Here is a 224,526-nt window from a genome sequence, read left to right on the forward strand (position 1 = left end):
GCTCCCGAGGTTGCCGACCTCTGTTGCGGGCCTGTGACACTCGGCGGACAGCCCCATGAAACTGGCCCGGCAGTCTTGAGCCACATCGGAAGAGCGCACGCCGCACAGGCTGCGACGCCGGAAACCACGCATCAGGTTCCATCGACGGGGGCGCGACATGAACGCACTGCTCAGCACCACCACCGCCGTCCACTCGACGCGTGCGCACTCCGTTGCCAGGTCCACCGAGATGTCCGGCGCCGCGAACGGACGGGGGTACGCCCGCGGCGCCGGACGCACGTCGGGGAACTCGGTGGTCAGGCAGCGGCCCGCGTACATCACTCCGCTGGAGCCCGCCGCGCCCTCGGCGCCGCAGGCCCCCTCCTCGGACGCGGAGGCGGAGTTCACCGCGTACGTCCAGGAGCGCCGCGCCTCCCTCTACGCGACCGCGTACCACCTCACCGGTGACCGCTTCGCGGCCGAGGACCTGCTGCAGAGCGCGCTGTTCTCCACGTACCGCGCATGGGACCGGATCAGCGACAAGGCGGCCGTCGGCGGCTACCTGCGGCGCACCATGACCAACCTGCACATCAGCGCCTGGCGGCGCCGCAAGCTCAACGAGTACCCGACCGAGGAGCTGCCCGAGACGGTCGGCGACACCGACGAGATGGGCGGCACCGAACTGCGCGCCGTCCTCTGGCAGGCGCTCGCCCGGCTGCCCGAGCAGCAGCGCACCATGCTGGTGCTCCGCTACTACGAGGGCCGCACCGACCCGGAGATCGCCGACATCCTCGGCATCAGCGTCGGCACGGTCAAGAGCAGCATCTGGCGCTCCCTGCGCCGCATGCGCGACGACGAGGCCCTGAGCTTCGGCCGCGACGAGGAGTCCGCCTTCGGCGAACTCGTCGCCTGACCGGCGAACGGACCGACCACAGACCAGGGGGGCCACGGGGGAAGCCGGGGGCCGGCGGCAGGGGGGATGCCGCCGGCCCCCGGCGCATGCCCGCAGCCTGGCGGGGGCGCGGCCTTGCGCAGGCCCGCGCCCCCGCCAGGCTCAGGCGATGCGGTCCAGGACGATCGGGCCGGGCTCGAAGGGGGCCGTGGTCGGGGAGATCGTGACGGCGGACTCCAGGGCTTCCTGGGCGTAGGGGAACTTCTCCGGGGTGTCGGTGTGGAGGGTCAGCAGGGGGGCGCCCTGCTGGACGGACTGGCCCGGGCGGGCGTGCCATTCGATGCCCGCGCCGGCCTGGACGGCGTCCTCCTTGCGGGCGCGGCCCGCGCCGAGGCGCCAGGCGGCGACGCCGACCGCGTAGGCGTCCAGGGCGGTCAGGACGCCGGTGGCGGGGGCGGTGACGACGTGCTGCTCGCGGGCGGTGGGGAGGGGGGCGTCGGGGTCGCCGCCCTGGGCGCGGATCATGCGGCGCCAGACGTCCATCGCCGAGCCGTCGGCGAGGGCCTTGGCCGGGTCGGCGTCGGGCAGGCCGGCGGCGGTGAGCATCTCGCGGGCCAGCGCCAGGGTGAGGTCGACGACGTCGGCGGGGCCGCCGCCGGCCAGGACCTCGACGGACTCGCGGACTTCGAGGGCGTTGCCCGCGGTCAGGCCGAGGGGGACGGACATGTCGGTGAGCAGCGCGACAGTGCGCACCCCGTGGTCGGTGCCCAGGCCGACCATGGTGGCGGCCAGCTCGCGGGCGTCCTCCAGGGACTTCATGAAGGCGCCGGAGCCGACCTTCACGTCGAGCACGAGCGACCCGGTGCCCTCGGCGATCTTCTTGGACATGATCGAGGAGGCGATCAGCGGGATCGCCTCGACCGTGCCGGTCACGTCGCGCAGCGCGTAGAGCTTCTTGTCGGCGGGCGCGAGGCCGTCGCCTGCCGCGCAGACGACCGCCCCGGTGCCGTCGAGGACGGCGAGCATCTCCTCGGTGGACAGTGACGCGCGCCAGCCGGGGATGGACTCCAGCTTGTCGAGGGTGCCGCCGGTGTGGCCGAGGCCGCGCCCGGACAGCTGCGGCACCGCGGCGCCGCACGCCGCGACCAGCGGGGCGAGCGGGAGGGTGATCTTGTCGCCGACGCCGCCGGTGGAGTGCTTGTCGGCGGTGGGGCGGCTGAGCGAGGAGAAGTCCATCCGCTCGCCCGAGGCGATCATCGCGGCGGTCCAGCGGGCGATCTCGGCCCGGTCCATGCCGTTGAGCAGGATCGCCATGGCGAGCGCCGACATCTGCTCGTCTGCGACCGCGCCGCGGGTGTAGGCGTCGACCACCCAGTCGATCTGCTCGTCGCTGAGCCGGCCACGGTCGCGCTTGGTGCGGATGACGGAAATGACGTCCATGGGAGTCCTTGCGGAGTACGTGGGTCGCAGCCGGCCGGTGGGCCGGCTGTCCTGGTGGCGGCCGCCGGTGGTCGCGGCGGCCGACAGGCCCTAGCGGTCGAGGTCCTCGGCCCCGAAGGCGTCGGGCAGGATCTCGCGCATCGGGCGCACCCCGGCCGCGGTGTCGACCAGCAGCGCGGGGCCGCCGTTCTCCCACAGCAGCTGGCGGCAGCGCCCGCACGGCATCAGCAGGTCGCCGTTGCGGTCGACGCAGCTGAACGCGGTGAGCCGGCCGCCGCCCGAGGCGTGCAGGGCGGAGACCAGGCCGCACTCGGCGCACAGCGCGACCCCGTAGGCGGCGTTCTCGACGTTGCAGCCGACGACCGTGCGCCCGTCGTCGACCAGGGCGGCGGCGCCGACCGGGAAGCCGGAGTAGGGCGCGTAGGCCCGCTCCATGACCTCCCGGGCGGCTTCCCGCAGCGCCTTCCAGTCGACGTCGTCCGGCGTCTCGGACGTCGGCGTCATCCGCCCTGCCCCTTCCGGTACGGCAGCCCGTCCGCCTTGGGCATCCGCAGCCGTTGTGCGGACAGGCCCATCACCAGCAGCGTGGCCACGTAAGGCGACGCCTGCACGATCTCGTCGGCGACGGTGTCGGTGGTCGCGTACCAGACTGCCAGCAGCACCGCGAAGCCGAGCGCGAAGCCCGCCGAGACGTACGCCTTGCGGACGTACTTCCAGATCGCCATGGCCAGCAGCAGCACCGCGAGCAGCAGGAGCAGCGCGTGCACCGAGTCGCTGCCGCTGCGCAGCTGGAGGCTGTCGGCGTAGCCGAACAGGCCGGCGCCCATGGCCAGGCCGCCGGGCCGCCAGTTGCCGAAGATCATCGCGGCGAGGCCGATGTAGCCGCGGCCGCTGGTCTGGCCTTCGAGGTAGAAGTGCGTGCCGATGGCCAGGAAGACGCCGCCCAGGCCCGCGAGGCCGCCGGAGACGGTCACGGCCACGTACTTGTACAGGTAGACGTTGACGCCGAGGGACTCGGCGGCCACCGGGTTCTCACCGCAGGAGCGCAGCCGCAGGCCGAAGGAGGTGCGCCACAGCACGAAGAAGGTGGCGACGAAGAGCACCACGGCCAGCAGCGTCAGCGACGAGATGTTGGTGACCAGGCCCCCGACGATCCCGGCGAGGTCGGAGATCAGGAACCAGTGGTGCTTCTCCAGGGTGGACAGCCAGTGCGACAGCCCGGGGACCGTGAAGGACTTGATGTCCTCGATGGGCGGCGACTGCTTGGGGGTGCCGCCCTCCGTGGCCGCCTTGCCGACGTTGAAGATCCGCTTGGCCAGGTACGCGGTGACGCCCGCGGCCAGGATGTTGATCGCGACACCGGCGATGATCTGGTCGACGCCGAAGGTGACGGTGACGATCGCGTGCAGCAGGCCGCCCGCCATGCCGCCGAGGACGCCGGCCAGGACGCCCATCCACGGGTTGAGGCTCCAGCCGGCCCAGGCTCCGAAGAAGGTGCCGAGGATCATCATGCCTTCGAGGCCGATGTTGACCACGCCGGCCCGCTCGGACCACAGGCCGCCGAGGCCGGCGAGCGCGATGGGCACGGCGCCGGTCAGCGCGCCGGCGATCTGCCCGGAGGAGGTGACGTCGTCGGCGCCCGCGATGGCGCGGACGGCGGAGACCACGATGATCGCGGCGGCCACGATCAGCAGGATCACCGGGACGGAGAGCCGGGTCCTGCCGCCCTTGCCGCCGGCGGCCCTGGGTGCGGCGGGCGGCGGGGTCTGGGTTGCGGTGGCAGTCACGCCGTCACCTCCTGCTTGTCGTCGGAGCCGGCCGCGGCGAGTTCCGCTCCGACCTGGCGCTGCTGCCGTGCGAGCCCGTAGCGGCGTACGAGTTCGTAGGCGATGACGACGGCGAGCACGATGGCGCCCTGGATCACGCCGACGATCTCCTTGTCGTAGCCCTCGAACTCCAGGCCGTTGGAGGCGCGCTCGAGGAAGGCCCACAGCAGCGCGCCGATCGCGATGCCGATCGGGTTGTTGCGGCCGAGCAGGGCGACCGCGATGCCGGTGAAGCCGATGCCGGCCGGGAAGTCGGTGCTGAACTGGTAGGACTGGTTGAGCAGTGTGGACATGCCGACAAGACCGGCCATGGCGCCGGAGATCAGCATGCTGACCACGACCATCTTCTTCACGCTGACGCCGCTGGCCTGGGCCGCGGAGTCCGAGCGGCCCACCGAGCGCAGGTCGAAGCCGAAGCGGGTGCGGGACAGCACGAACCAGTACACGACGCCGGCCAGGCCCGCGAAGACGATGAAGCCGACGACCGGGTCGGTCTGGGTGGTGAAGTTGAACAGGTGGCTGCCCGGCGGGATCGGCTTGGTGGTGATGGTGTTGGCCAGCTTGTCGGTGACCCCGAGTCTGCCGTCCTGGAGGAAGAAGCCGATGACGATGCCGGCGATCGAGTTGAGCATGATCGTCGAGATGACCTCGCTGACCCCGCGGGTCACCTTCAGCACACCGGCGATGGCCGCCCATGCGGCGCCCACCACCATCGCGGTGAGGATGATGATCGGGATCTGGATGACGCCGGGGATCGACATCGACCCGCCGACGGCCGCGGCGAAGAAGGCCGCCAGCCGGTACTGCCCGTCCACCCCGATGTTGAACAGGTTCATCCGGAAGCCGATGGCCACCGCGAGACCCGACAGGTAGTAGGGGGTCGCCTTGTTGAGGATGTAGACCTGGCTGTCGGACTTGCTGCCGTAGGTCAGCATCACGTGGAAGGCGTGGAAGGGCTCCTTGCCGCTGGCCAGCAGGACGAGCCCGGTGACGATCAGCGCCCCGAGCACGGACAGCACGGGGGCGGCCAGGCCGAGCAGCACCCGGTCCTTGTCGAACTTCTTCATCGGTCCTCTCCCCCTGCGAGGTGGCCCGCGGAGGCTCCGGTCATGGCAGAACCCAGCTCCTCAGGAGTGATGGTGGCGGGGTCGGCGTCGGCGACGAGCCGGCCGCGGTACATCACCCGCAGCGTGTCGGACAGGCCGATCAGCTCGTCGAGGTCGGCGGAGATCAGCAGCACCGCCAGGCCGTCGCGGCGGGCGGCCCTGATCTGGTCCCAGATCTGCGCCTGCGCGCCGACGTCCACGCCCCGGGTGGGGTGCGCGGCGATCAGCAGCTTGGGCAGGTGGCTCATCTCCCGGCCGACGATCAGCTTCTGCTGGTTGCCGCCGGACAGCGACGCGGCCGGCACCTCGATACCGGGGGTGCGGACGTCGTACTCGCGCACGATCCGCTCGGTGTCGCGGCGGGCGGCGCCCGGGTCGATCAGGAAGCCGCGGCTGTTGGGGCGCTCGGTGACGTGGCCGAGGATGCGGTTCTCCCACAGCGGCGCTTCGAGCAGCAGCCCGTGCCGGTGGCGGTCCTCGGGGATGTAGCCGATGCCGTCCTCGCGGCGGCGCCTGGTGGGGGTGCGGGTGATGTCCCGGCCGTCGAGGGTCAGCACCCCGGCGTTCAGGGAGCGCATGCCCATCACGGCCTCGACCAGTTCCGCCTGGCCGTTGCCCTCGACGCCGGCGATGCCGAGGATCTCGCCCTTGTGGATGGTGAAGCCGATGCCGTCGAGCACTATGCGCTCGACGCCCTCGGAGTCGGTCTCGAACAGCCGCAGGCCCTCGACGGTGAGCATCGGCTCTGTCGTCACGGTGGACTCGCGGGTCTCGGGCGAGGGCAGTTCGCTGCCGACCATCAGCTCGGCGAGCTGCTTGGCCGTGGTCTTCTTCGGGTCGGCCTCACCGACGGTGGTGCCGCGCCTGATGACGGTGATCTCGTCGGCGACCGACAGCACCTCGCCGAGCTTGTGCGAGATGAAGATCACCGTGAGGCCCTCGGACTTCAGCCCGCGCAGGTTCTCGAACAGCGCGTCGACCTCCTGCGGGACCAGCACCGCGGTGGGCTCGTCGAGGATCAGGATGCGGGCGCCGCGGTAGAGGACCTTGAGGATCTCCACCCGCTGGCGGTCGGCCACGCCCAGGTCCTCGACCAGCACATCGGGGCGCACCCCGAGGCCGTAGGCGTCGGAGATCTCCTTGATACGCGCGCGGGCGCGTCCGCCGATGCCGTAGGCCTTCTCGCTGCCGAGAACGACGTTCTCCAGCACGGTGAGGTTGTCGGCGAGCATGAAGTGCTGGTGCACCATGCCGATGCCGCGGGCGATGGCGTCGCCCGGGTCGCCGAAGGCGACCTGCTCGCCGTTGACGGCGATCGTGCCCTCGTCCGGCTTCTGCATGCCGTAGAGGATCTTCATCAGGGTGGACTTGCCTGCGCCGTTCTCGCCCACGAGGGCGTGCACGGTGCCGCTGCGCACGGTGATGTCGATGTCGTGGTTGGCGACGACACCGGGGAACCGTTTGGTGATGCCGCGCAGCTCGACGGCGGGTGGACTCGTGGACGCGTTGATGGCGCACTCTCCTCGGGGGAAAGGCTCGGGGCTGGGCTTGGCGGGGCTGGACCCGGCGGGTCCGGGTCGGACCGGGCCGGTCCTGGCGGGATGGTGGAGGCGAAGGTATCGCGACAACATGACGCTACGCGCGTAGCGTCGGCATTTCACAGCACGGAATCGCAACGACCCGGACGCGCGGCGGACGCAAACGGCCCGAACCGTGACCAAGGCCCGGCGGGGGGATGCATCCCCCCGCCGGGCCTCGCGGGACGCTACCGGATCACGGGGTCGAGCTGACCTTGATCTGGCCGGAGACGATCTTCTGCTTGGCCGCGTCGATCTGCGCCTGCACGTCGGAGAGGAAGTTGCCGGAGGTGGCCAGCGACACACCGTTGTTGGCGAGGTCGTAGGAGTTGGTGCCGACCTTCGGCTTGTTGTCCTTCTTGACCGAGTTGATCAGGTCGTAGACCGCCACGTCGACGTTCTTGATCGCCGAGGTGAGGATGCTGTTCTTGTACTTCGCCAGCGCCGGGTCCTGGAACTGGTCGGAGTCCACGCCGATCGCCCAGGCGCCGGACTTGCCCGCGACCTTCTGGATCGAGCCGTCACCGGACAGGCCGGCGGCGGTGTAGATGACGTCGACGCCCTTGTCCAGCATGCCCTGGGCCTTGGCGGCGGCCGACGTGGCGTCGTTGAAGCCGCGCGGGTCGGTCTTGTACAGGTACTCGCGGGTCAGCTGCACGCTGGGCTTGGTGTCCTTGACGCCCTGCGCGAAGCCGGCGTCGAAGGTGCCGATCAGGGTGTTCTGCACACCGCCGATGAAGCCGACCTTGCCGGTCTTGGTCTTCAGGGCCGCGGCCACACCGGCCAGGTACGAGCTCTGCTCGGTGGCGAAGACCATGCTGTCCACGTTCGGGGCGTCGACGACGGAGTCGACCAGGCCGAAGGTGGTGTTCGGGTACTTCTTCGCCACGGTCGTGACGGCCGTACCGTAGGTGTAGCCGACCGCGACGACGGGGTTGTAGCCGGCTGCGGCGAGCGAGTCGAGCCGCTGCACGCGGTCGGACTCGGTCTCGCCGTTGGCGGCGGTCAGCTCCTTGGAGTCGAGCTTCAGCTCACCGTCGGCCTTGTCCAGGCCGCGGGCTGCGGAGTCGTTGAACGAGTGGTCGCCGCGGCCGCCGACGTCGTAGGCCATGCCGACGCCCTTGGTCTTGCCGCCGCCACCGGACGAGCTGCTGCTCGCGCTGCCGCTGCCGCCCGTCGAGCCGCTGTCCGACGTGGTGCTGCTGCCGCACGCGGTCGCGGTCAGCGCGAGTGCCGCGGACACCACGCCCGCGGCAGCTATCTTGGATACCCGGCGCAAGAGGGTCCCCTTCGGTTGAAAGCGCCCCGTCCGGCGCTGGCTAAGCGGGAGCTTAACGCGCGTAGATGTCAGGTAAAGACCGAATGAAGGCCCGTTATCGGATCGACGCATTTCCGCTGGGTGAAGCCTCGGTAGCCGAGGCCTCACCCCCTGTCAGACCAGCAGCGCAAGCCCGGTGAAAAGCTCCACGCCGACGGGAATCGCGCCCTCGTCGGCGTCGAAGTCGCCCTGGTGCAGGTCCCGCTTCGCGGTGTCACCGACCGGTCGCACACCGAGTCGGGCGAGCGCTCCGGGCACCCGCTCCAGGTACCACGAGAAGTCCTCGCCGCCCAGGCTCTGCTCGGTGTCCTCCACCGCGTGCAGCCCGTGCCTGGCCGTCATCGAGTCGCGCAGCATCTCGGTGCAGACCGCCTCGTTCACCACCGGCGGCACCCCGCGCTGGTAGGTGATCTCGCACTTGGCCCGGTACATCGCGGCGACCTGGTCGATCACCTCGTGCACCAGGTCCGGCGCCTCGTGCCAGGCCGCCAGGTCCAGGCAGCGGACGGTGCCCTCCAGCTCGGCGTGCTGCGGGATGACGTTCGCCGCGTGCCCGGCCTGGATACGGCCCCACACCACGCTCAGGCCCGAGCGCGGGTCGGCCCGGCGGGTCAGCACCACCGGCAGCTCGGTGGCCAGCTTGGCCGCGGCCATCACCAGGTCGGTGGTCAGGTGCGGGCGGGCGCTGTGCCCGCCCGGGCCGTCCAGGGTGAGCAGCAGCTTGTCGGCTGCCGAGGTGATCGGACCCTGCCGCAGGCCGATCCTGCCGACCTCGACCTTGGGGTCGCAGTGGACGGCGAAGATACGTTCCACCCCGTCGAGGACGCCGGCCTTCACCGCGTCGAGCGCGCCGCCGGGCATGACCTCCTCGGCCGCCTGGAAGACCAGCCGCACCGGCCGCGGCAGCCGGCCCTGCGCCGACAGCTCCGCCAGCACCAGGCCCGCACCCAGCACGACCGAGGTGTGCACATCGTGCCCGCACGCGTGCGCGCGGCCCTCGACGGTCGAGCGGTACTCCACGTTCTTGGTGTCCGGTACGGGGAGGGCGTCGATGTCGGCGCGCAGCGCAAGGCGGCCGCGCTCGGGGTCGTCGGGGCCGATGTCGCACACCAGCCCGGTCCCGCCGGGGAGCACGACCGGGCTCAGCCCGGCAAGCTCCAGCCTGGCCCTGATCTTCTCCGTGGTCCTGAACTCCTGCCGGCTCAGCTCCGGGTGCCGGTGCAGGTCGCGGCGGAACGCGATGAGTTCATGGCGCAGTTCTTCGGACAGCGCACCGGACGGCGCTGTGGGTGAGTCGTTCACCCCAGTCAGGGTAGGCCCCATGACCGGCTCCTCTGGGCTGATCGGACAAGATTAGGTGCGGCTGGAGGAGAAGAAGTCGCCCGATCGGCGCATACCCGAACATCCTCAGGGGTATGTCCTCCCTTTTGGGGTTCGGACATGAACACACCCATACTCGCTCAACGAGCCGCCGCCCGCGAGGCAACGACCGCCGTGCGGCGCGCATTGCCCGCGACGATACGCCCGTGGTGTTGCGGTCGTGTGGCACGCGTGGCCCACCGCATCGCTAGGCTGGCGTCATGACCGCACTGCCGCAGTGGATGGTGCCGCCGCGCGCGGAGGGCTGGTTCGCGGAGGACCTGGACCACCTGCCCGAGGCGCCGCGCCACACCGAGCTGATCGACGGAGCACTCGTCTTCATGATGTCCCCGCAGCGGTGGTGGCACGGCCACCTCGTCACCATGCTTACTGTTGCACTCATGCAGCAGGTTCCGGACGGCGTCTCCGTCGGCCGCGAGATGACCGTCCGCCTCGACGCGCGCAACCGCCCGGAGCCGGACCTCCTGCTGACGACCCTGCCTTACGAAGAAGACCGCACCTGGTTCGCGCCGGAGGACGTCCAGCTGGTCGTCGAGGTGGTCTCGCCGGAGTCCGCGCACCGTGACCGGACGGTCAAGCTGCACAAGTACGCCGCCGCCGGCATCCCGCACTACTGGTGCATCGAGGACGAGAACGGGGCACCCGTGGTCCACGTCTACGAGTTGGACCGGCCGACCGGCGCGTATGCGCCCGCCGGGATCTTCCGGCACAGCCTCAAGCGTCCCGTCCCCTTCGACATCACGCTCGACCTCGACGCTCTCACTCCCTGAGTTCACGGCCCCAACAGGCGGGCGTAGAGGTCGAGGAGCCGGGTGGACTCGGTCTGCCAGGACCATTCGCGCAGCACGTCCACCCGGTCGTAGGCCTTGCGGTAGCGGCGCGGGTTGGTCAGGACCGCGCCCACAGCGCGCACGAAGTCCGCGGTGTCCCCGGCCCGGAAGACCTCGCCGTTGCCCAGCTCCAGGGTGGCCGCGGCCATCGCCCGCACGTCGCTGACCACCACCGGCAGCCGGGCGTGCGCGTACTCGAAGTAGCGGGTGGCCAGCACCGACTGGTGGTGCGGGAGCTTGTGGACCGGCAGCACACCGATGTCCGCCGACGCCAGGAAGGCCGGGATCTCCGCGACGGGCACGTACGGCAGCACGTGCAGCCGGGCGTGGACGCCCAATTGGGCCGCCCGGTCGCGCAGGGCCGCCAGGTCCGGGTGCGACGGGTCCGGGACCACGAAGGCCGCGTGCAGGTCGTACAGCTTCGGCAGCGCCTCGATGACGGTGGCGGGGCCCCGGTCCGGCGACACGGGGCCTGCGTGCACCAGCAGCGGTACGTCCGGGGCCAGCCGGCAGCGGTCGCGGACGCCGTGCGGGTGCGGCGGGGTCGCCGCGGCCAGCGGCGGGGCGTTGCGCACCACCGCCGGCGTCGCCGACAGCCGGTGCCTGGCCCGCAGTTCACGGGCCAGGCCCTCGCCGACGGTCACCACGCCGTCCGCCTCGCGGGCGAACGACCGCTCGTGCGCGTCACCCGCCACCGCCGCCCTGCGGTTCGCCGCCGGGGTGCGCGGCGGGGCGTCCCACACCACCTCGACACGGTGCCCCGCGCCCTCCGCGCGCAACGCGGCCCTGATCGCCACGCCCAGCGCCCGGTGGCCCAGCGCATGGATCAGATGCGGGCGCACCGCGTCCAGCACCGGGCCGTACGCGACCTCCTCGTCCAGCAGGCCGGGGTCGAGCCGGCGCCACGCCCTGCGGCCCATCAGCAGCCGCGTCAGGTCCGTCATCAGGTTGTCCAGACGGGCGTCAGGGCTGCGGCGGCGGCGCACCGCCGCCAGGTACTGCGCCGCCCGCACCCGGGTCCAGCCGGCCCGCACCCCGTAGCGCAGCCACGCCAGCGCGTGCCCGCACCTGGCCAGTGCCAGCAGCGGCAACGGGCGGTGCACCAGGTTCAGTTCCGCGCCCCGGGTCACCAGCAGCGCCCGGGCCGCCGCCAGCCGCACCGTGCGGTGGTCGTGCGCGCCCGCACTGCGGTACGCCAGCGGCCACCGCAGGCCCGGGCGCGGGCGGCGCACCCGGTGGTTGCCCAGCACGCCCTGCACCACGACCTGCCGCACGTCCGTGCCGCGCGGCGCCACCGTCGCGGGCGCCTGGCCCACCAGTGTCACGCGGTAACCCGCGGCCCGGGCCGCCGCCGCCACTCGCAGGGCGCGGGAGTCGCCGTCGACTCCGCCGAGGGTGACCACTGCGACATCGCGTGCGGCGTGGGCCGCAGGCACGTGATTCCCCGGGTCAGCGCCCGGGTCCGCGTCAGGGTCCGGGCTCCCGCCCGAGGGGTGCGCGGGCATGGTGCCGCGTAAAGATCCCGCCATTCCCGCACTTAATCCTACGGAGATGATCATTGGGTTACGCCCGGTTGGCCGCCGGGCGAACTGGCGCCGGGCGAGCGCCGGTCCGCCGTCCCCCGCCGAGGCGGGTGCCCCTTGCGGTGGTCGGTCGCCTTTCCCCCGGCGGCGGGTTGCGCGCGCAGTTCCCCGCGCCCCTGGGTGGGTGCCCCTTGCGGTGGCGTTGCCTTCTCTCCCCCGGTGGGGGCTGGTCGCGCAGTTCCCCGCGCCCCTGAAAGACGCTCCCCCTCGCAGCCAGACGGCACCCGCCCTGCGAGGGGCGCGGGGAACTGCGCGCCCCATCACGACGCACCGAAAGGTGCGAGCCCACAGCAAGTGGCACCCACCCAGGGGCGCGGGGAACTGCGCGACCAGCCCGAACGGGCCGAAGGAAAGCAACGCACCGCAAGGGGCAGTCACGAGGCCCCCGGGGCAGGGGGGTTAGGTCGGGTGCTCGCCGGGGGGAGGTTGTGGAGGTCTCGGGCCGAGTGGGTGATGCCCGCGAGGAATGTGCGGGCGCGGGGGGTGGCTCCCGCCGTGAGCCAGGCGGGGTCGATGTCGACGACGGTCACAGCGACCCCCGTACCGTCGAGCACGAGCGGCAGCGTGTGGACGACCGTCGAGGGGAAGGAGAGGACGCGGCGGCCGGTGGGGCCGCGGCGGGCGACGAGTTCGAGCGGCAGGTCGGGGCGGACGATCTCCAGGCCGGTCTCGGCGGCGAGCCGGTGCAGCTTGTCCGGCGCCTCCTTGCGGTGCGCGAAATACCGCTTCGCCCCGTACGTGGCGGCGAGTTCCGCGACGACGGCCGCGTAGTGCCCGGGGTCGACGACCCCGGTCTCGACCAGCGACGTGCCGATCAGGTCGGTGCCGTCGAGCACGCCGGGCGGCCCGAAGCGGCTGCGGGTCCACGCGAAGCGGTTGGTGCGCAGGGCCATTCCGGCGGGCGGCGTGGCGGGCATGGCGCTGAAGAGTTCGACGTGCCGCCGCCCGCCGGGGGTCAGCCGGCGCCTGGCGGCGGTGGCGAAGACCCCGAAGGCGGCGTCCGCGGGTGAGCGCCGCCGCCCGCTGCGGTGCCACCGTACGAGGCGTCCGCCGCGGGCGAGGATCTCGGTGAACTCCATGGTGGCGGTGCCGTCGTCCACGACGGTGAGCCGCTTGGCGCGGCACAGCGGCAGCAGGACCTGGACGAGCCGGGAGAAGGGGTCGCCGATGACGAGCAGCCTGACCCGCATGAGCAGCGGGGCCAGTGCGACGGCGGTGCGCAACAGGCCGCCGCGGCCGCCGCGGGCCTCGTACCAGCGGACGACGGCGCCCTCGTCGCGGGCCAGTTCCGCCATGCGGCGCAGCTGGCCGCGGCTGGTGGGGTCGGCGGGCGAGAGCACGACGACGGTCAGCGGCAGCGCGGCGGGTTCTCGTACGGGTGCGGCGCCGTCGTGGGCGCGGCCGTCACGGGCGGCGGGGATCGCGGGTGGATGTATGTGCGCCCACTCCAGGACGTTGAGCAGCTGAACGGGTGACTCGACCAGCGCTACGGCCCCGGTGCCCGGGTGGGCGGTCGGGAGGGTGCCGGAGGCGGGGGTGTCGGTCATCGACTCGTTCCTTGTCCTCACTCGTGGTGGTCCTGGCGGTCTCCGCCGCCCGTGCGGTGCCGGGCGGTCCGGTCAGACCCCGGCGGTCTGCGAGCCGGCCTCGGCCTCCGACTCGGCGACGACACCGGCGACGCGGCGCAGCTTCTTCATCGGGCCGAGCTCGCCCTCGTAGACCTTCTTGACGCCGTCGCCGAGGGAGGTCTCGATGATGCGGATGTCGCGGACGAGCCGCTCCAGGCCCTGCGACTCGACGGACGCGGCCTGGTCGGAGCCCCACATGGCGCGGTCGAGGGTGATGTGCCGCTCGACGAAGACCGCGCCGAGCGCGACGGCGGCCAGCGTGGTCTGCAGGCCGACCTCGTGGCCGGAGTAGCCGACGGGCACGTTCGGGTACTCGTTCTGCAGGGTGTTGATCATCCGCAGGTTGAGTTCCTCGTGCTTGGCCGGGTAGGTCGAGGTGGCGTGGCAGAGCACGATGTTGTCGCTGCCGAGGACCTCGACGGCGTGCCGGATCTGCTTCGGCGTCGACATGCCGGTGGAGAGGATGACGGTGCGGCCGGTGGCGCGCAGGGCGCGCAGCAGGTCGTCGTCGGTCAGGCAGGCGGAGGCCACCTTGTGCGCGGGCACGTCGAACTTCTCCAGGAAGGCGACGGACTCCACGTCCCACGGCGAGGCGAACCAGTCGATGCCGCGCTTGCGGCAGTACTCGTCGATCGACCGGTAGCCGGCCTCGTCGAACTCGACGCGGTGCCGGTAGTCGATGTAGGTCATGCGGCCCCACGGGGTGTCCCGCTCGATCTCCCACTGGTCGCGCGGGGTGCAGATCTCGGGGGTGCGCTTCTGGAACTTGACCGCGTCGCAGCCCGCGGCGACGGCCGCGTCGATCAGGGCGAACGCGTTCTCCAGGTCGCCGTTGTGGTTGATGCCGATCTCACCGGTGACGTACACGGGCTGGCCGTTGCCGATGTGGCGGGAGCCGACCGGGCGGAGATTGGAGGGGAGGGAAGCGAGGGGAGAGGTCACGGGGGAGTTCCTTACGGTTTTCGGGACTGACGGGGGTGAGGTGGCCGGGTCAGCGGGCCAGAGTGGGGCCGAGCAGCCATGCGGCGATCTCGCGGATCGCCCCGCGGCCGCCTTCGGCGGTGGTGATCGCGCGGGCCGCGGCCCGTACGACGTCGTGGGCCTGCGCGACGGCGACGGGCCAGCCGACCAGGCCGAAGCACGGCAGGTCGTTGACGTCGTTGCCGGCGTAGAGCACCCGCTCGGGCGCGATGCCGTTCTCCTCGCACCACTGCTTGAGCGCGAGGTCCTTGCGGTCGATGCCGTGCAGGACGGGCACGTCGAGCTTGCGCGCCCTGGCGGCGACGACCGGGTTGGTCTCGGTGGACAGGATGAGGACGGGAAGTCCCGCACGGCGCAGTGCCGCGATCCCGAGCCCGTCACCGCGGTGCACGGTGACGGCCTCATGTCCGTCCGAATCGATCAGCACCCGGTCGTCGGTCTGGGTGCCGTCGAAGTCCAGTACGACCGCGTCGACGTCGTCGCGGGTCGGGGTGGCCGCCGTGGGGTCGAGCAGCGGGGCCAGGGCGCGGGCGCGCTGGAGGTCGGCGGGCTCGTCGATCTCCAGCACCTTCGCCGGGTCGGTGCGCACCAGTGCGGTGCGGCCGAAGAAGCGGTGGCCGGCGGCGCGGAAGCCGGGGGCGCGCATCGCGTACGCGGTGCCGGTCTCCAGCAGGTCCTGCGGGCGGTCCTGGCGGCGCGGGCGGGTGGCCTTGTCGTGGTTCACCCCGTACGCCGAGTCCTCCGCCGACCCGTCGGCGCCCTCGCGCCAGACGAAGCCGTGGAAGGGCGCGACGGTGTGGGCGGTGTCGGCGCCGCCGTCGAGGACCGCGGCGACGACGCCGTCGATCTCCTCCGAGGTGACGAAGGGGCTCGTGCACTGCACGAGCAGCACCACGTCGGTGCCGGCGCCGGTCATGGCCTCGTGCGCGTCCATCGCGTGCAGCACCGCGGCCTCGCTGGTGGCGGTGTCGCCCGCGATGGCGGCGGGCCGCAGTACGACCTCGGCGCCCGCGGTGCGGGCGGCCTCGGCGATCGAGGGGTCGTCGGTGGACACGACGACCGCGGTGACCCTGCGGGCCCGCACGCTCGCCCGCACGGCCCGCGCCACCAGCGGCACCCCGCCGACCGGCGCCAGGTTCTTCCCCGGCACCCCCTTGGACCCGCCACGCGCGGGAATCACCACCAGCACGCTGCCGCTGGCCTGGTCGTTTTCCGCCGGTTCCGCCGGCGGGCGGTGCGTCTCGTTCACGGGGTGACTCCTGTCGTACGTGCGGCTCTGCGGCTCCCCTTGCGTAGGGGGCGAGCGTTATTCAGGGGCGCGGGGAACTGCGCGCTCAGCCGTCCACCGGCCGGTGGTCGGAGCGAAGCGAGATGGAGGCACCCCCAGGCAGAGCTCTGGGGGAGGACCGAACCGCCCCCTTGGGACGGTGGCGACGTGCAGCCCGTCAGGGGCTGGTCGCGCAGTTCCCCGCGCCCCCGGGGGGCGCCCTGCCGGGCGCCGGCATCGGCGCGGAATCGGGTCACAGCTGGCCCCAGCGGCGGATGGTGGGGGCGACGCGCTGGACACCCTGGCGGTAGGCGGTCCTGGCCGAGTTGCGGACGAAGTCGCGGACGGCCTGGCGTACGGGTCCCGCCTCGCGGGGGGCGAAGCCGGCGACGGGCTCGCCCTTGGGGGTGAGGCCGTGGCGGGCGAGGATGCCGGGGAGGTAACCGGGGGCGGTGCGCAGCGTGTAGTAAGGGGACAGCGCCGGGAGTTCGGGCATGTCGAGCAGTGCGCTGACCCGGCCGCGCAGGGCCGCGTAAGGGGAGCTGCCGGCGACGCCGTGTGCGGCGGTCCACTCCTGCGAGGCCTGCGGCAGCCGCCCGTCGTCGAGTTCGTCCCACGAGGCGTAGCAGCCGGAGCCGAGGAAGTGGTGGTTGCCGAGGGTCTCGCGGATGCCGAGGTCGGTGAGCACCGCCGTCGGGATGCCGCGGTGCAGCGATTCCAGGGCCGCGGTGGAGCTGACGGTCACCAGCAGGTCGGTGCGGTCCAGGACCTCGGCCATGTTGCCGTAGACCAGGCGCAGGTTGGCCGGCGGGTCGAGGGCGGCGACCAGCTTCTGGTAGGGCTGCTCCTCGATGTGGGTGGTGTGCTCGCCGGGCTTGCTGCGGAGTTTGACCAGCACCTCGCGGGTGGGGTGCAGCCGGGCGTGGCCGACGGCCCGGCGCAGCAGGTGCAGCCGGTCGGCGCGGCCGTCGGGCACCGAGGGCTGGACGGCGAAGGTCACGGTGAAGGGCCGGCTGTCGTCGGCCCGGTAGGACTCGCCGCCGAGGAAGGGCAGCGCGGTCTCCACGATGCTGCCGGTGCGGTAGCCGACACCGTCGTAGACGTCCCTGAACCGCCGTGCGTCGTCCGCGCTGTTGGCCAGGACGACGTCCGCGCCGGCGCGCAGCAGCAGCCCGTCGGCGAGCTTCTCGTAGACCACGCCGACGTATCCGGTGACGACCACAGGGCGGCGTTCGCGGCCCTGCCAGGCGCGGGAGAGCCCGTGCAGCAGCGCCTGGACGGTGCCGCCGACGCAGGAGACCACCAGGACGTCGCAGGTGCCGTCGTGGGTCTCCGCGAGGATCTCGGCCATGGTCGACTCGGCCATCGAGTCGGCGGGGATGCCGAGTTCGGCGAGCTGGCGCGGCGTGGGGGTGGCCCGGCCGCGGAGCAGCCGCGCGTCGAGACGGGCATCGGGGTCGATTCGGCGCGCGGTCAGCGCACCCCATTTCCACCTGGTGTCCGAGTCGGCGATCACGGTGACCCGCAAGGGTCCTGACTTACGTTCTGGCACACGCCGACAGTAGGAAGCAGGCGGGTGGAATGTACTAATCGCAGGACAACAGGAGGTAAACAGAATGCCGCTACTTCGGGAGTGCGTCGGCGTATTGGCCGAATCACCTCCCGGACATTTTCCGTTTACCCAAACGTTCCCCGCCCGCCCCCATTGCCGCGAGGGGACACCTTAGGATTCTGCGGGTGGTCAAGCTCTCCGTCATCGTGCCCTTTTTCAATGTGCAGCCTTTCGTGCCCGACGCACTGCACAGCCTCCGGGCCAACGCCCGCCCGGACTACGAGTTCCTGCTGATGGACGACGGGTCGACAGACCGGACGCCGCAGCTGCTGGAAGAAGGGGTACGTACGCTCCCCGGAGCGCGCATCATCCGCCGTGAGCACACCGGCGTCTCGGCGCTCCGCAACGCCGGCATCGAGGAGTCACGCGGTCGCTATGTGACGTTCATGGACGGCGACGACTGGCTCGCGCCCGGCTACCTGCCCCAACTGGTCGCCGCCATGGACGACCTGGACGTGGACTTCGTCCGCACCGACCATCTCAAGTGCACCGGCAGCACCCGCAACATCATGCGTGCCCCGCACGGCCGCCGCAACGCGGTGCTCGACCCGCGCGAGACCGTGCTGCCCGCCGACCGGCCCGCGCTGGTCGACTACGCCTACTGCTGGGCCGGCGCCTTCCACCGCCGCATCGTCGACAAGGGCATCGTGCACTTCCCGACCGACCTGCGCACCGCCGAGGACCGGCCCTGGACCTGGCAGCTGCACCTGGGTGCGGAAAGCTGCGCGGTGGTCAACCTCATCGGGGTCCACTACCGGCGCGGGGTCACCACCTCGCTCACCCAGATCAGCGACGAGCGCCAACTGGACTTCGTGCGCGCCTCGGAGCGGATCTTCTCGATGCTGGCCGCAGACAAGGACGGTGAGCGCTTCCTGCCCAAGGCCGTACGCCAGTTCTGCGCGCTGATCGCCTTCCACCTCGACCAGATCGACCGCTTCGAGCCGGCGATGGCCCGCAGGCTCAAGGCGAGCTGCGCGGCCGCGCTGAGCCGGCTGCCGTCCGACGTGCTGACCGGGGTGCTCGACTCGATGGACCTGGAGCGCAGTTCGAAGATCCGCCGGCTGCGCTGGCGCTTCGGCGGCAGATCGGACACCCCGCAACCGGAGAGCGACGTCATGGACAACGCCGGCACTCCCGGTGCGGTGGTCGCGTGATGGCCGCCACCCGTACGCGTACCCAACTGCTGCTCGCCTCCACGCTCTACGGCGCCGCCACGCTGGCCGCCGCGGTGGACGCCGGGGCGCTGCCCGCCGCCGACCGCCGCGTCCTGGTGGTCAGCAACAACTCCGCGGTGCCGGAGACCGCGGAACGCCTGGACCAGGCACCGGGTTTCCGTGCGCTGCGCGGGCGCTTCGACCAGGTGGTGTCCTGGAACGAGGCCATCTCCCCGCTGCACCCGAGCGGTTGGGCGCCCGGCGTGGACGAGGTGCCGATGTGGGAGCGCTACTTCCGGATGCTGTGGGCGCTCGGCGACGACGAAGTCGACCTGGTCGTGGAGTCGTTGCAGGTCGCACCCGCGCTGTCGTTCGCGCAGATCTTCCTCGGCGCGCCCATCACCGTCTACGCCGACGGCCTGATGTCGTACGGCCCGACCCGCAACAAGCTCGGGCTGCTGGTCGACTCCAGGATCGACCGGCTGCTCCACCTGGACCTCGTGCCCGGCCTGGAGCCGCTGCTGCTCACCGAGTTCGGGGTGTCCTCGCAGGTGGTGCCGGGCGCGGAGTTCACCAAGGTGCTGGCCGAGGTCGCCGAGGCGGCGGGCGACGCGGGCGGCGACGCCCTGGACGAGCTGCCGCAGAACGCGGCGCTGCTGCTGGGGCAGTACCTGTCGGCGCTGGGCATACTCAGCGCCGAGGAGGAGGAGCAGCTGCACCTGTCGATGGTGCGCGGCGCCGTCGCACTCGGCCACACGAAGATCGTCTTCAAGCCGCACCCGACCGCGCCCGCGCACTGGACCGAGCCGCTGACGGCGGAAGCGGCCAGGCTGGGCGCCGAGTTGACGGTGCTGAACACCCCGGTGCTGGCCGAGGTGGTCTACCAGCGGGCGCGTCCCGCGCTGGTGGCCGGCTGCTTCTCCACCGCGCTGCTCACCGCGTCCGTGCTGTACGGCATCCCGGTCGCCCGCACCGGTACCCGGCTGCTGCTTGACCGCCTGGTGCCGTACCAGAACAGCAACCGGGTGCCGGTCACGATCGTGCACGCGACGCTGCCCGACCTGGCCGACGCGGCCGCCGTCCGCGCCTGGACGCCGCCGTCGCCCGAGCAGGTGGCGGCCGAACTCACCCCGCTGCTGCACACCGTGGGCTACTGCATGCAGTCCCAGGCGCACCCGGAGCTGCGGGACGCGGCCGTCGCATGGCTGGGCAGGAACCTCACCGCGGACACCTGGCCGTACTTCAAGCGGCGCCGGCTGACGTCGCTGGGGCTGCCGGGGGCGCTTCCCGCGCGGCTGGCCTTCGTGCCGCGCAACCGCACCGTCCGCCGGGTCGCCCGGCGTGCCCGGGCGCTGAAGAAGGCCGCGCTCGGGTGAGCCGGGTGGGGGGCGGCCGGGTGGACCGCGGCCGCCGGAAGGCTCAGAAGGCGTCGGTCGGCACGTAGGTGCCCCACACCTCGCGCAGCGCGTTGCACACCTCGCCGACGGTGGCGCGGGCGCGCAGCGCGTCCTTCATCGGGTAGAGCACGTTGTCGCTGCCCGAGGCCGCCTTCTGCAGCGCGGCCAGGGCGGCGTCGACGGCGCCCTGGTCGCGGGCGGCCCGCAACGCGCCGAGCCTGGCCGCCTGCTGGGCCTCGATCGCCGGGTCGACCCGCAGCGGCTCGTAGGGCTCCTCCTCGTCGAGCTTGAAGCGGTTGACGCCGACGACGACCCGCTCCCCCGCGTCGGTCTCCAGGGCGATGCGGTACGCGTTCCGCTCGATCTCGCCCTTCTGGAAGCCGTGCTCGATCGCCGGGACCGCACCGCCCAGCTCCTCGACCTTCGCCATCAGCTCGACCGCGGCCGCCTCGACGTCGTCGGTCAGCTTCTCCACCACGTAGCTGCCCGCGAAGGGGTCCACGGTGGCGGTGACGTCGGTCTCGTAGGCCAGCACCTGCTGGGTGCGCAGGGCGAGCCTTGCCGACTTGTCGGTGGGCAGCGCGATGGCCTCGTCGAAGGAGTTGGTGTGCAGCGACTGGGTGCCGCCGAGGACCGCGGCCAGGCCCTGCACGGCGACCCGCACCAGGTTGACCTCGGGCTGCTGGGCGGTCAGCTGCACGCCCGCGGTCTGCGTGTGGAATCGCAGCATCAGCGACTTGGGATCGGTCGCGCCGAACTCCTCGCGCATCACCCGCGCCCAGATCCGCCGGGCCGCACGGAATTTCGCGACCTCCTCCAGGATCGTGGTGCGCGACACGAAGAAGAACGACAGCCGCGGTGCGAAATCGTCCACGTCCATCCCTGCGGCGACCGCGGTGCGCACGTATTCGATTCCGTCGGCGAGCGTGAAGGCGATCTCCTGTGCGGGTGAGGCACCGGCCTCCGCCATGTGATAACCGGAAATCGAAATGGTGTTCCACTTCGGGATCTCGGCCTTGCAGTAGGCGAAGATGTCGGCGATCAGCCGCAGCGACGGCTTGGGCGGGAAGATGTACGTCCCGCGCGCGATGTACTCCTTCAGCACGTCGTTCTGGATCGTGCCGGTCAGCCGGCCGGCCGGCACACCCTGCTCCTCGCCGACGAGCTGGTAGAGCAGCAGGAGCAGCGCTGCGGGCGCGTTGATCGTCATCGACGTGGACACCTTGTCCAGCGGGATGCCGTCGAAGAGCACCCGCATGTCGTCGATCGAGTCGATGGCGACCCCGACCTTGCCGACCTCGCCGTGCGCGATGGGCGCGTCCGAGTCGTGGCCCATCTGGGTGGGCAGGTCGAAGGCGACCGACAGGCCCATGGTGCCGTTGGCGATGAGCTGCTTGTAGCGCGCGTTGGACTCCGAGGCGGTGCCGAAACCGGCGTACTGGCGCATCGTCCAGGGCCGCCCGGTGTACATCGACGGATAGACCCCGCGGGTGAAGGGGTAGCGGCCGGGCTCGCCCAGCTTGTCCGCCGGGTCCCAGCCCTCCAGCGCATCCGGCCCGTAGACCGGTTCGATCGGCAGGCCGCTTTCCGACTCGCGCGTCATGCTTCACGCCTCCGCAGTGCTGGTGGGGTGGGGTTGAGGGGAACTCCCGCCACGGACTGTAGCGGCGGGCCCGCACGCGGTGCAGCGCTCCGGGCTGGGACCTTCCTCACAGTCCGCCGTTTGCCCCCGAGTCTCCACCAAAGCCACCGCAACCGCGCGGGCATGAAATGTGTCTAGGGCTGCACAAGGTCCGGCACACGGGGAAGTGGGAGCGATGTCGAAGGTGCGCAACAGAGGAAGACGCCGGGTCTCGGTGACGGTGGCGGCGGCCGGTGCGGCCCTCGCCATGGCGGTGCTCGCCGCGTGCGGCCCGCAGGACACCGGGGCCGATCAGAAGCCGGCAGCGGCCACGACCACCGCGGCCACCACGGCACCGGCCACCGGCGACGCGGCCCCGACCACCGCGCCGCCCACGACCGATCCGGCCACCACACCGCCGGCCACCACCACCCCCTCAGCGGCCCCGACGACCACGAAGCCGGCCAGGCCGCCGGTGGAGCAGGCCGTGATGAAGGTCGGCTCGAACAGCTCCCAGGTGCGCGAACTGCAGGCCAGGCTGGGCCAGCTGCACCTGTTCTCGCAGAACCCGACCGGCTACTACGGCACGGTGACGCAGCACGCGGTGAGCGACTTCCAGGAGCGCCACGGGCTGACCTCCACCGGCAGCGTCAGCCAGGCCACCTGGTCCAGGCTGCGGTCGCTGACCCACCAGCCCACCCACAAGGAGCTGTACCCGCCGATCCCGGCCAAGCCGGCCGGCAAGCTGGACGCGCGCTGCATGACCGGCCGCGCGCTGTGCATCAGCAAGACCACCCGCACGCTGTCGTGGGTGGTGGACGGCAAGGTCCAGGCCACCATGGACGTCCGCTTCGGCTCGCAGTACACGCCGACCCGCGAGGGCCTCTTCCACGTGAACTCCAAGAGCCGCGACCACGTCTCGACGATCTACCACACGGCTATGCCGTTCGCGATGTTCTTCAGCGGCGGCCAGGCGGTGCACTACTCCTCGGACTTCGCCGCCCGCGGTTACGCCGGGGCGTCGCACGGCTGCGTCAACGTACGGGACAAGGCCGCGATCTCGAAGCTGTTCGACGAGGTCCGGGTCGGCGACAAGGTCGTCGTCTACTGGTGAACCGGCCGCCGGCCGGTCGGCCGGCGGACCCGACGCAGGAGGAGCGCGGCCGGGCAGGGGGAAATGCGCCCGGCCGCGCTCCGTAGTACCCGAACCCGATACGGGGAGAACCGGGGTCAGGGGGGCCGATGACCAGTCGGCCTTACTCCCTACAGCGCACAGGCCGTCAGAAGTGTCACCTGCCTGACGGCCGTGACGCGGGACACCGCCCGGGGCGGAAGTGGCGCGGGCCGGAAGCGGCCCGCGCCTTCTCCGTTTTCTCGCCCTTCCTGCCCTGCTGGCCCTGCTGGCCTTGCTGGCCCTGCCGGCCCTGCTGGCCCTGCCGGCCCTGCCGGCCCCGTCCGCCGGACGGCCCGCAGCCGCGGCCCTGGCCGAATCCCTGCCCCTGGCCCTGGCCGAAGCCCTGGGCCGGACCGTGCCCCTGGCCGAACCCCTGGCCCTGGCCGAAGCCGTACGCCCCGCCGCGGCCGAACCCGCCGAAGGTGCCGGTCGTGCCGCGGCCCGGCCGGGTGCCGGCGCCGCGGTGCTCGTCCGCGCCGCTGTGTGCCGGCGACGAGCCGGGCTCGGAACCGCGGACGCCGGGGGCCGCGGTCCACGGCGCCGTGGTGCTGCCGTCGGTGGCCACCGCGGCCGGCGGCCTGCTGCCGTCCTGGCCGTTGCCCGCGCCCTCGCCCGGGCCGAGTGCGCGGGTGGCCGCGGCCATGCCCACCGCGACCCCGCCGAGCGCCAGCGCGGAGACCACCGCGGCGGCCATCATGCGCGGGCGCCGCAGCGTGAAGGCGGTACGCACCCGGCCCCTGGCCGACCCGCGCCCGGCGGCGGCGGTGCGGAAGGCGGCGAGCGCGGCGGCCTCACGGGCCGGGTCGAGCGGTGCGCGGCCGTCGCGGGCCGCGGCGAGCAGCCGTACCAGCCGGTCGGCGGGCTCGGTCGGCGGCGTACAGGAGCCGGAACCGGACAGCAGCACCTCCGCCGTTCTGGCGTCGGGCCAGTTCCCGCCGCGGGGTTGGGTGAAGTGCCGGGGCGGGTGGGAGCGACGGGCCGGGTGGGACAGGTCCGTGGATGCGGCTCCGCGTCGGGTGTTGTCGCTCATCCCACTTCCTCACAGCGCCTTGGACGCGGAAAACGTCACATCCGCGTGCTGCCGGTCCCCTCGGTCCCGCCGCTCCTTGTGCTCGTGCTGGTCCCTGCGGCCTGCTCCCCCGCCGTGCTCGGCCAGGTCCCCGTGGTCCCCCGGGTCCCCGTGGTCGTACTCCAGGATCTCGGCCAGCCGCCGCAGCCCGCGGTGGGTGGCCATTCTCACCGATCCCGCGCGTTTTCCGAGCACTCGTGCAGCACTGGTCGAATCGAGCCCCATCACCACCCGCAGCAGCACCGCCTCCGCCTGCTCGCGCGGGAGTGCCGCGATCGCGGCGAGCGCCCGGTCGGTGGCGACCGCGTCCAGCGCCTCACCTGCGGTGTCCGCCCGGTCGGGCAGCTGAACCAGGTCGTCCACCCCGCCGCCCGGCACCGGGCGCCTGCTGCGCGCCCTGATGTGGTCCAGCGCCCGGTTGCGGGCGATCCTGGCCGCCCAGCCGCGTATCGACCCGCTGCCGGTGCGGTAGTTGGGCAGGTCGCGGGCGATCTGCAGCCAGGCCTCAGAGGCGACGTCCTCGGCGTCGGCAGGGCCGACCAGGCTGCGGACGTAGTTCAGCAACTGCGGCTGGACAGCGCGGTAGACGGTACGGAACGCGGCGTCGTCGCCCTGCTGGGCCGCGTCGACCGCGGCCTCCAGAGACTCCTGCGCTTCCACGTCGGGCCCCACCCCCTCGAACACACGGCCAATCCTGCCTCATGCGCGGCTGTGACACTTTTGGTCTGGGATACGCAGTACAAGTCGGCGGCCGGGGACGCTCCTGTGGGGGGAGGCGGCCCCCGGCCGTCGTCACTTTCTCGTGTGCCCCGCCGAGGAGCCTTCCGTCATGTCCGTGGCCCGCCTCCCCGACGGCCTCCCCCCTGGCCGGCTGGTCGCCGGCTCCGCCCCCGGGCTGTGGATCAGCGACGAGCCGGTGGTCGCACCCGGCGGTCTGTGGGCCGCCTGCCAGGCGCAGCAGCACAGCACCGGCTGGTGCCCGGTCCTGATGGCCTGGCCCTGCGCGAGCGGCAGCGGGCACCGCACGGCCGAGATCGACGCGGTCGACGTGGCCGAGTCGCTGCACGAGTCCTGGCTGACATACCGGCAGACGGCGCCGCTGCTCGCCTCGTACCCGGGGCTCACCGCACTGCCCGACCCGGCGGCCGCGGACAGCGCGGGACACACCTGGCCGCCCGACCTCGCCGACCTCGCGCTGCTGGCGGACCTGGCCGCCCAACTGGGCCACCCCGGGCCGCCGTACACCCGCTGGCCCGGCCTTGCCGCACCCGCGGAGCCGCACCCGGGTCCGCCGCCGGACGCGGTCGCCAGGGCCGTGGTCGGCCAGATGCTGCACTACTTCACCACCCGCTTCACCGCCTACCTGGCGCTGGCCCGGGTGGACCGCAGCGCCGACCTGCCGGCCGCGGTGGGCTGGGAGGCGGACGCGCCCGCGCTGGAGCTGTCGGCGCTGCTGCGCAGCTGGGAGGACCGCTTCGGGGCGCGGGTCATCGGCTTCGAAGGCTCGTCGGTCTTCGTGTCCGTGGCCTCGCCGCCGCTGACGTCCCGGCATGCCGCGCACGTCGCCCTGGAGCACGTGCTGACCGGCGCGTCGAACCTGAACGACGGCACCTTCCCCTTCCCCGACTACGCCGAGGCGCTGCGCGGCGAGCGGCTGTGGTCGTTCTGGTGGGACTGACCGGCCGCGGGTCGCACCGCCACGTCAACCGCCGGTCCTGCAACACTCCGTACGGGTGAAGTTCGCACACCTGCGTGCCCCGTTCGAACCGGCGGCGCCTACAGTGGAGTCCTCCCCCGCCGAATCCGCCGTACGGGGTCACCGCACGGCCGTCCCCGCACGGCCCGCCACGACTCCGCCACACCACCATCCCGACCCTGGAGCCCCGCTGCTGTCCAGCGACACCGCGTCCGACGCTCCGCCGTCCCCGTCCCCGCTGACGCGGTTCAACCAGGCGCCGCCCGCCGCCGCCGAGACGGCACTGATGGCCTGCTGCGGCAGCCACCGCTGGGCGCGGCGGGTCGCGGCGCACCGCCCGTACCCGACCGTCGAGGCGCTGCTCGCGGCGGCCGACGAGGCCGCGTACGACCTGACGCCGGGCGACCTCGCCGAGGCGCTGGCCGGCGAGGCCACCACCGCGCTGGCCGACCGCGGCGGCCTGACCGTGCACACCGCGCTGCGCGCCGCCCACGCGCACTACGAGGCGAAGTTCGGCCACGCCTTCCTGCTCGCCCTCGACGAGTGCACCGCCGCCGACCCGGCCGCGGCCCTGGACCAGACCATGGCCAGCCTGCGCGAACGGCTCGGGCACGACGAGGACGAGGAGCGCGTGGTCACCGCCGAGCAGCTGCGCCGGCTGTGCCGTACCCGGCTGGTCAGGCTGGCCGGCGGAGCCGCCGCCTCCGGCGGGCACGGGGGCCGCGGCGACCTGTCCGTGCGGGCATTCGAGCCGACCCGTTCACCCGACCGTGCGGGATCGATCACACCCGGCCTACCCCGCGGTACTCAGGCCGTATCGCCTCGCTACGATGGCCGGGGCCGGTGGACCGTACCCGGCCGGGCGTGACCGACACCCCTAGCCGGCACCCCTCGCCCCGCTCCCGGAGGGTTTTTTCCGTGCCGGCTGGAACGCTTTACCGCGGCCGGGAAGGCATGTGGTCATGGGTGGCTCATCGAGTCACCGGTGTCCTCATCTTCTTCTTCCTGTTCGTACATGTCCTCGACACCGCCCTGGTGCGCGTCTCCCCCGAGGACTACGACAAGGTCGTCGCCACCTACAAGACCCCGATCGTCAGCCTGCTGGAGTACGGCCTGGTGGCCGCGATCCTCTTCCACGCGCTGAACGGCCTGCGGATCATCGCCGTCGACTACTGGACCCAGGGGCCGCGCTACCAGAAGCAGATGCTCTGGACGGTGGTCGGCCTGTGGATCCTGCTGATGCTCGGCGCGATCTACCCGGTCCTGGGCCACGCCGCCCGCGTCCTGTTCGGGAGCTGAACGACACATGTCCACTGACATCACCGACGCCGTCGAGCTGACCGGCTCCAGCGTCGCCCCGTACAGCCCGGAGAATCCCGCACCGGTCATCGAGCCGCCGCGCGCCCGCACCAAGCGCACCCCGCGCAGCACCCGCACCAACTTCGAGATGTACGGCTGGCTGTTCATGCGGCTGTCCGGTGTGGTGCTGGTCGTGCTGGTGATCGGCCACCTGCTGATCCAGCTGGTGCTGGACGGCGGTGTGCAGAAGGTCGGTTTCGCCTTCGTCGCCGGCCGCTGGGCCTCGCCGTTCTGGCAGTACTGGGACCTGGCCATGCTGTGGCTCGCGATGCTGCACGGCGGCAACGGACTGCGGACCGTCATCAACGACTACGCCGAGCAGGCCAACACCCGCGTCTGGCTCAAGACGCTGCTGTTCACCGCAGTGGCGTTCACCATCGTGCTCGGCTCGCTGGTGATCTTCACCTTCGACCCGAACATCCGCTAAGCCAGGGCTGGACAGGGAAAGCGACCCCATGCAGATCCACAAGTACGACACCGTCATCGTCGGCGCGGGCGGCGCCGGTATGCGCGCCGCCATCGAGGCCACCAAGCGCAGCCGCACCGCGGTCCTGACCAAGCTCTACCCGACCAGGTCCCACACCGGCGCCGCGCAGGGCGGCATGGCCGCCGCCCTCGCGAACGTCGAGGAGGACAACTGGGAGTGGCACACCTTCGACACGATCAAGGGCGGCGACTACCTGGTCGACCAGGACGCCGCCGAGATCCTGGCGAAGGAGGCCATCGACGCGGTCCTGGACCTGGAGAAGATGGGCCTGCCGTTCAACCGGACGCCCGAGGGCCGCATCGACCAGCGCCGCTTCGGCGGCCACACCCGCAACCACGGTGAGGCCGCGGTCCGCAGGGCGTGCTACGCCGCCGACCGCACCGGTCACATGATCCTCCAGACGCTCTATCAGAACTGCGTCAAGGAGGGCGTGGAGTTCTTCAACGAGTTCTACGTCCTGGACCAGCTGCTCACCGAGGTCGACGGCGTCCAGCGGTCCGCGGGCGTGGTGGCGTACGAGCTGGCCACCGGCGAGATCCACGTCTTCCAGGCGAAGTCGGTGATCTACGCCTCCGGCGGCACCGGCAAGTTCTTCAAGGTGACCTCCAACGCGCACACCCTCACCGGTGACGGCCAGGCCGCCGTCTACCGCCGCGGGCTGCCGCTGGAGGACATGGAGTTCTTCCAGTTCCACCCGACGGGCATCTGGCGCATGGGCATCCTGCTGACGGAGGGCGCCCGCGGTGAGGGCGGCATCCTGCGCAACAAGGACGGCGAGCGCTTCATGGAGAAGTACGCGCCCGTCATGAAGGACCTGGCCTCGCGTGACGTCGTCTCCCGGGCGATCTACACCGAGATCCGCGAAGGCCGCGGCTGCGGACCCGAGGGCGACCACGTCTACCTCGACCTCACCCACCTGCCGCCGGAGCAGCTGGACGCGAAGCTGCCCGACATCACCGAGTTCGCCCGTACGTACCTGGGCATCGAGCCGTACACCGACCCGATCCCGATCCAGCCCACCGCGCACTACGCCATGGGCGGCATCCCCACCAACGTCCAGGGCGAGGTGCTGCGCGACAACACCACCGTCGTACCCGGCCTGTACGCGGCCGGCGAGGTCGCCTGCGTGTCCGTGCACGGTGCGAACCGGCTCGGCACCAACTCGCTGCTGGACATCAACGTCTTCGGCCGCCGCTCCGGCATCGCCGCGGCGGACTACGCCCACGCCAACGACTTCGTGCCGCTGCCCGAGGACCCGGCCGCCCAGGTCGAGGCCCAGGTCGAGCGGCTGCGCTCGGCCACCGGCAACGAGCGGGTCAGCGACATCCGGCGCGAGCTGCAGGAGTGCATGGACGCCAACGTGATGGTCTTCCGCACCGAGCAGACCATCAAGACCGCCGTCGAGAAGATCGGCGAGCTGCGCGAGCGCTACCTCAACGTGTCGATCCAGGACAAGGGCAAGCGGTTCAACACCGACCTGCTGGAGGCCGTCGAGCTGGGCAACCTGCTCGACCTCGCCGAGGTCATGGCCGTCTCCGCGCTGGCCCGCAAGGAGTCCCGCGGCGGCCACTACCGCGAGGACTACCCGAACCGCGACGACGTCAACTTCATGCGGCACACGATGGCGTACCGCGAGGTGGACGCGACCGGCGCCGAGTCGATCCGCCTGGACTACAAGCCGGTCGTGCAGACCCGCTACCAGCCGATGGAGCGTAAGTACTGATGAGCACCCCGAACTCTCCGACGCTGGACAAGCACTCGTCCGCCCTGGACGCGGCGGAGAACACCGCATCGCACCTGATCACGGTCACCCTGCGGGTGCGCCGCTTCAACCCCGAGGTCTCGGCCGAGGCCGAGTGGGTCGACTACCGGCTGCCGATCGACCCCAAGGAGCGGGTCCTCGACGCCCTCCACAAGATCAAGTGGGAGATCGACGGCACCCTCACCTTCCGCCGCTCCTGCGCCCACGGCGTGTGCGGCTCCGACGCGGTCCGCATCAACGGCCGCAACCGGCTGGCCTGCAAGACCCTGATCAAGGACATCAACCCCGAGAAGCCGATCACCGTGGAACCCATCAAGGGCCTCACGGTGCTCAAGGACCTCGTGGTCGACATGGACCCCTTCTTCCAGGCCTACCGCGACGTGATGCCCTTCCTCATCACGAAGGGCAACGAGCCCACCCGCGAGCGGCTGCAGTCCGCCGAGGACCGCGAGCGCTTCGACGACACCACCAAGTGCATCCTGTGCGCCGCGTGCACCTCGTCGTGCCCGGTGTTCTGGAACGACGGCCAGTACTTCGGCCCCGCGGCCATCGTCAACGCCCACCGCTTCATCTTCGACTCGCGCGACGAGGGCGGCGAGCAGCGGCTGGAGATCCTCAACGACAAGGACGGCGTCTGGCGCTGCCGCACCACCTTCAACTGCACCGACGCATGCCCCCGCGGCATCGAGGTGACCAAGGCGATCCAGGAAGTGAAGCGGGCGCTGATCACCCGCCGCTTCTGACCTCGCCTTCGGCGTCGTCAACTGGCGCATGCTGCTGCGGCCCGCTTCCCCGTCGTCCTGTCGGGGGCGGGCCGTCCGCGTACGAGAGGGATGGTTTACGTGAGCGAATACGTGCTTCGACCCGTCGGACGCGTCGAGTCGGCGCTGACCGACCCGGCCCGGGCTCCCAAACAGGCCGACGAGGGGGCGCCGGAGGCGTGGCTGGTCCTCGACGAGCAGTACGCCCCCGCCCTGGAAGGCCTGCGCGCGGGCATGGACGTCGTCCTGCTCACCTGGCTGGACCGCGCGGACCGCGGCACGCTCCAGGTCCACCCGCGCGGTGACACCGCCCGGCCCGTCGCCGGGGTCTTCGCCACCCGGGCGCCCGGCCGGCCCAACCCGATCGGGCTGCACGTCGTCCGCATCCTCGCCGTCTCCGGCACCCGCATCCATGTGCAGAACCTCGAAGCGCTGGACGGCACGCCGGTCCTGGACGTCAAACCCGTGCTGACGCAGGACCGCTGAGGCTCTCCCCCCGTGCGCGGGGGCCTGTGCGGCAGCTTGTGCGGGCTCTCACGCCGGGCGGGCCGACGGGACCGGGGGTATCGGGTGGAGGGCGCGCAGCCTCGCGTCCAGGGCTGCCGTGAGGGTCTGGAGGGCGGGGAAGCGGGTCGCGGGCAGGTCGGTGACGACGGACAGCCGGTGGGCCAGCCGCTGGCGGGCGGTGACCGTGCCCCAGGACCAGTTCCCTTCGGGGAGGCGAGCGAGGTGGTCGGTGCCGTCGCGGTGGGCGCGCTCGACCAGGGCGTCGCCTCTGAGCAGCCAGCCGGCGCAGGCGTCGGCGAGGTCGGCTTCCGCGGAGGGGTCGGTGTCCGGGGCGGTGGCGGCTGCTGCGGTGGTGCCGGTCGCCTCGTACCAGGTCGTGAAGTAGGCGCGCTCGGCGCGCTCCAGCAGGGGCGGCGGGGCGGCGGTGACGCACCAGCAGGTGGGGAACCCGATGCGCAGGTAGGCCAGTTCGACCAGGCCGCTGCCCCATGACGCCTGCTCGAAGTCGACGAAGGTGACGCCGTCCGCGGTGTGCAGGTCGTTGCCGGGGCAGGGGTCGCCGTGCAGGAGCGCGTGCCCCGGTGCCTGCGCGAGGCGGGCGGTGAGGGCGTGGATCTCCGCGGGCGCGGCGGGCGGTACGGGGACGCGCAGGCGGTGGGCGAGGTGCAGGAAGGCGTCCGCGTCGGAGGCGTCGGGACCCTTCCAGCGCGGCAGCGCGCCGGTGATGTCCGGGCCGCCGGACGCGTGCAGCCGGGCCAGCGCGGTCGCGTAGGCGACGATCCAGTCGGGCGGCGGCGGGCGGTGGGCGACGCGGTCCAGCACCATGACGCGGGCGGCCGGGTCGGTGGCCAGCAGGGCGGGCACGACGGGGGTCTCGGCGCGCAGGGCCAGCCGCAGCGCGGCGATCTCGCGGGCGTAGCGCTCCCCCGCGTCGGCGCCGCCGACGATCTGCTTCACGACGGCTGCTCCCGCGGGCAGTTCGACACTCCAGACCCGCGAGCGCGGGCTGCTGCCGAGCCGGCGGGCGCGCCGGGGCTTCCCGAGCGCGGACCGCAGCTCGTCGGAGAACGGCAACCGCATGCGTCCACCCCCCTTCGTCCTGCCACCGTACCGGCCCGGGAAACTTTCCGCCACGGAATCTTTTCCGGGGCGGAAAAAGTGCTACGCTGGCAAGCATGGACACCACGGACGGGCTGCCGGAGACAGCAGAGGCGGCGGAGGCCGCAGGAGCCGCGGGCACCGAAGGGCTGCGCGAGCGCAAGAAGCGGCAGACGCGGGCCGCGCTGAGCCAGGCGACGATCGCACTGAGCGTGCAGCACGGCTGGGACGAGGTGCGGATAGAGGACATCGCGGCCGCGGTGAACGTCTCGGAGCGCACCTTCCGCAACTACTTCTCCAGCAAGGCGGAAGCGGTGGCCGCGACCCATCTGGACCGGATGCTGCGGGTCACGCGGCGGCTGGAGGCGCGGCCCGCGGACGAGCCGCTGTGGGAGTCGATAAGGACCTCGGTGCAGGCCGAGTTCGCCCCGGAATCCCCCGAGGGGTCCCGGCCGGTCGACCCCGCGGCGGGCAAGCGGCACACCGAGGCGATCTGGAAGGTGCTCTCCGAGCCCGCCGTGCAGGGCGAGGTGCTGCGCGCCGACCAGGAGGCGCAGGTGCTGATGGCGGCGGCGGTCGCGGCGCGCACGGGCACCGACCCGCAGGCGGACCTGTATCCGAAGCTGGTCGCCGCCTCCGTGGGTGCCGCGATCGGCACGGCGCTGACGCACTGGCTGCGCGCCGACCCGCCGGTCCCGCTGGGGCCGCTGATGAGCGAGGTGCTCGAACAGCTGACGGCGGGCCTGCCCGCCCCGGCGCACAGCGAGAGCTGAGACCTGACAAGCAGACGTGGAGAGTTGAGGGGAGTACGTTCTGATGGCCGTGAACGTGGAGGGCGGCACGGGCGTCGGCGGCAATGCCGACAACCGTGTCGATGTCGTGATCATCGGCGGGGGTCCGACCGGGCTGATGCTGGCCGCGGAGGTGGCGCTGCTGGGCGTGCGCCCGGTCGTGCTGGAGAGGCTGCCGGAGCCGGGCGGTGAGCCCCGGGCGAACGGGCTGGTCGGGCAGGTCGTGCCGGCGCTCGACCGGCGCGGGCTGTTCGAGGCGCTGACCGGCAGCGCGGGGCCGCCGCAGCCCAACAGCGCGTACTTCACCTTCGCCGGGCTGCCGCTGGACCTGAGCGGGCTGCCGGAGAGCCCGGTGTACACGGTGGCCGTGCCGCAGGCGCGGATCGTCCAGGTGCTGGCCGCACGCGCGCTGGAGCTGGGCGCCGAGATCCGTACCGGGCACGAGGTCACCGGGCTGACGCAGCGGGAGGACCGCGTCGAACTGGAGGTGTCGGGTCCTGCCGGGCCGTATCGGCTGGCGGCCCGCTATGCCGTCGGCGCGGACGGGGCGCACAGCGCCACGCGCAAGCTGTCGGGGATCGGCTTCACCGGCATCACCTACGACCGGTCGGTGTCCCGGCATGCGCATGTGAGCGTCCCGGCGCAGTGGGTGGGTCCCGAGGGGCTGCGGGTGCCGGGGGCCGGCACGATTGCGCCGTTCCTGCCGCGCCGCACCGAGCGGGGGTCTTTCAACTGGGCGCCGCTGCCGGGCAGGCCGCCGCTGGTGGCCACGGTCGAGTGGGAGCCGGTCGAGGGCGACGAGCCGATGAGCCTGTCCGAGATGGCGGCGAGCATAGGCCGGGTGCTGGGGGCGGAGGTGCCGGTGGCGGCGCCCGAGGGTCCTGGTCCGTTCGTGCTGCGCCGGCTGACCGGGGGCAACACCCGGGTGGCCGACCGCTTCCGCGACCGCCGGGTCTTCCTGATCGGCGACGCGGCCCACGTCTACGCCTCGGGGGGCGGCCCCGGGCTCAACTCCGGGCTGCAGGACGCGATCAACCTGGGCTGGAAGCTGGCGGCACAGCTCGCGGGCACCGCACCGGAGGGGCTGCTCGACAGTTACGCTGCCGAGCGGACCGCCGCCGCCCGCCGCACCCTGGTCTATGCGCAGGCGCAGGCCGCGGTCCAGGCGCCGGGGAGCGACGTGGACGCGCTGCGGACGCTGTTCGGCGAACTGCTGCAGGACCAGGGGGCGATCCAGCGGGTCGCGGACCTGATCGCCGGCTCCGACCTGCGCTACGACCTGGGCGGCAGCCACCCGCTGGTGGGCACGCACGCCCGCGACCTGGCGCTGTCCGCGCAGGGCGGCCCGGTGCGGCTGGCCGAACTGACCAGGGCCGCGCGGCCCGTGCTGCTCGACCTGACGGCGACGGCGGAGGTGGCGAAGGCCGGGGCCGGCTGGTCGGAGCGGATGGACGTGGTGGCCGCCCGGACCGAGCCCTCGGCCCGGCCCGGCTACACGGCGGCGCTGATCCGGCCGGACTCGTTCGTCGCGTGGGCGACGTCCGCCCCGGTCCCGGACGCCGCCGAGATCGAGGAGCTGCGGGCGGCGGCGGGACGGTGGTTCGGGGTGGGGTGAGCGGAGGCCGGACGGCGGTGGTCAGCTCGCGGCGTCCTGCTCGGCGAAGATCTCGCGGGCGGCGGCGACACCGTTGAGGGCGGCGGGGAAGCCCGCGTAGCCGGCGAGCTGGGTGAGGAGGGTGACGATCTCCTCGCGGGTGCCGCCGACGTTGAGGAAGGCCCGGAGGTGGACGCGGAGTTGGGGGCCTGCGGTGCCCAGGGCGGTGCACATGGCGATCGAGGCGAGTTCGCGGGTGTGCAGGTCGAGGCCGGTGCGGGCGTAGACGTCGCCGAAGGCGTACTCGACGACGAAGCGGCCGAGGTCGGGGGCGATGTCGGCCAGCGAGTCCACGACGTGCGGGCCTGCGGGGCCGTCGACCTCCTTGAGCAGGGCGATACCGCGGGCGTAGCGGTCGGCCGCCGGGGTGACCTCGGCGGCCGGGACGGCGGCTGACGCGGGCTCGGGGTCCGGGTCCGTCCCGGAGTCGGCGCGGGCGGTGAAGACCTCGCGGGCCGCGGACAGGGCGTTGAGGGCGGCGGGGAAGCCGGCGTAGACCGTGGTGTGGATGCAGGTCTCGACGATCTCCCGGCGGGTGCAACCGACGTTGAGGGCGCCGGCGATGTGGAAGCGCAGTTGCGGGGCCGCGTTCCCGAGGGCGGCCAGGGCCGCGACGGTGCCGATCTGCCGCTGCCGCGGGGTGAGGCCGGGCTGCGACCAGACGTCGCCGTAGCCGAACTCGACGGTGAAGCGGGCAAGGTCGGGGGCGATCTCGGCGACCGGGTCGAGCACCGCGGGGTGGTCGGTGCCGGTGACGAGGCTGAGGGCGGCAAGGCCCCGGGCGTAGCGGTCGCCGCTGCCGGCAACGGAAGCGGCGGAGGAACCGGAGGAGGAAGGGGAGGACGGGGCGGAGGCGGGAGGCGGTGTCATGGTCAGGACGCTATGAGCTGGAGTTCACTCCAACGCAAGTCCGTTGGTGGACGCGGCGGCGGGTTCCCGTTTCGGAGCAGCGGCGGGGGCGGTGGGCTCGGCGCCGGCAGCCGGTGCGCCGGCCGCGGGGAGGGTGATGAGGACGGTCAGGCCCCGCCCGGGTGCGGTGTCGAGGGTGACGGTGCCGTGGTGGGCCTGCACGACGGCCTGGACTATGGCCATGCCCAGGCCCGCGCCGCCGGTGTCGGGGGCGCGTTCGGGGTCGGCGCGGAAGAAGCGGTCGAAGGCGCGCGAGGCGTCCCGCGGGTCGAGCCCGGGTCCCGAGTCGGCGATCCGCAGCCGGACCGCGGTGTCAGCACCGTCCACCTCGATGACCAGCGGGGCGTCCGGCGGGGTGTGGACGCGGACGTTGCTGAGCAGGTTGCCGACGACCTGCCGCAGCCCCGCCTCGTCGCCGAGGGCGTACGCGGCCCGCCCGTCGGCGGGCAGCCGCAGGGTCTGCGGGCGGCCGGGCTGCTGGGCGGCCAGGTCGGCGGCGGCGTCCCGCACCAGGGCGCACACGTCGACCGGCTGGAAGTCCAGAGCCGGGCGCTCCTCCAGGCGGGCCAGGGCGAGCAGTTCGTCGACGAGCCGGCTCATCCGCTTGGCCTCGGCGGAGACCCGGTGCAGGGCGCGCTCCTTGTCGTCGGCGTCGAGCATGCCCTTCTCGTACAGCTGCAGATAGCCCTGCACTGAGGCCAGCGGGGTGCGCAGTTCGTGGGAGGCGTCGGCGAGGAAGTGCCGCAGCTGGGCGGTGGCGCGTTCGCTCTCGGTCAGGGCGGTCTCGATCTGCTGGAGCATCGCGTTGAGTGCGGTGCTGAGCTGTCTGACCTCGCTCGACCCGTGGCGTGCGGTGGCGATCCGCCGGGACAGGTCGCCCTCGGCGATGGCGGAGGCGGTCTCGACCATGGTCTCCAGCGGGCTCAGCCGCCGCCTGGCAGCGGTCAGCGAGCCGACCGCGAGCAGCCCGAGCAGGGCGAGCCCGGCGGCGGACTCCCACACCAGCAGTTTGTGGATGGCGTGTTCGAGGCCGCTGTAGCGCATGCCCTGGACGACCATGCTGCCGTCCGAGAGCCGGGTGACGACGACCCGGTAGTCGGTGCCGTCGGCGCGGACGTTGACGGCCTTGCCGCTGCGGGCCAGTGCGGCCGGGTCGTCCAGGGCGCTGCCCAGGTCCTCGCGGATGCGGCTGTTGGCGCCGCCGCTGTTCTCGCACACCGAGGAGTTGCGGCCGTCGGAGTCCAGCACCACGAAGAGGTCCTGTTTGAAGGCCTTGGCGAAGGACAGCCCGCCGTCCTTGCCGTCCTGCAGGATGCCGGCGAGCGTGCACAGCTGCTGGAGCCCGCGGGAGGTGACCGGGGCGCTGCTGACCGAGCGCTGCGAGTCGCGCAGGGTGTTGTCGATCTCACTGCCCAGCACCATGTAGGTGGCCATCACGCTGAAGGCGGCGGTGGCCAGCAGCCCGAGGGCGACGAAGGCGACGTTGGCCAGGGTCAGCCGGGCGCGCAGCGTCTTGGGCCGGGGCAGCAGCCGGCGCCGGGTCACGGTGTCACGCCTGTTCCACCGCCCGCAGCCCGTAGCCGACACCGCGCCTGGTCTCGATCAGCGGCGGCCCGAAGCGGTCGAGTTTGCGCCGCAGGTAGGAGATGTAGGTCTCCACGACGGTGGAGGGCACCACGGTCTCGTACTGCCACACGTGCTGCAGCAGCTGCTCCTTGGAGATGATCCGTCCGGCGTGCCGCAGCAGGTGCCGCAGCAGGTTGTACTCGGTGGGGGTCAGTTCGACGGGCTGGCCGGCCCGCCGCACCGAGTAGGTGGCCTCGTCCATCTCCAGGTCGCCGTGCCGCAGCACCCGGTCGGCGACGCCGGTGTCGCGCCGGGTGCGGCGCAGCACCGCGTGCACCCGGGCGACGACCTCGTCCACTCCGAAGGGCTTGGTGATGTAGTCGTCGCCGCCGAGCGCGAGCCCGGCCACGACGTCCCGCGGGGCGTCGCGGGCGGTGACGAAGATGATGGCGAGGTCGTCGGTGCCGGGCTCCGCGGCGCGCTCGGCCGCATGCTCGGCGCGCAGGGCGCGGCAGACCTCCCAACCGTTCCCGTCGGGCAGCATCACGTCGAGCAGCACCAGGTCGGGGCGGTGCTGGCGGACGGCCGCGAGCGCCTCACGTCTGGTGGCGGCGCAGTGCACCGTGAACCCGTTGTAGCTGAGCGTGATGCGCAGGATGTCCGCGATTCCGGGCTCGTCCTCGACGACGAGCACCGTGGGAGCCGTGCCGACAGCTGTCTCCATGCCGTCAAGTATCCGCAACCCGCGGGACCGCCGGACAACGCGAACTTTGGAGTTCCTTGAGAGAAGTCGTTTCGGCTTGGGTCCCGGCGGGGCGACCGCTGAGTCTGGAGGGGGGCGAGTGGATCAGTTGACAACTTCATGTGTAGGACAGACAGGGATGGGGGATGGATCGTGGCCGTTCTGGCGCGATGGTGCTTCCGGCACAAATGGCTGGTGATTCTGCTGTGGGTGGCCGCGCTGTTCGGCATCGGCACCGCGGGCAGGGTCGCCGGCGACACGTACTCGAATGTCTTCTCGCTCCCCAACACCGAGTCCAGCAAGGTCATCGACCTGCTGGACAAGGCCGTGCACGACCAGTCGGGCGAGTCCGACACCGTGGTGTGGCACGTCGACTCCGGTTCTGTGCGGGACGCGTCGGTCCGGCAGCGCATCACGCCGATGCTGGACAAGGTCAGGCACCAGAAGGACGTGGGGCAGGTCGTCAGCCCCTATGACGCCGCGGGGGCGGCGCAGATCAGCAAGGACGGCAGGACCGCGTACGCCACGGTGACGTACGACGTGCTGGGCGCCGAGCTGGACAAGGCGCAGGTCCACGACCTGGTCGACACCGCGCACAGCGCGCGGGCCGACGGGCTGCAGGTGGAGCTGGGCGGCAACATCATCCAGTCGGTGGAGGAGCCGCCGGCCGGGCTGAGCGAGTTCGTCGGCATCGGCGCCGCGGCCGTGGTGCTCTTCCTGGCGTTCGGCTCGCTGTTCGGCATGCTCACGCCGATCGTGACGGCGCTGTTCGCCATCGGCATCTCCTCCTCGCTGATCACCCTGCTGACCCACACCATGAACGTCCCGGACTTCGCCGGGCAGCTGGCGATGCTGGTCGGCCTGGGCGTGGGCATCGACTACGCGCTCTTCATCGTGACCAGACACCGCAAGGGCATCCTGAGCGGCAAGTCGCCGGAGGAGGCCGCGGTCACCGCGGTGAACACCTCGGGCCGCGCGGTCCTGTTCGCCGGCGGCACGGTCTGCATCGCCCTGCTGGGCATGTTCACGGTCGGCCTGAGCCTGCTCTACGGGGTCGCGATCTCGGCCGCGATGACCGTGGTGGTCTCGGTGCTCGCGGCGATCACGCTGCTGCCCGCGATGCTCGGCGTCTTCGGGCAGCGGGTGCTCAGCCGCCGGCAGCGCCGGAAGTTCGCCGCCGAGGGGCCGCGGACCGGCGACGCCGTCGGTGCCGCGATGCGCTGGTCGACGTTCGTGCAGCGGCACCCGAAGTCGCTGGCCGCGGTCGCGGTCGTGGTCATGGCGGTGCTGGCGATCCCGACGCTGTCGCTGCGGCTCGGCTCGTCCGACCAGGGCAACGACCAGAAGTCCAGCACCACCCGCAAGGCGTACGACATGCTCGCGGACGGCTTCGGCCCCGGCTTCAACGGGCCGCTGACCATCCTGGCCGAGGTGCCGGGCGGCGCGAAGGACAAGGCGGCGCTCGACGGCCTGGTCACCACGCTGGACCACACCAAGGGCATCGCCTACGCGGCCGCGCTGCCGATGCAGCCGGACAGCACGGTGGCGCTGGTGCGGGCCGTCCCGACGACGTCCCCGCAGGACAAGGCCACGACCACGCTGATCAACCACCTGCGCTCCGACGTGGTGCCCGCCGCCGAGCGCGGCACCACGATGAAGGCGTACATCGGCGGTCCCACCGCGACGTTCAAGGACTTCGCGTCCGTGCTGGGCAGCAAGATGCCGATCTTCATCGGGGTGATCATCGCGCTGGGCTTCGTGCTGCTGCTGCTCGCCTTCCGCAGCCTGGTCGTCCCGCTGACCGCGGCGGTGATGAACATGGTCGCCGCCGGCGCCTCCTTCGGTGTGCTGGTGGCGACCTTCCAGTGGGCGTGGGGCGGCAGCCTGCTCGGGGCGACCCGTGAGGGGCCGATCGACGCCTTCCTGCCGGTGATCATGCTGGCGCTGCTGTTCGGCCTGTCCATGGACTACCAGGTCTTCCTGGTCAGCCGGATGCACGAGGAGTGGGTCCACACCAAGGACAGCGCCCGTGCGGTACGGGTCGGCCTCGCCGAGACCAGCCGGGTGATCAACTCGGCCGCGGTGATCATGATCTGCGTGTTCGGCGCCTTCGCGCTGAGCGGGGTGCGGGTGCTGGGCATGTTCGGCATCGGCCTCGCGGGTGCGGTCGCGCTCGACGCGTTCATCCTGCGGACGGTGCTGGTGCCCTCGCTGATGCACCTGTTCGGCACGGCGAACTGGTGGCTGCCGTCCTGGCTGGACAAGCGGCTGCCGCACATGGCGGTGGAGCCGGCCGAGGAGACGCCGGCGGCACCCAGGGGCGGGGCGCAGGACATGGCCCTGGTGTCCTCCGCCGACTGACGTTCCACCCGGGGGGCGCTCCCCCCGTGGCCCCCGCCGGCCCGGCTCCGTACCCCACGGAGCCGGGCCGGTCCGTTTTCCGGCGTACAGCCTCCCGATGCGAGCTTGAACATGTTCAAAAACAGCGCTACGGTCATCCTGTTCGAAGTTTTGAACACGTTCAAGGAACGCAAGAGGGGTGGAAATCGTCATGGACCTGACCGTCCTCGCCTATGCCGTCTACCTGGTGATCAGCATCGGGCTGACCGTCTGGGTGGCCAGGACACTCAGCACCAACGGCAGGGTCTTCCTCGCCGACGTGCTGCACGGCAACGAGCAGCTCGCCGACGCCGTCAACCATCTGCTGGTCGTCGGCTTCTATCTGGTGAACCTCGGTTTCGTCGCGCTCTACCTGAAGTCGGCCGACACCGTCGACAACGCCCGCCAGGTCTTCGAGCAGCTGTCGGTCAAGCTCGGCGTGGTACTGCTGGTGCTCGGCGTGATGCACCTGGGCAATGTCTTCGTCCTCAACAAGATCCGCCGACGCGGCCTGATGGAGCGCGAGCAGTTCCCGCCGGTCGACCCCGACGGGCACACCGAGACCGCCGGCGGCGGTTTCCCCGGCCCGAAGCCCGCGGGGGCCTGACATGGCCGCCCCCCGGCCCCCCGCCGCGCAGACCGCCCCGGTGGCGCGGCGGGAGCCGCTGCGCGGCCTGACCGTGCTCTACGACCCGCACTGCCGCGTCTGCGCCTTCGTCGGCGGCTGGCTGGCCGGACAGCGCAAGCTCATCCCGCTGCGCCTGGTGCCCGTCGGCTCCGGGCAGGCCCGCCGCCTCTTCCCCGCGCTCGACCACGACGGCGCCACCCGCCGCGAGATCACCGCGGTCGGCGACGCGGGCCAGGTCTACGTCGGCGACTCCGCGTGGGTGGTGTGCCTGTGGGCACTGGCCGACCACCGCGCCCTCGCCCACGCCATGAGCACCCCGAGCGGCCGCCGGCTGGCGAGGGCGGCGATGCTGGGCGTCGCCAAATACCGCAACGCCCAGGCCCCCGAGGCGTCGCCCCGCACCGAGCCGGCGCGTACCCCCTGGGTCTACAGCGGGGACGGCGGCTGGACCGCACGCCCACCCGAGCCCCCGGAGGCCTGCGCGGACGGGTGTGCGCCACCGGGTCGGGGCAGCCCTTAGGCTCACCGTGATGGAGGACAACAGCAGCGGTACGACGACAGGACCCGCCGCCGGACCCGCAGAGGAACTGCCCGGCGGCCGGGCGCGGCCCAAGACCGGCAAGAGCGAGCAGACCAGGGCGCTGATCCTGGAGACCGCGATGCGGCTCTTCCGGGAGCGCGGCTACGACAAGACCACGATGCGGGCCATCGCGCAGGAGGCCGGCGTCTCGGTCGGGAACGCGTACTACTACTTCGAGTCCAAGGAGTTCCTGATCCAGGGCTTCTACGACCAGATGACGTACGCTCACGCCCTGGACGCCACCGCCCGCATGGCCGGCGAGCGGGACTTCGACGCGCGGCTGCGGATCTCGCTGGAGTCCTGGCTGGACTGCGCGGCCGACTACCACGAGTTCGCCGCGCAGTTCTTCCGTACGGCGGCCGACCCGGACAGCTCGCTCAGCCCGTTCTCGAACGAGTCGCACCCGGCGCGCGCCACCGCCGTCGACCTCTTCCGGGACGTCCTCAACGGCTCGGACCTGGCGCCCAGACTCGACGCGGAGCTGGCCGAGCTGCTGCCCGACCTGCTGTGGCTGCACCTGATGGTCGTCGTCCTCTACTGGGTCTTCGACCGCACCCCCGACACCGCCCGCACCCGCGAGTTCGTCCGCCGCTCGACCCCCCTGGTCGCCAAGCTCATCGCCCTGTCCCGCTACCGCGTCTTCCGCCCGATGGTCCGCGACGCCAAGTCCCTGATCCAGGACTTCATCCTCCCCACCATCGGCCGCACAGCAGCCACCCGCACCCCGCCCCCTCCCCCGCGCCGCCCCTGACTACCCAGGCGTCGCGTGCGACAGCGGGCTTACCTTTCGGCGGGTGTCGGGGACTGGTCGTGGGGGGTGGTGACCGCGGTGGGGCGGAGGGCGCGGAGGGCGCGGAGGCCGATGATGCCGATGGCCGTGCCGAAGGCCGTGGACACGACGGCCAGGGTGAGGTGGATCCAGAAGTAGGCGGTCGGCGACGAGTGGTCGCCGTGGTGGAAGGCCAGGCCGCTGGTGTCCTTCCACAGATTCTTCACAAAGGTGGTCCACACGATCCAGGACCACACTCCGAAGGCGGCGAGGAACCAGGACACCGGGCGACTGAGCTTCATACGTCCCAGTATGGGCGGGCGGGGGATCCGCCGTACGGGCGGGTCTGCTGCGGCCAGGCGGGCGGCTCGGGCGGGGGGCCGGCGACCCTGGGCGGGGAACGGACAGCGGAGCCCTGTACGTTCTTGCGAGTGCCTACGCCTCAGACCGCGCCGCCCGCCCGCCGCGCGCTGCGCCACCGCATTCTGGCGGTCACCGCGACCGCCGCGACCGCCGTGCTGCTGGGCGGCTCCGTACTGACCGGGACGGCTGCGGCCACGCCCGGCCGCGGGCCGAAGGTGCCGCAGCCGCCGGCGCAGATGTCGACGGTCGGCGGCGACCGGCTGGGGCAGCCCGGCACCCAGGTGGACCTGTCGGGGGGTGCGCCGGCGCTGCCGGCCAAGCTGACCGCCCGCTCCTGGGTGGTGGCCGACGCCGAGACCGGGGACATCCTCGCCGCGCACAACGCGCACTGGCAGCTCGCCCCGGCCAGCACCCTGAAGATGCTGTTCGCGGACGTGGTCCTGCCGAAGTTCCCGTCGACCGAGCAGCATGTCGTCGCCGCGAGCGACCTGAGCGGCATGGGCGCGGGCAGCAGCCTGGTCGGGATACAGGAGCACCAGGGCTACTCGGTCAAGGACCTGTGGCTGGGCGTCTTCCTGCGCTCGGGCAACGACGCGGTCCATGTGCTGGCCGCGATGAACGGCGGCGTCCCCAAGACGGTCGCCGACATGAACGCCATGGCCAAGGAGCTGCAGGCGGGCGACACCAACGTCGTCACGCCCGACGGCTACGACGAGCCGGGGCAGCACAGCAGCGCGTACGACCTGACGCTCTTCGCCCGGCAGGGCCTGCAGAACGCGGACTTCCGCGCGTACTGCTCCACGGTCGTCGCGCAGTTCCCCGGCGACTACAAGAAGGACAAGGCGGGCAAGCCGACGAAGGTCCGCGAGACCTTCCAGATCCAGAACACCGACCGCCTGCTCAGCGGCGACTACGACCTGAAGCGCTACCCGGGCATCGCCGGTGTGAAGAACGGCAACACGACCAACGCGGGCGCCACCTACACCGGTGTCGCCGAGCGGAACGGCCGCAAGCTGCTGGTCACCGTGATGAACCCGGCGCCGGGGCACAACAACGTCTACCGGGAGGCGGCGGCCCTGCTGGACTGGGGCTTCGCCGCCGCGCCCACGGCGAAGCCGGTCGGCACCCTGGTGCCGCCGCTCAGCGCGGTCAAGGCGTCGGCGTCCGCGACCCCCCGGCCGGGCGCGTCGGCGCCCAAGCGCATCGACGCGTCCGCGAGCACGTCGTCCTCGTCGTCGAGCGGCCTGTGGACGGCGGCGGGCATCACGCTGGGCACGGCGCTGGTCCTCGCGGTCGTCATCGCCGTGGTCCGCCGCCGGCGCCCGCTGCCCGGCGCGGTCCCGAGCGCCGGCCGCAGCGCCGGCCGGGGCCGCCGCAGGCGCCGCTGACCCCTCCGCACGGCCCCGGGCACGCAAGAGCCCGGGGCTACGGCTTCCAGCGGGTCGCCCCGCCCTCGCCGTGGTCCTCGGCCGGCTCGGGGGGCGGCGGTACGGGGGCGAAGTGGGCGAAGCGCGGTGTGGCGGTCCACGCGGCGCAGTAGAGCAGCAGTTTGGCCATGAAGTTGAACCACAGCAGCAGCGCGACGGGCGTGCCGAAGGCCCCGTAGATGTTGCGGCCCGCGACCCGCTGGAGGTAGCTGGCCAGCGCGACCTTGAGGATCTCCAGGCCGACCGCGCCGATCAGGGCGGCCAGGATGACCGGCTGGCGCGGCGGGTCGACGCCGGGCATCAGGGTGAGCAGGTAGAGCAGGATCAGGAAGTCGGCGGCGACGGCCAGCAGGTAGCCGACGACCGTCAGCAGGACCCGTCCGCTGCTGTGCTCGGACAGCCCGATGCGGTCGGCGGTCCAGTTGACCGCGGTGGTCGCGAAGCCGGACGCGCCGAGCGAGACCAGGACGGCGATGCCCAGGCCGAACAGGATCCCGGCGTCCTCCAGCTTGGTGACGACCACGTTCTTGTCGCTCTTGTCCTTGCCCCAGACCGCCCGCAGGCAGTCCCGCAGCGAGCTGACCCAGCCGATGCCGGTGACGAGCAGCACCGCTGACGCGATCAGGCCGACGGTGCCGGCGTTGTCGACCAGGCCGGAGATGTCGATCTGGTCGGCGATGCCGGGGATCTGCTCGGTGAGCTTGTTCTCCAGCCGGTCGAGCTGGCTCTGCGAGAGCAGGGCCGCACCGATGGCGGCGGCGACCGTGATCAGCGGGAAGAGTGCGAGGAAGCTGGTGAAGGTCATCGCGGCCGCCAGCCGCGTCCAGTGCACGTCCTGCATGTGGGCGAACGCCCGCCAGGCGTGCGTCTGCTCCCCGCGCTCGACCAGCGGCGCCACGCGCCGGTCGTACCACGGCCCGAGCCGTGGACCGATCCACGGAACCCGGGTCAGCCAGTCCATGGAGGTCGGCTACCCTGCTCGGCCCTCGGCACGCCGGGTCCGCCCCGGGTGGCGGTACGGAAGACCAGGGTGCGGGTGCCCCAGAAGCGCAGGGCGGTCGCCAGCACCATGCCGACGCCCGCGCCCGAGACGATGTCGGCGCGCGGGCTGGTGAAGCCCAGCACGTAGTGCGACGCGGTCAGGCAGAGCAGTTGGACGCCTGCCCCTGCCGCGTTGACGGCGAAGAAGACGCCGTAGCGGCGGGCGCGGCCGACTGCGGGGGCGCGGCGGTAGGTGCCGAGCGCATTGCCGAGGTAGGCGACCTTGCAGCCGGCCAGGAAGGACAGCGACTTGGCGGTGAGCGGCCCGAGCCCGGCGTGCCGCAGCCAGACGAACAGCCCGAGGTCGACGGCGTAGGCGGCACCGCCGGCCAGGGCGAAGCCGGCGATCTCCGGGAGCATCGCGCGCAGCCGTGCGGTGCGCGGCCCGCGGGCGGGGCGGCGGGGGGGCGGCGGGCCGGGGCGGGCCGCCGCCCGCCGCGGCACCAGGCGCGGCGGGCGGCGCGGGGTGCGCCGGGGGGACTCGGTGCGTGCGCTCATCTGTTGACCGCGGCGAGCACGTACAGCGCGCCCCAGGCCAGGCCGATCACCACGAGGGCGCGGTCGCGCAGCAGGACGTCCTCGGGGGCGCCGGCCGAGCCGGCGTCGGCGAAGACGGCGTAGCGCAGCACCGACAGGATGAACGGGACCATCGACAGCTGACGCCACGGCAGCAGACCCGACGCCGTACCGCCGGTCTCCATCGCCCACAGGCAGTACGCGAGGACGCCGACGCCCGCCGCGAGCTGCCACACGAAGCGCAGGTAGCCGGAGGTGTACTCGCCGAGCAGGGCGCGGGTAGCCCCGATGTCGCCGCCCTCGCCCGACTGGCCGGAGACCAGCACCAGTTCTGAGTAGCGCTTGGCGGCGACCATGAACAGCGCGCAGAAGCCGGAGGTGATCAGGAACCAGCGGGACAGGCCGATGCCGAGGGCGACCCCGCCGGCCATGGCGCGCATGAGGAAGCCGGTGGTGACGATCACCAGGTCGACCACCAGCATGTGCTTGAGCCACACGCAGTACGCCAGCTGCATGACGACGTATCCGGCGAGCAGTCCCGCGGTGTCGGCGTTGCAGACCACGACGGCGGTCGCGGGGGCCGCCACCGCGAGCAGGGCGCCCGCGGCATAGGCGGCGCCGACGGGAACCTGGCCGCAGGCCACCGGGCGCTGCCGCTTGACCGGGTGGGCGCGGTCGGCGTCGGCGTCGCGCGCGTCGTTGATCAGGTAGACGGCGGACGCGCAGGCGGTGAAGAGCACCAGGACGACGGTGAGCTGGACGCTGTCGCGCAGCGACAGCAGGCGTCCCGCGGCGAAGGGCGCGGCGAGGACCAGGCCGTTCTTGACCCACTGGCGGGGCCGCGCGGTCCTGACCAGTCCCGCGGGCAGTCCCCGTGCGGGCTTGTCCCGCACCAGGACGCTGCTGACGCCCGCGCCGCCCGCCGTCTCCTCGACGAGCACGGCGGAGGGTTCACCCACGGGACCCACCGCCCAGCGCCCGGGTGCGGCCCGCCCGGGCCGCGGCGGCTCCCAGCAGGGCGCCGCACACGACGTCGCTGGGGTAGTGCACCCCGGCGACGGCCCGGGAGGCGCATATGGCGGCTGCGAGCACCGGCACGACGGGTGTGCCGGGCAGCAGCGCGCCGAAGGCGGTGACCGCGGCGGCGGAGGAGGCGGCGTGCGAGGAGGGGAAGCTGTGCCGTCCTGCGGTGCGCACGAGGGCGCCGGAGCGCGCGGGGCGCGGCCTGCGGACGACCCGCTTGGCGCCCATGCTCAGCAGGTGCGCGGCCCCGACGACCGCGGTGGCCCGAAGCCAGGCCGTACGCCGTTCGCCGTCCGCTGCGGCCCCCGCCGCACCGACGGCCATCCACACGCCGGCGTGCTCGCCCGCGAGCCCCAGGACCCGTACGGCCCAGGCGACCCGCACGTCGCGACCCCAGCTGCGCATCACGCCGAGCCCGCGCCGGTCCAGCCGGACGAAGCCCGCGGCCACGGTGGCGAGGGGATGCCCCGCCTCCGTCCGCGGCTCGCCTGCGGGGGCGGACGGACGGCCGTCACGCCGGGCGGGCAGGTCGACGACGACGTTCCCGGCGAGCGCGGTCCTGCGCAGCCCACCCGTCCCGCTTGGCCCCATCCGCCGCACCCCGCCGGTCGCCGCGGTACGCGCGGAGGCCCCTGGCGGGAAGCCGAGCACCCGGGGGGAGCCGGGCGGGGCAGTGCGGGATATCGAGGTGGTGCCGCGCTGTGCGGCGGAGTCGGATCGGCGCATCGGCGGTTTTCTCCCTCCGCGTGATCTCCCGCGGCAGGTCCGCGGGCGGGTGCCGCGGGAGTGGCCGCGGGACCCGGTCCCGCGGTGGTGTCCGCGGGGCGTGCGCACCGTCCGCACGCGGTCGGCGGCGTGCCGTACCGCGGTGCGTCCAGCCCCGAGTGATTACCGTGCGGGCGGCCCGCTCACGCAGCGACACTCACCCTTTACGGTGAGAAACGCGGCATAACCCCCTTTTGGTATCTTCCGGGCGATACGGTCAGCAATATGCCCGTACCCTTCGCCGCCGGCCCCGCCGCCGAGGCCGTCTCCGTCACCGGTTGGGGCCGTACCGCACCCAGTTCCGCCCAGGTGCTGCGCCCCTCCTCGTACGAGGAGGCGGTGGCCGCCGTGCGCGAGTGCGGCGGGCGCGGGGCGATCGCCCGCGGGCTGGGGCGGGCGTACGGGGACGCGGCGCAGAACGCCGGGGGCGCGGTGCTGGACATGACGGGACTCGACCGCATCCACGAGATCGACGCGGTCAACGGCCTGGTGGTGTGCGACGCGGGCGTCTCCCTGCACCGGCTGATGCAGGTGCTGCTGCCGCTCGGCTGGTTCGTCCCGGTCTCCCCCGGCACCCGCTACGTCACCGTCGGCGGCGCGATCGGCGCCGACATCCACGGCAAGAACCACCACCTGTCCGGCTCCTTCTGCCGCCACGTCCGGGCGGTCGAGCTGCTCACCGGCGACGGCGAGACCCGCCTGGTCACCCCCGAGGACGAGCCGGACCTGTTCTGGGCTACGGCCGGCGGCATGGGCCTGACCGGCGTCGTGCTGGCCGCGACCGTCGAGCTGATGCCGGTCGAGACCTCGATGATGACCGTGGACACCGAGCGGGCCGCCGACCTGGACGACCTGATGGCCAGGCTCACCGCCGACGACCACCGCTACCGCTACTCGGTGGCCTGGATCGACCTGCTCGCGCGCGGCGCGAAGACCGGCCGCGCGGTCCTCACCCGCGGCGACCACGCCCCGCTGGACGCGCTGCCCGACCGGCTGCGCGCCGACCCGCTGGCCTTCCGCCCGGGCCGGCTGCCCGCGGCCCCGCGCTTCCTGCCAGACGGGCTGCTCGGCCGCCGCAGCGTGGGGCTGTTCAACGAGTTCTGGTACCGCAAGGCGCCGCGCGAACAGCGCGGCCGGCTGCAGCGGCTCAGCAGCTTCTTCCACCCGCTGGACGGCCTGCCCGAGTGGAACAGGATCTACGGCCGCGGCGGCTTCGTGCAGTACCAGTTCGTCGTCGGCCACGGCGAGGAGGAGGCGCTGCGCCGCATCGTGCGGCGCATCGGCTCCCGCCGCTGCCCGTCCTTCCTCGCGGTGCTCAAGCGCTTCGGCGACGCCGACCCCGGCTGGCTGTCCTTCCCCGTGCCCGGCTGGACCCTGGCCCTGGACATCCCTGCCACCCTGCCGGGCCTGGCCGCCTTCCTCGACGAGCTGGACGACGAGGTCGCGGCGGCCGGCGGCCGGGTCTACCTCGCCAAGGACGCCCGGCTGCGCCCCGACGTGCTGGCCAGGATGTACCCGCGGCTCGACGACTTCCGCGCCCTGCGCAGCCGCTACGACCCGCGCGGCGCCATCACCTCCGACCTCGCCCGCCGGCTGGGCGTATGAGGCCGGCGCCGCCCCCGACTTCCGTGGAGAGCCCATGAAGGACGCCTTCGGTGCCCCGCAGTCCCTGCTGATCCTCGGCGGCACCTCGGAGATCGGCCTGGCGACGGCCCGCCGGCTGGTCACCCGCCGCACCCGCACCGTCTTCCTGGCCGGACGGCCCTCCGAGGGCCTGGAGGCCGCCGCCGAGTCGCTGCGCTCGATCGGCGCCGAGGTGCACACGGTGGCCTTCGACGCGCTCGACACCGGCTCGCACGAGGTCGTGCTCGGCAAGGTCTTCGCCGAGGGCGACATCGACATGGTGCTGCTGGCCTTCGGGGTGCTCGGCGACCAGGCGCGCGACGAGCAGGAGCCGCCGGCGGCGGTGCAGGTCGCGCAGGTCAACTACACCGGGGCGGTCTCCGCGTCGCTGGTGTGCGCGGCGGCCCTGCAGACGCAGGGCCACGGCTCGCTGGTGGTGCTGTCGTCGGTGGCCGGCGAGCGCGCCCGGCGCGCCAACTTCATCTACGGCAGCAGCAAGGCGGGCCTGGACGCCTTCTGCCAGGGCCTGGCCGACGCCATGCACGGCTCGGGGGTGCATGTGATGACGGTCAGGCCCGGTTTCGTCCGCACCCGGATGACGGCGGGCCTGCCCGCCGCCCCGCTGGCCACCACGCCCGGCGAGGTCGCCGCCGCGATCGAGCTGGGGCTGCGGCGGCGCAGCACCACGATCTGGGTGCCGGGGGCGCTGCGGGTGGTGATGGCGGGCATCCGGCACCTGCCGCGCCCGCTCTTCCGCCGGCTGCCGGTGTGACGTCCGAGGCTGCGGGGGCGGCCCCTGCCGCCCGGGGTCACAGGCGGGTGGCCTCGCGGGCCTCAGCGGCGCTCTGCTGGTGCGGCACGGTCGGGGCCTCCGCGCCGAAAGGGTAGTCCCGCATCTTGCGCCACACGCCGTCACCGCCCTGCTCGTAGAGGGCGAAGCCGGCCGCGGTCCAGGCCGCCGTGAACTCCGCCAGCTCGCGCTGGGCGCGGTCCATGGCGGCGTCCGCGATGCCGTGCGCGACGGTGACATGCGGGTGGTAGGGGAACTGCAGCTCGCGCTCGACAGGGCCCGACCTGACCTTCTCCTGGAGTTCCGCGCAGCCCCCGGCGCCCTCGGCGAGCGCCACGTAGACCACGGGGGACAGCGGCCGGAAGGTGTCGGTGCCGCGCAGCCGCATCGGGAAGGGCCGCCCCTCGGCGGCGACCTGCGCCAGGTGGCGCCGGAAGGCCAGCAGGTCGGTGCAGCCGACGTCGGTGGGCGGCAGCAGCGTCACATGGGTGGGGATGGCATACGCGGCCGGATCGCCGAAGCCCGCACGCCGGTCCTGGAGCAGCCGTCCGTACGGCTCCGGGACCGCGATGGACACGCCGATCGTCGTGGTGGTCTCCATGGCGTTCACCCCTTTCCCCCAGGTCGGTGCCGACGGCAGGTCGTCGCCGTCGTTCGTGCGTCGTGCGTACTCCGTATCCCCGCTGTCCCCGTTGCCCCGGTGGCCCCGCTGTCCCCGTTGCCCCGGTGGCCCCGCCGGGCGGCCCGGCTTTCCCGTGCCCCCGTGGAATCAGTACACCCGGTGGACCCGGGCCGTGCATCCCCTGCCGGCCCGCGCCGCTTGTACCGCCGTGCGCTCAGTGCTTGGCCGGCACCAGGCCCAGCCGGTCGTACGCCGCCGCCAGCGTCTCGGCCGCCACGGCCCTGGCCTTCTCCGCGCCCTTGGCCAGGACGGAGTCCAGCGTCTCCGGGTCTCCCAGATACTCCCTCGTACGCTCGTGGAACGGTGTGACCCACTCCACGAAGATGTCCGCGAGGTCGGTCTTGAGCGCACCGTAGCCCTTGCCCTCGTACCGCTCCTCCAGTTCCGGAATTCCGGTACCGGTGAGGGCGGAGTGAATGGTGAGCAGATTACTGACGCCCGGCTTTTCCTTTTCGTCGTACCGGATGACCGTGTCGGTGTCGGTGACCGCGCTGCGGAACTTCTTCGCCGAGACCTTCGGGTCGTCCAGCAGGTTCACCAGACCCTTGGGGGACGCCGCCGACTTGCTCATCTTCGCGGACGGGTCCTGCAGGTCGTAGATCTTCGCGACCTCGCGCACGATGTGCGGCGCCGGGATGGTGAAGGTCGGGCCGTAGCGCGTGTTGAAGCGCTCGGCCAGGTCGCGGGTCAGCTCGATGTGCTGGCGCTGGTCCTCGCCGACCGGGACGGCGTCCGCCTGGTAGAGCAGGATGTCGGCGACCTGCAGGATCGGGTACGTGAACAGGCCGACCGTGGCGCGGTCCGCACCCTGCTTGGCGGACTTGTCCTTGAACTGCGTCATCCGGGAGGCCTCACCGAACCCGGTCATGCAGTTCATCACCCAGCCGAGCTGGGCGTGCTCGGGCACATGGCTCTGGATGAACAGCGTGCAGCGCTCCGGGTCCAGCCCCGCCGCCAGCAGCTGGGCCGCGGCGAGCCGGGTGTTCGCCCGCAGCTCCACCGGGTCCTGCGGGACGGTGATCGCGTGCAGGTCCACGACCATGTAGAACGCGTCGTGCGTCTCCTGCAGCGCCACGTACTGCCGGATCGCACCGAGGTAGTTCCCCAGGTGGAAAGAGCCTGCGGTGGGCTGGATGCCCGAGAGGGCGCGGGGACTGTCAGAGGCCATGCCCACCATTCTCTCAGGTCGGCGCGCGGTCCCATACCCCCGACCGGCACCGCCGGATCTGCGACGGGACGGCGAATTCTCCGTAAGGTTTCACGCCATCGCCGGTGAGCGACGATAGAAATGGGGCCACAGCCCCGGGGGCACACCCCGCCCCGCTTCCAGGCCAGGGCCTGGCTCCCGACGCACGACGAACGGAGAACGCAACGTGAGCACCAGCACTTCCGGCACTTCCTCCGCCGCAACCCCCGCCGGCTCCCCCGGCCCCGCTTCCGCCACCGAGCGGCAGATCGCCTCGGCGGAGGCGCACAGCGCGCACAACTACCACCCGCTGCCCGTCGTCATCGCCGAGGCGGACGGCGCCTGGGTCACCGACGTCGAAGGCAGGCGCTACGTCGACATGCTCGCCGGTTACTCGGCGCTGAACTTCGGCCACGCCCACCCGCGGCTCATCGCCGCCGCCAAGGCGCAGCTCGACCGGGTCACCCTGACGTCGCGGGCCTTCCACCACGACCGCTTCGCGCAGTTCTGCACGGAGCTGGCCGAGCTGTGCGGCATGGAAATGGTGCTGCCCATGAACACCGGCGCCGAGGCGGTCGAGACCGCCGTCAAGACGGCCCGCAAATGGGGCTACCAGGTCAAGGGCGTACCGCAGGGGCGTGCCAAGATCGTCGTGGCCGACGGCAACTTCCACGGCCGCACCACGACCATCATCAGCTTCTCCACCGACCCCGAGGCCCGCGCCGACTTCGGCCCCTACACCCCCGGCTTCGAGGTCGTCCCCTACGGCGACCTCGCCGCACTGGACGCCGCCGTCGACGAGGACACCGTCGCGGTGCTCCTGGAACCCGTCCAGGGCGAGGCCGGCGTCCTCGTGCCGCCCCCCGGCTACCTCCCCGGCGTGCGGCGCCTCACCGCCGAGCGCGGGGTGCTCTTCATCGCCGACGAGATCCAGTCGGGCCTGGGCCGCACCGGGCGGACCTTCGCGTGCGAGCACGAGGACGTCCTGCCCGACATGTACGTCCTCGGCAAGGCGCTCGGCGGAGGCGTCGTGCCCGTCTCCGCGGTCGTCTCCTCCCGGGACGTGCTCGGCGTCTTCCGCCCCGGCGAACACGGGTCCACCTTCGGTGGGAATCCGCTGGCCTGCGCCGTCGGGCTGGAAGTCCTCGCCATGCTGCGCACCGGGGAGTACCAGCGGCGGGCCGCCGACCTCGGCGACCACCTGCACCGGGAGCTGGGCGCGCTCCTCGCCTCCGGCGCGCTCACCGCGGTGCGCGGGCGCGGGCTCTGGGCGGGCCTCGACATCCCCGCGGAACGCGGGACCGGGCGGTCCGTCTCCGAACAGCTCCTTCGCAGGGGCGTGCTGGCCAAGGACACCCACACCTCCACGATTCGGCTGGCGCCGCCCCTGGTCATCTCCAAGGACGACCTCGACTGGTCCCTGACCCGACTCCGCGAAGTCCTCTCCCCCTGACCCGCACCTGCGGTGAGCTTGCCCCTTGCGGTGCGTTGCTTGCCTGCGGCTGCGTCGTGGCTTGTCGTGCAGTTCCCCGCGCCCCTAAAAACGCTCGCCCTCGCAGGCAGGCGGCGCCGCCTGAAAGCGCCAGCTCTGCGAGAGAGGGCACCCCCCAGGGGGGCGGGGAACTGCGCGGCCAGCCACGACGGCGGGAAAGCCGACCGCCCACCGCAAGGGGCAGGACCTGAAGGGGCGCGGGGAACTGCGCGGCCAGCCAGGATGGGCGGGAAGAAAGCAACGCCACAGCAAGAGGCAATCACCTTCGCGCCCCCCGCAGGGGGAAGGCGGCGCCGTAGGGTCGGGGGCGTGATTGGTGGGATGGTCGCGGCGCTCGGGGCCGCGGTGTGTTTCGGGGTGGCGTCCGTGCTGCAAGCAGTGGGCGCCAGGGCGGCCGAGCCCGGCAGCGGCTCGGGCGTGGACGCCCGGCTGCTGGCCCGTGCGCTCGCCCAGCGCACGTACATCGCCGGGCTCGCCCTCGACGGCCTCGGCTTCGGCCTGGAGCTGATCGCCCTGCGCTCGCTGCCGATCTACGCCGTGGGCGCGGCGCTGGCGGCCAGCCTGGCGGTGACCGCGGTCGCGGCGAGCCGCATGCTGAAAGCGGCGCTGTCACGTAAGGAATGGGCCGCCGTGGGCACCGTCTGCGGCGGCATGGCCCTGCTGGGCCTGGCCTCGGGCGGTGAGGGCTCAGGGCACGGGAGTGCGGCCCTGCGCTGGGGGACGCTCGTGGCGGCGGGCGCGGTGCTGCTGGTGGGGGCGGCCGGGGGCCGGCTGCCGGGGCGCGCCCGGGCGGCGGTGCTCGGCCTGGGCGCGGGGCTGGGCTTCGGCGTCGTGGAGGTCGCGGTGCGGCTCGTGGACGGGGTGGCGAGCCCGGCCCTGGTGGCGCTGCTGCTGGGCGGCGCCGCCGCCTTCCTGCTGCTGACCTCGGCGCTGAGCCGCGGTTCGGTGACGGCGGCGACCGCGGGCATGGTGATCGGCGAGACGGTCGGCCCTGCCCTGGTGGGTGTGGTCGCGCTGGACGACCGCACCCGCCCGGGCTGGGCGCCGGTCGCGGTGGCGGGTTTCGCCCTGGCGGTGGCGGGCGCGCTGGTGCTGGCCCGTTTCGGGGAGGGCGGCGCGGAGGAGACCGCGCAGGAGGATGCGCCGAGGGCCTGTCTGGCAAATAGCGTCGTCCGCCCATAGGGCGGGCGTGGCGGGGTCTGGTGCGTGCGATGTCCCCCTGCCTTCGGCGGAGGTACCCCCAGCGGAGGGAGGAGAGCGCAGGGGGCACCTCCCGCCGAAGGCAGGGGGAGGGCTGCGCCGACGACCGACAACGCAGCCAGCGTACGTGCCAGACCCCGCCACGCAGACGGGATTTGTCAGACAGGCCCGAGGTGCCGCGTCTGCGGTGACATCCGGCAGGTGACGCCGATGCGGTTCCACGCGTTCATGGCGACGCCCATGGCGAGCAGCCGCGGCAGTTCGTCCTCGTCGAAGAGCTTGGCGGCCTCGTCGTAGACGTCGTCGGGCACGCCGTGCTCGCCGAGGTGGGTCATGGCCTCGGCGAGGGCGAGGGCGGCGCGTTCGCGGGCGGTGAAGAAGGGCGTCTCGCGCCAGACGGTCAGGCCGTACAGCTTCTGCTCGGTGACGCCGGTCTTGCGGGCGTCGGCGCTGTGCTTGTCGACGCAGAAGGCGCAGCCGTTGAGCTGGGAGACGCGGACCCTGACCAGTTCGCGGACCACCGGGTCGAGGCCCTGGGCGGCGGCCTTGTCGAGGGCGTACATGGCCTGGTAGAAGTCCGGCGCCTTGTCCATGAGGTTGATGCGGCGCGGTGCGGCGGGAACGGCTTCGTCAGCGGGGTTGATCGTGGTCATGCAGCCACCGTAGACGCGAAGTGGCACCGCCATGTGGTCCACTTGGGGCATGAACGAGTGGGCCACTCCGCGACGCGGCAGCGGCAGTTACGACCTGCTGCTCGACCTGGCGGGGCAGCGTACCCGGGCGGGTCTCGAGGAGGTGCTGCGCACGGCCGTACGGGACGGGCGGCTCGCGCCGGGGACGCGGCTGCCGTCCAGCCGGGTGCTGTCGCACGACCTGGGCCTGGCCCGCAACACTGTCGCCGACGCGTACGGCCAGCTCGTCGCGGAGGGCTGGCTGACCGCCCGGCAGGGCTCGGGCACGACGGTGGCCGACCGGCCCTCGCTGCCGGAGCGGCGGCCCGCGCGCCGGGTGCCCGACGCCCCGCGGGGCGGCCCCGCCGAGGTCTCCCCGCACCGCACGGGGCTGCCGTACGCGCTGTGGCCCGGCACCCCCGACCTGTCGTCCTTCCCGCGGACCGCGTGGCTGCGGGCCGCCCGCCGCGCGCTGACCGCGGCGCCCAGCGAGGCGTTCGGCTACGGCGACCCGCGGGGCCGTCCCGAGCTGCGCGCCGCGCTGGCCGGCTACCTGGCCCGGGTCCGCGGGGTGCGCACCGACCCCGAGCACCTGGTGGTGTGCACCGGATACGCCCAGGCCGTCGGCCTGGTGGCCCGCGCCCTGCACGCCCGCGGGGCGCGGCGGGCCGCCGTCGAGGCGGTGGGAATGCCCGACACCCCGACGGTGCTGCGGGCGGCCGGGCTCGACCCCGTACCGCTGCCGGTGGACGCGGAGGGGGCGCGGGTGGCGGAGCTGGGGCGGGGGGTGCCCGCGGTGGTGCTGACGCCCGCGCACCAGTTCCCGATGGGGGTGTGCCTGTCGCCCGCGCGCCGCACGGCGGTCGTGGCCTGGGCGAGGTCCACCGGCGGGGTGATCGTCGAGGACGACTACGACGGCGAGTTCCGCTACGACCGGCAGCCCGTCGCCGCGCTCCAGGCGCTCGCCCCCGACCACGTGGTCTACGCGGGCACCGCGAGCAAGAGCCTCGCGCCCGGGCTGCGCCTCGCGTGGCTGGCGGTGCCGCCGCACCTGCTGGACGCGGTGGTGCGGGAGAAGCGGCTGGCCGACCACCAGTCCGCGGTGACCGACCAGTTGACGCTCGCCGAGTTCATCGCGGGCGGCTCCTACGACCGGCATGTGCGGCGCATGCGGATGCGCTACCGGGCGCGCCGGGACCGGGTCGTGGAGCTGGTGGGGCAACGCGCGCCGGACGTACGGGTGTCGGGCATCGCAGCCGGGCTGCACGTGCTGCTCGACCTGCCGCCCGGGGGCGCGTCGCTGGACGCGGTGCTGGACCGGGCGCTGCGGCTGGGCCTGTCCGTGCCGGGCCTGCCCGCCTTCGGCGCGGCGCCCTCGCACCCGCCGGCCCTGGTCGTCGGTTACGCCGCCCCGCCCGACCACGCCTTCTCCGCCGCGCTCGACCTGCTGTGCCGGGCGCTGGAGCCGCAGTGAACGGCGGCCCCGCCACCGGTCGCAGGTGGCGGGGCCGTCGGTTGCGCTCTCGGATCGGGCCGGGGCTCAGATCAGGCCGAGTTCGCGGACCGCGGCCCGCTCCTCCTCCAGCTCCTTGACGGACGCGTCGATGCGCGGGCGGGAGAACTCGTTGATGTCCAGGCCCTGGACGATCTCGTAGCTGCCGTCCTTGGTGGTGACCGGGAAGGACGAGATCAGGCCGGCCGGGACGCCGTAGGAGCCGTCGGAGACGATGCCCATCGAGGTCCAGTCGCCGTCCGCGGTGCCGTTGACCCAGGTGTGGACGTGGTCGAGGGCGGCGGACGCGGCGGAGGCCGCGGAGGAGGCGCCGCGGGCCTCGATGATGGCCGCGCCGCGCTTGGCGACGGTCGGAATGAAGGTGTCGGCCAGCCACTGCTCGTCGTTGACGACCTCGGCGGCGTTCTTGCCCGCGACCTCGGCGTGGAAGATGTCCGGGTACTGGGTGGCGGAGTGGTTGCCCCAGATCGTCACGCGCTTGATGTCGGAGACGGCGGCACCGGTCCGCTTCGCCAGCTGCGCGATCGCCCGGTTGTGGTCGAGGCGGGTCATCGCGGTGAAGCGCTCCGCCGGTACGTCGGGGGCCGCGGACTGCGCGATCAGCGCGTTGGTGTTCGCCGGGTTGCCGACGACCAGGACCTTGATGTCGTCGGCCGCGTGGTCGTTGATGGCCTTGCCCTGCGGCTTGAAGATGCCGCCGTTCGCCGACAGCAGGTCGCCGCGCTCCATGCCCTTGGTACGGGGGCGGGCGCCGACCAGCAGCGCGACGTTCGCACCGTCGAAGGCCGCGTTCGGGTCGTCGGTGATGTCGATGCCGCGTAGCAGCGGGAAGGCCGCGTCGTCCAGCTCCATCGCGGTGCCCTCGGCGGCCTTGAGGCCCTGCGGGATCTCCAGCAGCCTGAGCCGCACCGGCACGTCCGCGCCGAGCAGGTGGCCCGAGGCGATACGGAAGAGGAGGGCGTAGCCGATCTGGCCGGCCGCTCCTGTGACGGTGACGTTGACGGGAGTGCGAGTCATTGCCTTCTCCTGGCCTTTGCTGCGGTCTGCTGCGGGTCTGCTGCCGTCCCGGGGTCGGCCGCCACGGCAGTGGTCCGAGCGGCCCCGAACGCGGATCTCTCGTCGTCAAGAGAGCCACCCGTCAGGCTATCGCGCGCCGCCCCCGCCGTCGGACCGCGGCCCTGTGTCAACGGTCACCGCCACCCGCTGCGCGGACTTCGCCCGGCTTCAGACCCGGGTGCGCGCCGGCGAGACGCCCCGCGAAGCCGGGCACCGCGCTTCCACGGCCCACGCCGACCCGGTGCGCGACGGCAGACGACCGGCCGTGCCCGGTGCCGTGCTTCCGTCCTCAGCCTATGCAGATGCCCAGCACGATCAGGCCCAGGCACAGTCCGGTGTGCGTCGGCGACGCGGTCGCCGTGGGAGAGGCCGTCGGGCTCGCGGTCGGGCCGGCCGTCGCGGTGCCGGAAGCAGGCGGTACGGGCACGGTCGGCGCCGACGTCACGCCGTCGGTGGGCGCGGGCGCGGAGCTGCCGCCCGCGCTCGGCTCCGCGGTGGGCGACACGGTGCCGGTCCCCGGCGCGAGCGTGCTGCTCCCGGCCGAGGTGCCCGGTACGCCGGAGTTCGACGACCCCGGGGTACGCCCCTGCCCCGGCGCTGACCGCGCGGTCGCACCGGTGTCCGCGGTGCCCATGCCCGTGGGGTCGGCCCCGCCCGTCGGCGTACGCCCGCCGCCCGCGCCCGCCGCCAGCACGACGGCCAGCAGCGCGGCCACGGCGAGCACGCCCGCCGCGGCCAGCAGCACCGCCCGGCGGCGCCCCGCCGGCAGGCCGTCCTCCGCGCCCAGTGGATCCAGCGGGTCCGGCTGCGGTACGGGCCTGCCCTCGCCCCGGTCGCCCGAGCCGGATGCGGCCTTCTCCGCCAGCTTCCACAACGCGCCGACCCGCTCGTAGTCCGCGCCGCTCGCCTGCGCCAGCACCTCGACGGCGGCCAGGGGCGGCAGCTTCGCTGCCGCCAGGTATCCGGACCAGGCGTCGGCGGATTCGGCCGTGCGGGCGGCCAGGGCCGGGACCGTCAGGCCGCTGCGGTCCTTCATCCTCCGCAGTTGCGTCGCGAGGCGACGCATGTCGAGGGGGATGCGCGTTGCCAGTGGTTCCCACTGACCCATGACGTGCCCTTCGTGTTCCACCGAATACCAGGAGCTACGGTAGCTCCCCGTCCACGCACGGGTGGTCTTCCTCCCAACCTCCCCCGGCCGCACCGGTGTTGTGCTATTGCGCTGCCCGCGCGGTGGGCTATACCCCTTTCCCCGGTGGCGGGTTGCGCGCGCAGTTCCCCGCGCCCCCAGGTGATTGCCACTTGCTGTGGCGTTGCTTGCTTTCCGCCCGTTCGGGCTGGGCGCGCAGTTCCCCCCGCGCCCCTGATGGTTGCCCCCTTCCCGCAGGGTGAGCGTTTTTAAGGGGCGCGGGGAACTGCGCGCGCAGCCCCCGCCGGGGGAAAGGCGAACACCCAGCGCAAGGGGCAGGTACCCCCCAGGCGAAGCGCAGCGCAAGTTCAACGGACCGAGAAGTGGATGATGTCCTCGAGGAAGGGGATGCGGATCAGGGGGTCGGGCTGGGCCATCAGGGCCAGGAGGATGATGGCGACCCCGAGGATGCCGTAAGTGATCACGTCGGTGAAGCGGGACCGTACCGCGAGCATGCCGACCGATTGCATGCCCCAGCGGAGCGCCCCCCCGACCAGCAGGGCGAAGCCGACGACGACGACGCCGGCGCGGAATGCGCCGGCGGCCGTGACGACGAGCCCGATCACCGCACCGGAGATGACGAGGAGGATGGGCCACTGCCGGGCGGGCGCGGGCGAGGAGCCGGGGGCGGTGCGGCCGCCGCCTTCGGGGCGGGCCGTGGAGGTGGTCACGGCGGGCCGCCCGCCGGGGCCGAGGTCACCGGACATCGGCCGCCGCCCGTTCCGCCGCCTCGACCACGTTCTGCAGGAGCAGCGCCCTGGTCATGGGGCCGACGCCGCCGGGGTTCGGCGAGAGCCACGCGGCGACCTCGGCCACTCCGGGGTGGACGTCGCCGACGATCTTGCCGTGTTCGTCGCGGCTGACGCCGACGTCGAGGACGGCGGCACCCGCCTTGACGTCCTCGGGCTTGACGATGTGCGGCACGCCGGCGGCGGCGACGATGATGTCGGCCTGCCGCAGCTGCGCGGCCAGGTCGCGCGTACCGGTGTGGCACAGCGTGACCGTCGCGTTCTCGGACTTGCGGGTCAGGAGCAGGCCGATGGAGCGGCCGACGGTGATGCCGCGGCCGACGACCACGACGTGCGCGCCGGCCACGGCGACACCGTGCCGCTTGAGCAGTTCGACGATGCCGTTGGGGGTGCAGGGCAGCGGCGCGGGCACGCCCAGCACGAGCCGGCCCAGGTTCGTCGGGTGCAGCCCGTCCGCGTCCTTGGCGGGGTCCATGAGTTCGAGCACCCGGTTGGTGTCGATGCCCTTGGGGAGCGGCAGCTGCACGATGTAGCCGGTGCAGGCCGGGTCGTCGTTGAGTTCCCGCACGACCGCCTCGATCTCGTCCTGCGTGGCGGTGTCGGGCAGTTCGCGCTGGATGGAGCCGATGCCGACCTGCGCGCAGTCGCGGTGCTTGCCCGCGACGTACCACTTGCTGCCCGGGTCGTCGCCGACGAGCAGCGTGCCGAGGCCGGGTGCGACACCGCGGGCCTTGAGCGCCTGGACGCGCTCGGTCAGTTCGGACTTGATCGCGGCGGCGGTGGCCTTGCCATCGAGAATCTGGGCGGTCATGGCCCCATACTCCCGGATCGGGGCCGCGTGGGACCAATCCGTCCACTTCCTGTGCACGGTTGACCCTTGCGCCCCGATCCGCTGGGCCGGACGATGTGGCGGGTCCGTCCCGTCGTTCCCGCTCATCGAAGGAATCCGCACGTGAGCCAGCCACCAGGCCCCCCGAACCCCTACGGCGGCCAGCCGCAGCAGCCCTACGGCCAGCCGTACCCGCCCGGAATCCCGCAGCAGCCGTCCTACGGGCAGCAGCCGGGGTACGGCGGCTACCCGCAGCAGCCGCCGTACGGTGCCTACCCGCAGCCGGGCGGGCTGCCGCCGGGCATGCCGCCGCTGGCGAGCTGGGGGGCGCGGCTCGGGGCGTTCCTGCTCGACTTCCTGATCGTCCAGCTGGTGCCGACGGGGCTGGTCCTGGCCGGTGACCTGCCGCACGCGGTGAAGGTCCAGGACGCCAAGGACAAGTGCGCCGACCAGGGCATCACGGCCGCCAACTGCGACCTGCCGAGCATGCCGGGCTCCGGCCACGCGCTGGTCTGGATCGGCATCGTGCTCGGCCTGGCCGCGTTCGTCTTCCTCAGCTACCGCGAGGGCAAGACCGGCCAGACGCCGGGCAAGAAGATCGTCGGCATCCGCCTGCTGCGCGAGGCGGACGGCTCGGCCCTCGGATTCGGCCGCGCCTTCGGCCGCCGCTGGCTGCACTACCTGGACGGCATTCCGTGCGGTCTGGGCTACCTGTGGCCGCTGTGGGACGGCAAGAACCAGACGTGGGCCGACAAGATGGTCCACACCGTGGTCATCAGAGACCAGTTTTGAGCAGCCTGGGGGGGCAGCCCGAGGAGCAGGTCCCGGGCTACGCGATGGAGCTCGAAGCTGCGGCGTACGACCCGCTGGCTCCCTTGCAACGCTATGACAGCGGCCAGCTGGCGCACTGGGCCGTACGCATCGCGTCCAGCGCGATCGACGGCGCCGTGGTGGGCTGGCCCCTCGTCGTGCTGTACGCAGCCACGTCGGGGCACAGCCGCTCGCAGGCGATGGTCTACGCCCGCCTCGCGGTGCTGGCGATGATGGTGCTGCTGGCGTCCCGCGAGGGCCGTACCGGCCTGACTCCCGGCAAGACCCTCCTGCGCCTGCGGCTGGTGGACCAGTTCGACGGCCAACCCGTGGGCGCCAGGCGGGCGTACCGCCGGCGGATCGCGCATGCGCTGGACGCGCTCTCGTGCGGTCTCGGGTTCCTGTGGCCCCTGTGGGACAGCCGGCGGCAGACGTTCGCCGACAAGATCGCCCGCTCGGTCGTCGTCGCGGAGGGGAACCGGCCGCAGGCGTGACAATGGGAGCGGGGCCGTACCCCTGGCGCGGGGTACGGCCCCGTCTCCTGCGGGATGCCGCGGTGCCGCCCGCCGGACGGGCGCGGTGTCAGTGGAAGAAGTGCCGCGTGCCGGTCATGTACATCGTCACGCCGGCCTTGCGGGCCGCCTCGACCACGGCCTCGTCGCGGATCGAGCCGCCGGGCTGGGCGACCGCGCGGACGCCGGCCTCCGCCAGGACCTCGAAGCCGTCGGGGAAGGGGAAGAAGGCGTCGGAGGCCGCGTAGGAGCCGGCCGCGCGTTCCGCGCCGGCGCGGGCGACCGCGAGCTTGGCCGAGTCGACCCGGTTGACCTGGCCCATGCCGACGCCGACGGTGGCGCCGTCCTTGGCCAGCAGGATCGCGTTGGACTTCACGGCACGCGAGGCGCGCCAGGCGAAGGCGAGTTCGGCCAGCTCGTCCGCGGACAGGGCCTCGCCCGCGGCCAGCGTCCAGGTGGCCGGGTCGTCGCCCTCGGCCTGGAGGCGGTCCTTGACCTGGAGCAGGATGCCGCCCTCGATGGGCTTGTACTCGGCGACCGCGTCGGGCGCGGCGGCGACCCGCAGCACCCGGATGTTCTTCTTGCGGGCCAGCACCTCCACAGCGCCGTCCTCGTAGCCGGGGGCCACGATGACCTCGGTGAAGATCTCGGCGACCTGCTCGGCCATCTCGACGGAGACCGGGCGGTTGACGGCGATGACCCCGCCGAAGGCGGACAGCGGGTCGCAGGCGTGCGCCTTGCGGTGCGCGTCGGCCACGTCGGAACCGACCGCGATACCGCACGGGTTGGCGTGCTTGATGATCGCCACGCAGACGTCCTGGTGGTCGTAGGCGGCCCGGCGGGCGGCCTCGGTGTCCACGTAGTTGTTGAAGGACATCTCCTTGCCGTGCAGCTGCTCGGCGCCGGCCAGGCCGCCGCCGTCGCCTGTCACGTACAGCGCGGCAGGCTGGTGCGGGTTCTCGCCGTAGCGCAGCGTCTGGCGGCGGGTGAAGACCTCGCCGACGAACTCGGGGAAGGCGTTGTCCGGGTCGGCCGCGTAACCGTCCACGAACCAGGACGCCACGGCCACGTCGTACGCGGCGGTGTGCTGGAAGGCCTCGGCGGCCAGCCGCTTGCGGGTGTGCAGGTCGAAGCCGCCCGCCTTGGCCGCGGCCAGCACGTCGGCGTAGCGGGCCGGGCTGGTGACCACGGCGACCGACGGGTGGTTCTTGGCGGCGGCGCGCACCATCGAGGGGCCGCCGATGTCGATCTGCTCGACGCACTCGTCGTCGCCCGCGCCCGAGGCCACCGTCTCGCGGAAGGGGTAGAGGTTGACCACGACCAGCTCGAAGGGCTGCACCCCCAGCTCCTCCAGCTGCCGCCGGTGGTCGTCGAGGCGCAGGTCGGCGAGGATTCCGGCGTGCACCCGCGGGTGCAGCGTCTTGACCCGGCCGTCCAGGCACTCGGGGAAGCCGGTCAGCTCCTCGACCGGGGTCACCGGCAGCCCGGCGGCGGCGATCCGGCCGGCCGTCGAGCCGGTCGACACCAGCTCCACACCCGCCTCGTGCAGGCCGCGGGCCAGCTCCTCCAGGCCGGTCTTGTCGTAGACGCTGATCAGCGCACGGCGGAAGGGCCGCTTGCCCTGGGTGTCTTCGGCGCTCATGCCGGGATCCGTACCTTTCGTCCTTCGATGCGGTAGCCGTCGCGTGACAGCCGCCCTACGACGTCGACCAGCAGCCGCCGCTCGACGTCCTTGATGCGCTCGTGGAGCGCTTCCTCCGTGTCGTCCGCCCTGACCTCGACCACGCCCTGCGCGATGACCGGGCCGGTGTCGACGCCGTCGTCGACGAAGTGGACGGTGCACCCGGTGACCTTCGCGCCGTACGCGAGCGCGTCGCGTACGCCGTGCGCGCCGGGGAAACTCGGCAGCAGGGCCGGGTGGGTGTTGATGAACCGGCCGCCGAAGGCCGCCAGGAAGTGCTTGCCGACGATCTTCATGAAGCCGGCCGACACCACGAGGTCCGGCTCGTACGCCGCTGTCGCCTCGGTCAGCGCGGCGTCCCACGCGCCGCGGTCCGCGTGGTCGCCGACCTTGACCACGAAGGTCGGCAGCCCGGCGCGGGCGGCCCGCTCCAAGCCCGCGATGCCCTCGCGGTCGGCGCCCACCGCGACGATCCTGGCACCGTAGGAGGGGTCGGCCTCGATGGCGTCGAGCAGCGCCTGCAGGTTCGTGCCGGAACCGGAGACCAGGACGACCAGTCGGGTCGGAGTGCTGCGGGCGGGAGTGTGCGCGGCCACTGGCGGGGGCTCTTCTCTCGCGGAAAACGTTTGGACAATCCTACGAGTCGGGGATTGGCCGGATTCCGGGGAACCCTACGAGACCGCCGACCGTCAGCAACGATACCGGCACTCCGCACGGCCCCCACGGGACGGGGGAGCGCGCGCGAGGTAGCGTCTGGCGGGAGCACGGGACTTCGCGCGTGCAGCGCGCGGGTGAACGTGATGTATCCGACACCTGTGTCACGTATGACTTGTAGAGCAGGACGACGTTGAGCCCGGTACGAGGAGTCGAGCCCAAGGGGATGGCGCATCACATCATGAGCAGCGGCCTTAATCGTCTTGCGCTGCGCGCGCCCGAGGGCGACCAGGACCAGGACAATCCGTTCGCGCCACCGCCGGAAGGGGCACCCGACCGGCCCTGGCAGCCCAGGCGGCCCGAAGGTTCGGGCGACACCGACACCTCAGGGGGCACACCACCGCCCCCGCCGCCCGTCCGCACCCCCGGCGCGCCCCAGGCATGGGGCAGCCAGTGGAGCAACCGCCAGCCCCAGGACGGCGGCCGCCCCGACCCCTACGGCCGCCGGCCCGACCCCGACCAGGGACCCAGCGGCCCCCAGGGCACAGGACCCCGCTTCGACCCCACCGACCCCGCACAGCGCCGCTCCCGCTACGCGCTCGTCTGCGGCGGCTGGGGCCTGATCTTCGCCGTACTCGGCTGGGTCGAGGTCGGCCTGCTGCTCGGGGCGCTCGCCCTCTACTGGGGCATCAGCGCACTGCGGATGTCCCCGGAGGACAGGGCGCAGGCCCGCGCCACCGCGGCGTCGGCGCTCGCCGACGCCACGCAGACGCCGCGGCCCACGCCGCCGGCGCCCGGTCCCGACGCGCAGCGGTCCTTCATGACCGCGGCGTGGACCGGGATCGTCACCAGTGCGGTGACCATTGCGATCGTCGCGTCGTCCTTCGCGCTGCATCTCGCTTACCGCGACTACTACACGTGCAAGAAGGATGCGTTGACCACGCCTGCTTCGCAGGCGTGCCAGAAGTTGCTCCCCGAGCCCCTCCGCAGCGTCCCGGCCCTCCGCAGCTAGCCCCTCCCCCGTGGGGTACCCCCACGCGCCCCCGGGTGGGTGCCCCATACGGCGGGCTCGCATCTTTCGCTGCGTCGTGACCGGGCGCGCAGTTCCCCGCGCCCCCGGGTGGGTGCCCCTTTCCCGCAGGGTGAGCGTTTTTCCTGTGGGTGCGTCTGCGTGCGAGGGTGAGCGTTTTTCAGGGGCGCGGGGAACTGCGCGCCCAGCCCGAACGGGCATAAGGAAGGCAACGCCACAGCAAGTGGCAATCACCCAGGGGGGGCTGGGGAGGCACCGGGCTAGGCCGTGTTTTGGAAGTAGGGCCGTCCGCCCACAGGGCGGGCCCCGCGGCGTCCGGTGCGTGCGATCGCAAGGCGGAGGGTCGTCCTCGTAGTGGGCCTGCTCGGACGACTCCGACAACGCAGCGAGCGTGCGTGCCAGGCGTCGCGGGGCAGGCGGGACTTCCAAAACACGGCCTAGAGGCCCGCCGTAGGGGGGTGCGGGGGCATGGGGGGGTCGGGGGGAGGTGGGGGGTAGCGGGGGGTGTGGAGGTAGGCGAGGAGGGTGGAGGGGGGGAGGGCCACGGCCAGGGGCCAGGCCGTGGCCGCGGCGGCCGTGAGCCACCAGGTGGGCCCGAACGTGGCGAGCGTGCCGACGCCGAGCGGCCCGCCGGAGAAGGCGGCGAGGGTCGAGAACGCCAGGCCGCAGGCCAGGGAGGCGCCGGCGGCCACCGCCGCGGTGCGGCGCACGCCGATCGCGGCCCGTACGCAGCACACGGCGACCGCGGCCCCCGCGAGCGCGGGAAGGGCGAGCGCGGCCCAGCCGAGTGCGTGCCCCCCGGGCGCGGGGACGGCGGCGAGGAGGGGGAACCGGGGCAGCAGGGGGTGGGGGGAGACACCGGTGGGCGCCACGGTGCGGCCGGCGCCGAGGAGGAAGCCCGGCCCGAGGGCGTAGGAGGCGGACCACACGGCGAGGTTGGGCACGAGAAGCACGCAGAGCAGGGCGACGGCCGCCTGCCCGGCGATGGGCGCGCTGAGCTGACCGAAGGTGTGCCCGGCGGCACCCGCGTGCCAGGCGAGTGCGGCGCCGCCGACGAGTGCGCCGCCCCCGACGAGGATGCCGGTGGCGATGCCCCCGGCCCGGAGGGCCAGTGCGGCGTCGCCGCCCCACGGCACGTACCGGTCGAGCCGGGGCCGCCCGCTGCCGGTCCATGCGCCGGCGGCGGTGGCGAGGGCCGCGAAGAGCGGCACGTACACGGCGGCGGACAGGACGTCGACCCGCAGCGGCCCGCTCGCGGCGTAGACGGTCACGGGCGCGGCGACGCCGAGGTACCCGCCGAGCACCCACCCCGCGGAGCGGGTCGTGCCGCCGGCGACCGCCGACGCGGTCCCCCGGTGCAGCAGCCATGCGGGCAGTGCGCTGAGCAGCAGCGGTGTGACGCCGATGGATGCGGGCACCCCGCTGAGTGTGCCGTCGCGTACGAGGTCGGCGCCCTGCGCGAGCAGCCACAGCCCGGTGGCGATGTGCAGCGCGCCGCCGAGGCCGCTGTCGGGGTAGGGCGAGACGACCCACAGGAGCAGGACGACCGCGGCGAGCGCGGCGAGCGCGAGGCCGGCCGCGGCGACTCCGGCCGAGACGGCGGAGGCGCGGGCCGCGGCGAGCGCCCGCCCGGCCCCGGCGGGCGGGTAGGGCTGGGCCGGTTGCGTCATATGGGTCACGGCGTCCCATGGTGTCAAGAACACCCGTTTCGCCCGTGCAGCAGGCGTTTGGTCGTCGTGTCGCCCACGATGTTCCGTATACGTGCTTTTTACGGACCGTCGGATGAGAGGGCCACCGGTGAGCGGGCGTAGACGGACACACAGGACCCGGTCCGAACCGACCGCGCGCCCCGCGTCCGGCGCCGCGCCGAAGCGCTCCCCGTCGACGGGGACGTCCACGGCCACGACTCCCGCTCCCCCGCCGGGTCCCAAGACGGCCCGGCCGCGCAAGCCGGGTCCGGCGGACGGGCGCCCGGGCGGTGCGCCGCCGGTCCCGGTCAGGGTGCGGGTGGTCTACCGGCCGGTGGCGGCGACCGTGCTGGCGGCCGGTACGGACGGTGCGGCCGACCCCGAGGGCGCCTTCGACGCGCTGTACCTGCACAGCGCGGGCGCCCTGCGGCGCCAGGTCGCCGTACTGACGGGGGACAGGGAACTGGCGGCGCGGGCCGTACGGCGGGCCTTCGACCTGGCCTGGCAGCGCTGGCCCGAGGTGGCGCGGGACAGCGACCCGGCGGGCTGGCTGCGGGCGGCGGCGCACACGTACGCGATGACGCCCTGGCAGCGGCTGCTGCGCCGGCACCGCAAGAACAGGGGCAAGGACGCGGCGGACAGGGGCGCGCTGGCGCAGGCTCTGGTGCGGCTGCACCCGGAGAGGCGGCGGGCGCTGCTGCTGCACGACGGGCTCGGGCTGAGCCTGGCGGTGACGGCGGCGGAGGTCGAGTCGAGTACGACGGCCGCCGCGTCCCGGATCATCGGCGCCCGGCGGCAGCTGGCCTCTGCGGCGCCCGACGAGTACGACGGGGGCGACGCGGGGCCGCATCTGACGGCGCTGCTGGCGGCGGAACCCGGCCTGCCGGAGGGGGAGCCGGCGCCCGCGGGCATGCGGGAGTACAGCGAACGCGGGGTGCGGCGGCGTACGGTCGGGGCCTTCGCCGCTGCCGGAGTGATCGTGCTGGCGACGACCGTCGGGGTGATCGTCGGCCCGGACCACTCCCCGCGGCCCTCGCACAGCCCCGCCCAGCAGCAGGTGCAGCAGCCGGCCGTACCGTCGGCGGGCGGCTGACCAGCAGCAGCGGGACGGCCCGCCCCCGGTCGAGGGGGCGGGCCGTCCGCGGTGGTGCGGCAGGTGCGGTGTCAGCCGACGAGGATCTCGCGGGCCAGCCTCGCGGTCTCGGACGGGGTCTTGCCGACCTTGACGCCCGCGGCCTCCAGGGCCTCCTTCTTGGCCTGTGCGGTGCCGGAGGAGCCGGAGACGATGGCGCCGGCGTGGCCCATGGTCTTGCCCTCGGGCGCGGTGAAGCCGGCGACGTAGCCGACGACCGGCTTGGTCACGTTCTTCTCGATGAAGGCCGCGGCCCGCTCCTCGGCGTCGCCGCCGATCTCGCCGATCATCACGATCAGGTCGGTGTCGGGGTCGGCCTCGAACGCGGCGAGCGCGTCGATGTGCGTGGTGCCGATGATCGGGTCGCCGCCGATGCCGACCGCGGACGAGAAGCCGATGTCGCGCAGCTCGTACATCATCTGGTACGTCAGGGTGCCGGACTTCGACACCAGGCCGATACGGCCGGGCTTGGTGATGTCGCCCGGGATGATGCCGGCGTTGGACTGGCCGGGGGTGATCAGGCCGGGGCAGTTCGGGCCGATGATCCGGGTCTTGTTGCCCTTCTGCTGGGCGAGCGCCCAGAAGGCGGCGGAGTCGTGCACCGCGACGCCCTCGGTGATCACGACGGCCAGCGGGATCTCGGCCTCGATGGCCTCGACCACGGCGTCCTTGGTGAACTTCTCCGGGACGAAGATGACCGTCACGTCCGCGCCGGTGGCCTCCATGGCCTCCTTGACGCTGCCGAAGACCGGGACCTCGCGGCCCTGGTCGAAGGTGACGGTGGTGCCGGCCTTGCGCGGGTTGACACCGCCGACGATGTTGGTGCCGTCGCCGAGCATCAGCGTGGTGTGCTTCATGCCGGTGGCGCCGGTCATGCCCTGGACGATGACCTTGCTGTCCTTGGTGAGGAAGATAGCCATGGTTGTCTGTGTCCTCTTCCCTTACTTCGCGGCCAGCTCGGCGGCCTTGTCGGCCGCGCCGTCCATGGTGTCCACCCGCTGTACGAGGGGGTGGTTCGCGTCGGACAGGATCTTGCGACCCAGCTCCGCGTTGTTGCCGTCCAGGCGCACGACCAGCGGCTTGGTGACGTCCTCGCCCTTGGACTTCAGCAGTGCCAGGGCCTGCACGATGCCGTTGGCGACCTCGTCGCAGGCGGTGATGCCGCCGAAGACGTTGACGAACACGGACTTGACGTCCGGGTCGCCGAGGATGATCTCCAGGCCGTTGGCCATGACCTCGGCGGAGGCGCCGCCGCCGATGTCCAGGAAGTTGGCGGGCTTCACACCGCCGTGCGCCTCACCGGCGTAGGCGACGACGTCGAGGGTGGACATCACCAGGCCCGCGCCGTTGCCGATGATGCCGACCTCGCCGTCGAGCTTGACGTAGTTGAGGCCCTTGGCCTTGGCCTTGGCCTCCAGCGGGTTGGCGGCGGCCTTGTCCTCCAGCGCCTCGTGCTCCGGCTGCCGGAAGGCGGCGTTCTCGTCCAGCGAGACCTTGCCGTCGAGCGCGACGATCTTGCCCTCGCCGGTCTTGACCAGCGGGTTGACCTCGACCAGCAGGGCGTCTTCCTTGATGAAGACGGTCCACAGCTGCTGCAGCACGTCGGCCACCTGCTCCGCGACGTCCGCGGGGAACTTCGCCGCGGCGACGATCTCGGCGGCCTTGGCCGGGGTCACGCCCTCCAGCGCGTCCACCGGGACCTTGGCGAGCGCGTCGGGGTTCTCCTCGGCGACGACCTCGATCTCGACGCCGCCCTCGACCGACGCCATGGCCAGGAAGGTGCGGTTGGTGCGGTCCAGCAGGAAGGAGACGTAGTACTCCTCCTTGATGTCCGCGGTCTCGGCGAGCATCACCTTGTGCACGGTGTGGCCCTTGATGTCCATCCCGAGGATGGCCTCGGCCTTGGCGACCGCGTCGGCCGGGTCCGCGGCCAGCTTCACACCGCCGGCCTTGCCCCGGCCACCCACCTTGACCTGCGCCTTGACGACCGCACGGCCGCCCAGTCGCTCCGCCGCCGCGCGTGCCGCCGCAGGCGTGTCGATGACTTCACCGGCCAGCACCGGTACACCGTGCTTGGCGAAGAGATCCCTCGCCTGGTACTCGAACAGGTCCACGCGCGTCCGTCTCCCTTTTCCCTGGAATCCGCTGGAAGTAAGCCTGGATGTCACTCCGGCGTCGGCGGGTGGCTGCCGCCGTGAGTACAGCGCCGCCTGCCGGCTGGGCGTGCCGCTACGGGCAGGGCGACTGCACGTCACCAGCTGTCACCAGGGAAGCGCACGCGGTGTCCGAGTACGCGGCATGTCCGTCTTGCAGGTTATCGCCGCGCGCCTGCGGGTCCTAAATCGCGGATCGCTTGTGAGCGGTGAGAACGGTCACAGGTGCCCCGCTCCCGCCTGGCCTCCCGCCACTGCGGGGCCGGGTCAGGCCTCGGGTATCGGGATGCGGCGCTTCTCGATCGCCGCCGCCATGACGTCGGGGAAGAGGTCGGGTGTGCAGGCGAAGGCGGGGGTGCCGAGCGCGGCCAGCGCCGCCGCGTGCTCCCGGTCGTACGCCGGCGCGCCCTCGTCGGACAGCGCGAGCAGCGCGACGAACTGCACCCCCGACGACTTCATCGCCGCCACCCGCTTGAGCATCTCGTCCCTGATGCCGCCCTCGTAGAGGTCGCTGATCAGGACGACCACGGTTTCGGCCGGACGGGTGATCAGCGACTGGCAGTACGCCAGCGCCCGGTTGATGTCCGTCCCGCCGCCGAGCTGGGTGCCGAACAGCACGTCGACGGGGTCGGCCAGCTGCTCGGTCAGGTCCACCACCGCGGTGTCGAAGACGACCAGCCGGGTGGCGACGGACCGCATCGAGGCCAGGACCGCCCCGAAAACCGAGGCGTACACCACGGACGCGGCCATCGACCCCGACTGGTCGATGCACAGCACCACGTCCTTCTTCACCGAGCGGTCCGCGCGGCCGTAGCCGACCAGCCGCTGCGGCACGACGGTGCCGTGCTCGGGCAGGTAGTGCCGCAGGTTGGCCCGGATGGTCCGGTCCCAGTCGATGTCGCGGTGCCGCGGCCTGCTGACCCGCGCGGAACGGTCCAGCGCACCCGTCAGCGTCGCCCGGGTGCGGGTCGCCAGCCGCGCCTCCAGGTCCTCGACGACCTTCCTGACCACGGCCCGCGCGGTCTCCTTGGTCGTCTCCGGCATCGCCCGGTTCAGCGACAGCAGGGTGCCGACCAGGTGCACGTCGGCCTCCACCGCCTCCAGCATCTCCGGCTCCAGCAGCAGCGCGGACAGCCCGAGCCGGTCGATGGCGTCGCGCTGCATCACCTGGACCACGGAGCTGGGGAAATACCGTCGGATGTCGCCGAGCCAGCGGGCGACCTGCGGCGCGGACCCGCCGAGCCCCGCGGAACGCTCCCCCGCGCCCTCCTGCCGCCCCGCCGCGGCTCCGCCCGACCCGTACAGCGCGGCCAGCGTGCGGTCCATCGCCGCGTCCCGGCCCGCCAGCTCGTACCCCGTCCCGTCGGCCGCAGGGCCGCCGCCCAGCACCAGCCGCCAGCGCCGCAGCCGCTCCTCGGCCGGCCCGGCAGCCGCCAGGCCCCCCTTCCGGCCCTCGTCAGTCATCGCCGGCCTCCCCATCCCCCTGTGTGCCCAGGTCGGTTGTCGTGGTCGTGCCCAGCAGCAGCCGTACGGTGTGGGCCGCCGCGTCCGCCCGGTGCCGGTCGAGGGCCGCGGCGAAACCGGGCAGGCCGGGCTCGGCCGCCGCACCGCCCGGCTGCCGGTCCGCGGACGGGCCGCGCCGCACCAGCTCGCCGACCGTCCGCCGCACCCCCGGCTCGAACTCGGCGAAGGTCCGCCGCAGCAGCGGCAGCACATCGTCGAACGCCGCCGCGGGCACCCCCGCCAGCCACCCGTCGACCAGCGCGAGCAGCTTCTCGTCGTGCACCAGCAGCATCCCGCCGCCGGCCAGGAAGCCCTCGATCCAGCCCGCCGACTCGGCGGGACCCGTCCCCGCCGACAGGGCGAGCCCCATCAGCCGCGCGGCCTCGTCCGCCGCCAGCCGCCCGTCGTCCCGCAGCAGCCGGGCCGCGGCGCCGCGCAGCAGCCCCGGTATCCCGCCGTCCCGCTCGGCCACACTGCGCAGCGCCGCCGCCCAGCGGTCCCGCAGCGCTGGGTCCGGCAGCAGCGCGACCGCCCGGTGCACCTCGTCCACATGCGCCCGCATGGCCGCGGCGCCGTCCGCGTCCAGACCCGCACAGGCCGGCGGCAGGCCCACGCAGATCCGCTGCGCCAGCCCCGCCGCGACCTCACCGAGCGCCGCCGAGTCCGTGCCGCGCACGTCGCCGTACCGCACCGCCCGCACCAGTGCGGGCAGCGCCGCCGCCAGATGCGCCACGTCGGTGTCCAGCGCCGCCCGGTCCGCCAGCACCTGCATCACCACCGGCAGCGCGTCCCGCAGACCGGCCAGCAGGCACGCCTCGGCGGTCGCCGTGACCTCCGCGAGCGTGCCCGCGTGCACGGCCGCGTCCGACGCCCTGGCCCCGGCCGCCGCGGCCACCGTCGTCCCCCATATCCCGGCCTCGGCGATCCGCACCGCCAACTCCGGCTCCCAGCGCAGCCGCCAGGTCTCCCGGAAGGTGCCCTTGCTGTCCCGGCCCCTGGCCGGCTCGCCCCAGCCGATGCCCAGCAGCGCCAGCCGGTGAAGCAGCCGGCTGCGGGCCGCGTCCGTGTCCTTGCGCAGGTCGAGGTCGAGCTGCCGCTCCAGCGCCTCGGGCTTGAGCCGCAGGGTGCGCTGCTGCCGGGCCAGGTCGCGGGCCAGTGGCACCGCCGGCGCGTCCGGCGGGACCTCGCCGAGCACGTCCCCGACCACCAGCCGGTCCCTTATCAGCGCCAGCGGCACGTCGGAGCCGTCGCACATGACCGCCCTGATCGCGTCGGTGGTCTCGCCGAGCCCCGCCAGCGGGCGGCCGCGCATCGCCGCGAGCGTGTCGGCGAGCCGCACCGCCTCGATGACATGCGCGGAAGAGACCGGCAGGTCCTCCTCCCGCAGCAACCCCGCCACCTTGGTCATCCACCGGGTGACCGGGCGGTCGGCGGAGGTGAACAGATGGCGGTACCAGCCCGGCGAGGCGATACCCGCGCCGTACCCGCTGGCGCGGGCCAGCCTGCGGTGCGTCCACGGCACCCACGTCGTCTCGACCCTCGCCTTCGGCAGCCCCTTGAGCAGCTGCCGGTCCGCTGCCACCGCCGAACGCCCGGCGAGCGCGGGCACATGCCAGGCCCCGCACACCACCGCCGTCCGCTCGTACGCCCGCCGCGCCTCACGCAGCCGCAGCCGCATGTGCGCCTCCCGCACCGGGTCCTGGGAGTGCCCGCCGTCGCCGTGGATGGCCCGGATCGCCCCCATCGCCTCGGCCAGCGCGGCGAACGGCGCCAGCGGGTCGGCGTCGCCGTCGGCACCGCCGCCGCGGTGCTCCACCGCGTCCTCCCACCACCGCTCCGGGTCGTCGTAGCCCGCCGTCCCGGCCAGCACCGCCAGCGGGTCGACCCGCACGTCCGCCCCGGCCTCCGACTCCCCGTCCACCGGCCCCGGCTCGTCCGCGTCCTCGCCGGTCGCCGGGCGCAGGGCCAGGCTGTGCGCGGCCGGGAGGTCGATGAAGCGGACCTCGGCGCCGGACTCGGCCGCCCACCGCAGGGCGACCCACTCGGGCGAGAACTCGGCGAACGGCCAGAAAGCGGCCCGCGCCGGGTCGTCCACCACATGCGCGAGCAGCGCCACGGGCGGGCGCATCGCCGGGTCCCCCGCCAGCCCGACCAGTGCGTCCGCCTCCGGCGGCCCCTCGATCAGCACCGCCTGCGGCCGGTAGGCCTCCAGCGCCGCCAGCACCGCACGCGCCGACCCCGGGCCGTGGTGCCGCACCCCCAGCAGCACCACGTCCTCGGCGGCGCCGACCGCCCGGGCCACCTCGCCGGCCGCCGCGCGGTCCGCGCGGAGCCCCCCGGCTCCGGCGGACCCCGCACCGTCCACGGCGGAGTGCAGCCCGGCCCCCGCAAGGGCCGCACCTCGCCGGCCGGCGCCCGCTCCCACGGGCATTGCGGCCGCCCCCTCCGCGGTCGCACCGCCCCTGCGGGTCGCCGGGGTCATGACGTCACCTCGCGGCAGGCGCGGTAGAAGTCCTTCCAGCCGTCGCGCTCCCGCACGACGGTCTCCAGATACTCCTGCCAGATCAGCCGGTCGGCGGCCGGGTCGCGGACGACGGCGCCGAGGATGCCGGCCGCGATGTCGCCGGCGCGCAGCACACCGTCGCCGAAGTGGGCGGCCAGCGCCAGGCCGTAGGTGACCACCGAGATCGCCTCGGCCGTGGACAGGGTCCCCGAGGGGGACTTGACCTTCGTACGGCCGTCCTCGGTGACACCGCCGCGCAGTTCGCGGAAGACGGTGACGACCCGGCGGATCTCGTCGGCCCCGCGCGGGGCCGCCGGGAGGTCCAGGCCCGCGCCGATCTGGCCGACCCGGCGGGAGACGATCTCCACCTCGTCCTCCGCGCTGGCCGGCAGCGGCAGCACCACCGTGTTGAACCGGCGGCGCAGCGCGCTCGACAGGTCGTTGACCCCCCGGTCCCGGTCGTTGGCCGTCGCGATCAGGTTGAAGCCGCGCACCGCCTGCGTCTCCGTGCCCAGCTCCGGTATCGGCAGCGTCTTCTCCGACAGGATCGTGATCAGCGAGTCCTGCACGTCCGCCGGGATGCGGGTCAGCTCCTCCACCCGCGCGATGCGGCCCTCGGCCATCGCCCGCATCACCGGGCTGTGCACCAGCGCCGCGCGGCTCGGGCCGTGCGTGAGCAGCTGCGCGTAGTTCCACCCGTAGCGGATCGCCTCCTCCGGAGTGCCCGCCGTGCCCTGCACCAGCAGCGTCGAGTCGCCGCTGATCGCGGCGGCCAGATGCTCCGACACCCAGGTCTTCGCGGTGCCCGGCACCCCCAGCAGCAGCAGCGCCCGGTCGGTCGCGAGAGTCGTGACGGCCACCTCCACGATCCGTCGCGGCCCCACGTACTTGGGTGTGACGACGGTGCCGTCCTGCAGCGTCCCCCCGAGCAGATAGGTCGCGACCGCCCACGGGGACAGCTTCCAGCGCGCCGGACGCGGGCGGTCGTCGACAGCGGCGAGCGCGCCCAGCTCGGCCGCGAAGGCCTCCTCGGCGTGCGGCCGCAGGGCCTGCTCGGCGCCGGCCGCGGCGCTCGTCGTAGCGGTCATGGCTCTCCCCCACATCATCGGAACGGACCCGCTCGATCCGTACTGCCCCCACCTTGCACCCCACCACTGACAATCCGTCACCGTCCGCGATCCGCGCAGGTCAGGGCGATTGTCAGTGGTCGGTCCTAGCGTGGTCTGCATGGAGGACACGGAAGCTCGGTGGACAGCGGACCAGGTGCTCGCGCTCGCGCCTGACGCGGCGTCACGCACCGCGGGCACGCGGCTCGCGGCGCCCGCGCCGTGGTCCGGCACGGGCGCGGCGGGGGCCGCGGTGTGGGGGCTGTGCGCGGGCAGCGGCAGCAGGCCGTATCAGACGGTGGTCGACCTGAGCGGACCGGCTTTCGCCTGCTCGTGCCCGAGCCGGAAGTTCCCGTGCAAGCACGCGCTGGGGCTGCTCCTGCTCTGGGCAGAAGGGGACGGCGGCCCGGTCGCCGCGGGGGCGGCGGCACCGGAGTGGGCCGAGCAGTGGACGGCGGCCCGCAGGAAGAAAGCGGAGGCCGCCGCTGCGGCCGCCGGCTCCGACGCCGAGCCGGAACCGGACGCCGCCGCGGCCGGCCTCGACGCGGCGAGAAAAAGAGCCGAGCGGCGGGCCATCCGCGTGGAGGGCGGTGCGGCCGAGCTGGAACAGCGTCTCACCGACCTGCTGCGCAGCGGCCTCGCCGGCTCCGACCGCGCCGGATACCAGCAGTGGGACGAGATCGCGGCCCGCATGGTCGACGCGCAGGCCCCCGGACTCGCCACCCGGGTGAGGCAGTTGGGCACGGCCGCCGGGGCGGGGGGCGACTGGCCGTCCCGCATGCTGGAGGAAGCGGGCCTGCTGCACCTGCTGGCCCGCGGCTTCCTCGGCCGCCAGGGCCTGCCGGGGCCGCTGGCCGAGACGGTGCGCACGCGGATCGGCTTCACCGTCGACGCGGCGGACGTGCTCGCCGGACCGCTGGTCAGGGCGCAGTGGCTGGTCCTCGCGCAGTACGACACGGCCGACGAGCGGCTGACGACCCGTCGCATATGGCTCTACGACGCGGTCGGCGGGCAGTTCGCGCTCCTCCTCTCCTTCGGCGCGGCCGGCCGGGCGCCCGAGCTGACCCTGCCGGTCGGCACGGTCCTCGACGCCGACCTCGCCTTCCGCCCCGCCGCGGTGCCGCTCCGCGCGGTCCTCGGCACGCGGTACGGCACGAGCGTGCCCGAGGACGTGCCCCCGGGCACGACGGTCGGAGCCGCGCTCGACTCCTACGGTGCGGCGCTCTCCCAGGACCCCTGGCTCGACGCCTGGCCCGTCCTCCTCACCGACGTCGTGCCCCTCCCGGGGCAGGACCGCTGGCGGGTGGCCGATGCCGCGCATGACGCCGCGGTGCCATTGCTCGGCGCCGACCATTGGCGCCTCGCGTCCATTTCGGGAGGGCGTCCCGTCACCCTCTTCGCCGAGGCCGGCGCCACGGGCTTCCGCCCGCTCGCAGGCTGGACCCGCGCCTCCCCGCGCCCCATCCCCCTCCCCACCCCCCGCGCTCCCTGAGATGACCTTGCACCCTCCGGTGCGTGGTGGCAGTTCCCCGAACCCCGGGGGGTGCCCCTTGCGGTGGGCGGCCGCCTCCCGGCCGGCGGGTGATTGGGCGCGCAGTTCCCCGCGCCCCCGGGGGGCGCCACTTGCTGTGAGCTCGCACCTTTCGGTGCATGGGGGCTGGGCGCGGGATTCCCCGCGCCCCTAGGCCGTGTTTTGGAAGCAGCGCCGTCCGCCCACAGGGCGGGCCCCGCGGCGTCCGGTGCGTGCGATCGCAAGGCGGAGGGTCGTCCTCGTAGTGGGCCTACCCGGACGACTCCGACAACGCAGCGAGCGTGCGTGCCAGGCGTCGCGGGGCAGGCGGGACTTCCAAAACACGGCCTAGGGGGGTGCCGTCTGGGGGGGGGAGGGTGAGCGTTTTTTGAGGGGCGCGGGGAACTGCGCGCCCAGCCCGGACGGGCGGGAAGAAAGCAACGCCACAGCAAGTGGCAATCACCTTGGGCACCCCCCCGCCGGGGAAAGGCGAGAGCGTGCCGCAGGACGGGGACGGGTCGTGGGTCCGCCGGTGGGCGGGGAAAGGGGAGGTCGGGATGGGTGGCGGGTGGGATGACCTGGTCGGGAGCGCCTTGCTCGGGACGGAGCGGCGCCGTCCCGGCGGCATGGTGGGGGACGCGGAGGAAGCCGCCGCGGGACTTCTCGACGCGGCAGCGACCGGCGTGGTCCGCCGCAGAGCCGGCATCCGCCCCGGCCCGGCGGGCGAGCGGCCGCCGGTCGCGGCGGAGGACCGCCGCCCTGACCTGCCGGACGCGGCCCGCCGCCGGCTGGGCATGCTGCTGGCGGACCGCACCGCAGGTTCCGGCGGGAATCGGCGCGGCTCGGCGCCGAATCTGGCGGAGTTGCTGCCGCAGTGGCTGGCGGCGGCCCGCCGGGAGGGCTATGCGGCGCCGCCGGAGTTGCTGCCGGCGCTGCTGGACGCGGCGCGGGCGCGTACGGACCTGCGGTCCGACGCGTTGGCTTTCGCGGGCCCGCGCGGGCGCTGGCTCGCGGGCCTGAACCCGGACTGGAAGTACGCGCTGCGAGCGGGGGCGGGGGCGGGCGCGGCGGACGGGCCGGGTCCTGAGGAGCCGGGGCAGGCGGAGCGGCTGTGGGAGGAGGGCCTGTTCGCCGAGCGCATCGCGCTGCTGAGCAGGTTGCGGGTGTCGGCCCCCGACACCGCGTTGGCTCTGCTGGCCGCGACGTGGAAGAGCGAGCGGGCCGAGGACCGGCTGATGTTCCTGGACTCGTTGCGGACGGGGTTGTCCAGGGCGGACGAGCCGTTCCTCGAGCAGGCGCTCACGGACCGGAGCCGGAATGTGCGGGCGACGGCGGCGGAGTTGCTGTCGGCGCTGCCGGGGTCGGCGCTGGCCGGGCGGATGGCGGCGCGGGCGCGCAGTTGTGTGTCGCTGGGTCCTGACGGGATCGCGGTGGAGGCGCCGTACGAGTGCGACGCGGCGATGGAGCGGGACGGGGTGGCGCCGCGCCCGCCGAACGGGCGGGGGGAGCGGGCGTGGTGGCTGGGCCAGTTGGTGGACGCGGCACCGCTGGCGACGTGGCCTGCGCGGTTCGGGGGGCGTACCCCCGAGGAGATCATCGCGCTGCCGGTGCTGGACGACTGGCAGCCGGATCTGCATGCGTCGTGGTGCCGGGCCGCGGTCCGGCAGCGGGACGAGGGATGGGCGCGGGCGCTGCTGGGGCCGCCGCCCGCGGCGGCGGCCCCACTGGCGGCGGTGGGTGATCCTGCGAAGCTGCTGTCGATCCTGCCGGCGGCGGAGCGGGCGGAGTGGGTCGCGGCTTTCATCGCGGCGCACGGGTTGTCCGAGGCGTTCCAGATGCTGGGGGTGTGTGCGGTGCCGTGGGCGGCGCCGCTGGGGCGGGCGGTGGTGGACGCGCTGGACATCGCGCGGGATGCGGGGAGTTACCCGTGGAGTTTCAGCGGGGTGATGGGCCTGGCGGAGCGCTGCCTGGACCCGGCGGGTGCCGAACAGGTCGCGGCGCTGGCGGGCGGCGGGGACGGGGTGCCGGACGCGGCACCGGGCGCGGCGGCGTACTGGGGCGAGGCCTTCCAACGCCTGGGCAGCACCTTGCGCCTGCGCGCCCAGATGCTCTCCGAACTCCGCCCGGCCCACCCGTGAGCCCGGCCGGTTCAGCCCGGCCGACCCGGCGTGGCCAGGCTCAGCCCCGCCCGGCCCCGGCTGCCGCCGTCAGACCGCCACTGTCAGGACCGTGACCGCCCCACTCATCTCGGCCCCGGCTGCCGCCGTCAGACCGCCACCGACCGGGCCGGGACCGCCCCGGGCACCGCCGTGGGACCGCCGCAGCGCCGCACCCGTCGGCGGGCGGTCTCAGGGTTTGCCGCCGGTCAGGCCCTGCCAGGTCCAGCCGCGGGTGAGGACGGCCTGTTGGAGGGCGTGTTTGAGGTCGTCGGTGTCGAAGCGGTACGTCTCGCGGCGTTCGCGGGTGCCGTCGGGGGCGTGGGCGAACTCGTAGCCGACGAACTTCTTGTGGATCTGGCCGCGGCTGCTGGTCTGCGTGCGGCGGCGGGGCGGGTCCTCGCCGGTGAGGGTGAACTCGGAGTGGTGGTCAAGGGCGCGGACCTCGCCGGTCTCGGCGGCCAGGCGCATGCGGATCTGGTACTCCTCGCAGTCCTGGACCCGGCCGAAGACGCCTTTCCTGGCGAGCTTCACGAGCTGGAACTCGGCGACCAGGTCGACGCCTTCCGGGGCGCCGTCGCGTACCGCGTACCGCACGTCGGGGCGGTTGAGGGCGAGCAGGGCCGCGCGGACCTCGGCCGCGGGGCGCGGCGCAAGTCCCGGCTGGGGCGTAAGGGTGACGTTGCGCCGGGAGAAGAGGCTCACGGCGTCAGCCTACTCAGCACCGGTGTCGGGGCCGACGCTGCGCACGAACTCCTGGAAGTCGCCGAGGACGTCGTCGTGCTGGCCCGCGGTGGCGGTCAGGGCCAGCCGGATCACGGCCCGCTGGTGCGGGTCGTTCTCGTCGAGCATGGACAGGTAGACCTGGGTCTGGAGCAGTGCGGTGCGCTCGCCGCGCAGGACCGCGGTGAAGGACAGCTGCTGGGTGAGGGCGGGCGCGTCCTCGGTGCCGACCTCCTGGCGCCCGGTCAGCACCACGGAGCCGGCGATCGACCGCATGCGCTCGACGGACTCGTCGGCGATGTCGGCCAGCGGGCTGTCGTCGGGCCGGTAGTCGCCGTCGATGGTGATGTTGGCGGTGAAGTGGCCGTCCGGCTTGGGGTGGAGCGCGACGAAGGCGACGTCGGGGGCTCCGACCTCGTCCGGCGGGGCCGGGCGCCAGCCGTCCGGCAGCCGGAACTCGATCGGCACCGGAAGCGTCGTGGACATTTCGAACTCCCTTACCCAGCTCCGCGGCGGAGCTGCATGTCGGAACAGGCGGCTCGGAACAGCCGGCTCAGAACAGGCTGCCGATGCCGTGGCCGATGGACTTGGCCACGCCGCCGGCCTTGCCTGCCACCTTTCCGACATCATGCGCGATATTCCCGGCCGCGTCGGCGGCGTCGTGGGCCGCGTCGGAGACCTTGTGCGGGTCGACGGTGAATTCGAAGCCGACCTCGCCGCCGAGGCCGAGGGCCGCGCCCACCTTGCCGCCGAAGTGGTATTTGCCGTCGTCGCCCTTGCCGAACTCGACCTTCGCGTCGGCGCCGACACCCGCCCAGCCCTCGGCGGTGGTGCCCGCGCCGATCCCGCCGGCCTCGACGCCGCCGGTGACCGAGCCCTTGGCGCCGGCGAAGGCCTTCGCCCCCGCGCTGACCCCCTGGAGCCCGGCCTTGGCGCTGGCCGACGCCTCGGCGCCGCCGAATCCGGTGGCGCGTCCGTAGACGCCGACGTCGCCGGCCTCGACGCGGCCCTCGGTCAGTGCGCGGGCGCCGGCGGAGACCTCGGCGGTGCCGCCGATGCCCTTGTTGCTGAAGCCCCAGTTGGCGGAGGCCCTGGCCCCGACGTTGGCGTCGGCGATGCCGGACAGGGTCAGCGAACCGTTGGTCAGGGTGCCTTTGGCGGTGACGTGGCCGAGGTCGGCGTAGGCCTTGACGGAGCCCTGCTTGCCGTAGGCGGTGCCGCCGTGGGAGGTGCCGGCGTTGGGGCCGAGGACCGTGGTGGAGCCGTCGGCGTGCCAGCCGTCGGTCTTGGTCTTGCCGCCGTCCTTGCCCGCGTCCTTGCCGTGCGGTGTGGTCTGCGGCAGGCCGCCCTCGGCGTGCGCGTTGAAGCCGCCGATGCCGCCGCCGTCGAGCGAGGTGTCGCCGGCGGCGCGGGTCAGGGCGAGTTTGACGTTCTGGTCGGCGTCGTCGACGGCGTGCACGGCCTTGGCTATCTCGGCGGTCCACTCCTGGGCGGCCTGGCTGTACTTGGCCACCAGGGAGCTGTACTCCGGGTCGTGCCGGTAGTCGAACCGCTCCTTCTCGGTGAGCTTGTCGAAGCCGACGTAGGTGACGATGCCGTCGGCGTCGACCTTGTAGTCCTTGGCCTCGGCCTCGGTGACCAGGTCCTTGACGGCCTTCTGCCGCCAGGTCAGCTCGGTGTGCGCCTCCTTGAGGATGCTGGCGACGGCCAGCGCCTCGGTCTTGGCTGCCCCGTACTCGAAGGAGGTTCCGGCCGAGCCGCCCTGCTGGGCGCCGAAGGCGAAGCCCTGCCAGTTGCCGTTGGCCAGGGCGCCTTTGACGTTCTTCTCGTAGTCGGTCTGGAGTGCGCCGAAGCGCTCGCCCATCTTCTGCCAGGTGTCGGACACGTCCGACAGCGGTGACAGGTCGGCGGTCATCACGTCGTGGTAGGTCAGCGGCACGGTGGGTCCCCGGTCACATCTGGTCGAGGCTGGTGGGCAGCGGCCGGTGGATCGGGTTCGTCCCGACCACGGGGGGCTGCGTACCGCCGAGCGGGTTGCTGCCGAACGCGGGGTTGGTGCTGACCGGCGGCGGCGTCGTGGTGAGCAGCGGGTCGGTGCCGAACGCGGGGTTCGTGCCGATCAGCGGGTCGGTGGTCGCCGGCGCGTTCGGGAAGAGCGGGTTGGTGACCAGTGGGCTGCCCGCGGTGAGGTCGGTGCCGATGCCCGTGTCCTGGTTCAGGAAGAGGGTCTTGGTGCCGCGCAGGGCGCTCAGCTCGTTCTGCAGCCGGCCCATCAGGCGGTCGGCCTGGCCCCGCCAGACGGTCATCGCGGCGGACAGGCCGCTGTCGGCGGCCCAGCCGGAGAGCCCGGTCAGGCCGGTGTCGGGCTTGGCGTCGTTGAAGATCGGCGGCGGTGCCGGTGCGGTCATCGGCGGGTGGACGACGCCGCCGCCCTCGCCCATGGCGCCCGCCGACCTGGTGTCGGGCAGCAGGTTCTGCTCCATGTACGTGACGGCCCGCTGCTTGTCGCTCGCCGAGCTGGCCAGCGCCGGCCCCTGCCGGCCCTGCGGATGCTGTCCTTCGGTGCCCCCGGAACCCACGGGTCTCCCCCTCGCGCATGCGGCGCCCCCACCTGCCGGCGCCGGTGCGGCACGTGCAGATGCTTCGGCAGCACCTTAGGGGTGTCCGTGGTGCGGAAGACAACCTTCCAGTGACCGGGGGTACAACTCTGGCCCGGAATCCGCGGCGGATTTCCGGGCCAGGGTCAGTGCCGGGGTCAGCGGGAGGGGTGCGGCGGGAGCCTCAGGCCGCGGACTGGACGTTCTCGTTCACCCAGGCCACGACGTCGCCCGTCGGGGTGCCCGGGGTGAAGATCGCGGCGACCCCGAGCTCCTTGAGCGGGGCGATGTCGGCCTCGGGGATGATGCCGCCGCCGAAGACCTTGATGTCCTCGGCGTCGCGGTCCTTGAGCAGCTCGATGACCTTCGCGAAGAGCGTCATGTGGGCGCCGGACAGGATGGACAGGCCGATGGCGTCGGCGTCCTCCTGGATGGCGGTGTCGACGACCTGCTCGGGGGTCTGGTGGAGGCCGGTGTAGATGACCTCCATACCGGCGTCCCTGAGCGCACGGGCGATGACCTTGGCCCCGCGGTCGTGACCGTCGAGTCCAGGTTTGGCGACCACTACGCGGATCGGACCGGACACACCCATCTCTGCCTCCATGCGCATGGTTCGCGTGCCGTGGAATGTCGCTGCTCACGGCGGTGCGGATCGCACTGCGTGAGCGTGTGTGAACGAACGTTATCGTCCGCGTCGGGCACCCGTCAGTTTTACGGATGGCACCGAGGGGGAAATCACACAGTGGGACACATTCCCCACAGGTCGGGCCGACGGCAGCCCGCCAGGGCGTAGGGACACGCCCGGGCCGTCCGGCGACCCGTCGGGTTTTACGAGGAGCCGCTGCCAGGACGCCGCATTGCCCGCCCGCTAGCCGCAGGGCGCGGCGATGCGGCATCCGCGGACCCGTCCGCGGGCGCCGGCTTCTCCGACCACGGCGCCCGGGTCACCGTTGATCCGGCACCGTGACGGGAGGTGGGCCATGGCCGGCCGTTCGTCGGGGGCGGGACAGGGCGCGGGGCAGAGCGCCGGAGGCAGTTCCCACAGCAGTCACGGCGGGAGCGCGGGAGAGGGCGCACAGGACGGCGCCGGGCCGGAGGACCCGGCGGCGGAGGCCGCGGGCGGCACGGGGAGCCGCCTGTGGCACAGCGTGGGCCTGGCCAAGGCGACCGCCGTGGACCTGGCGGTCCTGGCGGGCCACCTGGTGCTGTACCCGACGGGCATGCTGCCTGAGCGCGACCAGGCCCGCGAGGCGGTCAGGGCGCATCCCCCGGTGCTGCTGCTGCACGGCTTCGTCGACAACCGCTCGGCCTTCGCCGTGCTGCGCCGCTCGCTGCACCAGCACGGCTGGCCGCAGGTGCAGGCGCTGAACTACTCGCCGCTCATCGGTGACATCCGCACCGCGGCCGAGCTGCTGGGGCGCCATGTGGAGGAGGTCTGCGCCCAGACGGGCCGGCGCAGGGTGGACGTCGTCGGGCACAGCCTGGGCGGCCTGATCGCCCGCTACTACGTGCAGCGGCTCGGCGGCGATCTGCGGATCCGTACGCTGGTCACGCTGGGTACACCGCATTCGGGCACCCGGGCGGTACCGGCGCTCGCGCCGCACCCGATCATCCGGCAGATGCGGCCCGGCTCCGAGGTGCTGGCCGAGCTTGCGGAAGCCGCTCCCGGGTGCCGTACGCGCTTCGTCGCCTTCTGGAGCGACCTGGACCAGCTGATGATCCCCGTGGAGGCCGCGCGCCTGCTCCACCCCGACCTTCCGGCGGAGAACGTCAAGGTCAGCGGGGTGGGGCACCTCGCGCTCCCGGTGCACGGCACGGTCGTGACCGAGATCCGCCGGGCCTTGTCGGGGGCGGGTCCGCTGCGGCCGGCGATCGAGGCGGCATAACGGACACATAACGGTCGGATACCGACCGAACGCCGGGCAAGCCGGACGTCAGGTTACGGGCAGAGATTGTCGCCGTCCCCTACAGCGGGCTACAGTCACCGCTAATTCTCCTGCTGCCGAGGCGAAAGAGAAGCTGGCGGTGAACGAACGTCACCCGTCGGGATACTCCCCCGACTACGACGCCTACGCGTACGACGCCTGTTCCACGGGCTCCTACCAGGCTGTCGGCACCCTCTTCGCTGACGACACGACGACCGGGACGTACGGGTACATCCCGCAGCAGACCCCGCCGCCGTACGGCTACGACCAGCCGGCCCCGCAGCAGGCACAGACGCAGGACTACACGTACGGCACGGGCTACGGCTTCGACTACGGCCAGGCCCAGCAGCAGCACCAGCCCGAGCAGCAGAGCTACGACCCCTACGGCTACCCGTCCGGCGCCACGTACTACGACACCGGAACCTACGACGCCCAGCAGTTCGCGTCGTACCAGCAGCCGTACGAGCAGCCGCAGCCGCAGGCGTACGACCAGTCCTACGGCCAGCCGTACGAGCAGGCCTACCCGCAGCAGCCGCAGGTGCCCCAGCAGTCCTTCGTCCCCCAGCAGGACTGGGACTCAGGCGCCTACCCGACGTACGGCTACGGCTACGACGCGGGCGGCGACACCGGCATCTACGAGCAGTTCCCGCCGCAGCAGCCGTACGAGCAGCAGCACCAGCCGCAGCACGACTACGCGTACGAGTACCGCGAACCCGAGGCGGAACCCCAGCCCCAGGCCCAGCCCGAGCCCGCGACCGCGCTGCTCACCGACGAGGTCCGCGCCGACGACGGCCTCACCGACGGCGGGGACGAGCCGGAGGCCGCCGCCGAGCGGCACGACTTCGCCGCCGACGACGCCGACCGCGCCTACGAGCCCGGCGTCCCGGTCGCCCGCAGCCGGCGCCGCAAGCCCGCCAAGCGCTCGGCGCTGCTCACCGTCGCGGTGCCGTCGGTCGCCGTGATGGGTGTCGCGGCGGTCGGTGCGGCCGCCGTGACGGGTGTGGGCATGGCGCAGGACTCGGGCGGGTCGCACGCCGACACGCAGGCGGCGGGCAGCACGGGCAAGGCCCCGACGACCCAGCTCGACCGGCAGCTCGCCGGGGTGAGCCAGGACGCCAACGACTTCGCGGACCGCGCCAGCCGCACGCAGGAGCGGATCGACCTCAAGGACCGGCAGGCGGCGGCCAAGCGCGCGGCGGACGCCGCGGCGGCCCGCAAGGAGGCGCTGCGGCCGAAGTTCGTGCTGCCGGTCAAGCAGAAGGGGCTGAGCGCCTACTTCGGCCAGGCCGGCGTCAACTGGATGGCCCTGCACACCGGCATCGACTTCCCGGTGATGGTCGGCACCCCGGTGATGGCGGTCACCGACGGCACGGTGCGCACCCAGTGGAACAGCTCCTACGGCAACATGGCGATCGTGACCGCCCCCGACGGCACCGAGACCTGGTACTGCCACCTGAGCAGTACGAAGATCCGCAGCGGCTCGGTCAAGGCCGGTACGGTCATCGCCTATTCGGGCAACACGGGCAACACCACGGGGCCGCACCTCCATCTGGAGGTACGGCCGGGCGGCGGCTCACCGATCGACCCGCTGCCGTGGCTGCTCAAGCACGGCCTCGACCCGCGCTGAGGACCGGCGCCGAACCCGCGAGGACCCGCCCAGCGGGCACCTACAGCTTCTCCACCGGCGCATAGCGCAGCAGCAGCATCTTCGGGCGCTCGTCGCCGAAGTCGATCGTCGCCTTCTCGTCGCCCGGCTGCCCCGTGACGGCCACGACCGTGCCCAGGCCGAACTGGTCGTGCGTGACCCGGTCGCCCACCGACAGCGAGATGACCGGCCGGTCGCCTGCCGACCGCCGGGTCGCGAAGCCGCCGGACGCACCGCCCCGCCGCCCGAAGCCGCCGCCCGCGCCCACGGTGCTGGACAGTGACGCGGCGGCCTTGGACACGGGGCTGCCGGACGCCGAGGGGGCCGCGCCGGTGCGCTTCCACTCGATGAGCGCCTCGGGGATCTCCTCGAGGAAGCGCGACGGCGGGTTGTACGAGGGCTGGCCCCAGGCGCTGCGCATCATCGAGCGGGTCAGGTAGAGGCGTTCGCGGGCGCGTGTGATGCCGACGTAGGCCAGCCGCCGCTCCTCCTCCAGCTCCTTGACCTGTCCGAGCGCGCGCATGTGCGGGAAGACGCCGTCCTCCATGCCGGTCAGGAAGACGACGGGGAACTCCAGGCCCTTGGCGGTGTGCAGGGTCATCAGGGTGATGACGCCGCCGGCCTCCGCGTCGTCGTCGGGGATCTGGTCGGAGTCGGCGACCAGGGCGACGCGCTCCAGGAAGTCGGCCAGGGTGCCGGGCTCGTCCTCGGCGCGCTCCTGCTCGAACTCCAGAGCCACCGCCGCCAGTTCCTGCAGGTTCTCCACCCGGGTCTCGTCCTGCGGGTCGGTGGAGGCCTGCAGCTCGGCGAGATACCCCGTGCGTTCGAGCACCGCCTCCAGGACGACGGCGGGACCCGCGCCGGACTCGACGATGGTGCGCAGCTCGTCCATCAGGGTGTTGAAGCGCCGCACCGCGTTGGCCGAGCGCGCGGCCATGCCGTACGCCTCGTCCACCCGGCGCAGGGCCGCGGCGAAGGAGACCTTCTCGCGCAGCGCGAGGGCGTCGATCATCGCCTCCGCCCGGTCGCCGATGCCGCGCTTGGGCACGTTGAGGATGCGCCGCAGCGGTACGCCGTCCTCGGGGTTGGCCAGCACCCGCAGGTACGCGAGGACGTCGCGGACCTCGCGCCGCTCGTAGAAGCGGACGCCGCCGACGACCTTGTAGGGCAGGCCGACCCGGATGAAGACCTCTTCGAAGACCCGGGACTGGGCGTTGGTGCGGTAGAAGACGGCGACGTCGCCGGGGCGGGCGTCGCCGGCGTCGGTGAGGCGGTCTATCTCGTCGGCGACGAACTGCGCCTCGTCGTGCTCCTGGTCGGCCACGTAGCCGACGATGACCGGGCCGTCGCCGGACTCGGTCCACAGGTTCTTCGCGCGCCGCCCCGCGTTGCGCTCGATGACGGCGTTCGCGGCGGACAAAATGGTCTGCGTGGAGCGGTAGTTCTGCTCCAGCAGGATGGTGCGGGCGTCCGGGTAGTCCTCCTCGAACTGGAGGATGTTGCGGATGGTGGCGCCGCGGAAGGCGTAGATGGACTGGTCGGCGTCGCCGACGACGCACAGCTCCGCCGCCTCGTCGCCCTCCCCCACCAGCTCGCGCACCAGTGTGTACTGGGCGATGTTGGTGTCCTGGTACTCGTCCACCAGGACGTGCCGGAAGCGCCGCCGGTAGTGCTCGGCGACGTCGGGGAAGGCCTGCAGCAGGTTGACGGTGGTCATGATGATGTCGTCGAAGTCCAGCGCGTTGGCCTCGCGCAGCCGGGCCTGGTAGAGCGCGTAGGCCTCGGCGAGCTTCTTCTCGAAGGGTCCCCCAGAGCCTCCGGCATGGGAGGTGCCCCCATCCGCCTGCCCGGCGAAGGTCTCCTCGTCGATCAGCTCGTTCTTGAGGTTGGAGATCTTGGCGCTGAAGGACTTCGGCGGGTACTGCTTGGGGTCCAGGTCGAGGTCCCGGCAGACCAGGGCCATCAGGCGCTTGGAGTCGGCGGCGTCGTAGATCGAGAACGACGAGGTGAAGCCGAGCACCTTGGACTCGCGGCGCAGGATGCGCACGCACGCGCTGTGGAAGGTGGAGACCCACATCACCTTCGCGCGCGGCCCGACGAGCTGCTCGACCCGCTCCTTCATCTCGCCCGCGGCCTTGTTGGTGAAGGTGATCGCGAGGATCGAGCCGGGGTGGACGTGGCGGGCGGCGAGCAGGTGGGCGATGCGGTGGGTCAGCACCCTTGTCTTGCCCGAGCCGGCGCCCGCGACGATGAGCAGCGGCCCGCCGGAGTGCTCGACCGCGGCGGCCTGCTGCTCGTTGAGGCCTTCGAGCAGCTGCGCGGGGTCGGTGGCCGGGCGCGGGGCGCCGTTGCGGTAGTACGCGTCGCGCCCGCCGTCGCCGTGCCCGCCGCCCGCGCCCAGGTCTTCCGGGGGCGGCGGCGCGTCGGGGTCGGCAGGTTCCGGTGCCACATGCAGACCGGGCAGGAAGTCGTCGTCAAAGAGGCTGCTCATCGCCTCCCGAGTCTAGGCGCCCGCACCGACACCGATGCCCTCTTGTGGCGGGTAGCCCCTTTACCACTCTCGGTGATATTCGGACTTGATTACGAAAAGGTATCGGGCCTATCGGACACCGCCCTTCCCAGCGGTACTGCCGCACGGCTACGGTGCCGCACCAGGCAGCGTCCGAAAGGAGTCCGCCCGGCATGGCGACGCACCGTAAGTCCCGTACCGCGATACTCACCGCCCCACGCACTGCCGTGGGACTCACAACGGCCGCCCTGGCCACCGTCACCCTCTTCTCCGAGACCGCGGGCGCCGCGCCCGCCGCCCCGGCGCCCCAGCCGTCGATCGCCGAGGTCAAGGCGAAGGTCGACGCGCTGATGCACCAGGCGGAGGTCGCCACCGAGACCTACAACGGCGCCAAGGAGAAGACGACGGCGCAGAACGCGACCGTCAACCGGATGCTGGCGCAGGCCGCCCAGAAGACGCAGGCGCTGAACGACTCGCGCCGGGTGCTCGGGCAGTACGCGGCCGCGCAGTACCGCACCGGCGGCGACGACTCGACCGGCCGCTTCCTGATGGCGTCCGACCCGCAGGACCTGATGGACCAGACGCACATGGCCGACGTGCTCGGCAAGCGGCAGAAGTCGGCCGTCGAGTCCTACCGGGTGCAGCAGGCCGCGGCCACGCAGCAGCGCATCGAGGCGGCCAAGAGCCTGGCGACGCTGACCGCGCAGCAGGCGCAACTGCGGGCCGCCAAGGCAGATGTGCAGACCAAGCTGGGCGCGGCCCAGAAGCTGCTGAACAGCCTCACCGCGCAGGAGAAGGCGCGGCTGGCGGCGCTGCAGGCCAAGCAGGAGGAGGAGGCCAGGAAGAAGGCCGCCGCCATCGCGGCCCAGGAGCAGGCCAGGGCGGCGGCAGCGGCAGCAGCGGCGAAGAAGGCCGCGGCGTCCTCGTCGACCTCCACTCCCCCGGCGAGCACCACGCCGGCGAACGCGTCGGTGGCCGACAAGGCCATCGCCTTCGCGCGCGCCCAGCTGGGCGACCCTTACGTGTGGGGCGCGACGGGTCCGAACTCGTGGGACTGCTCGGGCCTGACCCAGGCGGCGTACAAGGCGGCCGGTGTGACGCTGCCGCGCACCACCGGCGACCAGGTCAACGTCGGCACCCGCGTGTCGGAGTCGGACATGCAGCCCGGCGACCTGATCTTCTTCTACAGCGACCACAGCCACGTCGGCATCTACATCGGCGGCGGCGAGATGATCCACGCTCCGCACACGGGCACGGTCGTGAAGATCGCGCCCATCACCGAAATGCCGCTCTATGGGGTAGTTCGCCCCTACTGACCTGCTCACCAACCGTAAGATCACAAAGCGATTTCGGTCACGTTGCGATCCAAACTTCCCACGATCCGGAGAAGTTGAGTACGGTAACCCGCTAGGCGACGCGTTCACCGCCGGTGCAAGTGCCGGCAGCGCGCCGCCTCCGCTCAATCCGGCCAGTCCGGAACCGGGGACCCACCACGCAGAATTGGGGTGAATCGGGACAGGCACCGCGAGGTGTCCGACCCGTAGGGCTACCTTCCCAGCCCGAACCCGACAGCTAACCCGGTCGGCGGTTCACGGAAGGAGTCGCCTTCGTGGCGTCGCACCGCAAGCCGCGTCCGCGGATACTCGCCTCGACCGCCCCCCGGGCCGCGGTCGGCGTCACCGCCGCGGCCATCGCCTCGGTCACCCTGCTCAGCGAGAGCGCGAACGCGGCGCCCGCCAAGCCCTCCATCTCCGAGGTCAAGGCGCAGATCGACACCCTGAACCAGCAGGCCGAGGTTGCGACGGAGAACTACAACCAGGCCAAGGAGCGGGTGGACACGCAGCGCGCGAAGACGAACCAGCTGCTCACCCAGGTCGCCCAGAAGACCCAGCAGCTCAACGAATCGCGCCGGGTCCTGGGGCAGTTCGCCAGCGAGCAGTACCGCGACGGCGGCGTCGACCAGACCGTGCAGCTGCTGCTCGCGCCCGACCCGCAGCAGTTCCTCAACCAGACGCACATGGTCAACCAGCTGTCGGCCACCCAGACCGAGGCGCTGAAGAACTTCCAGGTCCAGCAGGAGCAGGCCTCCATCCAGCGGTCGCAGGCCACCGCGAGCCTGGCCCAGCTCACCTCGGCGCAGCAGCAGCTGGCCGGCCAGAAGAAGACGGTGCAGACCAAGCTGGCCGCCGCGCAGAAGCTGCTCAACAGCCTCAACGCCGAACAGCGCGCCAAGATCGCGAAGATGGACAAGGGCTCGTCCTCCAGCGCGAGCTACACCTACAGCGGTCCCGCGACCGGCCGCGCCGCCGCCGCCATCAACTTCGCGCTCGCCCAGCGCGGCAAGCCCTACGTGTGGGGCGCCACGGGACCCGGCTCGTACGACTGCTCGGGCCTGACCCAGGCCGCCTACCGGGCGGCGGGCGTCACCATCGGCAGGACCACCTCGGACCAGGCGACCAAGGGCATCGCCGTCTCGAAGGCCGACCTGCGGCCCGGCGACCTGGTCTTCTTCTACTCGGGTCTGTCCCACGTGGGCATCTACCTGGGCAACGGGCAGATCGTGCACGCCCCGCACACCGGTGCGGTCGTCGAGGTCGCCCCGCTGAGCTGGATGCCCTTCGCCACCGCACGCCGGGTGGCGTGACCGCCGCCGTCGAGATCCGGTCCACGTCCCTTCACCGGTCCCGCGGTTCGTGCCGCGGGACCGGTGGTTTTCCGCTCCGTGCGGTGTCTGTACTCACGTAAGGCACGAGCAGCAGGAGAGGTGGGCCCTCATGACCAGCAGCCCGGCGGCACCGGCCGCCACCGACCACGACAGCGCCGTCCGTGAGGTGTTCCGCGAGGTGTCACGGGCCTGGGCGGCCGGCGACGCGACCGCCTTCACCGCCTGGTACGCGCCCGACGCGTCGGTGGTGCTGCCCGGCTACCACCTCGCGGGCGAGGAGCAGATCAGGTCCGCGATGGCCGGCGCCTTCGCGGGCCCGCTGCACGGCACCCGGCGGGTGCACGACATCGAGCGGATCCGGCTGGTGACACCGGACGTCGCGCTCGTGCACACCAGCAGCGCCACCGTCCAGGACGGGCAGTACGCCCCCGCGGCCGAGGAGCGCGAGGCGGTCACCTGGGTGCTGGCCCGCCACGCGGGGCGCTGGCTGATCGAGGCCTACCACAGCAGCCCGGCGGGCGCCGTGTGACGAGGGAGCGCTGCCGGCGCCCGGCGCGGTGAGCGGTGCGGCGGCCCCTCGGTCAGCCTGGGTCCGTTTGCGTCCCGCTCACCCGTCGAACGGCGGTCGTTTCCTTGCAGGGGGTGACCGATACGGGGCAGTCCCGGTCACTGCGGCCCGGTGCGGCCCTGAGGAGGTTTAGCGTCGCTCCTCAGGTGGCCGACACCCCACTGCCGTCCGGACACGGACGGCACCGGTCACCCCCGCCGAAGGCCCGGCGGTGTCCTGCTCCCCCGTGCAGGCGCCGCCGGGCCGTCCCCTCGGAAGGAGTGACGGCCCGCGATGGCCTCACACAGTCCCACCCGCACGCTCCGCAGGAAACGCCCCGCCTCAACCGGCAGCGGCACCCGCACGACCCGCACCACCCCGCGTACCACCCGCACGACCGCCAGGATCGGTGTCACCCTCGCGCTGGCGTCCGCCGCCTCCGTCTCGCTGTTCGGCGAGACCGGGCACGCGGCACCCGAACTCACCCCGGACCAGGTCAAGGCGAAGGTGGCCGCGCTCTACGAGCAGGCGGAGCAGGCCACGGAGGACTACAACGGCGCCAAGGAGCAGGCCGACACCGCGAGTTCCGCGGTCTCCGCCCTCCAGGACGAACTGGCCCGCAAGACCGACCAGTTGAACGCCACCAGGGACGCGCTGGGCACCATCGCCGCGGCGCAGTACCGCACCGGCGGCGTCGACCCGCTGCTGCAGCTGGCGCTCAGCTCCACCCCCGACACGTATCTGGCCAGGGCCTCCTACCTCGACCAGGCGGGCGGCCGGCAGAGCCAGGCGCTGGCCCGGCTGGCCGCCCAGCAGCAGGACATCGCGGTCACCCGCGCGCAGGCCGCGGGCAAGCTGGCCGCGCTGCGGGACGCGCAGGCCGCGGTCGCCGACCACAAGCGCACGGTGAACGCGAAACTGGCCGCGGCCCAGGCGCTGCTGGCGCAGTTGACCGCCGCCCAGCGCGCGGCCGTCGCGGCCTCGGACGGCCCCGCCCCGGCCTCCGGCACCCCGGCGTCCGCGACCCGGGACACCGCCCGGGTGCCGCTGGCCCCGGTCACGGCACCCTCCTCGCGCGCCGCCCGTGCGGTGGCCTTCGCCTACCGCGCCATCGGCCTGCCCTACGTGTGGGGAGCCACGGGGCCCGGCTCCTACGACTGCTCGGGCCTGACCCAGGCGGCCTGGCGGGCGGCCGGGGTCTCGCTCCCCCGCACCACCTACACCCAGATCAACGCCGGCACCCGGGTGTCGCGCTCCCAACTCCAGCCGGGCGACCTGGTGTTCTTCTACTCCGGGGTGAGCCATGTCGGCCTCTACGTCGGCGGCGGCCAGATGATCCACGCACCGCACCCCGGCTCGACGGTCCGTATCGCCCCGATCAGCGAGATGCCTTTCGCCGGGGCGGTACGTCCCGGCTGAGCCGGGGTGCGGGGGCGGTCCTCACAGCCGTGAGGCACCGGCGGTCCTACGGCCTCACCGCTGCGGCCCCACCTCCGCCGGCGTGGCGTAGTGCGGCGACCTGCCGTACGCGCCGGGGCCGACCCGGGTGAGTGCGGGCTTCCACAGCACCACGCCGTGCGCCCGCTCCCACCGGACGGTCTGCCGCGACTGGACGACGCCGAGCAGCATCATCAGCGGGAAGGCGGCGCCGGCCAGCGGCAGGTGGCCCAGCTGCGTGCACACCAGTGCCCAGGCCGCCGCGACCAGGCCCATCACCACACCGCCGTGCCGCAGGTCGCTGCTGCGGGCGGCGGTGTCCTGCCACAGGGTGCCGGGGGCCGGCAGCGCCGCCGCGTACTCGCCGGCCGTCCGGACCCGGGAGCGCCGGCCGAACTGCTGGTAGGCCCAGAGCAGCACCACCGCAGCGGTCACGGCCAGTTGCCCGGCCAGGCTGCTCCCCCGCAGGTCACCGGGGTCCGCGGTCGGCAGCAGCACGGCGAGCGCGAGCGCGCCGCCCACCGCCGCCCCGGCACCTGAGTACCTGGCCTGGGAGGCCAGGGGCACCAGGTGCGGTGCCCTCGCGGTCTCGATGTCAGCCATCGTCATGGTCACCACCTCACCAGAACTTCAGTTTCTTCACGCCGCCGACGACGGCCTTGCCGGCGTCGATGACCTTGTGTGTGCCGACCTTGTCCCCGACCCACTTGGCCGCCTTGGCCACCGGTGTACCCGCGAACTTCGAGGCGTATCCGATGCCGACGAAGACAAAGACCGTCTGGAGCGACGACTTCAGGCACGAGCTGCCGAAGCCGTTTCTGCAGTTGTAGTACGCCTGGTAGGCGTTGGCCGCCACCTGGAGCACCGTGTACGTGGTCAGGGCAGCGGCACCGCAGACTCCCACACCGGGACCGGTCGTCGCCGCGCAGGCCAGCATCATGGCGGCGGAGCCGATCATGACGTCGTTGGACAGCGAGTTCAGCTTGTCCGCCGTGGTACGTCCGTGCGGGAGCTTGACGGCCCCCTTGCACTGCTCCGCGGAACTGCCGCTCTGCAGGCACTTGTCGAATTCTCTGATCGCCGACGAGAACTTCCCGTCGGCCGAGTCGAGCCAGTTGCGGAAGGTCTTGTCGTCCAGGTTCGCCCCGCCGTTGTAGCCGAGGTTCTTCCGCAGCCAGTTCTGCGTCTTGGAGTCGACGTGCTTGCCGCCGCTGTTGGTGGACGACGCATGCGTGGTGGTGTTGCCCTTGCCCGACTTACGGGCGTCGTCCCGCTTCTCTTTCTCGGTGCGGTGGTCGCCGCCGTCGCCCTTGCCCTTGCTGGGGGTGTGCGGGCAGGCGGGCCAGTCGCCGAAACCGCAGGCCAGGCCGTCGCCGGTCGGGTCGGAGAAGGTCACCGGGTTGTCGGCCGCGTAGCCGTAGCCGTTGAGTGTCTGCGGTTTGTCGGTCTCCAACTGCGGGTCGATGCTGAGGAAGCGGCCGGTGAGCGGGTCGTACTCCCGGTCGCCGACGTGGGTCAGGCCGCTGTCGGGGTCGGCCGGGGCGCCCAGGAAGCCCTTGTCATCGGGCCACGCGGCCGGGCTGCTGCCGCGGCTGGTCCCGAAGGGCGTGGTGTAGCGGGTGGTGACCGCCTGGGTGGTGCCGTCGAGCGAGATGCCCGCGGTGCCGTGGCTGTCGGACGCGATCCAGCTCAGCGCGGACACGCCGGGCTCCGTGGTGCGCTCGGCGACGACCTGTCCGCCGTCGCCGTCGGTGTACTCGCGCACGCCCCACGTGGTGACCTTGCCGTCCGCTCCCTTCTTCGAGTGCAGTTCGGTGCCGTCGAGGTAGAGCACGCTCTCGCCGTCGCCGCCGGTGGCGTGCCGGATGAGCAGGTCGTCGTCGGCGTCGTAGAGGTAGCCGGCCGAGTCCGCGCCCTCGGTGGTGCCGGTGAGGTCGCCCTCGGCGTTCCAGGTCAGGGTCTGGCCGGAGGTGCCGGCGACCGGCCGGGCGGTGGTGTTGCCCGCCTTGTCGTAGACGTAGGTGTCGGCCGCCCCTGTGCAGGTGCCCGTGGTGACGGTGCTGGTCAGGGTGTGCGGCTGGCCGGGCTTGCCGTAGCAGTAGGTGGTCGTGGCGGTGGCGCCTGCCGCGGTGCGCTCGGTGTCGCCGGTCCGCAGCCCGCCCGCGGTGTACGTGTAGGTGCTGCTGTACGGCGCCGGGCCGCCCAGTGCCGCGGTCGCGGCCGTACCCGTGGTGCAGTCGTCGCCGGCCGGTGTCCAGGCGGTGGTCAGCCGCTGGTAGCCGTCGTAGCCGAAGCACTGGGTGTCGGAGGTCGTGGTGCCGCCCAGCGTCGCCGGGTTGCTGATCTTGGTGACGTCGCCCGCGTCGTCGTAGGTGTAGTGCAGGTCCTGCGGCATCCAGGCGTGGGTGTCGTCGGTGACGAAGCTGCGCAGCAGCCTGCCGGTGCCCTCCTCGTACTCGTTGTCCAGGTACGCCTGCTTGACCGTCGGCGAGGGCGAGACGCCCAGGGTGAGCTGCTCGGGCTGGGCGGTCGCCGAATAGGCGGTGTCCAGCACGTAGTTGGAGGTGCCCACCACGGTCCTGACGTTGCCGGTCGCGGTGTAGCCGTAGCTGATGTTCTCCGCGGGGAGCCCGGCGACGGCGGGCTGGCCGCTGTAGGCCAGGGTGCCGTCGGTGTTGTACTTCGCGGTGAAGCTGTAGTCCTGCTGCGCCGCGCCGGAGGCGACCAGCGGGTCCGCCGCGTCGAGGTGGGTGGTGCTCGCGGTGACGTTGTAGAGGTTGTCGTAGGCGGTCACGGTGTCGGTGTACTGCTTGCCTGCGTCGTAGCGGGTCGAGGAGGCCGGCTGGCCCTTGGCGACCGTGTCGTAGGTCCAGCTCGCGACCTTGTTCGCGTCGCTGCGGGAGCCCTGCCACAGGGTGGTCTTGCGGCCGAGGTCGTCGTAGCCGAAGACCTCCCTGCGGCCCTCGGCGTCGGTGTTGGTGTCGACCTGGTCCAGCACCGTGTAGGCGGTGGTGGAGGTGCCCGCGTCGGGGTCGGTCGCCGAGGTCTGCCGGCCGAAGAGGTCGTAGCCCCAGCTCCACTTGGCCCCGTCGGGGCCGGTCACGGTGAGCTTCTTGTCGTCGCCCGTGTAGGTGTACGCGGTCGTGGTGTGCGCGGGCACCGGGGCGGTGGCCCCGAAGTCGGTGTCGGCGTAGGACGGTCCCGCGTACTCGCGCAGCTCGGTGGTGCGGCCCAGCGCGTCGGTGACCGTGCGGGTCGCGGAGCCGCCTGCGGGGGCGCTGGTCGCGGTGGAGTCACCCGTGTAGGACGTGCTGACCGTCCACTTGGGCACCCCGTAGACCAGCAACTGGTCGGCGGTGGTGCGTCCGGCGCCGTCGAAGGTGAACTGGTGCTGGGTGGGCGTGCCGCCGTACTCGCCGCGGTCGTAGGTGCCGCCCGGCGCGTGGGCGCTGTCGAAGGTGTCGGCGTAGGTCGCGGTGGCCAGGCCCCGCGAGTCGTAGCGGGTGTCGGTCAGCAGCCGGCCGCCGATCGGGGTCGGCGTCTGCTGCTGGACGGGCCGCAGCAGGGCGTCGTAGATCTGGTAGCTGGTGCTGCGGGCGTTGTTGACGCCGAGTGTGGAGGTGGCCACGTACGACTGGGTCGCGTTGTCGACGTGGTAGGCGTAGGTGGTGTTGGCGCTCTCGCCGCCGCCCTTGCTGCGGTTGGGCAGCCACACCCCGGTGAGCCGGCCGAGGCCGTCGTAGGTCGCCTCGGTGAGCTTGTTGTTGGCGTCGTAGATCTGGGCGCGCCGGCCGCGCAGCCGCTCGTAGAAGGTGACCTCGGTCTGGCCCTCCGCGTTGGTCTCGACGGTCCTGGTCAGCGGGCCTGCGCCGGCCGGGGTGTAGGCGGTGGTGTCGGGGTTGCCCGCCGCGTCCTTGCTGACCAGGGTGCGGCCCAGGGCGTCGAAGGTCTGGGTGCCGGTGGTCTGCCAGGCGGTGGGCTTGCGCTCACCGCCGGAGTCGGCGGTTGCCGGGTAGGCCGCGGCCCGGCCGGTCCAGGAGCCGTCGCCCTTGGTCGGGGTCTGGGCCGAGGTCCAGGTGGTGGCCGACGGGCTGTCGTAGACGGTGCCGGTGTCGGAGAGCACGTCGCCGGCGGTGCTGCTGCCCGCGGGCAGTGACAGTGCGCTGTCCGCGGTGCCGCAGGGCCTGGCGACCTTGCGGGTCCTGGAGACCAGCGACGTCAGGCCGGTGCCGGTGTTGCGGGCGTACCAGGTGCGGGTGCAGGTCTCGTCGCCGGACGCGGCGGTGTCGCCCGCGTCGTCCTCGGAGACGGGCATGCCGTAGGAGTCGTAGGTGGTGGCCTTGGAGGTGGCGCGCCACTTCGACTGCGCGGTCAGCCAGGTGTAGGCGTAGGTCTTGCCGAGCCGTACGTAGTAGGCCTCGGTGTCGGCGTACGACTTGTGCTGGGTGGCGGTCCTGGCCGACCAGGGGTCGTCGAGGGTCGCCGAGATCGCGGTGGCGCCGTTGTAGGTGACGCTCTCACGGGTGAAGCCGGCGTACTGGTCGGCGTCGGTGACGGCGGGCACCGCCAGCCCCGGCACGTCAAGACCGGCGACGCTCGCGGAACGGGCGGGCCCCGACTTCTTCTTGTCGCCGTTCATGCCCTGCATGTACGTGGTGACGGTCTTCTCGCGGCTGCCGCCGGTCCCGGTGTACTGCGTGACGGTGCCGTAGCCGCGCCAGATCGACCACGTGCGCTCGTCCTGCGGAGTCAGCGGGCTGTCGTTGTAGTGCCAGGCGGGGCCTGCGTAGTCGTAGGAGTGCACCTCGGGCTCGTTGTTGCCCGTCGGGTCGGCCGTACTGACCGACAGCACGCGGTATTTGTGGAACCAGTCGAGGCCCGCGTCGGTGGCACCGTTGATGTGCCAGTAGACCGGGTAGCAGTTCATCGTGTCGTCGTCCTCGGCCGCGGGCATCTTCAAGCCGCGTACGCAGTCGTCGGCCGTCGACATCGTGACGGTGGTGACGGCGCCGGTCTCGGTGGTGACGCCCTCGATCCTGGGCCGCGAAAGCGGCAGGATGTTGTCGGTGGCGTCGACCCGGTTGGCGAGCATCTGGTAGGTGAACGACACCGGCTTGAGCGCCACGCTGCCCGCGCTGCTGCCGGTGCGGGTGATCGAGTCCAGCACCAGCGACTGGTCGGAGCTGTCGCCGATGTCACCGGGGTCGAGGTACTTCTGCGTCAGCGCCCAGGTGTCGACCGGGGTGTAGGTCGTGCCGCTGCCCGACCACACCGAGGTCTGCACCTGCGTGAGGCGCTTGCGGGAGAAGAAGGACGGCGAGACCGCCTTGCAGTCGGTGTCCGAGGCGTTGGCCGCGCATATCTGGTCGAAGGGCACGTCGGGCCAGCTCTGCGCGGTCTTCTCGGTCAGGCTGGAGCAGTCCGCGGCCAGGCAGCGCTCCTGGTAGCCGAAGTGCACCTGGTAGCCGGCGGTTGCGGTGAAGAGGGTGTCGGACCGCTGCCCGTAGAGGATGTGGTCCAGGTAACCGCCGCGGGTGTAGGTCGCGTTGGCGGTGGTCGCCTTGTTCTTCTTGTAGGAGTTGGTCTCCGCGGTGTACCAGAACGACTCGGCATTGCCGTGGGTGTCCACGACGTAGTCGAGGTTCCACCGCCAGGCCTGGTTGTACCAGCGGTCCGCGAAGGCGCTGCCCTTGGCGTAGCCGGGCTCGCCGGAGTCGTCGCCGAAGACGGGCACGGTCCACACCGAGTTGGTGCGCTGGGTGGTCGCGCCGGGCAGCTTGTTCTGGCCGAAGACGTACTTGGTGCCGTCGCCGGTGGTGACGGTCCAGTACTCGCCCGAGCCGTCGGCGCTGTCGCCCTGGTCGCCGTTGTCTGCGCCGGTGGAGTGTACGACGGTCGAGGCGTCGTCGTCGGCGAGCCGCCACGTGCCGGTGGTGTCGTCCTTGACCAGCTCGGTGGACTTGCCGCCCAGCACCAGCGAGGCGTTGTCGTACTTCCAGCACAGGTCGTAGACCTTGGACTGGCCGTCATCGTCGCAGGAGCCGTAATCGCGGCCGATGTAGGACTCGGCGGTGTCGGTGAAGCCCGAACCCACCTGCGTGCCCTGGTTGTTGGTGGTCGCGGTCAGCCCGTCGACGCTGCCCGAGTCGTAGGCGAGCCCCACCGAGGGGGCGGGGCCGGCCGCCGCCGACGGCACATCCATGCCGTAGGACCAGGTGAAGGAGCCCGAGGAGTCACCGGCGGTCCAACTCGCCGACGGGGAAAGGGCGGTGGCGGTGAAGTCGCCCGCGCCGTCGGTGGCCTCGCCCTCCGCGCCCGCGGTCAGCGCGAGCACCATGGGCTGGGCCGCGGCCGACTGCGGCAGGGCCGCAGAAACGGTCTGCGTGGCCGCGTCGTTGCTGCTCGCCACCGGTGTCCCGGTGCGGCACGCGGCCTCCTCCGGTGTGGTCAGCGCACACGCGGGCAGCCGTTCGAGGCCCAGCCGGCCCGACCAGTTGCCGCCGTAGACCGAGGCGAAGCCGGCGTATCCGAGGCGGATGCCGGCCGCCGGCGCCCCGGCCTGCCCGGTCACCGCGACCAGCACCCCGCGTACGCCGGCCGCCTCGGTGGCGGCCCGGTCGGCGACGGTCACCTGGGCTCCCGCGGCGCCCCCGGTGAGGGTGACCGGCAGGCCCCCGGCCGACACGGCGGACGTCGCGCCCGCCGCGACCTTCGCGGTGCCGCCCTTCGGCCAGGCCGCATGCTGCTGGCCGAGCGCGCGGGCCGCCCGCTCGCCGTCCGCCGCCTTCTGCGCGGCGAAGGCGTCGCGCTGCTTCTTCGCACCCAGCGCCACGGTGTGCGTCGTGGTGCTGCGCGGCTTCTGCACGCCGGTGCGGCCGAGCGCGCCCGGCCCGTCCGCCGCCGCCGCGGGACCGACGCTCAGCCCCAGCATCGGCACGACGACCGCTGCCGCCAGCGCCGCGCCGATCGTTCTGCCCCGCCACCACGCCGACCGGCGCGGCAGGCGGAAGCCTGACTGTGGACTCACAGCTGAACCCCTCCCTGGAACAACCCGCGTGGAAGGCACGCGGACCTGACTGCGGCCGGCACCAGTGGAGTTGGTGCCGGCCGCGGGATCGGTGGTGCCGGTGGTGGTCCTTCTTTCAGTCGCCGATGACCTGGCCCAGCTGGTCCGGGTCGCTCATCGCGCCCGACCAGACCCTGAGGTCCTGCACGCGGGCGGGCAGGTAGTGGCTCCAGGCACCGGCCACGAAGGCGTCGCCGACCGAGAAGCGGTCGGCGCCGACGACCGCGGTGTACGGCTGGGTGTCCTCGGGGGCGACGCCCATGTAGAGCGAGGCGGTGCCGTCCTGCGCGTCGAAGACGCCGGTGACGCGGACCGCGCCCTCGCCGTTGGAGCCGTCGCCGGTGTCGGCGCCGACCTGGACCTCGGAGGCGGCGCCGCTGAAGGTGCCGTCCGCGTTGAGCCGGCCGAACAGCCAGCGGCTGGTCGGTACGGTCACCTGGTTCAGGTCGTCGTCGAGGATCGTGGTGCGGCCGGTGATCTGGTACCACAGCCCCCAGGCGGAGCCGTCGGCCGAGCGCTGCCCCGCGACCTGCCCGGCGTACCCGTCGGGCTTGGCCAGGATGGCGTCCTGGTCGATCTGCACCTGGCTGGTGACGGTGAAGGACCCGGTCTCGTCCACCATCGGTCCCGGTGTCGCCGCCGCGTCGTTGGCGCCGTCCAGCACGATGGCGCCGCCGGCGAGCGTGGCGCCGTTGGAGAAAGTCAGCGTGTGGGCGTAGCCGCTGCCGGTGTCGTCCAGGCCGGTGGTGCTGACCGCGGCGGGGTCCGGCTGCCACCGGGCGACGTTCTCGACGGCGGGCTTGCCGTCGGCGTCCAGCAGCTGGGCGTCCAGCGCGATCTCGTCCGGGGTCAGGGCGCGCTGCCAGACCTCGGCCTCGTCGATCCGGCCCTTCCAGTACTCGGTGTACGCCGCCTTGTTGGGGTCGTTGTAGCGGCCGATCTGCAGCGGCCCGTCGCTCGCGGTCGCCTTCGCGGCGGTCGGCAGTGCGACCGGGGCGCCCTGCTGCACACCGTTGACGAAGAGGGTGACGGCGTTGGCGGGCTTGTCGTAGGTGGCCGCGACATGCGTCCACACGTCGGGCACCACGTCGGTGGTGCCGTTGGCGCCCAGCCAGCTCACCGCGCCGGACTGCGGCCAGGTCCACAGGAAGACCCAGCGGTGGATGCCCGGCGAGTAGCGCAGCGTGAAGCCGCTCTTGTCGCTGCTGGTCTGCGACAGGACCGTGTGGTAGGCGGTGGTGTCGGCGAGCCGGACCCAGGAGGCGACGGTGAAGGAGTCCTGGGTGTTGACGACGGGGCCTGCGGTGTCGGCGTAACCGGTCTGCTGGTCGGCCGCCGTGCTGTCGTTGAGCCACAGCGAGTTGTCGCCCGCGCCGCGCCGGCCCAGGCTGGACCAGCCGGCGCCCGCGTTGTGCAGCGTGGCCGGGTGCCGGGAGCCGGCCTCGGTCGCGCTGTCGGCCGCCGAGGTGCCGCCGCTGCCGGGGGCGGAGTCGGTGAAGTGCCAGCGGCTGACGGCGTCGGCGCCCTCGGCGACCTTGAAGGTCACGATGGTCTTGGCGCCCCAGCGCCCGCTGCCTACGTCGTCCTTGGCCCGCACCTGGAGCTGCTGGGTGCCGGTCAGCTGCGGGGTGATCTTCACGGTGACAGGACCCGCGCCGCTGATGGTGGACGACCAGGCGCCGCTGGCCAGCTTGTACTGGAAGCCGGCGACCTTGTCACCGCTCGCCGCGGCGAAGGTGAAGGTGCCCGCCTGCCCGGGGCCGCCGGCCGCCTGGCAGTCGTTGGTGGTGCACGAGGTGTAGGGGCCGCCGAAGGTCACGCTGGGCGCCTTCGGCGCGGTGGTGTCGACCTTGAAGTAGCACCAGCCGTGCGTGGTCACGGTGCTGTGCGAGTTGATGTGGGTGCTCTGGTTGTCCTCGTACGACCAGGTGGACGCCGCGAGCCGGTAGAGCGGGCCTTCGCTGAGGGTGATCGGTGTCGGTGTCGACACCGTGGAGTTGGCCCCCGCGAAGTCCGGCGACATCGGTCTGATCGGCTCGGTCACCACCGACCAGGTGCCGGACGAGGACTGCTGCTGCATCTGGAAGTCCACCCGCGTCCTGGCCGGCGCGCCTGCCGAGGTGCCGCCCGCGGCGATCTGCGGGCGTGCGGTCAGCTGCGGGTGCGGGTCGGCGACGACGTCCGGGTCGCTCGCGCTGGGCTCGCAGGAGATGCCGCTGCCCTCCTGGATGCCCGCGTAGGTGGGCGGCACGGGAAGGCCGACGTAGTTCACCGTCAGCGTCGCGTCGTTCTTGAATCGCTTCCAGGCCGAGGTGTCGCCCTCGTCGTGGGCGCGCAGCTCAAGGGTGAGCTTGGCGAACTTGCCCGCCGCGAAGTCCCGCACGGTCGGGGTGAGGTTCTCGTCGCTCTCGGACGGGTTGTCCTTGAACTCGATGGGCGCGTCGGGCGAGTCGGGGTCGCAGGACGAGCCGCGGCCGGCCGAGAAGGACTCGTCCACCATCCAGTCCAGCTCCTTGGGCCGCGACGCCCAGGTGGTGGCCGAGGAGATGTTGTTCGTACGGACCAGGTCCGTCTGCCGGGCCGAGCACTGGAAGGCCCAGGGGGACGTCACCCGGAAGGTGGCGGAAAGGACCTGCTTGCCCTTGAGATTTCCCGGGGTGAACTGGAAGTACAGTTTCTGGACGTATCCGGGGCCGCAGTAATATCCGTTCCACGTCCCGCATTTCCCGTCGCCCTCGCCATTTGTCCCGTTGGCCCAGGCGTAATCCGAATACCCGTCGCTGCGCAGCAGGGTGCGCTCGGGGGCGCCGGAGCTGAGTGCGATGTTCGGGTCGATGTAGAGCGGGTAGGCCGCGGTGTCGGTCTGCTTCAGCAGCGAAGCGCCGGGGGCCAGCGAGAGCGCGTCACCCGCGACGGTGACCGGTACGGCCGCGGCGCCCGCGCCGGGCGCGGGTCCGTCCACGGCGGAGGCGGGCGGTGCGGTGGCGGCCTGGTCGGGGGCGGCCTGCGCGCCGGCCCTGGGCCGAACCCCTGACCCGGACTGGGCCTTGGCCTGCGCCTGGGCCGCGGGGCCCGTGCCCCGGGAGTCCCACATCTGGGCGGGCGGTGCGGTGAAGATCTGCTTGCCGTCGGCGTCCACGCCGGACAGGCCGCCGCCGGACAGCCTGCCGACCCGCAGGCCGCTCGCGTGCACACCGAAGGTGATCTTCTTCAGCGCCGGGTCGGCCGCGGCGGCCGGGGTCTTCACCACCAGCAGTTCGCGGTAGCCCTGCACCGACGCGGTCAGCCGCAGGTCGACGCCGGGCATGACGTCCGGGTAGAGGGCGCTGTCCCCGTCGAGCACGGGCTTGGGCAGCGTGCCCGGCCAGGTCAGGGCGACGGTCCTGCCCGCGCTGCCGAGGCTGACCATGGGGGCGGATCCGCCGCCGGAGAAGGCCAGGTCGACCATCGCCGCCTTCGGGCCGACGGTGCCGTCGGCCCGCACCTGGAGTGTCGCGTCCGGTGCGGTCCAGCCGCCGGCCCTGGTGCGCACCCGCACCGGCACGGAGGACTGCTCCTGCGTGTACGTGTAGCCGTCGGGGTTCGCGTACGTGGTCGCGAACTCCGTGCGGTCCCCGGTGACCTCGACCCGCTGCCCGCTGGCCGCCGCCCGCGCCGAGGCCGTCAGGTCGCCGCTCTTGGCGGCGCCCTTCTGCCCCGCGTCGGCCGTCGCGGCGGCCCCGCCGAGCGTCGGCAGCACCGACAGCAGCCCCGCCGCGGCGGCGACCGCGACGACGGGTCTGAGCCGCCCGCGCACCCGGGCGCGACGACGCATTCCACTCCGCTTCAAAATACCCACCCCAAGAGCGTTGCGAAAATACAAACGAGCCAAGGGAAGCATTGCGGAAGGGGAGCGTCAATAGCGAGATTCCAGGTTCGTATCGCCCCGGCGCCAATTCCCCCGGTAGGGTGAATTCCGAATTAACGGAGCATGCTGGAACGATGTTTGTTCCGGTAAAAAAGGGACCAAAGGGAGGGCTGGGACGCGAGAGGCGTCCGGGCTCAGCGCAGGGTGACCTGGGACGGGCCGCGCAGGGGGGCGAGCGAGAGCACCGTGGGCGGGGTGCGCAGGCCGTCGTTGCCGGTGAACAGCCGCCGCACGGCCGCGAAGTCCGGATCCGGCCCCGCGGTCGCAGCGGCGGCCTCGTCGTAGAGCGCCCGGATTTCGTCGGTCATGCCGTCCTCGCTGCCAGCGCCGGTGCCCCAGATGTCCCACAGCAGGGTCTCGACCTTGTTCAGCGCGGCCAGGTCCAGCCGGATGTTGCCTGCGACGAACCAGGAGCCGACCTTCGGGTCCACCTCCAGGGCCAGGCCGAAGCCGTCCGGGTCGGCCTCGCCCGCGCGGATGCGCTGCCAGGCGTCGCCCGCGACCAGGAAGCGGTCCCTGGGGACGTCCATCGGGTCGAAGTCGACGCGGTAGCGCTCCGGGTCGGCGATCTGCGGGTCGGCCAGCAGCCAACCGCGCGTGTCGTCCCAGTACTCGGTGACGACGTGGTCCCAGTGGAAGCCGCTGTCGGAGAAGTAGTCGGCGAAGCCGGAGCGAAGCCGCGCCGGTATCCCCTGGTGCCGCAGCAGGGACACGTGCAGCAGCGTGAAGTCCCGGCAGATGCCGATGAAGCGGTCGGCCCACTCCCTGCGGCACGACAGCGCGCGCCCGTCGCGCTCCGAGATCAGCCCGAGGATGTCGTCCACGTACCGCGTCTCCGCGTCGTCCCGCATCCGGTCCTCGGCGATCGGCACCCCGAACTGCCCGCCTTCCGCGCGGTGCAGCATCACCCCGCGCACCACCCGCGCGAGCTCCCCCACGTCCCGCGGCAGCCCCGCGTACAGCCCCGCGTGCACCCCCGGATCGGAGGTCCCGCTCTGCGCGCTGTAATAGGCGGCGGCTTCCGGTGCGAGACGGGGTACGGGCATACGTGGCCTCCGGCGGATTCGGCCACGTATTCGATTGTCCGGGCCGCTGCGGTCCACCGTGTCAAAATTCCGCCGCGGATGTCCAGGGAATTGCCCGGCCCCGGAGAGCGGCGTCAGACCAGGCGGCGGGCCGTCGCCCAGCGGGTGAGTTCGTGGCGGTTGGAGAGCTGGAGTTTGCGCAGGACCGCCGAGACGTGGGATTCGACGGTCTTCACCGAGATGAAGAGCTGCTTGGCGATCTCCTTGTACGCGTATCCGCGCGCGATAAGCCGCAGCACCTGCCGCTCGCGCTGGGTCAGCCGGTCGAGGTCCTCGTCGACGGGCGGGGCGTCGGTGGAGGCGAAGGCGTCGAGGACGAAGCCGGCCAGCCGGGGGGAGAAGACGGCGTCGCCGTCGCGGACCCGGAAGATCGAGTTGATCAGGTCGGGCCCGGTGATCGTCTTGGTGACGTAGCCGCGGGCGCCGCCGCGGATGACGCCGATGACGTCCTCGGCGGCGTCGGAGACCGACAGCGCGAGGAAGCGCACCGGCTGGTCGGGGTCTGCGGCCAGCGCGGCGCACCGGCGCAGCACCTCGACACCGCCGCCGCCGGGGAGGTGGACGTCGAGCAGCACGACCTCGGGGCGGGTGGCGGTGACGACGGTCACCGCCTGGTCGACGTCCGCGGCCTCGCCGACGACCTCGACGCCGGTCTCCGCGGTGGCGCCGATCTCGGCCTGCACGCCGGTGCGGAACATCCGGTGGTCGTCCACCAGGACCACCCTGACGTGCCGCTCGCCCTGCGGGTCAGCCGATTCCGTGTCGGTCATGCCGTCACCCTCTCCATCTCCAGTTCGACTTCCGTGCCGCCGCCCGGTGCCGGGCGCAGCCGCGCCTCGCCGCCGTTGCGCCGCATCCTGCCGATGATCGATTCCCTGACGCCCATCCGGTCGTCGGGGACCGCGTCGAGGTCGAAGCCCGGGCCGTGGTCGCGTACCGACACGAAGACCTGGGTGTCCTCGACCTCGGCGTAGACCTGGACCGCCGCCCCGCCACCGTACTTGGCGCCGTTCACCATGGCTTCCCGCGCGGCCTGCATCGTCGCGACGAGGCGGTCGTCCAGCGGGCAGTCGCCGACGCAGACGACCTCGACCGGCACCCCGTGCGCGTCCTCGACCTCGGCGGCGGCGGCCCGCACCGCGTCGGCAAGCGTCGTCGGCTCGTCGTCGCGGCCCGTGCCCTCGGGGCGGTAGAGCCAGGCGCGCAGCTCCCGCTCCTGCGCCCTGGCCAGCCGGGAGACCTCGCGCGGGTCGTCGGCGTTGCGCTGGATCAGGGTCAGGGTGTGCAGCACCGAGTCGTGCACGTGCGCGGCGACCTCGGCCCGCTCCTGTGCGCGGATGCGCATCAGCCGCTCCGCGGACAGGTCCTGCGTCATCCGCACCAGGTAGGGGCCTGCGATCAGCGCGACGCCGACCAGCACGGCCAGTGCGGCCTGCAGGATGCCGCCGAGGTGGCTGCCGGTGCCGCGGACCACGATGAAGCCGGTGACGCCTGCGACGACCAGCGCGACACCGCCCGCGGCCCGCACCAGCGGCCAGAACCGCTTGCCGTGGCTCATCTCGACCCAGCGGGCCTTGCGCGCGTTGTCGGCCTGCCGCCACACCAGGGCCACGCCGAGCCCGACGATCAGCAGCGGCCACACGGCGCGGTTGGCGGCGCCGAGGTTGAGGTTGTCGATCAGGATGCCGGTGCCGATGGCCAGTGCGACGAGCGCCATGACCTGGCCCTTGTCGGGGCGTCTGCCGGCCAGCCAGGAGCGGGCGTCGCGCGGCTCCTTCGCCTCGGCGACACCGCCGACGCCCAGCGGCACGAAGAACCAGAAGACGGCGTAGAGGAGCACGCCGATGCCGTTGAAGGCGGCGAGCACCAGGAAGAGCACCCGCACCCACAGCACGGGCAGCCCGAGGTGCCCGGCGAGGCCCCGGGCGACGCCGCCGACCATGCGGCCCTCGGAGCTGCGGTAGAGCTTGCGCATGCCGGGGTCGCCGGGCTCCGGCGGGTTGAGGAAGGACGCGCCGGTCCGCCCGCCGCCGGGCACACCCGTGCGCGAGGCGCCCGGCGCACCGGTGCGCCCGCCGGCCGCGCCCGGTGGCGCGCCGCCCGGCGGTCCCGTGTGCGCCCCCGACGGGGCGCTGCTCGCTGACATACCCCCGATCGTCACACGTCCGGCCCCCTTCGGGCATCAGGGTCGGTCCCCCAAGGGTTGCCCCGGGTGGCGGACCAGGGTCGGATCAGGGTCCTTCCAGGGTCGGGGCGGGTGCCGGGCGCCGTCCGGAGCGGCCAGGATGGTGGGTATGACGCACGAGCCGCACGACGAGGCAGCACCGGCCGGTGCCACCCGCGCCCCCGCGGAGGAGGAGACCGCGCAGGGCGAGCGCCGCCCGCGGATCACCCGGGGCCGCGACCACAAGGTGCTGGCCGGGGTGTGCGACGGCGCGGGCCGCTACTTCGGTGTGGACCCGGTCATCTTCCGCGTGGTCCTGGCCGTGCTGTCACTGACCGGCGGCATCGGTCTGATCATCTACGGCATGGGGTGGCTGGTCATCCCGCAGGAGGGCGAGGAGCAGAGCGAGGCGCACCGGCTGATGTCCGGCCGCATCGAGGGGGCGCCGCTGACCGCGGTGCTGATGACGCTGGTCGGCTGCGGTCTGTACGCCTCGATGCTCGGCAACGGCACCAACCAGGCCTTCTCCCTGATCCTGCTGTTCGCCACCGCGGGCGCCGTCTACTGGTCGCACCAGCGCAGGCAGGCGCCCGGCGAGCCGGCCTCGCCCGCGACGGCGGCGGCCGTGGTGGACGCGCCGCCCGCGGTCCAGGCGCCGCCGGAGCCCGGCGGGTCGCCCTCGTGGTGGCGCGACCCGCTGTCGAAGGAGGAGCCGGCCTACCTGTGGGGTCCCGACGACGGCCCCTACGGCGACACCGACCGGCAGGCGTGGCGGGACCGCAAGAAGGCGGTCAGGGCGGCCCGCGAGCGCAGCTGGCCGTTCTCGCTGGCGGTGCTGCTGCTGACGGTGACCGCGCTGGCGGTCGGCACGGGGGTGTCCTGGCCCTACCAGCCTTTGCGGGTCAGTGCGGAGATCGGCCTCGCGGCGGCGCTCGGCGTGCTCGGCACGGCCTTCGTGGTCGCGTCCTTCGCCGGGCGGGCCAGGGGCGGCACCGCTTTCTTCTCGGTGCTGCTGCTGGGCGCGCTGGTCGGCACGACCGCACTGCCCAGGACCGGGCACGGCGTCGGCACCACCACCTGGCGCCCGCTGTCGGAGGCGGGCGTGCACCAGCTGTACGAACGCGGCACCGGGCGCGGCCTGCTGGACCTCACCGCCCTGCCGCTGGACGGCGGTACCGTGCACACCCGGCTGAAGGTGGGTGCGGGGCAGGCGGAGGTGCTGCTGCCGCCGGATGCCACCGTGACGCTCGAATACGACCTCGGCATCGGTGAGACGGTGCTGCCGGGAAAGGTGAACGACGGCGTGGACGTCAAGACGGGACAGCACGGCAGGGTGACGCTGCGGCCGCCGGCCGGAACCGCGTCGGCCGGCACGATCGACCTGCGGGTCGACGTCGGCGTCGGCCAGGTCAAGGTGGTCCGGTGAGACGGCACCGCTTCGAGCCCGCCGCCCTGGTCATGGGCCTGGTCCTGATCACCCTGACCGTCTTCTTCCTGCTGGACGCGGGCGGGGTGTGGCATCTGCGCCCGTCCACCGCGGGCCCGCTGGCCGCCGGCGGCCTGGTCCTGGCCGCCGCCGCCGGCATCGTCACGCAGGCGGCGCGGACCGTACGCGCCCGCCGGACGCGGCGGCGCCCGTAGCGGCCGCGGTGCGCGCCGGGGGCACCTCGGCGCCACCGCGGCGGGCGCGCAGCCACCAGTCGACCGAGAAGGAGGGCGCCCCGGCCAGCACCAGCGGCAGCCAGGCCATCAGGTAGGCGAGGTCGTTGCCGTAGTAGTACGGCGTCGTGGACCAGCTCACGGTCAGCCACAGGCTGAGCGAGATGGCCGCGCCGCCGGCCGCCGCCACCCGTCCCAGCAGCCCGAACAGGGTGCCGAGCCCCACCGCCAGCTCGCCGAGCGCTATCGCGTACCCGAAGGGGTGCGGCGCCTTGAGTGCGAGGTCGATCAGGCCGGGGATCGCCGCCGAGTCGTGCGAGCCGTGCAGGATCTGCACCAGCGAGCCGTTGGCACTGTCGGTGAAGAAGCTGTCGCTGGTCAGCTTGTCGAGGCCGGCGTAGACGAAGGTCACACCGAGGAAGATCCGCAGGGGCAGCAGGGCATGGCGCCGGGCGGTGTTCCGCCAGAGGTCGATCCTGTCGCGCATCGTCTCCGCCTCTCCCGCCGCGCGCGTGTGGTCGGACGGAAGCGGTCTTCCGTGCGCGGGCGTCCGACAGTCATACGTACACCAGCGCGCTGTGACTCAACACGGGCGGCGCGAAACGTGCGCCGCGCCGGCGGCGCGTACCCGTGCGGGCCGCGCCACCGGTCAGCTCGGCGGAAGGACCGCCGGGGAGACAGCTCGGGAGGTCACTCCCACTCGATCGTGCCCGGCGGCTTGCTCGTGACGTCGAGGACGACCCGGTTGACGTCCCTGACCTCGTTGGTGATGCGGGTGGAGATACGGGCCAGCGTCTCGTACGGCAGCCGCGACCAGTCGGCGGTCATCGCGTCCTCGGAGGAGACCGGGCGCAGCACGACCGGGTGGCCGTAGGTGCGGCCGTCGCCCTGGACGCCGACCGAGCGGACGTCGGCGAGCAGCACGACCGGGCACTGCCAGATCTCCCGGTCGAGGCCCGCCGCGGTCAGCTCCTCGCGGGCGATGGCGTCGGCCTCGCGCAGCAGGTCCAGGCGGTCGCGGGTGACCTCGCCGACGATCCTGATGCCCAGGCCGGGGCCGGGGAAGGGCTGCCGCTGGACGATCTCCTCGGGCAGGCCCAGCTCCTGGCCGACCATGCGGACCTCGTCCTTGAACAGCTTGCGCAGCGGCTCGACGAGCTGGAACTCCAGGTCCTCAGGGAGGCCGCCGACGTTGTGGTGCGACTTGATGTTGGCGGTGCCGGTGCCGCCGCCGGACTCGACCACGTCCGGGTAGAGGGTGCCCTGCACCAGGAACTCCACCGGGTGGTCGCCCGGGGCCTCGGCGACGATCTCGGCCTGCGCCTGCTCGAAGACCCGGATGAACTCCCGGCCGATGATCTTGCGCTTCTGCTCGGGGTCGGAGACCCCGGCGAGCGCGGACAGGAAGCGCTCGGAGGCGTCCACGACCTTCAGCTGCACGCCGGTCGCGGCCACGAAGTCCTTCTCGACCTGCTCGGTCTCGCCCTTGCGCATCAGCCCGTGGTCGACGTAGACGCAGGTCAGCTGGCTGCCGATGGCCTTCTGCACCAGGGCGGCGGCGACCGCGGAGTCCACGCCGCCGGACAGCCCGCAGATCGCCCGGCTGCTGCCGACCTGGGCGCGGATCAGCGCGACCTGCTCGTCGACCACGTTGGTGGTCGTCCAGGTCGGGGCCAGGCCCGCGCCGCGGTAGAGGAAGTGCTCCAGGATCTGCTGGCCGTGCGTGGTGTGCAGCACCTCGGGGTGGTACTGCACGCCGTACAGCCGCTTCTCGTCGTTCTCGAACGCGGCGACCGGCACCACGTCGGTGGACGCGGTCACGGTGAAGCCCTCGGGCGCCGCCGAGCACGCGTCGCCGTGCGACATCCACACCGACTGCTCGGCGGGGGTGCCCTCGAAGAGCGTCGAGGACGGCCGGGACACGCTCAGCTCGGTGCGGCCGTACTCGCGCGCCCCGGTGTTGTCGACCGTGCCGCCGAGGGCCGTCGCCATCAGCTGGAAGCCGTAGCACATGCCGAAGACCGGCACCCCGGCCTCGAAGAGCGCCGCGTCCAGCGTCGGCGCGCCCGGCTCGTACACCGACGAGGGGCCGCCGGACAGGATGACCGCCTTGGGACCCTTGGCCAGCATCTCCGCGACCGGCATGGTCGACGGCACGATCTCGCTGTAGACCCGCGCCTCACGCACCCGGCGGGCGATGAGCTGGGCGTACTGCGCCCCGAAGTCGACGACGAGGACGGTGTCCGCCGCGGTCTCGGTGCGGGGGTCGGGGGCGGCGGGAGTCGCTGGTGCCACGGGCTGCCTTCCGGCGGTTGCTGCGATGGGGTGGACTTCCGATTCTACCGTCGCCGCGCCCGCCGCCATGACGCTGCACCCCGGCCCCGGCGGCCGGGCAGGGGGCCGACCCTTTCGGGGGGGATCACCCAAACGGCACGTGACCGGCCCGCGGCCACTTCGTTGGAGGTGGTGTCCGTGCCAGCCAGGGGCGGTAACCCAACACCACGCGTGGAAATGGACACCGCCCAGACGCAGCTGGGCGGGGTGTGACCGGTGCGATGAGGCGGCCGCAGCAATGCGCCGCCGTGGGACCTCGCACCGGTACAAGTGGCCGGACGGCAGGGGACAGCAGCCCGGTCACGACTCTAAAGAGGCGGTCGGTACCGGGGACGCCCGGAACCGGCCGCTCTGCGAAGAGAGCACCGCGAAGCACACATTACAGCTTGTTCAGAGCTGTTTGTCAGGAACGGTCTGCGCCGGCGGCACCGCGGGAACCGGCAGCAGCGGCAGCCGCAGACCGCCGAAGGCGTCCTCCGGCACCACCGGGGCGGCCGGCCTGACCGCGGCGATCCTGCGGTAGGCCTCGCCCTGGGCGGGCCGCGGGTCCGCCTCGCCCTTGTTGGGCCACAACGACATCGCGCGCTCGGCCTGCGCGGTGATGGTCAGCGACGGGTTGACGCCGAGGTTCGCCGACACGGCGGCGCCGTCCACCACATGGATGCCGGGGTGCCCGTAGAGCCGGTGGTAGGGGTCGATGACCCCGTGCTCCGCGTCCTCGCCGATGGGGCAGCCGCCCAGGAAGTGCGCGGTCATCGGGCGCTGGGTGGCCTCGCCGACGTTGCTGCCGGGGAAGCCGTTGATCTGCTCGGCGATCAGCCGGGCGGCCTGCGCGCCCTCGGGGATGTGCACCGGGTTGGGCTCGCCGTGGCCCTGCCGGGCGGTCAGCAGCCCCTTGCCCAGGCCCCTGGGCTTGCGGTACGTCGCCAGCGAGTTGTCGCTGGTCTGCATGACCAGGCCGATGATGGTGCGCTCCGACCAGCGGTAGTTGGACAGCGAACGCAGGGCCACCACGGGGTGCCTGAGGTTGTTGCCGAGGAACTCCAGCCAGCGCGGCACCCGGCCGCGGTAGGGCGCGGCCAGCAGCGACAGCGAGCCCATCGAGTTGGATCCGCGGCCGTAGCGGACCGGTTCGATGTGGGTGTGGTCGTTGGGATGCACCGACGAGGTGATGGCCACGCCCCGGGTGAAGTCCAGCTCCTTGCCCGGGTACTTCTTGCGGTAGCGGCCCGGCGTGGTCTGGGCGCCCACCAGCGCCTCGGAGTTGGTCCTGGTCAGCTCGCCGAGCCGGGCCGAGATCCCGGGCAGCCGGCCCGCGTCGCGCATCGTGTGCAGCAGCGTCTGCGTCCCGTACGTGCCCGCCGCGACGACCACCTGCCGGGCGCGCAGCACCTGCCGGTCGCCCTTCTTGCGCCGGTCGGTGGGCACCGAGGTGACGGTGTAGCCGCCCCCGGGGTCCTCGGCCAGGTCGACGACGGTGGTCATCGGGTGGACGACCGCACCGGCCTGCTGGGCCAGGTGCAGGTAGTTCTCGTTGAGGGTGTTCTTCGCGCCGTGCCGGCACCCGGTCATGCACTCGCCGCACTCGGTGCAGGCCCGGCGGGACGGCCCGGCCCCGCCGAAGTAGGGGTCGGGGACCTCCTCGCCGGGCGCCGCCGTGCGGGCGGTGCCGCCCTCGGCGTCCTGGCCGTCGCCGAAGAAGACGCCGACCGGGGCCAGGTGGAAGCTGTCGCCCACCCCCATCTGCTCGGCCGCCGCCTTCAGATGGACGTCGGAGGGGGTGACGGTGGGGTTGAGCCGCACGCCGAGCATGCGCTGCGCCTGGTCGTAGTACGGCGCCAACTCCTGCTGCCAGTCGGTGATGTGGCCCCACTGCCGGTCCTGGAAGAAGGCGGCGGGCGGCACGTAGAGGGTGTTGGCGTAGTTCAGCGAGCCGCCGCCCACCCCGGCGCCGGCCAGCACCAGGACATTGCCGAGGACGTGGATGCGCTGGATGCCGTAGAGGCCGAGTGCGGGCGCCCACAGGTAGTTCCTGACGTCCCAGGAGTTCCTGGGCAGTTCGTCGCGGGCGAAGCGGCGGCCCGCCTCCAGCACCCCGACCCGGTAGCCCTTCTCGGTCAGCCGCAGCGCCGAGACGGCGCCGCCGAAACCGGAGCCGACGACGATGACGTCGTAGTCGTAGCCTTCTTCCTGTGCCACTGGTGCCACTGGTGCCACTGGTGCCTCCTCAGCGCATCCGGAGCGTCTTCATCAGCCGCAGCGAACGGCTCAGGAAGGCGGCGTACTTCTCGTCGTCCATGCCGAGCGAGGGCGCCATCGGCAGCAGCCGCTGGGTGGCCACCGTCTGCGCCTCGGTGAACTTCAGGATGCCCTCGGAGCCGTGCCGGCGGCCGAGCCCGGAGTCCTTCATGCCGCCCATCGGCGCGCGCACACTGCCGTACGCCGCCGCGTAGGCCTCGTTGACGTTGACCGTGCCGGACCGCAGCCGGGCCGCGATCCGGGCGCCGCGCCGGGTGTCCCTGGTCCAGACGCTGGAATTGAGGCCGTAGTCGGTGGAGTTGGCGCGCTCGACGGCCTCCTCCTCGTCGCGGAAGCGGTAGACCGAGACGACCGGGCCGAAGGTCTCCTCCGTGCACACCGCCATCGGGGCCTCGACGCCGTCCAGGATGGTCGGCTCGTAGACGTACGGGCCGATGTCGGGGCGCGCCCGGCCGCCGGCCAGCACCGTGGCGCCCTTCTCCCTGGCCTCGTCCACATGCCGGGTGACCACGTCCAGCTGCCGCCTGCCGACCAGCGATCCCATGCCCGCGCCGTACGCCAGCGCGGTGCCGAGCCGCAGCGTCCGCGTCTTGGCCGCGAACTTCTCCAGGAAGGCGTCGGCCACCGACTCGTCCACGAACAACCGCTCGATGGAGATGCACAGTTGGCCCGCGGAGGCGAAGCAGGCGCGGACCGCGCCGTCCGCGGCCTTGTCCAGGTCGGCGTCCCGCAGCACCAGCAGGGCGTTCTTGCCGCCCAGTTCCAGGCTCGCCCCGACCAGCCGGGCCGCGGCGCGCTGGGCGACCTCGCGCCCCGTGCGGGTCGAGCCGGTGAAGGACACGTAGTCGGCGTGGTCCACCACGGCCGGGCCGACGACCGGCCCGTCGCCGATCACGATCTGCCACACGCCCTCGGGCAGCCCCGCCTCGACCATCTGCTCGCGCGCCCACAGCGCGGTCAGCGCGGTCTCGGTGTCCGGCTTCATCACCACGGCGTTGCCCGCCGCCAGCGCCGGCAGGGCGTCGCCCACCGACAGCTCGAAGGGGTAGTTCCAGGGCGCGATCTGCCCCACGACCCCGCGCGGCTGGCGCAGCTCGACGGTACGGGTCAGGGTCGGGATCGCGCCCTGGTGGCGCTTCGGCCCCAGATAGGCCGGCGCCTTGCGCCCGTAGTGGCGGGCCGCCATCGCGACGACCTGCACCTCCTCGTGCGCGTGCAGGCGGGCCTTGCCGGTCTCGACCTGGATCAGGTCGAGGACCTCCGCCTGCCGGTCCAGGACCAGGTCGTGGAAGCGCAGCAGCACCGCGGCCCGGCGGCGGGCGGGGGTCGCGGCCCAGGCCCGCTGGGCGGCGCGGGCCTTGCCGAAGGCCTCGGCGACGTCCTCGGGCGAGGCCTCGGGGAACTCGGCGAGCTGCTCGCCGGTGAGCGGGGTGTGGCTGACCGTCCTGGTCTCTCCCGGCAGCCCGCGCGTCAGCCGTGCGACCAGGTCCGGTGTGACCACGTCCTGTGGGCCGCGCGCACCGGCCGGCAGCGCCGGGTTCCCCTCCGGGGGTGCGGTCGGCTCTGCAAGCTCCCGAGATTCCTTCATGCGGGTGAGGCTACGACTCCGGGCAGCGCGTGACTACCCATGAGTAGCCGGTTTCTGCCGCACCCGCACAATTCCGCCACCACTCGCTGGCATATTCGCTCCTCCCCAGGCCACACCCGGGGTAACCCTCGGTAGCAGTCCCGGAGGCGGCGCGGCCCTCAGGGGACGAACGTGGCCCGTACGGTGTCGAAGATCGCCCGGGTCCGCTCCACCTGCGTCACCGGGCCCGACACCCACACGTCGTACATCCGGCCGTCCTGCGTCCAGCACAGGTCGAACGTGCGGCGGGCACCGCTGCCGTCCGCGAAACCGTCGTAGGTGAACTCCCACAGCGCGGCCACCTCGCCGTGCTGCGAGGTCGTGGTGATCACCCCGTCCCTGTACCCCTTGTAGGGGCCGCCCGGGCGGCGGGCCGCCACGTCCTGCGCGTGCATCACCGCGTACGGGCCGCCCGGGTCGGGGTCCTGCACCCGCTCGCCGAAACGGAAACTGCGGTCCGGCGACCAGTAGTAGACCCGCGGCTTCGTCTCCTCCCGCACATAGCCCGCCGGGAGCGCCACGGAAAAGCCGCGCTTGTCGGTGACGGTACGGAAGCCCGCCGGCAGGGCCGGGGCGGTCGGCGTCCGACCGGGGCTCGGGCTCCGGCTCTGCGTCGGCGGCGAGGACGCCGGCGTCGTCGGCGCCTGTGTCGTCGGCGGGGGCGGCGCCGCGCTGCCGCTCCCGCCGCCGCTCCTGCTCACCACCAAAGCCGCCGTGCCGCCCGCGACCACCGCGATCAGGACCGCCACCGCCAGCCCCGCCAGCACCCGGCGCCCGCGGCCCCGCGGCCGGACGACGGTCGGCGCCTCGTCCACCACCAGCTCCGGCGTCGGCGCGTCAGGTGTCGGCGGCTCGATACCCGTCTCCGCATACGCCACCAGGACCGTCTGCACCTCCGCCGCGGCCATCCGCCGCGCCGGATCCCGCTCCAGCAGCCCCCGCACCACCGGCAGCAGCGGCCCCACCGCCGGCGGCGGCGTGATGTCCGCGAACGCCACCGCGTGCACGATCTCGCCCAGCGACTCCCGGTGGAAGGGCGAATGCCCGTCCACCGCCGCGCACAGCAGCGCGCCCAGGGACCACAGGTCCGACTCGGGACCCGCGCCGCCGCCCGACATCCGCTCCGGCGCGGTGTACTCCGGCGAGCCCACAAAGGCGCCCGTCTCGCTGATCGTGGCGCTGCCCGGGACACGGGCGATCCCGAAGTCCGTCAGGACGACCCGGCCCGTCGCTCGGTCGATCAGGACGTTCGCCGGCTTCACGTCCCGGTGCTGGATCCCGTGCGCGTGCGCCGCCAGCAGCGCGCCCGCCACCGCCGCGCAGATCCGCGCCGCCTCGCGCGGGGCCAGCGGGCCGTCCTCACGCAGCACGTCCGCCAAGGAGCGGCCGTCCACCAGCTCCATCACGATCCACGGGCGGTCGTCCTCCTCCACGACGTCGTACACGACGACCACGTGGGGGTGCCGGATCCGGGCGACGCTGCGCGCCTCGCGCAGCGCGCGGTCGTGCTGGCGGCCGCTGTCGGGGTGCAACTCCTTGACGGCCACCTGGCGGTGGAGCAACTCGTCTGTCGCGGCCCATACGGTGCCCATGCCGCCGCGTCCTACGCGGCTCGTGAGGCGGTACCGTCCCGCCAACACCCCCCGGGCTGCCGCCCCGTCACCCGCCATCCCCCCATCATGCCGCACCCTCCGCGCGACCCGCGCCGTTCCCCGCGCCCCTGGGTGGCTGCCACTTGCTGTGGGCTTGCACCTTTCGGTGCGTCGTGATTGGGCGCGCAGTTCCCCGCGCCCCTCGTGGATGCCCTCTTCCGCAGAGGGTGAGCGTTTTTCAGGGGCGCGGGGAACTGCGCCACCAGCCCACCGCCGGGGGAAAGTCGCGTGGTTACCGCGAGGTGACCGTGTAGGTCGAGAGGACCTTGTCGAAGGCGCGTTGGACGGCGGCGCGCTGCGCGTCGGGGCCGGCGATGAGGATCACGTGGTATCGGCCGGCGATCTGGATCGCGAGGTTGCGGGCGTAGACAGAGGAACCGTTGGCGTCCCGCCAGGTGTATTCGCCCTCGGCGGCAGGGTGGCCCTGCACGGTGATGACCGTGAGACCGGCCGCCGAGGACCAGGACGAGGCCCGGAAGTCCGCGAGTTCCGGTTCGACCAGCTGGTACGCCAGCGGGTCGTCCGCGTCGCCCGTCGCCTTGTCCCGCCCGGGCACGACGGTCATCGTGAGGTCGCTGCCGGTGTACCGCACCTGGCCCTTGGAGTTCTTCGCGGCCCGCTGCCATCCCGTGTGGACGGCGACGGTGAAGCCCTCGGGGTCGGTGCGCAGGTCGAAGTCCGGCCCGAGGTCCGGGGGCGGAGCGGCCGGCTGGGTGGCCGGCGCCTTGGTGGGGGCCTTCGTCGGCGCGGCCGAAGAAGGCGCGGCCGACGACGAGGGCGGCGCCGACGTCGGCTTCTTCTTGGCTCCCCCGGAGCCGGATCCGATGTCCGCCGGCACCGTACGGTCCCCGTTGCCGTTGTCCGCGGTGTCGCCGCGGTGCGGCAGCAGCAGGACGGCGAAGACGACGAGCGCGACGAGGACGGCGAGGACGAGCACGAGGAGGCGGGCGCCGAGCCGGCGCGGGGCGGCGGCGGTGCCGTCGGCGGCGGGCCGCCGTGAGGAGACCACCTGCTCCTGGTGGAAGTGCTCCTGGCGCACCTCGCTGCGCCTGGCCTTCTCCCGCTTGGCCTTGGTGACCTTGGCCTGCTTGCCGCGGGCGTGCCTGCGGTGCTGGAGCCCGCCGGGGTCGGCGGCTTCGCGGCGCCGCCGGCGTACGAGTTCGCCCTTGCGGCGCTTGACGGGGAGGCGTGCGGGGTCGGTGGGGACCTGGACGGTGTTCGCGCCGATCTCGGGTTCCGGCGCCGAGCGGATGAGGGAGCGGAGCCAGCCGCCCAACTCCTCGGCCTCGGGCCGCTCTTCGGGGTCGGGGCGGAGCAGCGACTCGACGACGGGCCGCAGCGGGCCGCACTCCTCGGCGAAGGCGGGCGGCTCGGCGCACACCATCTGCACCAGCTCGGCCGCGTTCTCCTCGGGGTAGGGCGGGTGGCCCTGGACGCTGCGGAAGAGCAGCGAGCCGAGTGCCCACAGGTCGGCGGGCGGGCCGACGGGCGGTGACAACTGCCAGTTCTCGTGCACCGGGTGGGCCTGCTCGGGCGCCCAGCGCTCGGTGACGGCGCCGACGACGGTGATGCGGTTCTGCCTGGCCCGCTCCTGTTCGAGGGCGGAGCGCGGGCCGTGCCAGGAGGCCGGGCCTGCCTGCGGGCCGCCATCGCTGTCGCCGTCCCCGGCACCGTCGGCGGTGCTCATCGCGGGGACCTGTTCGGGCAGCGGGTCGTAGCCGCAGAGGGCTTCCTGTGCGGCGCCGGCGGCGAGGCCGCCGAGCATGGCGCGGCCGTCGTCGCAGACGAGGACCGTGCCGGCGGTGACGTTGCGGTGGGTCCAGCCGTGGGCGTGCAGGGCGCGCAGCGCGGTGAGGACGTCGGAGGCGACCTCGGCGGCGCGGTAGGCGTCGATGGGCCTTTCGGCGAGTAAGGCGGCCAGTGGCCGACCGGACACCAGTTCGCTCGCGATCCACAGGCTGCCGCCCTCGACGAAGATGTCGAAGACCTGCACCAGGCGCGGGTGGTCGGGTATCGCGGCGGCGGCGCGGGCGGCCTCCAGAGCGCGCCGTGCGCTGTCGTCGAGGCCGTCGGGGTCGCCGTCGTCGTACTCGGCGGTGACGACCTCGGGCAGCAGCACCTGGCGGACCAGGACTTCCTGGCCGCTGTAGGTGTCGAAGGCGCGGGTCTCGACCAGTTCGTACTCGTCGGCGGGCGGCCTGGGCAGCCGGTAGCGGTCGGCGAGCACCCGTCCTGCGTACTCGTCCACGGCGCCCCCTCCCTGACCGGCTCTGCGTGCGGTGCGGCCCGTTCGGCTCCGGGCGGTTCCCGATGCGTACAGTCCGCGCTCCTTCACGATACGTGCTGCGCCAGGCTCACTCGGCCGGTTTGAACGTGCCGGTGACGACGTCGCGGATGCGCCGGTTGTCCTCGCTGTTCCATGCGTCGGCGGGGAAGGTGATCAGCAGCGCGTAGCCGTGGTGGGCGTCCGTCACCATGCCGCGGTTCTGGACACGCATTTGAGTACCCGAAACCGTCCGCTTGTACTCCCAGTCGGCGGTGTCGTATCCGCGGTAGTCGACCGCCTTGACCCCGATCAGGTGGTAGCCCGGCATGGTGGGGCCGACCGTCTGCGAGTCGTGCTGCCATTTGGCCAGTGCGCTGGGCCCGGGTGTCGGCGTGAAGTCGACGAGCAGTTCGGCCCCGCCGGGGCCGCGGAAGAGCGTGCCGGAGTGGTAGTGGTTCTGGCCCGCGGGGACGGCCTTCCAGGCGGCCGGGATGGCGACGCTCGCCTTCCCCGCGCCCTGGACCAGGGTGTATCCGGCGGGTGCGACGCCCGGCGTCAGGGCGTCGTCCTTGCCCTTGCCACCGCCCTTGCCGTTGTCGCCGCCCTTGCCCTTGTCGCCGGCGTCGTCGTCGCCCTGCTCGCCGCCGCTGCCTGCCGCGGTCGTCGTCGAGGGCGAGGCCGACGAGGGGGTACTGCCGGTCTTCTTGGTGCCGCTGCTCGGCGTCGTACCGCTGGGTTTTCCGTCGCCATTGCCGCCCCCGGAGTTGGCGAGGGCGACGCCTATCACGGTGCCGAGCAGGGCCAGGACGACCGCGGCCACGACGAGGACGAGGGTGCGGCGCGGCAGGACGTCGGTGATCGAGGAGCGGGCGGGCGGCGGTGCGTCGGGCGCGACGCCCGGCTCGGGGGCGGGCGCCGTCCGGGTCTTGGCGGCGGCCTTGCGCACGGACCGCAGCGCCTCGCGCACCCTGACCTGCTCGGCGGCGGGCGGCGCGTCGGCCGGGGCGGCGGGCTCGGCGGTCACCGGGCCGGCGGGCGGCTGGGGGTCGACGGGGAGCACGGCGGTGCGGGTTTCGCCGCTGGGCGCGGGCGGCAGCGCCGGCTGCTCGGGGGCGTTGGCGACGGCGGTGAGCAGGGCGCGTGCCGCGGCCTCGCCGATGCGCTGCTCGGGGTCCTTGGCCAGCAGCCCGGTGATGGTGGCGGCGAGCGGGCCCGCGTGCGGCATCGGTCCGACGGGCTCGGTCATCACCGCGGTCAGGGTGGCGATCGCCGACCCCTTGTCGTAGGGCGGGCGGCCCTCGACGGCGGCGAAGAGCAGGGCGCCCAGCGACCACAGGTCGGCGGGCGGCCCGGGCTTCTGGCCGCGGGCGCGCTCGGGCGAGATGTACGAGGGCGCACCGACGAGCATGCCGGTGGAGGTGACGGAGGGGTCGCCGTCGATCTGGGCGATGCCGAAGTCACCGAGCACGACCCGCGAGTCGTCGGCGATCAGCACGTTGGAGGGTTTGACGTCGCGGTGCAGGATGCCCTCGCGGTGCGCGGCGGACAGCACTTGCAGGACGACGAGGCCGACTTCCGCGGCCCGCCTGGGAGTCAGCGGGCCGTCCTCGCGGATCGCCTCGGCCAGCGACCTGCCCTCGATCAGCTCCATCACGATCCACGGCCGGTCGTCCTCCTCGACGACGTCGTAGACGGTGATGGCACCGGTGTTGCGGATCCTGGCGGTCGCCTTGGCCTCGCGCAGGGTGCGCGTGATCATGCGGCGCTTCTCGTCCTCGTCCACGTTGCCGTTGAAGCGCAGTTCCTTGACGGCGACGGTACGGCCCAGGGTCTCGTCGACCGCGCGCCAGACCGTACCCATACCGCCCTTGCCCAGTACGCCGTCGAGGCGGTACCGGCCGGCGAGCACGCGTCCGTCGGTACCTTCGTCCTCGCTCATGGGTTCCCTCTGCTGTCCTGCGGTGTGAGACCCCATCATCCCCGAACGGGGCACGGGGACGCGAATGCGGTGATCCTGCGGTGAACCGCCGGTGTACGCCGGTCCGTTGCCGGTCCGTCGTCAGTCCGTCTGCCGGAAGCCGGCGACGGCGGTGTCGAACACCGGCCGGTAGGTGGCCCATTGGGACTTCGGCGCGGACAGGTACACCGCGTACTCGCGCCCGCCCTCCTTGCCGAAGCCGAGGTCGAGGGCGCGGAAGGTGACGCTGGTGCCCTTGAACGTGAACTGCCACAGGGCGGCGTCCTGGCCCGAGGCGGTCTTGGTGGGGTCCAGCCGCTCGCGGTGGTAGCCCTTGACCTGGCTGCGGGTCTGCGGCTCCAGGTCGAGGAAGTGCTGGTAGGGGTCCGGGCTGCCGAAGTCCAGGGCGCTGATCTTCAGGCCCACCTTCTGCGTCGGGTCCACGTAGCTGATCTGGTCGCCGTCCTCGGTGACCTTCTTCGTCCAGCCGTCGGGGACGGGGACGCTGTAGCCGTGGTCGGCCCGGTGCTCCAGGTGGTAGCCGTCGGGCACCGGCGGCGGCTCGTACGTGGTCGGGGCCGTGGTCGGGGCGGTGGGGGTCGGCTCCGTGGTGTGCGGGGTGGTCGGCGGCGCGGTGTGCGTCAGGGTCGCGGTGGGGCCGCCCGAGGTGCCCCCGCTGCTGCTCCCTGCCGCGTCGGAGCGGTTCGCCCGGTCCACGGCGACGGCGACGCCCGCGGCCACCACGGCGACGGCCACGGCGGCCGCGGCCCAGCGGCCGGGGCGGCGCCGGGACGGCTCGGGCCGGGCGGGTTCGTACCCGGCGGGCGGGCCGTGCTGCGGCTCGTGCGGGTGGGTGACCTGCGGGTACGCGGTCGGCGGGTAGGGGGTGCCGGCGGAGTGCTGGGCGGGCTGCGGCTCGGACGCGGGGAGCCGCTGGGTGAAGCCGACCTGCTCGACCAGTGCGGTGTCCTGCTCCCCCGCCGGTATCCGCAGCATCTGCTCGGCCTCTTCCGCCGACAGCCGCTGCGCGGGCTCCTTGGCGAGCAGCCCGGCGATCACCCGGGTCAGCGCCCCGGCGTTCGGCGCGGGCACGACGGGTTCCTCGGCGATGGCGTACGCGGTCTCGATCGCGGTGGGGCGGCGGAAGGGCGAGGTGCCCTCGACGGCCTGGTAGAGCGTGGCGCCCAGCGCCCACAGGTCGGCCTCGGGACCCGGCATGGCGCCGCGGATGCGCTCGGGCGACAGGAAGTCGATGGAGCCGATCAGCTCACCGGTGCGGGTCAGCGTCGAGGTGCCGGAGGCCTGGGCGATGCCGAAGTCGGTCAGGACGACCCTGCCGCCCTCGCCGAGCAGCACGTTGCCGGGTTTGACGTCGCGGTGCAGCACCCCGGCGCGGTGCGCGGCCCGCAGGGCGGCGATCATGCCGCGGCCGATCCTGGCGGCCTCGGCGGGCGGCAGGGCGCCGCGCTCCTTGAGGAGTTCGCCGAGGGTGACCGAGGGGACGTACTCCATGACGATGGAGGGCAGCCCCGCGTCGTCCACGACGTCGTGCACGACGATGACGTTGGGGTGGCTGATCCGGGCGGCGGCGCGGGCCTCGCGGCGGGTCCGCTCGAAGAGCGTGGCCAGTTCCTCGTCGGGCATGTGGGGCTGCGGCGGGTGCAGTTTCTTCACCGCCACCTGGCGGTCGAGGAGTTCGTCCTCGGCCCGCCACACCGTGCCCATTCCGCCGCGGCCGATCCGCTCCATCAGCCGGTACCGGCCCGCGATCAACCGCCCTTCTTCGGCGGGTCCCACCATGTCGCGCTCCTCCGTCTGTCCCCCGAGCCCGCGTTCGGGGAGAGCCGCCAGGCACCCTCCGTCCGCGTCCAGACGCCGTGCGCCTAGAGAGGCACGATATCGGGCGCCCCCAGCCTGGCGGCATCCGCGGTCAGATCATCGGGCTGGAGCTGCGATTCGCGTTCGGCCTCGACCCGCTTCTCGTAGTACTCGACCTCCTTGTCGATCTGGTGGGCGTCCCAGCCGAGCACCGGCGCCATCAACTCGGCGGCCTCGCGGGCGCTGCGGGTGCCGCGGTCGAAGGTCTCGATGGAGATGCGCGTCCTGCGGGCCAGCACGTCGTCCAGGTGGCGGGCGCCCTCGTACGCCGCCGCGTAGACGACCTCCGCCCGCAGGTAGTCGTCGGCCCCGGCCAGCGGTGCGGCCAGCGACGGGTCGTCGGCGATCAGGTCGAGCACCTCGCGGGTCAACGTGCCGTAGCGCTGCAGCAGGTGCTCGATGCGGGCGACGTGCACCCCGGTGCGGGCGGCGGTCCTGGCCCGGGCGTTCCACTCGGCCTGGTAGCCCTCGGCCCCGGCCAGCGGCACCTCCTCGGTGCAGCACGGGGCGACCCGGTGGTCAAGGCCGTGCACCGCCTCGTCCACGGCGTCCTTGGCCATCACCCGGTAGGTCGTGTACTTGCCGCCCGCGACGACCACCAGGCCCGGCACCGGGTGGGCCACGGTGTGCTCGCGGGACAGCTTGCTCGTCGCGTCGGACTCGCCGGCCAGCAGCGGGCGCAGCCCGGCGTAGACACCCTGGACGTCGTCCCTGGTCAGCGGGGTGGCCAGCACCGAGTTGACGTGGTCGAGCACGTAGTCGATGTCGGCGCTGGAGGCCGCCGGGTGCGCCTTGTCCAGGTCCCAGTCGGTGTCGGTGGTGCCGACGATCCAGTGCCTGCCCCACGGGATGACGAACAGCACGCTCTTCTCGGTGCGCAGGATCAGGCCGGTCGTGGAGTGGATGCGGTCCTTGGGCACCACCAGGTGGATGCCCTTGGAGGCGCGGACGTGGAACTGCCCGCGCTCGGCTATCAGCGCCTGCGTGTCGTCGGTCCACACCCCGGTGGCGTTGACGACCTGCTTGGCGCGGATGTCGTACTCGCCGCCCGCCTCGCCGTCGTGCACCCGCGCGCCGACGACCCGCTCGCCCTCGCGCAGGAACCCGGTCACCCGCACCTGGTTGGCGACCTGGGCGCCGTAGGAGGCGGCGGTACGCACCAGGGTCGCGACGAAGCGCGCGTCGTCCACGCCCGCGTCGTAGTACTGCAGCGCGCCGACCAGGGCGTCCTTGCGCAGTGCGGGGGCCACCCGCAGGGCGTGCTTACGGGTGAGGTGGCGGTGCAGGGGCAGTCCGCGGCCGTGCCCGGAGGAGACCGACATCGCGTCGTAGAGGGCCACGCCGGAGCCCGCGTACAGCCGCTCCCAGCCCTTGTGCTGCAGCGGGTAGAGGAAGGGCACCGGGTGCACCAGGTGCGGGGCCAGCCGCCCCAGCAGCAGCCCGCGCTCCTTGAGCGCCTCGCGGACCAGCGCGAAGTCCAGCATCTCCAGGTAACGCAGCCCGCCGTGGATGAGCTTGCTTGACCTGCTCGACGTGCCCGCGGCCCAGTCGCGGGCCTCGACCAGCCCGGTGGACAGCCCGCGGGTGGCGGCGTCCAGGGCGGTGCCCGCGCCGACGACGCCGGCGCCCACCACCAGGATGTCCAGCTCCTGCTCCGCCATCCGGGTGAGGGCCGCCGCCCGCTGGGCCGGTCCGAGTGTCGTCGTACGCATCCGTACCTCCGTCGCCTGCCTCTGCCGATCGGGCTCTGGGTCGGTTGTGCCGGTGCTCCGCCGGGTTCCTGCCCGGGTCCGGCCGGAGTGGTCCTCCTTCGATAGTGACCGGCGCGGCGGCGCGCTGCCAGGGCAGTCGTACCGCCCTGCACGGCGCGGCGTGCGGTCATATCAGTCATTTGTCTGGTTAGCCTGTTTTGAAGCCATGCGTGAGCCCATTCGTGGTGGTCGCCAGGGAGGACAACCCCATGCCCGCAGACCTCGCCGTACTCGGACTCGGCAGCACAGGACTCCCCCTCGCCCAGGCGGCGACCGCCGCGGGCGTCGGCGTCATCGGATACGACCCCGACCCCGCCACCGCCGCCGACATCAACGCAGGACGCGTCCCCCCCGGCACCCTGGCAGCGGCCGAGCTGCGCAGGATGCTGGCCTGCGGTTTCCGCGCCACCGCCGACCCCGCCGTGCTCGGCCGGGTGCGCACCGCGGTGATCTGCGCACCCACCCCGCCCGGCGAGGACCACGCCCTCGACCTGTCCGCGGTCGCCGCCGCCGCCCGCGCGCTGGCCGCGCACCTGCGGCCGCACACCACCGTCGTCCTGGAGTCCGCGGTCTACCCCGGCACCACCGAGGGCTACCTGCGGCCGCTGCTGGAGTCGCACGGCCTGCGGGCCGGCCGCGACTTCCACCTCGCCTACTCCCCCGGCCGCCTCGACCCCGGCAACCGCGACTTCCAGCTCGCCAACATCCCCAAGGTCGTCGGCGGCTGCACCCCCGCGTGCACCGAGGCCGCCGCCGCCTTCTACGGCCGCTTCACCGAGCGCATCGTGCGCGCCCGCGGCACCCGCGAGGCCGAGGCCGTCAAGCTGCTGGAGACCAACTACCGGCACGTCAACATCGCCTTCGCCAACGAGATGGCGGTCTTCTGCCACGACCTGGGCGTCGACCTGTGGGACGTCATCAGGTGCGCGGAGACCAAGCCCTTCGGCTTCCAGGCCTTCCGCCCCGGACCCGGCGTCGGCGGCCCCGCCGCACCCCTGGACCCCAACGCGGCACCGCACTTCACCCCGCCCGCACACCCCCGGCTGCCCGGCCACCCCCTGCGGATGGTCGAACTGGCCGCCGAAGTCAACTCCCGCATGCCGCGCTACGTCGTCCAGCGGGCCGCGGCACTGCTCAACGAGCACGGCAAGTCGCTGCGCGGCGCCCGCGTGCTGCTGCTCGGCGTGACCTACAAGGCCGACCTCGCGGACCAGCAGGGCTCGCCCGCCCGGGAGATCGGCAGCCGGCTGCTCGACCTGGGCGCCCAGCTCTGCTACCACGACCCCTACGTACCCCAGTGGCGGGTGACGGACCGTCCGGTGCCGCGCGCCGACTCGCTGTGGGAGGCCGCCGCGGAGGCGGACCTGACGCTGCTGCTGCAGCACCACCGCACGTACGACCTCCAGGGCCTGGCGGTCAAGGCCCAACTCCTGCTGGACACCCGGGGTGCCACACCCGCGGGAGCCGCCGCGCGACTGTGACCGGAGGGCCACAATCGTCCCCGTTGGGCGGAGGACGTGCGGGTCCTGTAACGACCGGATCAATCTTCTTGTCCGATTGTCACTCCCCCCTGCTAGATTTCGGCGTCACCGTTCGCACCGGGGCATGCATGGCTCGTCGTGCACCGCCCGTCAAGCGAACCCCACAGCGCTTCCGTCCCCGGGGGATCCTCATGAGCAGTTCCAACTACCCGCCGCAGCAGCCCGGCGGCCAGAACCCGTACGCGCAGCAGCCGCCGCAGCCCGCGGCCCCGCAGCAGCCGTACGCGCCGTCCCCGTACGTGACCCCGCAGCAGGGCGCCCCCGCTCCCGCCCCCGGCGGCTTCAACGCCGGCGCGTACGCCCCGCCGGCCCCGGTCGGAATGACGCAGCAGCAGAAGAACCCCGGTGTCGCCGTGCTCGTCGGCATCGTCGCCATGGTGGTCGGCGCCCTCGTCTACGCCGGCATCATGCGCGCCCTGGCCAAGGACGACGGCCACTATGTCCAGGTGGGGTACGTCGCGCTGGCCATCGGCCTGCTGGTGGGCGTTGCCGTCGGAAAGCTCGGCGGCCGCAACGACGCGCTTCCCGTCGTTGCCGGTGTGCTCTCGGTCGTCGGCGTCTTCCTCGGCCAGTTCATGGGCTTCGCCATGTGCATCTCGCACTGGGAGTCGGTCGCCACCCACGGCGGCGGTGACTCGTGGACCCACATCCTCTTCTCCCAGACCGGCGACCTGTGGAAGTACTACAAGGACGAGTTCCACTTCATGACCTTCGTCTTCCTGGCCATCGCCGGCGTCGAAGGCTTCGTCATCACCCGCCGCGTCACCAGCTGACCGCCCGCGGAACGACCAGGAGGGGCGGCCCCGTGCCCGGGGCCGCCCCTCCTGTCTGCCGTGATCAGCGGTGGTGCGTCGGGGAGACCGTGACCTCGACCCGCTGGAACTCCTTCAGGTCGGAGTAGCCGGTCGTGGCCATCGAACGGCGCAGCGCACCGAAGAAGTTCATCGACCCGTCAGGGGCGTGCGAGGGTCCGAGCAGGATCTCCTCGGTCGTGCCCGCCGTCCCCAGGTTCATCCGCTTGCCGCGCGGCAGTTCGGGGTTGACCGCCTCCATGCCCCAGTGGAAACCGCGGCCCGGCGCGTCGGTCGCCCGCGCCAGCGGCGAGCCCATCATCACCGCGTCGGCGCCGCACGCGACGGCCTTGGGCAGGTCGCCGCTCGCACCGAAGCCGCCGTCCGCGATGACGTGCACATACCGGCCGCCGGACTCGTCCATGTAGTCCCTGCGGGCCGCCGCCACGTCGGCCACCGCGGTGGCCATCGGCACCTGGATGCCCAGCACGTTGCGGGTGGTGTGCGCGGCCCCGCCGCCGAAGCCGACCAGCACACCCGCCGCACCCGTACGCATCAGGTGCAGCGCCGCGGTGTACGTGGCGCAGCCGCCGACGATGACCGGCACGTCAAGCTCGTAGATGAACTGCTTGAGGTTCAGCGGCTCGTGCGACCCGCTCACGTGTTCGGCCGACACGGTGGTGCCGCGGATCACGAACAGGTCCACGCCCGCGTCCACCACGGCCTTGGAGAACTGGGCGGTGCGCTGCGGCGACAGCGCGGCGGCCGTCACGACCCCGGCGTCCCGCACCTCCTTGATCCGCTGCCCGATCAGCTCCTCGCGGATCGGCGCCTTGTAGATCTCCTGCAGCCGGGCGGTCGCCCGTACGTCGTCCAGCTCGGCGATCTCCGCGAGCAGCGACTCCGGGTCGTCGTACCGCGTCCACAGGCCTTCGAGGTTCAGCACCCCGAGCCCGCCGAGGTTGCCGATCCGGATCGCCGTCTCCGGCGACACGACCGAGTCCATCGGTGCGGCCAGGAAGGGCAGCTCGAAACGGTAGGCGTCGATCTGCCAGGCGATCGAGACTTCTTTCGGGTCCCGGGTGCGGCGGCTCGGCACCACGGCGATGTCGTCGAACGAGTACGCCCTGCGGCCTCGCTTGCCCCGACCGATCTCGATCTCTGTCACGTCCGTGCCTCTCTCTCTGGCCTGCGGCCCCAGTATCCCGCACGCAACCTTCCCCCTTGCGCAGGGCGGCGCCCCCGCTGGCCGCGGTGGCTCAGGCGGCGCCCTTGCTCAGGGCGGTGAGCGTTTTCAGGGGCGCGGGGAACTGCGCGCGCAACCCACCACCGGCCGGTGGTCCGGCACGGACCGAACACCCCCTTTGGGACGGTGACGACCCGCGCGTGGGAGGGGGCTGGGCGCGCAGTTCCCCGCGCCCCTGAAAAGCACCCCCTGCGCAAGGGGAACCCGCCGACCACCGCTGCCGGGGGAAGCGAACCCCCTGAACGCAGCGGCAGCGTCAGCCGTGGTAGTTGGGGGCCTCGACGGTCATCTGGATGTCGTGGGGGTGGGACTCCTTGAGTCCCGCAGCCGTGATGCGGACGAAACGCCCCTTCGTCTCCATCTCCGCGACCGTCGCCGCCCCGACATACCCCATCGTCTGGCGCAGACCGCCGACCAGCTGGTGGAGCACCGCGGCCAGCGGGCCGCGGTAGGGGACCTGGCCCTCGATGCCCTCGGGCACGAGCTTGTCGTCGGAGGAGACCTCCGCCTGGAAGTACCGGTCCTTGGAGTACGAGCGGCCCTGCCCGCGGGACTGCATCGCGCCGAGCGAGCCCATGCCGCGGTAGGACTTGAACTGCTTGCCGTTGATGAAGAGCAGTTCGCCGGGCGACTCCTCGCAGCCGGCGAGCAGGCTGCCGAGCATGACGCTGCTGGCGCCGGCGGCGAGCGCCTTGCCGATGTCGCCGCTGTACTGGAGGCCGCCGTCACCGATGACGGGGACCCCCGCGTCGATGCACGCCTGCGCGGCCTCGTAGATCGCGGTGACCTGGGGGACGCCGATGCCGGCGACGACCCGGGTGGTGCAGATGGAGCCGGGGCCGACGCCGACCTTGACGCCGTCCACGCCGGCGTCGATGAGCGCGCGGGCGCCGTCGCGGGTGGCGATGTTGCCGCCGACGAGGTCCACGCCGACGCTGGACTTGATCTTGGCCATCCAGTTGAGCGCGTTGCTGTTGTGGCCGTGCGAGGTGTCGACGACCAGGAAGTCCACACCGGCGCCGACCAGCGCCTGGGCGCGGTCCAGGGCCTCGGGTCCCGCGCCGACCGCGGCGCCGACGACCAGCCGGCCCTCGGAGTCCTTGGCCGCGTTGGGGTACTGCTCGGCCTTGACGAAGTCCTTGACGGTGATCAGGCCGCGCAGCCGGCCGTCCTCGTCCACCAGCGGCAGTTTCTCGATCTTGTGGCGGCGCAGCAGCGCCATCGCGTCCACACCGGAGATGCCGACCTTGCCGGTGACCAGCGGCATCGGCGTCATGACCTCGCGGACCTGGCGCGAGCGGTCGGACTCGAAGGCCATGTCGCGGTTGGTGACGATGCCGAGCAGCCGCCCGGTCTCGTCGGTGACCGGCACACCGCTGATCCGGAACTTCGCGCAGAGCGCGTCGGCGTCGCCGAGCGTGGCGTCGGGGCGGACCGTGATCGGGTCGGTGACCATGCCGGACTCGGAGCGCTTGACCAGGTCGACCTGGTTGACCTGGTCCTCGATGGACAGGTTGCGGTGCAGGACGCCGACGCCGCCCTGCCGGGCCATGGCGATGGCCATCCTGGCCTCGGTGACCTTGTCCATCGCCGCGGACAGCAGCGGGATGTTGACCTTGACGTTGCGCGAGACGAGGGACGAGGTGTCCACCTCGTTGGGCAGCACCTCTGACGCGCCCGGCAGCAGCAGCACATCGTCGTAGGTCAGCCCGAGTGCGGCGAATTTCTCGGCTACTCCGTCGGCGTTCAGCGACATGGCACCTTCCCGAATGGTCTTGCCCGGCGAGTTGTTCAATGGTAGTGGCTTCGCCGGTATTCCCTGACCGCGCAGGTCATCGCGCGGATGACCGCGCAGGTCGGGGCCTACGCGCTGAGGCCGCCGGCCGAGGCCGGGTGCGCGGCGGCGGACTCCTCGGCGATGGCCCGCAGCCGGCTGAGCGCGCGGTGCTGGGCCACCCGTACGGCCCCGGGCGACATGCCGAGCACCTGGCCGGTCTCCTCGGCGCTCAGCCCGACGGCGACCCGCAGCAGCACCAGCTCGCGCAGGTGCCCGGGCAGCCGGTCGAGGAGTTCCTTGGCCCAGGCGGCGTCGCTGTTGAGCAGCGCGCGCTCCTCGGGGCCGAGGGAGTCGTCCGGCTTCTCCGGCATCTCGTCGGAGGGTACGGCGCTGCCCGGGTGGCGCATCGCGGCCCGCTGGAGGTCGGCGACCTTGTGGGCGGCGATGGAGACGACGAAGGCCTCGAAGGGCCGCCCGAGGTCGCGGTAGCGGGGCAGTGCGCACAGCACGGCCAGGCAGACCTCCTGCGCGAGGTCGTCCACGAAGTGCCGTGCGTCACCGGGCAGCCGGGCCAGCCGGGTGCGGCAGTAGCGCTCGGCGAGCGGGTGGACGTGGGCGAGCAGGTCGTGGGTCGCGCGCGGGTCGCCGTTCACGGCGCGGCGAACGAGGGCACCGATGGCCGGAGTGTCGTCGTCGCGCATCCACCCATGGTGCCTCGCCGCCGGAGCTTCCGCCGCATCGCGGCCGTACTTCTGCACCGAAGCGTTATCAGCCGCCGTGGCCGGTGCCGCGGCGGAGTCCGCGGCTGGCACTGTCATCTCGGCCTTCTGGTCCGCCTTATGGTCCGCCATGTGAAGCCCCCGCCGATCCCCGAGGAAGTCCATACGTCAAGCATGCGTCCTCCCCCGGGAAACCGAGGACTCGTGGGGGACTTCGCCGTACGACGTACGGCGTATCCGGGTCAGCGCACCAGGCCCCAGCGGAAGCCGAGAGCCACCGCGTGCGCCCGGTCGGAGGCGCCGAGCTTCTTGAAAAGGCGCCGCGCGTGGGTCTTGACGGTGTCCTCCGAGAGGAAGAGTTCACGGCCGATCTCGGCGTTGGACCGTCCGTGGCTCATCCCTTCGAGGACCTGGATCTCCCGGGCGGTCAGGGTGGGCGCGGCGCCCATCTCCGCGGACCGCAGCCGGCGCGGGGCGAGCCGCCAGGTCGGGTCGGCGAGCGCCTGGGTGACGGTGGCCCGCAGTTCGGCGCGCGAGGCGTCCTTGTGCAGGTAGCCGCGGGCGCCGGCGGCGACCGCGAGGGCGACGCCGTCGAGGTCCTCGGCGACGGTGAGCATGATGATGCGGGCGCCGGGGTCGGCGGACAGCAGCCGCCGTACCGTCTCGACGCCGCCGAGGCCGGGCATCCTGACGTCCATCAGGATCAGGTCGGACCGGTCGGCTCCCCAGCGGCGGAGGACTTCCTCGCCGTTGGCCGCGGTGGTTACGCGCTCGACGCCGGGCACGGTCGCCACCGCGCGGCGCAGGGCCTCTCGGGCGAGCGGGGAGTCGTCGCAGACGAGGACGGATGTCATGACCGCCCTCCGCAGCTGAACCGCGTCACGTTGTGCCTCCAGGCTGTACGAAGTCTTCACCGTTGGGGCTGACGGCATCGGGCACCTGCCCGAATCCTGTGGGACCGCTCGGGCCGCCAACCGCTTCCGCCACACTCAACGACCCTCACCCGAAAGAGTTACGAAGTTTGGTCGCCGCCATCGGCACTCTACGTGATCATGCGCGTACGAATCAGTCACGCCGCAGGTCAGAACGGGTGAGCCGGCATATTTCCGCGGCCCCTTGCAGGGCTCCGCGGAGGGGGGCGGCCCGGCAGATGCTGCTGAACGGGTGTTATGCCGGACTTTGCACCCTTTGGCCGCTCTTTTCTGATGCGTGGGCTAATCGTCGCTAGATTGGCGATGAGTCATATTTACATCTACTACGACAGTAGATGTACGGTCGGAGACACCGAGGTCGTCACGGCCGTCACGCACCCGTCGAGGGGATGAGCAATGGCAGACTTCTCCCGCCTTCCCGGCCCGAACGCCGATCTCTGGGACTGGCAGCTGGTGGCCGCCTGCCGAGGCGTCGACAGCTCGCTGTTCTTCCACCCCGAGGGCGAACGCGGCGCGGCCCGCAGCGCACGGGAGGCCGCGGCCAAGGAGGTGTGCATGCGCTGCCCCGTCAGGGCCGAGTGCGCCACCCACGCCCTGGCCGTACGCGAGCCGTACGGCGTGTGGGGCGGGCTCACCGAGGACGAACGCGAGGAGATGATGGGCCGCTCCCGGCACCGGATGCCGGTCGAGTCCGCCTGAGCATCCGAAGAATCGATTCTGCAGGCCGGGCGTCACGCCCGGCCCAGGGCCGCCCGCGTCAGCCTGGCCAGCATCATGTCCACCGCGGGGACCTGTGCGAGGTCGGGCAGCGTCAGCGCCACGACCTCGCGGTGCACCGCGGGCCGCAGCTCCACCACCGCGACCCCGCGACTTCGCACCGACTCCAGCGCGAGCCGCGGCAGCACCGCCACACCCAGACCCGCCGCGACCAGGCCCGTCACCGCCGGGTAGTCGTCGGTCGCGAAGTCGATCCTGGGCGTGAAGCCCACCCGCTCGCACATCTCCACCAGATGCCCGCGGCAGCGCGGGCAGCCCGCGATCCACCGCTCCCCCGCCAGCGCCGCCAGGTCCACCGGAGCGCCGCCGCCCGCCAGGGCATGGCCCCGCGGCACCACACCCACCAGCCGGTCGGCCAGCAGCGGGCGCACCACCAGGTCGTCCCAGGACTCCTCGGCGGGCGTCGGCAGGTCCGGGTAGCGGAAGGCCAGCGTGATGTCGCAGTCCCCGGCCCGCAGCAGGTCGACCGACGCCGGCGGCTCCGCCTCGACCAGCGACACCTCCGTACCCGGGTGCCGCTCGCGCATCTCCGCGACCGCCCCCGGCACCAGCGTCGGCGTGCCCGAGGGGAACGACGCCAGCCGCACCCGCCCGGCCCGCAGGCCCGCGATCGCGGCGACCTCCTCCTCGGCAGCCGCGAGCCCGGCCAGGATCCCGTCGGCGTGCCGCACCAGCGCCTCGCCCGCCTGCGTCAGCCGCATCTCGCGCGGCCCGCGCACCAGCAGCGGGGTGCCCGCGGCCGCCTCCAGGGCCTTCATCTGCTGGCTGACCGCCGGCTGCGTGCAGCCCAGAGCGCGGGCCGCCGCAGAGAACGAACCGCCCCGCGCCACCGCCCGCAGCACCCGCAGATGCCGTGCCTCGATCACCCCTCCACCATAAGCATTACTTAGGCTTGCCCCCCACAAATCGGCAATAGACTTTGCCCCCACCCGGGTCCAGGCTGAATCCATGAGCGCCCAAGCATCCCCAGACGTCGCCGCCTTCCCCGGCCTGCGGGAGGCCGAATACCCCGACCTGCCGCCAGGACAGCTCAACGCCGCCACCCACGGCCTCGCCCCCGCCCGCACGATCGCGGCCCTGCGCCGCGCACTCGACGCCTGGGCCGCCGGGCGCCCCGACACCGCGGGCTACGAGGACAGCGTCGCCGCCGCCCGCGCCTCCTTCGCCCGCATCACCGGAACGCCGCTCTCCCAGGTCGCCCTGGCCGGCACCGTCGCCGGTGCCGTCGGCCTCGTGGCCGCCGCACTGCCCGCCGGCGCGGAGGTCGTCACCTTCCAGGACGACTTCAGCTCCCTGGTGCACCCCTTCGCCGCCCGCACCGACCTGCGGCTGCGCCTCGTCCGGCTCCAGGACGTCGCCGACGCGGTGCGCCCCGGCACCGCGCTCGTCGCCGTCAGCGCCGCGCAGTCCGCCGACGGGCGGGTCGCCGACCTCCCCGCGATCCGCGCCGCCGCCGAGGCGCACGGGGCGCGCGTCCTGCTCGACGCCACCCAGTCCGTCGGGTGGCTGCCGATCGACGCCATGTCGTACGACTACGTGGTCTGCCACGGCTACAAGTGGCTGGTCTCACCGCACGGCGCATGCTTCCTGACCGTGCGGCCAGGTGCCGAACCCACCCTCTCGCCGGTCTTCACCGGCTGGTACGGCGCCGACGACCCGTGGGACGCCTGCTACGGCCCCGTCCCCCACCTCGCCCCCGGTGCCCGGCGCTTCGACGCGCGGCCCGCCTACCTCGCCTACGTCGGCGCCGCCGCGTCCCTCGCCCTCGTCGAGGAACTCGGCGTCCAGGCCATCCACGACCACGACGTCGCTCTCGCGGACCGCCTGCGCGACGGCTTCACCAGCCTCGGGTTCTCGCCCGTGCCAGGCCCTTCCGCGATCGTCGCGGTCCCCGGCGTGCCCGCCGCCCTCACCGACCGCCTCCAGGCAGCCGGTGCCGCCTTCTCCTCCCGCGCCGGGAATCTGCGCCTGGCGCCGCACTTCTACAACACCCCCTCCGACGTCGACCACGTCCTGAACGCCGCCGCGTCCTGACCCCCCGCGCCTGACGGCGCGGGTTTCGTTTCCCACCCTCCCCCCACAGCTCCGCGTGGGGGGTGCCCCCAGACCCGTGCGAGTAGTGGATGAAGTGACAGGTCTCCCAGTGGCCGCACCCCACCGTCGGCGACTGCGAGCCCGTGCGCACCGGCGAACCGCAGGTAGCTGTCGCAGCCGCGGACGTAGCTCGCCGAGGAGAACCGCAAACCGCAAGCCGCCCGGCGTGCCCACCGGCGAACCGCCGGCGGCCGACGTGGCCGAGACGTAGCAAAGGCCACCCCGCAGACGACAACCGCAAGCCGCCAACGCAGCGGAGGGGACGGTTCGGGGGTGTCCCCGCAGGCATGCGCGCAACTCCCGCCGCCTCGTTCGGGAAGGGCAGAGGCGCGCAGGCCGAGGAGATACCCCCGAAGCGGCACCGACCCCGACCGCACACAGCACGCGCACCCCCGGGGGACAAAATCGGTTGGGGCACGGGCACGCGGGTGGTCGAATGCTCGGATGGATCAGACTGAAGCACTGCGGCTCTTCGACGCCCAGCTGCGGCGGGACGCGCCGCCCGAGACGCCGACGACCAGGATCGACGCCGGGGGCGGGGTCGTACGGCAGGTGGGGGGCGGGAGCCACGAGTGGACCGGGGTCCTGTGGTCCGACCTCGACGAGGCGACCGCCGACGCCGCGATCGCCGCCCAGGTGCAGTGGCTGCACACCCCGGAAGCCGCCGGCCGCGAGTTCGAGTGGAAGACGTACTCCCACGACCGCCCCGCCGACCTGCGCGACCGCCTGCTGGCGGCCGGCTTCCAGCCGGAGGAGCCGGAGACCCTGATGGTCGCCGAGGTCTCCGAGGTGGCCGAGCTGACGAGGGGAGCGGAGCTTCCCGACGGCGTACGGCTCGTGAGGGTGACCGACGCCCCCGGCGTCGACCTGGTCGCAGCCGTGCACGAGCAGGCGTTCGGCACGAACTCCGACCGCCTGCGGATGCGCATGCTGGACCAGGTCGCCACCCGCGCGGACACCGTGAGCATCGTGCTGGCGATGGCCGGCGACGAGCCGGTGTGCGCGGCCCGCATGGAGTTCTACCCGGGCACGGACTTCGCGGGCCTGTGGGGCGGCGGCACCGTCGAGAAGTGGCGCGGCCGCGGCATCTACCGCGCCCTGGTCGCGCACCGGGCGCGTATCGCCGCCGCCCACGGGTACCGCTACCTGCAGGTCGACGCGTCCGAGGACAGCCGCCCGATCCTGCAGCGCCTCGGCTTCGCGGCGCTGAGCGTGACCACCCCGTACCTGATCACGGCCCCGGCCTAGACAGGAGCACCTGATGCAGCTGCTGAGCGTCAACGTGGGCCGCCCGATGCCGAACCCGTGGAAGCGGCTGGCGGCGACGGGCATCGACAAGTGGCCGGTGAAGGGTCCGGTGGCGGTGAGCGCGCCGGGGCCGAAGGGCACGGGGGCGGTGGGGCTGGCCGGGGACCGGGTCTACGACGTCAAGAACCACGGCGGCGACGACCAGGCGGTGTACGCCTACGCCCGGGAGGACCTGGACCACTGGGAGAAGGAGCTGGACCGCAGCCTGGCGAACGGCTGCTTCGGCGAGAACCTGACGACGGCCGGCTACGACGTGAACGCCGCGCTGATCGGCGAGCGCTGGCGGATCGGCGCGGGCGGCCCGCTGCTGGAGGTGTCGTGCCCGCGCATCCCGTGCGCGACCTTCGCCGGCTGGCTGGACGAGAACCGCTGGATCAAGCGCTTCATCGCCGGCGCCCTGCCCGGCCCGTATCTGCGGGTGATCGAGCCGGGCGAGCTGGCGGCGGGCGACGAGGTCGCGGTCGAGCACCGCCCCGGGCACGGGGTGACCGTGGAGCTGGCTTTCCGCGCGCTGACCACACAGCCGGAGCTGCTGCCCGAGCTGCTGGTGGCGGAGGCGCTGCCGGCGGAGGACCTGCGGCGGATCAGGGAGCGCCTGGCACGCACCCGCCCGTGAGGGCAGGACCGACTACGCGGCACGCGGTCCGCATACGCTGCCCGCATGACGACTTCCCTCATCACGGGTCCGACGGCGGGTATCGGCGCGGCCTTCGCGCGGCGGCTGGCGGCCGACCGGCACGACCTGGTGCTGGTCGCCAGGGACGGCGCGCGGCTGGGCGAGACCGCGGCGGAGCTGCGCGAGCGGCACGGGGTCCGGGTCGAGGTCCTGCAGGCGGACCTGGCGACGGACGGCGGCATCAGCGCGGTGGAGGGCCGGCTGCGGGATGCCGGACTTCCACCGGTGGACGTGCTGGTCAACAACGCGGGCTTCGGCAACCGCGGGCGCTTCCTGGAGGCGCCGATGGCGGACGAGCTGCGGATGCTGACGCTGCACTGCGAGGCGGTGCTGCGGCTCACGGCCGCGGCGGCGGAGGGGATGCGGGAGCGGGGCCGCGGCACCGTGGTCAACGTGGCGTCGGTGGCGGCCTTCATGCCGCGCGGCACATACGCGGCGAGCAAGGCGTGGGTCGTGCGCTTCACCGAGGGCGCGGCCCTTGACCTGCGCGGGTCGGGCATCCGCTTCCTGGCACTGTGCCCCGGCTTCGTCAGGACGGAGTTCCACGAGCGGGCGGGGATGCAGGCGGAGCGCCTGCCGTCCTGGGCGTGGCTCGACGCGGACAAGGTCGTGGCGGCGGCGCTGCGCGACCTGGCGCGGGGGAAGGTGCTGAGCGTGCCCGACGCCCGTTACAAAACGGCCGTCGGGCTGGCCCGCCATGTCCCCTCGCGCGTGTTCGGCGCGCTCTCCGCGGGCGCGGGCCGCCGCTACGACCCCAAGCCACCGCCCCACCGGGGGTAGGGGGGTTGCCACTTGCGGTGGCGTCGCTTTCTTCCCGCCCGTCGTGGCTGGTCGCGCAGTTCCCCGCGCCCCTGGGTGATTGCCACTTGCTGTGACGTTGCTTGCTTTCCCACCGTCGTGATGGGGCGCGCAGTTCCCCGCGCCCCTAAAAACGCTCACCCTCTGCGCAGAGGGCGCCGCCTGCGAGCCTCACGGCTTGCGGGCCACGGCCGCCCAGTAGTACGCGGAGCGCTCGTCCTCGGTGAGGGGGGCCTCGGGGCGCCAGGCCATGACGGGGACCAGGCCGGGGGAGATGATCTCCCAGTCGGCGAAGAAGCGCAGGACCTGGGAGCGGTCCCGGGGGACCAGCGTCATACGGCCCTGCTCTGCGGCCCTGGTGACCTCCGCCATCGCCTCGGGGTCGAAGTCCTGCGTCGGGTGGCTGATCGCGACATGGCTCCCGGAGGGCATCGCGTCGAGGAAGGCGCCGACCGCGCCCCACGGGTCCTGCTCGTCCTTGACGAGCATCAGGATGGCCACCAGCAGCAGGCCGACCGGCTGCCCGAGGTCGATGGTGTCCTTCAGCAGCGGCGAGCCGAGGATCTCGGCGGGCTCGCGCAGGTCCGCTTCGAGGTAGACCGTGCGCCCGGCGCCGGGCCTGCCGTTGAGGACGTCGCGCGCGTGCGCCTGCACGATGGGGTCGTTGTCGACGCAGACGACCCGGCTGTCGGGGGCGACGAGCGCGGCCACCGACGCGGTGTCCCCGTCCGCCGGGATGCCGGTGCCGATGTCGAGGAACTGCCGGATGCCGGCCTCGCCGGCCATGTGGCGGACCGCGCGGCCGAGGAACTTGCGGTTCTCCATGGCCATCGCCTTGATGCCGGGTATGGCCTGCTCGATGGCCTGGCCCATGGCCCGGTCCGCGGCGAAGTTGTTGCTGCCGCCGAGCCAGTAGTCGTACATCCGCGCCGAGTGCGGAAGGCTCGTGTCGATGAGGGGCGCGCCGCCGCTGTGGTCATTCGTCATGCGGCCAATCTGCCGTACGGCGGGGCCCACCGGAAGCGCGGGGGGACGGCGGACGCCCGCCGCCCCGGTGCGGGGCGGCGGGCGTCAGCGGGAGAAGGCGGGGTCAGTGCGAGTGGCCGTGACCGCCGGCGGCGGCCTCCGGCTCCTCTTCCTTCTTGTCCACGACCAGGGTCTCGGTCGTGAGCAGCAGCGACGCGATGGACGCCGCGTTCTCCAGGGCGGAGCGGGTGACCTTGACCGGGTCGATGACGCCGGCCTTGACCAGGTCGCCGTACTCGCCGGTGGCCGCGTTGAAACCGTGGCCCTTGTCCAGCTCGGCGACCTTGGAGGTGATGACGTAGCCCTCCAGGCCGGCGTTCTCGGCGATCCAGCGCAGCGGCTCGACAGCGGCGCGGCGGACGACGGCGACACCGGTGGCCTCGTCGCCCTCCTTGCCGAGGTTCTCGCCGAGCACCTTGACCGCGTGGACCAGAGCCGAGCCACCGCCGGAGACGATGCCCTCCTCGACGGCCGCGCGGGTCGCGGAGATCGCGTCCTCCAGGCGGTGCTTCTTCTCCTTCAGCTCGACCTCGGTGGCCGCGCCGACGCGGATGACGCAGACGCCGCCGGCCAGCTTGGCCAGCCGCTCCTGCAGCTTCTCGCGGTCCCAGTCGGAGTCGGTGGTGCCGATCTCCGCCTTGATCTGGTTGACGCGGCCCTCGATCTCGGCCTTGTCGCCCGCGCCGTCGACGATGGTGGTCTCGTCCTTGGTGATGGTGGCGCGGCGGGCGGTGCCCAGCAGGTCCAGGCCGGCCTGGTCGAGCTTGAGGCCGACCTCCTCGGCGATGACGGTCGCACCGGTGAGGGTGGCGATGTCGCCGAGCATGGCCTTGCGGCGGTCGCCGAAGCCGGGCGCCTTGACCGCGACGGCGTTGAACGTGCCGCGGATCTTGTTCACGACCAGGGTCGACAGGGCCTCGCCCTCGACGTCCTCGGCGATGATCAGCAGCGGCTTGGAGCCACCCGCCTGGATGATCTTCTCCAGCAGCGGCAGCAGGTCCTGGATCGAGGAGATCTTGCCCTGGTGGATCAGGACGTACGGGTCGTCGAGGACGGCCTCCATACGCTCCTGGTCGGTGACGAAGTACGGCGAGAGGTAGCCCTTGTCGAAGGCCATGCCCTCGGTGAACTCCAGGTCCAGACCGAAGGTGTTGGACTCCTCGACGGTGATCACACCGTCCTTGCCGACCTTGTCCATCGCCTCGGCGATCAGCTCGCCGACCTGCTTGTCCTGCGCGGACAGCGCGGCGACGGCCGCGATGTCCTCCTTGCCCTCGATGGCGCGCGCGGTGGCCAGCAGCTCCTCGGAGACCGCCTTGACGGCCGCGTCGATGCCCTTCTTGAGCGAGGCGGGGGACGCGCCGGCCGCCACGTTCCGCAGGCCCTCGCGGACCAGCGCCTGGGCCAGGACCGTCGCGGTGGTGGTGCCGTCACCCGCGATGTCGTTGGTCTTGGTCGCCACCTCCTTGACGAGCTGGGCGCCCAGGTTCTCGTACGGGTCCTCCAGCTCGACCTCACGGGCGATGGTCACGCCGTCGTTGGTGATGGTCGGGGCGCCGAACTTCTTGTCGATGACGACGTTGCGGCCCTTGGGGCCGATCGTCACCTTCACGGTGTCGGCGAGCTTGTTGACGCCGCGCTCCAGGGCGCGACGGGCGTCCTCGTCGAACTTAAGAATCTTGGCCATGCCTGCGAACTACCTCGTCTACTCGTCTAATCACGTCGTCACGGACGGTAAGGACGGCGAAAGAAACCGCCCCGGGGACCCGGCCTCAAGGACAGGGACTCCCGGGGCGGGATCACGGCTGTGCAGCCGGGGAACTACTTCTCGACGATCGCGAGAACGTCGCGGGCCGAGAGGACGAGGTACTCCTCGCCGTTGTACTTCACCTCGGTGCCGCCGTACTTGCTGTACAGCACGACGTCGCCCACGGCGACGTCGAGCGGCAGCCGGTTGCCGTCCTCGAAGCGGCCCGGACCGACGGCCAGGACGACGCCCTCCTGGGGCTTCTCCTTGGCGGTGTCCGGAATGACCAGGCCCGAGGCCGTGGTCTGCTCGGCGTCGAGCGGCTGGACCACGATGCGGTCCTCAAGCGGCTTGATGGCAACCTTGGTGCTGGCGGTCGTCACGATCCGACCTCCCCCTTCAAAGGGCTCACGGGAGTGTCTGTCTGGGTCGGCGACCTGGTAGGCCCGTCGTCGCGGGTGCCGGACCTGCCCGTCGCTGTGTGTCTGGCACTCAGCGGGGCCGAGTGCCAAAAGCGAGACTAGGACGCCTTTAGCACTCGGTCAAGCGGAGTGCCAGCCCCGCACTCCTCCCGGGTGACCCGAACCCCCCTCTCCGGCGGGGCCGAGCCCCCGGGCGCGGGCTCGCGACGGCGCCTCTTCGGCGGGGCCGAGCCGTCAGGGGCGCGGGGAACTGCGCGACCAGCCCACCACCGGCCGGTGGTCCGGCACGAACAGAACTGCCCCTTTCGGACGGTGACGACCCGCGCGTGCCTGGGGGCTGGGCGCGCAGTTCCCCGCGCCCCTAAAAACGCTCACCCTCTCGCGCAGAGGGCACCCCCAGGGGCGCGGGGAACTGCGCGCCAAGCCCCCCACCCGCCGGGGGCCGGCGTGGGCGGGGACAACCCCCTTCGGACGGAGAAGGCTTCCCGGGAGGGGAGAATGGGGCGGTGACGCCGGAGGAGTTTGAAGGATTGCTGACCGCGGAGGGGCAGGAGCTGCTGGAGGGGTTGCGGGGGCACGACCCCGTGGACGACCTCGCCGCGGCCACGCGGTTGCGGCGCACGCATGACGCACCGCTCGTGGCGGCAGCCCTGTCGCAGGCAAGGCTGCGGCAGCGCGCCGTCGCGAAGTTCGGCGCGGTGGACGCCCACCGCATGTACTTCACGCCGCACGGCCTGGAGCAGTCCACCCGCGCGTCGGTGGCGGCCCACCGGGCGGCCAGGTTCGCCGCGGACGCGGGCTCAGCCGGGGAGCGGGCCGGTGTCACCGACCTGTGTTGCGGGGTCGGCGGTGACGCGATCGCGATGCTGCGGGCGGGCCTTGCGGTGACCGCGGTGGACCGCGACCCGCTGACGTGCGCGGTGGTGCGGGCGAACGCGGCCGCGCTGGGCCTGGCCGACCGCCTGGAGGTCGTGTGCGCGGACGTCCGGGACGTCGGCACGGCCGGCCGTGCGGGCGTCTTCGTCGATCCGGCGCGCCGCACGGCCAGGGGCCGGGTCTTCGACCCGGAGGCGTACTCGCCTCCGCTGTCGTGGGCGCTGGAGGCGGCCGCCTCGGGTTCACCCGGGGCGGTGAAGGTCGCACCGGGGATCCCGCACGAGGCGGTGCCGGAGGGCGCGGAAGCCGAGTGGATCTCGGACGGCGGCGACGTGAAGGAGGCGGTGCTGTGGTTCGGCGGCGGGGTGCGGCCGGGCGCCCGCCGGGCGACGCTGCTGCCGTCGGGGGCGAGCCTGGTGGGGCGGGGCCTGCCCGACCCGCAGGTGCGGCCGGTGGGGCGGTACCTGTACGAGCCGGACGGCGCCGTCATCCGCGCGCACCTGGTCGCGGAGGTCGCGCAGGAGCTGGACGGCGGGCTCGTCGACCCGACGATCGCCTACGTCACCGCCGACGGCCTGCGGGCGACGCCGTACGCGACGGCGTACGAGGTCACCGATGTGCTGCCTTTCGGGCTGAAGCGGCTCAAGGCCCTGGTGCGGGAGCGGGAGATCGGCGTCCTCACGGTCAAGAAGCGCGGCTCGGCGGTCGACCCGGACGACCTCCGCCGCCGGGTGCGCCCGAAAGGCCCGCACTCGGCCACGGTCTTCCTGACCCGCGTCTGCGGCGCCCCTTCCATGCTCCTGGCCCACCCGGCGCGGGGGCGCTCTCAGACGTAGTCGTCCAGGCGGGCCAGGGTGAAGCCCTGGGAGGCGACCTGGCGCAGCAGGTTGGCGGTCATCGCCGTCATGGACTCGCCCTTGAGCTGGGACGGGCCGCGGAAGTGGGCCAGGATGATGTCGCCGGGGTGGAACTTCTTGTCGGGGCGCTGGAACTGCACCTTCTTGATCTGCATGGACTCGCGCCACAGGATGATCGCCCGCAGGCCGCCGCAGGATTTCACCGCGGTGCGGGTGTCGGCGTTGTAGTTGCCGTAGGGCGGCCGGAAGAGCCCGGGTGCCGTGCCGTACTCGGCGGTCAGCTTCTGCTGCTGGACGCAGATCTCGTGCTTCTGCTGGGCCAGGGTCCGCCCGTGCAGGTCGGGGTGGGTGAGGGTGTGGTCCTGTATCGAGTTGCCGAGCGCCTGGAGCGGGCGGAAGTAGCCGTAGTCGCTCTTGATGACGTCGTCGGTGAGGAACATCGTGAAGGGGATCTTCAGGTCCCGCATCATCTCGACGAACTTCGGGTCCTTCTCCGCCCCGTCGTCGAAGGTCAGGAAGACGATCTTCTGGTCGGTGGGTATGTCGCTGACCACGGGTATGCGGCCGTCGTCGGTGCGTACGGGCTTGACGGCGGGCGGGGCGGGCGGCGGCGCCAGGAGCGGGACGCCCCACTTGCGGAAGGCCGCGGCGCGGTCCTCGGTCGGCGTGGGCTGGGGCGTGCGGGACGGCTGCGAGGCCGTCACGGTGTCCGCGGGGGCCGGGGAGCCGGTGGGGTCGCCGCTGGAGCAGCCGGTTGCCAGGAGGAGGCCCAGGAGCAGCAGGGCGAGGATTCCGCGTGGTGCGCGCATACCCTGGACGAGGGGATTTTCAGCTCCCGGGTTCCACGGCGACGGACGTGAACCGCCAGCGGTGCACCTCGCGCCGCACCAGGTCGGCGGGCGGCGCGGGCAGTTCGGGGAGCTGCGCGTCGTAGTCGGCGTCCCACCAGGTCAGGACGAGGACGCGGTCGCCGGGCGCGGTGAGGTGTTCGCGGCGCAGGAATCCGCCGGGCAGTGCGGCGGCGGACTGCCGTGCCCAGGCGAGCAGTTCGGGGCCGCGGCCCTGCGCGGCGGCGGCCTCCCACATGAGGGTGACGCTCATCGGCGGCTCATCCGTGGAGGTTGTCCCTGGCGGCCTCGTGCACGTGGTCGTGGGTGTGCCCGGGTACGGACACCTCGGTGACCGGGAGCGAGGAGTCGGCGGGGAGGTCGAAGGTGGAGGAGGCGCGGCCCCTTGCGACCATCTCGGCGCCCAGTGCGGCGACCATGGCGCCGTTGTCGGTGCACAGGCCCGGGCGGGGCACCCGGAGCCGGATCCCGGCGCCCTCGCACCTTTCCAGGGCCAGGGAGCGCAGCCGGGAGTTGGCGGCGACGCCGCCGCCGATCATCAGGTGGTCGACGCCGTTGTCCTTGCAGGCCCTGATCGCCTTGCGGGTGAGCACGTCGACGACGGCCTCCTGGAAGGACGCGGCGACGTCGGCGACGGGCACGTCCCGGCCGTCCCTGCGGCGGGCCTCGACCCAGCGGGCGACGGCGGTCTTCAGGCCGGAGAAGGAGAAGTCGTAGAGCGGGTCGCGCCCGCCGGTCAGGCCGCGGGGGAAGGCGATGGCGGCGGGGTCGCCGTCGCGGGCGTGCCGGTCGATGGCCGGGCCGCCGGGGAAGCCGAGGCCGAGGACGCGGGCGACCTTGTCGAAGGCCTCGCCGGCCGCGTCGTCGATGGTGGCGCCGAGCGGGCGCACGTCGCCGGTGATGTCGGGGGCGAGCAGCAGCGAGGAGTGGCCGCCGGAGACCAGCAGCGCCATGGTGGGCTCGGGCAGGGCGCCGTGTTCGAGCTGGTCGACGCAGATGTGCGAGGCGAGGTGGTTGACGCCGTAGAGCGGCTTGCCGAGCGCGTAGGCGTACGCCTTGGCCGCCGACACCCCGACCAGCAAGGCGCCCGCGAGTCCCGGCCCCGCGGTGACGGCGATGCCGTCGAGGTCGCCGGCGCTGACCCCGGCCTGCTTGAGGGCGCGCTGGATGGTGGGGACCATCGCCTCCAGGTGGGCGCGGCTGGCGACCTCCGGGACGACGCCGCCGTAGCGGGCGTGCTCGTCGACGCTGGAGGCGACCGCGTCGGCGAGCAGGGTGTGCCCGCGGACGATGCCGACGCCGGTCTCGTCGCACGAGGTCTCGATACCGAGCACCAGGGGTTCGTCAGCCATGGAATTCCTCAGCCAGGTTCTGTGCCGGGTCGGCGCTGCGCATGACGAGCGCGTCGACGTTGCCCGGCTGGTAGTAGCCCTTGCGGATGCCGATCGGCTCGAAGCCGAAGCGCTGGTAGAGCCGCTGGGCGCGGGCGTTGTCGACCCGCACTTCGAGCAGCACCTCGTGGCATTCTGCCGCGGTCGCGGCCCGCAGCAGGGCGGTGAGCAGCCGGGCGCCGAGCCCGGTGCCCCAGTGGTCGCGGGCCACCGCGATGGTCTGCACGTCGCCGGTTCCGGCGACGGCCGCGAGCCCCGCGTAGCCGACGATCCGTCCGTCGGCGCGCTCGGCGGCGACGTACGTGCGGGTGGCCGCCGGGTGCCTGGTGTCGGCGATCTCCGACCAGAACATGCCGCGGGACCAGGCGTCCTCGGGGAAGAGCTCCTCCTCCAGCGCGATCACCCGGTCCAGGTCCCACCAGCGCAGCTCGCGCAGGGCCACGTCGTCCGGTCCGCTCACGTCGGCAGGACCGCCTTGTAGCCGGCGGGCACCTGGGCGTCGGGGCGGCGCAGGTACAGCGGCAACGCGGGCGCGAAGGCCTCGCCCGCGGCGAGCCGGTGCGCGGCCAGTGCGCCGAGCGAGCCGGCCGACTGGTGGGCGGGGTCGGGGCGGCGGTCGGTGAAGGCGTCGGGGTAGAGAGCGGCGCCCGCGCCGACCGCGGGCAGCGCGAGCACGTCGGCCGGCAGGTCGGCGGGCCGGTTGACCGCGGGCTCGGTGACGCGGACCGCGGGGCCGTCGTAGCAGGCCCAGTAGACCTCCTTGCGGCGCGCGTCGGTGGCGACGGTGAAGGGGCCTTCCAGGCCCGCCTCGCCCGCGGCCCAGGCGAGGCCGTCGAGGGTGCACACGCCGTGTACGGGCACGCCAAGGGCGTCGCCGAAGGACGCGGCGGTGACCAGCCCGACCCGCAGGCCCGTGTACGGTCCCGGGCCGACGCCGACGACAACGCCGGTGACGTCGGCGAGCGCGCGGCCCGCGGTGGACAGCACGCGGTCCACGGCGGGTACGAGGAGTTCGCCGTGCCTGCGCGCGTCGATCACCGTGGACTCGGCGAGCACCCGCTCCCCGTCGTGCAGGGCGGCGGTGACGGCGGGCGTGGCGGTGTCGAAGGCAAGCAGCAGCACGCCCCCAGGGTACGGGCAGCACGCGTACGGCCGCGGCGGCGGTCGCCGCTGCTGCTACCGTCAACGGGGAGCGAGCGCGCAACCCGACCGGAGGATCCCCGTGGCAATCAAGGCCGGCACCCTTGTCTCGGGTCTGACCGCGGCGGCGATGGTGGTGATCGCGGTCCTGGCCGCGCAGGCGTCGGGCTCGGCACCCAAGACCCCGGCGGCGGCGCATTCCGCGACCCCGCCGAAGAAGTCGGCACCGGCCAAGCCGAAGCCGAAGACGTATCCGCTGCCGCTGCACTCGGGCATAGGCAAGCGCGTCGTCTACAGCATCTCCGCGAAGCGGGTGTGGCTGGTGGACGACGGCAACAAGGTGGTGCGCACCTATGCGGTGGTCGCGGGCAACGTGGCGCCGTCCAAGGGCCTGCACCACGTCTTCTTCCGCCGCGCCACGGGCACCGGCGGCGACGGCAAGCAGGTCGAGCACACGGTGCTGTTCGCGATGACCGGCGGGGTCAACGTCGGTTTCAGCGCGGCCGTCGACGGCTCGCTGCCCAAGCCGGACCCGGCCAAGCAGAACGCGGCGATCCGGGCGACCCGGGCTGACACCGCGGCGATGTGGCAGTTCGCGACGGTCGGCAGCGCCATCAACGTGATGCCCTGAGGCCTGGGCCGGGAAGCCGGGCTCGGCCTGGCGGAGCCGGGCCGCATTTCACCCGTACGGGCTATGCCGCGTCCTTGTCGGGGACGGTAGGACGGGGCCTTTGCGGGGGTGTGGCGGGCGGCGGGGTGGAGATCCGCCGGGCCGCCTCCGCCGCGGCCAGCAGGTCGCGGAAGGTGGGGGTGGGCTGGGGGTCCTGGGGGTCGTGGGCCGACATGACGCCTCCCCGAGCGGTGGAAGTTAGGTAGCCCTAAGCGGGCGTCCGGAACCAGGACACCACGGACACCTGCCCCTGCGCAACATCTTCCCGACAGCTTGTCGGTTCAATGCGCCGCCCGCCCGCCGCTCCCCCGCCGCTCCCCCGCCGCGCTCAGCCGCCGAGGGCCGAGAGGTCGGTCGCCGCCCAGCGCGGGCCGATGCCGCTGACCGTCACCACCCGGGCGTCGTCGTCCGCCTCCGGCGCCGAGCCGACCGTGCGCTCGATGACGACCTGCAGCCGGGCCTCCGACAGCTCCTCGACCTTGCCCTCGCCCCACTCCACGACCACCACCGACTCCGGCAGCGACACGTCCAGGTCCAGGTCCTCCATCTCGTCCAGGCCGCCGCCCAGGCGGTAGGCGTCCACGTGGACCAGGGCGGGGCCGCCGGTCAACGAGGGGTGGACGCGGGCGATGACGAAGGTCGGCGAGGTGACGGCGCCGCGTACGCCCAGGCCCTCGCCCAGGCCCCGGGTCAGCGTGGTCTTGCCCGCGCCCAGCTCGCCGTTGAGCAGGACCAGGTCGCCGGGTTCCAGCAGCGACGCCAGGCGCAGCCCCAGGTCACGCATGCGCTCGGCGGTGCGTACGGTGATCCGGACGGCGGGAGGGAGCCGGTCCTGCGTGCCCGCGGGGGGCGAATCGTGCGGTGTGCCCATGACCGCGAAGCCTACGCGTCGCCCGCCGCACCCCGCCCGTCCGCGACCCGCCACCCGGCCCCCCGGCGCCGCCTACGCCTCGCCCGACGTCGCCAGCTCGCGCAGGCCCTCGGCGACCGGCGCCTGCACAGAGTCGGCGGCCTGCGCGATCAGCAGCGCGAGGGCGCAGTTCACCAGCCCGGGACGCTCGAACATCACCAGGTGCCCCGCGCCCGGCACGATGACCAGCTCGGCGTCGGGGAGCTTCTCCGCGATCTCCGTGCTGTGCTCGCTGGGCGTCAGCAGGTCCTTGTCCCCGGCCAGCACCAGCCCCGGCAGCCCGTCGAGGACGGCGAGCGCATCGCCCTTCTCGTGGTCGGTGAAGGCCGGGTAGAACTCGGCGACCACGTCGATCGGCGTCGACTCGATCAAGCGCTCGGCGAAGCGGCCGACCGCCGGGTCCACGTCCGAGCCGAAGGAGTAGCGCTTGACGATCCCGGCGAACAGCTCGGCGGTCGCCCGCCGCGCCCGCTCCACCAGGTCCGCCTGGCTGCCCATGATCTTCAGCAGCCCCGGCGCGACCGCGCGGAAGGCCCGCGCCCCGACGGCCGGCAGCCCGAGCGTCACGGCGGCCAGCTTGCCCGACGACGTCGACACGAAGCCGACGCCGGCGACCCGCTCGCGCACGTAGTCCGGGTACTGGTCGGCGAAGGCCATCACCGTCATGCCGCCCATCGAGTGCCCGACCAGCACCACGGGACCCTCGGGCACCGCCGCGTCCAGCACCGCCCTCAGGTCCCGGCCCAGCTGGTCGATGGTCGCCGGGCCGCCCGCCGCCTGGTCGCGGCCCCGCTCGCTGCGGCCGTGGCTGCGCTGGTCCCAGTAGACCGCGCGGACCGTACCCCGCAGGGCCGCCCGCTGGAAGTGCCAGGAGTCCTGGTTGAGGCAGTAGCCGTGCGAGAAGACCACGGTGACCGGCAGGGGCGCGGCCGCGGCGCCCCTGCGCCCGCGCAGCCAGCCCCTGCGCGGCGGCTCCGGCTCCTGCGGGGCGGCGGCGTCCTCGGTCTCGAAGTACAGCTCGGTGCCGTCCTCCGCGGTCGCGGTGCCCGCCCGCCCGCGCAGGCTCCCGTACGGCCCCGCCGCGTCCAGCGCCAGCTGCGCCTTGCGCCGCACCCCGCGCCCCACGGTGACCCGCTCGATCGCCACACCGGCGGCGGCACCCGCGGCCACCACGCCGATCGCGGCCCCGACCAGTCCGGCCCGCTCCCACTTCACCCCGTCACCCACCCGTTCAGCCACGCTCCCGGTAGACCCGCGGCACCCGGCCGCCGATCCGGGTGACGATCTCGTACGCGATCGTGCCGCAGGCCCGCGCCCAGTCCTCGGCGGTGGGCTCGCCGCGGTCGCCGGGGCCGAACAGCAGCACCTCGTCGCCCGCGGCCGCGGCGTCGCCGCCGAGGTCCACCACGAACTGGTCCATCGCCACCCGCCCCGCCACCGTCCGCCACTTCCCGGCCACCAGGACCGGCCCCGCACCGGACGCATGCCGCGGCACACCGTCTCCGTACCCCAGCGGGACCAGCGCAAGCGTCGTCGGCCCCGGTGTCACGTAGCGGTGGCCGTAGCTGACCCCGTGGCCGCCGGGCACCTGCTTCACGCTCGCCAGCCGGGCCGCCAGCGTCATCACCGGGCGCAGCCCGAAGTCCGCGGGGCCGCCGACCTGCGGCACCGGGGAGATGCCGTACATGGCCACGCCCGGCCGCACCATGTCGAAGTGCGACTCGGGCAGCGTCAGAGTGCCGGGCGAGTTGGCGATGTGCCGCACCTCGGGGTCGAGACCGGCCGCCGCCGCCTGGTCAAGTGCGGTGCGGAAGACGCCGAGTTCACGTGCGATCGAGGGGTGCCCCGGCTCGTCGGCGCAGGAGAAGTGCGCCCACAGGCCGGTGACCTTGATCAGGTCGGCCTTCTCCGCCGCCCGTGCCGCCGCCGTCAGCGCGGGCCACTGGTCGGGCTGGCACCCGTTGCGGCCCAGGCCGGCGTCCACCTTGAGCTGTACGCGCGCGGTGCGGCCCGCGGCCCGTGCCGCGGCCACCGCCTCCTCCAGCGCCCAGGGCGCGCTGACGGTGACGTCCACGTCCGCCTCGACGCACTCGCGCCACGGCCCGCCCGGCGTCCACAGCCAGCACAGCACCCGGCCGCCGACCCCGGCGGCCCGCAGCGCCAGCGCCTCCTCGGGGGTCGCCACCCCGAGCCAGTCGGCGCCGCCCTCCAGCGCGGCACGCGCGCACGGCACCATGCCGTGGCCGTACGCGTCGGCCTTCACGACCGCCATGAAGGCCGCGCCGGGCGCCTTGGCGCGCAGCGCCGCGACGTTGCCGCGCAGCGCCCCGAGGTCGATCTGCGCCCATCCGCGCCCGCTCGTCATGTCGTTCATCCAGGTCAGTGTCTCAGGCGTGGGACATGGTTGCCCTTGACGGTGTCGATAGTAAGCGCGCATACTATATGGATGATGACCCTGGGAACAGCGCACATCACCTCCACCGCGAAGCCCGACGCCTTCTTCGCCCGCTGGGCCGACATGGCGACCTGGCCGGAGTGGAACTCCGACACCGAGTGGGTACGGATCGACGGACCCTTCGTGCGCGGCGCCAAGGGCGTGCTCAAACCCAAGGGCGCACCTCAGGTGCCCTTCGTCGTGACCGAACTCGTCCCCGGCGAGAAGTTCACCGACGTCTCCAAGCTCGTCGGAGCCAGGCTCACCTTCCGGCACGTCGTCACCCGCACCGCCGAGGGGTCCACCCGGGTGGACGTCACCGCGACCCTGCGCGGCCCGCTCGCCCGCATCTGGAACCTCGCCCTCGGCAAAGGCATCGCCGCCGGGCTCCAGGGCGACCTGGACCGGCTCCGCGACGCGGCGGAGTCCGCTGCGTGAGCCTCGCGACGGGCTTCGGCTCCGCGGACGACAGCCCGGGGCTGCTGCTGTGGCAGGTCACCAACCACTGGCAGGCCGCGCAGCGCGCGGCCCTCAAACCGTACGGGCTCACGCACGTGCAGTTCGTCCTCCTCGCCTCCCTGAGCTGGCTCCAGGCCCAGGAAGCTCCCGGTCCCGTCACGCAGCGGCGGCTCGCGGAACACGCGGCCACCGACCCGATGATGACCTCGCAGGTCCTGCGCACGCTGGAGGCCCGCGGCCTCGTCACCCGCCTCCCCCACCCCCACGATGCGCGTGCCCGCGCGGTGACCGCCACGGAGGAGGGCGCTGCCCTCGCCGATCAGGCCATTGCGGTGGTGGAGGCCTGCGATGCCGACTTCTTCTCGCCGCTGTCCGAAGAAGTCGCCCTCTTCACCCGGGCCTTGCGCACCCTCCGCCCCACCTGACCCCCCTGCGGGGGTGCCCCTTCCGCGGTGCGTGCACCTTTCCACCGGTGGTGGCTCGTCTCGCAGTTCCCCGAGCCCCTGGGTGATTGCCACATCCTGTCGCGCTCACAGTTCCGGTGCGTGGGGGCTGGTCGCGCAGTTCCCCGCGCCCCTGGGTGAGTGCCACATCCTGTCGCGCTCACAGTTCCGGTGCGTGGGGGCTGGTCGCGCAGTTCCCCGAGCCCCTGGGTGAGTGCCCCTTACGGCGGGCTCGCACCTTTCCGTTCGTCGTGATTGGGCGCGCAGTTCCCCGCGCCCCTGAGGGGTGCCCCCTCTCGCAGAGCCGGCGCCGTCAGGCGGCGCCCTCTGCACAAGAGGGTGAGCGTTTTTAAGGGGCGCGGGGAACTGCGCGCCCCGCCCGGACGGGCGGAAAGAAGGCAACGCCACAGCAAGTGGCAACCACCCAGGGGCTCGGGGAACTGCGAGACAAGCTTGGCGCAGGGGCTAGAGGGGCCAGGCGGATGGGAGGGTGGTGGCTACGTCGAGGGCGGTCAGGGGTGGGGGGGTGAGGCGGGCTGCGAGGCCGTGGAGGTAGGCCGCGGCCGAGGCCGCGTCCGCGGCGGGGAGGGCCGCGGCCAGGAGGGACCCGGCGAGGCCGGAGAGGACGTCACCGCTGCCGGCGGTGGCAAGCCACGCCGTGCCGGTGGGGTTCACCCGCACCGGCTCCAGCGCGGAGGGCGAAGCCACGAGCGTCGTGGACCCCTTGAGCAGGACCGTCGCCCCGTAGGCCCCGGCAAGCGCCCGCACCGCATCGAGGCGGGACGCCTCGACCGCCTCCCGGGGCCGCCCGAGCAGCGCGGCGGCCTCCCCGGCGTGCGGCGTGAGCACAGTGGCCGCGTTGCGCGCGAGCACCGCGTCGCGGGACATGAGCCGGAGCCCGTCGGCGTCGACGAGCACGGGCACGTCGGAGGCCAGCACCTCTTCCACCGCGGTGCGCGCGGCGGCGGAGTCGCCGAGCCCGGGTCCGACGACCCACGCCTGGACGCGGCCCGCGGCATGCGGTGACCCGGTGGAGACCAGCGTCTCGGGGTGCCGGGCGAGAACCGCGGCCCCGCCGCCGCCGACGTAGCGCACGGCTCCGGCACCGCCGCGGATCGCCCCGGAGACGGCGAGCACGGCCGCGCCGGGGTAGCGGTCGGACCCGGCGACGATTCCGACCACGCCCCGCCGGTACTTGTCGCTCTCCCCGCCGGGCCGCGGCAGCATCGCGGCGACGTCGGCGTTCTGCAGCGCTTCCACGGCGGGTACGCCGAGGTCGTCGCCGAGGCCGATGTCGATGAGCCGCAGGGCGCCGGCGAGCCCAGCGGCGGGGTCGATGAGCAGGCCCGGCTTGTACGTGCCGAAGGTGACGGTGACGTCGGCGCGTACGGCGTCGCCCGCGACCTCGCCGGTGTCGGCGTCGACGCCGCTGGGCAGGTCGACGGCGACGACGGCGGCGCGTGCGTCGTACACGGCCCGCATCAGGTCGGCGGCCTGCGGGCGCAGCCCGCCCTTGCCGCCGATGCCGACGATGCCGTCGTAGACGAGGTGGGCGCGGGCGATGGGCGCGGCGGCGTCCTCGGTGCCGACGGCCCGGCCGCCGGCCGCGCGCAGGGCGGCGAGCCCCGCGGTGTGGGCGCGCTCGGGCGACAGCAGGACGGCGGTGACCGCGGCGCCGCGGCGGGCGAGGCGGGCGCCGGCGTAGAGGGCGTCGCCGCCGTTGCTGCCGCTGCCGGCGAGGACGACGACGCGGGAGCCGTACACCCGCCCGAGGACTTCCGCGCCGACGGCCGCGAGGCCGGCTGCGGCCCGCTGCATCAGCACGCCTTCCGGCAGGCGTGCCATGAGTGCGTCCTCGGCGTCCCGCACGGCCTGCACCGTGTGCGCGTACCTCATCGCGTACCCTCCCGTAGGCCCTGCTCCCGACGATACGTACTGCTCACCGCTCCGGCACCCCGGCTCGGGTTCAGCCTTCCGCCACGACCACGGCGGACGCGACGCCCGCGTCGTGGCTGAGCGACAGGTGCCACGTTTTCACGCCGAGTGCGGCGGCTCTGGCGGCGACCGTGCCCTTCACCGTCAGGCGGGGGCGGCCTGACGGTTCTGTGCTGATTTCGGCGTCCAGCCAGCTCAGGCCGGGCGGGGCGCCGAGGGATTTCGCCAGGGCCTCCTTGGCGGCGAATCTCGCTGCCAGCGACGAGAGGGGGCGCGGGGCGCCGTTCTCCAGGGTCAGCTCACCCGGCGTGAACAGCCGTTCCGCCATGCCCGGAGTGCGCTCCAGCGCTTCTGCGAAGCGGGTGATCTCAGCGACGTCAATCCCTACCCCGACGATCATCCCCCCACCCTAGGCCCCGGGGTCCTGCGCCCCCGCCCCTTTGCCTCTTGCGGTGAGCGCTCGCCTTTCCCTCGGCGGGGGGTGCAGAGGTGATTGCCACTTGCTGTGGGCTCGCACCTTTCCGTGCGTCGTGATTGGGCGCGCAGTTCCCCGCGCCCCTGGTGGGTGCCCCCTTCCCGCAGGGTGAGCGTTTTTAGGGGCGCGGCGAACTGCGCGACCAGCCCCCACCGGGCGGAAGGAAGGCAACACCACAGCATGTGGCAATCACCTGGTCGGAGGGGGGCGCCCCGGCGCAGAAGGAGGGGCTGGGAGGATGCGGGGGTGACGATCATCGGTGACGCCGGCGCGAGCCCGTTTGTCGACCTCACTCGGGGGGAGTGGAGCGCTCTGCGGGAGCGGACGCCGTTGCCGCTGACCGCCACGGAAGTGGAGCGGCTGCGCGGGCTGGGTGACGTGATCGACCTGGAGGAGGTCGTGGAGGTCTACCTCCCGCTGTCCCGCCTGCTGAACCTGTACGTGGCCGCGCACAGCGGCCTGCGCGGCGCGCTGAACACCTTCCTGGCCGGAACCGCCGAGGGCCCGCAGCCGGGGACGCCGTTCGTGATAGGCGTGGCCGGCAGCGTGGCGGTGGGCAAGTCGACGACGGCCCGCCTGCTGCAGGCACTGCTGGCGCGCTGGCCTGAGCACCCGCGGGTGGAGCTGGTCACGACGGACGGCTTCCTCTACCCCAATGCCGAGTTGCAGCGGCGCGGCCTGATGGCACGCAAGGGCTTCCCCGAGTCGTACGACCGGCGCGCGCTGACGCGCTTCGTGGCGGACGTGAAGTCGGGCAAGGCGGAGGTGACCGCCCCGGTGTACTCGCACCTGTTCTACGACATCGTGCCGGGTGAGCGGCTGACGGTGCGCAGGCCGGACATCCTGATCGTGGAGGGGCTGAACGTGCTGCAGCCGGCGCTGCCGGGCAAGGACGGGCGCACCAGGATCGGGCTCGCGGACTACTTCGACTTCAGCGTGTACGTGGACGCGCGCACCGAGGACATCGAGCAGTGGTACCTGGGGCGGTTCAGGAAGCTGCGGGAGACCGCTTTCCAGAACCCGGACTCGTACTTCACGAAGTACACCCGGGTGGCCGAGGAGGAGGCGATGGACTACGCGCGGCTGATGTGGCGGACCGTCAACCGGCCCAACCTCCAGGAGAACGTGGCTCCGACCCGCAGCCGCGCGACGCTGGTCCTGCGCAAGAGCCAGGACCACAAGGTGCAGCGGCTGTCGCTGCGCAAGCTCTGAGAAGCGAGGCACCCCGACGCGGGACCGCGTCGGGGTGCCCGAAGGCGTCGGCTCAGCCCAGCGAGGACTTCACGACGTCGGCCAGCCGGCCGGCGACCGACCTGGCGTGGTCGATGTCGGCGGCCTCGACCATGACGCGGACCAGCGGCTCTGTGCCGGAGGGGCGCAGCAGCACCCGGCCGGTCGCGCCCAGCTCCGCTTCCGCCTCGGCGACGGCGGCGACCAGTTCGGGGGCGGTCGAGGCGCGGCTCTTGTCGACGTCGGGGACGTTGACCAGGACCTGCGGCAGCCGCTGCATGACGGCGGCCAGGTCGGCGAGCGGGCGGCCGGTGGCGCAGACCCGGGCGGCGAGCAGCAGCCCGGTGAGGGTGCCGTCGCCGGTGGTGGCGTGGTCGAGCACGATGACGTGGCCCGACTGCTCGCCGCCGAGCGCGTAGCCGTGCTCCTTCATGGACTCCAGGACGTAGCGGTCGCCGACGGCGGTCTGCACGAGGGTGATGCCCTCGCGCTCCATGGCCAGTTTGAAGCCCAGGTTGGACATGACGGTGCCGACGACGGTGTTGCCGCGCAGTTCGCCGCGCTCGCGCAGGGACAGCGCGAGGATGGCGAGGATCTGGTCGCCGTCGACCTCCTCGCCGGAGGCGTCCACGGCCAGGCAGCGGTCGGCGTCGCCGTCGTGCGCGATGCCGAAGTCGGCGCCGTGCTCGATGACGGCGGCCTTGAGCAGGTCGAGGTGGGTCGAGCCGCAGCCGTCGTTGATGTTGAGGCCGTCGGGGCGGGCGCCGATGGTGACGACGTCGGCGCCGGCGCGCGAGAAGGCCTCGGGCGAGACGCGGGACGCGGCGCCGTGCGCCTCGTCCAGGACGACCTTGAGGCCGTCGAGGCGGTTGGGGAGCACGCCGATGAGGTGGGCGACGTACTGGTCGAAGCCCTCGTCGTAGTCCTTGACGCGGCCGACGCCGGCGCCGGTGGGGCGGTCCCAGGGGGCGCCGGTGCGGTGCTCCTCGTAGACCTTCTCGATGCGGTCTTCCAGGTCGTCGTCGAGCTTGTGGCCGCCGCGGGCGAGGAACTTGATGCCGTTGTCGGGCATCGCGTTGTGGCTCGCGGACAGCATCACGCCGAGGTCGGCGCCCAGCGCGCCGGTGAGATACGCCACCGCCGGGGTGGGCAGCACACCGACCCGCAGGACGTCCACGCCCGCGCTTGCGAGGCCCGCCACGACGGCGGCCTCCAGGAACTCGCCCGAGGCGCGCGGATCGCGCCCCACCACGGCGACGGGGCGGTGCCCCGCGAAGGTGCCGGCCTCCGCGAGCACGTGTGCCGCCGCGACCGACAGGCCGAGCGCCAGCTCGGCGGTGAGGTCCGCGTTGGCGATGCCACGCACCCCGTCGGTACCGAAGAGTCGTCCCACTGTGTGTCCTCCGATGCGCTACGGCGGCTCTGCCGTGTTTCGGCCGCCCCCGGCCGTACCCAGACGCAGGTGCCGGCGCACCTGCTCGATGCTTGACGTTTGGCGCCCTGTCATTGGTTGTACCAGTCGTATCACCACAGATATACGACCACGGCGCCACATGCGAACGCCCCGGAGGCAATGGTGTGCCTCCGGGGCGTGGCGCAACGGCAACAGCGACGGCAGCGGCGTGCCGTTCGCCGCGTGCCGGCTGCGACTAGCGCTTGCTGAACTGCGGCGCCTTGCGGGCCTTCTTCAGACCGGCCTTCTTCCGCTCGACCGCGCGGTCGTCGCGGGTCAGGAAGCCGGCCTTCTTGAGCGGGCCGCGGTTGTTGTCGACGTCGGCCTCGTTCAGCGCACGGGCGACACCGAGGCGCAGCGCACCGGCCTGGCCCGAGATGCCGCCGCCGCTGATGCGGGCGATGACGTCGTAGCGGTTGTCGAGTTCGAGCACCTTGAAGGGCTCGTTGACTTCCTGCTGGTGCACCTTGTTCGGGAAGTAACCCTCAAGGGTGCGGCCGTTGATCTTCCACTTGCCGCTGCCCGGGACGATCCGGACGCGGGCGATGGACTGCTTGCGGCGGCCGGTGCCGGCAGCCGGCTGCGGGTCGCCGAAGCGCGAAGCGAGGGACTCGGAGGTGTACTCCCCCTCGACGGCCTCGGACTCGAAGGTGGTGATCTCCTCGTAGGACTCGTCGCCCTCGATGACGGTCTCGGCAGTGGTCTCAGCCACGATTCTCCTCAGGTTCTTTCTGGTAGCTGGTGGCCGGAACTACTGCGCGACCTGGGTGATCTCGAACGGCACCGGCTGCTGCGCAGCGTGCGGGTGCTGGTCGCCCGAGTAGACCTTCAGCTTGGAGAGCATCTGACGGCCCAGGGTGTTCTTGGGGAGCATGCCCTTGACGGCCTTCTCGACGGCCTTCTCGGGGCTCTTCTCCAGCAGCTCGTCATAGCGCACGGAACGCAGGCCGCCCGGGTAACCGGAGTGGCGGTAGGCCATCTTCTGGGTGCGCTTGTTACCCGAGAGGTGGACCTTGTCGGCGTTGATGATGATGACGAAGTCACCGGTGTCGACGTGGGGCGCGTAGACGGGCTTGTGCTTGCCCCGCAGGAGGGTGGCGGCCTGAGTGGCCAGACGGCCCAGGACAACGTCCTGCGCGTCGATGACGTGCCACTGGCGCTGGACATCGCCGGGCTTGGGGCTGAACGTACGCACGGTCGTAGCCTTCGCTTCTTCTCAGTAGTGGTTTCCCCTGACCCGCCGCGAGGGCGGTGGGGAAGGGTCCTGACAAGGCCACCCGGACGATCACGACAGCCTTGGCGGCACACGGGGACGCAACCCGTCTGCCTGCCGCTGGTCATCGGCCCGGTGGACCGGCGTAAGGGCCCCTCACGTGAGATAGAGCAAGCCAATACGCATAACGAACCATGAGAATACCCGGGCGCCCCCGGCCGGGTCAAAACGCCTCCGGGGCGCCCGGCCCCTAGTCCGTGTTTTGGAAGTCCCGCCTGCCCCGTGGGCGGACGGCGCTACTTCCAAAACACGGCCTAGCGGTCCCTGGCGACCCGGGCCTCGTCCCACACCGGGGTGGGCGACTCGCGTACGGTGCCGTCCGCGCCGAAGACCAGGTAGCGGTCGAAGCTGCGGGCGAACCAGCGGTCGTGGGTCACCGCGAGCACCGTGCCCTCGTAGGACTCCAGGCCCTCCTGGAGGGCCTCGGCGCTCTCCAGGTCCAGGTTGTCGGTCGGCTCGTCCAGCAGCAGCGCGGTGGTGCCCTCCAGCTCCATCAGCAGGATCTGGAAGCGCGCCTGCTGCCCGCCGGAGAGCCGGTCGAAGGCCTGGTCGCCCTGCTTCTCCAGCTCGTAGCGCCGCAGCACCGACATCGCCCGGCCGCGGTCCCTCGAGTGCTCGGCCCACAGGATGTCCACCAGGGTGCGGCCGCGCAGCTCCGGGTGCGCGTGGGTCTGCGCGAAGTGCCCGGGTACGACGCGCGCGCCCAGCCGGTAAGTGCCGGTGTGGGCCACGCTCGTGTCGCCCGCCAGCAGCCGCAGGAAGTGCGACTTGCCCGAGCCGTTCGAGCCGAGCACCGCGACCCGCTCGCCGTAGAAGACCTCCAGGTCGAAGGGCTTCATCAGGCCGGTCAGCTCCAGCTTCTCGCAGGTCACCGCCCGCATGCCGGTACGCCCGCCCTTGAGGCGCATCGTGATGTCCTGCTCGCGCGGCGGCTCCTGCGGGGCGCCCGCGTCCTCGAAGCGCTTCAGCCGGGTCTGGGCCGCGTGGTAGCGGGAGGCCATGTCGGGGCTGTTCGCCGCCTGCTGCCGCAGCCGCAGCACCATCGCCTTGAGCTTGGCGTGCTCCTCGTCCCAGCGCCTGCGCAGCTCCTCGAAGCGCGCGAAGCGCTCCTTGCGGGCCTCGTGGAAGGTGCCGAAGCCGCCGCCGTGGACCCAGGCGGTCGCCCCGGCGGGACCCGTCTCGACGCTGACGATCTTCTCCGCGGTGCGCGAGAGCAGCTCGCGGTCGTGGCTGACGAACAGCACGGTCTTGCGGGTCGTGGCGATCTGCTCCTCCAGCCACCGCTTGCCGGGGACGTCCAGGTAGTTGTCCGGCTCGTCGAGCAGCAGCACCTCGTCGGGGCCGCGCAGCAGCGCTTCGAGCACCAGCCGCTTCTGCTCGCCGCCGGAGAGCGTTTTGACCTCGCGCCACTGCGCCCGCTCGTAGGGGACGCCCAGCGCCGCCATCGTGCACATGTCCCACAGGGTCTCGGCCTCGTAGCCGCGGGCCTCCGCCCAGTCGCCCAGCGCGTGCGCGTACGCCATCTGCGCCGGTTCGTCGTCCTGCGCCATGATCGCCAGCTCGGCCGCGTCGACGGCCGCGGCGGCCGCCCTGATACGCGGGTGCGCCACGGAGACCAGCAGGTCGCGTACTGTCCTGTCGTCGCGGACGCTGCCGATGAACTGCGGCATCACCCCGAGGCCGCCGCCGGCGGTGACGCTGCCGCCGTGCGGCGTGATCTCCCCCGCGATCAGCCGCATCAGCGTCGTCTTGCCCGCGCCGTTCGACCCGACCAGCGCGACGGCCGCGCCCTCACCGACGCGGAACGAGACGTCGCCGAGCAGCGCCCGCCCGTCCGGCAGGTAGTACTCCAGGTGCGCTGCTTCCACATGTCCCATGGCCTGAATTCTCCCGTGCGGCCGGAGTGCGCCCAACCCGTTTTCGGCCCAGGGCCGGGGTGCGCCGCCGCCCGGACCGGCAAAATGCCGCAGCCGGCCACGGGCCAGGCACCGGCACCGCAGCCGTACGCGGCCGGGCAACGTCCGCGGGCTGTGCGGCCCCCGCAGTATGCCGGTCCGGGCCGCGGTAGGCCGCTGCCCGGACCGGCAATATGATGCGCGACATGACCGATGGCCCCGGGCAGCAGCAGCCGCCGCAGGAACCGCGCCAGAACACCGAAGACGCCGCCGGCGGCGGGCGTGAAGTGCTGGAGGGGCGCGTCATCCCCTCCCGCCCGCAGTCGCAGCGGGACGCCGACCCGCGCCAGCAGTTCCGCCGGCAGCAGCCGGAGCCGGCGCAGTCCTGGTCCCCGCAGTCGGACGCGGCCGCCCAGGCCGCACCCCCGCCGGAGGCGGGCCGGCCGTGGTCGTCCCAGGCCCCCCAGGCCCCTGCCCTGGACCAGCCGGCCCAGGACCCGGCGACCCAGATCATCCCGACCCAGCAGCCGCAGCAGCCGTACGCGGGCGGGCAGCCCCCGCAGGCCGAGCCCCAGCAGTACCAGCAGCCGGCGCCCCAGGCCGAGCAGTACCCGGCGCAGGCGCCGCCCGCGCAGGCATACGCAGCCCAGCCGCAAGCCCCGGCTCCGGCTCCGGCACCGCAGGCCGAGCCCCAGCAGTACCAGCAGCCGGCGCCGCAGGCCCAGCAGTACCCGGCGCAGGTGCCGCCCGCGCAGGGGTACGCAGCCCAGCCGCAGGCTCCGGCTCCGGCTCCGCAGCAACCGTACGCCGCCGGTCCTGCGCAGCAGCAGGCACCGCAGCCGCAGGCCGCCACGCCGTCGCAGGGCCGGCAGGCTCCCGCCCAGCCGCGCGCCGGCGGGCCGAACGTGCCCTTCGGCGGGGGGACACCCCCCACGCCGCCCCGCACGCCCGAGCCCGAGGCCGCCACCCCCGACTGGGGTGCGCTCGCCGAGCAGCAGGAGGCCACCGGGGCGCGGCGGCGCCGCATCCTCATGCTCACCGGCGGGATAGTCGCCGTGGCCGTCATAGCCGGCGGTGTCGCCACCGCCGTCGTGATGTCCGGCAAGAGCGACGACAAGCCGGTCGCGGGACCGTCCTCCTCGGCCAGCACCAGCGCGAACCAGCCGACGCTGCCGCCGCTGCCCTCCTTCTCCTCCGTCGCCCCTCCCCCGCCGGCGAACCCCCTCGACTACCTGAACACCGCCGCCAAGGACAAGGCCCCGCTCACCCCCGACTCGCTCTTCCCGGGCAAGCAGTTCGTGTGGGAGGGCCGCACCTACGTCAAGACGAAGACCGACGTGACGGCGGCCTGCGCCAAGAACGCCAGGAAGGCCGTGGCCACGGCCCTCACCGCCAACGGGTGCCAGAAGCTGATCCGTGCGACCTTCACGCAGGGCGGGCTCGCCGTCACCGTCGGCGTGGCCGTCTTCCCCGACAACACCCACGCCAAGAAGGTCGCCGGCGTCTCCCAGTACCTCGCCCCCCTCAACGGCGGCGGCGTCGCGGACTTCTGCCACGCCGTGCGCTGCCAGATGACGTCCAACGCCGTCGGCCGCTACGCCTACTTCGCGATCGCCGGCTTCAAGAACGGTACGACGCTCGCGGCGAACGACACGGTCGGTAAGCAGGCGGCGAACGACGCGTCCGATTTCGCGTTCACACGCATCGTGCAGCGCGGCAAGGACGCGGCGGCCGCGGACCCGTCCCGCCAGCAATAACCCCGCGGGGTGCCCCCGCGGCCCCCGGGTGAGTGCCCCTTGCGGTGGCCGGTCGCTTTCCCCGGTGGGGGCTGGTCGCGCAGTTCCCCGCGCCCCTGGGGGGGTGCCCCTTGCGGTGGGCTCGCACCTTTCGGTGCGTGGGTGATTGGGCGCGCAGTTCCCCGCGCCCCTGGGGGGTGCCCTTTCGGGCGGAGGGTGAGCGTTTTTAAGGGGCGCGGGGAACTGGGCGCGCAGCCCACCGCCGGGGGGCAGACGCACGACCACCGCAAGGCGCAGCCCCTTAGGCGCAGCCGGGGGAGGACAGTGTGCGGAGGTTGCGGGATTCGCGGTTGCGGGCCGCGAGGAGGGCGTCGGCGGGGTAGCCGACCTCCTCAAGGGTGAGGCCGTGGGGGCGGACGACGTTGACCGCGGAGTGGCGGACGCGGCCGGCGAGGACCTCGGCCGGGAAGGCCACGGGCCGGTGCCCGTCACCGACCAGGATCATCGCGCCGACCAGCGCGCGGACCATGTTGTGGCAGAAGGCGTCAGCCCGCACCGTGGCGACGGCCACGCCGTCGTCCCGCCGCTCCCAGCGCACGTCGAGCAGCGTGCGGATGGTGGTCGCACCCTCCCGCTTCTTGCAGTACGCGGCGAAGTCGTGCTCCCCCAGGAGCAGGGCGGCGGCCGCGTTCATGGCGTCGACGTCGACGGGCCGGTCGTGCCACAGGACGTGGCCGCGCAGCAGCGGGTCGACGCCGCCGGGGTGGTCGCCGACGCGGTAGGCGTACCGCCGCCAGATCGCGGAGAAGCGCGCGTTGAAGCCCGCGGGGGCTTCGCGGACGCCGAAGACCCTGACGTCCCAGGGCAGCCGCCCTGCCAGCCGCCTGCGCAGCTTGTCGCGCTCGTCGGCCCACACCGCTTGCGGGAGGTCGACGTGGGCGACCTGCCCGCGGGCGTGGACGCCCGCGTCGGTGCGGCCGGCGACGGTCAGCTCGACGGGCTCGGAGAGCCGCAGCACGGTCGCGACGGCCGACTCCAGCTCGCCCTGGACGGTGCGCCGGGTGCGCTGCTTGGCCCAGCCGGAGAAGTCCGCGCCGTCGTAGGCCAGGTCCAGCCGGACCCTGACGTAGCCGGGTGCCGGGTCGTCGCTCACGGGGTGCTCCTCAACCATGGGGGAACGGAACGGACCCGCACCCCCAGGGGGTGCGGGTCCGCCCGCCGAACCTGTCGGACGCCTCAGGCGTCCTTGGCCTCGTCCGACTCCTCGGCCTCGGCCGCGGCGTCGGCCGGTGCGGCCTCGTCCTTCTTGAGGTCGGCCAGGGCCTCGTCACCCGCAGCGTCCTTCGCGGAACGCTTCGTGGCGGCCTCGGCCTCGCCGACAGCGGACTGCTGCACGGTCAGGGCCTCGACCAGCTCGATGACCGCCATGGGCGCGTTGTCGCCGCGACGGGGGCCGAGCTTGGTGATGCGGGTGTAGCCACCCGGGCGGTTCTCGTACCGCGGGCCGATCTCGGTGAAGAGCGTGTGGACGACGCTCTTGTCCGTGATGGTCTGCAGCACCTGGCGACGGTTGTGGATGTCGCCCTTCTTCGCCTTGGTGATCAGGCGCTCCGCGACCGGGCGCAGCCGGCGCGCCTTGGCCTCGGTGGTGGTGATGCGGCCGTGCTCGAAGAGCGACTTCGCGAGGTTCGCGAGGAGCAGCTTCTCGTGCGCGGCGCTGCCGCCCAGACGGGCACCCTTGGCGGGCTGAGGCATGGTGTTACTCCTTCTACGCTGCACCGGCCGTACCAGGTACCGATGTCAGTGCGAACTGGCGGCTGCCAGCTCGTGATGTCCCGAGGCTGCGCCTCGGGAGGCTTGCTTCTGCGCCCAGAGGGCGCCCTACGGGGGCGCGGGGAACTGCGCGACCGGCCACGACGATGGCCGGGGGTCGTCACCGCCCCGATGAGGCAGATCGGTCCGTACCGGACCACCGCCCGGTGGCCGGTTGCTCGCGCAGTTCCCCGCGCCCCTGAGGGGCACCCCCCGACGCGGGGGAACCGCAGCAACCAGCGAACCGCCGGAGGCCTCAGTACTGCTCGGTCTCCACGAAGCCGGCGTCGACGTCGTCGTCGGCGCCGAAGGCGTCGGCGGCGGCGGTCGGGTCGAATCCGGGCGGGCTGTCCTTGAGGGCCAGGCCCATGCCGGCCAGCTTCGCCTTGACCTCGTCGATCGACTTCGCACCGAAGTTGCGGATGTCGAGCAGGTCGGCCTCGGAGCGCGCGACGAGTTCGCCCACGGAGTGGATGCCCTCGCGCTTGAGGCAGTTGTAGGAGCGGACGGTGAGTTCCAGCTCCTCGATCGGCAGGGCGAGGTCCGCGGCCAGGGCGGCGTCCGTGGGGGACGGGCCCATGTCGATGCCCTCGGCGTCGACGTTCAGCTCGCGGGCCAGGCCGAACAGCTCGACCAGGGTCTTGCCGGCCGACGCCATGGCGTCACGCGGCCGCATGGCCTGCTTGGTCTCGACGTCGACGATCAGCTTGTCGAAGTCGGTGCGCTGCTCGACACGGGTCGCCTCGACCTTGTAGGTGACCTTGAGCACGGGGCTGTAGATGGAGTCGACCGGGATGCGGCCGATCTCCTGGCCCTGCTGCTTGTTCTGGACCGCGGAGACGTAGCCGCGGCCGCGCTCGACGGTCAGCTCCATCTCCAGCTTGCCCTTGGCGTTCAGGGTGGCCAGGACCAGGTCGGGGTTGTGCACCTCGACACCGGCGGGCGGCGCGATGTCGGCGGCGGTGACGACGCCGGGACCCTGCTTGCGCAGGTACATCACGACCGGCTCGTCGTGCTCGGAGGAGACGACGAGCTGCTTGATGTTGAGGATGACGTCGGTGACGTCCTCCTTGACGCCCGGCACGGTGGTGAACTCGTGCAGGACACCGTCGACCCGGATCGAGGTGACCGCGGCACCCGGGATCGAGGAGAGAAGGGTACGCCGCAGGGAGTTGCCGAGGGTGTAGCCGAAGCCCGGCTCAAGGGGCTCGATCACGAACCGTGAGCGGAATTCGTCGACGACCTCTTCGGTCAACGAGGGACGCTGAGCGATCAGCATGTTCTTGGGTCCTTCTGTCGTGGGCGCCCGCTATTTGACGCCCCCAGTACTACGAGGGTACGGGCGGCACGGCGAAACCGTCGAAAAACGGCTGCCGTACCGCCCGTGACCGCAGGCCGTACTACTTCGAGTACAGCTCGACGATCAGCTGCTCCTGCACCTGGGTGTCGATCACCTGGCGCTCGGGCAGGCTGTGCACGAGGATCCGCAGCTTGCCCGCGTTGGCTTCGAGCCACGCCGGCACGGTCTTGTCGCCGGCCTCGCCCTGGGCCACCTGGAAGGGGGTCAGGTTACGGGACGACTCGCGGACCTCGACGATGTCGTTCACGGACACGCGAGCCGACGGGATGTCGTTCTTGCGGCCGTTGACGGTGATGTGTCCGTGACGGACCAGCTGACGGGCGTGGTCGCGGGACTTGGCGAAGCCGGCCCGGTACACCACGTTGTCGAGGCGGGTCTCAAGGATGCGGAGCAGGTTCTCACCGGTCTTGCCGGTCTTCTGGTTCGCTTCCTTGTAGTAGTTCACGAACTGCTTCTCGAGGACACCGTAGATCCGCGCGCACTTCTGCTTCTCACGCAGCTGAAGCAGGTACTCGCTGTCCTTGGTGCGCCCGCGTCCGTGCTCACCCGGGGGGTAAGGACGGATCTCGATCGGGCACTTCGCGCTCTCGCACTTAGCTCCCTTGAGGAAGAGCTTCTGCTTCTCCCGACGGCAACGCTTGCAGTCGGCCCCGGTATAACGCGCCATTGTCTCGTTTCTCCTGTTTCAGCTGGTCAGACGCGGCGGCGCTTCGGCGGGCGGCAGCCGTTGTGCGGGGTCGGGGTGACGTCCTGGATCGACCCGACCTCGAGGCCGGTGGCCTGGAGGGAGCGGATCGCGGTCTCGCGGCCGGAGCCGGGACCCTTCACGAAGACGTCGACCTTGCGCATGCCGTGCTCCTGCGCGCGGCGGGCGGCCGACTCGGCGGCCATCTGCGCGGCGAAGGGGGTGGACTTGCGCGAGCCCTTGAAGCCGACGTGGCCGGCGGAGGCCCAGGAGATCACGTTGCCCGAGGGGTCGGTGATCGAGACGATCGTGTTGTTGAACGTGCTCTTGATGTGGGCGTGCCCGTGAGCGACGTTCTTCTTTTCCTTGCGGCGCACCTTCTTGGCTGCGCCCTGACGGCCCTTAGGAGGCATGTGTCACGTTCTCCCGGTGGAGGTGGTCGGTCCTTTGGCGAAGACCGCTGGTGTGGGTCCTGCTGAGGACTACTTCTTGCCCGGCTTCTTCTTGCCGGCGATGGCGCGACGCGGGCCCTTGCGGGTGCGGGCGTTGGTGTGAGTGCGCTGCCCGTGGACGGGCAGGCCCCGGCGGTGACGCAGACCCTGGTAGCAGCCGATCTCGACCTTGCGGCGGATGTCGGCCTGCACCGAACGACGGAGGTCACCCTCGGTCGTGTAGTTGTCGTCGACCCACTTGGCGATCTTGACGAGGTCTTCCTCGGGAAGGTCGCGCACGCGGATGTCGGGGTTCACACCGGTGTTCTTCAGGATCTCCTGGGCGCGCGAGCGCCCGATGCCGAAGACATAGGTGAGGGCGATCTCCACGCGCTTCTCGCGCGGGAGGTCAACGCCTGAAAGGCGTGCCATGTGTGTGGCTCCTGGTGATGTCGGAGGTCTTCCGCAGTGCCGGTTCCCGGCGGCCGTGTCAGGTACCGGACGGGTCCCCGGCCTCCGCCGGGGGTGTCGTCCCCACCGATCGGGGGACGGGCTCTGCGTATGTACGTGTGTGCGTCGCGCGAATCTCTGCGGCGGTGCAGAAGGTGCAGGTCGTACGTCAGCCCTGGCGCTGCTTGTGGCGCAGGTTGTCGCAGATGACCATGACCCGGCCGTGGCGGCGGATCACCTTGCACTTGTCGCAGATCTTCTTGACGCTCGGCTTGACCTTCATGGGATGTCAGGTTCTCCGGGTCTTGAGATCTACTTGTATCGGTAGACGATCCGTCCGCGCGTCAGGTCGTACGGAGACAGCTCCACGACGACCCGGTCATCCGGAAGGATACGGATGTAGTGCATCCGCATCTTGCCGCTGATGTGCGCGAGGACCTTGTGACCGTTCTGCAGCTCCACCTTGAACATGGCGTTCGGCAGAGACTCGATCACGGTGCCCTCGATTTCGATGGCGCCTTGCTTTTTGGCCATGTCCTGCTTTCGGGATCGGCTACCTTGGTCGGCTCCGGGCATGCCGGAAGACATGCGAGAGCCGACGTGTCAGTCTACGACACGGCCCCCGGAAAGACGAATCCACTGTGTATGCCCAGGCTGGGTGATCGTTATGCCGCAGGATCGGGTGCGGCGGTGATGCCGTACTCGGCGAGCTTGGCGCGGCCGCCGTCGGGGGCGGTGAGGACGAGCGGGCCGTCCTCGGTCAGTGCGATGGTGTGCTCCCAGTGCGAGGACCAGGAGCCGTCGTCGGACTTGACCGTCCACTCGTCGTCCATGACGTGGGTGCGCGGGGTGCCGAGGGTCACCATCGGCTCGATCGCCAGGCACACCCCGGGGATCAGCTTGATGCCCCGGCCGCGCTTCTTGGTGACGTAGTTCAGCAGGTGCGGGTCCATGTGCATCTCGGTGCCGATGCCGTGGCCGCCGTAGTCCTCGACGATGCCGTACCTGCCGGAGGCGGGCCGCGGCTGGCGGCGGATGTAGCCCTCGACGGCCTTGGAGATGTCCTCCAGGCGGTTGCCCTTGCGGAAGGCGGCGATGCCCGCCCACATGGACTCCTCGGTGACCCGGCTCAGCTCGGCCAGCTCCGGCGCGTGCCCGGTGCCGACCAGGCAGGTGAAGGCCGCGTCGCCGTGCCAGCCGTCCACGATGGCGCCGGCGTCGATGGCGATGATGTCGCCGTCCTTGAGCACGGTCTTGCGGTCCGGGATGCCGTGGACGACGACGTCGTTGACCGAGGTGCAGATGTTGCCGGGGAAGCCGCCGTAGCCGAGGAAGTTCGGCTTGGCTCCGTGGTCGGCGATGACCTTGGCGGCGATCTCGTCGAGGTCCTTGGTCGTCGCCCCGGGCACGGCCGCCGCACGGGTCGCCTCGTGGATCGCTGCGACGACAAGCCCGGCCCGCCGCATCGTGGCGATCTGCTCCGGGGTCTTGATCTCCACCATGCGGCTGACGCCTTCCTCAGTCTCGGGGCACCCGCCGCGGCGGGTACCGGCCCGCGGTACGTACGCGTGCGTGTACCCGTTCAACGATACGGCCGTGGTGCCCGCTGGGGCACCACGGCCGATGCCGTGCTGTGCTGTGCTGTGCTGTCGCCGCTTGCGGCGCGGCTCCGCGCGCCTGCGCGACGCCGTCCTGCCGGACGCGGCGGAGGTCGTCAGGCCTCGCGCCGCAGTGCGTCCATGGCGCGCTGGGTGACCTCGGCCACCTTGCCCAGGGCCGGGATCGTCTGCACCAGGCCCTGCTGCTTGTAGTAGTCGATGATCGGCTCGGTCTCGCGGTGGTAGACGTCGAGGCGGTTGCGCACCTTGTCCTCGGCGTCGTCCGGGCGCTGGTACAGCTCGCCGCCGCACACGTCGCACACCCCGGCCGCCTCGGGCTGGTTGTACTCGACGTGGAAGACGTGCGCGCTGTCGTTGCGGCAGACCCGGCGGCCCGCGATCCGCTTGACGACCTCGTCCTCGGGGACCTCCAGGTCGAGCACACCGTCGAGCCGGATGCCGTGCGCGGCCAGGTAGGCGTCGAGCGCCTGGGCCTGGCCGACGTTGCGCGGGAATCCGTCGAGCAGGAAGCCGCCGGCGGCGTCGGACTGGTCGAGCCGGTCCTCCGCCATGCCGATGGTGACCTCGTCGGGGACCAGGTCCCCGGCGTCCATGTAGGCCTTCGCCTGCTTGCCCAGCTCTGTGCCCTGGCTGATGTTGGCGCGGAACAGGTCGCCCGTGGAGATGTGCGGGATCGACAGGTTCTTGGCGAGGTACGCGGCCTGCGTCCCCTTGCCCGCGCCGGGCGGCCCGACCAGGACGATACGCATCAGCGGAGGAACCCTTCGTAGTTACGCTGCTGTAGCTGGCTCTCGATCTGCTTCACCGTTTCGAGGCCGACACCCACGATGATGAGGATGCTGGTTCCGCCGAGCGGGAAGTTGCCGTTGCTGCCGTTGAAGATCGCGATCGCGACCGTCGGCACCAGTGCGATGAGGCCCAGGTACAGGGCGCCCGGCCACGTGATGCGGTTCAGCACGTAACTCAGGTATTCGGCGGTGGGGCGACCGGCACGGATGCCCGGGATGAACCCACCATACTTCTTCATATTATCGGCGACTTCTTCGGGGTTGAACGAGATCGCGACGTAGAAGAAGGCGAAGAAGACGATCAGCAGGAAGTAGGCCGCCATGTACACCGGGTGGTCGCCCTTGGTGAAGTTGCGGCTGATCCACTGCGCCCAGCCGGCCGTCGACCCGGAGAACTGCACGATCAGCGCCGGGATGTAGAGCAGCGACGAGGCGAAGATGACCGGGATGACACCGGCCTGGTTGACCTTGAGCGGGATGTACGTCGATGTGCCGCCGTAGGAGCGGCGGCCGATCATGCGCTTCGCGTACTGCACCGGGATGCGGCGCTGGGCCTGTTCGACGAACACCACCAGGCCGACCATGGCGAGGCCGACCGCGAGGACCGCGAGGAACTCCACCCAGCCGTCGGCGATGGTGCCGGAGACCTTGATCGCCCACAGCGAGCCGGGGAACCCGGCGGCGATGGAGACGAACATCAGGATCGACATGCCGTTGCCGATGCCGCGGTCGGTGACCAGCTCACCGAGCCACATGATCACCACGGTGCCGGCGGTCATCGTGGTGACCATCGTGATCGTGGTGAAGATCGACTGGTTGGGCACGATGGACCCGGCGTTGTTGCAGCCGGAGAACAGGCTGCCGGAGCGGGCGGTGGCGACCAGGCCGGTGCCCTGCAGGACGGCCAGCGCGACGGTCAGATACCGGGTGTACTGCGTGATCTTGGTGGTGCCGGCCTGGCCCTCCTTCTTGAGGGCCTCCAGGCGCGGGATCACCACCGTCAGCAGCTGGAGGATGATGCTCGCCGTGATGTACGGCATGATGCCGAGCGCGAAGATGGTCAGCTGCAGCAGCGCGCCGCCGCTGAACATGTTCACGAGGCCGAAGAGGCTGTTGTTCCCCTTCGTCTCCTTGATGCAGGCGTTGACGACCGTGTAGTCGATGCCCGGCACCGGTACATGCGCTCCGAGGCGGTAGACCACCACGATGCCCAGGGTGAACAGCAGCTTCTTGCGCAGGTCGGGCGTCCTGAACGCCCGTGCGAACGCGGTGAGCACGGTGCCTCCTGCACCCCCCGCGCCAGGGCGGAAGGACGGTTTATGAGGTATCTGACGACAGCAGCGTCGGCCAGCCTACCGGCGACTTGGTCCCGCAAGGAATGACCAACCGGGGAAGGAAAATCACAGGAACGAACGACCGGGGATGCCCAGGAGTTTCTGGGCATCCCCGGTCGTGTTCGGCATCGGGCTCAGACGAGCTCGGTGACCGTGCCGCCGGCGGCGGCGATCTTCTCCTTGGCGGAGCCGGAGACCGCGTCGACGGTCACCTGCAGGGCCACGGAGACCTCGCCGGTGCCGAGCACCTTGACGAGCTGGTTCTTGCGCACCGCGCCCTTGGCGACCAGGTCGGCCACCGTCACCTCGCCACCCTCCGGGTAGAGGGTCGCGAGCTTGTCCAGGTTGACGACCTGGAACTCGGTGCGGAACGGGTTCTTGAAGCCCTTGAGCTTCGGGAGGCGCATGTGGAGGGGCATCTGCCCGCCCTCGAAGCGCTCCGGAACCTGGTAGCGGGCCTTGGTGCCCTTGGTTCCACGACCGGCCGTCTTGCCCTTGGACGCCTCACCGCGACCCACACGGGTCTTCGCGGTCTTGGCGCCGGGGGCCGGACGCAGGTTGTGGAGCTTGATCGGGTTGTCACCCATGATCAGTCGACCTCCTCGACCGTGACGAGGTGGCGGACGGTGTGGACCATGCCGCGGATCTCCGGGCGGTCCTCCTTGACCACGACGTCGTGCAGGCGCTTGAGCCCGAGCGAACGCAGGGTGTCACGGTGGTTCTGCTTGCTGCCGATGTAGGACTTGGTCTGCGTGACCTTGAGACGCGCCATCACACACCGACCCCGGCTCGGGCGCGCAGCAGCGCGGCGGGCGCGACGTCCTCGATCGGCAGACCGCGGCGGGCCGCGATCTCCTCGGGCCGCTGCAGGCCCTGGAGGGCCGCCACCGTGGCGTGCACGATGTTGATCGCGTTGTCGGAGCCGAGGCTCTTGGACAGCACGTCGTGGATGCCCGCGCACTCCAGCACGGCACGCACCGGGCCGCCGGCGATCACACCGGTACCGGGGGAAGCCGGCTTGAGCAGGACGACGCCCGCGGCCTTCTCGCCCTGGATGGGGTGCGGGATGGTGCCCTGGATACGGGGGACCTTGAAGAAGTGCTTCTTGGCCTCCTCCACACCCTTGGCGATGGCGGCCGGCACCTCCTTGGCCTTGCCGTAGCCGACACCGACGGTGCCGTCACCGTCGCCCACCACGACCAGCGCGGTGAAGCTGAAGCGACGACCACCCTTCACAACCTTGGCGACGCGGTTGATCGCGACGACCCGCTCGACGTAAGCGGTCTTCTCGGCCTGCTGGCCGCCGTCCCGCCTGTCCTTACGGTCCCGTCGCTCGCCGCCACCGGCACCGCTTCCGCGGCGCTGGGGTCCAGCCATTGGAATTACCTCTCGATCTCTTAGCGTTTCTCCGCTAGTGACGGAACCGGATCAGAACTTCAGTCCGGCTTCGCGGGCGGCGTCCGCCAGGGCGGCGATGCGCCCCGCGTACTGGTTGCCGCCACGGTCGAACACGACAGCCTCGACGCCCTTGGCCTTCGCACGCTCGGCCACGAGCTGGCCGACCTGCTTCGCCTTGGCGCTCTTGTCGCCTTCGCCGCCGCGGATGGACGCGTCGAGGGTCGACGCCGACGCGAGCGTGTGGCCCGCGAGGTCGTCGATGACCTGCGCCACGATTCCCCGGTTGGAACGGGTCACGACCAGGCGCGGACGCTCGGACGTACCCGAGACGCGCTTGCGCACCCGGATGTGGCGCCGCTTGATCGCGGCGCTCTTGTAGGCCTTGCCCTTGGCGATCTTGACACCGAATGCCATGGCTACTTACCCGCCTTTCCGACCTTGCGGCGGATGACCTCGCCCGCGTACTTGACGCCCTTGGCCTTGTACGGGTCGGGCTTCCGCAGCTTGCGGATGTTGGCCGCGACCTCGCCGACCTTCTGCTTGTCGATGCCCTCGACGGAGAACTTCACCGGGGACTCGACCTTGAAGGAGATGCCCTCGGGGGCCTCGACGAGAATCGGGTGGCTGTAGCCCAGCGCGAACTCCAGGTTGGAGCCCTTGGCCTGGACGCGGTAGCCGACACCGCTGATTTCCAGCTGCTTGCTGTAGCCCGCGGTCACGCCGGTGATCATGTTCGCCACCAGCGTGCGGGACAGGCCGTGCAGGGCCTTCGAGACACGCTCGTCGTTGGGGCGGGTGACCAGCAGAGTGCCGTCCTCGCCCTTGGCGATGTCGATCGGCGCGGCGACGGTGTGGGTGAGCGAGCCCTTGGGGCCCTTCACCGCGACCGTGCGGCCGTCGATGGTGACGTCCACTCCGGCGGGAACCGAGATGGGCAGCTTGCCGATGCGCGACATTGCTATACCTCGCTTTCCCGGTTACCAGACGTAGGCGAGGACTTCCCCACCCACGCCCTTCTTCTGAGCCTGCTGGCCGGTGAGCAGCCCGTGCGACGTGGAGATGATCGCCACGCCGAGGCCGCCGAGCACCTTCGGCAGGTTGGTGGACTTCGCGTAGACCCGCAGACCAGGCTTGCTGATCCGCTTGATGCCGGCGATGGAGCGCTGGCGCTCCGGGCCGAACTTCAGCTCGAGGACGAGGTTCTTGCCGACCTCGGCGTCCTCGACCTTCCAGCCGGTGATGTAGCCCTCCTGCTGGAGGATCTCCGCGATGTGCGACTTGATCTTGCTGAACGGCATCGTGACGTCGTCGTGGTATGCCGAGTTCGCGTTACGCAGACGGGTCAGCATGTCCGCGATGGGGTCAGTCATGGTCATGAGGTGGCCCTGGGCCTCTCTCGCCGGGGTTTCCTGGTGCTCCATCCCTCTCCCCCGGCGAACCGGGGACGGGTGCGGTGCGGTGGACCTACGGCGTAGTAAGTCGATGCGGGCGGCGGGCGCCCAACCCTTCTACCTTACGGGAAGAAAGAGCAGGGTCCCGCCGTCCATCTGCTTACCGAGAGTTCCTGGTGGTCCGGAGAACCGGATCTACCAGGAGCTCTTGGTCACGCCCGGCAGCTCGCCGCGGTGGGCCATCTCACGAAGGCACACACGGCACAGGCCGAACTTGCGGTAGACGGAGTGCGGCCGGCCGCAGCGCTGGCAGCGGTTGTAACCGCGCACAGCGAACTTGGGCTTGCGAGCGGCCTTAGCGATCAGAGCCTTCTTCGCCACGGTCAGTTCTCCTTGAACGGGAAGCCGAGGTGACGAAGCAGGGCACGACCCTCGTCGTCGTTGGTCGCCGTGGTGACCACGGTGATGTCCATGCCCCGGACCCGGTCGATCTTGTCCTGGTCGATCTCGTGGAACATGACCTGCTCCGTGAGACCGAAGGTGTAGTTGCCCCGGCCGTCGAACTGCTTCGGGGACAGGCCGCGGAAGTCGCGGATACGCGGCAGCGCCAGCGACAGCAGACGGTCCAGGAACTCCCACATGCGGTCGCCGCGCAGCGTGACGTGCGCACCGATCGGCTGGCCCTCACGCAGCTTGAACTGCGCGATGGACTTGCGGGCCTTGGTGACCTGCGGCTTCTGGCCGGTGATCGTGGCGAGGTCGCGGATCGCGCCCTCGATCAGCTTGGAGTCGCGGGCGGCGTCGCCCACACCCATGTTGACCACGATCTTGGTCAGACCGGGGATCTGCATGACGTTCTCGTAGGAGAACTGGTCACGCATCTTGCCCGCGATCTCCTCGCGGTAGCGCGTCTTGAGACGCGGCGAAGTGGTGGTGGCAGTCATCAGATGTCCTCACCGGTCCGCTTGGCAACGCGGATCTTGTTGCCCTCGTCGTCGAAGCGGTATCCGACGCGGGTCACGACCTTCTTGCCGTCCTTCTCAACAACCAGCTGCACGTTGCTGACGTGGACGGGCGCCTCGGTGGTGATGATGCCGCCGGTCTTCGAACCGCGGTCGGTCGCACCGGCCTTGGTGTGCTTCTTGACCCGGTTGACACCCTCGACGAGGACGCGGTCCTGAGCGGGGTAGGCCACGATGACCTTGCCCTGCTTGCCCTTGTCCTTACCGGTGATGACCTGGACCAGGTCGCCCTTCTTGATCTTCATCGGTTACAGCACCTCCGGCGCGAGCGAGACGATCTTCATGAACTTCTTCTCGCGCAGCTCACGGCCCACGGGGCCGAAGATTCGGGTGCCGCGGGGGTCGCCGTCGTTCTTGAGGATGACGGCGGCGTTCTCGTCGAACCGGATGTACGAGCCGTCGGCGCGACGGCGCTCCTTGACGGTCCGGACGATGACCGCCTTGACGACCTCGCCCTTCTTCACGTTGCCACCGGGGATCGCGTCCTTGACGGTGGCGACGATGACGTCACCGATTCCCGCGTAGCGGCGACCCGAGCCACCGAGAACACGGATGCAAAGGATCTCCTTGGCACCAGTGTTGTCGGCGACACGAAGTCGCGACTCCTGCTGGATCACGTCTATCTCCTGTTTGTCGCGTCGGTTCCCGGCGGGGGGTTCTCGCGAACCCCCCGCCGAGCCTGACGGAACGGTCCTGAGCGGATTCCCGCTCAGGGATTACTCGGCCTTACTTGGCCTTCTCAAGGATCTCCACGACGCGCCACCGCTTCGTGGCGGAGGTCGGCCGGGTCTCCATGAGGAGGACCCGGTCGCCGATGCCCGCGGCGTTCTGCTCGTCGTGCGCCTTCAGCTTGTTGGTGCGGCGGATGACCTTGCCGTACAGGGCGTGCTTGACACGGTCCTCGACGGCGACGACGACGGTCTTGTCCATCTTGTCGCTGACCACCAGACCCTCACGGGTCTTGCGGAAGCCGCGCTGCTCGGTGCTGGTCTCAGTCACATTCTTCTCGCTCATCAGGCGCTCTCCACCGTCTCCACCGTCTCGATGCCCAGCTCGCGCTCACGCATGAGGGTGTAGATCCGGGCGATGTCCTTGCGGACGACCCTGAGCCGGCTGTTGTTCTCCAGCTGCCCGGTGGCCGCCTGGAAGCGGAGGTTGAACAGCTCCTCCTTGGCCTCACGCAGCTTGCCGACGAGTTCCTCGTCGCCGAGCTGGCGCAGCTCGGTCGCCTTGGTACCGGCCGCCATCACGACTCACCTGCCTCGCGCCGCACGATGCGGCACTTCATCGGAAGCTTGTGCGCGGCGCGGGTGAGCGCCTCGCGGGCAACCTTCTCGTTCGGGAAGGACAGCTCGAACATCACCCGACCGGGCTTGACGTTCGCGATCCACCACTCGGGGGAACCCTTACCGGAACCCATGCGGGTCTCGGCCGGCTTCTTGGTGAGCGGGCGGTCCGGGTAGATGTTGATCCAGACCTTGCCGCCACGCTTGATGTGCCGGGTGATGGAGATACGAGCGGACTCGATCTGCCGGTTGGTCACATACGCGGGGGTGACGGCCTGCAGGCCGTACTCGCCGAACGCCAGCTCCGTGCCGCCCTTGGCCATGCCGCGGCGGGTCGGGTGGTGCTGCTTGCGGTGCTTGACCCTACGGGGGATCAGCATGGTACTTAGCCTTCCGTTCCGGGGGTCTCCGCGGCCGGGGCCTCAGCGGCGGGCGCGTCGGCCTTGGGGGCCGCGCCTTCCGTCTGGGGACGACGGCCACGGCCACCGCGCTCGCCACCGCGGCGCTGCGGACGCTCGTTGCCACCACCGCGGGCCGGACGGTTGCCCGCCCTGGCGGCCGCGTTGTCGGCACGGACCTCGGCGATGTTCTTGACGTCGCCCTTGTAGATCCAGACCTTCACACCGATCCGGCCGAAGGTGGTCTTGGCCTCGAAGAAGCCGTAGTCCACGTTCGCCCGCAGCGTGTGCAGCGGGACCCGGCCCTCGCGGTAGAACTCCGAGCGGGACATCTCGGCGCCGCCGAGACGCCCGCCGCACTGGATCTTGATGCCCTTGGCGCCGGCCTTCAGCGTGCCCTGCATGCTCTTGCGCATGGCACGGCGGAAGGAGACGCGGGAGGACAGCTGCTCGGCGACGGCCTGGGCCACCAGCTGGGCGTCCATCTCGGGGTTCTTGACCTCGAGGATGTTCAGCTGGACCTGCTTGCCGGTCAGCTTCTCCAGGTCGCCGCGGATGCGGTCGGCCTCCGCGCCGCGGCGGCCGATGACGATGCCCGGCCGGGCGGTGTGGATGTCGACGCGGACGCGGTCACGGGTGCGCTCGATCTCCACCTTGGAGATGCCGGCGCGCTCCATGCCCTGCGTCATCATCTTGCGGATGGCGACGTCTTCCTTGACGTAGTCCTTGTACAGCTTGTCGGCGTACCACCGGGACTTGAAGTCCGTGGTGACGCCGAGCCGGAACCCGTAAGGGTTAACCTTCTGGCCCATTACCGGGTCCCTTCCTTGCTGGCGACGACCACGGTGATGTGGCTGGTCCGCTTGCGGATCCGGTAGGCACGGCCCTGGGCGCGCGGCCGGAACCGCTTCAGGGTCGGACCCTCGTCCACGTACGCCTCGCTGATGTACAGCGACTCGGCGTCCGTGTGGTCGTAGTTGTGCGCGGCGTTGGCGATGGCGCTGTCCAGCACCTTGCCGACCGGCTCACTCGCGGCCTGCGGGGTGAAACGCAGGACCGCCTGAGCCTCCGTGGCGTCCATGCCACGGATGAGGTCCACCACACGGCGGGCCTTCATGGGCGTGACGCGGATGTACCGCGCCTGGGCCCTGGCTTCCATGGTCGTCCCTTCAGTGTCTGTCTTGGTCACGGTTTTCAGCCCGCTCAGCGACGCCGCGACTTGCGGTCGTCCTTCTCGTGCCCGCGGAAGGTGCGGGTCGGTGCGAACTCGCCGAGCTTGTGGCCGACCATCGACTCAGTGACAAACACCGGGACGTGCTTACGGCCGTCGTGCACCGCGATCGTGTGGCCCAGCATCGCCGGGATGATCATCGAGCGGCGGGACCAGGTCTTGATGACGTTCTTGGTGCCTGCCTCGTTCTGTACGTCCACCTTCTTGATCAGGTGGTCGTCGACGAAGGGCCCCTTCTTGAGACTGCGCGGCATCTGAACCCGCTCCTAGCGCTTCTTGTTCGTCTTGCGGCGGCGGACGATGTACTTGCTGGACGCCTTCTTCGGCGAGCGAGTACGACCTTCCTTCTGACCCCAGGGCGAGACCGGGTGGCGACCACCGGAGGTCTTGCCCTCACCACCACCGTGCGGGTGGTCCACCGGGTTCATGGCGACACCGCGGACGGTCGGGCGGACGCCCTTCCACCGCATGCGGCCGGCCTTGCCCCAGTTGATGTTCGACTGCTCGGCGTTGCCGACCTCGCCGATGGTGGCGCGGCAGCGGACGTCGACCATCCGGACCTCGCCGGACGGCATACGAAGGGTGGCCATGTTGCCTTCCTTCGCCAGCAGCTGGACCGAAGCGCCCGCGGAGCGGGAGATCTTCGCGCCGCCACCGGGCCGCAGCTCGATCGCGTGGATCGTGGTACCGACCGGGATGTTGCGCAGCGGCAGGTTGTTGCCCGGCTTGATGTCGGCGTTGGCGCCGTTCTCGATCCGGTCGCCCTGCTGGAGCCGCGCGGGGGCGAGGATGTAGCGCTTCTCGCCGTCCGCGTAGTGCAGCAGCGCGATGCGCGCGGTGCGGTTGGGGTCGTACTCGATGTGCGCGACCTTGGCGGGCACGCCGTCCTTGTCGTGCCGACGGAAGTCGATGACACGGTAGGCGCGCTTGTGGCCACCGCCCTGGTGGCGAACGGTCACACGACCGGCGTTGTTACGGCCGCCCTTGCTGTGCAGCGGGCGGACCAGCGACTTCTCCGGCGTGGACCGCGTGATCTCGACAAAGTCGGCGACGCTGGAGCCACGACGGCCCGGGGTCGTCGGCTTGTACTTGCGGATACCCATTTCTCAGTCCTCGGATGATTCCGGACTTCTGAACGGCCAGTCTCCGTTAGGAGACCGGGCCGCCGAAGATGTCGATTCGGTCGCCCTCGGCGAGGGTCACGATGGCGCGCTTGGTGTTGGCGCGCTTGCCGAAACCGGTGCGGGTGCGCTTGCGCTTGCCCTGCCGGTTGATCGTGTTGACCCCGGTGACCTTGACCTGGAAGACCGTCTCGACGGCCTGCTTGATCTGGGTCTTGTTGGCGCGCGGGTCGACGACGAAGGTGTACTTGTTCTCGTCGAGCAGCGCGTAGCTCTTCTCGGAGACCACCGGCTTGATCAGCAGGTCACGGGGGTCCGTGAAGGTCTTGCTGGTGATCTGGGTCTGCTCGGCCATCAGGCGTCGCTCCCTTCCGGCTCTGCGTCCTCGACACCGGCGCCGGTGAAGCGGTCGAACGCGGCCTTGGTGAAGACCACGTCGTCGGAGAGGAGCACGTCGTACGTGTTCAGCTGACCGGCCTCCAGGATGTGCACCTGGGGCAGGTTGCGTGCGGACAGCCAGCCGGCCTCGTCGGCCCGCTCGATGACCAGGAGCACGTTCTTGCGCTCGCTGATCTTGCCGAGCAGCGTCTTGGCCGCCTTGGTGGACGGCGTCGCGCCCTCGATCACGCCGGTGACGACGTGGATGCGGTTGTGGCGCGCACGGTCGGTCAGGGCGCCGCGGAGGGCCGCCTTGATCATCTTCTTGGGGGTGCGCTGCGAGTAGTCGCGCGGTACCGGACCGTGGACGACGCCACCGCCGGCGAACTGCGGCGCGCGGGTCGAGCCCTGGCGGGCGCGGCCGGTGCCCTTCTGGCGGTACGGCTTGCGGCCACCACCGCGGACCTCGCCACGCGTCTTGACCTTGTGCGTGCCCTGGCGGGCAGCGGCCTGCTGCGCGACGACGACCTGGTGGATCAGCGGGATGCTGACCTTGGCGTCGAAGATCTCGGCCGGAAGCTCTACGGTCCCGGTCGTGTCGCCCGCGGGCGACAGGATGGCGATGTTCTTTGGGGTCGTCATATCTTTCAGGCCCCCTTGGCCGCGGTGCGGACCAGGACGAGGCCGCCGTTCGGACCCGGGATCGCGCCCTTGATGAGCAGCAGTCCCTTCTCCGCGTCAACGGCGTGGACGGTCAGGTTCTGAGTGGTGACCCGCTCGTTGCCCATACGGCCCGCCATGCGCATGCCCTTGAAGACACGCCCAGGGGTGGCGCAGCCGCCGATGGAACCCGGCGAGCGGTGCTTGCGCTGGACGCCGTGGCCGGCGCCGAGGCCCTTGAAGTTGTGACGCTTCATGACACCGGCGAAGCCCTTGCCCTTGCTCTTGCCGGTCACGTCGACCTTGATACCGGCCTCGAACACCTCGGCGGTGATCTCCTGGCCGAGCGTGTACTCGGCCGCGTCGGCGGTACGCAGCTCCACCAGGTGGCGGCGGGGGGTGACGTCGGCCTTGGCGAAGTGGCCCTTGAGGGGCTTGTTCACCTTGCGCGGGTCGATCTCGCCGAAGGCGAGCTGGACCGACTCGTAGCCGTCGGCGTCATTCGTACGGACCTGGGTCACGACGTTGGGGCCGGCCTTGACCACGGTCACCGGGACGACACGGTTGTTCTCGTCCCAGACCTGGGTCATGCCGAGCTTCTCGCCCAGGATGCCCTTGATCTGCTTGGTCATCTTTCCGCGCCTCTCAGAGCTTGATCTCGATGTCGACGCCGGCCGGAAGGTCCAGGCGCATCAGCGAGTCAACGGTCTTGGGCGTCGGGTCGAGGATGTCGATCAGGCGCTTGTGCGTGCGCATCTCGAAGTGCTCGCGCGAGTCCTTGTACTTGTGCGGCGACTTGATGACGCAGTACACGTTCTTCTCAGTGGGCAGCGGCACCGGGCCCGCGACCTGCGCACCAGTACGCGTCACCGTCTCGACGATCTTCTTCGCCGAGGAGTCGATGACTTCGTGGTCGTAGGCCTTGAGCCGGATGCGGATCTTCTGTCCCGCCATGGCTACTCCGTAGTCCTTGTCTCTATTCAGCTCCGGCACCCGCTTGCTCCGACCCACGCGGTCGGGCGTGTCGCGCCCCTCGCCATGGTTTTCCGCATGCGGAATTCCCTGATCAGGGGGTTGCGTGGGAGAAAACACCCACCGGGTGCCTGGCCGGAGCCGCACTGACGCTTCCCGGAAGATTCCCGTACGTCCGCCCCAGCGCTGCCCACCAGGGCAGTTGGGGCGACGAGTACTGTGGGACTCGCTTCCGGTCCTCCCGACGGGAGGCGCGCAGCATCGGCGCTCGACCGAGCAACTTGAGTAGTCTGCCATACGGCCTGCGGCCCGCGCCAATCGAGCCGGGTAGCTTACCCCTCCGTGGTGAGCGGCCAAACCTGCCCTCGGAGCGCGCCGGGGAGTACGCCCTGGCGCATTTTCACCCGGGAGAGGGACATGGCGGGCATTGCCGTCACATGCGGCGGAGCCGGACTGTCATAGAGGTGTCAGACCAGTACGAACCGTACGACGCAAGGACACCCTCATGAACGCCCGTCTGAACCTCCTCGACAACCCGATGGTCGCCACCTCCCTGAAGCACATCACCAGCGCGGGCCGCGGCCTCAAGGACTCCACCGTGCCGGCGGCCACCCAGGAGCTGGTACGGATCCGGGCCAGCCAGATCAACGGCTGCGGATTCTGCCTCGACATGCACACCAAGGACGCGGCCGCGGCCGGCGAGACCCCCGAGCGCCTCCACATGGTCGCCGCCTGGCGCGAGGCCACGGTCTTCACCGACGCCGAGCGCGCCGCCCTGGAGCTGGCCGAGCAGGGCACCCGCAACACCGACTCCTACCCCGGCGTCACCGACGAGGCGTGGGAGAACGCGGCCAAGCACTACAACGAGGACGAGCTGGCCGCGCTCGTCGGGATGATCGCGGTGATCAACGCCTTCAACCGCATGAACGTCATGGTCCGCCAGCCGGCAGGCGCCTACCAGCCCGGCATGTTCGGCTGAACCCCTCCGGGGGAGGTTCCCCCTGGGGGGTGCCCCTGCGCCGGGGGGTGCCTCTTCGGCGGGGCCGAGCCACCAGGGGCGCGGGGTGGTTGCCCCCTTGCACAAGGGGAAGCGGTCAGGACGGGACGAAGCCGAGGTCGACGGGGGCCACGGGCGCGCCCGTGGCACGTACGGCCGCGAGCAGAGCGGGAAGCTGCGGGGGCCACAGCGCGTCCCGGGTGGCCGCCAGGTCCGCCGGAGGCCACCAGCGGCCCCGCTGGATGCGGTCCGCCGCGTGGGCGGCGGACACGTCCCCGGACAGGCCCCGGCGAGGCCCGTACGCCAGGAAGATGTGCTCGTACTGCCGCACGGGCACCCCGGCCCGTGTGAAGTCGTGCTCCCACCGGCACAGGACGGGACCCAGCGCGAGGTCGGTCCAGCCGGTCTCCTCCCGCAGCTCCCGCGCCGCCGCCTGCTCCGGGGTCTCGCCCTCGTCCATGCCGCCGCCCGGCATCGCCCAGTGGACGCCGACCTCCTCGTTGTCGTAGCGGAAGAGGAAGACCGCCCCTGCGGGGTCGAGGACGGCGACACGAGCCGCCTGCCGGGGTATGCGCATGGCGCCAGCCTGCCATTAACCGCATGACCGCGTCGCCGCACAGGCCCTACGGTGGGCCGGTGACGCCTCAGGTGATCGTTCTCAACGGCGGGTCCAGCTCCGGGAAGTCCACGCTCGCACGCGCCCTGCAAGCGGCGCTGGCCGAGCCATGGCTGACCTTCGGGGTGGACGACTTCGTGGACGCGCTGCCCGCGTCCCTCATGGAGTCGGCCGAAGGCATCTCCTTCGCACCCGACGGCGGCGTCTCCGTCGGCCCCGCTTTCAGCGCGCTGGACGCGGCCTGGGTCGCCGGCATCGCCGCCACCGCCCGTGCGGGCGCGCACGTCATCGTGGACGAGGTCTTCCTGGGCGGCGCGCACTCCCAGGCCCGCTGGGTCCGCGCCCTCGGCGACCTCCCCACCCTCTGGGTCGCCGTCCACTGCGCCCCCGCCACCGCCGCGGCCCGCGAAGCCGCCCGCGGCGACCGCACCCCCGGTATGGCGGCCCTCCAGTCCACCCGGGTCCACCAGGGCGTCACGTACGACCTGTCGGTCGACACCACCCACGCCGACCCGTCGACCCTGGCCCGCACGATCGCCGCCGCCGCAGCATGAGCCGTAGGGAGCGGAAGGCCCGCCGTCTGCTCGTCGGCGACGACACCTACCTGTGGTCGGTCGGCCACACCCACCGCCTGCCGGAGGGCGGCGGCTACGAGGACTGCACCGAGTCCGTCACCCTGCGCCGGTACGGCGCCCGCGGCCGCCTGCACATCGCCTTCGCGTCCGCCCCCGGCCACTACGTCCCCGACGGCATCCTCGAATCCGGCGCCGTCGGGACCGACGAAGGCTTCCTCAACCTCTACGAGCCAGGCACCGCCCGCGCCCTCCTCGACACGGCCCTCGCCCATGGCTGGGACCCCGACGACCCCACGACCACCGCCCTGGACGGCTGGACCCTCTTCCCAGCCGTCCACACCCACCGCACGGCCGAAAGCTGAACCCTCGCCACCCCGCCGTGCTGCAGCGCAGTCCTCTTCGGTCCGCGCCGGACCACCTGCCGGCGGCGGGCTGGTGCGGGGCGTGGCTGCGGGGCGGGGGCGCGGGGCGGGCCTAGCCTGGTGGGGTGATCAATGGTGCGCACGTCATCATCCAGAGCCGCAACGCGGAAGCGGACCGCGCCTTCTTCCGGGACGTGCTGGGGTACGCCCATGTCGATGCGGGCGGTGGCTGGCCGATCTTCAAGCTGCCACCGGCCGAGGCCGCGGTGCACCCGACGGACGGCCCGGCGGCGCACGAGCTGTACCTGATGTGCGACGACGTCGAGGCGACGGTGGCGGACCTGACCGCGAAGGGCGTCGACTTCACCAAGCCGCTCACCGACGCGCGCTGGGGCCGGGTGACCGGTTTCCGCCTGCCCGGCGGCGCCGAGGTGGGCCTGTACGAGCCCCGCCACGAGCGCGCCACCAAGCTGTGACCCCGCCCTCCCCCGGAGCACTGAGGGGGCGTCTCAGCGACTGAGGGCGGTGGGGGTGAGGTCGAGGGGGAAGGGGACCGGGGTGGTCAGGTGGTCGCGGTGGACGCCGGTCGCCACGTAGTCGCGGGTGGTGTCGTCCAGCTCGTACGTGTGGATGACCGGCAGGCCCTGCTCGTCCTCGATACGCCACAGGTGGCGGATGCCGGCCTCGGCGTAAAGGCGGGGCTTGTAGCGGCGGTCCCTGTCCTGCGACTCGGCTGACACGACCTCGACCACCAGCGCCACGTCCCCGGGGAGGAAGCTCGTCCGCTCCGGGTCGTACGGCACGGACGCCGCGATCACGTCGGGCTCGGGGCGGGTACGGCGGCCGAGCGTGACGGTCATCTGCGCCTCGACCGTCCACCCCTCGGGGGCCACCGCTTCCAGTGCCGCGGTGAGCCTGCGGATGACCCGATCGTGCCAGCTGCTCCGCGGGGTGAGGGTGAAGGTCAGCGCTCCGTCGAGCAGTTCGACGTGCCGCGGCGCGTCCGGGGGAAGCACATCGAGGTCGGCCGCTTCCCAACCGCCGGCCCGCGGCGGGTCCATCCACTGCGGCACGGCGCTGCTCACCTCTCCCCCAACTCGGTCGACGCCAGGATGCCACCACCCGCTGGCCGCGGGGGCTAAGGAGGGTGCCCTTGCGCAGGGCGGTGCTCTTTAGGGGCGCGGGGAACTGCGCGGCCAGCCCGCCACCGGGCGCGGGGGTTGTCACCGGACCGAAGGGGCAATTCCTGTCGAAGACGGACCACCGGCCGGTGGGGGCTGGTCGCGCAGTTCCCCGCGCCCCTGTGTGCTCGACCCGCCGCACAGGCGCCCTGCGGGCGTCAGCCGCACATCAGACGCAGCCCGCACCCCGCAGGGCGGGGGGTACCCCCGGAGGGTAATGTGCGGGGGGTGGAGTGGAAGTGGGCGCGGGTTGTGGCCGCGTGTGCCGTGGTGTGGGGGTTGTTCCTCATGCATGGCGCCCCTGCGAGCGCCGCGGAGGGTTGTCACGGCGGGCCGATGCCCGCCATGTCGGCCGCGATGACGCACCACTCCCCCGTGACGGCGGGGCACGGCGCCGCCGTGGACGATCCCGGGGCGCCCGGGGAGACCTGTGTGGCGACGGCGCCGCACGAGCGGGTGCAGTTGCCGGTGCCGGGCCTGGTGGCCGTCGTCGCACTGCTCGTGACGGCCGCATGCGCGCAAGCGCGTCAAAGGCGGCGCGGCCCGCCGCCAAGAAGCGGCCGGCCGCTTCTGCTCCAGGTGTGCATCGCACGGACGTGACGGACACGGCACCCCCGTGTCCTGTCCGCACGTCCGAAAGTCGAGTACCCCATGTCCAAGAACATCCGCTTCGCCCTGCTCGCCGCCGCGACCCTGGCGGTCACGCTGACCGCCTGCGGCCACAGCAGCACCCACTCCATGCCCGGCATGGACCACACCGCTACCGCCATGCCCGGCATGGACCACAACATGGCCCCCGGCACGGGCCTGTCCGCCGCGGAGGACGGCTACCGCCTCACCGCCGAGGCCGCCACCCTGCCTGCCGCCAGGCAGACCCCGTACCGTTTCACGATCACCGGCCAGAACGGCACCCCGGTCACCGACTTCACCGTCGAGCAGACCAAGCGCATGCACTTCTACGCCATCCGCTCCGACCTCACCGGCTTCCAGCACCTCCACCCGACCATGGCCGCCGACGGCACCTGGACCGCCGACCTGGCGTCCCTCACCCCCGGCGCATGGCGCATGTTCGCCTCCTTCACCCCGGTCAGCGGCAAGGACGTCGTCCTCTCGCTCCCGGTCACCGTGCCCGGCACGGCGGCGAAGATGCCGCTGCCCGCACCCGCGAGCAGCACGGAGGTCGACGGTTACGCCGTCACCGTCACGGGTGACCCCATGGCGGGCATGACCGGCCCGCTGAACGTCACGGTGACCAGGGCCGGAAAGCCGGTCACCGACCTCCAGCCGTACCTGGGCACGTACGCCCACCTCACGGCCTTCCACGAGGGCGACGCCGCCTTCGCCCACCTCCACCCGGTCACCGAGGCGACCGGCACCCGCGGCGGGCCGGACCTCGCCTTCCACGCCGACCTGCCCACGTCCGGCAACTGGCGGCTCTTCCTCCAGTTCCAGACGGACGGCACGCTCCACACCGCCGCGGTGACCCTGCCGGTGGCGTGAGCACGGCGGGGCGCCGCCCGGGTGGGCGGCGCCCCGCATCCCGTCGCTCAGACCTCGCGGGTCGCCGCGTACGCCAGGAACGAGGCCCATGCCTCGGGCGTGAAGGAGAAGCGGGGACCCTGCGGGTCCTTGGAGTCCCGGACGAGTATCGCGTCAGAGGACGCGGCGACCTCGACGCAGTCGTTGTTGTCGCTGCCGCTGTAGCTGCTCTTGACCCACGCAACCTCTACGCAGTCCGGGCCGTCGTTGCTGCTGTAGCTGCTCTTCGTCCAGGCCAGCCTGGGACCGGCTCCGGCAGAGGGCTTGAGGGTCATATCTCTCCCCGCACTTTTTTGATGAAGGCCAGCGACTCCCGTGGCGTGAGAGCCTGCGATCGGATGATCCCATACCTCAACTCAAGGATCTGGACCTCTCGCGGCTCGGAAATCAGGCGGCTGGTGAGCTGAGCTTCCGAGTAGCCGACCGTCGAGCCGTCGCCGAGTTTCAAGACGCGCAGCTCACCGCCCATTCCAGCGTGGTCCTCGCGGTCCGTCGGCATCACCTGGATCTCGACATGTCGTAACTTGCCGATTTCCAGGAGGTGGTCGAGCTGGCGTCGCAGCACGTCCTTGCCACCGAGCGGCCGACGTAGCGTCACCTCCTCCAGGACGAACGCCAGCGTCGGCGTGGGCTGCCGCTGGAAGACCATCTGGCGCGCGATGCGGCCTTCGACCTGCCGGTCGATCTGGTCCTCCGTGTACGTCGGCCTGCGCATGCCGAACAGCGACCGCGCGTAGTCCTCCGTCTGCAGGAGGCCGTGCATGTTGTGGTTGCTGTAGGCACCCAGCTCCACAGCCTCGGCTTCCAGCTTCGTCAGGTCGCGGACCTTCTTCGGGTACCGCGCCTCCGCGACGTCCGGCTTCATGGCCGCGAGGCGGCCACCCGCCTCCAGGACGCGGTCCGCGTTGTCGAGGAACGCGGGCTTGGGGACGCGTACGCCCCGCTCCACCTTGGAGACCATTTCCTCGCCGTAACCGATGGCGGAGCCGAACTCCGCCTGGGTGAGGCCCGCGGCCTCGCGCCATGCCTTGATCTGGCGGCCGACCGTCTTCATGACGCTGGTGGAGTCGTCCTCCAGGCCGGAATCCCAGTCAGGACCGTCCGCGCCGTCCGTCGTGTAGTTCCTGCCCTCGCCTATCGTCATCGCGGCTCCCGCGTGGTAGTTCTGTGCGTACTACGCACCGTAGACGCGGACATATGCGTACGTCAGGGAAACGCGTAATCTGTCACCCCACCCGGCGCGGGAGGTGACCCGTACAGACCCGTACAGGCGGGCGCGGGGGCGGCGGGGCAGCCGGACAACCGGCGGCAGGGCGGCCTGTGGTGCTGGTCACAGACGTGGCGGCGCGGCCACTCTCAGTCAGGTGAGCCAAGACATCCGTACCCATGAAGTCCCCGCGGACACGCGGAAGTTCAGCATGCTGCTGCCCAGTACCCGGAAGGGCGCCCAGCGGGCGCGGCGGGTGGCCGTCGCGCAGCTCGTGCGGTGGCGGCTGCCGTACGAGACGGCGGAGCACGTCGTCGCGGAGCTGGCCGCGAACGCGGCGCTGCACGGGCGGCTGCCCGGCCGGGATTTCCGGCTGGCGCTGTCGGCGACCGGGACGCGGCTGCGGATCGAGGTCACCGACGCGCGGGCGGAGCGACTGCCGATCGTTCCGCGACCGGTGGACGGAGACGCCGAGTCCGGCCGCGGCCTGCTCCTGGTCACGACCCTGGCCGACAGCTGGGGCGTGACGTCGGGGCCTTTCCCGGCGAAGACGGTATGGGCCGAGGTCGAACTGACCGGCCCGTGACACCCGAGCACTACGCAGCCCTGCGTGCCGTGGTCGCGCTCCTCGGCCCCGCCGTGCCCGGGGCGCTGGAGATCACCCGAGAGGGCATCGTGCATGACCCGCGCTCCCCCGGCGGCCCGCACGAGCTGACCGCCGCCCGGGTCAGCCGGCGGCTGGAGAAGGTCATGCCCGAGGGGCTGCTGGCGCACACCGGCACGCCGGACGTCGAGGACGTCCACGAGGGCGTGATGCGGCACCCGGACGTCATGGTGATCGCCGAGGCGGACATGGAGGTCGAGGGGTCCTTCGACCCCACCGCGCTGCCCGCCGCCATCGAGGTGGTGTCCCGTTCCAACCCCGACAACGACTGGGTCGGCAAGATGCGGGACTACCCGCTGCTCGGCATCCCGGTCTCCGTCCTCTTCGACCCCCGCACCGGCGAGGGCGCCGTCCTGTCGGACATCCACCCCACGCCCAACGGGCCGCGGTACGCGACACGTACCGACTTCGTCTACGGCGAGGACGTCACCATCGGCGCCTGGACGATCTCGACTGCGGACCTCCCCCGCTACCGCTGACCGGGGGACAGATCCGCCGCCCAGGTAGCGTCAGGTGCCGGATACCTTCGTGCAGGTGAGATGGCCGTTGACGGTCACGGAACCGCCGGAGGCATCGACGGCGCCGAGTTCCGTGCCGGCGACGGTGACAGTCCAGTCGCCGCCCTGCTTCGCGCCCGTCAGTCCGTCCGCGCCGAGCTTCACGAAGGTGTGCTTGTCGGGGGTGACCAGCGTGGCCATGCTCTCGGAGCCGATGTTCGCCACGAAGGACGGGACGGTGGACGCGGAGGTGTCGTCCGGGGCGGGCGCGTTGACCGCGACGAGCCTGCCGTCGAGGGTGGCGCAGCCCACGCTCGTCGTCACGTCGAAGCCGCCGCTGCGCGAGCCCGCGTAGTCCAGGCGGCCGTGGACGCCGCCGGAGCCCTGGCTGCTGGACGCGGATGCGGACTCCGACGTCGCGGGCGCGGCCGGCGCGCTCGCCTTGTCCTTCGGCTGAGCCTTGTCGTCACCGGACGACGACGAACACCCGCTCAACACGCCCACCACAGCCACCGGCAGCAGGATCCCCGCCAACACCCCTGCGAAACGCGACACTTCTCCCCCTCGTTCGCGGCCCCCTGCCGCATGCCCCACAGGCTATACGCCCCTGGCCGGCACCCTCCGGTCCCGGCCGTGGTGCGCCCGCCCGGCCCGGCGCTACGGGGCGTCGGTGCCGTGCGTCTTCGTGCAGGTGAGGTGGCCGTCGACGGTCACGGTGCCGCCGGAGCCGTCATCCGCGCGCAGCTTCATGCCGGAGACGGTGACCGTCCAGGTGTCGCCCTGCTTCACGGCGGACACGCCCTTCGCGCCGACCTTTTCGAAGGTGTGGTCGTCCGGGGTGATCAGCGTGGCGATGCTCACGTTGCCGGTGGTCGTGACGAACGACGGGACCTCGAACCCGGAGGAGTCCCCGTCCGCGTCGGGTGCGGTCACCGCCTTGAGATCGCCCGCGAGGATGCGGCAGCCCACGCTGCTCGTCACGTCGAAGCCGCCGGTGACCGAGCCGGTGTAGTCGATGCGGCCGCGTGCGCCGCCCGTGTCCGGCGTGGCGTTCGCGGACGCGGCCGGCGAGCTCGCCTCGTCCTTCGGCCGAGCCCCGTCGCCGCCTGACGACGACGAACACCCGCTCAGCGCCGCCACCACCGCCACCACCGCCACCAGCAGCAGCACCCCCGCCGACACCCCTGCGAAACGCGGCATTTCTCCCCCTCCCCCATCGCCCCGGGCGGGGCACCCGCACGCTACCGGACCCCGCCCGGGCGGATGCCACGCCCCTCCCCCATGTCCAGGAGGACTCAGGGGGTCATGCAGACCACGAAAGCGTTGACGTCTCGCGCCACGCTGTCGGTGTTCTTCACGCCGACGAACCAGTTGGACGGGCCGCCGTAGGAGGCGATGACGAACGGGTCGCCGCCGTTCTGGCTCGCGCCGCCCTCGGCGCCTCCGCCGCCGGTGCTGACCATGCCCGCCGGGCAGTCCGCTCTCGCGAGTCCGTACTGGCCCGCGCCGACCTTGATGTCCTCGCCCCAGTACTTGCCGACCGTCGCCCGCGTCGTACGGCCCTGGCCGCCGGGCCGGCCGGTGTCGCTGTCCTGCGCGGCGGCGATCGTGGCGCCGCTGACGGCGAGGACCGCCGCTGCCACCAGGACGGTCATCCTCAAACGCTGCATTTTCGACCTCACGTGTTTTCCGGTGAATTCCGTGCTCCCGGTATTTCCCGGACCCTTCGCGAGGTCGCACCGCGTCGGGCGGTGTCACCGTGGCGGATCAAGCAGAACCGATTCGCCGCGAGGCGAAAGGGTGAGGTGCCGCCCTGCGGTCAGAGCGGGTCGATGCGGGTCTGGGCGAAGGTGCGGGCGCCGTGCGCGTCGGTGACGTCGACCGTCACGCAGTCCCACGCCTCGACCGGCTCGTCCGGGATCTCCCCGACCTGGTAGTCGGCGGCCGCAAGGGTGCCCTCGGTGAGGCGCACGCCGGTCAGGCGCTCGGCCAGGGCGAGGGCCGCCGCCTTCGTGTCGAGTCCGGGGGCCGGGTCGCCGTCGGGGTCGAGGCCGAGGTCGGCGAGGTGGGCGTTGAGGGCGTCGGGCGTGGCGCCGGTCCTGTACAGGTGGCCCTCGAAGCTGGTGCGCAGCTCGCCGTCCTCGTACCAGTGGAAGAAGTGCAGCGGCTTGCCGCCGTTACCGGTGTGCGCGACGACCCGCGTGCCCGCGGACAGCTCGGCCCACAGCCGCGGGGTCATGGCCATGTCGCCGCCCAGCTCCAGCACCAGCGTCCAGTCGCCGCCCTCACCGGGCAGGGTGAAGGCCCCGACGAGGGCGGAGTCGTACAAGCCGCCGTCCTCGGAGAAGTCCCAGTAGGCGGCGGTGAGTTCGTCGCCGCCCGCGCACACCCTGCGCGCCTCCGCCGCCGCCCGCGAGAGCACCTCACCGGGGGTGACGCCCCGCACGAGTGTGACGGCGTAGCCGACGTCCAGGGCGAAGGCGAACAGTGACGGGGTGCGTATCCAGGCGTAGTCGGCCGCGGTGGCTGAGGTCATGGCGGCATCCTTCCACCGACCCCTGTCACTCCACCATGAGGTGCTCCCCGGACCGGCGGCCCGGCCCCCGGGACGGACCCGGGGGCCGGGCGGGGCTCACGCGGGACTCACGGCGTGGAGCAGGTGACGGTCGGGGCCGGGGACGGGGAACCGGACGCCAGGAAGCCGACGGTGGTCGAGGTGCCGGCGGCAAGGACGCTGTTCCAGGGGGCGCTGTGGATGACGACGCTGCCGTCCGGGTTCGTCACGACGGTGCCGTTCCAGGCCTGCGTGACGGTGACGCCGGTGAGGGTGACCGTCCAACTGGTCAGCGCCGTCACGGCGGTGACCGTGACGCCGGCCTGGTAGCCGCCCTGCCAGGAGTTCGTCACGGTCAGCGCGGCCGTGCAGGCGGAGCCGCCGGTACCGCCGGTGGACGTGGTACCGGATGTCGTACCCGACGTCGTACCGGAGGAGGTGCCGGACGACGTACCGGTGGACGTACCGGTGGACGTACCGGACGTCGTGCCCGTGGACGTGCCTGTCGACGTACCGCTCGACGTCCCCGAGCCGGGGGTCAGGAGGGCCGCCAGCGGCGGGTACCAGCGCGCCGCCATCTTCACGATGCCCGCGTCGTTCGGGTGCACCCCGTCGCCGGTGTCGGTCGCGTCGTCGAAGCCGGTCCACTGGTCCACGACCGTCACCGGGGACTGGGCGGTGCTCACGGACTTCGCCCAGGCCGGGATCTGCGCGTCGAAGTCGACCACGCGCTGCGCGCACTCCGGGCAGGTCGGCGGGTTCATCGGGATGATCTGCGCGACCAGCACCTTCATGTTCGGGTTGCTGTCGCGCATCTGGCCGACCATCTTCGTGAAGGCGGCCAGGATCTGCGCCGGAGCTATGTTGCTCCAGACGTCGTTGGTGCCGAGGTGCATCAGCACGATGTCCGGCGAGGTCGCCGACAGCCAGGCGGGCAGCTGGTTCTGGCTCGCGATGTTCGTCGCCAGGATGCCGCCATGGCCTTCGTTGTCGCCGTCGTAGGCCACACCGCAGCCCTGCGGCGGCAGCGTCCCGACGAAGTCGATGTTCGTGTAACCCGCGTTCTGGAGCTGGTTCCAGAGCAGGGCGCGCCAGCAGCCTGGCGAGCCGGTGATCGAGTCGCCGAGCGGCATGATCCGCACGGGCGAGGCAGCGGCCGCCTGAGGGGAGGCGGCGGCGGGCCGCGCCCCGCCGAAGGCGGCCAGGGCGCCGACGGCGAGCAGCAGCAGGGCGAGCAGCAATCTCGGCGCCGGCAGCGCGGGCCGCCGGACGGTGGGGGCTTCGCTGGACATGACCGGGTCCTTCCGGGTGGGGGAGCGCTCCGATCTATGGGAGCGCTCCCATAGACGTACCGAGCACGTCCCCGACCGTCAAGGGGGCGGCACGCGCGGTCGGAGCCGGGGGTTCGCCGGCACCGTCAGGGCACCGGCGGACGGCCGGACACCTCCGGCCGTCAGAACACGGTTGGTTTTACGGACAGTTGACAATTCGAACGCTTGTGGCCGCACCACGGCTCTGCGACGATCCCGGCAACGGGATCCTGCGGTGCCACACTGCAGTGAAGGTGGGGGATGAGCGTGCGGGGGCGCGTCGACTACGGGGTGGAGCCATGGGCTTCACCGCACTGATTCTCTTCGGCGGACCGGTTGCCGTCGGGGCAGTCGCCGGGTATCTCACCGGCGGCCGGCTGAACAGGCTGGCGGGTATACGGCTGCGACAGCTGTGGCTGGTATGGCTCGCTGCCGCCGTGCAGGTCGTCCAACTCGCCACGGCCCGGCTCCCCGGCGCCGCCGGACACCGGCTCAGAGGGCCGCTGCTCGCCCTGGCCATCGGTCTCGCCCTGCTGTGGCTGTGCGTCAACGCACTCGGCAGGACACGGCCGTTGCAGGCGGCGGTGGGGCTCGCGCTCACCGGCGCACTGCTCAACGCGCTGCCGATCGCGGCCAACGGGCGTATGCCGTACAGCCGTTCCGCCGCCGCCACGGCCGGTCTGCACGCCGGCGCGCAGACCGCCAAGAACGTGCCCGCCGGGCACAGCACCCATCTGCTCGCCCTCGGCGACACCATCCCGCTCGCGCAGCTGCACGCCGTCATCAGCGTCGGCGACATCGTCCTGGCGACCGCCGCGGCTCTGCTCGTCGCAGCCGCCATGCACCAGCCGGCCGACCCCGCACGAGAAAGGAACCCGCCATGTCCCGCACCTTCACCTGGCAACGCGTGATGGCGACCGCACTCACGCTCGCCTCCCTCGCAGTCCTCCTCTACACCCTCGGCGCACCCGAATACACCGGCGGCTGACCCGGCCCCTACCGATGAAGGAGTCCGCAATGCTCCGAGCTATCCCCTGGCAGCGCATCGCGCTGACCGCACTCACCCTGGCGTCCCTCGCCGTCCTGCTCTACACGCTCGGCGCCCCCAACTACGAGGGCGGCTGACCCGAGGAGTCGCAATGCTGCGAGCCATCCCCTGGCAGCGCATCGCGCTGACCGCACTCACCCTGGCGTCCATCGCCGTCCTGCTCTACACCCTCGGCGCCCCCGATTACGTCGGCGGCTGACCCCACCCTGCCCACCAAGGAGTCCGCAATGCTCCGAGCCATCCCATGGCAGCGCCTCGCGCTGACCGCACTCACCCTCGCCTCCCTCGCCCTCTTGCTCTACACCCTCGCCGCCCCCGAATACGACGGCGGCTGACAAGGAGTCCGCAATGCTCCGAGCCATCCCGTGGCAGCGCATCGCGCTCACCGCACTCACCCTGGCGTCCCTCGCCGTCCTCCTCTTCACACTCGGCGGCCCCGATTTCGGCGGCGGCTGACCAAGGAGTCCGCAATGCTCCGAGCCATCCCGTGGCAGCGCATCGCGCTCACCGCACTCACCCTGGCGTCCCTCGCCGTCCTCCTCTTCACACTCGGCGCCCCGAACTGGGGCGGCGGCTGAACCCGCCCTGCCCACCAAGGAGTCCGCAATGCTGCGAGCCATTCCCTGGCAGCGCCTCGCGCTCACCGCGCTGACGCTGGCGTCCATCGCCGTCCTGCTGTACACGCTCGGCGCACCCAGCTGGGGCGGCGGCTGAACCCGCCCTGCCCACGAAGGAGTCCGCAATGCTGCGAGCCATCCCGTGGCAGCGCCTCGCGCTGACCGCACTCACCCTCGCCTCCGTCGCCGTCCTGCTCTACACGCTCGGCGCCCCGGACTGGAGCGGCGGCTGACCGCCCACTTCTCAAGGAGTCCGCAATGCTGCGAGCCATTCCCTGGCAGCGCCTCGCGCTGACCGCACTCACCCTGGCGTCCGTCGCCGTCCTGCTCTACACGCTCGGCGCCCCCGAGTGGACCGGCGGCTGACCGAGGAGTCCGCAATGCTGCGAGCCATTCCCTGGCAGCGCCTGGCGCTGACCGCACTGACCCTCGCCTCCGTCGCCGTCCTGCTCTCCACGCTCGGCGCCCCCGAAATGACCGGCGGCTGACGCCGCCCCATCCTCTGAGGAGTCCGCAATGCTTCGCGTCATCCCGTGGCAGCGCCTCGCGCTGACCGCACTCACGCTCGCCTCCGTCGCCGTCCTGCTCTACACGCTCGGGGCGCCCGAGTGGATCGGCGGCTGAGCCGTCGGATCGAGCCCCACCCCGGCGGTGAACGCGGGGTGGGGACACCGCTCCTGCATCTTGATCAGGGCCGGGGCCGCTCGTAGGTTGACCGCCATGACCGACCTCGCAGACGTCGACTGGCCGCCGCCCGCACCGATCGCGACGCGGCGCCTGGTGCTGCGCGAGCCGGAGCGGCGGGACCGGGCGGCGATCGTGGACCTCTTCACGTCCGCGGAGGTGAACGCCTACCTGGGCGGGCCGCGCGAGCCGGCGGAGTTCGAGCGGGCGCTGCCCGCGGAGCCGCAGGGGCGGCCGGGGCTGTTCGTCGTCGCGCTCGACGGGGCCATGATCGGCATCGTGGACGTCAAACGGCACGATGCCGAGCGCCCGGGGCATGTGCGTCCCGGCGGCGAGGAACCCGAGCTGGGCTACATGTTCCTGCCCCGGGCGTGGGGGTACGGCTACGCAGCCGAGGCGTGCACCGCGGCGCTCGGCTGGATCGCCGAAGCCCTCCCCGGCGAACCGGTCGTGCTGTGCACCCAGACCGCGAACGGCCGCTCGCTGCGGCTCGCCGCGAAACTGGGCTTCACCGAGGTGGAGCGCTTCGAGGAGTGGGGCGCCGAGCAGTGGTTCGGCGTGTGGTCGCCGGCCCCGCTCCACGGCTGACCCCCCGGGGCGGTGTCCGACCGCCGGGTTAGGGTCGGCCCGACACCCCCCTGCACATGGAGGCGCGATGCGCGCGACGAGCAACGGCAGCGCCCTGCTGCGGCTGCGCAAGGTGAGCCGTACGTACGGGCAGCGCCGCGCGCTGCACCCGCTCGACCTCGACCTCGCCGCCGGGGAGTGCGTCGCCCTCTACGGGCAGAACGGCTCGGGTAAGTCCACACTGCTGCGGATAGCCGCCGGGCGGGACGCCCCCACCAGCGGTGACGCGCTGTTCGCGGGGCGGCCGGTCAGCGAGGACGACCCCGAGGTGCGGGCCAGGGTCGCCGTCGTCGGCGACACCGTCGCCTGCTACCCGGACCTCACCGTCCGCGAGCACCTGGAGCTGGTCACCGTCGCGCACGCCGTGGACGACGCCGACGCCTGGATCGACCAGGTGCTCGCCGACCGCCGCCTGTCGGACCACGCCCGCGCCCTGCCCGGCTCGCTGTCCTCCGGCCAGCTCCAGTCCCTGCTGCTGGCCGCGGCCCTGGTCCGCCCCCGCGAGCTGCTCGTCCTCGACGAGCCCGAGCAGCGCCTCGACCCCGCCGCCCGCGACCGCCTCGCCGACCTGCTGGTGGCCGAGAAGTCCGACGGCGTCGCGGTCCTGCTGGCCACCCACCAGCCCGACCTGGCGGAAGCCGTCGCCGACCGCATGATCGCCCTGGACGACGGCCAGGTGATCGCGGACGGCCCGCCGGCAGCGGTCCTGCGCGAGCTGGGCGTACGCCGGTGACCGACGGCCTGCGGCCCACGCCGACCCCGACCACCGCCGCAGGCATGGCCGGCAGCCCGGCTGACCCAGCCGCCGATAGCCGCGCCGACACGGCCGGCAGCCGAAACAACCCACCCGACCCGGGCGCCCCAGGCACCGAGCCGGGCGACGCCGGCGAGAGCGCAGGCGCCGGCCCCGCCGAGCCCAGCGGCGCGAGCGCCGGACGAACCCCCACGGCGACCGGCGGCAGCCCAGCCGGCCCGGCGGCCGCGGGCCGCGCAAGCGCCGGCCGGAGCGCAGGCCCGCACTCCAGCCCCGCCGAGCCGGGGGACCCGACCACCGCCACAGGCAGCAGCCAGGACGACCCGATCGGCCCGGGCGCCGGCCTGGACGGCGGGGGTGACGACGAGGACGTCCCCTGGTCCGAGGAGGACGACGACCGGACCGAGGAGACGCTGGCCTGGCTGCGGCGCAAGCGGCAGGCGCACCGGCGGGCCAAGGGGCGGGAGATGGCCGTCCTCGTCTATACGGTGCTGATCGCCGTCGCCGGGTACGGGAGCAGCTTCGCCGTCAGCTTCCTGCGCGGGCTGGAGGACGGGTCCGGATACGCCGACGCGGCGCGGGATCTGCGGGCCGGGATGCCCGCGCTCTGCGCGTTCGTCGCCGTCGGCGTCGGGGTGCTCGCCGCGCGGGACGGGCTGTGGCGCGGGCCGGTCGTCGTGCCGGGGCCGAGCGTGGGGTGGGTGCTGGCGCAGCCGGTGAAGCGGGGGCGGGTGCTGCGGCCGTGGTTCCGGCTGTCGGCCGGGCTCGCGCTGATCCCGGGGGTGCTGGCCGGGGTCGGGGCCGCCGCCGTGGTCAAGGTGACCGGCCTCGCCCCGCTCGGCAAGGCCCTGCTCGCCGCGGCCCCGGCCGCCGTGTGCCTGCCGCTGCTGGCGGTCGCGCTGGGCATGGCGGTGGAGCGGCGGCCCGCAGCCGCGCGTGCGGTACGGCGGTGGACGGGACCCACCGTCCTGGTCCTGGGGGCGCTGGCCGCCCAGACCGTCCTGGCCGCGAACGGCCACCGCTCCCCCGCCGTCGAGCAGGCCGAGCTGTGGAGCGGCCCGTGGGGCTGGGCCGGGCAGCCGCTGGTGGACACGGTCGGCGGCAGCGCGCCCGGCTGGCCCGCCGCGGTCGCCCTGCTCGCCGCGGCCACGGCCGCGGCGCTGCTGGCCGCGTACCGCGACGCGGCCCACGTGCCGACGGCCCGGCTGCGCGAGCGGGCCGCGACGGCCACCACCGTCTCGTCGGTTGCCTGGTCGCTGGAGCTGCGGGCGGCCAAGCTGGCGATCATGGACGCGGGCGGCGGCGCCCCCGTCAGGCAGATCCGGCTGCGCCCGCCACGCGGGCGCCTCGGGCGACACCTGGTCGTGGCGTGGCGGGACGCGCTGACGCTGCTGCGCACCCCCGGCCGGCTCGGCAAGGCCGCGGTGTGGACGGCGTGCGGCGCCGCGGTCGCCGGGCTCGGCGCCGACCTCGGCGGCGAGCGCCGCTGGGTCGGCCTGGTCCTGGGCCTGCTCTTCGGCTACGTCGCCGTGGGCGCCCTGGCCGAGCCCGCCCGGCTGGAGACCGACGACATCCGCAGGGCCGCCTGGGCGCCGTACCGCTTCCGCACGCTGATGCTCCACCACGGCATCGTGCCCGCCGTGCTCGGCGCCGTACTGGGCCTGCTGGCCGCCATCCCCTACGCGGCCGGCGGCCACACCTGGACCCTGCTGCTGCTCCCGCTGTGCGCACCGCCCTTCACCGGCGCCGCCCTGGTCTCGGCGGCCCGCGGCCCGGCCCGCACGCAGCTGCTCTTCCTCGGCGGCGGCTCCCCCGTCGGCGGCCCAGGACCGCTCATCTACCTGGCCTGGTACGCGGCAGGCCCGCTGCTGGCCCTCACCGCCACCACGCTGGCCCTGGCCCCGGTCCTGCGGCACCCCACCTCCGCCGCGGTGACGCAGGCGGCGGTCGTCGCCGTCCTGGTGACGTCGCTGCTCCTGCTGCTGGCCGCCCGCATGTCCGACCGCCTGATGCGGCACTGAGCCGAGCGAACCGAACCGCGCCACCGAACGAGGGAACGAGGCACCGGAAATGATCGAACTCCGCGAGATCCGCGACAGCGACCTGCCGGTCTTCTGGGAGCACTTCTCGGACCCGGTCGCCCAGCACGTGGCCGCCGTCACCCGCCCCTACCACTACGACCGCGCCCTCTTCGACGCCCACTTCGCGCGCATCCTCGCCGACCCCGAGGTGCTGCCCCGCACCGTCCTGGCCGACGGGGAGGTCGTCGGCCAGGCAGCCGTCTTCGGGCCGCCGGACGAGCGCGGGGTCACGTACTGGATCGCCCGCCCCCACTGGGGCCGCGGCATCGCCACCGCCGCGCTGACCGAGCTGATCGGCCTCGACCCCACCCGCCCCCTCTTCGCCCACGCTGCGGCCGACAACACCGGCTCCATCCGGGTCCTGCAGAAGTGCGGCTTCGTCCTCACCGGCCGCGACACGATCTTCGCGGAGTCCCGCGCCGCCGAGATCGACGAGGTCAGCCTGACGCTGACCTGACGCCCGGGCCCGCCGCGGGAGCACGTCGGACAGATCACACGTCCGGGAAGGAACCCCTCCGGCGCGGCCCGGCTCAAGCCGGGTATGAGGGCGAATCATGGACAACCCCCCACGCGGCGGGCCGCGTTGGCCGGGGTCGCGGGGGCCGTGGGACTGGTGGCGGCAGGCTGCCGCGGGGGCACGCACCAAGCGGCCGTCAAGGTCGCACCCGCCCCCGTCGCGGGGCCGTACCGCAGGGAGTCGGGCGCATTGGTCATGCAGGTGCTCGCGCACCCGGACGACGACCTGTACTTCATGAACCCGGACACGCTGCACGACCTCCAGGCGGGTACGCCGGTGGTGTCGGTGTACGTCACCGCCGGCGAGTCCCGCGGCTGGAACACCCCGCCGGGCGGCTCGCACCGGCACCACCACGCCGACCAGGCGGCCTACTCGGCGGCCCGGCACCAGGGCCTGCGGCAGGCCTACGCCACGATGCTCGGGCTGCCGCACTTCACCCGCTGGAACAGCGAGGTCCTCGACCTGCCCGGCGGGATGCACGCGCAGATCGACTCGCTCGGCAGCGGCGCCCGCCGCGCCAGCCTGGTCTTCCTCCAGGTGTCGATGCACGAGCTGAGCCAGACCGCCAGCATGCAGATGCTGTGGTCGACACCCGGGACGACGCTGCCGTACGTGGCCGCCGAGGACAGCCCGGCCCCCGCCGACGCGCCCGGCACGTACAGCCACGACAAGCTCGTCGACGTCCTGGTCGCGCTGTTCAAGCGGTACGCGCCGACGCATGTGCGCACCCTCGACCCGGACCCGGACATCCAGGTCCACGACAAGCAGCACCCCAGGGACAGCGACCAGTTCGGCTACTCCGACCACCGCGACCACACGCCGGTCGCGCTCTTCGCGTGGAAGGCGCTCGCCCGCTGGGCCGCCGCCGGCGGGCGCGGCTTCACCACCGCGGCCTACCGCGGCTACTACAACCAGCGCTGGCCCTTCAACCTGCCGCCCGCGACCGTCGCGCTCAAGGGCCGCTTCATGTTCCAGTACGGCGGCGACCCCGACTGGTCCTGCGGCGACCCCGGCGGCTGCGGCGACTACGGGCAGGGCCGCAACCAGCCGCTCACCAACCGCAAGGGCTGGATCCGCTCGACCCACCCGCGCTACCCGGGTGCCGGGCAGGTCGTCGTCCCCGCCGCGGCGGCCGGGGCTCCCCGCACCGCCTACGAGGTGCTCGGCCTGAACGCGGCCGTACGCACGGAGACCGCGCCCGGCAGCGGGCGCTGGGGTCCCGCGAAGGACCTGGGCGGCGGGCCGCTCGCCCCGAAACTGGCCTGCGTGGCCGTGCCCGGCGGCGGGACGCTGGTGTTCGGGCTGCGGTTCGCCGCGCTCGAAGGGCACGGCGGGCGCAACGCGCGCGAGATCGTCGTACGCGAGGGCGTACGCGACGGCTCAGGGCGCTGGACCTCGCTCGGCACACCCGAGCACTCCGACAACCGGAGCCGGCGGGTCGGCCCGCCGACCGCCGTCCGCACAGCCGACGGGCGGGTGCACGTGTTCGTGCGGAACGCGGACAAGGGGCTCAGCACCCGGGTGCGTGAGCCCCGCGGTACGTGGGGGCCGTGGGCCGACCTCGGGGGCTCCGAGGTCCAGGAGGGTCTCGCCGTCCTCACCGACGCGCAGGGGCGTATCCACGTCTTCGCGGCCGGCCGCGACACCGTCCACCACTGGGCTCAGGCCTTGCCCTTCGCCCCCGTCACCTTCCGCCCGCCGGCCGGCCTGCCCTGCCCCGCCGACGTCCCCTCGGCCGCACTTGCGCCTGACGGCGCCATCACCCTGACCTACCACCGTCCGGCCTCGGCGGCCACCTTGCGGGAGACGGTACGCACTTAGGGGCGCGGGGAACTGCGCGACCAGCCGTCGACCGGCTGCAGGTCGCCACCGTCCGAAAGGGGCTGTTCGGTCCGCGCCGGACCACCGGCCGGTGGTGGGCTGAGCGCGCAGTTCCCCGCGCCCCTGATGGTTGCCCCCTTACCGAAGGGGAGCCGTACAGCCGCCGCGGCCCGCGGAAGGGCGCCCGCTTCCCGGGGGAACGGGAAAGGTCCCGCACCACCCGAAAGCGGTGCGGGACCTTTCGCGTCAAGCTCAGCGCAGCGTCACTTGTTGATCTTCGTGACCTGGCCGGCGCCCACAGTGCGGCCACCCTCGCGGATGGCGAACTTCAGGCCCTCCTCCATGGCGATCGGCTGGATCAGCGCGACGCTCATGGCGGTGTTGTCGCCCGGCATGACCATCTCGGTGCCCTCGGGGAGGGTCACGACGCCGGTCACGTCGGTGGTCCGGAAGTAGAACTGCGGACGGTAGTTGTTGAAGAACGGGGTGTGACGACCACCCTCGTCCTTCGACAGGATGTAGGCCTGGGCCTCGAACTCGGTGTGCGGCGTGACCGAACCGGGCTTGATGATGACCTGGCCGCGCTCGACATCCTCGCGCTTGATGCCGCGGAGCAGCAGACCGACGTTCTCACCGGCCTGGCCCTCGTCGAGCAGCTTGCGGAACATCTCGATACCGGTGACCGTGGTGGTGGTCTTCTCGGTCTTGATGCCGATGATGTCGACGGTCTCGTTGACCTTGAGGATGCCGCGCTCGATACGACCGGTGACGACGGTGCCACGACCGGTGATCGTGAAGACGTCCTCGATCGGCATCAGGAACGGCTTGTCGACGTCACGCTCGGGGGTCGGGATCGCCTCGTCGACGGCCTGCATGAGGCCGAGCAGCTTCTCGCCCCACTCCTTGTCGCCCTCGAGCGCCTTGAGCGCCGAGACCCGGACGACCGGAAGGTCGTCACCCGGGAACTCGTACTCGGAGAGCAGCTCGCGGACCTCGAGCTCGACGAGCTCCAGGATCTCCTCGTCGTCCACCATGTCGGCCTTGTTCAGGGCGACGACGATGTACGGAACGCCGACCTGGCGGGCCAGGAGCACGTGCTCCTTGGTCTGCGGCATCGGGCCGTCGGTCGCGGCGACCACCAGGATCGCGCCGTCCATCTGGGCGGCACCGGTGATCATGTTCTTGATGTAGTCCGCGTGACCGGGGCAGTCGACGTGGGCGTAGTGACGCTGCTCGGTCTGGTACTCGACGTGCGCGATGGAGATGGTGATACCGCGCTGGCGCTCCTCAGGAGCCTTGTCGATCTGGTCGAAGGCCGAGGCCTCGTTCAGGTCCGGGTACGCGTCGTGCAGCACCTTGGTGATCGCCGCGGTAAGGGTCGTCTTACCGTGGTCGATGTGACCGATGGTGCCGATGTTGACGTGCGGCTTAGTCCGCTCGAACTTCGCCTTCGCCACTGGGTTCCTCCTGGGGGTGGATCTGTACGCCTTGCTTCATCGGCGCCAGGTGATCTTTGCTGGAACGCAAGCCTACGGCGGGTTATTCGCCCTTGGCCTTCGCGATGATCTCCTCGGCGACGTTCCGCGGAACCTCGGCGTAGGAGTCGAACTGCATGGAGTAGCTGGCCCGGCCCGAGGTCTTGGACCGCAGGTCACCGACGTAGCCGAACATCTCCGACAGCGGAACCAGGCCCTTGACGACCCGGGCACCGCTGCGCTCCTCCATGGCCTGGATCTGGCCACGGCGGGAGTTGAGGTCGCCGATGACGTCACCCATGTAGTCCTCGGGCGTGGTGACCTCGACGGCCATCATCGGTTCGAGGAGCACGGGGCTCGCCTTGCGGGCACCCTCCTTGAACGCCTGCGAACCGGCGATCTTGAACGCCAGCTCGGAGGAGTCGACCTCGTGGTAGCCGCCGTCGAGAAGGGTGACGCGGACGCCCACCATCTCGTAGCCGGCCAGGATGCCGAACTTCATGGCCTCCTGCGCACCGGCGTCCACCGACGGGATGTACTCGCGGGGGATGCGGCCACCGGTGACCTTGTTGACGAACTCGTAGGTCGCGTCGCCGCCTTCCAGCGGCTCCAGCATGATCTGCACCTTGGCGAACTGACCGGTACCACCGGTCTGCTTCTTGTGGGTGTAGTCGATGCGCTCGACCGCCTTGCGGATGGTCTCGCGGTACGCGACCTGCGGCTTGCCGACGTTGGCCTCGACCCGGAACTCCCGGCGCATCCGGTCGACCAGCACCTCGAGGTGCAGTTCGCCCATGCCGCCGATGATGGTCTGGCCGGTCTCCTCGTCCGAGTGGACCTGGAAGGAGGGGTCCTCCTCCGAGAGCCGCTGGATGGCGACACCCAGCTTCTCCTGGTCGCCCTTGGACTTGGGCTCGATGGCGACCTGGATGACCGGTGCCGGGAAGTCCATGGACTCCAGGATCACCGGGGCCTTGTCGTCGCACAGCGTCTCACCGGTGGTGGTCTGCTTCAGGCCCATGACGGCGATGATGTCGCCGGCGCCCACCGACTCGATCTCCTCACGCTTGTTCGCGTGCATGCGGTAGATCTTGCCGATGCGCTCCTTCTTGCCCTTCACCGAGTTCAGCACCGCTGAACCGGACTCCAGGCGGCCCGAGTAGACCCGGACGAAGGTGAGCTTGCCCAGGTGCGGGTCGCTCATGATCTTGAACGCCAGGCCGGAGAAGGGCTCGTCGTCCGACGGGCGGCGCTTGACGATCTCCTCGGCGTTGCCGACGGCGTGGCCCTCGATGGCCTCGACGTCCAGCGGCGAGGGGAGGTAGCGCACGACCGCGTCGAGCAGGGGCTGGACGCCCTTGTTCTTGAACGCGGTGCCGCAGAACACCGGGGTGACGGTGACGGAGTCCTTGCCGCCCTTGGACGCCAGGGTGATCCGGCGGATCGCCGCGATCAGCTGCTCCTGGCTGGGCTCCTGGCCCTCCAGGTACAGCTCCATCATCTCGTCGTCGTTCTCGGCGACAGCCTCGAGCAGCTTGCCGCGCCACTCCTCGGCCGCCTCGGTGTGCGTGGCCGGGATGTCGACGACGTCGTACATCTCGCCCTTGGTCGCTTCGAGGGACCAGACCAGCGCCTTCATCTGGACGAGGTCGACGACACCCTTGAAGTCGGCCTCGGCGCCGATGGGCAGCTGCATGACCAGCGGCACCGCACCGAGGCGGTCCACGATCATGTCGACGCAGCGGTGGAACTCCGCGCCGGTGCGGTCCAGCTTGTTGACGAAGCAGATACGGGGCACGCCGTAGCGGTCGGCCTGGCGCCACACCGTCTCGGACTGCGGCTCCACACCGGCGACACCGTCGAACACGGTGACGGCACCGTCGAGGACGCGGAGCGAACGCTCCACCTCGACCGTGAAGTCCACGTGACCGGGGGTGTCGATGATGTTGATGGTGTGGTCGACGTCGTCGAGGGGCCAGTGACAGGTCGTCGCGGCCGACGTGATGGTGATGCCGCGCTCCTGCTCCTGCTCCATCCAGTCCATCGTGGCAGCGCCGTCGTGGACTTCACCGATCTTGTAGGAGACACCGGTGTAGAACAGGATCCGCTCGGTGGTCGTCGTCTTGCCCGCGTCGATGTGGGCCATGATCCCGATGTTGCGGACCCTGGCCAGGTCAAGCGAAGTGGTGGCCATGTGGCTCAGTCTTCTCTCGGTTCTCGATGGGGGTGGTGACTACCAGCGGTAGTGCGCGAAGGCCTTGTTGGACTCGGCCATCTTGTGCGTGTCCTCGCGGCGCTTCACGGAGGCGCCGAGGCCATTGCTGGCGTCGAGGATCTCGTTCATCAGCCGCTCGGTCATGGTCTTCTCGCGGCGGGCGCGGGAGTACCCGACCATCCAGCGCAGCGCCAGCGTGTTCTGGCGGCCCGGACGGACCTCGACCGGCACCTGGTAGGTCGCGCCGCCGACGCGGCGGGACTTGACCTCAAGCGTCGGCTTGATGTTCTCCAGAGCGCGCTTGAGCGTGATGACCGGGTCGGCGCCGGCCTTCTCGCGCACGCCTTCCAGAGCGCCGTACACGATGCGCTCGGCGGTGGAGCGCTTCCCGTGCAGGAGGATCTTGTTGACGAGGGACGTCACCAGCGGGGAGCCGTAAACCGGGTCGACGATGACCGGGCGCTTCGGGGCGGGGCCCTTACGAGGCATTCTTACTTCTCCTTCTTGGCGCCGTAGCGGCTGCGAGCCTGCTTACGGTTCTTGACGCCCTGCGTGTCGAGGGAGCCACGGATGATCTTGTAGCGAACACCCGGCAGGTCCTTCACACGACCGCCACGCACGAGCACGATCGAGTGCTCCTGCAGGTTGTGGCCCTCGCCCGGGATGTAAGCGGTGACCTCGATACCACTGGTAAGGCGCACACGGGCGACCTTGCGCAGGGCCGAGTTCGGCTTCTTCGGGGTGGTCGTGTACACACGCGTGCAGACGCCACGACGCTGGGGGGAACCCTTCAGCGCGGGCGTCTTGTTCTTCTCGACCTTGTCCTGCCGGCCCTTTCGGACCAGCTGCTGGATCGTAGGCACCGTTTCTCCGGTTTCTGTGTGCCGATCTCGATAAATCTAACCTGGGGACCGACCCACGCGGTCGGGTGTGTCGCGGACCCCGCACGTCCCCGATCGCAAGAAAGGGGACATGCATGTTCGGGTGTCGCGGCCTCGGTGCCCTCGCCCGGTCACATGGCACGCGCGAGAACCCGGGCACACCCCAGGCACAAGGTCAGAGCCTACCTACCGCATCGGCTGCGGTCAAAACACATCCATACGGGCTGGATTCCGCCAGCTCACAGCCGTGGTGACGCCCCTCACGGGCCGGTCGCGAACAGCGCGAACAGCACGATCAGCGCAGCGAACCCGGCGAGCGTCAGATAGCCGAGCACCAGCCCCGCCACCGCCATGCCCTCGCCCTGCTGGCCCGTGTAACGGATCCGGTTCCTGGCCATGTGGCCCAGCACGACCGCCGGAATCGCGGACAGACCCCCGGTGAACGGAGCGCATATCCCGCACACCAGCGAGCCGATCGCCTGCCCGTTGGTCTCCGGCACCGCCGGCATCGGCATCGGCATGTACGGCGGGGCCGCCGGCAGGAAGGCCGGCGGCACGACCCGGGGCGGAATGTCCGCGGTGACCTGGTCCAACTCACCGTACGTACGCGACTGGTAGGCCCGGCCGACCCGGTCCTCGTACTCCGGCTGCGTGAGCCGCCCCTCGGTGAACGCGTCCTTGAGGACGTTCACCGCTCTCTCCCGATCCGCATCCCCGGCCAGCATGCCTCCATGATGCCGCAGAGCGGCCGCTCCGCGAGGGAGCGACCGCTCTGTGACGTGCCTGGTACCTGCCGGCGGACCGGTGATCAGCCGTTGTACGGGCCGTAGTCGTAGTCCTCCAGCGGGACGGCCTGGCCGGAGCCGGAGCCGAACGGGCTGTAGTCGATGTCGTCGTAGCCGACGGCCGAGTACATCGCGGCCTTGGCCTCCTCGGTCGGCTCCACCCGGATGTTGCGGTAGCGGGACAGGCCCGTACCGGCCGGGATGAGCTTGCCGATGATGACGTTCTCCTTCAGGCCCAGCAGCGAGTCCGACTTGGCGTGGATCGCCGCGTCGGTCAGCACCCGGGTGGTCTCCTGGAAGGACGCCGCCGACAGCCACGACTCGGTGGCCAGCGACGCCTTGGTGATACCCATCAGCTGCGGACGACCCGAGGCCGGGTGACCGCCCTCGGAGACGACCCGCCGGTTCTCGGTCTCGAACCGGCCGCGCTCGACCAGCTCGCCGGGCAGCAGCTCGGCGTCGCCGGACTCGATGATCGTCACCCGGCGCAGCATCTGCCGGATGATGATCTCGATGTGCTTGTCGTGGATCGACACACCCTGCGAGTTGTAGACCTTCTGCACCTCGGCGACCAGGTGGATCTGCACCTGGCGCTGGCCCAGGATCCGCAGCACGTCGTGCGGGTTGGTCGCACCGTAGGTGAGCTTCTGGCCGACCTCGACGTGGTCGCCCTCGCCCACCTGCAGCTTGACGCGCTTGGAGATCGGGTAGGCCAGCTCCTCGGAGCCGTCGTCGGGGGTGACGACGAGCTTCTTGGTCTTCTCGGTCTCCTCGATCCGCACCCGGCCGGCCGCCTCGGAGATCGGGGCGACACCCTTGGGCACACGGGCCTCGAACAGCTCGACGACACGCGGCAGACCCTGCGTGATGTCGTCACCCGCCACACCACCGGTGTGGAAGGTACGCATCGTCAGCTGGGTGCCGGGCTCACCGATCGACTGGGCGGCGATGATGCCGACCGCCTCGCCGATGTCCACCAGCTTGCCGGTGGCCAGCGACCGCCCGTAGCAGTACGCGCACGTACCGACGGCCGACTCGCAGGTGAGGATCGAGCGGGTCTTGACCTCCTCGACCCCGTGCCGCACGAGCTGGTCGATCAGCACGTCGCCCAGGTCCACGTTGGCCGGCGCGATGACCTTGCCGTCCACCACGACGTCCTCGGCGAGCATCCGCGCGTACACGCTGGTCTCGACGTCGTCCGCCTTGCGCAGCACACCGTCGGCGCCCCGCTCGGCGATCCGCAGCTTCAGACCGCGCTCGGTGCCGCAGTCCTCCTCGCGGATGATCACGTCCTGCGAGACGTCCACCAGACGACGGGTCAGGTAACCCGAGTCGGCGGTACGCAGCGCGGTGTCGGCCAGACCCTTACGGGCACCGTGGGTGGAGATGAAGTACTCCAGCACGGACAGGCCCTCACGGAAGGACGCCTTGATCGGCCGCGGGATGGTCTCGTTCTTGGCGTTCGAGACCAGACCGCGCATACCCGCGATCTGACGCATCTGCATCATGTTTCCGCGGGCGCCCGAGTCGACCATCATGAAGATCGGGTTGGTCTTCGGGAAGTTGGCGTTCATCGCCGCGGCAACCTCGTTGGTCGCCTTGGTCCAGATGTTGATCAGCTCGTCCGAGCGCTCCTGCTTGGTGATCAGACCGCGCTCGTACTGCTTCTGGACCTTCTCGTCCTGTGCCTCGTAGGACGCGATGATGCCCTTCTTCGCCTCCGGCACCACGATGTCGGTGACGGCCACGGTGACACCGGAACGGGTCGCCCAGTGGAAGCCCGCCGCCTTCAGGTTGTCGAGCGTCGCCGCCACGATGACCTTCGGGTAGCGCTCGGCGAGGTCGTTGACGATCTCCGAGAGCTGCTTCTTGCCGACCGCGTAGTCCACGAACGGGTAGTCCTCGGGCAGCAGCTCGTTGAAGAGCGCACGGCCCAGGGTCGTCCGCAGCCGGAAGCTGTCGCCGAGCTGGTAGGGCTGCTCGCCCTCGCCGGGCTCCGGCGGCAGCCAGCCGCGCGGCGGGACGGTGCCCACCGGGAAGCGGATGTCGACCGGCGCCTGCATCGACAGCTCGCGGTTGTCGAACGCCATGATCGCCTCGGCGGTGGCGCCGAACGCCCGGCCCTCACCCCTGACCTCGCGCTCCTCGGAGTCCGTGGTCAGGAAGAACAGGCCGAGCACCATGTCCTGGGTCGGCATGGTGACCGGGCGGCCGTCGGCCGGCTTGAGGATGTTGTTCGAGGACAGCATCAGGATGCGGGCCTCGGCCTGCGCCTCCGCGGACAGCGGCAGGTGCACGGCCATCTGGTCGCCGTCGAAGTCCGCGTTGAAGGCGGTGCAGACCAGCGGGTGGATCTGGATGGCCTTGCCCTCGACCAGCTGCGGCTCGAAGGCCTGGATGCCCAGGCGGTGCAGGGTCGGCGCACGGTTCAGCAGCACCGGGTGCTCGGCGATGACCTCTTCGAGCACGTCGTAGACGACCGTGCGGCCGCGCTCGACCATGCGCTTGGCCGACTTGATGTTCTGCGCGTGGTTCAGGTCCACCAGGCGCTTCATCACGAACGGCTTGAAGAGCTCCAGCGCCATGGCCTTGGGCAGGCCGCACTGGTGCAGCTTGAGCTGCGGGCCGACGACGATCACCGAACGGGCGGAGTAGTCGACGCGCTTGCCGAGCAGGTTCTGCCGGAAGCGGCCCTGCTTGCCCTTGAGCATGTCGGACAGCGACTTCAGCGGGCGGTTGCCGGGTCCGGTGACCGGGCGGCCGCGGCGGCCGTTGTCGAAGAGCGCGTCCACGGCCTCCTGGAGCATGCGCTTCTCGTTGTTCACGATGATCTCGGGCGCGCCGAGGTCGAGAAGCCGCTTCAGGCGGTTGTTGCGGTTGATCACCCGGCGGTACAGGTCGTTCAGGTCGGAGGTCGCGAAGCGGCCACCGTCCAGCTGCACCATCGGACGCAGGTCCGGCGGGATCACCGGGACGCAGTCCAGCACCATGCCGTTGGGCTTGTTGGTGGTCTGCAGGAAGGCGGAGACGACCTTGAGGCGCTTGAGCGCACGGGTCTTCTTCTGGCCCTTGCCGGTGCGGATGATCTCGCGGAGGCGCTCGGCCTCCTGCTCCAGGTCGAAGGACTCCAGGCGCTTCTGCAGCGCCGCGGCACCCATCGAGCCCTGGAAGTACGTGCCGAAGCGGTCGCGCAGCTCGCGGTAGAGCAGCTCATCGCCCTCCAGGTCCTGGACCTTGAGGTTCTTGAACCGCGCCCACACCTCGTCGAGCCGGTCGATCTCGCGCTGCGCGCGGTCGCGCAGCTGCTTCATCTCGCGCTCGGCACCCTCGCGGACCTTGCGGCGGACGTCGGCCTTGGCGCCCTCGTTCTCCAGCTCGCCGAGGTCGGCCTCCAGCTTCTTCTGCCGGCCCTCGACGTCGGCGTCACGGCGCTGCTCGACCTGCTGGCGCTCCACCGAGACCTGCGCCTCCAGGGAGGGCAGGTCGCGGGTGCGGCGCTCGTCGTCGACCCACGTGATCATGTACGCCGCGAAGTAGATGACCTTCTCCAGGTCCTTCGGGGCGAGGTCGAGCAGGTATCCCAGACGCGACGGGACACCCTTGAAGTACCAGATGTGGGTGACCGGGGCGGCAAGCTCGATGTGGCCCATCCGCTCACGGCGCACCTTGGCGCGAGTGACCTCGACGCCGCAGCGCTCGCAGATGATGCCCTTGAAGCGAACCCGCTTGTACTTGCCGCAGTAGCACTCCCAGTCCCGGGTGGGGCCGAAGATCTTCTCGCAGAAGAGCCCGTCCTTTTCCGGCTTGAGGGTGCGGTAGTTGATGGTCTCCGGCTTCTTCACTTCGCCGTGCGACCAGGTCCGGATGTCGTCCGCGGTGGCGAGGCCGATCCGCAGCTCGTCGAAGAAGTTGACGTCGAGCACTGTGTCGTCAATCCCTCTCAGGGTTGATTCTCAAAATGGTCTGAACGGGTCGTGGGGGCCGCCCGGGCTCCCCTTCCAAAGGGGTCCGGGCGGCAACCCGTCAGACCTCTTCGACGCTGCTCGGCTCGCGCCGGGACAGGTCGATGCCGAGCTCTTCCGCGGCGCGGAACACGTCCTCGTCGGTGTCGCGCATCTCGATGGACATGCCGTCCGAGGACAGCACCTCCACGTTGAGGCACAGCGACTGCATTTCCTTGATGAGCACCTTGAAGGACTCGGGAATGCCGGGCTCGGGGATGTTCTCGCCCTTGACGATGGCCTCGTAGACCTTCACGCGGCCGAGAACGTCGTCGGACTTGATGGTCAGCAGTTCCTGGAGCGCGTATGCGGCGCCGTACGCCTCCAGCGCCCACACCTCCATCTCGCCGAATCGCTGCCCGCCGAACTGCGCCTTACCACCCAGCGGCTGCTGGGTGATCATCGAGTACGGACCGGTGGACCGGGCGTGCAGCTTGTCGTCCACCAGGTGGTGCAGCTTGAGGATGTACATGTAGCCGATCGAGATCGGCTCGGGGAACGGCTCGCCGGAGCGGCCGTCGAAGAGCCGGGCCTTGCCGGACGGCAGCACCATGCGGTCGCCGTCGCGGTTCGGGACCGTGGACTCGAACAGTCCGCGGATCTCGTCCTCCCGGGCGCCGTCGAAGACCGGCGTCGCCACGTTCGTCCCGGGCTCGACCCGGTGGGCGTCGATCGCCTCCAGGCGGCGCGCCCACTCGTCGGCGACACCGGAGACGTCCCAGCCCTGCTTGGCCAGCCAGCCCAGGTGGATCTCCAGCACCTGCCCCGGGTTCATCCGGGACGGGACGCCGAGCGGGTTGAGGATGATGTCGACCGGCGTGCCGTCCTCCAGGAACGGCATGTCCTCGACGGGGAGGATCTTGGAGATGACGCCCTTGTTGCCGTGGCGTCCGGCCAGCTTGTCGCCGTCGGTGATCTTGCGCTTCTGCGCCACGTACACGCGCACCAGCTGGTTCACACCGGGGGGCAGCTCGTCGCCCTCCTCGCGGTCGAAGACCCGGACGCCGATGATCTTGCCGACCTCGCCGTGCGGGACCTTCAGCGAGGTGTCGCGGACCTCGCGGGCCTTCTCGCCGAAGATCGCGCGCAGCAGCCGCTCCTCCGGGGTCAGCTCGGTCTCGCCCTTCGGGGTGACCTTGCCGACCAGGATGTCGCCGGCGACCACGTCGGCGCCGATCCGGATGATGCCGCGCTCGTCGAGGTCGGCGAGGACCTCCTCGGAGACGTTCGGGATGTCCCGGGTGATCTCCTCCGGGCCGAGCTTGGTGTCACGGGCGTCGACCTCGTGCTCCTCGATGTGGATCGAGGACAGGACGTCGTCCTGCACGAGGCGCTGCGACAGGATGATCGCGTCCTCGTAGTTGTGGCCCTCCCACGGCATGAACGCGACCAGCAGGTTCTTGCCGAGCGCCATCTCGCCCTCGTCGGTCGACGGACCGTCGACCAGCACCTGGCCGACGACGACCCGGTCGCCCTCGTCCACGACGACCTTCTGGTTGAAGGAGGTGCCCTGGTTGGAGCGGGAGAACTTCGCGACCCGGTAGGTGGTGTACGTACCGTCGTCGTTGGTCACCGTGACGTAGTCGGCGGAGACCTCCTGGACCACACCGTCCTTCTCGGCCTTGATCACGTCGCCGGCGTCGACCGCGCAGCGGTACTCCATGCCGGTGCCGACCAGCGGCGCCTCGGCCTTGATCAGCGGCACGGCCTGGCGCATCATGTTCGCGCCCATCAGGGCGCGGTTGGCGTCGTCGTGCTCCAGGAACGGGATCATCGCGGTCGCGACCGACACCATCTGGCGCGGCGAGACGTCCATGTAGTCGACGTCGTCACCGGGGATGTAGTCGATCTCGCCGCCGCGGCGGCGGACCAGCACGCGGGACTCGGCGAACCGCAGGTCCTCGGTCAGCGGCGCGTTGGCCTGCGCGATGACGAAGCGGTCCTCCTCGTCGGCGGTCAGGTAGTCCACGTCGTCGGTGACGACGCCCTCGACGACCTTGCGGTACGGCGTCTCGATGAAGCCGAACGCGTTGACCCGGCCGTAGGAGGCCAGCGAGCCGATCAGACCGATGTTCGGGCCTTCCGGCGTCTCGATCGGGCACATCCGGCCGTAGTGCGACGGGTGCACGTCGCGGACCTCGAAGCCGGCCCGCTCACGGGACAGACCACCGGGGCCGAGCGCGTTGAGCCGGCGCTTGTGGGTCAGGCCCGACAGCGGGTTCGTCTGGTCCATGAACTGGGACAGCTGGCTGGTGCCGAAGAACTCCTTGATGGAGGCGACGACCGGCCGGATGTTGATCAGGGTCTGCGGCGTGATCGCCTCGACGTCCTGGGTGGTCATGCGCTCGCGCACGACGCGCTCCATACGGGCGAGACCCGTACGGACCTGGTTCTGGATCAGCTCGCCCACGTTGCGGATACGGCGGTTGCCGAAGTGGTCGATGTCGTCGGTCTCGACCATGATCGACCGGCCGGACTCGCCGACCGTCTCCGTCTCACCGGCGTGCAGCTTCACCAGGTACTTGATCGTGGCGAGGATGTCGTCGGTGGTGAGCACGCCGGCGTCCAGCGGCTCGTCGGCCCCGAGCTTCTTGTTGACCTTGTAGCGGCCGACCTTGGCCAGGTCGTAGCGCTTGGGGTTGAAGTAGAGGTTCTCCAGCAGCGTCTGGGCGGCCTCCTTGGTCGGCGGCTCGCCCGGGCGCAGCTTGCGGTAGATGTCGAGCAGTGCGTCGTCCTGGCCCTGGGTGTGGTCCTTCTCCAGGGTGGCGCGCATCGACTCGTACTCGCCGAACTCCTCCAGGATCTGCTCGGTGCTCCAGCCGAGGGCCTTGAGCAGCACCGTGACCGACTGCTTGCGCTTGCGGTCGATGCGGACACCGACCATGTCGCGCTTGTCGATCTCCATCTCGAGCCAGGCACCCCGGGAGGGGATGATCTTGGCCGAGAAGATGTCCTTGTCGGATGTCTTGTCGATGGAGCTGTCGAAGTACACGCCGGGCGAGCGGACCAGCTGCGAGACGACGACACGCTCGGTGCCGTTGATGCAGAAGGTGCCCTTGCTGGTCATCAGCGGGAAGTCGCCCATGAAGACCGTCTGGGACTTGATCTCGCCGGTCTCGTTGTTGGTGAACTCGGCGGTGACGAAGAGCGGGGCGCCGTAGGTGAAGTCGCGCTCCTTGCACTCGTCGAGCGAGTTCTTCGGCGGCTCGAACCGGTGGTCACGGAAAGTGAGCGACATCGACCCGGAGAAGTCCTCGATCGGGGAGATCTCCTCGAAGATCTCCTCCAGACCGGACTTCCTGGGGACGTCCTGCCCGCTGTCCAGGGCCGCCTCGACCCGAGCCTTCCACGCGGCATTGCCGAGCAGCCAGTCAAAGCTCTCGGTCTGAAGCGCGAGGAGGTTCGGAACTTCGAGCGGTTCACGGATCTTCGCGAAGGAGATACGCAGCGGAGCGGTGCTTGCGCCGTTGTTCGAATTGGTGGTCGAGGCGTTGCGCGAGGCGGCCAAGAGGGGGTCCTTCCGAGGGCTCGGACTCACTACGCGCGTACCGGTCCGCCCCTGAGGACCAGAAGAAAACCCTGATGACGGGCCTCTTCAGCAGTGCTCAGACGTGGGCATGCTCCTGGTGACGGGCCAGGCAGCAGCTAACAGGCAGCGCAAAGGGTCAGTGTAGCCACTTGGCACACTGATGTCCAGAGCTGAGATTCGGAGTACCGAATCGTCGCCCCCTCTGCCCGTCTGGCGGGTCCCAGCCTCGGAACCTGGAACCGCGTCCGTCAACCCTGCCGTCGTGCTGCGTCCTGCTGCATAGCCATGCATTCCCGCATCGGCGCCGATCCATGCATCCGACCCCGACCGAAGTCTGCGGACCCCGACCGAAGTCCGCGGCGCGTCCTGAGAATTGCGCGCCGCGTGCCGTACGTCAAGGCCCCGGCCCCGCCGACCTGCCCTGAGGCCGCCCGCGACCCGCTCAGGGACCCGTCCGGCGGCCGGCTCCCAGCAGGAGGGGATCACACTACCCGGCGGGTACGACAGCGCCACCGCGGCCCGCCGCACGCCCCCGGGAACGACCGAGGGCGGCCACCCTTTCGGGTGGCCGCCCTGCGGCGGGTGGAGCAGAGGTTACTTGACCTCGACCGAGGCGCCGGCGGCCTTGAGCGCCTCGGCGCCCTTGTCCGCGGCCTCCTTGGCGACCTTCTCCAGGACGGGCTTGGGAGCGCCGTCCACGAGGTCCTTGGCCTCCTTCAGGCCCAGCGAGGTCAGCTCGCGCACGACCTTGATGACCTGGATCTTCTTGTCGCCCGCGGCGGTGAGGATGACGTCGAACTCGTCCTGCTCCTCAGCGGCCTCGGCCGGGGCGGCACCGGCGCCACCGGCGGCGGCAACGGCGACCGGGGCGGCGGCGGTGACGTCGAACTTCTCCTCGAACGCCTTCACGAACTCGGCGAGCTCGATGAGGGTGAGGGTCTCGAACTGGGCGAGCAGTTCGTCCTGGGTGAGCTTGGTCGCCATGGTTGGCGGTCCTTCCACTAAATCGGCAGGTGCCGGATGTACAAGTCAGCGAGCGTACGGTCGGCCCGCTGTGCGAGCCGAATTACTCGGCACCGCCCTGCTCGGCCTCGGCCTTCTTGGCCCGAAGTGCCTCCGCAGTACGGACGAACTTCGACGGGAGCGCCTGGAAGAGCGCGGCAGTCTGGGACTGCTTGGCCTTCATGGCACCCGCCAGCTTGGCGAGCAGAACCTCGCGGGACTCGAGGTCCGCAAGCTTCTTGATCTCGTCGGCGGACAGCGCCTTGCCGTCAAGGACACCGCCCTTGATGACGAGAGCGGGGTTGTCCTTGGCGAAGTCGCGCAGACCCTTGGCCGCCTCGACCGGGTCACCGGTCACGAAGGCGACAGCAGACGGACCCGCGAACAGGTCGTCGAGCTGGTTGATCCCGGCCTCGTTGGCCGCGATCTTGGTCAGCGTGTTCTTCACCACGGCGTACGTGGCGTTCTCACCGAGCGAACGGCGCAGCGTCTTGAGCTGCGCCACGGTGAGACCGCGGTACTCGGTCAGCACAGCGGCGTTCGAGGAGCGGAACTGATCCGTCAACTCGGCAACCGCGGCAGCCTTGTCAGGCCTCGCCATGAGTCTCGGCCTCCTTCCGGGGTGATTGCGGACCGCGCGGACGAAGGAGGTGGCGTGGCAAAAACGAACGCCCCGGCGCAGGCGCACGGGGCGTGACTCCACGAAGTCCGTCAACGGGCTTCGGAGTGACTTCCACGATCACCTGCGCAGGCCGTCCGCGTGCTGCGGATCCTTCGGTCGCCACGCCCTTTCGGGGCACGACGACGACCAGCGGTCTTTGGCTTCCCGGGAAGCGTACGGGATCGCGGCCCCGCGGGGCAAATCGCCCGCGGGGCCGCGACCGGCCGGCTGCTCGCCGCCGGCTGCCGGCTGACGCCGGCTACTGGTTCATCAGGTCGGAGACGTTGACGGTGTCGGAGAGGGCCGGGGCCTTGACGCTCACGGGAGCGCCGAAGTCCGAGTAGTAGGTCGTCGTCTTCATCGGGCCGGTCTTCGTGGAGGCCGTGACCACCGCCTCGACCGGCAGGTTGGCGCCCGACACCCACAGGTCGACCGTCTCGGTCGTGATCCCGCTCTTGGCGAGCAGGTCCTTGAGCTGTGCCTGGTCCGCGGCGCTCAGGTTCGGCAGCGACTTGCCCGTCATCGCCGCGACGTCGATCGTCCCCGTGTAGTGGGTCGCCTCGATCCCCCTGACGTTCTCGTCCCCGACGTTCTTGATGTCGGGCGAGGCCAGGACCGCGTCCACGCTCTTGACCGGGTTGTTGTTCTGGATCGTGTCCTTGAGGTACGAGCCCGAGCTGCCGGTGAACTTGCCCAGGTCGGCATAGGTGTACTTGACCCAGTGCTTCCCGCCGGCCTGCGCGGCCAGCGCGGAGCCCAGGTTCACGTAGTACGCGTCGGGCAGGTAGCGCGCGGCCATGGTGGTCGACGCGCCCGCCTGGCGCAGCGAGTCGGCGACGGTGCCGCCGGTGTACGTGATCGTCATGTCGCCGACCAGGCCGTCCGCCCAGTCCAGCGCGCCCTTGTTGCTCATCGACATCACGGTGCCCATCGTGATGGTCGAGTCGACCTTCGCCGAGTGCACCCCGGCCGCGGTCTTCTTCACCAGGTCCAGCGCCGTGATGGCGTGCGCCGCCCCGGAAAGCCCCTTGGCCGTCTGGGCGGCCGTCGGGGCCGCCTTGTCCACCGAGTCCCCCGGCTTGTCGTCGGAGGCCGAAGAGCCGAGCGGTCCGCAGGCCGCAAGCGCCAGCGCCGACACGGCGGCGACGCCCGCCGCTGCCACACCCCTGATCCCACGCATGATCCATCCCCCTCGCGGGGACCACACGCCCCCGTCGTAACCAGCGGAACACTAACGCATGCAACTGACAAGCCCGTAAAGGCAAGCAGGCAGGCATACGAGGCCGCGCACATGCGGAACGCCCCGCACCAGCGGGTGCGGGGCGTTCGGTTCGCGGGCAGCGCGCCCGGACGTCGTCGTCAGACGGACGCCGGGTCCTCCTCGACGAGGAGGTTGCGGGTGCGGTTGGGGTCGATCTGGATGCCGGGGCCCATGGTCGTGGACACGGCAGCCTTCTTGACGTAACGGCCCTTGGCCGCGGACGGCTTGAGCCGCAGGATCTCGTCCAGCGCCGCTGCGTAGTTCTCCACCAGGAGGGTCTCGTCGAAGGAGACCTTGCCGATGATGAAGTGCAGGTTGGAGTGCTTGTCGACGCGGAACTCGATCTTGCCGCCCTTGATCTCGGTGACCGCCTTCGCCACGTCGGGCGTCACGGTGCCGGTCTTCGGGTTCGGCATCAGACCGCGCGGGCCGAGGACGCGGCCGAGGCGGCCGACCTTGCCCATGAGGTCGGGGGTGGCGACGACGGCGTCGAAGTCCAGCCGGCCCTTCGCCACCTCGTCGATCAGTTCGTCGGAGCCGACGATGTCGGCTCCCGCGGCTTCCGCGGCCGCAGCACGGTCACCGGTCGCGAAGACCAGGACCCGGGCGGTCTTGCCGGTGCCGTGCGGAAGGTTCACGGTGCCACGGACCATCTGGTCGGCCTTGCGCGGGTCCACACCCAGGCGGAAGGCGACCTCGACGGTCGAGTCGAACTTGGTGGTCGCGGTCTCCTTGGCGAGACGGACGGCCTCCAGGGGCGCGTACAGGCGCTCCTGGTCGATCTTGGCGTCCGCAGCGCGGAGAGACTTGCTGCGCTTGCTCACGGTTCTGCTCCTACGGTCTTGAGTGGAGTCGTGGTGCGGGCCGAGCCGGCCCTCCCACAGGTGGTGCTTGCCTACGAGGTGGCGTCAGCCCTCGACGGTGATGCCCATGGAGCGGGCCGTACCGGCGATGATCTTCTCGGCGGCGTCGAGGTCGTTCGCGTTCAGGTCGGGGAGCTTCGTCGTGGCGATCTCCCGCACCTGGGCGCGGCTGAGCTTGGCGACCTTCTTGACGTGCGGCTCGCCGGAGCCCTTGTCGACACCCGCGGCCTTGAGGATCAGCTTGGCCGCCGGCGGGGTCTTGGTGATGAAGGTGAAGGTGCGGTCCTCGTAGACCGTGATCTCCACCGGGATCACCATGCCGCGCTGCGACTCGGTCGCCGCGTTGTAGGCCTTGCAGAACTCCATGATGTTCACGCCGTGCTGGCCCAGCGCGGGGCCGACCGGCGGGGCCGGGTTCGCCGCACCGGCGTTGATCTGGAGCTTGATCAGCCCCGTGACCTTCTTCTTCTTGGGAGGCATGTGCTCTCTCCGGGTCCTGTTGAGAGTTTTTCCGTGCCTGCGAGCAGGCATACCGCACCACGATAGCGGGTAACGCCCCCGGCCCTGAAATCCGGCCTCCCCACCCTCGCCCCAGGAGCACCTGAAGTTCCGGTCTACGCGGGAAGAATTCTTGGCATGAACACTTCCCGTAGCGGGCTACCGGCTGGTACCAAAGTCCTGCAGCGATCCTGCTCTTGGAGGTTCCGTGAGACTGACCAGGTCCTTAACCGCCCTCGCCGCACTCGCGTTCGCCCTGGTGGCGGCGCTGGTGCTGACCACCGGCCCGGCACAGGCTGCCGGGCCTGCCTATGTCGCGCTCGGGGACTCGTACTCCGCCGGGAACGGCGCAGGCAACTACATCAGCTCCAGCGGCGACTGCCACCGCAGCAACAGCGCCTACCCGGCCCTGTGGGCCGGCGCCCACAGCCCGTCCTCGTTCACCTTCGCCGCCTGCTCGGGAGCGGTGACCAGTGACGTGACCGGCAGCCAGCTCGGCGGGCTCAACTCCTCCACCGGCCTGGTCACCCTCACCATCGGCGGCAATGACGCGGGCTTCTCCGACGTCATGACCACCTGTGTGACCGGCTCCGACAGCACGTGCGTCAACCGCGTCAACCAGGCGGAGACCTTCGTCCGCAACACCCTGCCCGGCCGGCTCGACACCGTCTACAACGCCATCCGCGCCAAGGCGCCCAACGCCCGGGTCGTCGTCCTCGGCTACCCGGACATGTACGACCTGTCGGCCTGGTTCTGCGTCGGCCTCAGCGACACCAAGCACCAGAAGATCAACGAGGCCGCCGACGTACTCGACACCACCACCGCCTCCGTCGCGGCCTCCCACGGCTTCGCCTTCGGCGACGTCCGCCCCACCTTCCACGGCCACGAACTCTGCTCGGGCGACGACTACCTGCACTCCCTCGTCATCTCCCCGAGCTGGGAGTCCTACCACCCCACCGCCACCGGCCACTCGGCCGGCTACCTCCCGGTCCTGAACGCCAACGACTGATCCGGCGCCACCCCTTCCGTACCTCCGTACACGCCTGAGCCCCTGCTCCCACGACGGGAGCAGGGGCTCAGGCCTCGGACAGCGGACCCGCAGGTCAGTTCTTCTGGATCTGGTCGAAGCTCAGCTCGACCGGGGTCTCCCGGCCGAAGATCTCGACCAGGCCCTTGACCTTCTTCGAGTCCGGGTTGATCTCGTTGATCGTCGCCTGGAGGGTGGCGAAGGGGCCGTCGGTGACGGTGACCGAGTCGCCGACCTCGAAGTCCAGCACCTGGACCTCGACCTTGCGCGGCTGGGCGGTGCCCTCGGCGATCGCGGCGGCCTCGGCCGCGGCCTCCACCTCGGGGGCCAGCATCTTCACGATCTCGTCGAGGGTCAGCGGGTACGGGTCGTACGCGTTGCCGACGAAGCCGGTGACACCGGGGGTGTTGCGGACGACGCCCCAGGACTCGTTGGTCAGGTCCATGCGGACCAGGACGTAGCCGGGGAGCTTGTTCTGCCGGATGGTCTTGCGGTCGCCGTTCTTGATCTGAACGACTTCCTCCTGCGGGACCTCGGCCTGGTAGATGTACTCCTCGACGTTCAGCGAGACCGCACGCTGCTCCAGGTTGGACTTCACCCGGTTCTCGTAGCCGGCGTAGGTGTGGATCACGTACCACTCGCCGGGCAGGGTGCGAAGCTCCTCGCGGAAGGCGGCCACCGCGTCGACCGGGGTCTGCGGCGCGGCCTGCTCGTCGCCGTCCTCGTCCGACTCGTCGGTCTCGCCCGCCGCTTCCGCAGCGTCTTCCGCGTCGTCGTCATCCGACTCGTGGACGGCGGCCTGCTCGGCGGGTTCGCCCTCGGCCAGGTCGGCGGCAGCCGCCTGGTCGACGTCGCCGTCGGCGGCCTCGACGATGTCGAGCGCGGTTTCGGCGCCCTCGACGGACTCGTCGGCGTCGTACACGTTCGGGTCAGACACGGTGACAGCTTCTTCCTGACTTCAAAGGTGGCACTGCGGGCGGGGCGGCCTGCGGCCTGCGCACCCCCCGCGGACTGGCGGGACCGGCCGGGACACCGCTCGGCCGGAAACCGGAAAGCAGCTCAGCCGAAAACGGCGGAAATAAGCTTCCCGAAGCCCCAGTCAACCACGGCCACGAACCCGATGACGACCACAACGAAGACAATCACCACAGTGGTGTACGTGGTGAGGTCGTTGCGGTTGGGCCAGACGACCTTGCGAAGCTCCGCGATGATCTGGCGGTAGAAAAGCGCGAGGCGACCCAGGGGACCCTTCTTGCCGCGCTTGCCTCCGCGGCGGGGCTTCCGCTCGGTGTCCTTGTCGTCCTGAGTCGCGTCAGGCTCCGGGACCTCGATGGAGTCCGTGATCTCAGTCACTCGTCCTCACCTGACTCCGGGTCGTGGCCGTGCCGCGCCCGTCGCGCGGTACGGCGAGTGCTTATCTGCCTGCCCACGTCCAGGTCGGACGTGTGGAGCAGGGCCGGAGGGACTTGAACCCCCAACCGCTGGTTTTGGAGACCAGTGCTCTACCAATTGAGCTACGACCCTTCGACAGACACCCCCAACGTACCGCAGGCGACATCGCCGGGAGGGCCATCGACGGTTGAGTGTACGTGCTCCGGGGCTCCTCGTCGAACGCCTTGCAAAGGAGTTGCTCCGGATCACCTGAGATCGGGTTCAAACCTCGACACGCACCCGAACTTCAGTACAGCGCCAAACCCCGGTGCCCGGGGGTCCCGGTGTCTGGGACCATGCAGTCATGACCGCAGCCACTCCCTCTGTACCACCCGCAAGCGACCGGCGGGTGTCGGTCCGTATCGGCTCGATCTCCGAGTCCGCCACCCTCGCCGTCGACGCCAAGGCCAAGGCCCTCAAGGCCGCCGGGCGCCCGGTGATCGGCTTCGGCGCCGGAGAGCCCGACTTCCCGACGCCCGGCTACATCGTCGACGCCGCCGCCGAGGCCTGCCGCAACCCGAAGTACCACCGCTACACCCCGGCCGGCGGGCTCCCCGAGCTCAAGGCGGCCATCGCCGCCAAGACGCTCCGCGATTCCGGTTACGAGGTCGACGCCTCGCAGGTGCTGGTCACCAACGGCGGCAAGCAGGCCATCTACGAGGCCTTCGCCGCCGTGCTCGACCCGGGCGACGAGGTCATCGTGCCCGCCCCGTACTGGACCACCTACCCCGAGTCGATCCGGCTCGCGGGCGGTCAGCCGGTCGAGGTCGTCGCCGACGAGACCACCGGCTACCGGGTCACCGTGGAGCAGCTGGAGGCGGCCCGCACCGAGCACACCAAGGTGCTGCTCTTCGTCTCCCCCTCCAACCCCACCGGCGCCGTCTACAGCCGCGAGGACACCGAGGCCATCGGCCGCTGGGCCGTCGAGCACGGCCTGTGGGTGCTCACCGACGAGATCTACGAGCACCTGGTCTACGGCGACGCCGCCTTCAGCTCGCTGCCCGCGCTGGTCCCCGAGCTGCGCGACAAGTGCATCGTCGTCAACGGCGTGGCCAAGACGTACGCGATGACCGGCTGGCGCGTCGGGTGGATCGTCGGCCCCAAGGACGTCGTCAAGGCAGCGACCAACCTCCAGTCGCACGCCACCTCGAACGTCAACAACGTGGCGCAGGTCGCGGCGCTCGCCGCCGTCACCGGCAACCTCGACGCGGTCGCCGAGATGCGCACCGCCTTCGACCGCCGCCGCCAGACCATCGTGCGGATGCTCAACGAGATCGACGGCGTCGTCTGCCCCCTCCCCGAGGGCGCCTTCTACGTCTACCCCTCGGTCAAGGCGCTGCTCGGCAAGGAGATCCGCGGCAAGCGCCCGGCCAGCTCCGTGGAGCTGGCCGCCCTCATCCTGGACGAGGCCGAGGTCGCCGTCGTCCCGGGCGAGGCCTTCGGCACCCCCGGCTACCTGCGGCTCAGCTACGCGCTCGGCGACGAGGACCTCGTCGAGGGCGTCTCGCGGCTGCAGAAGCTGCTCGGCGAGGCCACGGACTGACCCCGGGCGCGGGTGTTCCGGGCCGCGCGCGCATTCGGGCAAGCCCCCGTTCGGAGAAAACGGTTCCGGGCGGGGGCTCGCGTATAGCAGGATCTTGGAATGGCACGCGAAGTACGTACGGGGCAGGGCCGGGACATCCGGCTCCTCCCCAAGGCACACCTGCACCTGCACTTCACCGGCTCCATGCGCCCGGCCACCCTGCTGGAACTGGCCGACAAGCACGGCGTCCACCTGCCCGACGCCCTCACCTCGGGCGAGCCCCCCAAACTGCGGGCCACCGACGAGCGCGGCTGGTTCCGCTTCCAGCGGCTCTACGACGCCGCCCGCTCCTGCCTGCGCACCCCCGACGACATCCACCGGCTGGTGCGCGAAGCCGCGCAGGAGGACGCCGTTGACGGCTCCGGCTGGCTGGAGATCCAGGTCGACCCGACCTCGTACGCCCCCCGGCTCGGCGGACTCATCCCCACCCTGGAGATCATCCTCGACGCGGTCCACACCGCATCCCGCGACACCGGCGTCGGCATGGCCGTCGTCGTCGCCGCCAACCGCATGAAGCACCCGCTGGACGCCCGCACCCTGGCCAGGCTCGCCGTACGCTACGCCGACCGCGGGGTCATCGGCTTCGGCCTGTCCAACGACGAACGCCGCGGCCTGGCAAGGGACTTCGACCGCGCCTTCGCCATCGCCAGGGACGGCGGCCTGCTCGCCGCCCCGCACGGCGGCGAACTCGCCGGCCCCGCCAGCGTCCGCGACTGCCTCGACGACCTCGGCGCGCAGCGCGTCGGCCACGGCGTGCGCGCCGCCGAGGACCCCCACCTGGTGCGCCGGCTCGCCGACACCGGCGTCACCTGCGAGGTCTGCCCCGCCTCCAACGTCGCCCTCGGCGTCTACGACAAACCCGAGGACGTACCCCTGCGGCTCCTCTACGACGCCGGCGTCCCCATGGCGCTCGGCGCCGACGACCCGCTGCTCTTCGGCTCCCGGCTCGCCGCGCAGTACGACATCGCGCGGGACGTCCACGGCTTCACCGACCAGGAGCTGGCGGAACTGGCCCGGCAGTCGGTACGCGCCTCCCGGGCGCCGCACGACATACGCGAGCGGATGCTCGCCGACATCGACGCCTGGGCTTCCTGAGCCGCGCTCTGCGGCCCTCCGGGGTCCCCCACAGGGTCCCCCCGGGTCTCGCCCGCCCCCGTCGACCGGGCGAGACCCCCGTTGAGCAAGCAATCATGCGCACCGCATCCCGCGCACCTGCCCCGGTGCACACTCCCGCGCCGGCACCGCTCCCGGTGCACATCCCGGGGCATCCCTGTGCACGGGGAGCGCTTCCGCACGGCCATGTGTGCACCGGTGCCATGGGCTCCGCCCGCGAGTGGTCCTAGCGTCGGACGTGGAGGTGGTCACAGTGATCTTCGGCAGCAGCGTCGGCGTCATCTGCACGCAGGACCGCGCGCAGGCCGCACACGCCATGGCCGCGGTGCTCGAAGCCGCGGGCTACCCCGTGCACTGCCAGGTCCTCCCGTCAGGCCCCGACACAGCCGAGGCACTCCCCGCAGCCGCCGGCGCCCTCGCCCGGCACCGCTGCGACGTCCTCATCACCCTCGCAGCCCCGCCGGCCGCACTCGGCGCCCTGCGCCACGCCGCCCGCCAGGCCGACCTCACCGGCTGGGTCCACGCGGACCCGGTCGGCGCGGCCGACGGCGGGACACTGCTCACCGCCGCCGTCGAGGCCGGGGTGCGGTACGAATACGCCCCCGCCGCGCCCGACGACTGGCGCCCGGTCCTGCTCGCGCTCGGCCCGCACGTGGCGCGTAAGGAGTCACCGTCATGACCATCCCGGCCACGAAGTACGAACCCGAGCCCGCGCCCGAGCCGCGCGCCGCCCCCGGCGTCCCCCGCCCGCGCGGCATCCGCGGCAGCCGGCTCCGGCTGGCCGGCCTGGCCCGCCCCGCGGCCGCCGCCCGCCACCACACCAGGACCACGCTGGCGGCCTGGGGGCTGCCGCTGTCCGTCGTGGACACCGCAGAGCTGATCGTCGGCGAACTCGCCACCAACGCCGAGCAGCACGCCCAGGGGCCCCTGTCCCTGCGGCTGGCCCTCTGCCCGGGCGGCGTCCTCCTGATCGGCGTCCGCGACCCCGACCCCACCCCGCCCGCTCCCCCGCCCACCCCCGCCCCCGCCTCCCCCGACGCCGAATCCGGCCGCGGCCTGTCCATCATCACCACCCTGACCACAGCCCACGGCACGACCTACTCCCCAACCCACAAGGACGTCTGGGCCACCCTGCCCCTCCCCTAACCCCTGCCCGCCCCCGCGGGGGGGTGCCCTTCCGTCGGGGCCGAGCACATAGGGGCGCGGGGGGTGCCTCTGCGGCGGGGCCGAGCTTTCAGGGGCGTGGGGCTGCATCTGATCTGCGGCTGGCGCCGCGTGGGCGTGCCAAGCCCCCACCGGCCGTCGTGTCGCGACGAAACCGCCACCACCCCAGGGGCGCGGGGAACTGCGCGACACGCCTCCCCCAGCGCTTCGCCTGGGGGTGCCCCCACTCGCTTCGCTCGCCGGCCGGTGGTCCGGCACGGACCGAACAGCCCCCTCGGGACGGAGACGACCCGCGCCCCGGTGGGGGCCGCCTCGGTTCAGAAGGTGAGGTGGTGGGTTATGCGCGCCGCCAGTGCGAGGTCGTGCACCCCGCACACACCGTTCGCGGAGGCGGCCACGGGGCCGCCAACCGCTGGGTGGGAGATCAAAGGCTCCCGGACCTGCGCCTCCGCCCGCCGCAGGCGGGCAGCCACCGTCTTGGGGTGCACCCCCAGGCGGGTCGCCGCACTCGGTGTGTGCTGGCCGGCCTGGATCCAGGCCACAACCGTCGGCAGCAGGTCGTCGTCCAGGCGCCGCAGATACTCCTCAGCCCAGCGCAGCGCCGCCGCATCGGCGAGCAGCTCGTCGAATCCCGGCGCGGGTCCCGACCCGCCGTGGTCGAGGCCGAGCCGGTCGATCCGCAGCGCGAGGTCGAGCCGTATGCGGTCGGCGAGCCGGCCGAGGTCGAGCCCGAGCGCCTCCCCCACCGTCTCGGCCCGCTGCCGCACGGTGTTGCGGTGGAATCCGGCCAGCCTGGCCGCACCGATCGGGCCGTACGCCAACCACAGCCGCATCCCGTCGAGCCATTCGGCCCGCCGCCCCTGCGGCCACTCGTCCAGCGGCGCGAGCGTCGCCGCGGCCCACCGCCCCGCCCCCTCAGCGGGCAGCAGCCGTACGAGTTCGATGTCCGGCGTGAAGACGGCGTAGTGGTCGGGGCTGGACCCTGCCGCGGCGAGCGCCCTCGTGGCCTCGCCGTGCGCCTCCGCGACGCCGTCCAGCGGCATGGCCCGGCTCGCCCCGAGCCGGAAGCCCTCCCGCCGCGTCACCAGGTCGCGCAGCAGCGCCTCGGTGGGCGCGTCGGGCGTCGCGACGATGATCACCTGGTGCTCGTCGACCGGGCACCCGACGACGAGCCCCGCGTCGCCCAGGTGGTAGTGGCACGCCGACACGAGCGTGTCCCGGTGCGCCGCCCGGCCGCCGACCACGTAGACCCGCGCCTCGTCCGCGGTGAGCACGTCGGGGCTCATCGCCAGCGGTGTGGCGGCCCGCCGCGCCGCCAGCACCTGCCCGGCCATCAGCATCTGCAGCACCGAGGAACGTATCGGCGCCCGCTCCCCGTCCGCCGCGGCCCGCAGCCGCAGCCACGACGACAGCAGCAGCTCCGCCATCGTCACGGCCTCGGTGACCGGCTGCGGCCACCCGGCCGTCCGCGCCCTGGCAACGGCCAGCACGTCGTAGGGCGGCACAGGCCCGAGCGCGTACAGCCGTACGTTCCACTCCCCGACGTCCGCGGTCGCCGCCTGCGTCGTACCGTCGGCGAGCGCCGCGACCCGCTCCTCGGGCAGCGTCAGACCGCCGTCGAGCGGGGGCGGGGGCCGGTGCGGGGCGAGCAGAACGGCCTGGCCGTCGATCATCTGCGCCAGCCAGCTGAGGATGCCCGCCGCCGTCTCGGGCGCCGTCGAGAGCTGCTTGGCGCACTCCAGGAGGTCCTGGAGCCGCCGCCCTGCCGCTGCTTCCTGGTCGGCGAGCAGTTGCGCCAGGCGCGGCACCGTACAGGTCTCCGGGTCGGTGAGCAGCACCGGCAGGCGGTGCCTGTCCGCCGCGTCCAGTATCTGCTGCGGCGCCGGTTCGCTGACCGCCAGCGCCGCCGCTCCTGCCCGGGCCAGCGCCCGTATGTCGGCGTCCTGATCGTCCTGCGCTCCGTACGCCCCGTACGCCTCCGGCGGCAGCACCGCCAGCACGTCGCGCCACCCGCGCTCGCGGGCCGGTGCGTTCGCCGGGTCGGCGGGCCAGACCCCGGCGACCGGCCGGTCGCCCTCGCCCGCGACCCGCCCGGCGCGGCGGAGCCGGTCGGGTGCCGAGCTGATCAGCGTGTCGAGGGTGAGCACGGCTTCTCCCGTGGGGGGCGGGGGTCGTATCACCGAGTAAATCAGGAAATCCCGGGCATGGCGGCGGGCTTCACCGTCCGTGACCGGATCAGAGCTGCACGCCGACCATCACGGGCTCGTTGACCAGCGTCACCCCGAAGGCCGTGTGCACGCCGTCCCGTACCTCGCGGGCCAGCGCCAGCAGGTCCTCGGTCGTCGCGTCGCCACGGTTGGTCAGCGCCAGCGTGTGCTTGCCGGAGATGCGGGCCGGCCCGCTGCCGTACCCCTTGGTGAAGCCGGCCTTGTCGATCAGCCAGGCCGCGGACGTCTTCGTACGCTCCCCCTCCGCCGGGAAGGCGGGCGGCGCCGCGTCGGGGCCGAGGCGGTCGTGGACGCGGTCCAGGAACGCGGCGAACTCGGCCGCGGTCAGCACGGGGTTGGTGAAGAAGGAGCCGGCCGACCAGGTGTCGTGGTCCGCCGCGTCCAGCACCATGCCCTTGCCGGCGCGCAGCGCCAGCACCGTCGCGCTGGCCTTCTCCAGCGGCACCCGCTCGCCCGCCTCCACGCCCAGGGCGCGGGCCGTCTCGGCGTACCGCAGCGGCGCGGACAGGCCGCCCGCGTCCTCCAACGCGAAGCGCACGCGCAGGACGACGTAGCGGGACGGGTCCTCCTTGAAGCGGCTGCTGCGGTAGGAGAAGGCGCACTCGGCGGCGGGGAGGGTGACCGTCTCGGCGGTCCGCCGGTCGTACGCGACGACCTCGGTGATCGTGCTGGACACTTCCTGGCCGTACGCGCCGACGTTCTGGATCGGGGTGGCGCCGGCCGAGCCGGGGATGCCCGCCAGGCACTCGATGCCGGCCAGGCCCGCGCGGACGGTCGTGGCGACGGCGTCGCTCCACACTTCGCCGGCGGCGAGTTCGAGGGTGCGGTTGTGGAGGGTGGCGCCCTGGGTGGCGATGCGGATGGCGGTGCCGTCGAAGCCCTTGTCGGCGATGAGGAGGTTGCTGCCGCCGCCGATGAGGAGGACGGGCTCGCCGCGGGTGTCGGCGTCGCGGACGGCGGTGACGAGGGTGGCGTCGGTGCGGGCTGTGACCAGGTGGGTGGCGGGGCCGCCGAGGCGGAAGGTCGTGTACGGGGCGAGGGGGTGCACGGGGTCAGCTTATGGGCCGGGCGGCGGGGGTTCCGGGGGAGGGGGGCGAAATTAGTATATTTACGGCGCGTCACCGTCCACGCGGAATCGGCAACCCCCTCCAAGCGCCACAAATATACGAAACAATTTCGCCCCCCTCCCCCTCCACCCCCACCGCCCTCCCGCCGTGTA

General features: G+C 72.1%; 210 protein-coding genes, 1 tRNA gene and 1 riboswitch. Of the genes, 70 read left to right on the forward strand and 141 right to left on the reverse strand.

Annotated features, from left to right (window positions below; all coding sequences use genetic code 11):
* Positions 1 to 157 precede the first annotated feature (157 nt).
* Positions 158 to 892, forward strand: coding sequence for a SigE family RNA polymerase sigma factor (locus tag JT723_RS11460; protein ID WP_205044445.1), 735 nt, complete (start codon positions 158 to 160; stop codon positions 890 to 892).
* 141 nt (positions 893 to 1,033) lie between these two features.
* On the opposite strand, the gene JT723_RS11465 is transcribed toward JT723_RS11460, so the two are convergent.
* From JT723_RS11465 to JT723_RS11495, 7 genes are all read right to left on the reverse strand, one after another.
* Positions 1,034 to 2,311, reverse strand: a complete 1,278-nt coding sequence (locus JT723_RS11465) for a thymidine phosphorylase (RefSeq protein ID WP_205044446.1) — start codon at positions 2,309 to 2,311, stop codon at positions 1,034 to 1,036.
* Between the two features lie 90 nt (positions 2,312 to 2,401).
* Positions 2,402 to 2,815 carry a cytidine deaminase gene (locus tag JT723_RS11470; protein ID WP_205044447.1) on the reverse strand — a complete coding sequence of 138 codons (414 nt, stop codon included), beginning with the start codon at positions 2,813 to 2,815 and terminating at the stop codon, positions 2,402 to 2,404.
* Positions 2,812 to 4,098: an ABC transporter permease gene (locus JT723_RS11475; RefSeq protein ID WP_205044448.1), complete on the reverse strand. Its 1,287-nt coding sequence runs from the start codon at positions 4,096 to 4,098 to the stop codon at positions 2,812 to 2,814. Before JT723_RS11475 ends, JT723_RS11470 begins: the two co-directional genes overlap by 4 nt.
* Positions 4,095 to 5,204, reverse strand: a complete 1,110-nt coding sequence (locus JT723_RS11480; protein ID WP_205044449.1) for an ABC transporter permease — start codon at positions 5,202 to 5,204, stop codon at positions 4,095 to 4,097. The genes JT723_RS11475 and JT723_RS11480 overlap by 4 nt, the downstream gene beginning before the upstream one ends.
* Complete coding sequence (locus JT723_RS11485; RefSeq protein ID WP_205044450.1) at positions 5,201 to 6,874, reverse strand: ABC transporter ATP-binding protein; 1,674 nt, start codon at positions 6,872 to 6,874, stop codon at positions 5,201 to 5,203. The genes JT723_RS11480 and JT723_RS11485 overlap by 4 nt, the downstream gene beginning before the upstream one ends.
* A 142-nt stretch (positions 6,875 to 7,016) precedes the next feature.
* On the reverse strand, positions 7,017 to 8,099 hold the full coding sequence (locus tag JT723_RS11490) for a BMP family lipoprotein (RefSeq protein WP_205044451.1): 1,083 nt from the start codon (positions 8,097 to 8,099) through the stop codon (positions 7,017 to 7,019).
* A gap of 153 nt (positions 8,100 to 8,252) precedes the next feature.
* Positions 8,253 to 9,461, reverse strand: a complete 1,209-nt coding sequence (locus JT723_RS11495) for an amidohydrolase (protein ID WP_205044452.1) — start codon at positions 9,459 to 9,461, stop codon at positions 8,253 to 8,255.
* A gap of 257 nt (positions 9,462 to 9,718) precedes the next feature.
* On the opposite strand from JT723_RS11495, the gene JT723_RS11500 reads away from it, so the two are divergent.
* Positions 9,719 to 10,288, forward strand: coding sequence for a Uma2 family endonuclease (locus JT723_RS11500; RefSeq protein WP_205044453.1), 570 nt, complete (start codon positions 9,719 to 9,721; stop codon positions 10,286 to 10,288).
* Positions 10,289 to 10,290: 2 nt separating this feature from the next.
* Here JT723_RS11500 and JT723_RS35035 read toward each other — a convergent pair whose 3' ends face one another.
* The 5 genes from JT723_RS35035 to JT723_RS11525 form a co-directional block, all read right to left on the reverse strand.
* Complete coding sequence (locus tag JT723_RS35035) at positions 10,291 to 11,784, reverse strand: glycosyltransferase (protein WP_251512376.1); 1,494 nt, start codon at positions 11,782 to 11,784, stop codon at positions 10,291 to 10,293.
* Positions 11,785 to 12,305: 521 nt separating this feature from the next.
* Positions 12,306 to 13,478, reverse strand: coding sequence for a hypothetical protein (locus JT723_RS11510; RefSeq protein ID WP_205044454.1), 1,173 nt, complete (start codon positions 13,476 to 13,478; stop codon positions 12,306 to 12,308).
* A gap of 72 nt (positions 13,479 to 13,550) precedes the next feature.
* Entirely contained in the window at positions 13,551 to 14,501 is a 951-nt protein-coding gene (locus JT723_RS11515) for an N-acetylneuraminate synthase family protein (RefSeq protein ID WP_205044455.1), read from the reverse strand.
* Between the two features lie 49 nt (positions 14,502 to 14,550).
* Complete coding sequence (locus JT723_RS11520; RefSeq protein WP_205044616.1) at positions 14,551 to 15,729, reverse strand: acylneuraminate cytidylyltransferase; 1,179 nt, start codon at positions 15,727 to 15,729, stop codon at positions 14,551 to 14,553.
* A 331-nt stretch (positions 15,730 to 16,060) separates the two neighbouring features.
* The gene (locus tag JT723_RS11525; RefSeq protein ID WP_251512373.1) at positions 16,061 to 17,359 is read right to left on the reverse strand and encodes a DUF6716 putative glycosyltransferase; all 1,299 of its coding nucleotides are present in this window, start codon (positions 17,357 to 17,359) and stop codon (positions 16,061 to 16,063) included.
* 185 nt (positions 17,360 to 17,544) lie between these two features.
* On the opposite strand from JT723_RS11525, the gene JT723_RS11530 reads away from it, so the two are divergent.
* Positions 17,545 to 18,573, forward strand: a complete 1,029-nt coding sequence (locus tag JT723_RS11530; RefSeq protein ID WP_205044456.1) for a glycosyltransferase family 2 protein — start codon at positions 17,545 to 17,547, stop codon at positions 18,571 to 18,573.
* Positions 18,573 to 19,949 carry a polysialyltransferase family glycosyltransferase gene (locus tag JT723_RS11535; RefSeq protein ID WP_205044457.1) on the forward strand — a complete coding sequence of 459 codons (1,377 nt, stop codon included), beginning with the start codon at positions 18,573 to 18,575 and terminating at the stop codon, positions 19,947 to 19,949. Before JT723_RS11530 ends, JT723_RS11535 begins: the two co-directional genes overlap by 1 nt.
* A 43-nt stretch (positions 19,950 to 19,992) precedes the next feature.
* Here JT723_RS11535 and JT723_RS11540 read toward each other — a convergent pair whose 3' ends face one another.
* Positions 19,993 to 21,573 carry an acyl-CoA mutase large subunit family protein gene (locus tag JT723_RS11540; protein WP_205044458.1) on the reverse strand — a complete coding sequence of 527 codons (1,581 nt, stop codon included), beginning with the start codon at positions 21,571 to 21,573 and terminating at the stop codon, positions 19,993 to 19,995.
* Positions 21,574 to 21,787: 214 nt separating this feature from the next.
* On the opposite strand from JT723_RS11540, the gene JT723_RS11545 reads away from it, so the two are divergent.
* Positions 21,788 to 22,705: a L,D-transpeptidase family protein gene (locus JT723_RS11545; protein ID WP_205044459.1), complete on the forward strand. Its 918-nt coding sequence runs from the start codon at positions 21,788 to 21,790 to the stop codon at positions 22,703 to 22,705.
* A 175-nt stretch (positions 22,706 to 22,880) separates the two neighbouring features.
* Here JT723_RS11545 and JT723_RS11550 read toward each other — a convergent pair whose 3' ends face one another.
* Together JT723_RS11550 and JT723_RS11555 are read right to left on the reverse strand one after the other, a co-directional pair.
* Entirely contained in the window at positions 22,881 to 23,795 is a 915-nt protein-coding gene (locus JT723_RS11550) for a hypothetical protein (RefSeq protein WP_205044460.1), read from the reverse strand.
* Between the two features lie 9 nt (positions 23,796 to 23,804).
* Positions 23,805 to 24,518 carry an RNA polymerase sigma factor gene (locus JT723_RS11555; protein WP_251512371.1) on the reverse strand — a complete coding sequence of 238 codons (714 nt, stop codon included), beginning with the start codon at positions 24,516 to 24,518 and terminating at the stop codon, positions 23,805 to 23,807.
* Between the two features lie 145 nt (positions 24,519 to 24,663).
* Here JT723_RS11555 and JT723_RS11560 point away from each other — a divergent pair, with 145 nt between their 5' ends.
* From JT723_RS11560 to tsaA, 7 genes are all read left to right on the forward strand, one after another.
* Positions 24,664 to 25,512 (forward strand): DUF4253 domain-containing protein, encoded by an 849-nt coding sequence (locus JT723_RS11560; protein ID WP_205044461.1) that lies wholly within the window; start codon positions 24,664 to 24,666, stop codon positions 25,510 to 25,512.
* 55 nt (positions 25,513 to 25,567) lie between these two features.
* Positions 25,568 to 26,398, forward strand: a complete 831-nt coding sequence (locus tag JT723_RS11565) for a 2-oxo-4-hydroxy-4-carboxy-5-ureidoimidazoline decarboxylase (protein ID WP_251512369.1) — start codon at positions 25,568 to 25,570, stop codon at positions 26,396 to 26,398.
* Positions 26,399 to 26,448: 50 nt separating this feature from the next.
* Positions 26,449 to 26,829, forward strand: coding sequence for a succinate dehydrogenase, cytochrome b556 subunit (sdhC, locus tag JT723_RS11570; protein WP_033177889.1), 381 nt, complete (start codon positions 26,449 to 26,451; stop codon positions 26,827 to 26,829).
* Between the two features lie 7 nt (positions 26,830 to 26,836).
* Positions 26,837 to 27,316, forward strand: a complete 480-nt coding sequence (locus JT723_RS11575; protein WP_205044462.1) for a succinate dehydrogenase hydrophobic membrane anchor subunit — start codon at positions 26,837 to 26,839, stop codon at positions 27,314 to 27,316.
* A gap of 28 nt (positions 27,317 to 27,344) precedes the next feature.
* The gene (gene sdhA / locus JT723_RS11580; protein ID WP_205044463.1) at positions 27,345 to 29,099 is read left to right on the forward strand and encodes a succinate dehydrogenase flavoprotein subunit; all 1,755 of its coding nucleotides are present in this window, start codon (positions 27,345 to 27,347) and stop codon (positions 29,097 to 29,099) included.
* A complete protein-coding gene (locus JT723_RS11585) occupies positions 29,099 to 29,881 on the forward strand; it encodes a succinate dehydrogenase iron-sulfur subunit (RefSeq protein WP_205044464.1) in 783 nt (260 codons plus the stop codon). Before sdhA ends, JT723_RS11585 begins: the two co-directional genes overlap by 1 nt.
* 90 nt (positions 29,882 to 29,971) lie before the next feature.
* On the forward strand, positions 29,972 to 30,385 hold the full coding sequence (tsaA, locus tag JT723_RS11590) for a tRNA (N6-threonylcarbamoyladenosine(37)-N6)-methyltransferase TrmO (RefSeq protein ID WP_205044465.1): 414 nt from the start codon (positions 29,972 to 29,974) through the stop codon (positions 30,383 to 30,385).
* Positions 30,386 to 30,433: 48 nt separating this feature from the next.
* Here the strand turns inward: tsaA and JT723_RS11595 are convergent, their stop codons facing one another.
* The gene (locus JT723_RS11595; RefSeq protein WP_205044466.1) at positions 30,434 to 31,486 is read right to left on the reverse strand and encodes an aminoglycoside phosphotransferase family protein; all 1,053 of its coding nucleotides are present in this window, start codon (positions 31,484 to 31,486) and stop codon (positions 30,434 to 30,436) included.
* Positions 31,487 to 31,581: 95 nt separating this feature from the next.
* On the opposite strand from JT723_RS11595, the gene JT723_RS11600 reads away from it, so the two are divergent.
* Together JT723_RS11600 and JT723_RS11605 are read left to right on the forward strand one after the other, a co-directional pair.
* Entirely contained in the window at positions 31,582 to 32,277 is a 696-nt protein-coding gene (locus JT723_RS11600) for a TetR/AcrR family transcriptional regulator (RefSeq protein WP_205044467.1), read from the forward strand.
* 43 nt (positions 32,278 to 32,320) lie between these two features.
* The gene (locus JT723_RS11605; RefSeq protein WP_205044468.1) at positions 32,321 to 33,910 is read left to right on the forward strand and encodes an FAD-dependent monooxygenase; all 1,590 of its coding nucleotides are present in this window, start codon (positions 32,321 to 32,323) and stop codon (positions 33,908 to 33,910) included.
* A gap of 21 nt (positions 33,911 to 33,931) precedes the next feature.
* On the opposite strand, the gene JT723_RS11610 is transcribed toward JT723_RS11605, so the two are convergent.
* Genes JT723_RS11610 through JT723_RS11620 form a run of 3 tightly spaced genes read right to left on the reverse strand, consistent with a single transcriptional unit; the run spans position 33,932 to position 37,148 of the window.
* Positions 33,932 to 34,819: a carboxymuconolactone decarboxylase family protein gene (locus JT723_RS11610; protein ID WP_205044469.1), complete on the reverse strand. Its 888-nt coding sequence runs from the start codon at positions 34,817 to 34,819 to the stop codon at positions 33,932 to 33,934.
* A gap of 24 nt (positions 34,820 to 34,843) precedes the next feature.
* Complete coding sequence (locus tag JT723_RS11615) at positions 34,844 to 36,403, reverse strand: sensor histidine kinase (RefSeq protein WP_251512365.1); 1,560 nt, start codon at positions 36,401 to 36,403, stop codon at positions 34,844 to 34,846.
* Between the two features lie 4 nt (positions 36,404 to 36,407).
* Positions 36,408 to 37,148 (reverse strand): response regulator transcription factor, encoded by a 741-nt coding sequence (locus JT723_RS11620; protein ID WP_205044470.1) that lies wholly within the window; start codon positions 37,146 to 37,148, stop codon positions 36,408 to 36,410.
* Between the two features lie 138 nt (positions 37,149 to 37,286).
* Here JT723_RS11620 and JT723_RS11625 point away from each other — a divergent pair, with 138 nt between their 5' ends.
* The 4 genes from JT723_RS11625 (at position 37,287) to JT723_RS11640 (ending at position 41,504) form a co-directional block, all read left to right on the forward strand.
* Entirely contained in the window at positions 37,287 to 39,527 is a 2,241-nt protein-coding gene (locus JT723_RS11625) for an MMPL family transporter (RefSeq protein WP_205044471.1), read from the forward strand.
* Between the two features lie 190 nt (positions 39,528 to 39,717).
* On the forward strand, positions 39,718 to 40,152 hold the full coding sequence (locus JT723_RS11630; RefSeq protein ID WP_205044621.1) for a hypothetical protein: 435 nt from the start codon (positions 39,718 to 39,720) through the stop codon (positions 40,150 to 40,152).
* A 1-nt stretch (position 40,153) separates the two neighbouring features.
* Positions 40,154 to 40,693 carry a DCC1-like thiol-disulfide oxidoreductase family protein gene (locus JT723_RS11635; RefSeq protein WP_205044472.1) on the forward strand — a complete coding sequence of 180 codons (540 nt, stop codon included), beginning with the start codon at positions 40,154 to 40,156 and terminating at the stop codon, positions 40,691 to 40,693.
* Between the two features lie 10 nt (positions 40,694 to 40,703).
* Positions 40,704 to 41,504: a TetR/AcrR family transcriptional regulator gene (locus tag JT723_RS11640; RefSeq protein WP_205044473.1), complete on the forward strand. Its 801-nt coding sequence runs from the start codon at positions 40,704 to 40,706 to the stop codon at positions 41,502 to 41,504.
* A 29-nt stretch (positions 41,505 to 41,533) separates the two neighbouring features.
* Here the strand turns inward: JT723_RS11640 and JT723_RS11645 are convergent, their stop codons facing one another.
* Complete coding sequence (locus tag JT723_RS11645) at positions 41,534 to 41,824, reverse strand: SCO4848 family membrane protein (RefSeq protein WP_205044638.1); 291 nt, start codon at positions 41,822 to 41,824, stop codon at positions 41,534 to 41,536.
* A 129-nt stretch (positions 41,825 to 41,953) separates the two neighbouring features.
* Between JT723_RS11645 and JT723_RS11655 the strand changes: the two genes are divergently transcribed.
* The gene (locus JT723_RS11655; RefSeq protein ID WP_372441282.1) at positions 41,954 to 43,273 is read left to right on the forward strand and encodes a D-alanyl-D-alanine carboxypeptidase family protein; all 1,320 of its coding nucleotides are present in this window, start codon (positions 41,954 to 41,956) and stop codon (positions 43,271 to 43,273) included.
* A 37-nt stretch (positions 43,274 to 43,310) separates the two neighbouring features.
* Here the strand turns inward: JT723_RS11655 and JT723_RS11660 are convergent, their stop codons facing one another.
* The 4 genes from JT723_RS11660 to JT723_RS36100 all read right to left on the reverse strand — a co-directional run bounded on the left by JT723_RS11660 (position 43,311) and on the right by JT723_RS36100 (position 46,618).
* A complete protein-coding gene (locus JT723_RS11660; protein WP_205044475.1) occupies positions 43,311 to 44,273 on the reverse strand; it encodes a YihY/virulence factor BrkB family protein in 963 nt (320 codons plus the stop codon).
* Complete coding sequence (locus JT723_RS11665) at positions 44,261 to 44,713, reverse strand: GtrA family protein (RefSeq protein WP_205044623.1); 453 nt, start codon at positions 44,711 to 44,713, stop codon at positions 44,261 to 44,263. Before JT723_RS11665 ends, JT723_RS11660 begins: the two co-directional genes overlap by 13 nt.
* A 134-nt stretch (positions 44,714 to 44,847) precedes the next feature.
* Positions 44,848 to 45,828 carry a decaprenyl-phosphate phosphoribosyltransferase gene (locus JT723_RS11670; protein WP_205044476.1) on the reverse strand — a complete coding sequence of 327 codons (981 nt, stop codon included), beginning with the start codon at positions 45,826 to 45,828 and terminating at the stop codon, positions 44,848 to 44,850.
* Positions 45,821 to 46,618: a phosphatase PAP2 family protein gene (locus JT723_RS36100; protein ID WP_307794072.1), complete on the reverse strand. Its 798-nt coding sequence runs from the start codon at positions 46,616 to 46,618 to the stop codon at positions 45,821 to 45,823. The genes JT723_RS11670 and JT723_RS36100 overlap by 8 nt, the downstream gene beginning before the upstream one ends.
* A gap of 264 nt (positions 46,619 to 46,882) precedes the next feature.
* Here JT723_RS36100 and dprE1 point away from each other — a divergent pair, with 264 nt between their 5' ends.
* Entirely contained in the window at positions 46,883 to 48,262 is a 1,380-nt protein-coding gene (gene dprE1 / locus JT723_RS11680; RefSeq protein WP_205044477.1) for a decaprenylphosphoryl-beta-D-ribose oxidase, read from the forward strand.
* Positions 48,263 to 48,296: 34 nt separating this feature from the next.
* Complete coding sequence (gene dprE2, locus JT723_RS11685) at positions 48,297 to 49,052, forward strand: decaprenylphospho-beta-D-erythro-pentofuranosid-2-ulose 2-reductase (protein ID WP_205044478.1); 756 nt, start codon at positions 48,297 to 48,299, stop codon at positions 49,050 to 49,052.
* A 37-nt stretch (positions 49,053 to 49,089) separates the two neighbouring features.
* Here dprE2 and JT723_RS11690 read toward each other — a convergent pair whose 3' ends face one another.
* Entirely contained in the window at positions 49,090 to 49,671 is a 582-nt protein-coding gene (locus tag JT723_RS11690; RefSeq protein ID WP_205044479.1) for a 2'-5' RNA ligase family protein, read from the reverse strand.
* A 235-nt stretch (positions 49,672 to 49,906) separates the two neighbouring features.
* Positions 49,907 to 50,920 carry a tryptophan--tRNA ligase gene (gene trpS / locus JT723_RS11695; RefSeq protein ID WP_205044480.1) on the reverse strand — a complete coding sequence of 338 codons (1,014 nt, stop codon included), beginning with the start codon at positions 50,918 to 50,920 and terminating at the stop codon, positions 49,907 to 49,909.
* 286 nt (positions 50,921 to 51,206) lie between these two features.
* Here trpS and rocD point away from each other — a divergent pair, with 286 nt between their 5' ends.
* Both rocD and JT723_RS11705 read left to right on the forward strand, forming a co-directional pair.
* On the forward strand, positions 51,207 to 52,391 hold the full coding sequence (gene rocD / locus JT723_RS11700; RefSeq protein WP_205044625.1) for an ornithine--oxo-acid transaminase: 1,185 nt from the start codon (positions 51,207 to 51,209) through the stop codon (positions 52,389 to 52,391).
* A gap of 360 nt (positions 52,392 to 52,751) precedes the next feature.
* Positions 52,752 to 53,612, forward strand: coding sequence for a hypothetical protein (locus JT723_RS11705; protein ID WP_205044626.1), 861 nt, complete (start codon positions 52,752 to 52,754; stop codon positions 53,610 to 53,612).
* A gap of 176 nt (positions 53,613 to 53,788) precedes the next feature.
* On the opposite strand, the gene JT723_RS11710 is transcribed toward JT723_RS11705, so the two are convergent.
* Positions 53,789 to 54,283, reverse strand: coding sequence for a carboxymuconolactone decarboxylase family protein (locus JT723_RS11710; RefSeq protein ID WP_205044481.1), 495 nt, complete (start codon positions 54,281 to 54,283; stop codon positions 53,789 to 53,791).
* Positions 54,284 to 54,332: 49 nt separating this feature from the next.
* Between JT723_RS11710 and pdxR the strand changes: the two genes are divergently transcribed.
* Entirely contained in the window at positions 54,333 to 55,775 is a 1,443-nt protein-coding gene (gene pdxR / locus JT723_RS11715) for a MocR-like pyridoxine biosynthesis transcription factor PdxR (RefSeq protein WP_205044482.1), read from the forward strand.
* Between the two features lie 66 nt (positions 55,776 to 55,841).
* Here pdxR and JT723_RS11720 read toward each other — a convergent pair whose 3' ends face one another.
* The 4 genes from JT723_RS11720 to JT723_RS11735 all read right to left on the reverse strand — a co-directional run bounded on the left by JT723_RS11720 (position 55,842) and on the right by JT723_RS11735 (position 59,616).
* A complete protein-coding gene (locus JT723_RS11720; protein ID WP_205044483.1) occupies positions 55,842 to 56,831 on the reverse strand; it encodes a malate dehydrogenase in 990 nt (329 codons plus the stop codon).
* Positions 56,832 to 57,159: 328 nt separating this feature from the next.
* The gene (locus JT723_RS11725; RefSeq protein ID WP_307794131.1) at positions 57,160 to 57,978 is read right to left on the reverse strand and encodes a helix-turn-helix domain-containing protein; all 819 of its coding nucleotides are present in this window, start codon (positions 57,976 to 57,978) and stop codon (positions 57,160 to 57,162) included.
* A gap of 386 nt (positions 57,979 to 58,364) precedes the next feature.
* Positions 58,365 to 58,763, reverse strand: a complete 399-nt coding sequence (locus JT723_RS11730; RefSeq protein ID WP_205044485.1) for a DUF3017 domain-containing protein — start codon at positions 58,761 to 58,763, stop codon at positions 58,365 to 58,367.
* Positions 58,753 to 59,616 (reverse strand): bifunctional methylenetetrahydrofolate dehydrogenase/methenyltetrahydrofolate cyclohydrolase, encoded by an 864-nt coding sequence (locus JT723_RS11735; protein WP_205044486.1) that lies wholly within the window; start codon positions 59,614 to 59,616, stop codon positions 58,753 to 58,755. Before JT723_RS11735 ends, JT723_RS11730 begins: the two co-directional genes overlap by 11 nt.
* Before the next feature lie 141 nt (positions 59,617 to 59,757).
* Here JT723_RS11735 and JT723_RS11740 point away from each other — a divergent pair, with 141 nt between their 5' ends.
* Together JT723_RS11740 and JT723_RS11745 are read left to right on the forward strand one after the other, a co-directional pair.
* A complete protein-coding gene (locus tag JT723_RS11740; RefSeq protein WP_251512364.1) occupies positions 59,758 to 60,426 on the forward strand; it encodes an RDD family protein in 669 nt (222 codons plus the stop codon).
* Positions 60,423 to 60,938, forward strand: a complete 516-nt coding sequence (locus tag JT723_RS11745) for an RDD family protein (RefSeq protein ID WP_205044487.1) — start codon at positions 60,423 to 60,425, stop codon at positions 60,936 to 60,938. The genes JT723_RS11740 and JT723_RS11745 overlap by 4 nt, the downstream gene beginning before the upstream one ends.
* A gap of 88 nt (positions 60,939 to 61,026) precedes the next feature.
* On the opposite strand, the gene purH is transcribed toward JT723_RS11745, so the two are convergent.
* A complete protein-coding gene (purH, locus tag JT723_RS11750; RefSeq protein ID WP_205044488.1) occupies positions 61,027 to 62,598 on the reverse strand; it encodes a bifunctional phosphoribosylaminoimidazolecarboxamide formyltransferase/IMP cyclohydrolase in 1,572 nt (523 codons plus the stop codon).
* A complete protein-coding gene (purN, locus tag JT723_RS11755; protein ID WP_205044489.1) occupies positions 62,595 to 63,233 on the reverse strand; it encodes a phosphoribosylglycinamide formyltransferase in 639 nt (212 codons plus the stop codon). Before purN ends, purH begins: the two co-directional genes overlap by 4 nt.
* A 284-nt stretch (positions 63,234 to 63,517) precedes the next feature.
* Between purN and JT723_RS11760 the strand changes: the two genes are divergently transcribed.
* Positions 63,518 to 64,303, forward strand: a complete 786-nt coding sequence (locus JT723_RS11760; RefSeq protein WP_205044490.1) for a hypothetical protein — start codon at positions 63,518 to 63,520, stop codon at positions 64,301 to 64,303.
* Positions 64,304 to 64,758: 455 nt separating this feature from the next.
* On the opposite strand, the gene JT723_RS11765 is transcribed toward JT723_RS11760, so the two are convergent.
* Positions 64,759 to 65,991 carry a cell division protein PerM gene (locus tag JT723_RS11765; RefSeq protein ID WP_240165503.1) on the reverse strand — a complete coding sequence of 411 codons (1,233 nt, stop codon included), beginning with the start codon at positions 65,989 to 65,991 and terminating at the stop codon, positions 64,759 to 64,761.
* 337 nt (positions 65,992 to 66,328) lie between these two features.
* On the opposite strand from JT723_RS11765, the gene JT723_RS11770 reads away from it, so the two are divergent.
* On the forward strand, positions 66,329 to 67,102 hold the full coding sequence (locus JT723_RS11770) for a SigE family RNA polymerase sigma factor (protein ID WP_205044492.1): 774 nt from the start codon (positions 66,329 to 66,331) through the stop codon (positions 67,100 to 67,102).
* Between the two features lie 71 nt (positions 67,103 to 67,173).
* On the opposite strand, the gene sucD is transcribed toward JT723_RS11770, so the two are convergent.
* The 5 genes from sucD to JT723_RS11795 form a co-directional block, all read right to left on the reverse strand.
* Positions 67,174 to 68,061, reverse strand: a complete 888-nt coding sequence (gene sucD / locus JT723_RS11775) for a succinate--CoA ligase subunit alpha (protein ID WP_205044493.1) — start codon at positions 68,059 to 68,061, stop codon at positions 67,174 to 67,176.
* 21 nt (positions 68,062 to 68,082) lie between these two features.
* Positions 68,083 to 69,255: an ADP-forming succinate--CoA ligase subunit beta gene (gene sucC / locus JT723_RS11780; RefSeq protein WP_205044494.1), complete on the reverse strand. Its 1,173-nt coding sequence runs from the start codon at positions 69,253 to 69,255 to the stop codon at positions 68,083 to 68,085.
* 306 nt (positions 69,256 to 69,561) lie between these two features.
* Positions 69,562 to 70,758, reverse strand: a complete 1,197-nt coding sequence (locus JT723_RS11785) for a vWA domain-containing protein (RefSeq protein WP_240165461.1) — start codon at positions 70,756 to 70,758, stop codon at positions 69,562 to 69,564.
* Positions 70,751 to 73,228, reverse strand: coding sequence for a DUF5682 family protein (locus JT723_RS11790; protein WP_372441291.1), 2,478 nt, complete (start codon positions 73,226 to 73,228; stop codon positions 70,751 to 70,753). The genes JT723_RS11785 and JT723_RS11790 overlap by 8 nt, the downstream gene beginning before the upstream one ends.
* Before the next feature lie 47 nt (positions 73,229 to 73,275).
* Positions 73,276 to 74,406, reverse strand: a complete 1,131-nt coding sequence (locus JT723_RS11795) for an ATP-binding protein (protein ID WP_372441285.1) — start codon at positions 74,404 to 74,406, stop codon at positions 73,276 to 73,278.
* 121 nt (positions 74,407 to 74,527) lie between these two features.
* Between JT723_RS11795 and JT723_RS11800 the strand changes: the two genes are divergently transcribed.
* Together JT723_RS11800 and JT723_RS11805 are read left to right on the forward strand one after the other, a co-directional pair.
* Positions 74,528 to 75,898 carry an SWIM zinc finger family protein gene (locus tag JT723_RS11800; RefSeq protein ID WP_205044497.1) on the forward strand — a complete coding sequence of 457 codons (1,371 nt, stop codon included), beginning with the start codon at positions 74,528 to 74,530 and terminating at the stop codon, positions 75,896 to 75,898.
* 575 nt (positions 75,899 to 76,473) lie between these two features.
* Entirely contained in the window at positions 76,474 to 78,054 is a 1,581-nt protein-coding gene (locus JT723_RS11805; protein ID WP_205044498.1) for a DUF5691 domain-containing protein, read from the forward strand.
* A 210-nt stretch (positions 78,055 to 78,264) separates the two neighbouring features.
* Here the strand turns inward: JT723_RS11805 and JT723_RS11810 are convergent, their stop codons facing one another.
* The 5 genes from JT723_RS11810 to icmB form a co-directional block, all read right to left on the reverse strand.
* Positions 78,265 to 78,777 (reverse strand): hypothetical protein, encoded by a 513-nt coding sequence (locus JT723_RS11810; RefSeq protein ID WP_205044499.1) that lies wholly within the window; start codon positions 78,775 to 78,777, stop codon positions 78,265 to 78,267.
* A gap of 9 nt (positions 78,778 to 78,786) precedes the next feature.
* A complete protein-coding gene (locus JT723_RS11815; protein WP_205044500.1) occupies positions 78,787 to 79,281 on the reverse strand; it encodes a hypothetical protein in 495 nt (164 codons plus the stop codon).
* 67 nt (positions 79,282 to 79,348) lie between these two features.
* Positions 79,349 to 80,734 carry a hypothetical protein gene (locus JT723_RS11820; protein WP_205044501.1) on the reverse strand — a complete coding sequence of 462 codons (1,386 nt, stop codon included), beginning with the start codon at positions 80,732 to 80,734 and terminating at the stop codon, positions 79,349 to 79,351.
* A 13-nt stretch (positions 80,735 to 80,747) separates the two neighbouring features.
* On the reverse strand, positions 80,748 to 81,374 hold the full coding sequence (locus JT723_RS11825) for a hypothetical protein (RefSeq protein ID WP_205044502.1): 627 nt from the start codon (positions 81,372 to 81,374) through the stop codon (positions 80,748 to 80,750).
* A gap of 202 nt (positions 81,375 to 81,576) precedes the next feature.
* Positions 81,577 to 81,984 (reverse strand): coenzyme B12-dependent isobutyryl CoA mutase small subunit, encoded by a 408-nt coding sequence (gene icmB / locus JT723_RS11830; protein ID WP_205044503.1) that lies wholly within the window; start codon positions 81,982 to 81,984, stop codon positions 81,577 to 81,579.
* 388 nt (positions 81,985 to 82,372) lie between these two features.
* Between icmB and JT723_RS11835 the strand changes: the two genes are divergently transcribed.
* Complete coding sequence (locus tag JT723_RS11835) at positions 82,373 to 83,278, forward strand: esterase/lipase family protein (protein ID WP_205044504.1); 906 nt, start codon at positions 82,373 to 82,375, stop codon at positions 83,276 to 83,278.
* Between the two features lie 139 nt (positions 83,279 to 83,417).
* On the forward strand, positions 83,418 to 84,944 hold the full coding sequence (locus tag JT723_RS35040; RefSeq protein WP_251512362.1) for a M23 family metallopeptidase: 1,527 nt from the start codon (positions 83,418 to 83,420) through the stop codon (positions 84,942 to 84,944).
* A gap of 40 nt (positions 84,945 to 84,984) precedes the next feature.
* Here JT723_RS35040 and pcrA read toward each other — a convergent pair whose 3' ends face one another.
* On the reverse strand, positions 84,985 to 87,453 hold the full coding sequence (gene pcrA / locus JT723_RS11845) for a DNA helicase PcrA (protein WP_205044505.1): 2,469 nt from the start codon (positions 87,451 to 87,453) through the stop codon (positions 84,985 to 84,987).
* 191 nt (positions 87,454 to 87,644) lie between these two features.
* Here pcrA and JT723_RS11850 point away from each other — a divergent pair, with 191 nt between their 5' ends.
* The 4 genes from JT723_RS11850 (at position 87,645) to JT723_RS11865 (ending at position 92,102) form a co-directional block, all read left to right on the forward strand.
* Positions 87,645 to 88,787: a C40 family peptidase gene (locus tag JT723_RS11850; RefSeq protein WP_205044506.1), complete on the forward strand. Its 1,143-nt coding sequence runs from the start codon at positions 87,645 to 87,647 to the stop codon at positions 88,785 to 88,787.
* A 130-nt stretch (positions 88,788 to 88,917) separates the two neighbouring features.
* Positions 88,918 to 89,073, forward strand: a riboswitch (cyclic di-AMP (ydaO/yuaA leader).
* 7 nt (positions 89,074 to 89,080) lie between these two features.
* Positions 89,081 to 90,115 carry a C40 family peptidase gene (locus JT723_RS11855; RefSeq protein ID WP_205044507.1) on the forward strand — a complete coding sequence of 345 codons (1,035 nt, stop codon included), beginning with the start codon at positions 89,081 to 89,083 and terminating at the stop codon, positions 90,113 to 90,115.
* 130 nt (positions 90,116 to 90,245) lie between these two features.
* On the forward strand, positions 90,246 to 90,665 hold the full coding sequence (locus tag JT723_RS11860) for an SgcJ/EcaC family oxidoreductase (RefSeq protein WP_205044508.1): 420 nt from the start codon (positions 90,246 to 90,248) through the stop codon (positions 90,663 to 90,665).
* Positions 90,666 to 90,977: 312 nt separating this feature from the next.
* Positions 90,978 to 92,102 (forward strand): C40 family peptidase, encoded by a 1,125-nt coding sequence (locus JT723_RS11865; RefSeq protein ID WP_205044509.1) that lies wholly within the window; start codon positions 90,978 to 90,980, stop codon positions 92,100 to 92,102.
* A gap of 54 nt (positions 92,103 to 92,156) precedes the next feature.
* Here JT723_RS11865 and JT723_RS11870 read toward each other — a convergent pair whose 3' ends face one another.
* From JT723_RS11870 to JT723_RS11895, 6 genes are all read right to left on the reverse strand, one after another.
* Positions 92,157 to 92,729: a hypothetical protein gene (locus tag JT723_RS11870; RefSeq protein WP_205044510.1), complete on the reverse strand. Its 573-nt coding sequence runs from the start codon at positions 92,727 to 92,729 to the stop codon at positions 92,157 to 92,159.
* Positions 92,730 to 92,739: 10 nt separating this feature from the next.
* Complete coding sequence (locus JT723_RS36105) at positions 92,740 to 99,147, reverse strand: RHS repeat-associated core domain-containing protein (RefSeq protein ID WP_205044511.1); 6,408 nt, start codon at positions 99,145 to 99,147, stop codon at positions 92,740 to 92,742.
* 115 nt (positions 99,148 to 99,262) lie between these two features.
* Positions 99,263 to 103,000, reverse strand: a complete 3,738-nt coding sequence (locus JT723_RS11880) for a laminin G domain-containing protein (protein ID WP_205044512.1) — start codon at positions 102,998 to 103,000, stop codon at positions 99,263 to 99,265.
* A gap of 227 nt (positions 103,001 to 103,227) precedes the next feature.
* Positions 103,228 to 104,139, reverse strand: a complete 912-nt coding sequence (locus JT723_RS11885; protein WP_205044513.1) for a transglutaminase-like domain-containing protein — start codon at positions 104,137 to 104,139, stop codon at positions 103,228 to 103,230.
* Between the two features lie 113 nt (positions 104,140 to 104,252).
* The gene (locus tag JT723_RS11890) at positions 104,253 to 104,948 is read right to left on the reverse strand and encodes a LuxR C-terminal-related transcriptional regulator (protein ID WP_205044514.1); all 696 of its coding nucleotides are present in this window, start codon (positions 104,946 to 104,948) and stop codon (positions 104,253 to 104,255) included.
* Positions 104,945 to 106,153, reverse strand: coding sequence for an ATP-binding protein (locus JT723_RS11895; protein WP_205044630.1), 1,209 nt, complete (start codon positions 106,151 to 106,153; stop codon positions 104,945 to 104,947). Before JT723_RS11895 ends, JT723_RS11890 begins: the two co-directional genes overlap by 4 nt.
* Before the next feature lie 319 nt (positions 106,154 to 106,472).
* On the opposite strand from JT723_RS11895, the gene JT723_RS11900 reads away from it, so the two are divergent.
* Both JT723_RS11900 and JT723_RS11905 read left to right on the forward strand, forming a co-directional pair.
* Positions 106,473 to 107,768, forward strand: coding sequence for a PspC domain-containing protein (locus JT723_RS11900; RefSeq protein ID WP_205044515.1), 1,296 nt, complete (start codon positions 106,473 to 106,475; stop codon positions 107,766 to 107,768).
* Entirely contained in the window at positions 107,765 to 107,983 is a 219-nt protein-coding gene (locus JT723_RS11905; protein ID WP_205044516.1) for a hypothetical protein, read from the forward strand. The genes JT723_RS11900 and JT723_RS11905 overlap by 4 nt, the downstream gene beginning before the upstream one ends.
* On the opposite strand, the gene JT723_RS11910 is transcribed toward JT723_RS11905, so the two are convergent.
* From JT723_RS11910 to JT723_RS11950, 9 genes are all read right to left on the reverse strand, one after another.
* A complete protein-coding gene (locus JT723_RS11910) occupies positions 107,931 to 108,488 on the reverse strand; it encodes a DoxX family membrane protein (RefSeq protein ID WP_205044517.1) in 558 nt (185 codons plus the stop codon). The genes JT723_RS11905 and JT723_RS11910 overlap by 53 nt on opposite strands.
* Positions 108,489 to 108,691: 203 nt before the next feature.
* A complete protein-coding gene (gene guaA / locus JT723_RS11915; protein WP_205044518.1) occupies positions 108,692 to 110,296 on the reverse strand; it encodes a glutamine-hydrolyzing GMP synthase in 1,605 nt (534 codons plus the stop codon).
* 429 nt (positions 110,297 to 110,725) lie between these two features.
* Positions 110,726 to 112,534, reverse strand: a complete 1,809-nt coding sequence (locus tag JT723_RS11920; protein WP_205044519.1) for a GMC oxidoreductase — start codon at positions 112,532 to 112,534, stop codon at positions 110,726 to 110,728.
* Between the two features lie 28 nt (positions 112,535 to 112,562).
* The gene (locus JT723_RS11925) at positions 112,563 to 114,182 is read right to left on the reverse strand and encodes a succinic semialdehyde dehydrogenase (RefSeq protein ID WP_205044520.1); all 1,620 of its coding nucleotides are present in this window, start codon (positions 114,180 to 114,182) and stop codon (positions 112,563 to 112,565) included.
* A gap of 158 nt (positions 114,183 to 114,340) precedes the next feature.
* Positions 114,341 to 115,891, reverse strand: coding sequence for a serine/threonine-protein kinase (locus tag JT723_RS11930; RefSeq protein WP_205044521.1), 1,551 nt, complete (start codon positions 115,889 to 115,891; stop codon positions 114,341 to 114,343).
* 214 nt (positions 115,892 to 116,105) lie between these two features.
* Positions 116,106 to 118,121, reverse strand: a complete 2,016-nt coding sequence (locus JT723_RS11935) for a serine/threonine kinase C-terminal domain-containing protein (protein ID WP_205044522.1) — start codon at positions 118,119 to 118,121, stop codon at positions 116,106 to 116,108.
* 106 nt (positions 118,122 to 118,227) lie between these two features.
* Positions 118,228 to 120,078, reverse strand: a complete 1,851-nt coding sequence (locus tag JT723_RS11940) for a serine/threonine-protein kinase (RefSeq protein ID WP_205044523.1) — start codon at positions 120,076 to 120,078, stop codon at positions 118,228 to 118,230.
* A gap of 120 nt (positions 120,079 to 120,198) precedes the next feature.
* Positions 120,199 to 121,896 (reverse strand): serine/threonine-protein kinase, encoded by a 1,698-nt coding sequence (locus JT723_RS11945; protein WP_205044524.1) that lies wholly within the window; start codon positions 121,894 to 121,896, stop codon positions 120,199 to 120,201.
* An 83-nt stretch (positions 121,897 to 121,979) separates the two neighbouring features.
* Entirely contained in the window at positions 121,980 to 123,686 is a 1,707-nt protein-coding gene (locus JT723_RS11950) for a glycerol-3-phosphate dehydrogenase/oxidase (RefSeq protein WP_205044525.1), read from the reverse strand.
* 248 nt (positions 123,687 to 123,934) lie between these two features.
* Here JT723_RS11950 and JT723_RS11955 point away from each other — a divergent pair, with 248 nt between their 5' ends.
* Both JT723_RS11955 and JT723_RS11960 read left to right on the forward strand, forming a co-directional pair.
* Positions 123,935 to 125,206, forward strand: coding sequence for a nucleotide sugar dehydrogenase (locus JT723_RS11955; protein WP_205044631.1), 1,272 nt, complete (start codon positions 123,935 to 123,937; stop codon positions 125,204 to 125,206).
* Between the two features lie 191 nt (positions 125,207 to 125,397).
* The gene (locus tag JT723_RS11960) at positions 125,398 to 126,039 is read left to right on the forward strand and encodes a hypothetical protein (protein WP_205044526.1); all 642 of its coding nucleotides are present in this window, start codon (positions 125,398 to 125,400) and stop codon (positions 126,037 to 126,039) included.
* 64 nt (positions 126,040 to 126,103) lie between these two features.
* Here the strand turns inward: JT723_RS11960 and JT723_RS11965 are convergent, their stop codons facing one another.
* The 4 genes from JT723_RS11965 to JT723_RS11980 all read right to left on the reverse strand — a co-directional run bounded on the left by JT723_RS11965 (position 126,104) and on the right by JT723_RS11980 (position 130,653).
* On the reverse strand, positions 126,104 to 127,225 hold the full coding sequence (locus tag JT723_RS11965; RefSeq protein WP_205044527.1) for a GuaB3 family IMP dehydrogenase-related protein: 1,122 nt from the start codon (positions 127,223 to 127,225) through the stop codon (positions 126,104 to 126,106).
* A gap of 334 nt (positions 127,226 to 127,559) precedes the next feature.
* Positions 127,560 to 129,059, reverse strand: coding sequence for an IMP dehydrogenase (gene guaB, locus JT723_RS11970; RefSeq protein WP_205044528.1), 1,500 nt, complete (start codon positions 129,057 to 129,059; stop codon positions 127,560 to 127,562).
* A gap of 107 nt (positions 129,060 to 129,166) precedes the next feature.
* Positions 129,167 to 129,781, reverse strand: coding sequence for an RNA polymerase sigma factor ShbA (gene shbA / locus JT723_RS11975; protein WP_240165464.1), 615 nt, complete (start codon positions 129,779 to 129,781; stop codon positions 129,167 to 129,169).
* Between the two features lie 260 nt (positions 129,782 to 130,041).
* On the reverse strand, positions 130,042 to 130,653 hold the full coding sequence (locus tag JT723_RS11980; protein WP_003948568.1) for a response regulator transcription factor: 612 nt from the start codon (positions 130,651 to 130,653) through the stop codon (positions 130,042 to 130,044).
* Between the two features lie 474 nt (positions 130,654 to 131,127).
* Here JT723_RS11980 and JT723_RS11985 point away from each other — a divergent pair, with 474 nt between their 5' ends.
* Positions 131,128 to 131,430 carry a WhiB family transcriptional regulator gene (locus JT723_RS11985; RefSeq protein ID WP_205044530.1) on the forward strand — a complete coding sequence of 101 codons (303 nt, stop codon included), beginning with the start codon at positions 131,128 to 131,130 and terminating at the stop codon, positions 131,428 to 131,430.
* 32 nt (positions 131,431 to 131,462) lie between these two features.
* Here the strand turns inward: JT723_RS11985 and JT723_RS11990 are convergent, their stop codons facing one another.
* Positions 131,463 to 132,374 (reverse strand): LysR family transcriptional regulator, encoded by a 912-nt coding sequence (locus JT723_RS11990; protein WP_205044531.1) that lies wholly within the window; start codon positions 132,372 to 132,374, stop codon positions 131,463 to 131,465.
* 82 nt (positions 132,375 to 132,456) lie between these two features.
* On the opposite strand from JT723_RS11990, the gene JT723_RS11995 reads away from it, so the two are divergent.
* The 4 genes from JT723_RS11995 to JT723_RS12010 all read left to right on the forward strand — a co-directional run bounded on the left by JT723_RS11995 (position 132,457) and on the right by JT723_RS12010 (position 136,366).
* Positions 132,457 to 133,542: an aminotransferase class V-fold PLP-dependent enzyme gene (locus tag JT723_RS11995; protein WP_205044532.1), complete on the forward strand. Its 1,086-nt coding sequence runs from the start codon at positions 132,457 to 132,459 to the stop codon at positions 133,540 to 133,542.
* A gap of 504 nt (positions 133,543 to 134,046) precedes the next feature.
* A complete protein-coding gene (locus JT723_RS12000) occupies positions 134,047 to 134,850 on the forward strand; it encodes a GNAT family N-acetyltransferase (protein WP_205044533.1) in 804 nt (267 codons plus the stop codon).
* Positions 134,851 to 134,863: 13 nt separating this feature from the next.
* Positions 134,864 to 135,526 (forward strand): MOSC domain-containing protein, encoded by a 663-nt coding sequence (locus JT723_RS12005; protein ID WP_205044534.1) that lies wholly within the window; start codon positions 134,864 to 134,866, stop codon positions 135,524 to 135,526.
* Positions 135,527 to 135,571: 45 nt separating this feature from the next.
* Positions 135,572 to 136,366 (forward strand): SDR family NAD(P)-dependent oxidoreductase, encoded by a 795-nt coding sequence (locus JT723_RS12010; protein WP_205044535.1) that lies wholly within the window; start codon positions 135,572 to 135,574, stop codon positions 136,364 to 136,366.
* 189 nt (positions 136,367 to 136,555) lie between these two features.
* Here JT723_RS12010 and JT723_RS12015 read toward each other — a convergent pair whose 3' ends face one another.
* The 3 genes from JT723_RS12015 to groES form a co-directional block, all read right to left on the reverse strand.
* Positions 136,556 to 137,371, reverse strand: coding sequence for an SAM-dependent methyltransferase (locus JT723_RS12015; RefSeq protein ID WP_205044536.1), 816 nt, complete (start codon positions 137,369 to 137,371; stop codon positions 136,556 to 136,558).
* Between the two features lie 103 nt (positions 137,372 to 137,474).
* Positions 137,475 to 139,097, reverse strand: a complete 1,623-nt coding sequence (gene groL / locus JT723_RS12020; RefSeq protein ID WP_205044537.1) for a chaperonin GroEL — start codon at positions 139,095 to 139,097, stop codon at positions 137,475 to 137,477.
* Positions 139,098 to 139,231: 134 nt separating this feature from the next.
* A complete protein-coding gene (gene groES / locus JT723_RS12025; protein ID WP_075017238.1) occupies positions 139,232 to 139,540 on the reverse strand; it encodes a co-chaperone GroES in 309 nt (102 codons plus the stop codon).
* 545 nt (positions 139,541 to 140,085) lie between these two features.
* Here groES and JT723_RS12030 point away from each other — a divergent pair.
* Positions 140,086 to 141,291, forward strand: coding sequence for a class I SAM-dependent methyltransferase (locus JT723_RS12030; RefSeq protein WP_205044538.1), 1,206 nt, complete (start codon positions 140,086 to 140,088; stop codon positions 141,289 to 141,291).
* Here JT723_RS12030 and JT723_RS12035 read toward each other — a convergent pair.
* The 5 genes from JT723_RS12035 to tsaB are packed head-to-tail and all read right to left on the reverse strand — an operon-like array spanning position 141,282 to position 144,673.
* Entirely contained in the window at positions 141,282 to 142,121 is an 840-nt protein-coding gene (locus JT723_RS12035) for a polysaccharide deacetylase family protein (RefSeq protein WP_205044539.1), read from the reverse strand. The two genes, JT723_RS12030 and JT723_RS12035, sit on opposite strands and share 10 nt — an antisense overlap.
* 19 nt (positions 142,122 to 142,140) lie before the next feature.
* Positions 142,141 to 142,413 carry a hypothetical protein gene (locus JT723_RS12040; RefSeq protein WP_205044540.1) on the reverse strand — a complete coding sequence of 91 codons (273 nt, stop codon included), beginning with the start codon at positions 142,411 to 142,413 and terminating at the stop codon, positions 142,141 to 142,143.
* A gap of 7 nt (positions 142,414 to 142,420) precedes the next feature.
* Positions 142,421 to 143,512, reverse strand: a complete 1,092-nt coding sequence (gene tsaD, locus JT723_RS12045) for a tRNA (adenosine(37)-N6)-threonylcarbamoyltransferase complex transferase subunit TsaD (protein ID WP_205044541.1) — start codon at positions 143,510 to 143,512, stop codon at positions 142,421 to 142,423.
* The gene (gene rimI, locus JT723_RS12050; protein WP_205044542.1) at positions 143,505 to 144,011 is read right to left on the reverse strand and encodes a ribosomal protein S18-alanine N-acetyltransferase; all 507 of its coding nucleotides are present in this window, start codon (positions 144,009 to 144,011) and stop codon (positions 143,505 to 143,507) included. The genes tsaD and rimI overlap by 8 nt, the downstream gene beginning before the upstream one ends.
* Positions 144,008 to 144,673, reverse strand: a complete 666-nt coding sequence (gene tsaB / locus JT723_RS12055; RefSeq protein WP_205044543.1) for a tRNA (adenosine(37)-N6)-threonylcarbamoyltransferase complex dimerization subunit type 1 TsaB — start codon at positions 144,671 to 144,673, stop codon at positions 144,008 to 144,010. Before tsaB ends, rimI begins: the two co-directional genes overlap by 4 nt.
* Before the next feature lie 100 nt (positions 144,674 to 144,773).
* On the opposite strand from tsaB, the gene JT723_RS12060 reads away from it, so the two are divergent.
* A complete protein-coding gene (locus JT723_RS12060; RefSeq protein WP_251512360.1) occupies positions 144,774 to 145,322 on the forward strand; it encodes a hypothetical protein in 549 nt (182 codons plus the stop codon).
* 61 nt (positions 145,323 to 145,383) lie between these two features.
* On the opposite strand, the gene JT723_RS12065 is transcribed toward JT723_RS12060, so the two are convergent.
* The 4 genes from JT723_RS12065 to alr form a co-directional block, all read right to left on the reverse strand.
* The gene (locus JT723_RS12065; protein ID WP_205044544.1) at positions 145,384 to 145,536 is read right to left on the reverse strand and encodes a hypothetical protein; all 153 of its coding nucleotides are present in this window, start codon (positions 145,534 to 145,536) and stop codon (positions 145,384 to 145,386) included.
* 153 nt (positions 145,537 to 145,689) lie between these two features.
* On the reverse strand, positions 145,690 to 146,232 hold the full coding sequence (gene tsaE, locus JT723_RS12070; protein ID WP_205044545.1) for a tRNA (adenosine(37)-N6)-threonylcarbamoyltransferase complex ATPase subunit type 1 TsaE: 543 nt from the start codon (positions 146,230 to 146,232) through the stop codon (positions 145,690 to 145,692).
* A 72-nt stretch (positions 146,233 to 146,304) separates the two neighbouring features.
* Entirely contained in the window at positions 146,305 to 147,510 is a 1,206-nt protein-coding gene (locus tag JT723_RS12075) for an alpha/beta fold hydrolase (RefSeq protein WP_251512358.1), read from the reverse strand.
* The gene (alr, locus tag JT723_RS35050) at positions 147,503 to 148,645 is read right to left on the reverse strand and encodes an alanine racemase (RefSeq protein WP_240165466.1); all 1,143 of its coding nucleotides are present in this window, start codon (positions 148,643 to 148,645) and stop codon (positions 147,503 to 147,505) included. The genes JT723_RS12075 and alr overlap by 8 nt, the downstream gene beginning before the upstream one ends.
* A 75-nt stretch (positions 148,646 to 148,720) precedes the next feature.
* On the opposite strand from alr, the gene JT723_RS35055 reads away from it, so the two are divergent.
* Positions 148,721 to 149,143: an SRPBCC family protein gene (locus tag JT723_RS35055; protein ID WP_240165467.1), complete on the forward strand. Its 423-nt coding sequence runs from the start codon at positions 148,721 to 148,723 to the stop codon at positions 149,141 to 149,143.
* Positions 149,140 to 149,589, forward strand: a complete 450-nt coding sequence (locus tag JT723_RS35060) for a MarR family winged helix-turn-helix transcriptional regulator (RefSeq protein ID WP_251512356.1) — start codon at positions 149,140 to 149,142, stop codon at positions 149,587 to 149,589. Before JT723_RS35055 ends, JT723_RS35060 begins: the two co-directional genes overlap by 4 nt.
* 483 nt (positions 149,590 to 150,072) lie before the next feature.
* Here JT723_RS35060 and JT723_RS12085 read toward each other — a convergent pair whose 3' ends face one another.
* Together JT723_RS12085 and JT723_RS12090 are read right to left on the reverse strand one after the other, a co-directional pair.
* On the reverse strand, positions 150,073 to 151,503 hold the full coding sequence (locus JT723_RS12085) for an NAD(P)H-hydrate dehydratase (protein ID WP_205044547.1): 1,431 nt from the start codon (positions 151,501 to 151,503) through the stop codon (positions 150,073 to 150,075).
* Positions 151,504 to 151,573: 70 nt separating this feature from the next.
* Positions 151,574 to 151,942 (reverse strand): holo-ACP synthase, encoded by a 369-nt coding sequence (locus tag JT723_RS12090; RefSeq protein ID WP_205044548.1) that lies wholly within the window; start codon positions 151,940 to 151,942, stop codon positions 151,574 to 151,576.
* A gap of 321 nt (positions 151,943 to 152,263) precedes the next feature.
* Between JT723_RS12090 and coaA the strand changes: the two genes are divergently transcribed.
* Entirely contained in the window at positions 152,264 to 153,229 is a 966-nt protein-coding gene (gene coaA / locus JT723_RS12095) for a type I pantothenate kinase (protein WP_251512354.1), read from the forward strand.
* A gap of 52 nt (positions 153,230 to 153,281) precedes the next feature.
* Here the strand turns inward: coaA and glmM are convergent, their stop codons facing one another.
* The 4 genes from glmM to JT723_RS12115 all read right to left on the reverse strand — a co-directional run bounded on the left by glmM (position 153,282) and on the right by JT723_RS12115 (position 157,850).
* Positions 153,282 to 154,640, reverse strand: a complete 1,359-nt coding sequence (glmM, locus tag JT723_RS12100) for a phosphoglucosamine mutase (RefSeq protein ID WP_205044550.1) — start codon at positions 154,638 to 154,640, stop codon at positions 153,282 to 153,284.
* Positions 154,641 to 154,896: 256 nt separating this feature from the next.
* Positions 154,897 to 155,412 (reverse strand): 30S ribosomal protein S9, encoded by a 516-nt coding sequence (gene rpsI, locus JT723_RS12105; protein WP_033177818.1) that lies wholly within the window; start codon positions 155,410 to 155,412, stop codon positions 154,897 to 154,899.
* A gap of 39 nt (positions 155,413 to 155,451) precedes the next feature.
* Positions 155,452 to 155,895 (reverse strand): 50S ribosomal protein L13, encoded by a 444-nt coding sequence (rplM, locus tag JT723_RS12110; protein ID WP_205044551.1) that lies wholly within the window; start codon positions 155,893 to 155,895, stop codon positions 155,452 to 155,454.
* Positions 155,896 to 156,227: 332 nt separating this feature from the next.
* Positions 156,228 to 157,850 carry an ABC-F family ATP-binding cassette domain-containing protein gene (locus JT723_RS12115; protein ID WP_205044552.1) on the reverse strand — a complete coding sequence of 541 codons (1,623 nt, stop codon included), beginning with the start codon at positions 157,848 to 157,850 and terminating at the stop codon, positions 156,228 to 156,230.
* Between the two features lie 224 nt (positions 157,851 to 158,074).
* On the opposite strand from JT723_RS12115, the gene JT723_RS12120 reads away from it, so the two are divergent.
* Positions 158,075 to 159,625, forward strand: coding sequence for a hypothetical protein (locus tag JT723_RS12120; RefSeq protein WP_205044553.1), 1,551 nt, complete (start codon positions 158,075 to 158,077; stop codon positions 159,623 to 159,625).
* Between the two features lie 280 nt (positions 159,626 to 159,905).
* Here the strand turns inward: JT723_RS12120 and truA are convergent, their stop codons facing one another.
* The 32 genes from truA to rpsJ all read right to left on the reverse strand — a co-directional run bounded on the left by truA (position 159,906) and on the right by rpsJ (position 177,922).
* Positions 159,906 to 160,757: a tRNA pseudouridine(38-40) synthase TruA gene (truA, locus tag JT723_RS12125; protein WP_205044554.1), complete on the reverse strand. Its 852-nt coding sequence runs from the start codon at positions 160,755 to 160,757 to the stop codon at positions 159,906 to 159,908.
* A gap of 83 nt (positions 160,758 to 160,840) precedes the next feature.
* On the reverse strand, positions 160,841 to 161,359 hold the full coding sequence (rplQ, locus tag JT723_RS12130; RefSeq protein ID WP_205044555.1) for a 50S ribosomal protein L17: 519 nt from the start codon (positions 161,357 to 161,359) through the stop codon (positions 160,841 to 160,843).
* A gap of 313 nt (positions 161,360 to 161,672) precedes the next feature.
* Positions 161,673 to 162,695 (reverse strand): DNA-directed RNA polymerase subunit alpha, encoded by a 1,023-nt coding sequence (locus JT723_RS12135; protein WP_033177813.1) that lies wholly within the window; start codon positions 162,693 to 162,695, stop codon positions 161,673 to 161,675.
* 121 nt (positions 162,696 to 162,816) lie between these two features.
* Positions 162,817 to 163,443 carry a 30S ribosomal protein S4 gene (gene rpsD / locus JT723_RS12140; protein ID WP_205044556.1) on the reverse strand — a complete coding sequence of 209 codons (627 nt, stop codon included), beginning with the start codon at positions 163,441 to 163,443 and terminating at the stop codon, positions 162,817 to 162,819.
* A 26-nt stretch (positions 163,444 to 163,469) separates the two neighbouring features.
* Positions 163,470 to 163,874 carry a 30S ribosomal protein S11 gene (gene rpsK / locus JT723_RS12145; protein WP_003956432.1) on the reverse strand — a complete coding sequence of 135 codons (405 nt, stop codon included), beginning with the start codon at positions 163,872 to 163,874 and terminating at the stop codon, positions 163,470 to 163,472.
* Positions 163,875 to 163,943: 69 nt separating this feature from the next.
* Complete coding sequence (rpsM, locus tag JT723_RS12150) at positions 163,944 to 164,324, reverse strand: 30S ribosomal protein S13 (protein ID WP_205044557.1); 381 nt, start codon at positions 164,322 to 164,324, stop codon at positions 163,944 to 163,946.
* A 187-nt stretch (positions 164,325 to 164,511) separates the two neighbouring features.
* A complete protein-coding gene (gene rpmJ / locus JT723_RS12155; RefSeq protein ID WP_003956441.1) occupies positions 164,512 to 164,625 on the reverse strand; it encodes a 50S ribosomal protein L36 in 114 nt (37 codons plus the stop codon).
* 29 nt (positions 164,626 to 164,654) lie between these two features.
* A complete protein-coding gene (gene infA / locus JT723_RS12160; RefSeq protein ID WP_003956442.1) occupies positions 164,655 to 164,876 on the reverse strand; it encodes a translation initiation factor IF-1 in 222 nt (73 codons plus the stop codon).
* A 131-nt stretch (positions 164,877 to 165,007) separates the two neighbouring features.
* Positions 165,008 to 165,844: a type I methionyl aminopeptidase gene (map, locus tag JT723_RS12165; protein WP_205044558.1), complete on the reverse strand. Its 837-nt coding sequence runs from the start codon at positions 165,842 to 165,844 to the stop codon at positions 165,008 to 165,010.
* A gap of 212 nt (positions 165,845 to 166,056) precedes the next feature.
* Positions 166,057 to 166,710: an adenylate kinase gene (locus tag JT723_RS12170; RefSeq protein WP_205044559.1), complete on the reverse strand. Its 654-nt coding sequence runs from the start codon at positions 166,708 to 166,710 to the stop codon at positions 166,057 to 166,059.
* The gene (gene secY, locus JT723_RS12175; protein WP_205044560.1) at positions 166,710 to 168,026 is read right to left on the reverse strand and encodes a preprotein translocase subunit SecY; all 1,317 of its coding nucleotides are present in this window, start codon (positions 168,024 to 168,026) and stop codon (positions 166,710 to 166,712) included. The genes JT723_RS12170 and secY overlap by 1 nt, the downstream gene beginning before the upstream one ends.
* A gap of 191 nt (positions 168,027 to 168,217) precedes the next feature.
* A complete protein-coding gene (gene rplO / locus JT723_RS12180; RefSeq protein ID WP_240165469.1) occupies positions 168,218 to 168,670 on the reverse strand; it encodes a 50S ribosomal protein L15 in 453 nt (150 codons plus the stop codon).
* 2 nt (positions 168,671 to 168,672) lie between these two features.
* Positions 168,673 to 168,855: a 50S ribosomal protein L30 gene (rpmD, locus tag JT723_RS12185; protein WP_031524772.1), complete on the reverse strand. Its 183-nt coding sequence runs from the start codon at positions 168,853 to 168,855 to the stop codon at positions 168,673 to 168,675.
* Positions 168,855 to 169,460 (reverse strand): 30S ribosomal protein S5, encoded by a 606-nt coding sequence (rpsE, locus tag JT723_RS12190; RefSeq protein ID WP_031524774.1) that lies wholly within the window; start codon positions 169,458 to 169,460, stop codon positions 168,855 to 168,857. The genes rpmD and rpsE overlap by 1 nt, the downstream gene beginning before the upstream one ends.
* Positions 169,461 to 169,511: 51 nt before the next feature.
* Positions 169,512 to 169,895, reverse strand: a complete 384-nt coding sequence (gene rplR / locus JT723_RS12195) for a 50S ribosomal protein L18 (protein WP_037946399.1) — start codon at positions 169,893 to 169,895, stop codon at positions 169,512 to 169,514.
* A gap of 2 nt (positions 169,896 to 169,897) precedes the next feature.
* Positions 169,898 to 170,437: a 50S ribosomal protein L6 gene (rplF, locus tag JT723_RS12200; protein ID WP_033177807.1), complete on the reverse strand. Its 540-nt coding sequence runs from the start codon at positions 170,435 to 170,437 to the stop codon at positions 169,898 to 169,900.
* 21 nt (positions 170,438 to 170,458) lie between these two features.
* Entirely contained in the window at positions 170,459 to 170,857 is a 399-nt protein-coding gene (gene rpsH, locus JT723_RS12205; RefSeq protein ID WP_033177924.1) for a 30S ribosomal protein S8, read from the reverse strand.
* A gap of 210 nt (positions 170,858 to 171,067) precedes the next feature.
* Positions 171,068 to 171,253: a type Z 30S ribosomal protein S14 gene (locus JT723_RS12210; protein ID WP_073492416.1), complete on the reverse strand. Its 186-nt coding sequence runs from the start codon at positions 171,251 to 171,253 to the stop codon at positions 171,068 to 171,070.
* A 2-nt stretch (positions 171,254 to 171,255) separates the two neighbouring features.
* Positions 171,256 to 171,816, reverse strand: coding sequence for a 50S ribosomal protein L5 (rplE, locus tag JT723_RS12215; protein ID WP_033177805.1), 561 nt, complete (start codon positions 171,814 to 171,816; stop codon positions 171,256 to 171,258).
* Complete coding sequence (gene rplX, locus JT723_RS12220; RefSeq protein WP_033177804.1) at positions 171,816 to 172,139, reverse strand: 50S ribosomal protein L24; 324 nt, start codon at positions 172,137 to 172,139, stop codon at positions 171,816 to 171,818. Before rplX ends, rplE begins: the two co-directional genes overlap by 1 nt.
* Before the next feature lie 3 nt (positions 172,140 to 172,142).
* On the reverse strand, positions 172,143 to 172,511 hold the full coding sequence (gene rplN / locus JT723_RS12225; RefSeq protein ID WP_031524788.1) for a 50S ribosomal protein L14: 369 nt from the start codon (positions 172,509 to 172,511) through the stop codon (positions 172,143 to 172,145).
* 109 nt (positions 172,512 to 172,620) lie between these two features.
* A complete protein-coding gene (gene rpsQ / locus JT723_RS12230) occupies positions 172,621 to 172,908 on the reverse strand; it encodes a 30S ribosomal protein S17 (RefSeq protein ID WP_033177803.1) in 288 nt (95 codons plus the stop codon).
* A complete protein-coding gene (gene rpmC, locus JT723_RS12235) occupies positions 172,908 to 173,141 on the reverse strand; it encodes a 50S ribosomal protein L29 (protein WP_033177802.1) in 234 nt (77 codons plus the stop codon). Before rpmC ends, rpsQ begins: the two co-directional genes overlap by 1 nt.
* Positions 173,141 to 173,560, reverse strand: coding sequence for a 50S ribosomal protein L16 (gene rplP, locus JT723_RS12240; protein ID WP_033177801.1), 420 nt, complete (start codon positions 173,558 to 173,560; stop codon positions 173,141 to 173,143). Before rplP ends, rpmC begins: the two co-directional genes overlap by 1 nt.
* A gap of 5 nt (positions 173,561 to 173,565) precedes the next feature.
* The gene (rpsC, locus tag JT723_RS12245; RefSeq protein ID WP_205044561.1) at positions 173,566 to 174,390 is read right to left on the reverse strand and encodes a 30S ribosomal protein S3; all 825 of its coding nucleotides are present in this window, start codon (positions 174,388 to 174,390) and stop codon (positions 173,566 to 173,568) included.
* Positions 174,390 to 174,737 carry a 50S ribosomal protein L22 gene (gene rplV / locus JT723_RS12250; protein ID WP_033177799.1) on the reverse strand — a complete coding sequence of 116 codons (348 nt, stop codon included), beginning with the start codon at positions 174,735 to 174,737 and terminating at the stop codon, positions 174,390 to 174,392. The genes rpsC and rplV overlap by 1 nt, the downstream gene beginning before the upstream one ends.
* A gap of 44 nt (positions 174,738 to 174,781) precedes the next feature.
* Positions 174,782 to 175,063 carry a 30S ribosomal protein S19 gene (gene rpsS, locus JT723_RS12255; RefSeq protein ID WP_033177798.1) on the reverse strand — a complete coding sequence of 94 codons (282 nt, stop codon included), beginning with the start codon at positions 175,061 to 175,063 and terminating at the stop codon, positions 174,782 to 174,784.
* Positions 175,064 to 175,075: 12 nt separating this feature from the next.
* The gene (gene rplB / locus JT723_RS12260; RefSeq protein ID WP_033177797.1) at positions 175,076 to 175,912 is read right to left on the reverse strand and encodes a 50S ribosomal protein L2; all 837 of its coding nucleotides are present in this window, start codon (positions 175,910 to 175,912) and stop codon (positions 175,076 to 175,078) included.
* A 46-nt stretch (positions 175,913 to 175,958) separates the two neighbouring features.
* Positions 175,959 to 176,285: a 50S ribosomal protein L23 gene (gene rplW / locus JT723_RS12265; protein WP_205044562.1), complete on the reverse strand. Its 327-nt coding sequence runs from the start codon at positions 176,283 to 176,285 to the stop codon at positions 175,959 to 175,961.
* Positions 176,285 to 176,950 (reverse strand): 50S ribosomal protein L4, encoded by a 666-nt coding sequence (rplD, locus tag JT723_RS12270; RefSeq protein ID WP_205044563.1) that lies wholly within the window; start codon positions 176,948 to 176,950, stop codon positions 176,285 to 176,287. Before rplD ends, rplW begins: the two co-directional genes overlap by 1 nt.
* Positions 176,951 to 176,955: 5 nt before the next feature.
* Positions 176,956 to 177,600 carry a 50S ribosomal protein L3 gene (gene rplC / locus JT723_RS12275; protein WP_033177794.1) on the reverse strand — a complete coding sequence of 215 codons (645 nt, stop codon included), beginning with the start codon at positions 177,598 to 177,600 and terminating at the stop codon, positions 176,956 to 176,958.
* Between the two features lie 13 nt (positions 177,601 to 177,613).
* A complete protein-coding gene (rpsJ, locus tag JT723_RS12280) occupies positions 177,614 to 177,922 on the reverse strand; it encodes a 30S ribosomal protein S10 (RefSeq protein WP_014144312.1) in 309 nt (102 codons plus the stop codon).
* Positions 177,923 to 178,445: 523 nt separating this feature from the next.
* Between rpsJ and JT723_RS12285 the strand changes: the two genes are divergently transcribed.
* On the forward strand, positions 178,446 to 178,919 hold the full coding sequence (locus JT723_RS12285) for a carboxymuconolactone decarboxylase family protein (protein WP_205044564.1): 474 nt from the start codon (positions 178,446 to 178,448) through the stop codon (positions 178,917 to 178,919).
* A 115-nt stretch (positions 178,920 to 179,034) separates the two neighbouring features.
* Here JT723_RS12285 and JT723_RS12290 read toward each other — a convergent pair whose 3' ends face one another.
* On the reverse strand, positions 179,035 to 179,514 hold the full coding sequence (locus JT723_RS12290; RefSeq protein WP_205044565.1) for an NUDIX hydrolase: 480 nt from the start codon (positions 179,512 to 179,514) through the stop codon (positions 179,035 to 179,037).
* A 59-nt stretch (positions 179,515 to 179,573) separates the two neighbouring features.
* Between JT723_RS12290 and cpt the strand changes: the two genes are divergently transcribed.
* The 3 genes from cpt (at position 179,574) to JT723_RS12305 (ending at position 180,966) form a co-directional block, all read left to right on the forward strand.
* Entirely contained in the window at positions 179,574 to 180,107 is a 534-nt protein-coding gene (cpt, locus tag JT723_RS12295) for a chloramphenicol phosphotransferase CPT (RefSeq protein ID WP_251512352.1), read from the forward strand.
* Positions 180,104 to 180,490 carry a hypothetical protein gene (locus tag JT723_RS12300; protein ID WP_205044567.1) on the forward strand — a complete coding sequence of 129 codons (387 nt, stop codon included), beginning with the start codon at positions 180,104 to 180,106 and terminating at the stop codon, positions 180,488 to 180,490. Before cpt ends, JT723_RS12300 begins: the two co-directional genes overlap by 4 nt.
* Positions 180,491 to 180,615: 125 nt before the next feature.
* Positions 180,616 to 180,966, forward strand: a complete 351-nt coding sequence (locus JT723_RS12305; protein ID WP_205044568.1) for a VOC family protein — start codon at positions 180,616 to 180,618, stop codon at positions 180,964 to 180,966.
* Positions 180,967 to 180,999: 33 nt separating this feature from the next.
* On the opposite strand, the gene JT723_RS12310 is transcribed toward JT723_RS12305, so the two are convergent.
* The gene (locus tag JT723_RS12310; RefSeq protein ID WP_251512350.1) at positions 181,000 to 181,575 is read right to left on the reverse strand and encodes a Uma2 family endonuclease; all 576 of its coding nucleotides are present in this window, start codon (positions 181,573 to 181,575) and stop codon (positions 181,000 to 181,002) included.
* Between the two features lie 348 nt (positions 181,576 to 181,923).
* Here JT723_RS12310 and lpqS point away from each other — a divergent pair, with 348 nt between their 5' ends.
* Together lpqS and JT723_RS12315 are read left to right on the forward strand one after the other, a co-directional pair.
* Complete coding sequence (lpqS, locus tag JT723_RS36590; RefSeq protein ID WP_504817929.1) at positions 181,924 to 182,271, forward strand: putative copper homeostasis (lipo)protein LpqS; 348 nt, start codon at positions 181,924 to 181,926, stop codon at positions 182,269 to 182,271.
* 51 nt (positions 182,272 to 182,322) lie between these two features.
* The gene (locus JT723_RS12315) at positions 182,323 to 183,171 is read left to right on the forward strand and encodes a DUF8832 domain-containing protein (protein WP_205044569.1); all 849 of its coding nucleotides are present in this window, start codon (positions 182,323 to 182,325) and stop codon (positions 183,169 to 183,171) included.
* Between the two features lie 47 nt (positions 183,172 to 183,218).
* Here the strand turns inward: JT723_RS12315 and JT723_RS12320 are convergent, their stop codons facing one another.
* Positions 183,219 to 183,485 carry a DUF397 domain-containing protein gene (locus JT723_RS12320; RefSeq protein ID WP_205044570.1) on the reverse strand — a complete coding sequence of 89 codons (267 nt, stop codon included), beginning with the start codon at positions 183,483 to 183,485 and terminating at the stop codon, positions 183,219 to 183,221.
* A complete protein-coding gene (locus tag JT723_RS12325) occupies positions 183,482 to 184,354 on the reverse strand; it encodes a helix-turn-helix domain-containing protein (RefSeq protein WP_205044571.1) in 873 nt (290 codons plus the stop codon). The genes JT723_RS12320 and JT723_RS12325 overlap by 4 nt, the downstream gene beginning before the upstream one ends.
* Positions 184,355 to 184,574: 220 nt before the next feature.
* On the opposite strand from JT723_RS12325, the gene JT723_RS12330 reads away from it, so the two are divergent.
* Both JT723_RS12330 and JT723_RS12335 read left to right on the forward strand, forming a co-directional pair.
* The gene (locus JT723_RS12330; protein ID WP_251512349.1) at positions 184,575 to 185,003 is read left to right on the forward strand and encodes an ATP-binding protein; all 429 of its coding nucleotides are present in this window, start codon (positions 184,575 to 184,577) and stop codon (positions 185,001 to 185,003) included.
* Positions 184,973 to 185,560, forward strand: coding sequence for a Uma2 family endonuclease (locus JT723_RS12335; protein ID WP_205044572.1), 588 nt, complete (start codon positions 184,973 to 184,975; stop codon positions 185,558 to 185,560). The genes JT723_RS12330 and JT723_RS12335 overlap by 31 nt, the downstream gene beginning before the upstream one ends.
* A 30-nt stretch (positions 185,561 to 185,590) precedes the next feature.
* Here the strand turns inward: JT723_RS12335 and JT723_RS12340 are convergent, their stop codons facing one another.
* From JT723_RS12340 to JT723_RS12360, 5 genes are all read right to left on the reverse strand, one after another.
* Entirely contained in the window at positions 185,591 to 186,091 is a 501-nt protein-coding gene (locus tag JT723_RS12340; protein ID WP_205044573.1) for a hypothetical protein, read from the reverse strand.
* A gap of 144 nt (positions 186,092 to 186,235) precedes the next feature.
* Complete coding sequence (locus JT723_RS12345; RefSeq protein WP_205044574.1) at positions 186,236 to 186,778, reverse strand: hypothetical protein; 543 nt, start codon at positions 186,776 to 186,778, stop codon at positions 186,236 to 186,238.
* A gap of 95 nt (positions 186,779 to 186,873) precedes the next feature.
* Positions 186,874 to 187,233 (reverse strand): hypothetical protein, encoded by a 360-nt coding sequence (locus tag JT723_RS12350; RefSeq protein WP_205044575.1) that lies wholly within the window; start codon positions 187,231 to 187,233, stop codon positions 186,874 to 186,876.
* Between the two features lie 164 nt (positions 187,234 to 187,397).
* On the reverse strand, positions 187,398 to 188,114 hold the full coding sequence (locus JT723_RS12355; RefSeq protein ID WP_205044576.1) for a DUF6461 domain-containing protein: 717 nt from the start codon (positions 188,112 to 188,114) through the stop codon (positions 187,398 to 187,400).
* 107 nt (positions 188,115 to 188,221) lie between these two features.
* Complete coding sequence (locus JT723_RS12360) at positions 188,222 to 189,424, reverse strand: GDSL-type esterase/lipase family protein (RefSeq protein WP_205044577.1); 1,203 nt, start codon at positions 189,422 to 189,424, stop codon at positions 188,222 to 188,224.
* A 317-nt stretch (positions 189,425 to 189,741) separates the two neighbouring features.
* On the opposite strand from JT723_RS12360, the gene JT723_RS12365 reads away from it, so the two are divergent.
* From JT723_RS12365 to JT723_RS12390, 6 genes are all read left to right on the forward strand, one after another.
* Positions 189,742 to 190,353: a DUF5317 family protein gene (locus tag JT723_RS12365; protein WP_205044578.1), complete on the forward strand. Its 612-nt coding sequence runs from the start codon at positions 189,742 to 189,744 to the stop codon at positions 190,351 to 190,353.
* A 1,474-nt stretch (positions 190,354 to 191,827) separates the two neighbouring features.
* Positions 191,828 to 192,379, forward strand: coding sequence for a GNAT family N-acetyltransferase (locus tag JT723_RS12370; RefSeq protein ID WP_205044579.1), 552 nt, complete (start codon positions 191,828 to 191,830; stop codon positions 192,377 to 192,379).
* A gap of 67 nt (positions 192,380 to 192,446) precedes the next feature.
* On the forward strand, positions 192,447 to 193,151 hold the full coding sequence (locus JT723_RS12375) for an ABC transporter ATP-binding protein (RefSeq protein WP_205044580.1): 705 nt from the start codon (positions 192,447 to 192,449) through the stop codon (positions 193,149 to 193,151).
* Complete coding sequence (locus JT723_RS12380) at positions 193,148 to 195,193, forward strand: DUF6297 family protein (protein WP_205044581.1); 2,046 nt, start codon at positions 193,148 to 193,150, stop codon at positions 195,191 to 195,193. The genes JT723_RS12375 and JT723_RS12380 overlap by 4 nt, the downstream gene beginning before the upstream one ends.
* Positions 195,194 to 195,242: 49 nt before the next feature.
* Entirely contained in the window at positions 195,243 to 195,710 is a 468-nt protein-coding gene (locus JT723_RS12385) for a GNAT family N-acetyltransferase (RefSeq protein WP_205044582.1), read from the forward strand.
* Between the two features lie 255 nt (positions 195,711 to 195,965).
* Positions 195,966 to 197,591: a PIG-L family deacetylase gene (locus JT723_RS12390; protein WP_240165521.1), complete on the forward strand. Its 1,626-nt coding sequence runs from the start codon at positions 195,966 to 195,968 to the stop codon at positions 197,589 to 197,591.
* Positions 197,592 to 197,854: 263 nt separating this feature from the next.
* Here JT723_RS12390 and tuf read toward each other — a convergent pair whose 3' ends face one another.
* The 12 genes from tuf to rplK form a co-directional block, all read right to left on the reverse strand.
* Positions 197,855 to 199,048 (reverse strand): elongation factor Tu, encoded by a 1,194-nt coding sequence (gene tuf, locus JT723_RS12395; RefSeq protein WP_205044584.1) that lies wholly within the window; start codon positions 199,046 to 199,048, stop codon positions 197,855 to 197,857.
* 82 nt (positions 199,049 to 199,130) lie between these two features.
* On the reverse strand, positions 199,131 to 201,260 hold the full coding sequence (gene fusA, locus JT723_RS12400; RefSeq protein ID WP_205044585.1) for an elongation factor G: 2,130 nt from the start codon (positions 201,258 to 201,260) through the stop codon (positions 199,131 to 199,133).
* A 39-nt stretch (positions 201,261 to 201,299) separates the two neighbouring features.
* Positions 201,300 to 201,770: a 30S ribosomal protein S7 gene (gene rpsG, locus JT723_RS12405; RefSeq protein WP_205044586.1), complete on the reverse strand. Its 471-nt coding sequence runs from the start codon at positions 201,768 to 201,770 to the stop codon at positions 201,300 to 201,302.
* 2 nt (positions 201,771 to 201,772) lie between these two features.
* A complete protein-coding gene (rpsL, locus tag JT723_RS12410; protein WP_014144289.1) occupies positions 201,773 to 202,144 on the reverse strand; it encodes a 30S ribosomal protein S12 in 372 nt (123 codons plus the stop codon).
* 278 nt (positions 202,145 to 202,422) lie between these two features.
* Complete coding sequence (locus JT723_RS12415; protein WP_372441289.1) at positions 202,423 to 202,854, reverse strand: DUF1707 and DUF4190 domain-containing protein; 432 nt, start codon at positions 202,852 to 202,854, stop codon at positions 202,423 to 202,425.
* Between the two features lie 116 nt (positions 202,855 to 202,970).
* Complete coding sequence (locus JT723_RS12420; RefSeq protein ID WP_205044588.1) at positions 202,971 to 206,870, reverse strand: DNA-directed RNA polymerase subunit beta'; 3,900 nt, start codon at positions 206,868 to 206,870, stop codon at positions 202,971 to 202,973.
* 100 nt (positions 206,871 to 206,970) lie between these two features.
* The gene (rpoB, locus tag JT723_RS12425) at positions 206,971 to 210,456 is read right to left on the reverse strand and encodes a DNA-directed RNA polymerase subunit beta (RefSeq protein WP_205044589.1); all 3,486 of its coding nucleotides are present in this window, start codon (positions 210,454 to 210,456) and stop codon (positions 206,971 to 206,973) included.
* A gap of 615 nt (positions 210,457 to 211,071) precedes the next feature.
* A complete protein-coding gene (rplL, locus tag JT723_RS12430; RefSeq protein WP_205044590.1) occupies positions 211,072 to 211,461 on the reverse strand; it encodes a 50S ribosomal protein L7/L12 in 390 nt (129 codons plus the stop codon).
* 82 nt (positions 211,462 to 211,543) lie between these two features.
* The gene (gene rplJ / locus JT723_RS12435; RefSeq protein WP_033177774.1) at positions 211,544 to 212,080 is read right to left on the reverse strand and encodes a 50S ribosomal protein L10; all 537 of its coding nucleotides are present in this window, start codon (positions 212,078 to 212,080) and stop codon (positions 211,544 to 211,546) included.
* A gap of 319 nt (positions 212,081 to 212,399) precedes the next feature.
* Positions 212,400 to 213,320, reverse strand: coding sequence for an SCO4651 family lipoprotein (locus JT723_RS12440; RefSeq protein WP_205044591.1), 921 nt, complete (start codon positions 213,318 to 213,320; stop codon positions 212,400 to 212,402).
* A gap of 179 nt (positions 213,321 to 213,499) precedes the next feature.
* Complete coding sequence (gene rplA / locus JT723_RS12445; RefSeq protein WP_073492347.1) at positions 213,500 to 214,225, reverse strand: 50S ribosomal protein L1; 726 nt, start codon at positions 214,223 to 214,225, stop codon at positions 213,500 to 213,502.
* A gap of 84 nt (positions 214,226 to 214,309) precedes the next feature.
* Positions 214,310 to 214,744 carry a 50S ribosomal protein L11 gene (rplK, locus tag JT723_RS12450; protein WP_205044592.1) on the reverse strand — a complete coding sequence of 145 codons (435 nt, stop codon included), beginning with the start codon at positions 214,742 to 214,744 and terminating at the stop codon, positions 214,310 to 214,312.
* Positions 214,745 to 214,970: 226 nt separating this feature from the next.
* On the opposite strand from rplK, the gene JT723_RS12455 reads away from it, so the two are divergent.
* The gene (locus JT723_RS12455) at positions 214,971 to 215,771 is read left to right on the forward strand and encodes an SGNH/GDSL hydrolase family protein (protein ID WP_205044593.1); all 801 of its coding nucleotides are present in this window, start codon (positions 214,971 to 214,973) and stop codon (positions 215,769 to 215,771) included.
* A gap of 94 nt (positions 215,772 to 215,865) precedes the next feature.
* On the opposite strand, the gene nusG is transcribed toward JT723_RS12455, so the two are convergent.
* From nusG to JT723_RS12470, 3 genes are all read right to left on the reverse strand, one after another.
* On the reverse strand, positions 215,866 to 216,726 hold the full coding sequence (gene nusG / locus JT723_RS12460; protein WP_205044594.1) for a transcription termination/antitermination protein NusG: 861 nt from the start codon (positions 216,724 to 216,726) through the stop codon (positions 215,866 to 215,868).
* Between the two features lie 122 nt (positions 216,727 to 216,848).
* Positions 216,849 to 217,133 (reverse strand): preprotein translocase subunit SecE, encoded by a 285-nt coding sequence (gene secE / locus JT723_RS12465; protein ID WP_205044637.1) that lies wholly within the window; start codon positions 217,131 to 217,133, stop codon positions 216,849 to 216,851.
* 107 nt (positions 217,134 to 217,240) lie between these two features.
* Positions 217,241 to 217,313, reverse strand: a tRNA-Trp gene (locus JT723_RS12470).
* A gap of 211 nt (positions 217,314 to 217,524) precedes the next feature.
* Here JT723_RS12470 and JT723_RS12475 point away from each other — a divergent pair.
* The 4 genes from JT723_RS12475 (at position 217,525) to JT723_RS12490 (ending at position 221,061) form a co-directional block, all read left to right on the forward strand.
* Positions 217,525 to 218,763, forward strand: a complete 1,239-nt coding sequence (locus tag JT723_RS12475; RefSeq protein ID WP_205044595.1) for a pyridoxal phosphate-dependent aminotransferase — start codon at positions 217,525 to 217,527, stop codon at positions 218,761 to 218,763.
* Positions 218,764 to 218,862: 99 nt separating this feature from the next.
* Positions 218,863 to 219,897 (forward strand): adenosine deaminase, encoded by a 1,035-nt coding sequence (locus tag JT723_RS12480; protein ID WP_205044596.1) that lies wholly within the window; start codon positions 218,863 to 218,865, stop codon positions 219,895 to 219,897.
* Positions 219,898 to 220,153: 256 nt separating this feature from the next.
* Positions 220,154 to 220,594 (forward strand): hypothetical protein, encoded by a 441-nt coding sequence (locus JT723_RS12485; RefSeq protein ID WP_205044597.1) that lies wholly within the window; start codon positions 220,154 to 220,156, stop codon positions 220,592 to 220,594.
* Complete coding sequence (locus JT723_RS12490) at positions 220,591 to 221,061, forward strand: ATP-binding protein (RefSeq protein ID WP_205044598.1); 471 nt, start codon at positions 220,591 to 220,593, stop codon at positions 221,059 to 221,061. The genes JT723_RS12485 and JT723_RS12490 overlap by 4 nt, the downstream gene beginning before the upstream one ends.
* Before the next feature lie 335 nt (positions 221,062 to 221,396).
* Here the strand turns inward: JT723_RS12490 and JT723_RS36110 are convergent, their stop codons facing one another.
* Both JT723_RS36110 and JT723_RS12500 read right to left on the reverse strand, forming a co-directional pair.
* Positions 221,397 to 223,226 (reverse strand): helix-turn-helix domain-containing protein, encoded by a 1,830-nt coding sequence (locus JT723_RS36110; protein ID WP_205044599.1) that lies wholly within the window; start codon positions 223,224 to 223,226, stop codon positions 221,397 to 221,399.
* Between the two features lie 88 nt (positions 223,227 to 223,314).
* Positions 223,315 to 224,355, reverse strand: coding sequence for a UDP-N-acetylmuramate dehydrogenase (locus tag JT723_RS12500; protein ID WP_205044600.1), 1,041 nt, complete (start codon positions 224,353 to 224,355; stop codon positions 223,315 to 223,317).
* Positions 224,356 to 224,526 lie beyond the last annotated feature (171 nt).

Source organism: Actinacidiphila bryophytorum (assembly GCF_016916835.1).
Classification (GTDB): Bacteria; Actinomycetota; Actinomycetes; order Streptomycetales; family Streptomycetaceae; genus Actinacidiphila; species Actinacidiphila bryophytorum.

Bases quoted from the DNA above. Each gene is read 5' to 3' on its own strand.
- JT723_RS11790 (WP_372441291.1), bottom strand. From the start codon at position 73,228: ATGCCCGTGGGAGCGGGCGCCGGCCGGCGAGGTGCGGCCCTTGCGGGG.
- fusA (WP_205044585.1), bottom strand. From the start codon at position 201,260: ATGGCCACCACTTCGCTTGACCTGGCCAGGGTCCGCAACATCGGGATC.
- JT723_RS11880 (WP_205044512.1), bottom strand. From the start codon at position 103,000: ATGCGTCGTCGCGCCCGGGTGCGCGGGCGGCTCAGACCCGTCGTCGCG.
- trpS (WP_205044480.1), bottom strand. From the start codon at position 50,920: ATGGCCTCTGACAGTCCCCGCGCCCTCTCGGGCATCCAGCCCACCGCA.
- JT723_RS12375 (WP_205044580.1), top strand. From the start codon at position 192,447: ATGCGCGCGACGAGCAACGGCAGCGCCCTGCTGCGGCTGCGCAAGGTG.
- JT723_RS12285 (WP_205044564.1), top strand. From the start codon at position 178,446: ATGAACGCCCGTCTGAACCTCCTCGACAACCCGATGGTCGCCACCTCC.
- JT723_RS11485 (WP_205044450.1), bottom strand. From the start codon at position 6,874: ATGTTGTCGCGATACCTTCGCCTCCACCATCCCGCCAGGACCGGCCCG.
- JT723_RS12300 (WP_205044567.1), top strand. From the start codon at position 180,104: ATGAGCCGTAGGGAGCGGAAGGCCCGCCGTCTGCTCGTCGGCGACGAC.
- rpsH (WP_033177924.1), bottom strand. From the start codon at position 170,857: ATGACCATGACTGACCCCATCGCGGACATGCTGACCCGTCTGCGTAAC.
- JT723_RS12325 (WP_205044571.1), bottom strand. From the start codon at position 184,354: ATGACGATAGGCGAGGGCAGGAACTACACGACGGACGGCGCGGACGGT.
- JT723_RS11720 (WP_205044483.1), bottom strand. From the start codon at position 56,831: ATGACTCGCACTCCCGTCAACGTCACCGTCACAGGAGCGGCCGGCCAG.
- dprE2 (WP_205044478.1), top strand. From the start codon at position 48,297: ATGAAGGACGCCTTCGGTGCCCCGCAGTCCCTGCTGATCCTCGGCGGC.
- JT723_RS11575 (WP_205044462.1), top strand. From the start codon at position 26,837: ATGTCCACTGACATCACCGACGCCGTCGAGCTGACCGGCTCCAGCGTC.
- JT723_RS11595 (WP_205044466.1), bottom strand. From the start codon at position 31,486: ATGCGGTTGCCGTTCTCCGACGAGCTGCGGTCCGCGCTCGGGAAGCCC.
- JT723_RS11625 (WP_205044471.1), top strand. From the start codon at position 37,287: ATGTGTAGGACAGACAGGGATGGGGGATGGATCGTGGCCGTTCTGGCG.
- JT723_RS11635 (WP_205044472.1), top strand. From the start codon at position 40,154: ATGGCCGCCCCCCGGCCCCCCGCCGCGCAGACCGCCCCGGTGGCGCGG.
- rplQ (WP_205044555.1), bottom strand. From the start codon at position 161,359: ATGCCTCAGCCCGCCAAGGGTGCCCGTCTGGGCGGCAGCGCCGCGCAC.
- JT723_RS11640 (WP_205044473.1), top strand. From the start codon at position 40,704: ATGGAGGACAACAGCAGCGGTACGACGACAGGACCCGCCGCCGGACCC.
- JT723_RS11815 (WP_205044500.1), bottom strand. From the start codon at position 79,281: ATGTCCACGACGCTTCCGGTGCCGATCGAGTTCCGGCTGCCGGACGGC.
- JT723_RS12120 (WP_205044553.1), top strand. From the start codon at position 158,075: ATGACCGATGGCCCCGGGCAGCAGCAGCCGCCGCAGGAACCGCGCCAG.
- JT723_RS11620 (WP_205044470.1), bottom strand. From the start codon at position 37,148: ATGGAGACAGCTGTCGGCACGGCTCCCACGGTGCTCGTCGTCGAGGAC.
- tsaD (WP_205044541.1), bottom strand. From the start codon at position 143,512: ATGGCTGACGAACCCCTGGTGCTCGGTATCGAGACCTCGTGCGACGAG.
- JT723_RS12010 (WP_205044535.1), top strand. From the start codon at position 135,572: ATGACGACTTCCCTCATCACGGGTCCGACGGCGGGTATCGGCGCGGCC.
- JT723_RS11930 (WP_205044521.1), bottom strand. From the start codon at position 115,891: ATGGCGGGTGACGGGGCGGCAGCCCGGGGGGTGTTGGCGGGACGGTAC.
- JT723_RS11690 (WP_205044479.1), bottom strand. From the start codon at position 49,671: ATGGAGACCACCACGACGATCGGCGTGTCCATCGCGGTCCCGGAGCCG.
- dprE1 (WP_205044477.1), top strand. From the start codon at position 46,883: ATGCCCGTACCCTTCGCCGCCGGCCCCGCCGCCGAGGCCGTCTCCGTC.
- rplX (WP_033177804.1), bottom strand. From the start codon at position 172,139: ATGAAGATCAAGAAGGGCGACCTGGTCCAGGTCATCACCGGTAAGGAC.
- JT723_RS11600 (WP_205044467.1), top strand. From the start codon at position 31,582: ATGGACACCACGGACGGGCTGCCGGAGACAGCAGAGGCGGCGGAGGCC.
- JT723_RS11955 (WP_205044631.1), top strand. From the start codon at position 123,935: ATGCCCGCAGACCTCGCCGTACTCGGACTCGGCAGCACAGGACTCCCC.
- rplW (WP_205044562.1), bottom strand. From the start codon at position 176,285: ATGGCCGAGCAGACCCAGATCACCAGCAAGACCTTCACGGACCCCCGT.
- pcrA (WP_205044505.1), bottom strand. From the start codon at position 87,453: ATGAGCAGCCTCTTTGACGACGACTTCCTGCCCGGTCTGCATGTGGCA.
- JT723_RS12365 (WP_205044578.1), top strand. From the start codon at position 189,742: ATGGGCTTCACCGCACTGATTCTCTTCGGCGGACCGGTTGCCGTCGGG.
- rpsE (WP_031524774.1), bottom strand. From the start codon at position 169,460: ATGGCTGGACCCCAGCGCCGCGGAAGCGGTGCCGGTGGCGGCGAGCGA.
- JT723_RS12315 (WP_205044569.1), top strand. From the start codon at position 182,323: ATGTCCAAGAACATCCGCTTCGCCCTGCTCGCCGCCGCGACCCTGGCG.
- JT723_RS11735 (WP_205044486.1), bottom strand. From the start codon at position 59,616: ATGACCGCCCAGATTCTCGATGGCAAGGCCACCGCCGCCGCGATCAAG.
- shbA (WP_240165464.1), bottom strand. From the start codon at position 129,781: ATGCGCGACGACGACACTCCGGCCATCGGTGCCCTCGTTCGCCGCGCC.
- JT723_RS11730 (WP_205044485.1), bottom strand. From the start codon at position 58,763: ATGTCCGGTGACCTCGGCCCCGGCGGGCGGCCCGCCGTGACCACCTCC.
- JT723_RS11940 (WP_205044523.1), bottom strand. From the start codon at position 120,078: ATGAGCGAGGACGAAGGTACCGACGGACGCGTGCTCGCCGGCCGGTAC.
- JT723_RS12320 (WP_205044570.1), bottom strand. From the start codon at position 183,485: ATGACCCTCAAGCCCTCTGCCGGAGCCGGTCCCAGGCTGGCCTGGACG.
- sucD (WP_205044493.1), bottom strand. From the start codon at position 68,061: ATGGCTATCTTCCTCACCAAGGACAGCAAGGTCATCGTCCAGGGCATG.
- JT723_RS11795 (WP_372441285.1), bottom strand. From the start codon at position 74,406: ATGATGTGGGGGAGAGCCATGACCGCTACGACGAGCGCCGCGGCCGGC.
- JT723_RS12440 (WP_205044591.1), bottom strand. From the start codon at position 213,320: ATGCGTGGGATCAGGGGTGTGGCAGCGGCGGGCGTCGCCGCCGTGTCG.
- rpsK (WP_003956432.1), bottom strand. From the start codon at position 163,874: ATGCCTCCTAAGGGCCGTCAGGGCGCAGCCAAGAAGGTGCGCCGCAAG.
- infA (WP_003956442.1), bottom strand. From the start codon at position 164,876: ATGGCCAAAAAGCAAGGCGCCATCGAAATCGAGGGCACCGTGATCGAG.
- tsaA (WP_205044465.1), top strand. From the start codon at position 29,972: ATGGTTTACGTGAGCGAATACGTGCTTCGACCCGTCGGACGCGTCGAG.
- JT723_RS11465 (WP_205044446.1), bottom strand. From the start codon at position 2,311: ATGGACGTCATTTCCGTCATCCGCACCAAGCGCGACCGTGGCCGGCTC.
- guaB (WP_205044528.1), bottom strand. From the start codon at position 129,059: ATGTCGCTGAACGCCGACGGAGTAGCCGAGAAATTCGCCGCACTCGGG.
- JT723_RS12390 (WP_240165521.1), top strand. From the start codon at position 195,966: ATGCAGGTGCTCGCGCACCCGGACGACGACCTGTACTTCATGAACCCG.
- rplD (WP_205044563.1), bottom strand. From the start codon at position 176,950: ATGACGACCCCAAAGAACATCGCCATCCTGTCGCCCGCGGGCGACACG.
- rplE (WP_033177805.1), bottom strand. From the start codon at position 171,816: ATGACTGCCACCACCACTTCGCCGCGTCTCAAGACGCGCTACCGCGAG.
- rplK (WP_205044592.1), bottom strand. From the start codon at position 214,744: ATGCCTCCCAAGAAGAAGAAGGTCACGGGGCTGATCAAGCTCCAGATC.
- JT723_RS11665 (WP_205044623.1), bottom strand. From the start codon at position 44,713: ATGCTCCCGGAGATCGCCGGCTTCGCCCTGGCCGGCGGTGCCGCCTAC.
- JT723_RS11470 (WP_205044447.1), bottom strand. From the start codon at position 2,815: ATGACGCCGACGTCCGAGACGCCGGACGACGTCGACTGGAAGGCGCTG.
- rpsM (WP_205044557.1), bottom strand. From the start codon at position 164,324: ATGGCACGCCTTTCAGGCGTTGACCTCCCGCGCGAGAAGCGCGTGGAG.
- JT723_RS12170 (WP_205044559.1), bottom strand. From the start codon at position 166,710: ATGCGTATCGTCCTGGTCGGGCCGCCCGGCGCGGGCAAGGGGACGCAG.
- rpmD (WP_031524772.1), bottom strand. From the start codon at position 168,855: ATGGCGCGTCTCAAGGTCACGCAGACCAAGTCCTACATCGGCAGCAAG.
- rpsC (WP_205044561.1), bottom strand. From the start codon at position 174,390: ATGGGCCAGAAGGTTAACCCTTACGGGTTCCGGCTCGGCGTCACCACG.
- rpmJ (WP_003956441.1), bottom strand. From the start codon at position 164,625: ATGAAGGTCAAGCCGAGCGTCAAGAAGATCTGCGACAAGTGCAAGGTG.
- pdxR (WP_205044482.1), top strand. From the start codon at position 54,333: ATGAACGAGTGGGCCACTCCGCGACGCGGCAGCGGCAGTTACGACCTG.
- JT723_RS12040 (WP_205044540.1), bottom strand. From the start codon at position 142,413: ATGAGCGTCACCCTCATGTGGGAGGCCGCCGCCGCGCAGGGCCGCGGC.
- JT723_RS11945 (WP_205044524.1), bottom strand. From the start codon at position 121,896: ATGGTGGGACCCGCCGAAGAAGGGCGGTTGATCGCGGGCCGGTACCGG.
- rplV (WP_033177799.1), bottom strand. From the start codon at position 174,737: ATGGAAGCCAGGGCCCAGGCGCGGTACATCCGCGTCACGCCCATGAAG.
- JT723_RS35055 (WP_240165467.1), top strand. From the start codon at position 148,721: ATGACCCTGGGAACAGCGCACATCACCTCCACCGCGAAGCCCGACGCC.
- JT723_RS11910 (WP_205044517.1), bottom strand. From the start codon at position 108,488: ATGCGCGACAGGATCGACCTCTGGCGGAACACCGCCCGGCGCCATGCC.
- rpsG (WP_205044586.1), bottom strand. From the start codon at position 201,770: ATGCCTCGTAAGGGCCCCGCCCCGAAGCGCCCGGTCATCGTCGACCCG.
- icmB (WP_205044503.1), bottom strand. From the start codon at position 81,984: ATGGGTGTGTCCGGTCCGATCCGCGTAGTGGTCGCCAAACCTGGACTC.
- map (WP_205044558.1), bottom strand. From the start codon at position 165,844: ATGGTGGAGATCAAGACCCCGGAGCAGATCGCCACGATGCGGCGGGCC.
- JT723_RS12335 (WP_205044572.1), top strand. From the start codon at position 184,973: ATGGGCCGAGGTCGAACTGACCGGCCCGTGACACCCGAGCACTACGCA.
- JT723_RS11760 (WP_205044490.1), top strand. From the start codon at position 63,518: ATGGCGCATCACATCATGAGCAGCGGCCTTAATCGTCTTGCGCTGCGC.
- JT723_RS11995 (WP_205044532.1), top strand. From the start codon at position 132,457: ATGAGCGCCCAAGCATCCCCAGACGTCGCCGCCTTCCCCGGCCTGCGG.
- JT723_RS12480 (WP_205044596.1), top strand. From the start codon at position 218,863: ATGGCACGCGAAGTACGTACGGGGCAGGGCCGGGACATCCGGCTCCTC.
- JT723_RS12290 (WP_205044565.1), bottom strand. From the start codon at position 179,514: ATGCGCATACCCCGGCAGGCGGCTCGTGTCGCCGTCCTCGACCCCGCA.
- JT723_RS12000 (WP_205044533.1), top strand. From the start codon at position 134,047: ATGGATCAGACTGAAGCACTGCGGCTCTTCGACGCCCAGCTGCGGCGG.
- JT723_RS11980 (WP_003948568.1), bottom strand. From the start codon at position 130,653: ATGACATCCGTCCTCGTCTGCGACGACTCCCCGCTCGCCCGAGAGGCC.
- groL (WP_205044537.1), bottom strand. From the start codon at position 139,097: ATGGCCAAGATTCTTAAGTTCGACGAGGACGCCCGTCGCGCCCTGGAG.
- JT723_RS12370 (WP_205044579.1), top strand. From the start codon at position 191,828: ATGACCGACCTCGCAGACGTCGACTGGCCGCCGCCCGCACCGATCGCG.
- rplO (WP_240165469.1), bottom strand. From the start codon at position 168,670: ATGGGTGACAACCCGATCAAGCTCCACAACCTGCGTCCGGCCCCCGGC.
- JT723_RS12490 (WP_205044598.1), top strand. From the start codon at position 220,591: ATGACCATCCCGGCCACGAAGTACGAACCCGAGCCCGCGCCCGAGCCG.
- JT723_RS11860 (WP_205044508.1), top strand. From the start codon at position 90,246: ATGACCAGCAGCCCGGCGGCACCGGCCGCCACCGACCACGACAGCGCC.
- JT723_RS11805 (WP_205044498.1), top strand. From the start codon at position 76,474: ATGGGTGGCGGGTGGGATGACCTGGTCGGGAGCGCCTTGCTCGGGACG.
- JT723_RS11500 (WP_205044453.1), top strand. From the start codon at position 9,719: ATGACCGCACTGCCGCAGTGGATGGTGCCGCCGCGCGCGGAGGGCTGG.
- JT723_RS11785 (WP_240165461.1), bottom strand. From the start codon at position 70,758: ATGACTGACGAGGGCCGGAAGGGGGGCCTGGCGGCTGCCGGGCCGGCC.
- JT723_RS11985 (WP_205044530.1), top strand. From the start codon at position 131,128: ATGGCAGACTTCTCCCGCCTTCCCGGCCCGAACGCCGATCTCTGGGAC.
- JT723_RS11550 (WP_205044460.1), bottom strand. From the start codon at position 23,795: ATGAGCGACAACACCCGACGCGGAGCCGCATCCACGGACCTGTCCCAC.
- rpsQ (WP_033177803.1), bottom strand. From the start codon at position 172,908: ATGAGCGAGAAGAATGTGACTGAGACCAGCACCGAGCAGCGCGGCTTC.
- JT723_RS11925 (WP_205044520.1), bottom strand. From the start codon at position 114,182: ATGAAGGAATCTCGGGAGCTTGCAGAGCCGACCGCACCCCCGGAGGGG.
- rplC (WP_033177794.1), bottom strand. From the start codon at position 177,600: ATGACCAAGCAGATCAAGGGCATCCTGGGCGAGAAGCTCGGCATGACC.
- JT723_RS11895 (WP_205044630.1), bottom strand. From the start codon at position 106,153: ATGCGCAAGCTCTACCGCAGCTCCGAGGGCCGCATGGTCGGCGGCGTC.
- JT723_RS12115 (WP_205044552.1), bottom strand. From the start codon at position 157,850: ATGGGACATGTGGAAGCAGCGCACCTGGAGTACTACCTGCCGGACGGG.
- JT723_RS11510 (WP_205044454.1), bottom strand. From the start codon at position 13,478: ATGACCGACACCCCCGCCTCCGGCACCCTCCCGACCGCCCACCCGGGC.
- rplR (WP_037946399.1), bottom strand. From the start codon at position 169,895: ATGGCATTCGGTGTCAAGATCGCCAAGGGCAAGGCCTACAAGAGCGCC.
- rplF (WP_033177807.1), bottom strand. From the start codon at position 170,437: ATGTCGCGCATCGGCAAGCTGCCCATCTCGGTTCCCGCCGGAGTGGAC.
- rpsS (WP_033177798.1), bottom strand. From the start codon at position 175,063: ATGCCGCGCAGTCTCAAGAAGGGGCCCTTCGTCGACGACCACCTGATC.
- JT723_RS12015 (WP_205044536.1), bottom strand. From the start codon at position 137,371: ATGACGAATGACCACAGCGGCGGCGCGCCCCTCATCGACACGAGCCTT.
- JT723_RS11835 (WP_205044504.1), top strand. From the start codon at position 82,373: ATGGCCGGCCGTTCGTCGGGGGCGGGACAGGGCGCGGGGCAGAGCGCC.
- rpsD (WP_205044556.1), bottom strand. From the start codon at position 163,443: ATGGCGCGTTATACCGGGGCCGACTGCAAGCGTTGCCGTCGGGAGAAG.
- tsaE (WP_205044545.1), bottom strand. From the start codon at position 146,232: ATGGGCACACCGCACGATTCGCCCCCCGCGGGCACGCAGGACCGGCTC.
- JT723_RS11885 (WP_205044513.1), bottom strand. From the start codon at position 104,139: ATGCCCGTACCCCGTCTCGCACCGGAAGCCGCCGCCTATTACAGCGCG.
- JT723_RS11850 (WP_205044506.1), top strand. From the start codon at position 87,645: ATGGCGACGCACCGTAAGTCCCGTACCGCGATACTCACCGCCCCACGC.
- JT723_RS11560 (WP_205044461.1), top strand. From the start codon at position 24,664: ATGTCCGTGGCCCGCCTCCCCGACGGCCTCCCCCCTGGCCGGCTGGTC.
- JT723_RS11865 (WP_205044509.1), top strand. From the start codon at position 90,978: ATGGCCTCACACAGTCCCACCCGCACGCTCCGCAGGAAACGCCCCGCC.
- JT723_RS11660 (WP_205044475.1), bottom strand. From the start codon at position 44,273: ATGGACTGGCTGACCCGGGTTCCGTGGATCGGTCCACGGCTCGGGCCG.
- JT723_RS12005 (WP_205044534.1), top strand. From the start codon at position 134,864: ATGCAGCTGCTGAGCGTCAACGTGGGCCGCCCGATGCCGAACCCGTGG.
- rpsJ (WP_014144312.1), bottom strand. From the start codon at position 177,922: ATGGCGGGACAGAAGATCCGCATCCGGCTCAAGGCCTACGACCACGAA.
- JT723_RS11645 (WP_205044638.1), bottom strand. From the start codon at position 41,824: ATGAAGCTCAGTCGCCCGGTGTCCTGGTTCCTCGCCGCCTTCGGAGTG.
- JT723_RS11710 (WP_205044481.1), bottom strand. From the start codon at position 54,283: ATGACCACGATCAACCCCGCTGACGAAGCCGTTCCCGCCGCACCGCGC.
- JT723_RS11900 (WP_205044515.1), top strand. From the start codon at position 106,473: ATGACGCACGAGCCGCACGACGAGGCAGCACCGGCCGGTGCCACCCGC.
- JT723_RS11540 (WP_205044458.1), bottom strand. From the start codon at position 21,573: ATGACGCGCGAGTCGGAAAGCGGCCTGCCGATCGAACCGGTCTACGGG.
- JT723_RS12355 (WP_205044576.1), bottom strand. From the start codon at position 188,114: ATGACCTCAGCCACCGCGGCCGACTACGCCTGGATACGCACCCCGTCA.
- rplJ (WP_033177774.1), bottom strand. From the start codon at position 212,080: ATGGCGAGGCCTGACAAGGCTGCCGCGGTTGCCGAGTTGACGGATCAG.
- JT723_RS11890 (WP_205044514.1), bottom strand. From the start codon at position 104,948: ATGACCGACACGGAATCGGCTGACCCGCAGGGCGAGCGGCACGTCAGG.
- JT723_RS11610 (WP_205044469.1), bottom strand. From the start codon at position 34,819: ATGACACCGCCTCCCGCCTCCGCCCCGTCCTCCCCTTCCTCCTCCGGT.
- JT723_RS11960 (WP_205044526.1), top strand. From the start codon at position 125,398: ATGAGCAGTTCCAACTACCCGCCGCAGCAGCCCGGCGGCCAGAACCCG.
- JT723_RS12475 (WP_205044595.1), top strand. From the start codon at position 217,525: ATGACCGCAGCCACTCCCTCTGTACCACCCGCAAGCGACCGGCGGGTG.
- JT723_RS11585 (WP_205044464.1), top strand. From the start codon at position 29,099: ATGAGCACCCCGAACTCTCCGACGCTGGACAAGCACTCGTCCGCCCTG.
- rplL (WP_205044590.1), bottom strand. From the start codon at position 211,461: ATGGCGACCAAGCTCACCCAGGACGAACTGCTCGCCCAGTTCGAGACC.
- JT723_RS12065 (WP_205044544.1), bottom strand. From the start codon at position 145,536: ATGTCGGCCCACGACCCCCAGGACCCCCAGCCCACCCCCACCTTCCGC.
- alr (WP_240165466.1), bottom strand. From the start codon at position 148,645: ATGAACGACATGACGAGCGGGCGCGGATGGGCGCAGATCGACCTCGGG.
- JT723_RS12135 (WP_033177813.1), bottom strand. From the start codon at position 162,695: ATGCTGATCGCTCAGCGTCCCTCGTTGACCGAAGAGGTCGTCGACGAA.
- JT723_RS11705 (WP_205044626.1), top strand. From the start codon at position 52,752: ATGGTCGCGGCGCTCGGGGCCGCGGTGTGTTTCGGGGTGGCGTCCGTG.
- JT723_RS12085 (WP_205044547.1), bottom strand. From the start codon at position 151,503: ATGAGGTACGCGCACACGGTGCAGGCCGTGCGGGACGCCGAGGACGCA.
- JT723_RS12385 (WP_205044582.1), top strand. From the start codon at position 195,243: ATGATCGAACTCCGCGAGATCCGCGACAGCGACCTGCCGGTCTTCTGG.
- rpmC (WP_033177802.1), bottom strand. From the start codon at position 173,141: ATGGCGGCCGGTACCAAGGCGACCGAGCTGCGCCAGCTCGGCGACGAG.
- JT723_RS11460 (WP_205044445.1), top strand. From the start codon at position 158: ATGAACGCACTGCTCAGCACCACCACCGCCGTCCACTCGACGCGTGCG.
- JT723_RS12345 (WP_205044574.1), bottom strand. From the start codon at position 186,778: ATGCCGCGTTTCGCAGGGGTGTCGGCGGGGGTGCTGCTGCTGGTGGCG.
- JT723_RS11630 (WP_205044621.1), top strand. From the start codon at position 39,718: ATGGACCTGACCGTCCTCGCCTATGCCGTCTACCTGGTGATCAGCATC.
- JT723_RS11870 (WP_205044510.1), bottom strand. From the start codon at position 92,729: ATGACGATGGCTGACATCGAGACCGCGAGGGCACCGCACCTGGTGCCC.
- JT723_RS11950 (WP_205044525.1), bottom strand. From the start codon at position 123,686: ATGCGTACGACGACACTCGGACCGGCCCAGCGGGCGGCGGCCCTCACC.
- JT723_RS11765 (WP_240165503.1), bottom strand. From the start codon at position 65,991: ATGACGCAACCGGCCCAGCCCTACCCGCCCGCCGGGGCCGGGCGGGCG.
- JT723_RS11535 (WP_205044457.1), top strand. From the start codon at position 18,573: ATGGCCGCCACCCGTACGCGTACCCAACTGCTGCTCGCCTCCACGCTC.
- JT723_RS36100 (WP_307794072.1), bottom strand. From the start codon at position 46,618: ATGCGCCGATCCGACTCCGCCGCACAGCGCGGCACCACCTCGATATCC.
- JT723_RS12360 (WP_205044577.1), bottom strand. From the start codon at position 189,424: ATGTCCAGCGAAGCCCCCACCGTCCGGCGGCCCGCGCTGCCGGCGCCG.
- JT723_RS12035 (WP_205044539.1), bottom strand. From the start codon at position 142,121: ATGCGCGCACCACGCGGAATCCTCGCCCTGCTGCTCCTGGGCCTCCTC.
- rplP (WP_033177801.1), bottom strand. From the start codon at position 173,560: ATGCTGATCCCCCGTAGGGTCAAGCACCGCAAGCAGCACCACCCGACC.
- sdhA (WP_205044463.1), top strand. From the start codon at position 27,345: ATGCAGATCCACAAGTACGACACCGTCATCGTCGGCGCGGGCGGCGCC.
- purH (WP_205044488.1), bottom strand. From the start codon at position 62,598: ATGAGCGCCGAAGACACCCAGGGCAAGCGGCCCTTCCGCCGTGCGCTG.
- JT723_RS12090 (WP_205044548.1), bottom strand. From the start codon at position 151,942: ATGATCGTCGGGGTAGGGATTGACGTCGCTGAGATCACCCGCTTCGCA.
- JT723_RS12350 (WP_205044575.1), bottom strand. From the start codon at position 187,233: ATGACCGTCCTGGTGGCAGCGGCGGTCCTCGCCGTCAGCGGCGCCACG.
- JT723_RS11605 (WP_205044468.1), top strand. From the start codon at position 32,321: ATGGCCGTGAACGTGGAGGGCGGCACGGGCGTCGGCGGCAATGCCGAC.
- JT723_RS11480 (WP_205044449.1), bottom strand. From the start codon at position 5,204: ATGAAGAAGTTCGACAAGGACCGGGTGCTGCTCGGCCTGGCCGCCCCC.
- JT723_RS11725 (WP_307794131.1), bottom strand. From the start codon at position 57,978: ATGGGTCAGTGGGAACCACTGGCAACGCGCATCCCCCTCGACATGCGT.
- JT723_RS11800 (WP_205044497.1), top strand. From the start codon at position 74,528: ATGGAGGACACGGAAGCTCGGTGGACAGCGGACCAGGTGCTCGCGCTC.
- JT723_RS11545 (WP_205044459.1), top strand. From the start codon at position 21,788: ATGTCGAAGGTGCGCAACAGAGGAAGACGCCGGGTCTCGGTGACGGTG.
- JT723_RS11495 (WP_205044452.1), bottom strand. From the start codon at position 9,461: ATGGGGCCTACCCTGACTGGGGTGAACGACTCACCCACAGCGCCGTCC.
- rplB (WP_033177797.1), bottom strand. From the start codon at position 175,912: ATGGGTATCCGCAAGTACAAGCCGACGACCCCGGGCCGTCGTGGCTCC.